The 230,686-nt window shown below is 48.2% G+C and carries 232 protein-coding genes, 4 tRNA genes, 3 rRNA genes and 2 pseudogenes (1 of these 241 running past the window's edge); 112 read left to right on the top strand and 129 right to left on the bottom strand.

All coding sequences use genetic code 11. The features are described 5' to 3' along the window. A protein-coding gene (locus O3276_RS14360) for a putative ATP-dependent zinc protease (protein ID WP_269671968.1) crosses the window boundary here: on the top strand, positions 1-546 show its 3' portion. 36 nt of this gene lie to the left of the window's left edge; 546 of the gene's 582 nt are visible here — the last part of the coding sequence; the start codon falls outside the window, past its left edge; it ends in the stop codon at positions 544-546. A gap of 140 nt (positions 547-686) precedes the next feature. On the opposite strand, the gene O3276_RS14355 is transcribed toward O3276_RS14360, so the two are convergent. Beyond that, entirely contained in the window at positions 687-2,087 is a 1,401-nt protein-coding gene (locus O3276_RS14355; RefSeq protein ID WP_269671967.1) for an O-antigen ligase family protein, read from the bottom strand. Positions 2,088-2,165: 78 nt separating this feature from the next. Between O3276_RS14355 and O3276_RS14350 the strand changes: the two genes are divergently transcribed. Then, a complete protein-coding gene (locus tag O3276_RS14350; RefSeq protein ID WP_269671966.1) occupies positions 2,166-2,543 on the top strand; it encodes a GxxExxY protein in 378 nt (125 codons plus the stop codon). A gap of 122 nt (positions 2,544-2,665) precedes the next feature. On the opposite strand, the gene O3276_RS14345 is transcribed toward O3276_RS14350, so the two are convergent. The 3 genes from O3276_RS14345 to O3276_RS14335 form a co-directional block, all read right to left on the bottom strand. Then, positions 2,666-4,036, bottom strand: coding sequence for an undecaprenyl-phosphate glucose phosphotransferase (locus O3276_RS14345; RefSeq protein WP_269671965.1), 1,371 nt, complete (start codon positions 4,034-4,036; stop codon positions 2,666-2,668). A 126-nt stretch (positions 4,037-4,162) separates the two neighbouring features. Next, positions 4,163-4,525 carry a VanZ family protein gene (locus O3276_RS14340; protein ID WP_269671964.1) on the bottom strand — a complete coding sequence of 121 codons (363 nt, stop codon included), beginning with the start codon at positions 4,523-4,525 and terminating at the stop codon, positions 4,163-4,165. A gap of 124 nt (positions 4,526-4,649) precedes the next feature. Further along, a complete protein-coding gene (locus O3276_RS14335) occupies positions 4,650-6,041 on the bottom strand; it encodes a phosphohexomutase domain-containing protein (RefSeq protein WP_269671963.1) in 1,392 nt (463 codons plus the stop codon). 110 nt (positions 6,042-6,151) lie between these two features. Between O3276_RS14335 and O3276_RS14330 the strand changes: the two genes are divergently transcribed. The 5 genes from O3276_RS14330 (at position 6,152) to O3276_RS14310 (ending at position 7,746) form a co-directional block, all read left to right on the top strand. Then, on the top strand, positions 6,152-6,475 hold the full coding sequence (locus tag O3276_RS14330) for a type II toxin-antitoxin system RelE/ParE family toxin (protein ID WP_269671962.1): 324 nt from the start codon (positions 6,152-6,154) through the stop codon (positions 6,473-6,475). Positions 6,476-6,511: 36 nt separating this feature from the next. Continuing rightward, positions 6,512-6,862 (top strand): helix-turn-helix domain-containing transcriptional regulator, encoded by a 351-nt coding sequence (locus O3276_RS14325; protein ID WP_269671961.1) that lies wholly within the window; start codon positions 6,512-6,514, stop codon positions 6,860-6,862. Next, complete coding sequence (locus tag O3276_RS14320) at positions 6,859-6,987, top strand: hypothetical protein (RefSeq protein ID WP_269671960.1); 129 nt, start codon at positions 6,859-6,861, stop codon at positions 6,985-6,987. The genes O3276_RS14325 and O3276_RS14320 overlap by 4 nt, the downstream gene beginning before the upstream one ends. Positions 6,988-7,066: 79 nt before the next feature. Beyond that, a complete protein-coding gene (locus O3276_RS14315) occupies positions 7,067-7,324 on the top strand; it encodes a type II toxin-antitoxin system Phd/YefM family antitoxin (protein ID WP_269671959.1) in 258 nt (85 codons plus the stop codon). Beyond that, a complete protein-coding gene (locus O3276_RS14310) occupies positions 7,324-7,746 on the top strand; it encodes a type II toxin-antitoxin system VapC family toxin (protein ID WP_269671958.1) in 423 nt (140 codons plus the stop codon). Before O3276_RS14315 ends, O3276_RS14310 begins: the two co-directional genes overlap by 1 nt. A 30-nt stretch (positions 7,747-7,776) precedes the next feature. On the opposite strand, the gene O3276_RS14305 is transcribed toward O3276_RS14310, so the two are convergent. The 28 genes and pseudogenes from O3276_RS14305 to O3276_RS14175 form a co-directional block, all read right to left on the bottom strand. Next, positions 7,777-8,040, bottom strand: coding sequence for a DUF2442 domain-containing protein (locus tag O3276_RS14305; RefSeq protein ID WP_269671957.1), 264 nt, complete (start codon positions 8,038-8,040; stop codon positions 7,777-7,779). Continuing rightward, positions 8,033-8,299 (bottom strand): DUF4160 domain-containing protein, encoded by a 267-nt coding sequence (locus tag O3276_RS14300; RefSeq protein ID WP_269675993.1) that lies wholly within the window; start codon positions 8,297-8,299, stop codon positions 8,033-8,035. The genes O3276_RS14305 and O3276_RS14300 overlap by 8 nt, the downstream gene beginning before the upstream one ends. A gap of 190 nt (positions 8,300-8,489) precedes the next feature. Further along, a pseudogene (locus tag O3276_RS14295) lies at positions 8,490-9,967 on the bottom strand (mannose-1-phosphate guanylyltransferase/mannose-6-phosphate isomerase). Beyond that, complete coding sequence (locus tag O3276_RS14290; protein WP_269671956.1) at positions 9,967-10,476, bottom strand: glycosyltransferase; 510 nt, start codon at positions 10,474-10,476, stop codon at positions 9,967-9,969. The pseudogene O3276_RS14295 and the gene O3276_RS14290 overlap by 1 nt, the downstream one beginning before the upstream one ends. A 166-nt stretch (positions 10,477-10,642) precedes the next feature. Further along, positions 10,643-11,101, bottom strand: coding sequence for a glycosyltransferase family protein (locus O3276_RS14285; protein ID WP_269671955.1), 459 nt, complete (start codon positions 11,099-11,101; stop codon positions 10,643-10,645). A gap of 474 nt (positions 11,102-11,575) precedes the next feature. After that, positions 11,576-13,480, bottom strand: coding sequence for an acyltransferase family protein (locus O3276_RS14280; RefSeq protein ID WP_269671954.1), 1,905 nt, complete (start codon positions 13,478-13,480; stop codon positions 11,576-11,578). Between the two features lie 15 nt (positions 13,481-13,495). Beyond that, positions 13,496-14,005: a glycosyltransferase gene (locus O3276_RS14275; protein ID WP_269671953.1), complete on the bottom strand. Its 510-nt coding sequence runs from the start codon at positions 14,003-14,005 to the stop codon at positions 13,496-13,498. Further along, positions 13,968-14,435 (bottom strand): glycosyltransferase family protein, encoded by a 468-nt coding sequence (locus O3276_RS14270; RefSeq protein ID WP_269671952.1) that lies wholly within the window; start codon positions 14,433-14,435, stop codon positions 13,968-13,970. Before O3276_RS14270 ends, O3276_RS14275 begins: the two co-directional genes overlap by 38 nt. Next, positions 14,428-15,594: a glycosyltransferase family 4 protein gene (locus O3276_RS14265; RefSeq protein WP_269671951.1), complete on the bottom strand. Its 1,167-nt coding sequence runs from the start codon at positions 15,592-15,594 to the stop codon at positions 14,428-14,430. The genes O3276_RS14270 and O3276_RS14265 overlap by 8 nt, the downstream gene beginning before the upstream one ends. Beyond that, positions 15,560-15,958, bottom strand: a complete 399-nt coding sequence (locus O3276_RS25790) for an O-antigen ligase family protein (RefSeq protein ID WP_442876602.1) — start codon at positions 15,956-15,958, stop codon at positions 15,560-15,562. Before O3276_RS25790 ends, O3276_RS14265 begins: the two co-directional genes overlap by 35 nt. After that, positions 15,913-16,875 (bottom strand): hypothetical protein, encoded by a 963-nt coding sequence (locus O3276_RS14260; RefSeq protein WP_269671950.1) that lies wholly within the window; start codon positions 16,873-16,875, stop codon positions 15,913-15,915. Before O3276_RS14260 ends, O3276_RS25790 begins: the two co-directional genes overlap by 46 nt. A 291-nt stretch (positions 16,876-17,166) precedes the next feature. Next, entirely contained in the window at positions 17,167-17,754 is a 588-nt protein-coding gene (locus O3276_RS14255; RefSeq protein WP_269671949.1) for a glycosyltransferase family 2 protein, read from the bottom strand. A 5-nt stretch (positions 17,755-17,759) separates the two neighbouring features. Continuing rightward, positions 17,760-19,016, bottom strand: a complete 1,257-nt coding sequence (locus tag O3276_RS14250) for a lipopolysaccharide biosynthesis protein (RefSeq protein WP_269671948.1) — start codon at positions 19,014-19,016, stop codon at positions 17,760-17,762. A gap of 101 nt (positions 19,017-19,117) precedes the next feature. Continuing rightward, positions 19,118-19,318 carry a hypothetical protein gene (locus O3276_RS14245; RefSeq protein WP_332328114.1) on the bottom strand — a complete coding sequence of 67 codons (201 nt, stop codon included), beginning with the start codon at positions 19,316-19,318 and terminating at the stop codon, positions 19,118-19,120. An 89-nt stretch (positions 19,319-19,407) separates the two neighbouring features. After that, a complete protein-coding gene (locus O3276_RS14240) occupies positions 19,408-19,533 on the bottom strand; it encodes a PIN domain-containing protein (protein WP_269671947.1) in 126 nt (41 codons plus the stop codon). Between the two features lie 18 nt (positions 19,534-19,551). After that, positions 19,552-20,112: an IS630 family transposase gene (locus O3276_RS14235; RefSeq protein WP_269675991.1), complete on the bottom strand. Its 561-nt coding sequence runs from the start codon at positions 20,110-20,112 to the stop codon at positions 19,552-19,554. A gap of 26 nt (positions 20,113-20,138) precedes the next feature. Next, the gene (locus O3276_RS14230) at positions 20,139-20,591 is read right to left on the bottom strand and encodes a helix-turn-helix domain-containing protein (RefSeq protein WP_269671946.1); all 453 of its coding nucleotides are present in this window, start codon (positions 20,589-20,591) and stop codon (positions 20,139-20,141) included. A 35-nt stretch (positions 20,592-20,626) separates the two neighbouring features. Continuing rightward, positions 20,627-20,926, bottom strand: a complete 300-nt coding sequence (locus tag O3276_RS14225) for an AbrB/MazE/SpoVT family DNA-binding domain-containing protein (RefSeq protein ID WP_269671945.1) — start codon at positions 20,924-20,926, stop codon at positions 20,627-20,629. A 161-nt stretch (positions 20,927-21,087) separates the two neighbouring features. Continuing rightward, positions 21,088-21,375 (bottom strand): addiction module antidote protein, encoded by a 288-nt coding sequence (locus O3276_RS14220; protein ID WP_269671944.1) that lies wholly within the window; start codon positions 21,373-21,375, stop codon positions 21,088-21,090. 1 nt (position 21,376) lies between these two features. Then, entirely contained in the window at positions 21,377-21,754 is a 378-nt protein-coding gene (locus tag O3276_RS14215; RefSeq protein WP_269671943.1) for a type II toxin-antitoxin system RelE/ParE family toxin, read from the bottom strand. A 196-nt stretch (positions 21,755-21,950) separates the two neighbouring features. Further along, complete coding sequence (locus tag O3276_RS14210) at positions 21,951-22,316, bottom strand: HepT-like ribonuclease domain-containing protein (protein WP_269671942.1); 366 nt, start codon at positions 22,314-22,316, stop codon at positions 21,951-21,953. Beyond that, positions 22,313-22,603 carry a nucleotidyltransferase family protein gene (locus O3276_RS14205; protein WP_269671941.1) on the bottom strand — a complete coding sequence of 97 codons (291 nt, stop codon included), beginning with the start codon at positions 22,601-22,603 and terminating at the stop codon, positions 22,313-22,315. The genes O3276_RS14210 and O3276_RS14205 overlap by 4 nt, the downstream gene beginning before the upstream one ends. Positions 22,604-22,923: 320 nt before the next feature. Continuing rightward, entirely contained in the window at positions 22,924-23,253 is a 330-nt protein-coding gene (locus O3276_RS14200) for a nucleotidyltransferase domain-containing protein (protein WP_269671940.1), read from the bottom strand. After that, positions 23,253-23,681, bottom strand: a complete 429-nt coding sequence (locus O3276_RS14195; protein WP_269671939.1) for a nucleotidyltransferase substrate binding protein — start codon at positions 23,679-23,681, stop codon at positions 23,253-23,255. Before O3276_RS14195 ends, O3276_RS14200 begins: the two co-directional genes overlap by 1 nt. A 260-nt stretch (positions 23,682-23,941) precedes the next feature. After that, positions 23,942-25,111: a nucleotide sugar dehydrogenase gene (locus O3276_RS14190; protein ID WP_269675990.1), complete on the bottom strand. Its 1,170-nt coding sequence runs from the start codon at positions 25,109-25,111 to the stop codon at positions 23,942-23,944. Between the two features lie 950 nt (positions 25,112-26,061). Beyond that, on the bottom strand, positions 26,062-28,275 hold the full coding sequence (locus O3276_RS14185; RefSeq protein ID WP_269671938.1) for a GumC family protein: 2,214 nt from the start codon (positions 28,273-28,275) through the stop codon (positions 26,062-26,064). A 146-nt stretch (positions 28,276-28,421) separates the two neighbouring features. Further along, positions 28,422-29,252 (bottom strand): polysaccharide biosynthesis/export family protein, encoded by an 831-nt coding sequence (locus O3276_RS14180; protein WP_269671937.1) that lies wholly within the window; start codon positions 29,250-29,252, stop codon positions 28,422-28,424. A 51-nt stretch (positions 29,253-29,303) separates the two neighbouring features. Further along, positions 29,304-30,497, bottom strand: coding sequence for a hypothetical protein (locus O3276_RS14175; RefSeq protein ID WP_269671936.1), 1,194 nt, complete (start codon positions 30,495-30,497; stop codon positions 29,304-29,306). Between the two features lie 500 nt (positions 30,498-30,997). On the opposite strand from O3276_RS14175, the gene O3276_RS14170 reads away from it, so the two are divergent. The 3 genes from O3276_RS14170 (at position 30,998) to O3276_RS14160 (ending at position 32,821) form a co-directional block, all read left to right on the top strand. Beyond that, positions 30,998-31,522, top strand: a complete 525-nt coding sequence (locus tag O3276_RS14170; protein WP_269671935.1) for a hypothetical protein — start codon at positions 30,998-31,000, stop codon at positions 31,520-31,522. A gap of 210 nt (positions 31,523-31,732) precedes the next feature. Next, the gene (gene uppS, locus O3276_RS14165) at positions 31,733-32,455 is read left to right on the top strand and encodes a polyprenyl diphosphate synthase (RefSeq protein ID WP_269671934.1); all 723 of its coding nucleotides are present in this window, start codon (positions 31,733-31,735) and stop codon (positions 32,453-32,455) included. Positions 32,456-32,596: 141 nt separating this feature from the next. Then, positions 32,597-32,821, top strand: a complete 225-nt coding sequence (locus O3276_RS14160) for a hypothetical protein (protein ID WP_269671933.1) — start codon at positions 32,597-32,599, stop codon at positions 32,819-32,821. 515 nt (positions 32,822-33,336) lie between these two features. Here O3276_RS14160 and O3276_RS14155 read toward each other — a convergent pair. Next, positions 33,337-34,242, bottom strand: a complete 906-nt coding sequence (locus O3276_RS14155; RefSeq protein WP_269671932.1) for a HigA family addiction module antitoxin — start codon at positions 34,240-34,242, stop codon at positions 33,337-33,339. Continuing rightward, complete coding sequence (locus tag O3276_RS14150) at positions 34,232-34,534, bottom strand: type II toxin-antitoxin system RelE/ParE family toxin (RefSeq protein ID WP_269671931.1); 303 nt, start codon at positions 34,532-34,534, stop codon at positions 34,232-34,234. The genes O3276_RS14155 and O3276_RS14150 overlap by 11 nt, the downstream gene beginning before the upstream one ends. Positions 34,535-34,621: 87 nt before the next feature. On the opposite strand from O3276_RS14150, the gene O3276_RS14145 reads away from it, so the two are divergent. The 4 genes from O3276_RS14145 to O3276_RS14130 all read left to right on the top strand — a co-directional run bounded on the left by O3276_RS14145 (position 34,622) and on the right by O3276_RS14130 (position 36,530). Continuing rightward, on the top strand, positions 34,622-34,771 hold the full coding sequence (locus tag O3276_RS14145; protein WP_269671930.1) for a hypothetical protein: 150 nt from the start codon (positions 34,622-34,624) through the stop codon (positions 34,769-34,771). A gap of 401 nt (positions 34,772-35,172) precedes the next feature. After that, positions 35,173-36,207: an IS4 family transposase gene (locus tag O3276_RS14140; protein ID WP_269671929.1), complete on the top strand. Its 1,035-nt coding sequence runs from the start codon at positions 35,173-35,175 to the stop codon at positions 36,205-36,207. A 118-nt stretch (positions 36,208-36,325) separates the two neighbouring features. Next, positions 36,326-36,410 (top strand) — tRNA-Leu (locus O3276_RS14135). 33 nt (positions 36,411-36,443) lie between these two features. Continuing rightward, positions 36,444-36,530: transfer RNA gene (locus tag O3276_RS14130), tRNA-Leu, on the top strand. A gap of 100 nt (positions 36,531-36,630) precedes the next feature. Here O3276_RS14130 and O3276_RS14125 read toward each other — a convergent pair. The 8 genes from O3276_RS14125 to O3276_RS14090 form a co-directional block, all read right to left on the bottom strand. Beyond that, a complete protein-coding gene (locus O3276_RS14125) occupies positions 36,631-37,683 on the bottom strand; it encodes a tyrosine-type recombinase/integrase (protein WP_269671928.1) in 1,053 nt (350 codons plus the stop codon). A gap of 11 nt (positions 37,684-37,694) precedes the next feature. After that, the gene (locus O3276_RS14120; RefSeq protein WP_269671927.1) at positions 37,695-37,901 is read right to left on the bottom strand and encodes a hypothetical protein; all 207 of its coding nucleotides are present in this window, start codon (positions 37,899-37,901) and stop codon (positions 37,695-37,697) included. A gap of 13 nt (positions 37,902-37,914) precedes the next feature. Continuing rightward, complete coding sequence (locus O3276_RS14115; RefSeq protein WP_269671926.1) at positions 37,915-38,730, bottom strand: antA/AntB antirepressor family protein; 816 nt, start codon at positions 38,728-38,730, stop codon at positions 37,915-37,917. Positions 38,731-38,804: 74 nt separating this feature from the next. Then, positions 38,805-39,125, bottom strand: a complete 321-nt coding sequence (locus O3276_RS14110; RefSeq protein WP_269671925.1) for a hypothetical protein — start codon at positions 39,123-39,125, stop codon at positions 38,805-38,807. Further along, entirely contained in the window at positions 39,106-39,642 is a 537-nt protein-coding gene (locus tag O3276_RS14105) for a single-stranded DNA-binding protein (RefSeq protein ID WP_269671924.1), read from the bottom strand. The genes O3276_RS14110 and O3276_RS14105 overlap by 20 nt, the downstream gene beginning before the upstream one ends. Beyond that, positions 39,642-41,201, bottom strand: a complete 1,560-nt coding sequence (locus O3276_RS14100) for a YqaJ viral recombinase family protein (protein ID WP_269671923.1) — start codon at positions 41,199-41,201, stop codon at positions 39,642-39,644. The genes O3276_RS14105 and O3276_RS14100 overlap by 1 nt, the downstream gene beginning before the upstream one ends. Continuing rightward, positions 41,202-41,951, bottom strand: a complete 750-nt coding sequence (locus O3276_RS14095) for an ERF family protein (RefSeq protein ID WP_269671922.1) — start codon at positions 41,949-41,951, stop codon at positions 41,202-41,204. A 119-nt stretch (positions 41,952-42,070) separates the two neighbouring features. After that, positions 42,071-42,403, bottom strand: a complete 333-nt coding sequence (locus O3276_RS14090; RefSeq protein WP_269671921.1) for a hypothetical protein — start codon at positions 42,401-42,403, stop codon at positions 42,071-42,073. A gap of 312 nt (positions 42,404-42,715) precedes the next feature. On the opposite strand from O3276_RS14090, the gene O3276_RS25785 reads away from it, so the two are divergent. After that, positions 42,716-42,826 (top strand): RusA family crossover junction endodeoxyribonuclease, encoded by a 111-nt coding sequence (locus O3276_RS25785; protein ID WP_163369324.1) that lies wholly within the window; start codon positions 42,716-42,718, stop codon positions 42,824-42,826. Here the strand turns inward: O3276_RS25785 and O3276_RS14085 are convergent. Beyond that, positions 42,821-43,450 carry a helix-turn-helix domain-containing protein gene (locus O3276_RS14085; protein WP_269671920.1) on the bottom strand — a complete coding sequence of 210 codons (630 nt, stop codon included), beginning with the start codon at positions 43,448-43,450 and terminating at the stop codon, positions 42,821-42,823. The two genes, O3276_RS25785 and O3276_RS14085, sit on opposite strands and share 6 nt — an antisense overlap. A 267-nt stretch (positions 43,451-43,717) precedes the next feature. Here O3276_RS14085 and O3276_RS14080 point away from each other — a divergent pair, with 267 nt between their 5' ends. From O3276_RS14080 to O3276_RS14010, 15 genes are all read left to right on the top strand, one after another. Further along, positions 43,718-44,035, top strand: a complete 318-nt coding sequence (locus O3276_RS14080) for a lipoate--protein ligase family protein (RefSeq protein WP_209277157.1) — start codon at positions 43,718-43,720, stop codon at positions 44,033-44,035. Beyond that, the gene (locus O3276_RS14075) at positions 44,032-45,159 is read left to right on the top strand and encodes an LvrA C-terminal domain-related protein (RefSeq protein ID WP_269671919.1); all 1,128 of its coding nucleotides are present in this window, start codon (positions 44,032-44,034) and stop codon (positions 45,157-45,159) included. The genes O3276_RS14080 and O3276_RS14075 overlap by 4 nt, the downstream gene beginning before the upstream one ends. Then, positions 45,110-45,667, top strand: a complete 558-nt coding sequence (locus O3276_RS14070; RefSeq protein WP_269671918.1) for a replication protein P — start codon at positions 45,110-45,112, stop codon at positions 45,665-45,667. Before O3276_RS14075 ends, O3276_RS14070 begins: the two co-directional genes overlap by 50 nt. Positions 45,668-45,755: 88 nt before the next feature. Continuing rightward, a complete protein-coding gene (locus O3276_RS14065; RefSeq protein ID WP_269671917.1) occupies positions 45,756-46,238 on the top strand; it encodes a DUF1367 family protein in 483 nt (160 codons plus the stop codon). Positions 46,239-46,251: 13 nt separating this feature from the next. Further along, the gene (locus O3276_RS14060) at positions 46,252-47,607 is read left to right on the top strand and encodes a DNA cytosine methyltransferase (protein ID WP_269671916.1); all 1,356 of its coding nucleotides are present in this window, start codon (positions 46,252-46,254) and stop codon (positions 47,605-47,607) included. A gap of 9 nt (positions 47,608-47,616) precedes the next feature. Further along, positions 47,617-48,153 carry a hypothetical protein gene (locus O3276_RS14055; protein WP_269671915.1) on the top strand — a complete coding sequence of 179 codons (537 nt, stop codon included), beginning with the start codon at positions 47,617-47,619 and terminating at the stop codon, positions 48,151-48,153. Positions 48,154-48,208: 55 nt separating this feature from the next. Next, positions 48,209-48,472: a CopG family ribbon-helix-helix protein gene (locus O3276_RS14050; protein WP_163369309.1), complete on the top strand. Its 264-nt coding sequence runs from the start codon at positions 48,209-48,211 to the stop codon at positions 48,470-48,472. After that, the gene (locus O3276_RS14045) at positions 48,469-48,765 is read left to right on the top strand and encodes a type II toxin-antitoxin system RelE/ParE family toxin (RefSeq protein WP_269671914.1); all 297 of its coding nucleotides are present in this window, start codon (positions 48,469-48,471) and stop codon (positions 48,763-48,765) included. Before O3276_RS14050 ends, O3276_RS14045 begins: the two co-directional genes overlap by 4 nt. A gap of 147 nt (positions 48,766-48,912) precedes the next feature. Then, entirely contained in the window at positions 48,913-49,311 is a 399-nt protein-coding gene (locus O3276_RS14040) for a M15 family metallopeptidase domain-containing protein (protein WP_269671913.1), read from the top strand. After that, the gene (locus O3276_RS14035; RefSeq protein ID WP_269671912.1) at positions 49,301-49,633 is read left to right on the top strand and encodes a 3TM-type holin; all 333 of its coding nucleotides are present in this window, start codon (positions 49,301-49,303) and stop codon (positions 49,631-49,633) included. The genes O3276_RS14040 and O3276_RS14035 overlap by 11 nt, the downstream gene beginning before the upstream one ends. Before the next feature lie 79 nt (positions 49,634-49,712). Then, on the top strand, positions 49,713-49,961 hold the full coding sequence (locus O3276_RS14030; protein WP_101745988.1) for a hypothetical protein: 249 nt from the start codon (positions 49,713-49,715) through the stop codon (positions 49,959-49,961). Between the two features lie 2 nt (positions 49,962-49,963). Further along, the gene (locus O3276_RS14025; protein ID WP_269671911.1) at positions 49,964-50,323 is read left to right on the top strand and encodes a hypothetical protein; all 360 of its coding nucleotides are present in this window, start codon (positions 49,964-49,966) and stop codon (positions 50,321-50,323) included. Beyond that, the gene (locus tag O3276_RS14020; protein WP_269671910.1) at positions 50,299-51,903 is read left to right on the top strand and encodes a terminase large subunit; all 1,605 of its coding nucleotides are present in this window, start codon (positions 50,299-50,301) and stop codon (positions 51,901-51,903) included. Before O3276_RS14025 ends, O3276_RS14020 begins: the two co-directional genes overlap by 25 nt. A 109-nt stretch (positions 51,904-52,012) precedes the next feature. Further along, positions 52,013-52,762: a hypothetical protein gene (locus O3276_RS14015; RefSeq protein WP_269671909.1), complete on the top strand. Its 750-nt coding sequence runs from the start codon at positions 52,013-52,015 to the stop codon at positions 52,760-52,762. A 73-nt stretch (positions 52,763-52,835) separates the two neighbouring features. Continuing rightward, positions 52,836-53,858, top strand: a complete 1,023-nt coding sequence (locus tag O3276_RS14010; protein WP_269671908.1) for a portal protein — start codon at positions 52,836-52,838, stop codon at positions 53,856-53,858. Positions 53,859-53,886: 28 nt separating this feature from the next. Here the strand turns inward: O3276_RS14010 and O3276_RS14005 are convergent, their stop codons facing one another. From O3276_RS14005 to O3276_RS13995, 3 genes are all read right to left on the bottom strand, one after another. Next, positions 53,887-54,030 carry a hypothetical protein gene (locus O3276_RS14005; protein WP_269671907.1) on the bottom strand — a complete coding sequence of 48 codons (144 nt, stop codon included), beginning with the start codon at positions 54,028-54,030 and terminating at the stop codon, positions 53,887-53,889. Between the two features lie 305 nt (positions 54,031-54,335). After that, the gene (locus O3276_RS14000; RefSeq protein ID WP_269671906.1) at positions 54,336-54,533 is read right to left on the bottom strand and encodes a hypothetical protein; all 198 of its coding nucleotides are present in this window, start codon (positions 54,531-54,533) and stop codon (positions 54,336-54,338) included. 300 nt (positions 54,534-54,833) lie between these two features. After that, positions 54,834-56,030, bottom strand: coding sequence for an IS1096 element passenger TnpR family protein (locus O3276_RS13995; RefSeq protein ID WP_269671905.1), 1,197 nt, complete (start codon positions 56,028-56,030; stop codon positions 54,834-54,836). A 714-nt stretch (positions 56,031-56,744) separates the two neighbouring features. Here O3276_RS13995 and O3276_RS13990 point away from each other — a divergent pair. Next, positions 56,745-57,332, top strand: a complete 588-nt coding sequence (locus tag O3276_RS13990; RefSeq protein WP_269671904.1) for a hypothetical protein — start codon at positions 56,745-56,747, stop codon at positions 57,330-57,332. 85 nt (positions 57,333-57,417) lie between these two features. Here the strand turns inward: O3276_RS13990 and O3276_RS13985 are convergent, their stop codons facing one another. The 4 genes from O3276_RS13985 to O3276_RS13970 form a co-directional block, all read right to left on the bottom strand. Beyond that, a complete protein-coding gene (locus O3276_RS13985; RefSeq protein ID WP_269671903.1) occupies positions 57,418-58,614 on the bottom strand; it encodes a hypothetical protein in 1,197 nt (398 codons plus the stop codon). Positions 58,615-58,710: 96 nt separating this feature from the next. Continuing rightward, complete coding sequence (locus tag O3276_RS13980; protein ID WP_269671902.1) at positions 58,711-59,262, bottom strand: metallophosphoesterase; 552 nt, start codon at positions 59,260-59,262, stop codon at positions 58,711-58,713. A 49-nt stretch (positions 59,263-59,311) separates the two neighbouring features. After that, positions 59,312-59,842, bottom strand: a complete 531-nt coding sequence (locus O3276_RS13975) for a hypothetical protein (protein ID WP_269671901.1) — start codon at positions 59,840-59,842, stop codon at positions 59,312-59,314. 99 nt (positions 59,843-59,941) lie between these two features. Then, positions 59,942-61,213, bottom strand: a complete 1,272-nt coding sequence (locus tag O3276_RS13970) for a helicase-related protein (RefSeq protein WP_269671900.1) — start codon at positions 61,211-61,213, stop codon at positions 59,942-59,944. Between O3276_RS13970 and O3276_RS13965 the strand changes: the two genes are divergently transcribed. Together O3276_RS13965 and O3276_RS13960 are read left to right on the top strand one after the other, a co-directional pair. Further along, a complete protein-coding gene (locus tag O3276_RS13965) occupies positions 61,191-62,444 on the top strand; it encodes an ISL3 family transposase (RefSeq protein ID WP_269671896.1) in 1,254 nt (417 codons plus the stop codon). The two genes, O3276_RS13970 and O3276_RS13965, sit on opposite strands and share 23 nt — an antisense overlap. Before the next feature lie 443 nt (positions 62,445-62,887). Next, complete coding sequence (locus O3276_RS13960; RefSeq protein ID WP_269671899.1) at positions 62,888-63,289, top strand: hypothetical protein; 402 nt, start codon at positions 62,888-62,890, stop codon at positions 63,287-63,289. 108 nt (positions 63,290-63,397) lie between these two features. Here the strand turns inward: O3276_RS13960 and O3276_RS13955 are convergent, their stop codons facing one another. Further along, the gene (locus O3276_RS13955; protein ID WP_269671898.1) at positions 63,398-63,583 is read right to left on the bottom strand and encodes a hypothetical protein; all 186 of its coding nucleotides are present in this window, start codon (positions 63,581-63,583) and stop codon (positions 63,398-63,400) included. Beyond that, positions 63,580-64,170 carry a nucleotidyltransferase domain-containing protein gene (locus O3276_RS13950; RefSeq protein WP_269671897.1) on the bottom strand — a complete coding sequence of 197 codons (591 nt, stop codon included), beginning with the start codon at positions 64,168-64,170 and terminating at the stop codon, positions 63,580-63,582. The genes O3276_RS13955 and O3276_RS13950 overlap by 4 nt, the downstream gene beginning before the upstream one ends. A 385-nt stretch (positions 64,171-64,555) precedes the next feature. Here O3276_RS13950 and O3276_RS13945 point away from each other — a divergent pair, with 385 nt between their 5' ends. Then, the gene (locus O3276_RS13945) at positions 64,556-64,804 is read left to right on the top strand and encodes a CopG family ribbon-helix-helix protein (protein ID WP_257266787.1); all 249 of its coding nucleotides are present in this window, start codon (positions 64,556-64,558) and stop codon (positions 64,802-64,804) included. Then, complete coding sequence (locus tag O3276_RS13940; RefSeq protein ID WP_163370563.1) at positions 64,801-65,076, top strand: type II toxin-antitoxin system RelE/ParE family toxin; 276 nt, start codon at positions 64,801-64,803, stop codon at positions 65,074-65,076. The genes O3276_RS13945 and O3276_RS13940 overlap by 4 nt, the downstream gene beginning before the upstream one ends. Positions 65,077-65,520: 444 nt before the next feature. Here O3276_RS13940 and O3276_RS13935 read toward each other — a convergent pair whose 3' ends face one another. Both O3276_RS13935 and O3276_RS13930 read right to left on the bottom strand, forming a co-directional pair. Continuing rightward, positions 65,521-66,774: an ISL3 family transposase gene (locus tag O3276_RS13935; protein ID WP_269671896.1), complete on the bottom strand. Its 1,254-nt coding sequence runs from the start codon at positions 66,772-66,774 to the stop codon at positions 65,521-65,523. A gap of 120 nt (positions 66,775-66,894) precedes the next feature. Further along, positions 66,895-67,218: a site-specific integrase gene (locus O3276_RS13930; protein ID WP_269671895.1), complete on the bottom strand. Its 324-nt coding sequence runs from the start codon at positions 67,216-67,218 to the stop codon at positions 66,895-66,897. Between the two features lie 74 nt (positions 67,219-67,292). Between O3276_RS13930 and vapB the strand changes: the two genes are divergently transcribed. From vapB to O3276_RS13895, 7 genes are all read left to right on the top strand, one after another. Further along, entirely contained in the window at positions 67,293-67,514 is a 222-nt protein-coding gene (gene vapB, locus O3276_RS13925; RefSeq protein WP_269671894.1) for a type II toxin-antitoxin system VapB family antitoxin, read from the top strand. Further along, positions 67,514-67,915, top strand: coding sequence for a PIN domain-containing protein (locus tag O3276_RS13920; protein ID WP_269671893.1), 402 nt, complete (start codon positions 67,514-67,516; stop codon positions 67,913-67,915). Before vapB ends, O3276_RS13920 begins: the two co-directional genes overlap by 1 nt. Positions 67,916-68,254: 339 nt before the next feature. Then, positions 68,255-70,651: an exonuclease domain-containing protein gene (locus tag O3276_RS13915; RefSeq protein ID WP_269671892.1), complete on the top strand. Its 2,397-nt coding sequence runs from the start codon at positions 68,255-68,257 to the stop codon at positions 70,649-70,651. A 219-nt stretch (positions 70,652-70,870) separates the two neighbouring features. Then, positions 70,871-70,981 carry a hypothetical protein gene (locus tag O3276_RS13910; protein ID WP_332328269.1) on the top strand — a complete coding sequence of 37 codons (111 nt, stop codon included), beginning with the start codon at positions 70,871-70,873 and terminating at the stop codon, positions 70,979-70,981. 57 nt (positions 70,982-71,038) lie between these two features. Beyond that, entirely contained in the window at positions 71,039-71,233 is a 195-nt protein-coding gene (locus O3276_RS13905) for a hypothetical protein (RefSeq protein ID WP_269671891.1), read from the top strand. Between the two features lie 139 nt (positions 71,234-71,372). Then, a complete protein-coding gene (locus O3276_RS13900; protein WP_269671890.1) occupies positions 71,373-74,099 on the top strand; it encodes a hypothetical protein in 2,727 nt (908 codons plus the stop codon). Further along, entirely contained in the window at positions 73,996-75,621 is a 1,626-nt protein-coding gene (locus O3276_RS13895; protein ID WP_269671889.1) for a DEAD/DEAH box helicase, read from the top strand. Before O3276_RS13900 ends, O3276_RS13895 begins: the two co-directional genes overlap by 104 nt. Position 75,622: 1 nt before the next feature. Here O3276_RS13895 and O3276_RS13890 read toward each other — a convergent pair whose 3' ends face one another. Together O3276_RS13890 and O3276_RS13885 are read right to left on the bottom strand one after the other, a co-directional pair. After that, entirely contained in the window at positions 75,623-76,735 is a 1,113-nt protein-coding gene (locus O3276_RS13890; protein ID WP_269671888.1) for a class I SAM-dependent methyltransferase, read from the bottom strand. A gap of 304 nt (positions 76,736-77,039) precedes the next feature. Then, complete coding sequence (locus tag O3276_RS13885; protein WP_269671887.1) at positions 77,040-77,909, bottom strand: BrxR family helix-turn-helix transcriptional regulator; 870 nt, start codon at positions 77,907-77,909, stop codon at positions 77,040-77,042. 118 nt (positions 77,910-78,027) lie between these two features. Here O3276_RS13885 and O3276_RS13880 point away from each other — a divergent pair, with 118 nt between their 5' ends. The 4 genes from O3276_RS13880 (at position 78,028) to O3276_RS13865 (ending at position 85,836) form a co-directional block, all read left to right on the top strand. Then, a complete protein-coding gene (locus tag O3276_RS13880) occupies positions 78,028-79,560 on the top strand; it encodes a hypothetical protein (RefSeq protein WP_269671886.1) in 1,533 nt (510 codons plus the stop codon). Positions 79,561-79,578: 18 nt separating this feature from the next. After that, entirely contained in the window at positions 79,579-80,355 is a 777-nt protein-coding gene (locus O3276_RS13875) for a hypothetical protein (protein WP_269671885.1), read from the top strand. A gap of 865 nt (positions 80,356-81,220) precedes the next feature. Next, entirely contained in the window at positions 81,221-84,775 is a 3,555-nt protein-coding gene (locus tag O3276_RS13870) for a coiled-coil domain-containing protein (protein WP_269671884.1), read from the top strand. Further along, positions 84,775-85,836, top strand: coding sequence for a Wadjet anti-phage system protein JetD domain-containing protein (locus O3276_RS13865; RefSeq protein ID WP_269671883.1), 1,062 nt, complete (start codon positions 84,775-84,777; stop codon positions 85,834-85,836). The genes O3276_RS13870 and O3276_RS13865 overlap by 1 nt, the downstream gene beginning before the upstream one ends. A 30-nt stretch (positions 85,837-85,866) precedes the next feature. Here the strand turns inward: O3276_RS13865 and O3276_RS13860 are convergent, their stop codons facing one another. From O3276_RS13860 to O3276_RS13830, 7 genes are all read right to left on the bottom strand, one after another. Beyond that, positions 85,867-86,979, bottom strand: coding sequence for a GIY-YIG nuclease family protein (locus O3276_RS13860; RefSeq protein ID WP_269671882.1), 1,113 nt, complete (start codon positions 86,977-86,979; stop codon positions 85,867-85,869). A gap of 283 nt (positions 86,980-87,262) precedes the next feature. Next, positions 87,263-87,535 carry a hypothetical protein gene (locus O3276_RS13855; protein ID WP_269671881.1) on the bottom strand — a complete coding sequence of 91 codons (273 nt, stop codon included), beginning with the start codon at positions 87,533-87,535 and terminating at the stop codon, positions 87,263-87,265. A 151-nt stretch (positions 87,536-87,686) separates the two neighbouring features. Beyond that, positions 87,687-91,781 (bottom strand): calcium-binding protein, encoded by a 4,095-nt coding sequence (locus O3276_RS13850; RefSeq protein WP_269671880.1) that lies wholly within the window; start codon positions 91,779-91,781, stop codon positions 87,687-87,689. Beyond that, positions 91,781-92,287: a hypothetical protein gene (locus tag O3276_RS13845; protein WP_269671879.1), complete on the bottom strand. Its 507-nt coding sequence runs from the start codon at positions 92,285-92,287 to the stop codon at positions 91,781-91,783. The genes O3276_RS13850 and O3276_RS13845 overlap by 1 nt, the downstream gene beginning before the upstream one ends. A gap of 397 nt (positions 92,288-92,684) precedes the next feature. Continuing rightward, positions 92,685-93,485 carry an HlyD family type I secretion periplasmic adaptor subunit gene (locus tag O3276_RS13840; protein WP_269671878.1) on the bottom strand — a complete coding sequence of 267 codons (801 nt, stop codon included), beginning with the start codon at positions 93,483-93,485 and terminating at the stop codon, positions 92,685-92,687. 1 nt (position 93,486) lies between these two features. Next, the gene (locus tag O3276_RS13835; RefSeq protein WP_269671877.1) at positions 93,487-94,113 is read right to left on the bottom strand and encodes an HlyD family secretion protein; all 627 of its coding nucleotides are present in this window, start codon (positions 94,111-94,113) and stop codon (positions 93,487-93,489) included. After that, a complete protein-coding gene (locus O3276_RS13830) occupies positions 94,110-96,242 on the bottom strand; it encodes a type I secretion system permease/ATPase (RefSeq protein ID WP_269671876.1) in 2,133 nt (710 codons plus the stop codon). Before O3276_RS13830 ends, O3276_RS13835 begins: the two co-directional genes overlap by 4 nt. Before the next feature lie 693 nt (positions 96,243-96,935). On the opposite strand from O3276_RS13830, the gene O3276_RS13825 reads away from it, so the two are divergent. Beyond that, entirely contained in the window at positions 96,936-97,130 is a 195-nt protein-coding gene (locus O3276_RS13825; RefSeq protein WP_269671875.1) for a hypothetical protein, read from the top strand. On the opposite strand, the gene O3276_RS13820 is transcribed toward O3276_RS13825, so the two are convergent. Both O3276_RS13820 and O3276_RS13815 read right to left on the bottom strand, forming a co-directional pair. Beyond that, positions 97,127-97,603, bottom strand: a complete 477-nt coding sequence (locus O3276_RS13820) for a DUF29 domain-containing protein (RefSeq protein ID WP_269671874.1) — start codon at positions 97,601-97,603, stop codon at positions 97,127-97,129. The two genes, O3276_RS13825 and O3276_RS13820, sit on opposite strands and share 4 nt — an antisense overlap. Next, the gene (locus tag O3276_RS13815) at positions 97,600-98,091 is read right to left on the bottom strand and encodes a DUF29 domain-containing protein (protein ID WP_269671873.1); all 492 of its coding nucleotides are present in this window, start codon (positions 98,089-98,091) and stop codon (positions 97,600-97,602) included. The genes O3276_RS13820 and O3276_RS13815 overlap by 4 nt, the downstream gene beginning before the upstream one ends. A 44-nt stretch (positions 98,092-98,135) precedes the next feature. Between O3276_RS13815 and O3276_RS13810 the strand changes: the two genes are divergently transcribed. Both O3276_RS13810 and O3276_RS13805 read left to right on the top strand, forming a co-directional pair. Next, a complete protein-coding gene (locus tag O3276_RS13810) occupies positions 98,136-98,486 on the top strand; it encodes a hypothetical protein (protein ID WP_269671872.1) in 351 nt (116 codons plus the stop codon). 161 nt (positions 98,487-98,647) lie between these two features. Further along, entirely contained in the window at positions 98,648-99,199 is a 552-nt protein-coding gene (locus O3276_RS13805; protein WP_269671871.1) for an LPD38 domain-containing protein, read from the top strand. Between the two features lie 143 nt (positions 99,200-99,342). Here O3276_RS13805 and O3276_RS13800 read toward each other — a convergent pair whose 3' ends face one another. After that, positions 99,343-99,507 (bottom strand): hypothetical protein, encoded by a 165-nt coding sequence (locus O3276_RS13800; RefSeq protein WP_269671870.1) that lies wholly within the window; start codon positions 99,505-99,507, stop codon positions 99,343-99,345. A 344-nt stretch (positions 99,508-99,851) separates the two neighbouring features. Here O3276_RS13800 and O3276_RS13795 point away from each other — a divergent pair, with 344 nt between their 5' ends. The 5 genes from O3276_RS13795 to O3276_RS13775 all read left to right on the top strand — a co-directional run bounded on the left by O3276_RS13795 (position 99,852) and on the right by O3276_RS13775 (position 105,241). Then, positions 99,852-100,259, top strand: coding sequence for an NINE protein (locus tag O3276_RS13795; RefSeq protein WP_269671869.1), 408 nt, complete (start codon positions 99,852-99,854; stop codon positions 100,257-100,259). A 227-nt stretch (positions 100,260-100,486) separates the two neighbouring features. Further along, positions 100,487-100,930, top strand: coding sequence for a helix-turn-helix domain-containing protein (locus tag O3276_RS13790; protein ID WP_269671868.1), 444 nt, complete (start codon positions 100,487-100,489; stop codon positions 100,928-100,930). After that, positions 100,815-101,525 (top strand): IS630 family transposase, encoded by a 711-nt coding sequence (locus O3276_RS13785; protein WP_269671867.1) that lies wholly within the window; start codon positions 100,815-100,817, stop codon positions 101,523-101,525. Before O3276_RS13790 ends, O3276_RS13785 begins: the two co-directional genes overlap by 116 nt. Positions 101,526-101,817: 292 nt before the next feature. Beyond that, on the top strand, positions 101,818-104,568 hold the full coding sequence (locus tag O3276_RS13780) for a restriction endonuclease (protein WP_269671866.1): 2,751 nt from the start codon (positions 101,818-101,820) through the stop codon (positions 104,566-104,568). Between the two features lie 196 nt (positions 104,569-104,764). Then, a complete protein-coding gene (locus O3276_RS13775; protein WP_269671865.1) occupies positions 104,765-105,241 on the top strand; it encodes a DUF2971 domain-containing protein in 477 nt (158 codons plus the stop codon). A gap of 87 nt (positions 105,242-105,328) precedes the next feature. On the opposite strand, the gene O3276_RS13770 is transcribed toward O3276_RS13775, so the two are convergent. After that, the gene (locus O3276_RS13770) at positions 105,329-106,309 is read right to left on the bottom strand and encodes a transposase (RefSeq protein ID WP_269671864.1); all 981 of its coding nucleotides are present in this window, start codon (positions 106,307-106,309) and stop codon (positions 105,329-105,331) included. Positions 106,310-106,584: 275 nt separating this feature from the next. Here O3276_RS13770 and O3276_RS13765 point away from each other — a divergent pair, with 275 nt between their 5' ends. Beyond that, positions 106,585-107,289, top strand: coding sequence for a Fic family protein (locus O3276_RS13765; RefSeq protein WP_269671863.1), 705 nt, complete (start codon positions 106,585-106,587; stop codon positions 107,287-107,289). 70 nt (positions 107,290-107,359) lie between these two features. Further along, the gene (locus O3276_RS13760; RefSeq protein WP_269671862.1) at positions 107,360-107,938 is read left to right on the top strand and encodes an FMN-binding negative transcriptional regulator; all 579 of its coding nucleotides are present in this window, start codon (positions 107,360-107,362) and stop codon (positions 107,936-107,938) included. Here the strand turns inward: O3276_RS13760 and O3276_RS13755 are convergent. After that, on the bottom strand, positions 107,928-108,884 hold the full coding sequence (locus O3276_RS13755) for an IS1595 family transposase (protein ID WP_269671861.1): 957 nt from the start codon (positions 108,882-108,884) through the stop codon (positions 107,928-107,930). The genes O3276_RS13760 and O3276_RS13755 overlap by 11 nt on opposite strands. Before the next feature lie 367 nt (positions 108,885-109,251). Here O3276_RS13755 and O3276_RS13750 point away from each other — a divergent pair, with 367 nt between their 5' ends. Both O3276_RS13750 and O3276_RS25780 read left to right on the top strand, forming a co-directional pair. Continuing rightward, positions 109,252-109,635 (top strand): PIN domain-containing protein, encoded by a 384-nt coding sequence (locus O3276_RS13750; protein WP_269671860.1) that lies wholly within the window; start codon positions 109,252-109,254, stop codon positions 109,633-109,635. A 245-nt stretch (positions 109,636-109,880) separates the two neighbouring features. Next, positions 109,881-109,973: an excalibur calcium-binding domain-containing protein gene (locus O3276_RS25780; protein WP_432391360.1), complete on the top strand. Its 93-nt coding sequence runs from the start codon at positions 109,881-109,883 to the stop codon at positions 109,971-109,973. A gap of 168 nt (positions 109,974-110,141) precedes the next feature. Here O3276_RS25780 and O3276_RS13745 read toward each other — a convergent pair whose 3' ends face one another. Together O3276_RS13745 and O3276_RS13740 are read right to left on the bottom strand one after the other, a co-directional pair. Beyond that, positions 110,142-110,453: a hypothetical protein gene (locus tag O3276_RS13745; protein ID WP_269671859.1), complete on the bottom strand. Its 312-nt coding sequence runs from the start codon at positions 110,451-110,453 to the stop codon at positions 110,142-110,144. A gap of 269 nt (positions 110,454-110,722) precedes the next feature. After that, positions 110,723-111,061: an IS1096 element passenger TnpR family protein gene (locus O3276_RS13740; protein ID WP_269671858.1), complete on the bottom strand. Its 339-nt coding sequence runs from the start codon at positions 111,059-111,061 to the stop codon at positions 110,723-110,725. 715 nt (positions 111,062-111,776) lie between these two features. Between O3276_RS13740 and O3276_RS13735 the strand changes: the two genes are divergently transcribed. Next, positions 111,777-112,364, top strand: a complete 588-nt coding sequence (locus O3276_RS13735) for a hypothetical protein (RefSeq protein ID WP_269671857.1) — start codon at positions 111,777-111,779, stop codon at positions 112,362-112,364. A gap of 23 nt (positions 112,365-112,387) precedes the next feature. Here the strand turns inward: O3276_RS13735 and O3276_RS13730 are convergent, their stop codons facing one another. Both O3276_RS13730 and O3276_RS13725 read right to left on the bottom strand, forming a co-directional pair. Further along, positions 112,388-112,561, bottom strand: coding sequence for a hypothetical protein (locus O3276_RS13730; protein ID WP_269671856.1), 174 nt, complete (start codon positions 112,559-112,561; stop codon positions 112,388-112,390). Positions 112,562-112,745: 184 nt separating this feature from the next. Beyond that, on the bottom strand, positions 112,746-113,138 hold the full coding sequence (locus tag O3276_RS13725) for a hypothetical protein (RefSeq protein WP_269671855.1): 393 nt from the start codon (positions 113,136-113,138) through the stop codon (positions 112,746-112,748). Between the two features lie 326 nt (positions 113,139-113,464). On the opposite strand from O3276_RS13725, the gene O3276_RS13720 reads away from it, so the two are divergent. From O3276_RS13720 to O3276_RS13710, 3 genes are all read left to right on the top strand, one after another. Further along, a complete protein-coding gene (locus tag O3276_RS13720) occupies positions 113,465-113,623 on the top strand; it encodes a hypothetical protein (protein ID WP_269671854.1) in 159 nt (52 codons plus the stop codon). A 193-nt stretch (positions 113,624-113,816) separates the two neighbouring features. After that, positions 113,817-114,059, top strand: a complete 243-nt coding sequence (locus O3276_RS13715) for a helix-turn-helix domain-containing protein (protein WP_269671853.1) — start codon at positions 113,817-113,819, stop codon at positions 114,057-114,059. 125 nt (positions 114,060-114,184) lie between these two features. Further along, positions 114,185-114,592: an ACT domain-containing protein gene (locus tag O3276_RS13710; protein ID WP_269671852.1), complete on the top strand. Its 408-nt coding sequence runs from the start codon at positions 114,185-114,187 to the stop codon at positions 114,590-114,592. Between the two features lie 94 nt (positions 114,593-114,686). On the opposite strand, the gene O3276_RS13705 is transcribed toward O3276_RS13710, so the two are convergent. The 3 genes from O3276_RS13705 to O3276_RS13695 form a co-directional block, all read right to left on the bottom strand. Then, entirely contained in the window at positions 114,687-115,331 is a 645-nt protein-coding gene (locus O3276_RS13705; RefSeq protein ID WP_269671851.1) for a hypothetical protein, read from the bottom strand. A 187-nt stretch (positions 115,332-115,518) separates the two neighbouring features. After that, positions 115,519-115,740: a hypothetical protein gene (locus O3276_RS13700; protein ID WP_269671850.1), complete on the bottom strand. Its 222-nt coding sequence runs from the start codon at positions 115,738-115,740 to the stop codon at positions 115,519-115,521. A gap of 6 nt (positions 115,741-115,746) precedes the next feature. Further along, the gene (locus O3276_RS13695) at positions 115,747-115,926 is read right to left on the bottom strand and encodes a hypothetical protein (protein WP_269671849.1); all 180 of its coding nucleotides are present in this window, start codon (positions 115,924-115,926) and stop codon (positions 115,747-115,749) included. Positions 115,927-116,932: 1,006 nt separating this feature from the next. Here O3276_RS13695 and O3276_RS13685 point away from each other — a divergent pair. Continuing rightward, positions 116,933-117,463, top strand: a complete 531-nt coding sequence (locus O3276_RS13685) for a hypothetical protein (RefSeq protein WP_269671848.1) — start codon at positions 116,933-116,935, stop codon at positions 117,461-117,463. A 766-nt stretch (positions 117,464-118,229) separates the two neighbouring features. Here the strand turns inward: O3276_RS13685 and gltS are convergent. The 6 genes from gltS to O3276_RS13655 all read right to left on the bottom strand — a co-directional run bounded on the left by gltS (position 118,230) and on the right by O3276_RS13655 (position 127,201). Beyond that, a complete protein-coding gene (gene gltS, locus O3276_RS13680) occupies positions 118,230-119,456 on the bottom strand; it encodes a sodium/glutamate symporter (RefSeq protein ID WP_269671847.1) in 1,227 nt (408 codons plus the stop codon). A gap of 21 nt (positions 119,457-119,477) precedes the next feature. Continuing rightward, positions 119,478-123,152, bottom strand: coding sequence for an AAA family ATPase (locus O3276_RS13675; RefSeq protein WP_269671846.1), 3,675 nt, complete (start codon positions 123,150-123,152; stop codon positions 119,478-119,480). Next, positions 123,152-124,441 (bottom strand): exonuclease subunit SbcD, encoded by a 1,290-nt coding sequence (gene sbcD, locus O3276_RS13670; RefSeq protein ID WP_269671845.1) that lies wholly within the window; start codon positions 124,439-124,441, stop codon positions 123,152-123,154. The genes O3276_RS13675 and sbcD overlap by 1 nt, the downstream gene beginning before the upstream one ends. Before the next feature lie 233 nt (positions 124,442-124,674). Beyond that, entirely contained in the window at positions 124,675-125,154 is a 480-nt protein-coding gene (locus O3276_RS13665; RefSeq protein ID WP_269671844.1) for a CreA family protein, read from the bottom strand. Positions 125,155-125,217: 63 nt separating this feature from the next. Continuing rightward, complete coding sequence (gene serA / locus O3276_RS13660; protein WP_163369341.1) at positions 125,218-126,447, bottom strand: phosphoglycerate dehydrogenase; 1,230 nt, start codon at positions 126,445-126,447, stop codon at positions 125,218-125,220. A gap of 493 nt (positions 126,448-126,940) precedes the next feature. Continuing rightward, positions 126,941-127,201 carry a DUF4404 family protein gene (locus O3276_RS13655; protein WP_101747242.1) on the bottom strand — a complete coding sequence of 87 codons (261 nt, stop codon included), beginning with the start codon at positions 127,199-127,201 and terminating at the stop codon, positions 126,941-126,943. 236 nt (positions 127,202-127,437) lie between these two features. Between O3276_RS13655 and O3276_RS13650 the strand changes: the two genes are divergently transcribed. Beyond that, positions 127,438-128,100, top strand: coding sequence for a fumarylacetoacetate hydrolase family protein (locus tag O3276_RS13650; protein ID WP_269671843.1), 663 nt, complete (start codon positions 127,438-127,440; stop codon positions 128,098-128,100). Between the two features lie 73 nt (positions 128,101-128,173). Here the strand turns inward: O3276_RS13650 and O3276_RS13645 are convergent, their stop codons facing one another. Continuing rightward, positions 128,174-128,578: an acyl-CoA thioesterase gene (locus O3276_RS13645; protein ID WP_269671842.1), complete on the bottom strand. Its 405-nt coding sequence runs from the start codon at positions 128,576-128,578 to the stop codon at positions 128,174-128,176. A 502-nt stretch (positions 128,579-129,080) separates the two neighbouring features. Between O3276_RS13645 and O3276_RS13640 the strand changes: the two genes are divergently transcribed. The 13 genes from O3276_RS13640 to O3276_RS13580 all read left to right on the top strand — a co-directional run bounded on the left by O3276_RS13640 (position 129,081) and on the right by O3276_RS13580 (position 140,599). Continuing rightward, positions 129,081-129,515: a host attachment protein gene (locus O3276_RS13640; protein ID WP_163369344.1), complete on the top strand. Its 435-nt coding sequence runs from the start codon at positions 129,081-129,083 to the stop codon at positions 129,513-129,515. Between the two features lie 271 nt (positions 129,516-129,786). Beyond that, positions 129,787-131,151, top strand: coding sequence for an ethanolamine ammonia-lyase subunit EutB (locus tag O3276_RS13635; RefSeq protein ID WP_269671841.1), 1,365 nt, complete (start codon positions 129,787-129,789; stop codon positions 131,149-131,151). A gap of 12 nt (positions 131,152-131,163) precedes the next feature. After that, entirely contained in the window at positions 131,164-132,072 is a 909-nt protein-coding gene (eutC, locus tag O3276_RS13630) for an ethanolamine ammonia-lyase subunit EutC (protein WP_269671840.1), read from the top strand. Between the two features lie 25 nt (positions 132,073-132,097). Continuing rightward, a complete protein-coding gene (gene eutL, locus O3276_RS13625) occupies positions 132,098-132,751 on the top strand; it encodes an ethanolamine utilization microcompartment protein EutL (RefSeq protein WP_269671839.1) in 654 nt (217 codons plus the stop codon). Between the two features lie 21 nt (positions 132,752-132,772). Continuing rightward, on the top strand, positions 132,773-133,306 hold the full coding sequence (locus O3276_RS25520; protein WP_332328110.1) for a BMC domain-containing protein: 534 nt from the start codon (positions 132,773-132,775) through the stop codon (positions 133,304-133,306). A gap of 6 nt (positions 133,307-133,312) precedes the next feature. After that, entirely contained in the window at positions 133,313-134,767 is a 1,455-nt protein-coding gene (locus tag O3276_RS13615) for an acetaldehyde dehydrogenase (acetylating) (RefSeq protein WP_269671838.1), read from the top strand. Between the two features lie 70 nt (positions 134,768-134,837). Continuing rightward, on the top strand, positions 134,838-135,125 hold the full coding sequence (gene pduA, locus O3276_RS13610; RefSeq protein WP_067516473.1) for a propanediol utilization microcompartment protein PduA: 288 nt from the start codon (positions 134,838-134,840) through the stop codon (positions 135,123-135,125). Between the two features lie 114 nt (positions 135,126-135,239). After that, positions 135,240-135,926: a phosphate propanoyltransferase gene (gene pduL / locus O3276_RS13605; protein ID WP_269671837.1), complete on the top strand. Its 687-nt coding sequence runs from the start codon at positions 135,240-135,242 to the stop codon at positions 135,924-135,926. A gap of 100 nt (positions 135,927-136,026) precedes the next feature. Then, entirely contained in the window at positions 136,027-136,875 is an 849-nt protein-coding gene (eutJ, locus tag O3276_RS13600) for an ethanolamine utilization protein EutJ (protein ID WP_269671836.1), read from the top strand. A 16-nt stretch (positions 136,876-136,891) separates the two neighbouring features. Then, a complete protein-coding gene (locus O3276_RS13595; protein WP_269671835.1) occupies positions 136,892-137,638 on the top strand; it encodes a hypothetical protein in 747 nt (248 codons plus the stop codon). Positions 137,639-137,805: 167 nt separating this feature from the next. Continuing rightward, the gene (locus O3276_RS13590) at positions 137,806-139,134 is read left to right on the top strand and encodes a 4Fe-4S dicluster domain-containing protein (protein ID WP_269671834.1); all 1,329 of its coding nucleotides are present in this window, start codon (positions 137,806-137,808) and stop codon (positions 139,132-139,134) included. Positions 139,135-139,157: 23 nt separating this feature from the next. Continuing rightward, positions 139,158-139,706, top strand: coding sequence for a BMC domain-containing protein (locus O3276_RS13585; protein ID WP_269671833.1), 549 nt, complete (start codon positions 139,158-139,160; stop codon positions 139,704-139,706). A 92-nt stretch (positions 139,707-139,798) separates the two neighbouring features. Beyond that, positions 139,799-140,599, top strand: coding sequence for a helical backbone metal receptor (locus O3276_RS13580; protein WP_269671832.1), 801 nt, complete (start codon positions 139,799-139,801; stop codon positions 140,597-140,599). Here O3276_RS13580 and O3276_RS13575 read toward each other — a convergent pair. The 5 genes from O3276_RS13575 to eutH form a co-directional block, all read right to left on the bottom strand. After that, positions 140,583-142,088, bottom strand: coding sequence for a tyrosine-protein phosphatase (locus O3276_RS13575; RefSeq protein ID WP_269671831.1), 1,506 nt, complete (start codon positions 142,086-142,088; stop codon positions 140,583-140,585). The two genes, O3276_RS13580 and O3276_RS13575, sit on opposite strands and share 17 nt — an antisense overlap. Positions 142,089-142,207: 119 nt before the next feature. Further along, positions 142,208-143,575, bottom strand: a complete 1,368-nt coding sequence (locus O3276_RS13570; RefSeq protein WP_269671830.1) for an iron-containing alcohol dehydrogenase — start codon at positions 143,573-143,575, stop codon at positions 142,208-142,210. 16 nt (positions 143,576-143,591) lie between these two features. After that, a complete protein-coding gene (locus tag O3276_RS13565; protein ID WP_269671829.1) occupies positions 143,592-144,176 on the bottom strand; it encodes a cob(I)yrinic acid a,c-diamide adenosyltransferase in 585 nt (194 codons plus the stop codon). 10 nt (positions 144,177-144,186) lie between these two features. After that, entirely contained in the window at positions 144,187-145,641 is a 1,455-nt protein-coding gene (gene eutA, locus O3276_RS13560; RefSeq protein ID WP_269671828.1) for an ethanolamine ammonia-lyase reactivating factor EutA, read from the bottom strand. Positions 145,642-145,758: 117 nt separating this feature from the next. Continuing rightward, positions 145,759-146,868, bottom strand: coding sequence for an ethanolamine utilization protein EutH (gene eutH, locus O3276_RS13555; protein WP_269671827.1), 1,110 nt, complete (start codon positions 146,866-146,868; stop codon positions 145,759-145,761). Positions 146,869-147,221: 353 nt separating this feature from the next. On the opposite strand from eutH, the gene O3276_RS13550 reads away from it, so the two are divergent. Next, on the top strand, positions 147,222-149,150 hold the full coding sequence (locus O3276_RS13550; RefSeq protein ID WP_269671826.1) for a hypothetical protein: 1,929 nt from the start codon (positions 147,222-147,224) through the stop codon (positions 149,148-149,150). Then, positions 149,068-149,604, top strand: coding sequence for a WD40 repeat domain-containing protein (locus O3276_RS13545; protein WP_269671825.1), 537 nt, complete (start codon positions 149,068-149,070; stop codon positions 149,602-149,604). Before O3276_RS13550 ends, O3276_RS13545 begins: the two co-directional genes overlap by 83 nt. 155 nt (positions 149,605-149,759) lie before the next feature. Here the strand turns inward: O3276_RS13545 and O3276_RS13540 are convergent, their stop codons facing one another. Next, complete coding sequence (locus tag O3276_RS13540; RefSeq protein WP_269671824.1) at positions 149,760-150,128, bottom strand: helix-turn-helix domain-containing protein; 369 nt, start codon at positions 150,126-150,128, stop codon at positions 149,760-149,762. A gap of 489 nt (positions 150,129-150,617) precedes the next feature. Between O3276_RS13540 and O3276_RS13535 the strand changes: the two genes are divergently transcribed. Then, the gene (locus tag O3276_RS13535) at positions 150,618-152,837 is read left to right on the top strand and encodes a WD40 repeat domain-containing protein (protein ID WP_269671823.1); all 2,220 of its coding nucleotides are present in this window, start codon (positions 150,618-150,620) and stop codon (positions 152,835-152,837) included. 10 nt (positions 152,838-152,847) lie between these two features. On the opposite strand, the gene eutB is transcribed toward O3276_RS13535, so the two are convergent. From eutB to O3276_RS13520, 3 genes are all read right to left on the bottom strand, one after another. Then, complete coding sequence (gene eutB, locus O3276_RS13530) at positions 152,848-155,271, bottom strand: ethanolamine ammonia-lyase subunit EutB (protein WP_269671822.1); 2,424 nt, start codon at positions 155,269-155,271, stop codon at positions 152,848-152,850. 177 nt (positions 155,272-155,448) lie between these two features. Then, on the bottom strand, positions 155,449-155,973 hold the full coding sequence (locus O3276_RS13525; protein ID WP_269671821.1) for a lipocalin family protein: 525 nt from the start codon (positions 155,971-155,973) through the stop codon (positions 155,449-155,451). 17 nt (positions 155,974-155,990) lie between these two features. Next, a complete protein-coding gene (locus tag O3276_RS13520; protein WP_269671820.1) occupies positions 155,991-157,397 on the bottom strand; it encodes an ethanolamine ammonia-lyase reactivating factor EutA in 1,407 nt (468 codons plus the stop codon). Positions 157,398-157,650: 253 nt separating this feature from the next. On the opposite strand from O3276_RS13520, the gene O3276_RS13515 reads away from it, so the two are divergent. Continuing rightward, positions 157,651-158,961 carry a DASH family cryptochrome gene (locus O3276_RS13515; RefSeq protein ID WP_269671819.1) on the top strand — a complete coding sequence of 437 codons (1,311 nt, stop codon included), beginning with the start codon at positions 157,651-157,653 and terminating at the stop codon, positions 158,959-158,961. Here O3276_RS13515 and O3276_RS13510 read toward each other — a convergent pair whose 3' ends face one another. Together O3276_RS13510 and O3276_RS13505 are read right to left on the bottom strand one after the other, a co-directional pair. Continuing rightward, a complete protein-coding gene (locus O3276_RS13510; RefSeq protein ID WP_269671818.1) occupies positions 158,962-159,786 on the bottom strand; it encodes a 23S rRNA (adenine(2030)-N(6))-methyltransferase RlmJ in 825 nt (274 codons plus the stop codon). A 268-nt stretch (positions 159,787-160,054) separates the two neighbouring features. After that, positions 160,055-161,269, bottom strand: a complete 1,215-nt coding sequence (locus O3276_RS13505) for a hypothetical protein (RefSeq protein WP_269671817.1) — start codon at positions 161,267-161,269, stop codon at positions 160,055-160,057. A 260-nt stretch (positions 161,270-161,529) separates the two neighbouring features. Between O3276_RS13505 and O3276_RS13500 the strand changes: the two genes are divergently transcribed. Both O3276_RS13500 and O3276_RS13495 read left to right on the top strand, forming a co-directional pair. Continuing rightward, entirely contained in the window at positions 161,530-161,715 is a 186-nt protein-coding gene (locus tag O3276_RS13500) for a DUF2256 domain-containing protein (protein WP_332328109.1), read from the top strand. Then, positions 161,702-163,264: a cryptochrome/photolyase family protein gene (locus O3276_RS13495; RefSeq protein WP_269671816.1), complete on the top strand. Its 1,563-nt coding sequence runs from the start codon at positions 161,702-161,704 to the stop codon at positions 163,262-163,264. The genes O3276_RS13500 and O3276_RS13495 overlap by 14 nt, the downstream gene beginning before the upstream one ends. A 112-nt stretch (positions 163,265-163,376) precedes the next feature. Here O3276_RS13495 and O3276_RS13490 read toward each other — a convergent pair whose 3' ends face one another. From O3276_RS13490 to O3276_RS13450, 9 genes are all read right to left on the bottom strand, one after another. Continuing rightward, positions 163,377-163,649 carry a hypothetical protein gene (locus O3276_RS13490; protein ID WP_269671815.1) on the bottom strand — a complete coding sequence of 91 codons (273 nt, stop codon included), beginning with the start codon at positions 163,647-163,649 and terminating at the stop codon, positions 163,377-163,379. A 114-nt stretch (positions 163,650-163,763) separates the two neighbouring features. Continuing rightward, the gene (locus tag O3276_RS13485; RefSeq protein WP_269671814.1) at positions 163,764-164,102 is read right to left on the bottom strand and encodes a high-potential iron-sulfur protein; all 339 of its coding nucleotides are present in this window, start codon (positions 164,100-164,102) and stop codon (positions 163,764-163,766) included. A 104-nt stretch (positions 164,103-164,206) separates the two neighbouring features. Continuing rightward, entirely contained in the window at positions 164,207-164,635 is a 429-nt protein-coding gene (locus tag O3276_RS13480; protein ID WP_269671813.1) for a EutP/PduV family microcompartment system protein, read from the bottom strand. A 7-nt stretch (positions 164,636-164,642) separates the two neighbouring features. Next, complete coding sequence (locus O3276_RS13475) at positions 164,643-164,939, bottom strand: BMC domain-containing protein (RefSeq protein WP_347710302.1); 297 nt, start codon at positions 164,937-164,939, stop codon at positions 164,643-164,645. Next, the gene (locus O3276_RS13470) at positions 164,936-165,085 is read right to left on the bottom strand and encodes a hypothetical protein (protein WP_269671812.1); all 150 of its coding nucleotides are present in this window, start codon (positions 165,083-165,085) and stop codon (positions 164,936-164,938) included. The genes O3276_RS13475 and O3276_RS13470 overlap by 4 nt, the downstream gene beginning before the upstream one ends. Continuing rightward, complete coding sequence (locus tag O3276_RS13465; RefSeq protein WP_269671811.1) at positions 165,085-165,558, bottom strand: EutQ-related cupin domain-containing protein; 474 nt, start codon at positions 165,556-165,558, stop codon at positions 165,085-165,087. The genes O3276_RS13470 and O3276_RS13465 overlap by 1 nt, the downstream gene beginning before the upstream one ends. Positions 165,559-165,592: 34 nt before the next feature. Next, positions 165,593-165,856 (bottom strand): hypothetical protein, encoded by a 264-nt coding sequence (locus O3276_RS13460; protein WP_269671810.1) that lies wholly within the window; start codon positions 165,854-165,856, stop codon positions 165,593-165,595. Continuing rightward, positions 165,853-166,122 (bottom strand): EutN/CcmL family microcompartment protein, encoded by a 270-nt coding sequence (locus tag O3276_RS13455; RefSeq protein WP_269671809.1) that lies wholly within the window; start codon positions 166,120-166,122, stop codon positions 165,853-165,855. The genes O3276_RS13460 and O3276_RS13455 overlap by 4 nt, the downstream gene beginning before the upstream one ends. Before the next feature lie 309 nt (positions 166,123-166,431). After that, positions 166,432-167,610 (bottom strand): serpin family protein, encoded by a 1,179-nt coding sequence (locus O3276_RS13450; RefSeq protein WP_269671808.1) that lies wholly within the window; start codon positions 167,608-167,610, stop codon positions 166,432-166,434. 254 nt (positions 167,611-167,864) lie between these two features. Here O3276_RS13450 and O3276_RS13445 point away from each other — a divergent pair, with 254 nt between their 5' ends. The 5 genes from O3276_RS13445 (at position 167,865) to O3276_RS13425 (ending at position 171,069) form a co-directional block, all read left to right on the top strand. Further along, positions 167,865-168,830: an MBL fold metallo-hydrolase gene (locus O3276_RS13445; protein WP_269671807.1), complete on the top strand. Its 966-nt coding sequence runs from the start codon at positions 167,865-167,867 to the stop codon at positions 168,828-168,830. Between the two features lie 165 nt (positions 168,831-168,995). Continuing rightward, positions 168,996-169,071, top strand: a tRNA-Phe gene (locus tag O3276_RS13440). Positions 169,072-169,107: 36 nt separating this feature from the next. Next, positions 169,108-169,183, top strand: a tRNA-Phe gene (locus O3276_RS13435). 343 nt (positions 169,184-169,526) lie between these two features. Continuing rightward, positions 169,527-170,666, top strand: a complete 1,140-nt coding sequence (locus O3276_RS13430; protein ID WP_269671806.1) for a DNA cytosine methyltransferase — start codon at positions 169,527-169,529, stop codon at positions 170,664-170,666. A gap of 55 nt (positions 170,667-170,721) precedes the next feature. After that, positions 170,722-171,069 carry a GIY-YIG nuclease family protein gene (locus O3276_RS13425; RefSeq protein ID WP_269671805.1) on the top strand — a complete coding sequence of 116 codons (348 nt, stop codon included), beginning with the start codon at positions 170,722-170,724 and terminating at the stop codon, positions 171,067-171,069. A 478-nt stretch (positions 171,070-171,547) separates the two neighbouring features. Here O3276_RS13425 and O3276_RS13420 read toward each other — a convergent pair whose 3' ends face one another. Both O3276_RS13420 and O3276_RS13415 read right to left on the bottom strand, forming a co-directional pair. Further along, positions 171,548-171,820, bottom strand: a complete 273-nt coding sequence (locus O3276_RS13420) for an oxidative damage protection protein (protein ID WP_101746174.1) — start codon at positions 171,818-171,820, stop codon at positions 171,548-171,550. Between the two features lie 76 nt (positions 171,821-171,896). Next, positions 171,897-173,375, bottom strand: a complete 1,479-nt coding sequence (locus O3276_RS13415; RefSeq protein WP_269671804.1) for a protein adenylyltransferase SelO — start codon at positions 173,373-173,375, stop codon at positions 171,897-171,899. A 152-nt stretch (positions 173,376-173,527) separates the two neighbouring features. Between O3276_RS13415 and O3276_RS13410 the strand changes: the two genes are divergently transcribed. Next, entirely contained in the window at positions 173,528-175,036 is a 1,509-nt protein-coding gene (locus O3276_RS13410) for a hypothetical protein (RefSeq protein ID WP_269671803.1), read from the top strand. Here the strand turns inward: O3276_RS13410 and O3276_RS13405 are convergent. The 4 genes from O3276_RS13405 to O3276_RS13390 form a co-directional block, all read right to left on the bottom strand. Further along, on the bottom strand, positions 175,033-180,636 hold the full coding sequence (locus O3276_RS13405) for an autotransporter outer membrane beta-barrel domain-containing protein (protein WP_269671802.1): 5,604 nt from the start codon (positions 180,634-180,636) through the stop codon (positions 175,033-175,035). The genes O3276_RS13410 and O3276_RS13405 overlap by 4 nt on opposite strands. 301 nt (positions 180,637-180,937) lie before the next feature. After that, complete coding sequence (gene mutY, locus O3276_RS13400; RefSeq protein WP_269671801.1) at positions 180,938-182,020, bottom strand: A/G-specific adenine glycosylase; 1,083 nt, start codon at positions 182,018-182,020, stop codon at positions 180,938-180,940. 69 nt (positions 182,021-182,089) lie between these two features. Continuing rightward, the gene (locus tag O3276_RS13395) at positions 182,090-184,117 is read right to left on the bottom strand and encodes an AsmA family protein (protein ID WP_269671800.1); all 2,028 of its coding nucleotides are present in this window, start codon (positions 184,115-184,117) and stop codon (positions 182,090-182,092) included. Between the two features lie 108 nt (positions 184,118-184,225). Next, positions 184,226-186,208, bottom strand: coding sequence for an SPOR domain-containing protein (locus O3276_RS13390; RefSeq protein WP_269671799.1), 1,983 nt, complete (start codon positions 186,206-186,208; stop codon positions 184,226-184,228). Positions 186,209-186,521: 313 nt separating this feature from the next. Between O3276_RS13390 and O3276_RS13385 the strand changes: the two genes are divergently transcribed. The 6 genes from O3276_RS13385 (at position 186,522) to hisF (ending at position 190,529) form a co-directional block, all read left to right on the top strand. Then, the gene (locus tag O3276_RS13385) at positions 186,522-187,274 is read left to right on the top strand and encodes a hypothetical protein (protein ID WP_269671798.1); all 753 of its coding nucleotides are present in this window, start codon (positions 186,522-186,524) and stop codon (positions 187,272-187,274) included. A gap of 106 nt (positions 187,275-187,380) precedes the next feature. Further along, complete coding sequence (gene hisB, locus O3276_RS13380) at positions 187,381-187,974, top strand: imidazoleglycerol-phosphate dehydratase HisB (RefSeq protein WP_269671797.1); 594 nt, start codon at positions 187,381-187,383, stop codon at positions 187,972-187,974. A gap of 2 nt (positions 187,975-187,976) precedes the next feature. After that, positions 187,977-188,621, top strand: coding sequence for an imidazole glycerol phosphate synthase subunit HisH (gene hisH / locus O3276_RS13375; RefSeq protein ID WP_269671796.1), 645 nt, complete (start codon positions 187,977-187,979; stop codon positions 188,619-188,621). Positions 188,622-188,623: 2 nt separating this feature from the next. Next, complete coding sequence (gene hisA / locus O3276_RS13370; RefSeq protein WP_269671795.1) at positions 188,624-189,352, top strand: 1-(5-phosphoribosyl)-5-[(5-phosphoribosylamino)methylideneamino]imidazole-4-carboxamide isomerase; 729 nt, start codon at positions 188,624-188,626, stop codon at positions 189,350-189,352. A gap of 16 nt (positions 189,353-189,368) precedes the next feature. Continuing rightward, positions 189,369-189,731 (top strand): DUF4870 domain-containing protein, encoded by a 363-nt coding sequence (locus tag O3276_RS13365; protein ID WP_269671794.1) that lies wholly within the window; start codon positions 189,369-189,371, stop codon positions 189,729-189,731. A 24-nt stretch (positions 189,732-189,755) separates the two neighbouring features. Then, positions 189,756-190,529 (top strand): imidazole glycerol phosphate synthase subunit HisF, encoded by a 774-nt coding sequence (hisF, locus tag O3276_RS13360; protein WP_269671793.1) that lies wholly within the window; start codon positions 189,756-189,758, stop codon positions 190,527-190,529. Positions 190,530-190,593: 64 nt separating this feature from the next. On the opposite strand, the gene O3276_RS13355 is transcribed toward hisF, so the two are convergent. The 6 genes from O3276_RS13355 to O3276_RS13330 form a co-directional block, all read right to left on the bottom strand. After that, positions 190,594-190,842 carry a hypothetical protein gene (locus tag O3276_RS13355; protein WP_269671792.1) on the bottom strand — a complete coding sequence of 83 codons (249 nt, stop codon included), beginning with the start codon at positions 190,840-190,842 and terminating at the stop codon, positions 190,594-190,596. Between the two features lie 117 nt (positions 190,843-190,959). After that, complete coding sequence (locus O3276_RS13350) at positions 190,960-192,252, bottom strand: AhpA/YtjB family protein (protein ID WP_269671791.1); 1,293 nt, start codon at positions 192,250-192,252, stop codon at positions 190,960-190,962. Between the two features lie 230 nt (positions 192,253-192,482). Further along, complete coding sequence (locus O3276_RS13345; RefSeq protein ID WP_269671790.1) at positions 192,483-193,130, bottom strand: ankyrin repeat domain-containing protein; 648 nt, start codon at positions 193,128-193,130, stop codon at positions 192,483-192,485. Next, positions 193,114-193,590: an ankyrin repeat domain-containing protein gene (locus tag O3276_RS13340; protein ID WP_269671789.1), complete on the bottom strand. Its 477-nt coding sequence runs from the start codon at positions 193,588-193,590 to the stop codon at positions 193,114-193,116. Before O3276_RS13340 ends, O3276_RS13345 begins: the two co-directional genes overlap by 17 nt. A 497-nt stretch (positions 193,591-194,087) precedes the next feature. Then, positions 194,088-195,692 carry an ankyrin repeat domain-containing protein gene (locus O3276_RS13335; RefSeq protein ID WP_269671788.1) on the bottom strand — a complete coding sequence of 535 codons (1,605 nt, stop codon included), beginning with the start codon at positions 195,690-195,692 and terminating at the stop codon, positions 194,088-194,090. Positions 195,693-195,990: 298 nt separating this feature from the next. Next, positions 195,991-197,541 (bottom strand): ankyrin repeat domain-containing protein, encoded by a 1,551-nt coding sequence (locus tag O3276_RS13330; protein ID WP_269671787.1) that lies wholly within the window; start codon positions 197,539-197,541, stop codon positions 195,991-195,993. 421 nt (positions 197,542-197,962) lie between these two features. On the opposite strand from O3276_RS13330, the gene O3276_RS25515 reads away from it, so the two are divergent. The 6 genes from O3276_RS25515 to O3276_RS25510 all read left to right on the top strand — a co-directional run bounded on the left by O3276_RS25515 (position 197,963) and on the right by O3276_RS25510 (position 203,240). Next, positions 197,963-198,481 (top strand): ACT domain-containing protein, encoded by a 519-nt coding sequence (locus O3276_RS25515; protein WP_332328108.1) that lies wholly within the window; start codon positions 197,963-197,965, stop codon positions 198,479-198,481. Continuing rightward, positions 198,405-199,235 carry a phosphoserine phosphatase SerB gene (gene serB, locus O3276_RS13325; protein WP_332328107.1) on the top strand — a complete coding sequence of 277 codons (831 nt, stop codon included), beginning with the start codon at positions 198,405-198,407 and terminating at the stop codon, positions 199,233-199,235. Before O3276_RS25515 ends, serB begins: the two co-directional genes overlap by 77 nt. Positions 199,236-199,423: 188 nt before the next feature. Then, positions 199,424-199,630 carry a CPXCG motif-containing cysteine-rich protein gene (locus O3276_RS13320; RefSeq protein ID WP_269671786.1) on the top strand — a complete coding sequence of 69 codons (207 nt, stop codon included), beginning with the start codon at positions 199,424-199,426 and terminating at the stop codon, positions 199,628-199,630. Between the two features lie 7 nt (positions 199,631-199,637). Further along, positions 199,638-199,808 carry a hypothetical protein gene (locus O3276_RS13315; protein ID WP_269671785.1) on the top strand — a complete coding sequence of 57 codons (171 nt, stop codon included), beginning with the start codon at positions 199,638-199,640 and terminating at the stop codon, positions 199,806-199,808. Beyond that, a complete protein-coding gene (locus tag O3276_RS13310; RefSeq protein WP_269671784.1) occupies positions 199,789-200,880 on the top strand; it encodes an ABC transporter substrate-binding protein in 1,092 nt (363 codons plus the stop codon). Before O3276_RS13315 ends, O3276_RS13310 begins: the two co-directional genes overlap by 20 nt. 110 nt (positions 200,881-200,990) lie before the next feature. Further along, positions 200,991-203,240 carry an ATP-binding cassette domain-containing protein gene (locus tag O3276_RS25510; RefSeq protein WP_332328106.1) on the top strand — a complete coding sequence of 750 codons (2,250 nt, stop codon included), beginning with the start codon at positions 200,991-200,993 and terminating at the stop codon, positions 203,238-203,240. Here the strand turns inward: O3276_RS25510 and O3276_RS13300 are convergent. The 4 genes from O3276_RS13300 to epmB form a co-directional block, all read right to left on the bottom strand. Continuing rightward, a complete protein-coding gene (locus O3276_RS13300; protein WP_269671783.1) occupies positions 203,230-203,952 on the bottom strand; it encodes a hypothetical protein in 723 nt (240 codons plus the stop codon). The genes O3276_RS25510 and O3276_RS13300 overlap by 11 nt on opposite strands. Before the next feature lie 531 nt (positions 203,953-204,483). Continuing rightward, the gene (locus O3276_RS13295; RefSeq protein WP_269671782.1) at positions 204,484-206,505 is read right to left on the bottom strand and encodes an EAL domain-containing response regulator; all 2,022 of its coding nucleotides are present in this window, start codon (positions 206,503-206,505) and stop codon (positions 204,484-204,486) included. A 270-nt stretch (positions 206,506-206,775) separates the two neighbouring features. Continuing rightward, positions 206,776-208,428: a cyclic-di-GMP receptor FimW-related protein gene (locus tag O3276_RS13290; protein WP_269671781.1), complete on the bottom strand. Its 1,653-nt coding sequence runs from the start codon at positions 208,426-208,428 to the stop codon at positions 206,776-206,778. A 73-nt stretch (positions 208,429-208,501) separates the two neighbouring features. Beyond that, on the bottom strand, positions 208,502-209,545 hold the full coding sequence (epmB, locus tag O3276_RS13285; RefSeq protein WP_269671780.1) for an EF-P beta-lysylation protein EpmB: 1,044 nt from the start codon (positions 209,543-209,545) through the stop codon (positions 208,502-208,504). 29 nt (positions 209,546-209,574) lie between these two features. Here epmB and efp point away from each other — a divergent pair, with 29 nt between their 5' ends. From efp to epmA, 4 genes are all read left to right on the top strand, one after another. Further along, complete coding sequence (gene efp, locus O3276_RS13280) at positions 209,575-210,144, top strand: elongation factor P (protein ID WP_101745846.1); 570 nt, start codon at positions 209,575-209,577, stop codon at positions 210,142-210,144. Between the two features lie 161 nt (positions 210,145-210,305). Further along, positions 210,306-210,614 carry a hypothetical protein gene (locus O3276_RS13275; RefSeq protein WP_269671779.1) on the top strand — a complete coding sequence of 103 codons (309 nt, stop codon included), beginning with the start codon at positions 210,306-210,308 and terminating at the stop codon, positions 210,612-210,614. A gap of 295 nt (positions 210,615-210,909) precedes the next feature. Then, positions 210,910-211,113 (top strand): hypothetical protein, encoded by a 204-nt coding sequence (locus O3276_RS13270; RefSeq protein WP_269671778.1) that lies wholly within the window; start codon positions 210,910-210,912, stop codon positions 211,111-211,113. 155 nt (positions 211,114-211,268) lie between these two features. Continuing rightward, positions 211,269-212,258: an EF-P lysine aminoacylase EpmA gene (gene epmA, locus O3276_RS13265; protein WP_269671777.1), complete on the top strand. Its 990-nt coding sequence runs from the start codon at positions 211,269-211,271 to the stop codon at positions 212,256-212,258. Between the two features lie 61 nt (positions 212,259-212,319). Here the strand turns inward: epmA and O3276_RS13260 are convergent, their stop codons facing one another. Then, positions 212,320-212,598 carry a hypothetical protein gene (locus O3276_RS13260; RefSeq protein ID WP_269671776.1) on the bottom strand — a complete coding sequence of 93 codons (279 nt, stop codon included), beginning with the start codon at positions 212,596-212,598 and terminating at the stop codon, positions 212,320-212,322. A 268-nt stretch (positions 212,599-212,866) separates the two neighbouring features. Between O3276_RS13260 and O3276_RS13255 the strand changes: the two genes are divergently transcribed. From O3276_RS13255 to rrf, 3 genes are all read left to right on the top strand, one after another. Then, positions 212,867-214,422, top strand: a 16S ribosomal RNA gene (locus O3276_RS13255). Between the two features lie 305 nt (positions 214,423-214,727). Beyond that, a 23S ribosomal RNA gene (locus O3276_RS13250) occupies positions 214,728-217,854 on the top strand. A gap of 168 nt (positions 217,855-218,022) precedes the next feature. Next, positions 218,023-218,138, top strand: a 5S ribosomal RNA gene (gene rrf / locus O3276_RS13245). The 16S, 23S and 5S rRNA genes sit together here, the layout of an rRNA operon. An 83-nt stretch (positions 218,139-218,221) precedes the next feature. On the opposite strand, the gene O3276_RS13240 is transcribed toward rrf, so the two are convergent. Then, entirely contained in the window at positions 218,222-218,659 is a 438-nt protein-coding gene (locus O3276_RS13240) for a hypothetical protein (RefSeq protein WP_269671775.1), read from the bottom strand. A gap of 179 nt (positions 218,660-218,838) precedes the next feature. On the opposite strand from O3276_RS13240, the gene O3276_RS13235 reads away from it, so the two are divergent. Continuing rightward, a complete protein-coding gene (locus O3276_RS13235) occupies positions 218,839-219,327 on the top strand; it encodes a GNAT family N-acetyltransferase (RefSeq protein ID WP_269671774.1) in 489 nt (162 codons plus the stop codon). A gap of 52 nt (positions 219,328-219,379) precedes the next feature. Here O3276_RS13235 and O3276_RS13230 read toward each other — a convergent pair whose 3' ends face one another. Together O3276_RS13230 and O3276_RS13225 are read right to left on the bottom strand one after the other, a co-directional pair. After that, positions 219,380-220,492: a PilT/PilU family type 4a pilus ATPase gene (locus O3276_RS13230; protein ID WP_269671773.1), complete on the bottom strand. Its 1,113-nt coding sequence runs from the start codon at positions 220,490-220,492 to the stop codon at positions 219,380-219,382. Positions 220,493-220,538: 46 nt separating this feature from the next. Next, positions 220,539-221,024, bottom strand: a complete 486-nt coding sequence (locus O3276_RS13225) for a glutathione peroxidase (RefSeq protein WP_269671772.1) — start codon at positions 221,022-221,024, stop codon at positions 220,539-220,541. Between the two features lie 578 nt (positions 221,025-221,602). On the opposite strand from O3276_RS13225, the gene O3276_RS13220 reads away from it, so the two are divergent. Beyond that, positions 221,603-222,346, top strand: a complete 744-nt coding sequence (locus O3276_RS13220; RefSeq protein ID WP_269671771.1) for a type 1 glutamine amidotransferase — start codon at positions 221,603-221,605, stop codon at positions 222,344-222,346. Here O3276_RS13220 and O3276_RS13215 read toward each other — a convergent pair. From O3276_RS13215 to O3276_RS13190, 6 genes and pseudogenes are all read right to left on the bottom strand, one after another. Further along, complete coding sequence (locus tag O3276_RS13215; RefSeq protein ID WP_269671770.1) at positions 222,292-222,642, bottom strand: hypothetical protein; 351 nt, start codon at positions 222,640-222,642, stop codon at positions 222,292-222,294. The two genes, O3276_RS13220 and O3276_RS13215, sit on opposite strands and share 55 nt — an antisense overlap. A gap of 59 nt (positions 222,643-222,701) precedes the next feature. Continuing rightward, on the bottom strand, positions 222,702-223,214 hold the full coding sequence (locus tag O3276_RS13210; protein WP_269671769.1) for a hypothetical protein: 513 nt from the start codon (positions 223,212-223,214) through the stop codon (positions 222,702-222,704). After that, positions 223,214-225,009: pseudogene (locus tag O3276_RS13205) on the bottom strand (DEAD/DEAH box helicase family protein). Before O3276_RS13205 ends, O3276_RS13210 begins: the two are co-directional and overlap by 1 nt. A 7-nt stretch (positions 225,010-225,016) precedes the next feature. Continuing rightward, entirely contained in the window at positions 225,017-225,385 is a 369-nt protein-coding gene (locus O3276_RS13200) for a glutaredoxin family protein (RefSeq protein ID WP_269671768.1), read from the bottom strand. A gap of 86 nt (positions 225,386-225,471) precedes the next feature. After that, positions 225,472-226,848 carry a TRAP transporter large permease gene (locus O3276_RS13195; protein ID WP_269671767.1) on the bottom strand — a complete coding sequence of 459 codons (1,377 nt, stop codon included), beginning with the start codon at positions 226,846-226,848 and terminating at the stop codon, positions 225,472-225,474. Further along, the gene (locus O3276_RS13190; RefSeq protein ID WP_269671766.1) at positions 226,845-227,384 is read right to left on the bottom strand and encodes a TRAP transporter small permease subunit; all 540 of its coding nucleotides are present in this window, start codon (positions 227,382-227,384) and stop codon (positions 226,845-226,847) included. Before O3276_RS13190 ends, O3276_RS13195 begins: the two co-directional genes overlap by 4 nt. A 249-nt stretch (positions 227,385-227,633) precedes the next feature. Here O3276_RS13190 and O3276_RS13185 point away from each other — a divergent pair, with 249 nt between their 5' ends. Beyond that, positions 227,634-227,852, top strand: coding sequence for a hypothetical protein (locus O3276_RS13185; protein ID WP_269671765.1), 219 nt, complete (start codon positions 227,634-227,636; stop codon positions 227,850-227,852). Between the two features lie 209 nt (positions 227,853-228,061). Next, positions 228,062-228,400, top strand: a complete 339-nt coding sequence (locus O3276_RS13180) for a helix-turn-helix domain-containing protein (RefSeq protein WP_269671764.1) — start codon at positions 228,062-228,064, stop codon at positions 228,398-228,400. A 118-nt stretch (positions 228,401-228,518) separates the two neighbouring features. On the opposite strand, the gene O3276_RS13175 is transcribed toward O3276_RS13180, so the two are convergent. Further along, positions 228,519-230,645 (bottom strand): F-box/WD repeat-containing protein, encoded by a 2,127-nt coding sequence (locus O3276_RS13175; protein WP_269671763.1) that lies wholly within the window; start codon positions 230,643-230,645, stop codon positions 228,519-228,521. Positions 230,646-230,686 lie beyond the last annotated feature (41 nt).

Genomic DNA, 230,686 nt, shown 5'->3' with positions numbered 1-230,686 from the left:
TTTCTTTTACTAATGCTGATGCTGTTATTCCCGTTACTGTCTCCGCCCCTTTCGGCCAGCTCTCCGGAACAGTGCAATATTGGCAAACGATACCTGGTGGGTCATCTGGAAACCGTAACCCGTATTGACCATCAGTTTGATACCCAACTGTCGGCATTGATTGACTCCGGCTCCACCACATCCTCTATGGATGCCAGGGATATAACATTCGAAACCTTAGGCACTAATCCCCACTGGGTAAGGTTTAAAATCATGACAGAGCGAGGCGGCCATGGCCGGGAAGTGACCCTGCTCAAACCCGTTAAACGGTATATCCGTGTACAAACCCATACTGGGAAACCACAGCGACGGCCAGTGATCGAAGCCACCATTGAACTGGGCAATATCAAAACCACCACAGAATTCAGCCTTACCTCCCGCTCGAACTTTCCCCAGAGTATTCTTCTGGGTCGTAATACCCTGGATGACCTGGCGGTAATTGATACCTCACAAAAGTACCTGTTGGATAGCTGCCAGTCAGTCGGAGACATTGCGTTCAGCCACTGAAAACGGTGGCTACAAGACTTAAAAGCTATTCACCACAAAGGCACAAAGACACAAAGTTTTTAGGTTTGCCAGCGCTACGCGCTGCAAACAAAAGAAAGTCTTCCTTTGTGTCTTTGTGCCTTTGTGGTGAAAAAAATCTTTTACCGACGCACTTTACCCACTGTCGGCAAATATCGCGCCAGCACCCCCAACGCCATCATGCAGACAAAATAAGCTGAGTTAGAAGGAACCTGCAGATTAAAATCCACCGATGAGTGAATCATAATGGCCAGAATCCCCATAAACGCAGTAAAGCCCATCCCGACCATCAACCGGTTCCGCCGCTGCCGCATAGCCACAATGGCATGCCAGGCTGCCGCCAGCACCATCAACGCCAGAATCCCATAAACAGGCAAACCAAACTCCAGCGGAAACTGCAGAAAATCATTATGAGCCAGATCGTAATACCCCTTCCAACTGCCATCATGATAAGCAGGCAGCGTCGTGTAGAACGAGCCACCACCGGTGCCGGTCAACCCATAATCACCAATAGCATCCAATGTCACTTCCGAGACATTAGGCCGGGTCTCCCGTTCCAGCGAAGTCTGCTCAATCCGCTCCACCACTTTCTCAAGCCCAAACCACTGGCTGACAATAGCGGTATCAATCACCAGCAAACTGACAAACAGCACCACCATCCCCCGGCTCAGCTGCTTACGACAGATCACGTACAACAAGCCGGTAATCATCAAACTGGAGAAAAACGCCGTATTGCCCATACGGGAACGGGAGAGCACCAGACCAATCACCATAATGGCCAGCCCTGTGCGGAGGATCACCTTATTGCTCATCAGGGTTTTCAGGGTACGATGCAGCCACTCCTGCCAGCTTTGGGAAGCACGCTCATTTAGCTGGGCAATCAGCAACCCCATCCCTGCGGCCAGGGTCATCTCCAGGCAACCGGCAAAGCTATTGCGGTTGACAAAAGTACCACTGGCGACACCGAAGTAAGAAGGCTTATCCCGGAACAGCAAAACCTCCAGACCCGAAAGCGTACTTAACGAACCAAACACCGCCTGAAACACACCGGCCACCACCAACACCCAGGCAAAAGCCCGAAGCTTCTCCGGCCTGTCGATCAGTAGCAGGCACAGGCAAAACAGCAGATAGTAAGCCAGCGTCAGCAAGGCCGTCATCAGCGTGGCAAAAGGATCAATAGAGAGGGGAAGCAATTCTGGCAGTGGCAAGCCCAGTGCCAGATAAGCCTGAGAATGAATATCCCAGGCATGGGGGGAGAGTGCCTTTACCCAGTCCGCAGGTAATGGCAGCTGTTGTATAAAAAGCCAACTGGTGACCAGAATAAACCCGAGGTGGATCCATCGGGCCTTTTGAAAAGCGAGGGTTACCGGCAGCCGGTTCCGGGCATAACCCAGCAACCAGAACAGTGCCAGCCCATAGACCAGCATCATCAAAATCCCCATGGCCCAAGGGGGCTTGCTGCCTTCAGGTAACGGCAACCAGAACATCACCGCCAACAGCGGCCAGAACAGAGTTTTTTTCATTTTTTTGAACCACAAAGGCACAAAGACACAAAGGTTTTCTATATTTGGCCTTTCGAACTAATAAATATGAGAATTAATATGAAGGAAGAGTCTGATCAACTATCGTCGGTAATCATTGGCGCTGCCATTGAAGTTCACCGGCATCTTGGCCCCGGGTTATTGGAAAATACGTATGAGCGGGCGCTTATATTTGAGCTTGAACAAAAAGGTCTGGAGCTAAAAAATCAGGAGCCAGTACCCGTTATCTACAAAGGGCAGAGTCTGGGAACTGATTATAAGCTCGACCTGTTGGTGAATGACCTCGTTATTGTGGAACTGAAAGCGGTAGAAAAGGTACTGCCGATCCATAAGGCACAGTTACTCACCTATCTCAAACTGAAAAAACGTTGGCTTGGGTTGCTGATTAACTTTAATGAACCTGTTTTAAAGCAGGGTGTGGTGCGGGTTGTGAATTAAAAGCTTTTTCACCACAAAGGCACAAAGACACAAAGGTTTTTTGGGTTTGCCAGCGCTACGCGCTGCAAACAAAAGAAAGTCTTCCTTTGTGTCTTTGTGCCTTTGTGGTTCAAAAAAGTCTTTTAATAAGCGTTCGGGTTCATAAACCCTTTGAATACGGTGCCAATAATGATCTTGATATCCAGCCACAGCGACCAGTTATTGATATATTCCAGGTCACACTCCACCCGGCGTTCCATTTTCTCCAGTGTGTCGGTCTCGCCTCTGAAGCCCCGCACCTGGGCCAGCCCGGTAATGCCCGGTTTTACCTTATGCCGCTTCATATAAGATTCCACCAGATCCTTGTAATACTCGTTATGTGCCAGCGCATGAGGCCGGGGCCCAACAATAGACATCCGCCCCTGCAAAACATTAATAAACTGTGGCAACTCATCCAGACTGGTACGGCGAATAAAAGCCCCCACCTTTGTCACCCGTGGATCACCTTTAGTGGCCTGGGTCACCTTGCCTTCGCCTTCCTGGTGCACCTTCATACTGCGGAACTTATAAACCTTCACCTGCTGCCCAGCAGCACCATGCCTGAACTGCTTGAAAAACACTGGCCCCGGTGACGATAGTTTCACCGCAATAGCCACACCAATCATGACCGGCGAAATCAACAGCAGAATCAGGCTGCCAATCACAATATCCGACACCCGTTTGATAATGGCATTAATGCTGTCCATAGGTGAACAGCTGATATCCAGGGAATAAAATTCACCAATTTTGGTAATGGTATGGTTCAGCAGCGGCAGATCTTGCAGCCCCGGCATATAACGGATATTGGCAGTACTGTGGCGCAGGGCAAACATCACCGGCTGTAAAATAGAGTTTTTGTTAAAGGGTATGCAGAGCCAGCACTCATCAAAAGTTTCATCCTTAGCCAGATACTGCTCCAGCTCCGCCAGTGCCTGCGCATTATTATCATGCTTGATAATATGCTGCATCCGGTAACCGTAGCCGTTGTCTTTGGAGAAGTATTGGCGCATGGCTGCAAAGTTACGGCCATCGCCAATCACCAGCACATGGCGGGTATTGCGGCCACGGCGACGGAAAACCCTGAGTAGCTGGTAAAGCGCAAACCGCAATACTAACGCCATGGGGATAGTAGTACCAATCCAGATACCCAGCCATACCCGGGAATACTGTTCGGTGCTTTTGGTCATCACCAGAAACGCCACCAGGGCAACAAACGACAGACACCAGGCAATAAATACCTTGGCTATTCGTTCACTGATCCTCCGCCCCCGCCATGGGGCATACACATCGCATAAAAACGAAAACACCACAACCAGCAAAGCCTGCATATACATCAGGTTAAGGTAGTGAGTGGCATGGTCTCCAAAGCGGACATATTCCGAAAGCTCTGCACATCCAAAGGCAATGGCAACATCCATAATGACCAGGGAGATCAGGGGAAGCCGCGATCGGCCTGATAATAACGAGGTAGGCATCTACATAAAATCCATCTTTTTTTTCACCACAAAGGCACAAAGACACAAAGTTTTTATGGGGTTGACTGCGCTACGCGCAACAAACAAAAGAAAAAGTCTTCCTTTGTGCCTTCGTGTCTTTGTGGTTCAACCGCTTTTAACCAACCGAAACTGCGAAACCAGAAAGGGCAAAGCAGCCAGCAACAACCCGGCACAGGTCACCAGAAAATCCAGCGGATTAAAGCTACGCAATGGCAAAACAAACTGCAAACTTTCATCCAGGGCACAGCCAATCACCAACAACAGTAACAACCAGCCCCGGTGCCAGAACCCTGAGCTGGCCAAGTGGGCCAGCACCGAAAGTATAAAGGCCATCAGAAAATGCATCTGCAGATTGCCACCCAGAAAACGCTCAATACTGCCCCAGGCCCAGTGGCCATAGCCGAGGCTTTTGCTGGCGGAAAGAATCACCAAAAAGGCCAGCCAGCCAACCGCTAAAATCCTTACCAAATCTTGGGTCCTTTTTTTGCACCACAAAGGCACAAAGAGCACAAAGGAAAAGCATTTTTCTGTAAGAGCTTTGCTCTTACCAGTCTTTTGCCTTTGCTCTTCTTTGTGCCTTTGTGGTGCCAAATCACTGCCGAATCAAACTCAACAGTTCAGAAGTTTTCGCTTCCATCAGCGGCACATCCCCCCGGCTCTCCACATTCAGCCGAATCACCGGTTCAGTGTTAGAAAGCCGCAGGTTAAACCGCCACTCCCCCATATCCAGTGAGATCCCATCGGTATGGTCCACAGCCACCGCATCCTGTTCATAAATCGCCAGAATCCGGTCAATAGCCGCCTGAGGGGCATCCAATGTACTGTTGATCTCACCAGAAGATGGGAACAAAGCAATGCGTTCGGCCACCAGTTCAGAAAGCTTCTTACCCTTATGGGACATTAACTCCGTTACCAGCAACCAGGGAATCATCCCGGAGTCACAGTAGGCAAAGTCACGGAAATAATGATGGGCACTCATCTCACCGCCATACACCGCATCTTCTTCCCGCATGCGCTCCTTGATAAAAGCATGACCGGTTTTACACAACACCGGCACACCACCCGCTGCAGAAACCTGGTCAATAGTATTCCAGGTCAACCGGGGATCATGAATAATCTTCGCCCCAGGATAATGCGCCAGAAACGCCTCACCCAGCAGCCCGACAATATAATACCCCTCAATAAACTGGCCTTTCTCATCAAACAGGAAACACCGGTCAAAATCCCCATCCCAGGCAATGCCCATATCAGTGTTATGCTCAAGCACCGCGTCCACAGTTGTCTGCCGACAGTCGTGTAACAGCGGATTAGGAATCCCATGGGGAAAATTCCCATCCGGCTCATGATGAATCTTCACAAACTCCACCGGCACAGAGGCTGCCTTAAACCGCTCTTCAATAGCATCAATCACATGCCCTGCAGCCCCATTACCGGCATTCACCACCAGTTTCAAAGGCTTCAATTCCGCAAGATTAATATACCCAAGAATATGATCCACATAAGCCGACAAATTAGAAACTTCCCGATAACCACCCATTAAAATCTTATCTTTTCCTTTGTGTTCTTTGTGCCTTTGTGGTGCAAAAAAATCTTCAGCCAACCGCTGAATTTCCCGCAACCCGGTATCCCCGGAAATCGGCTTACTCTCCTCCCGCACCAGCTTCATCCCGTTATAATCTTTCGGGTTATGGCTGGCCGTAACCATAATGCCCCCATCCGCCTGCAGATGCGCAGTAGCAAAATAGACCTCCTCGGTACCGCACAGGCCAATATCAATCACATCCACACCACCGGCTCGCAGCCCATCACTAAGAGCGGCTTTAAGCTCAGGTGTAGATAAGCGAATATCACCACCCACAACGACAGTCTTGGGCTTTAAATATTCAGCAGTAGCCCGGCCAATGCGCCAGGCAATATCTTCATTCAATTCATCAGGCATGCGGCCACGGATATCGTAGGCCTTAAAACAAGAGAGAGCGGTCATTGTAAACCCCGAAAATAAAACCCCTGCAACCAGCTGACTGATTGACTAAGTTGACATCACAATAAATGCAGCTTGCCAAAAGTAACATATAAGTTACCATGAATATGAAGATGACCGTGCTTGAATACCTGCAAAAAGACGGTAAAAGTCCTTACCAGCGGTGGTTTGACCAACTACCTGTGCAGGCCGCAGCCAAAGTTGCAACCGCGAAAGTCAGGATGGAGCTGGGTAATATCTCCGCCATCAAATGGTTTGATGGCCTTGGTGAGTATCGGATTCACTGGGGGCCCGGACTACGAATTTACCTGGCTCGAGATGGCGAAAAGATCATCCTGTTGCTGGGCGGTGGTGATAAATCAACGCAACGCAGAGATATCGCCCGGGCAAAAGAGCGTTGGTCCGATTATCAGACCAGAAAAACAAACCGGCTTTAATGCAGGTATAAGCCAAAAACCAGGAAGAACATTGTTATGCCATTGACACGGGATTTCAAACAGACCATACAGGCCAGGGCAGAACGTGACCCGGATTTTGCCTGTGCCCTGCTGGACGAAGCCGCAACCCTGTTCCTTAACGGTGAACCCGATGCAGCCCGAATGATATTAAGGGATCTTGTAAATGCCACTGTCGGTTTCGAACAGCTGGCGAATACTACCCAAAAATCCAGCAAAAGCCTGCATCGAATGTTATCAGGCAATGGAAACCCCAGTATGGATAATCTGGCTGGCATATTTTCCGCACTACGTGAAAACCTGAAGGTTTCACTACAGGTTCAGATTGTGCCTGAGCCAGAAGCTCCGGGCAGGGACATCAGACAATGAGCGTACTCACCATTAGACTGACCGAAACAGCCATGAGCAAAAAAGACCACGAGCGCCTGAAGCAACTGGCCAAATCCAGGAATATCAGCCTCAACAAACTGATGGATGAAGCAACACTGTCCTGAAATAACTGTCATATGAAACTTTAACAATCACACGAATGTAGCTACATTACTACATAGATATAAAATAGGAGAAAGAACAGTGAGTAGAACAACCCTTACATCACGCACATTCAACCAGAATGTCACCGAAGCCAAGCGATCAGCACTTGAGCACCCGGTATTTATCACCGACAGAGGCAATATCACCCACGTATTGTTGAATATCGATCACTACAAAGAGATCACCCGCAACTCGGCCAATATCATTGACCTGCTGGCAATGCCTGACGCAGAAGATATTGATTTAGAGGTTGAGCCTTTAAAAGACAACATCCTCAAGCCTGGAGACTTCTCTTAATGTACCTGCTTGACACAAATGTTGTTTCAGAATTAAGAAAGTGCAGTACTGGTAAAGGCAACGCTTCTGTTGGTAATTGGGCCAGAACAGTGACACCTAACGAACTTTACCTATCCGCCATAACCATTCTGGAAATAGAAATGGGTATTTTATTAAAGCAGAGGAAGGACCCGAAGCAGGGGGCGATACTCCGGCAATGGCTGAACCAGAAAATGCTACCTGCCTTTGAAGGCCGTATTTTACCGCTGGATACCACCATTGCCCTTGCCTGTGCCCAGCTACACATTCCTGACCCCAAATCCGAACGGGACGCAATGATTGCTGCCACTGCCATCACTCATCAATTGACCGTAGTCACCCGGAACATTGATGATTTTAAGCACACCGGAGTAAAGTTACTGAACCCTTGGGAGGGTGTTTAGGAACTGTCCTGAAATGACCCCGGTTTTTTACTAAGCAGCAGGCTTAACCAGCTTACCGGACTCTTCCAGTCTTTTATAAAGGCTACCTGCACTGAACTCCAGGCCATTAGGCCAGCAAAGCGCCCCTAGTTCGATAAAGAAACGTTGGAAAAAAGCGGCATCATCCAAAGCCCGGGTAAGGCTGGTTTTATGTGACAGCATTTCGCTGAAATCCATAACACCAAAGCTGCCATCAGAAAAATGAAGCTTTATTTCCACCCCTGCCTGATAAACAGCCTGAACGATTTTAATCATTGTCAGCTCCTGCTATACGCTCAAGTGGTTGAAGGTCCATTGCCCTTTGCCAGTTGTCTGCCAGCTCAGCTTGATGTGAAAAACACCAGTCGCCCACAAGCTTTGCTGCTTTTTTGGGTAAACCACCTTCCAGAATATGGCCTGTGGATATTTCTACCAGGGCCTCATGCCCCTGATACTCGGCATGAATATGCGGTGGGGCATGATCAGCGTGGTACATCCTGATATAAATCCCAAAAAAGCTTGATATTACTGGCATCATGGAAATCTTGTTGAGTGAATTATTATGGGGTGAACACCGTAGTTTATACCATTAGTTATGGGTGAAGAGTTAATGTTAAGGAACGCCTCCCGCTGCCCGTAAAAGATAAAAGCTTTGCTTTTTAGGGTAGCGGGAGGCGGGCAGCGGGAAGCGGGAAGCGTTCTTTTCAGCGACATTCACTCACCACTCAAGTTCGGCCGTAAGTATCTTCAAACCGGACAATATCATCTTCCCCAGATACCCCCCGCTCTGTACCTCGATCAATTCAAGATCAAACTTGCCGGGATTTTCCAATCGATGCACCACGCCAATGGGGATATAGGTAGACTGGTTTTCAGTCAGCAGAATTTCCTGATCGCCATTGGTGACCAGGGCGGTGCCTTTGACCACAATCCAGTGCTCGGCACGGTGATGGTGCATCTGCAAAGAGAGTTGGGCACCGGGTTTCACGGTAATTCGCTTAACCTGGAATCGGTCGCCCATATCAATGGAGTCATAAGCACCCCATGGGCGATAAACCTTCCGGTGTAATTTAGCTTCAGACCGGTTTGCTACCTTTAGCCGTTCAACGATCTTTTTAACATCCTGCACCCGATCTTTATGGGCCACTAGAATGGCGTCATCGCTATCGGTGATGATCAGATCATCAACACCCACGGTGGCAATCAGCTTCTTTTCACTGCGTACATAGGTATTGCGGGTATCATGCAACAGAACGTCACCCTGGAAAGCGTTGCCAGACTCATCCTTTTCACAGATATCTGCCAACGATGTCCAGGAGCCCACATCAGACCAACCCGCATCAAGAGGCACCACAACGGAGTCTGCGGTTTTTTCCATCACGGCATAATCGATAGATTCATCCGGGCAGGCATGAAAGGCCGCTTCATCCAGCCGGACAAAATCCAGGTCCGCGCTTTCAACCGCCATGGCCTTTTCACAGGCTTGCAGAATATCGGGGCGGAATTTGTTCAGCTCTTCCAGATAGCGGGAGGCTTTAAACAGGAACATGCCGGAGTTCCAGTAATAGTCACCGGAAGCTAGATAGCCTTGGGCCGTTTCCAGATCTGGCTTCTCAACAAACTGCTCAACAGGCATTATTTTTTCACCACAAAGACACGAAGGCACAAAGGTCTCTTTTTGCTTATCAGAAGAAAAACTTTGTGCCTTTGTGCCTTTGTGGTTCAAAGCTTTTATATATCCATAGCCCGTTTCCGCATAAGTAGGCACAATACCGAAAGTCACCAGCTTGCCATCTCTTGCTGCCGGTAATGCCGCTTCAATAGCCTGATGAAATGCCTGAACATTCTGAATCACATGGTCAGCTGCCAATACCAGGAGTAATGGGTCTTTTTCTTCAGACAGGGATTGAGCTTTCAGGGCCGCCAGAGCCAATGCGGGTGCCGTGTTTTTACCGACCGGTTCAAGAATAATGGCTGAAGCCTGCCGCCCAATCTGGCGGATTTGCTCTGCCACTAGGAAACGATGCTCTTCATTGGCAATCACCAACGGTGCAGATACAGAACCCAAACCATCCATGCGGGAGATGGTGTTCTGCAACATCGTATCTTCATTAACCAGGGGCAGAAACTGTTTAGGATAAAGAGAACGGGACTGGGGCCAGAGGCGGCTGCCGGAGCCGCCGGACATTATGACAGGTATAATCACTTGTTACTGGTACCGTTTAGTATTGACTGATGCTCTGCCCATTTAGCCATAACAAATTCATAAAACTCATGTTTAAATCTTTCTGTAGAAAATTGAATGGCATGTCTACGAATTTCAGCAGGGGCTAATAAGGAAGTGTTTTCAAATTTTTCAATAGCTTCGCATAGAGGTGATACTGATTGTTCATTGAAGAAAACCCCTGTTTTCCCATCAATAACAGTCTCTTTCAATCCACCTTTTGCATAGGCTATAACCGGTGTACCGCATGCTTGAGCTTCTACAGGAACAATTCCAAAATCTTCCTCTGCTGCGTATACAAAAGCACGTGCATTTTGCATTTTATCTTTTAATATATTAAATGGTTGGTGTCCTAACAACTGGACATTTGAAGGTGAAGCTTTCTTTACTTTGTCAAAATCAGGCCCGTCACCAATAACAATTAGCTTCTTATCTGGCATTTTTGAAAATGCTTTAACAATAAGATCATTTTTTTTATATGGAACCATTCTTGAACAGGTTAAGTAATAAGTATCCTTAGTGCTGCTTAGTTTAAAGTCTTCAATAGCAACATTGGGGTAAATTGTAGTTGACGACCTGCCGTAAACTTTTTTAATTCGTCTCCCAATATAATTAGAGTTTGCAATAAAATAGTCAACACCATTTGCGGTTCTATTATCCCAGATTCGAAACCTGTGAAGTAAATATTTGACTATCCCCCCCCTTTATCCCTTTCTTATAACCTGACTCAGCCAAGTATTGATGTTGTAAGTCCCATGCATACCTAACCGGTGAGTGACAGTAACAAATATGTAATTGATCAGGACCTATTAAAACTCCTTTAGCAGCACAATGGCTACTGGATATGATAAGATCATAACCACTTAAATCAAACTGCTCTATGGCATACGGAAATAACGGGAAGTAATTTCTATAGTTCTTCGATGCTCTTGGTAAATTTTGGATAAACGTTGTTTTAGTTTGCTTATTATGAATAAAACCACGACTATCATCAGATAAAAAATCGACGAGGGTGTATAAGTCCGCACTTGGAAAAAGGTTGATTATTTGCTCAAGGACTTTTTCTGCACCAGCATAGGTCACAAGCCAGTCATGTACAATTGCCACCTTCATGAATAATTCTTTCTCATAATTAAGTTAAATGTAAAATGATAAATTATAGAAACACACAAACTATAGGAAAATATCTTTCCGGCCATTTGTTTAAGTATTCAAAGCATTGCTAGTTTTCATAATAAATCACTGCCATGATAATCATGGTGAATACTTTTTAGTTAGAATTTTTTAATTAGCGAAGTAACCTTGAAGGTATTTTAGTAAGAAAATTAGCAAGGGAAAACTTAATCAGCTCTTACGCAGGTTGACTAAGCAGTTTTCACCCCTAATTCATGATCAATGTCTGTTAATAGGGAAAATGATGCTAAACCTGCATCCAGTTAACCCTTAAAAACAGGTTAACTAGGTGCAGCATTTTACTATGGGGAAAGATACATCGGCACTTACCGATTACTTCTGTAATTTACTATGGTTTTTTATCAGACAACCTGTAAAAGTGCCAGATAATCAGAAGCTTCTATATAATATGATTTATTTTATAAACGATAGAATATTACTAACCAATAAATCGGCACCTTTCAATGATGGGTGATCATCATCAAGGTAAAGCGGTACACCATATCGAAATGAATAACAGCTTTTTTCATCACAAAAATATTCTAATGGATCAATCAAGTACACATTGTCCGGAAATTTAGTATTTAATAATGTATTTCTAGGTAATTTATTTCTTATTAAATAATATTCCCGACTTGTTCCAATAATACTTTCAATCTTATTTCCGAAAATATTTTCCCTGAAAGCCACTTTATTTATATCTTCTGGAAGCTCAGGTATTGGCATGATAACAAATACCTTTTCTTTAGTATCAGCAAGATCTTTAATCAAAAGGGTCAGTGATTCCATTAGTTTCGCTCGGCCTTCAACTTTGGTTAAACCTTCACCTAGTGCTGGTTGCTGATCAGGCAAATTAGGATAACTTGAAATATTGTCACCAAAAAGGCTAGAAGTATAGCGATAACCAATAACTACATTTTTGATATTATCATCAGTGATAATTTTCTCCGCAACAGCATCAGTCCAGTTTACACAAGCATTATTTATTGTTCGCTTATATGCTATATCACAGGCTGAAAGGCTAAATTGTTTTAATCCGGTACCGGTTTCTTTTAATTTACTAGCCAATGCATAAGCGATTTCAATGGAGTGGCTGTTACCGAGTGTTGCCCACTTTGTATCTTCACCAAAATATTTGCAAGGGTTTTCAATCTTGCCATTGCATTCAAAAGCTTTTGGAGACCGTGCAATATTAACAAGCGAAGGGTTATTTAATCTTTCGGGCACTCCGTTGTTAATAAAAATATAAGATCCTGCTGCTCCAATAGTAATAACCATTAGTAATGGAGGATAAAGAAAAATTGTTTTTGCAGAAAGCCCATAGAATTTAAAGACAAATCTTTTTTCTATAAAATAGTAGGAAAGATAACCAGCAAAGAATGTAGTAATTATACCAATAGCAACAGAGGCAATATCATTCAAAGAAAAATAATTTAAAGCGACAACAATTGGCCAATGCCATAAATAAATAGAGTACGACGCGCTTCCTATACTCTGGAATACTTTATTATTCGTTGCATAAGAGTCATCCCTATTGGAAAAAATAATAATAGCTATACCGATGGTAGGTAATAATGAAAAATAACCTGGCCATACATCTGTTTCTGAAAATATAAAAAGTGAGGCAAGAACAAAAAATAGACCAACTTTTTCCAGAGCATACCTTGACCTATTGCTCATATCAGATGGGTACAAATAAACCATTCCACCCAACATCATTTCCCATGCACGTGCAGGCAAAAGATAATAAGCCTGTTCAGGGAAATTAAAAGAAACATACAGAGAATATATGAAACCAAACAGTGCGAGAACCGTTAATACAAACTTAGTATTCTTCAAACCGACAAAGCGGTTTAGGATCAAGATTACTACTGGATATATAACATAAAATTGCCATTCGACCGATAATGACCATGTGTGCAGTAGCCACTTGTACTTTGACGCAGCATCAAAGTAACCATCAGTTTCTAGTGAGTAAATTATATTAGAAATAAAACCTAAACTGCTTGCAGCATGTTTACTAAGCGGCTTGAAATCCAGTGGTGTTAAAAACATCCAACCAAAGATTAGTAGAAAAGCACATAGCACGGCTAATGAAGGTATAATTCTTCGAGCCCTGGCCATATAAAACAATATCAATGAAAATGTCTTTTTCTCTATACCATTAAAAATAATACCTGTCATTAAATAACCAGAAATGACAAAGAAGATGTCAACACCAGCAAAGCCACCTGGAAGCCAATTTTCATTAAAATGAAAGAGGACTACAGACAATACAGCGATGGCTCGTAATCCATTAATATCTTGTCTAAAATTCAAAGTTACATCCCAGTCTCAAATGTCAGTTTCGAATAATTTCTTTTTAATTATTTTAGATAATGAATAGTTTGTAATGTCAATAGGTTCTTGATATAAATGCTCACTTGTTAGTTTGTTTTTATCAATAGTCGGAAACATATCTCCAGGGAAAACAACATCCATTTTTTTGTTATGAATTTCATTCGCTATCTGTAACTGATGGTCATCTGAAAACTCTCCGTATTGCGCTACTCTTGGTACAAAAATGACCCGCTTACGATATTGTAGAAGCATGTTAAGACTACCAATACCACAGTGACTAATAACAAGATGACTTTGTTTTACAAGATCTTCCATTTCAGTTCGACTGATTAGATCAACTACTGTACCAACAAACGGTTTTTCTTGTATATCAAATCCACCAGTTTGAATGTACCAACGACAATCATTACTATTGTATAGCGGTTCATTTCTTAAATAATCCACCAGTCGTTGAAACGGATAACCATTACTCCCCATGGTCACTAAGATCAAAGGTTGTGCCATAATATTCAATGCCTTCGTATTGTTGAGCCACGTCTTTCCATTGGCAAATAAAACAATTATATAGTTTAAAGCGGTAGATCAGCTTGCCAGAATTAGACAACTCTACAACCCTGGATAAGGTATCAAGATATACAAAACGGATTCTAAATAATTTACAGAGAAGAGCAAAAGGGAGACAAATCGGCCCACCAGTACTAAAAACAGACTTAGGCCTTTCACGCAACAAAACGATTATTGCAAAAAATATATTAATAAAATGAATTATCGGGTTCTTTTGAGTATCGAATATCTTATAAATTCTACGTATTCTCACATTACTTATATTTTTTTTATTAGTAACAAGAACGATTTCATCACAGAGGGCTGTTGCACAAAGAGCTTGTGTTAAATGCCCTCCTGCAGAAGCTATAACAAGTATTTTCCTATTCATGGTTTAAACCAATTGTTTCTTCCACTACATTACGATATGTTTCAATAATATGATCATTAGTCAAATGAGCTAATTTACCATTTTTTATAGCTTTAAATACATTATTTTTAAAGTTGTTTATATTATCACCCATGTGATTTAATGCATTGCTAATTTCAGTAGCACTTTTATTCTCAATGCCAATGCCAACCTCAAGTCCATCTAAATAACCATCAATGCCAGTATTCTTGTGAAATAGAATTGGCAATCCTGCAAATAATGCCTCAACATAAACCATTCCAAACGATTCTGGCGCACTCGGTAATACGAACGCATCGTAGTTCGTGTACATCTCTAATAATTTATCATGTTTCACTCGGCCTAGTAATTTCACTCTTTTCATTAGATTGCATTTAGTAATTGCTTTATTGATGGCGTTTATTTCTACTGGGTCAGACATTCCAATGATATCTAAAGTCATTTTTAACCTCAGCTCCTTGGTCGTCAAAGCATATATTAGTGGTATAATACCTTTCAATTTATATTGATTTAACGCTACGCATACTAGCTTTAGGTGATCGCCTTCTTTTTGTTTTTTTGGCTTTGCAACTTGTAGCACTTTGTTTACGCAGGGAATTGGAAAATCAAAAGTTTTATTTTCATCATAAGTCGGTAACTTTTCAAAATTCTTTTTTGCCCATACACTCATAAATAAAATCTTTTTAGAGTGATAAACTACCTCCTCATATAAAGAACCATTGCCAACTCCATACTTTAAAAATCGACTATCCGTCCCACCTTGCACCGTGCAAATCAAAGGCTTATTTAGCATTTTTGACAAATAAAAACCAACTGACCCTTCGCATGTTATTTTATGTGAATGAATTAATGATATTTCAATATTATTACTACGAACTTCACATGCAATTTTTTTTGCTAAATAATAAGCACTGTATTTCAGAAAAGACCCTAAAGGAAAACCAAAATAAAAAAGACTGAAAAGGTTTTCGTCTTTTTTTATTATTTTGATTCTGTTTGGTATATTGGTGCGATGAATTGCAAAAACATAATGTTTATATTCGCTAGCAAGCTTAATAAGATTCTTTACAGCTGGGGTTGAATTATAGCCACTATTATCCGGATAGTCAGCATGAATATGAAGGATTGATGTTCTTGTCATAGAAAATATTGACCGCAGAAAAGTTAATTAAAAAAAATACCCAAAGAAAATTCTGGTCAACTAGTACTGTAGACTCTGTACAGTTTTGGATGAATAGAGTTACTAGTGAAAATATTGGAATTAAAGTTGGATTTAAATGAAATTTTTTCACGCTAAACATGAAAAATGCAATTAAAGTTATAAATCCAGTTATACCAAGCTGAAGAATTACGTCCAAATAGCCATTATGAGCTTGATTGAGAAACTGCATAAAGCTGTATTTAATATTCAATATATCAGGAATTTCTCCTGTTCCCCAGTAAGCCCCATAACCAAAACCTAAAACTGGTTTTTGTAAAGCAGCAAAAACGAGAAGCTGCCATATATTCCCCTCCCTGTTAAATCGACACGATCCAGAGCGATGGTAAAAGTTTGCAGAGGGTCAAATGAAAATATGTAGCCAGCGGCTATATAAATAACAAAAAAAGACAATAAGATGAGCATGAAATATGAAAAATACTTGAGATATTTCATGCCTAAAAACGCATAAGTTAAGCCAAAAAAAAGTGTAATAGCAATTGATGTTTTTGACTTTGATAAGAGCAGTACTATAAGCCACAGCAAAGAAACAATGGCTGCCACTTTCCTGATAAAAAAGATACCGTCTTTTTTTCTATATTTATGTACAGTATGCAAGGAAATGACAAAGAATATAGCTGAAATATACCCCAACACATTTTTATGTGAATGAATTCCAGCTAATGCACCATCAGGTGAAAATGCAAAGCTTGGCATGATGATAATAGTGGTTAGCTCCAAAAATAAAATTGCCAAGCCGGATATATAAAGTGTTTTCTCAAAGATATCTATATTTTTAGTGCGATACACAGCCAGACAAACTACTAGAAAAATCATAATCTGAAGCACGCTTCTTTTAATAGTAGCTGCCGGAAAGTCTGACCAAAAAAATGAAATTACACAAAGAACTAAAAGTGGTGATAAATACCAGTTAGTATATACAATATTTATAACACTCTGCTTTTTATCACGTAATACTTCATAAAATAAATATATAAGTAATAATGACCAAAATAATTGCTTAGTGATTGAACCTCCACTCTGGGTTATTTTTTGTGTGTCTATATCAATAGACATAAGGGTTTGCCTTGGTGACCATTCTGGTGAAAAAAAATCACACACAAAGAGGATTACAAAAATTAATGGCCATGTATTTTTATTAAAAAAATAGCGTCTATCTTCTTCAAAATCAGTCATCATGGCTTTTGATTCGATATATTTCAACGGGTTCTATTGACAGGGAGGACCTTATTTTTCCAAAACAGTCAACCAACTTTAAATAGTACTTGAAATAGTTCGCTTTCCCCGTTGGTAAAAGTAAAACTGCTAATACAGAAAATAAGAACAACTTAAGCAAGGTGATTAAAAAAAAGGCAAGTTTTTCTTTTAATTTCATATAAGGTTTCCTGACCTTTATAAACGTCTCACCTATCCGCAAAGCTCTTTTTGTTAGATACTTTTCATTCAGTCTGTTATTCTCTACAGTTTCTAAAACATTTGCCTCATTAGACCATATCAATCGCCCTCCTTTTTTATATAAACGGATAAAAAAATCACCGTCTTCCCCCCCCCCGTCAAGCCAAACTCCTTATTGAAGCGTAAGCCATCTTTTACCCATTGGGAATATAGCAAGCCATTACCTGCAGCTCCACAATCAATTTCTGTACCTGTGACCAAGTTACGTCTTCCAAAATAATCACCTTCTTTGATCCAGGTGGGTGTTGATTTCGGGTATATAGGTATTACTGGTCCCTGAACAAAATCAGCCTGATATTTCTTTGCCGTATTTAGTAACTGGCTTATCCAGTTTGAATCAGCTTCTTCATCATCATCAATAAACGCAAGCCATTCACCTGTTGCCATTTCAATGCTTTTATTTCTTGCTGTTGCTATGTTTTTTTCAGGCTCACTGAAATATTTGATATCAAAGGGGTAATCTCTACTTATATCATCAATAATTTTTTCTGCTGTTTTTTCCTGATCATTATCGACGACAATCACTTCAAGTGTTGTATCAACTGGTAGTATTTGGCAGGCCAGGCTTTCAAGAGTATTTCTCAGAAATGCTCTTTTATAAGTGCATAGACAAACGGATATTTTCATAGTTGCTAGCTATTTTCACCTTTAATTAATTTTTCATCACTCTGTTCGTTAATGTATTTTTTAATCACAATAACAATGTAAAATAGTGCAATCATTTCACCTGATAATAATGAGAATATTGCCCATATTGGTTGGTTAATCAAACACACCGATAACAATACAATACCGCTCACTAATGACCCATAGATTGTCGCAAAAGCCAATGGCTTAAAACAATTCATAGCCTGAACACCGACACTTCCAGTGCTTCTCACTTGTATTAATACTGTTACTACCGCCCAAAGAAAAACCACTATTGCTATATCAGAATACTTTCCACCATAGATCAATGGTTCTAGGTAAGGCCACGCTGTATATAAAATGATTCCAAAAATCAGGTTGAATAGAATAAAGCCAGAACCAGCTATCAGTAGATACTTTTGAAAAGCACGCAGTTGGCTATTAAAAAACAAGCCTGATAAATATGGAGTTGATACCTTTCCCCATGCGGCGGTCAGTAGGTTGAGTGGACCATAGATTACTCTCCCTGCTTGTAATAATGCCAATGTCGCATTACCAAAGAAAAGGCTAACGATAAATATATATCCTCTATTTTGTAGTTCTGTAGTTACAACGCCTACTAGAGACCAGCGTGACTCTTGCCAGATAGTTACATATTCCTTTAATAAATCATTTGTTCTTATTTGACCATCCACTTTCATTTTCAGACTGGCTTTACCGTAAAATGCACTTGTATAACCAGCAACGGCTATACTCATCAATGCAGAAATAAGATTGACTGTTCCATATAAAAAGTAACTTAAAAAAATGAGAAGAGCTGATAACAAGACAAAGATGACATCAAGGTTAATAACCTGTTGAACCAATACTTTGCTAAAAAAACGACTTTTAATAAATTCTCTAGCAGGTACTGATGTTATATATAAAGCAATTGCAACAGTTAATGTATTATCTTCTGATAAATAGCTAGATAATAGTAATGATAAAATAAACACAATTATTAAAAAAAATGTATTTACTAGAGACAATGAACTTTCCAACTTTATTTTTTCAATATAGTTACTTCGTGACCACCTGACAGAAAGTGGCGTATTTATAAGGGCATTCTGAATAGATGTTGCTGTTAAACCAAGAGCAAACAACAAACTATATAATCCATAATTTTCTGGAGTAAGAACTCTAATTAAGATGACATTTACAGAAAAATTAAAGGCACTAAGCCCACCTTGGTCAATTACTGATAAGATTACATTTCTTTTCATTAATGTTTTTCATTTACTTTGTTAATGAAATTACTGCCCATCATGCTTGTTAAAGAATAGTATGAAGAAATTATGAAAAAACCAGGGTCGAAAAACCGGGGTCATATATGGTCCGCCCCGCATTGCAAGGGAAAGTTTTCCAACCGTGTAAATTGTTTCAGCCGCGCTGCTTTTTTATCAAAAGTCCAGGTTGTTTTGCATTTCCTGAGGTTGTTGTGATGGCCTATCATTGCATCCGCAAAATCATAGCCATTGGTATAATCGACGATGGCATTTAATACCGCCTGACGATTATCGGTCATAATGCACTGTAGACAGAGAAGCTCCCGAAGTTTCTGACATTGTTTTTCTGCATTGACTTTATAGAAGTGACTGAGCACCCAAACGGTTTCTACCAGTACGATGGGGCTGAGGTAAATTTTGGCAGGGCTTTCAATAAAGCCAGAGCTTGCTGATGTTGCTTCAAATCGTCTTTGACAAGGTAGCGAACAAGGACATTGGTATCAATACCGTCCATTATTGATATGCGCCCATGCTACCCAAATCTTTGTAGACAGGCATAGGCGGTATCTTCAGCCCTGAAAAAGCCTAGGATTTTATCTGGTTGTTTCTGGAGTGACCTGAGTCCTTTTTTAACTGCATTCAAAAAGGCTTCCTTGGTTCGCAGTATCAGTCTTCCCATGTGACCTGATTTCAAATAGCTCCAGACGTATTCATCGGGATTCAGCTCTGGTGAATAAGCGGGCAAGATATGGATGCCCAATAAACGGGGTTCTTGCTGCAGATATTTGAGAACCTTTTTCGCCTTATGGGCAGAGTGCCCGTCAGCAACCACCAGTACCGGCCGGTCATGAGTGCGCACCAGCTGTTTCAGGAAACGAATAAACTGATCAGCATTAAACCGACCATTGATGGTCATGTAGCGCATGGTGCCTTCACCACTGACAGCAGAAATCAGGTTGATACCGAACCGCGCCCCTGTTGCTTCTACGACAGGTGTTCGGCCTTTCTTTCCCCAAGTTGTGCCGCTGTGGTAGTCAGAACGTGCGCTGCTTTCATCAGCAAAGTAGATAAGCGCATTATTTTCTTCTGCAATTGTACGAAGAACAGGGTAACGAGTTGTCAGCCAGTCATGGACTTTTTTTTACACTGTTGCCATGCCTTGCGTACCGGGCGCTGAGGAGAAAAGCCCATTCTCTTGAGCATCTTGCCAACAGCCGCTGGATGCATGGTGATACCAAACTCACTTTTGATGATGTCGGCAACAATGTTACGAGTCCACATTGCCTTGTAGAATCCGAAGTCGGTAGGATTCTTGATCAGAAGTATCTCAGCAAGCTCTGCCCTTTGCAGATCCGACAATTTGGGAGGCCTGCCACCAAATGGCCTGGTTTTTAATGCCTCAAACCCACCTTCTTTATAACGGTTGATCCAGTCATATACGCAGGTGTGATCTGTACTGTATATCTCTGAAATTTTTTTGACAGAAGCACCATCCAACCACTTTTGAATAGCCTCCATGCGAATAGACTCGCGAACTGTGTGGCTTAGCTTGCGTCCATCAATTCTACTCATAAACTGCCGCCCTCCTGAAACAGGCGACAGTCTACTCAACTTTGTTGTGGAAGGCTTTGGCACATGTCAATATCATTATCCTCTCCGTTTTGCCAGGAAGCCATCGCACCTGCTTTGATGGCCTGTTCCATATCTTCCAGTGTTCCTTGTTTGCCATTGGTGTCGCTGGCAAGACAACCTGCCAGCGCTTCAATGTCGTTATTCATGGGAGTGAGGGTGATTACACCGTCTTTTTCTTCAAATAGTACCTTGTCACCGGGGTGTAGGTGGAACTTCGACCGCAAGGCGTTGGGTATGGTTACTTGCCCCTTGCTGGTTATTGAGCTGGTAGACATGCTGGCTTTCTCGCAATAAGCACACAGGTATTACTTTAGGTAATACCCCTGCTGTGCTCTGTCAAGAAAGGAAAACCAAAAATCGGGGTCAGGTCATTCATTATGCACAATGTAACCCAACACCCTTATTATACTTTGTACAGTTCGATACCAGAATATCACTAATGCTGAGGGCTGATTTTCAAACTCACTCCCAGGGCCTGAAGAATTTTGAACACTGTATCAAATCTTGGTTTCGCACCTGGTGCCAGGGCTTTGTATAAACTTTCCCGACCGAGGCCTGAGTCATTGGCTATCTTCTGCATCCCTGTTGCCTTGGCGATATCACCAATAGCCGATAAGAGCAAAGCTTGGTCACCCGTTTCGATGACTGCATTCAAGTACTCTGCAATAGTTTCACTGTCGTCAAGATACTCTGATGCATCAAAGGTCTTTAGCTTCCTGCTCATGTCATGCCTCCAGATTTTTTAAAATGGCTTTTGCTTTTTCAATGTCTCTGGACTGGCTGGCCTTGTCACCACCATTGAGTAATACGATGATGACATCCTCTTGCCTGGCAAAGTAGATCCTATAGCCTGCCCCGTAGTGCACCCGAAGTTCTGACACTTTGCCTCCAACTGATTTCCAGTCCCCGATGTGTCCCTGCTCCAGCAATTTAAGAGAGGCCAGGATTCGAGCCTTGCCCTGCTTGTCTTTAAGTTTGTGCAGCCACTTCTCGAAGTGGTCAGTGGTCTTGAGCAAGTACATTAAGGAATTATGTATCCATTTGGATACATATTCAAGTTCACACACAAAAAACGGAAAAAAACCGGGGGTCAGGTCTTTCATCGTACATTTCCGACCTGATGGACTACTTTTTCAATTTCTGAATAAATATAAAAGTGGTACCAATGAACAAAAAAACAACGTGAAAGAATGGCTGCGCTTAGCTGCGATAAAGAACAGGGTCAGGTCTTTCATTATGCACATTTATCGTCGTGTATTATCAAAAATGAGCGATTCCACAACAGGTGCTCACTCTCATTTATTCAATTGATTCAATTAATTTCTGAACACTGCTTGCTAATGCAGGCAAATCATTCTGAATGGTTTGCCAGACAATGGGAAGGTCAACTTTAAAGTAGCCATGAGTAAGGGCATTTCTCATTTCATAGGCATAAATAAAAGGTACTTCTTTGTGATCTTTCACAAACTGAGGAAAGTGTTTATCAACGTTGTTGCTGGCTTCACCAATAATTTCAAGGTTTCGGATGACTGCATCCTGAACAAGCGTGTTTTCGTAAAATTCTTGTTCACTCTTCAAATCAGCGATGTACGCTTGTATTCGCCCCACTGCCTCAACGATGTGAGAAAGATATTCCACTAGCCTCAGTGCATTTTTCCCTTTCATATGGGCTTTGCCTGCGAAAGGACTTCATCTCTGATCGTGTCTGAAAGTGAGCCAGGAGTCAGGATGTCGACTTCTACACCAGTTAACTGCTTGAGTTTGTGACGGATCGCTCCGATATCAAACAGGGTCATGTCCTGACCCGGGTCAATCAGTATGTCCAGGTCACTGGTTTCGGTGTCGGTTTCATTCAATACAGAACCAAATACCCGGGCATTAGCCGCTTTATGTTCTTTTATAACGGCTTTGATCTTTGCCCGGTATTTTTTTAATGCTGCCGATGGTCTCATGGGTTGCCTCAGCCAGTAGTCGTTTCTATATCTACTCTAACATATCTATTTGTATTGTCTTCTTTGCTCTGGCTGGGTATTCCGGAAACATTCGGCCACCCATTCCGGTAACATCCGGCCACCCTTTTTTGCCAGCGGCGCAGTCTATTTCAATAACCGTTACCCTCGTTCTTGAGCCCCTTTCAAGGATGACGGGATAGCAAAAGAACAGGGTCAGGTCTTTCATTATGCACATCATTTGTCGTTTAAGTGATAAGTAAAGATATTCGCACAATGAAAGACCAGACCCGCGCTTCCGCTTGTGCCCCAAGGCCAGCTGCTTATTCTGGATCAGAGCGCTGATAAAATACCTGACCAACCCGTTTGATATGATCCAGCAGGTTGGGGTTGTCAATGGTTGCCAAAATGGATAGATCAAAATGGTAAGGCAACAGCAACTCTTCAAGTGTTTCTTCAATCTTGAGCAGGATGGTTAAGTCCAGTGTTGCCTCTTTGGACGGTAATAAGGTCAGATCGATATCTGAGCCTGGTTTATAGGTGCCTTTGGCTCTCGACCCATAAATGATGACTCGATCAACTTGTGGAAAATCAGCCATAACCTGTTGAATAGCGGTTATGGTTTGTTCCTTTAGTCCAAATCGGTTGGCCATCAGTTGCTATCATCCAGCCAGTTTGTCAGCGTTACTTTTAGCTCGCAGAAAGCAGAAAAATATTGTTCCAGAATTTTTTCAGCAATGTCGTTAGCCACGGCTTCCACGTAAGTATGTGATGTGAGGTTGCGACTTTTTATCATTTCCATCCAGAGTTCACCATCAACCACCAGCCCTTCCCTGAAGGCTACCCTTGCGGCATCTCTTGACCCCATTACGCCGCTAACTCCCCGGTAATCCAGAAAGTCTTTCAGTGTTTTCCAGGCCAACTCATGGGTAAATTCAAAGCCTTGTATCAATCCCTGCTGCTCCAGTTTCGACAGGGAGCGTTGCTGTGAAAGCTCCACGGCTTCCTGCAAAGCTGCAAGGGCACGCTGGTAGTTATCAAATCGCTGTATCCAGCGAATATCGTCGTTGTTATTCGGCATGGTGGCTTTTACATAGAGATGTATGAGCTTTTAATCTTAGCAAGTTAGGAATTGACTGGTAATAACTTCCCTATTTTCATTGCCTGACTGGACAAGCTTGTCGAAGTTCGGTGGCACGCCCCTTCGACAAGCTCGCGAACCGGGTCACGCGAACGCGAACCGGCGAACCGGGGTCAGGGCTTTCATCATGCATGCTCATTGTCGTCTATAAATGAAATGCTACATTTAGCCCAATCCCGACTGAAAGTTTATCCAATCAACTATGAATCCACCCCAAATAAATCACGGGTATAGACTTTACCTGCGACATCTTCCAATGCAGGCTCTTTACGGTTGGCAATAATCACATCGCTCACCGCTTTAAACGCTTCCAGGTCATTGATCACCTGTGAATGAAAGAACTCATCTTCAGTAAGCACCGGTTCATAAACGACAACTTTAACCCCTTTGGCTTTTATCCGTTTCATCACCCCCTGTATGGCTGATGCACGGAAGTTATCTGAGCCGGATTTCATCACCAGTCGATAAACACCGACTACTTCAGGGTTACGCCGTAGAATGGAGTCGGCTATAAAATCTTTTCTGGTGGTGTTGGAATCCACAATGGCTTTGATCAGGTTATTGGGAACATCCTGATAATTAGCCAGCAACTGCCTGGTATCTTTTGGCAGGCAGTAGCCACCATAACCGAAGCTGGGGTTGTTGTAGTGGCTGCCGATACGTGGGTCCAGCCCAACGCCTTCGATGATTTGCCGTGAGTCAATACCGTGGGTTTCGCAGTAGGTGTCCAGCTCGTTAAAGTAGGACACCCGCAAGGCCAGGTAGGTATTGGAGAACAGTTTTACCGCCTCGGCTTCGGTGCTGTCGGTGAACAGAACCGGGGTATCTTTTTGCTCCGCGCCCTGAACAAACAGCTCGGCTATTTTTTTTGCCCGCCCGGACTGTTCCCCGATGATAATCCGGGAAGGGTAGAGGTTATCGTGCAGAGCTTTACCTTCTCTCAGGAATTCCGGAGAAAAGATGATGTTGTTGCTGCCGGTCTCTTCTTTTAACTGCCGGGTGAAGCCTACCGGCACCGTGGATTTAATGACCATTACGGCATCAGGGTTGATGGCCATCACATCACTAACCACCGATTCAACACTTTTGGTATTGAAGTAGTTGGTTTGCGGGTCGTAATCCGTAGGGGTGGCGATAATGACATAATCAGCCCCTGTAAATGCTTCCTGTTTATCCAGGGTCGCCCGAAAGTGTAGCTTCTCGTTTTTCAGAAATCGTTCAATATCTTCATCCGCAATGGGTGATAGCCGATCGTTCAGCATATCCACTTTTTCAGGGAGAATATCTAGAGCAATCACTTCATTGTGCTGTGCCAACAGCATGGCATTGGACAAACCGACATAGCCGGTTCCGGCTATTGCAATTTTAATCATTGGAGTCAAACCAGACGAGGAAGATTGTTTTGCCACGAAGGGTCTATGATTGCTCTTCGATAACTGCTCCATGCGTTACTCTACCACCTGCATTCATGCTGGCGTGCATAATCGACACTTCCACCATCCATGGTGGTCGCACAAAGGCACTGAGTTTTTTACTACTGCGGCTTTTGTTTAGTCCGTGGAGAGGAAGTGAATACTTGATCTCTTCATGGTAAGGAGCTGTCCTGAAATAACTTCGACATTTCTACAGTCGCTACCCGCTTCCCGAAAAGCTGGAACCACTTGTGCTTTTGCGGGGAGCGGCCGGCGGTATTTTCCCGGGCTCAATAAAATGATGAAGTTATTCCGGGAGAATTCCTAAGTGGAGCCCCCCCCCCCCCACGCTACCGCCCACCGATTCAGGCTCTTATCGAAACGACCAGGGTTCAGGCTGTAGTGTAACTGCCATGCCTTCGGTTTTTAGTGAGTTGATGCTTAAAACCAAATTCACGCTAAATCAAAAGCCTCATCGGTCTTTTAAACCAATGGACGGTATATAGAGCAGCAGGAGTAGAAAATAAGACTGGGCCAGCGTATGGCCTGTAGATAACGGCGATTTATTCTACGACGATAAAACTATAATGCAAGCCGGGTTAAGCCGACACATCATCCGAAGAATTACTGTAGCTTGCGGCATTTTCCGTAGCTGTCTGTTTTTACGAAAGTATCGCTACTTATGCCCTGCAGGGCATCTGATTATTTTTAATCGGTGATTTTTTCGGATGTAACCAGTGATTGAGGCACTGTTTGATTATTAGACAATGTTATTATATTTAGGCGCTGGTTTTGAGTTTCAGAATATAAGCTCGCTTTCCGCCGCCCGCTGTCCGCCTCCCGTAAAAGCATTAGTCTTTTATCTTTTTCGGGTAGCGGGAAGCGGGCGGCGGGTAGCGCTGAAAGCCTCAGGAAGCTCCGGAATAGTAACCGGTAGAATCGTAATACCCCTGGTTATAGCCATAGGTATCTTTGGCTTTGGGGTTGATCTTGTTCAGCACCGCTCCGGTAACTGATGCCCTGGCCTGAAGCAGCCGACCTACGGCGGCACTTACTGCATTAGACTGCATACGGCCTGCTTCAACCACGTAGACTAAGCCGTCACAATGGCGGGAGACCATCAACACATCGCTGACGTTCTGTACCGGCGGGCAGTCCAGCACCACGTAGTCGTAATGCTCCCGTAGTTTTTTCAGCAAGGCGGCAAACCGTTCCGTAGAGAGCAGTTCTTGTGGATTGGGTGGCACCATACCACAGGGGATGGCATCAATGCCTTCCAGCTTGTGAACCGCCTCGTTGACATTGGCCGTACCGGCTAATAAGTTTGCCAGACCCACTGAACCACCTTTTATATGGAAGTTTTTACCTACCACCGGGCGGCGCAGGTCGCAGTCGATCAGCAGGGTTTTGCCCAGTTGTCCCAGAGAAAGCGCCAGGTTGGAGGCTACGGAGGATTTGCCCTCACCGGGTACTGTGGAGGTAACCGCAAACAGCCGGTGCTGCTGATCCATGGCGGTCAGGTTGACACTGGTTCGGATGGTGCGCACCGCTTCGCCAAAGGCAGCCTGCTGTTTATCGGTAAACAGGTTGAACACATGGTCCAGCACCGTTTTGTCGGTTAGTTTGGGTAATACTCCAAGTACCGGAAGATTGAGTTTTTCTTCCACATCCCGGGTGGTGCGGATGGTATTGTTGAGCATCTCCAGCAGGAAGGCGATTCCGCAGGAGATCAGCAAGCCCATCAGCATGGCCACGGCAACAATCAGCTTTTTCTTGGGTTTGACTGGGGTTTTTGGCGTAAAGGCTTTATCCACTATGCGGGCGTTGGCGGTTTGCAGATCGCTGGTAGCCGAGGTTTCCTGAATCCGTTTGAAGAAGGCATCGTACAGGTCTTTATTAGTCTGAACCTCACGCTCCAAAGCACGCAGGCGGAACTCTTTGCGGTTAGTTATCTGGATGCGCTGCTTCAGCTCATCTACTGCGGCAGAGAGGCTGCGCTCATTGGCCTTGTCGATTTCGTATTCCCGCTCTACCCCTGCGACAATATTACCAATCTGCAGATTCATATTCTGACGGATGCTTTCCAGCTCGGACTTTGCCGAGATCATTTGCGGGTGTTTAGGGCCGTAACGCCGGGAGAGATCCGTAACCAGTCTCTCCACTTTCGATTCTTCCTGCTTCAGGTTTTGGATTAAAGGATGTTTAAGTACCGCTTGCAGGGACTGGCTATCACCTTTGCGCATTGCCCCGGAACGGATCTGTTTATAGATATTCTCAGAAACTGCAAGCTTGCTGCGCACCTGCACGAGGGCATTGGTCAGGGCTTTCAGTTCATCACTGGAGGCATTGAGTACCCCTTCCAGTTCGATCAGGTTTTCCTGTTCCCGGTAATCCTGTAGCTCTTCTTCCGCTACTTTCAGTTTTTCGGAGAGTTCACCCATACGGCCCTGCATCCAGTCGGTGGCGTTCAGGGTCAGGGCCAGTTTCGACTCCATATAGGATTCGATATAGGCATTGGCAATGGCGTTGGCGATTTTTGCCGCCAGCTGCGGGTTCTCGGACTGGGCATGGATTTTTACGATCTGGGTTTTGCGCACCGGCTCAATGGAGACACTGGCCGCCAGTGTATTGATGGTATCGCGCATGATCATGCCCGGATCTTCCGGTGCTTCCGGCTCCTTCAGGCCGAACCAGCTGCGCCAGTCCAGCATGCCTGCGTACCAGGGAGCTTCTTTCAGGCGGCCGTTGAACTCCGGGTTGTTCAGCAGATCAAGTTTGTTGACTACCTTTTCCAGCACGCCACGGGATTTCAGCACCTCAAACTGAGTGTTGAGATAGCTGTCGGTACCACCATCAATGCCATAGACCTCTTCAATGGAGAGCACTTTGGCCTGTTCCTGCTCGATTTGCAGGGTGGCGGTGGCCTGGTAGATGGGTGTCATGGAGAACACCACAAGAATGGCCACAAGAGTAACTGCTGCGGTAAAACCGATAATGGCCCAGCGATGGCTGTTGAGCACATGGAAGATCTGGCGAAGGTCGATAATCTCTTCGTCCTGGGGCAGCCTTGTTTTGGCCGGGGCTGCGGGTGGCGATGATGCCTGTCTGGTTTCTGTGTTCATAGCGGTTCAAATTATGGGGGGCGGGGGAAAAGATTTTCACCACAAAGGCACAAAGACACAAAGGAAAAGCTTTTTTTGTAAGAGCTTTGCTCTTACCAGTCTCTTGCTCTTCTTTGTGTCTTTGTGCCTTTGTGGTTCAAAAAAAATTAAAAGAAGCTCTCGCTGACGGTGATTATGTCGCCAGGCAGAACCGAGTCATTTAAGGACAGAGTTCGTTCTACCGCTTTGCCGTTTTCCTCACGGGTGACGGTGATTCCTTTTTTGGAGGCTCGCTGGGTAAAGCCACCTGCCAGTGCTACGGCTTTTTCCAGGGTCAGGCCCGGCTCAAAGGCAAAGCCGCCCGGCTCCTTGACCTCGCCAGAGACAAAGAATTTGCGATACTCCATCATGGTGACGCTGACCCGTGGGTCGATGTAATAGCCGTCTTTCAATTTTTCGGTAATCAACTTTTCCAGCTCGCCCAGAGTCAGGCCCTTGGCGCGGAACTCACCCAGGAAGGGGTAAGAAATGCTGCCCGCATCCGTCAAGATCAATTCTTTTTCCATTCCCTCTTCTCCGTAGACGGAGATCATGATTTTATCCCCTGCGCCCAGTTTGTAGCGGGACAGGCTCATGGGCTCAGCGGCCAGCAGCGTGGAGCTAAAGACCATTAGTAGCAGTAGACCGGTTATAGTCGTCAGTCGCCGTGCAGGGTTGAGTAAGTATCGTTCAGAGATCATTGTATAAACCCGACTGAAATCTCCTGAAAGGGATGGGGATTGACTGAGGAGATGGGTGAAAAGAAGTCCTGAATAGAAAAGCAGGCGGGATATTACACCAGCCTGCTTTTGTTCACCAACTTTGCTAAAAGACTGGTTGAACCACAAAGGGCCGGTGAATGTTCCCGACAACACCGGCACTTCCGCCATCCATGGCGGTCGCACAAAGACACAAAGGAAGAAAAAGATTGGTTTGTTCCACGCGAAGCGTGAGAACAACCAAAAAAAACCTTTGTGTCTTTGTGCCTTTGTGGTGCAAAGCTTAAATCTTTACAGCGCAAGGGTACCAGAGAGCATGTAGTAGTTTCTCTTATAGTCTTCCGCATCGGTAAAGCCGTTCTTGTCGGCTTCATCACGGTTGGTGTGCTGCCAGGAAGCCGAGACTTTGATGTTGCGTTTTACGTTCCAGTCTACCGCCAGACCCAGCTGGTTTACGGTTCTGTCTTTTTTGGTGATGCCGCTGCTGCCCTGTACTTCTTCATCTGAGTAGCTGTAGTTGGCACGGGTACTGATTTTACCGGTCCACTGATGTTGCCAGGTCAGACGGGTTGTGGTGCCCTGGGTAAAGTCTGCTTCAGCCGGGTTGTCTGATTCCAGGCCGTAGTCACGGGTGGTACTCAGCTGAATTAAGGAGTAATCCACTGGCAGGTAGCTTACGCCCACTTCCCAACCGGTATAACCCTGGCGGTCAGTGCCGGTGGCATCACGGTAACGGCGACCCAGCTTGGCATAACCGTTGCTTTTGGCGGTGGCTTCCCAGTTCAGACCCAGCAGGTAACTGGTGATATCGTATGCGGCATTTTGCTGTTGCGTATAGTCCAGCTTGCGTTCCTTGATTTCTACCAGGGCACTGGTTTTGGGCATAAACTGGTAGTAGCCAGTGGCACCATACTCGGTGGTTTTTCTGTCTTGGCCACCGGCATTGTAGTTTTTCTTGTCGTAGCTGCCGAACAGGTCAGCACGCATCAGCGCCTCAAGGGAACCAAAGCCATATTTCAGGCTGCCCTGGGTTTTGTCGTATTCCGGGGCAGCTTTATCAATATCACCATTTACGGTAGAACCGGCATCGTGATAACGGCCAACGTCAAATTTGGCATCTAACCGGTTACGGCTGTTAAATTCCTGGTGGATATCACCCTTAACGCCAACATCGGTAAAGTTCGCGTCTGACTGACTGGAGTAGCTGGTATTTCGGGCTGCCAGGGTTGCTGCGTAGGTGCTGAGGCCGGTTTGAGCTTTGAACTCAGCTTCGGCATTCAGCTTATAAACTGTGGATCCCTTATCCGCCAGATCACCTTCGCCTTCACGGTAAACATTATCGTCATAGCCGATACCGGCGCTGGCCATCGGTGTCATCTCTACCGGGCCCAGGTTAATATGACCTGCGTCTTCTACGGCAGCCACCGCGCTCATGCCATAACCGGCCAGCACGATGGCCAGGCCAAGCTGATTAAACTCCCTCATTTTAACTCTCTACCTCAAACTGGCTGTGCTTACCAGGCATGGATCTGTTACCGTGGCTGGAAGATGAATAGGGAAAATGTGACATCGATCCCATAAACCTATGCATTCTACGGGTGGCAGGGATTAATTGATAGACGCCAATTGACTTTTTTAAGGGTTTGTATTGTAGGCGATGGGTCAATATAATTTCCACCACTGTCTCTACCTATATATATGAGTGCAATAGTTGCTGTATAAAAAGGCGCAGAGAGTTAAGGAACTGTCCCTGAATAACTTCCACTTGTTGCCACGGAGGCACGGAGACACAGAGGAAAAGCTTTTCTCCGTGTCTCCGTGGCAAGGTTTTTCTTTCCCGAATATCGGAAATGGGGGACGTTATTTCAGGACAGTTCCTAAGTGGACCACTCTTCTGAAAAGCTGGCCGTCATTGATTTTCGGATGGCTGTTAGTGATAACGGACATTCAGAATGGGGTTACTGCAACACATTAAAGGAACAACGATGAAACCAAGACTCATACTTGCCTCCACTGCGCTGGCGATGGCTGCCCTCGCAGGCACCGCCCAGGCGGATCTGGCGCAGGACCTGGTCACCATGCCAGCTGAACAGGCATTGACCAAAGCGATGCAAAGCGGTACCCAATCCATTGAAGCGGTGATTTCTGCGGCGGCTGTCAAACTGCAAGGTCAGCCGGAACTGTTGGCTTCACTGATTTCTGCGGCGATTAAAGCCTTTCCGGAGCAGGCAGCGCAGATTGTTGCTGTTGCCATTTCCCAGGCTCCTGGCCAAAGTGCAACGATTGTCAGTGCAGCCTTGGCAGCCACTGAAGGTGATGCAGCAATGCAGGCTGCTATTAACCAGGCAGCTACTGATGCTGAACAGCTGGCACAGACTCAAACCACAGAAACTGAAGCAGAAACCGTGGAAGCAGAACAGACGGAAGTGCCTGCTGCCCAGCTTCCGCCACCACCGCCTCCGGCCAATTCCGGCTCCAGCGACCGGCCGCCTGCGATTAGCCCGAACTGAGGTGCTTTGCTTCCTGGCTTAGCACTCTCTTTCTGGTAAAGTTACGAAATGTTTTTTTGCCACGGAGACACGGAGGCACGGAGAAAGACTTAAATAAAAAGCTTTTCTCCGTGTCTCAGTGTCTCCGTGGCCAACCTTTTTCTTGCTACACTTCGTATTCCCACCCTGGTAAATCCCCCGTGATGTTGATCTGATTTAACGCTCTCACTTATGCCTATATCCGACCCCGCCCCAAAACTGCCAGAACATATTGCCATTATCATGGATGGTAATAACCGCTGGGCCCGGCACAAGTTGTTACCAAGCTTGTCCGGGCATAAGGCTGCGCTGAACACGGTCAGGGAGGTGATCAAACAGTGTCGGGAGTTGAGGATTCCGTACCTTACGCTGTTTGCCTTTTCCAGTGAGAACTGGCGAAGGCCGGTAGCGGAAGTGACCGGTTTGATGCAGATATTGCTGAATGCGTTGAAGAAGGAAGCCCTGAAGCTAACGGAATACGATATCCGCTTGAAGATTATTGGTGATATTTCAGCACTGAGCCCGCAAATTCAGGCAGCCATTGAGCAGTGCGAAGAAGCGACACAGCATTGTCGTGCAATGACTCTGATGGTGGCGGTGAATTATGGCGGTCAGTGGGATATTACCCGGGCATTCCGACAGCTGGCAGCCACAGTGAAAACGCAGGATCTTGATCCATTTTCGATTCAGCCGGAACAGATTGAAGAGTGCCTGGCCACTGGATCGGCACCACCGGTTGATTTGCTGATTCGCACCAGCGGCGAACAGCGGATCAGTAACTTCCTGTTGTGGCAGTGTGCTTATGCAGAGTTCTATTTCTGCGATACCCTCTGGCCGGATTTCACGGCGCAGGATCTGGATGCCGCTATTGCTGATTTTCAGAAACGTAACCGACGGTTTGGGCGTAGTGATTGAAAGTCTGCTGCTTTAGCATTAAATGGTTTTGCAACGATCAGCGATGACTTGGCGGTAGAGTCTTGCAGTTTTTATCCTCTTTGTTGAAGCTGAAAGAAGAAAAGGATTTAAAACCCATTATAGAAATAATAAGAGAATAGTATGGCGTGTTATCAGCAAGCGTTTGGCGGTAATTATGAGATCGGTATTCGCATGCCAGATTACTTTCAGGATATCTCTTATCGCCATGATACCGGCCCTGCCTTTACCTACACCCGGGGCCACCGGATTCTGAAAATCTGTGTGTTGCCGGAAAGTCTCCAGGACCGGGAGATCACCGGTGCCTACCGTTACACCCTGATGGAAATGGAAGCGGACGGCGAGTGATGACGACTGCCCGGCGTTTGTTACGATTCATTTTGAAACGGACTTACCGGTGGTGTTTGAGCAGGTGATTTTTACCGGGAGTGGTTGCAGGGCTTACTGAACCGGCACCGATAAGCCGGTTTGGTTCTGTACAAGGGATGGGGCCTGCTACCCGTGGGCGGGCGGCCTTTTCTGAGACGAAATCACCGCAAAAACCTTACTGCTGGTAAGGAACTTTACCGGCAGTAATTTCATAAAGTTTGGCGATTTATATCCCATCACTGGCTGATGAGTAGCCCGATCAAAGACACCCAAACAGGAATGCAGGCTTTAAGGATTGTCTGATTTTCTATTTCAGGCTTTTTCCCATTTGAAACGGATTCGGTGAAAGTGTGATGTCTGTGGCAACTTTTTATCATGTTGCAACCTCCCGGTGATAATTCCCGGAAAAATGCCCACTTTCTCTGAAAAGCTACTTATCGATTGTTTGGTAAAAACACCATGTTCAAGAAACTCACGATACTCACTTTCAGGAATCAGTGTGTTCTGAGAAAAGTATCGGCTTCTGATTCTTGCATTAAGTATTGGGGATTCTTTGTGCCATTTTCCAGGAAGGTAATTCTCTTGTCATGCAGCAAAATATGGCCAATTTCGTGTAGTAAGCTAAACCAGAAAATATCAGACCAGCTACCTCTCAATGACATCATGACGACTGCTTTGTGCTTGCCCATCCAGTAAGTAGCACCACTGATATAGGTTTTTGAAAAGTGGGGTATCACAATAAGAGCAATACCACATTTAGCCAGCATTGCACTCAGTTGAGTCAACAGCTTTCCTGGTTCTGTTTCAAACGTCAGTTTTCTTATCACAGGAAGCAATTCCTGCAGTTTTGTCTTATCAAATGGTTCCATATTACTTTTAGATGCAAGAATATGTCCGGCCCTGAGCCATGCAGCCAACGACTCATGAGATACGCTATCTCTTTCATTTTGCCTGAAAGCAGGCTCATACGCTTTGACTGCAGTAATGTGAAAAAGCGATGATACGCCAAAGAACTTTCTGAGTTCCCTGACTTTCTCAATGGCTTTTTTTGTCTTTGCCACAAGCCCTAATTTTGCAATTTCAGCGTAAGGATATGTACTGATAACCTTTATTTCATCCTCCGCATTTTTGGCATCCGCCTCTTTTGCCTTTACCAATCGGTACTCCGACTCAAGACTGCTCCAAAAATAAGCAGGAACCCCTACAACCTGTTCAAGCTGAAGAGCTGTTTCCGGGGTTATAGCCTTTCCCCCTTTAAGAATTTCATTGATTGCTTGAGGAGGACGCCCCATTCTACGAGCTAATTCAGCCTGGGTAATATCCATCTCTTCAAGCACTTCCTCCAGATACTCACCTGGCGGAATGGCTAAATCGGACATATATGCCTGTTCAGTCATCATAGTGCTTGCTCACTTCTTCTATCATTGAGATATTCAGGAACTCACCCTCGAGTGTGAATATCAACCGGTAAAATCCTGTCAGTTTAACTGCATATTGGCCTTTTCTGTCTCCTTTTAATGGATGACATCGAAGCCCGGGAAGTTCCATCAAGTCATCAAGATTACTTGCTGCCTGAATGAGCTTTATACGCTGTATATACTTCCTTGCAACCTGGTCTCCAAACTCCCTAACAGCCTGTTTATACTCGCAAAAACACTTTTCAAGCTTGTTATTTCGGAACTTGACTTTCAAACTGAGACACCTTAAGTATAGACACCAGAAGATGAATATAGTTCACCCTTTGGGTGAAAACTATACATTTTATTGTCGGGGGCGTCGATGAATTTATTAGCCGTGAAAACAGTTGGAGCAGTTAAGCCAGCTGGCCCGGCAAGAGGACAGGGATGTGTCCTGGCCGATCAGGCGGACGGGGAGATGCTTGATGCCCATGACTGGCAGCTGGAGAAAACCGAAGCGACTATCGCATAGGTTTAGGCCGGTGAAATGGCGACCATTCCCCATGATGAAGTGGTCAGGAGGCTGAAAGAAAGGGGTAGGTTGTCTTGATTGAATGGAGTTTGGCAGTGCTTGAACAGCTGGAGGCACACTCTGAATTTATAGACATATAAGGAATCTGGACCATACGATGCGCATGCTGATTACTGGTGCCTTCCGGTGAGATGATGCAGGAGATCACTTTTGGTGGAGAGGAAACTGTCGGTTATATGGCTGTTTTATAGCAGGTTGGAGGGGGAATCAGAAAGTCACTGTACACGACAAAAATTAAATTAGGAGTAAGCCAGCAGGATTCACTATCTTGAGTTTTTTAGCTCAAAAGACCCACGACAATGGAACCCGCCGACTTACTCATCACGCAGTTTAGAACCTATTTGAAATGGAACAAGTGTCGCCTGAACGTCCTTGCTTTCCTCGTACTTGGGCTGCTGGAAAAACAGACCGTAAACTTCACAAGTCTTGCAACCACCTTCCCCGGAAGGTCGCAGACCCTTTCCTGTTACCGAAGGATTCAGCGTTTTTTTCTCGAGGTGGTTTTTGATGAAAGCATCATGGCCACATTAATTGCCAGTCTGTTCGCCCCGGAAGGCAGGTGGCAGCTCAGCATGGATCGGACTAACTGGATGTTTGGAATATTCAAAATCAACATCCTGTTTCTGGCAATAAACTACAAGGGAATGTCTATCCCGATTTTATGGACACTCCTGCCCAAAAAAGGTTGCTCGAATACGACTGAACGCGTTGAGCTGCTGAAGAGGTTCCGAAAAATTTTCCCTGAGCAAGCCATACAGCGCCTGTTAATGGATAGAGAGTTTAAAGGAAAACAATGGCTGAAATATCTGGTTCATGGTAACTGGCCCTTCTGCATCAGAGTTCCCAACAATACGCTTGTTCCCAATAAGCATCAAAACAGGTTACTGCCAGTAACCAGAATATTTTCACTGTCAACAGGCGAAACTATGGCAATCCGGCAGCCACGAAAAGTCTGGGGGCAAATGGTATACCTTGCCGCCTCCAAAAAAGGGAGCGATCCGATGGTGGTGATCTGTAACGCCGAACCCTGGCGTGCCATTAGTGACTATCTCCAGAGATGGCAGATAGAAACCATGTTCCAGGCTATGAAAGGACGGGGCTTTAACCTTGAGGACACGCATCTGAAGGATCGAGATAAAATATCGAAATTGCTATGCACTCTGGCATTAGCCTTTTGCTGGGCATATAAGACAGGTGAGTGGATAAATGAAACAACGCCCATCAAGGTAAAAAGCCATGGGCGAAAAGCACAATCTATCTTCCGAGCAGGGCTGGATTATCTTGCCCGGATTTTGAATCATGTTGATACGTGGCTGGAAGAGCTATTTGGGGCTGTAGCACTGCTCTTTGAGACCAGGTGGGAGAGAGCCTCATGAAAATTGTCGTGTACAGTGTCAGAAAGTATTTTCCATTAAATTTTGTCCTAAAAAAATAGCCAAAATATCAAAAAATGATACACACTTGCGCACTTTTTCCTAAAACGATTTGAGCTAAGTGGTTGAAATATAAGGATGACACACTAGCTTCAGGTGCTAGTGTCCGAAAGGGCGTGGAAGTTCGAGTCTTCTCCTGGGCACCAATCATCGTTAAAAATCAGTAGTTTGTCGTATATGCCCAGGTGGCGGAATTGGTAGACGCGCTAGCTTCAGGTGCTAGTGACTGTATGGTCGTGGAAGTTCGAGTCTTCTCCTGGGCACCAATTCTCAAAGATATGTCGTGTAATTAGCGGCAAAAAAAACCGGACAACTGCCCGGTAATATCTTCTCTCATTGCTCTTCCTTTTTGGCTCTTCCTTTCGATCACCTCGTACCCTGTACTTCCTGAGTTTTTCGGATATAGATTTTCTTCGCTTCCAGTGTTTTGTGGCCGGATACTAATCCTTCGTGGTCAGATACACCTTTGGCTTTCAGATCGTGAAAGTGCCACTTCTCGTTAATCAGTCCTTCATCTACGGCGCGGTTGATCAGTTTCTGCCACTGGCTGTCCAATGTGTTTTTGTGCATTTTTTGTCCCGGTCTCATCGGAATGCCTTTTTTACCGGTTACCTCAGGTGCACCAAACACGTAGTCGAACTTCTCGCCATTGCTGTAGTCCTCAAGAAGTTTGAGTGCTTTTCTCAGTCTCGGTGTCCAGAGGGTGATTTCATCCAGCGATCCTTTACCCCGTTTCAGTTGTACACCTTTTTCCAGTAATTGATCCCGCTGCATATTGATCAGCTCGGAACGTCTTGCACGACAGATATAGGCAAACTCCATCATCGCTTTCCAGAACGGATTGGCCAGATAGTAAACGCAGGCGTAGTCTTCATCGCTGACGTACACATCCTGACGGTTCGGTCTTGGCAGGGCTTCGCAATCCAGAGATGGGTTCGGAGGCACACCTTCGAGGTGGCTTCTGCCCCAACTCCAGGCACTGGAGATTAATTTGCGGACAATGGCCACGGCCCCGGGTTTATCTGAATACTTTTCATAGAACCGGTTAAGTGATGGCGGGGTGATCAGCGTCAGGGGCACATTACCGAAAGTACCATATCCCTCGACGGGGAATTTTTTTACTTTGGGGGTATAGAGCCTTTTATTGTACTGCCAGTCTTTGCTCTGGCTTTTGAACTTTTTTGACTCCAGGTATTCATCCAGAAGCCAGCCCAGGGTCTGGTCAGAACTTTTCTCCAGGTTCTCAATAGCCATATAGAGTTTGGACATGGCCATGGTTTCTGGTCCCAATACAATCTCGGCTCCGAATACATTCTTTTTACCAACTCGCCCGTGGTAAGGCTTATAGATGAAGCGTCCTTTGCTTCGATAGACGCCATCCGGCAAATGGGCATTCTCTTTTTTGCGTGGTCTTCCCATCAATACATCTCCTACAGGAATTTGAGTGGTTGTTTTTTGGGTTGTTGTGGTTCGGTGCCAATCAATGGCTGGTTAATGGCCGCGTAGGTGGTGACTACTTCGCCATTACGTCCGTAGTAAAACGGTATCCGGTTTTGAATCATCCATTTGATCAGTGCCGTTTTTTGCTTAATGCCTGACCACTCCATCAGGTCGGGCTGGGAAATAAGCGCATCCATATCGCCGACCCGGTTAAAAGAATTTCAGGATGTCGTACCCCAGAACCGGCTGGGCATTGCTGGTGGTCAGTCGTTTACTGTTCCGGTTGTGGAAGCAGATCTCGGAAGGGTCGTACATCAGACCGTACTGCCAGCCCTTATCGGTGAGCAGGTATTTGCCTCTCTTGCCCTGACCAGTCCACTTGATAATCCTGTGCTTCTCCAGTACTTCCACCACCAGTTGTTTCTGCCCCATGGCTTCCAGTGGCGAAAAGCCGATCTGGCTTTTCAGTAACCGGTCAGCGGAGAGCAGCTTCTGATTACCGGTAAAGCCCAGCGCCTCGGCAAAGGCAATGGCTTTCAGGGAGGTGGCCATATTGATTTCCAGCAAAGCCTGGGGTGTGGATAACTCTGGTTGATAAATCCCGGGCTTGTGCAACGCAGGCATAGTGTCGTGACGGGCAAGCTGCTTTTCACGTTTATCGTCAATCGCTTCCTGTCTTGCCTGTTTGCCTTCCTGGGTCATGGCAGAAAGCAGGACATGGTTCGCCGCATTCACAGAAAAGTGATAAACCCTTCTGGGTCGACCTCCGGAACTTTGCAACATCAATGTTGTAAAGTCTTGGCCCTCGGTAAACTCATGCTTTGTAATCTGTCGCTTAATCGCCTGAGCTACGGTTTTCGACTCCAGGTTAAAGCCGCACACTTTTTGCAGCAGCTCCTCGCCTTCCACTTGTTCATATCCCTCAGGAGTGAGGCGAATAATGCCGGCACGACGGATTTTAAGTTCGGCCTGATCCAGGCTGGTGATAAGGTTGGCGCTTTTATTGGCAGGTACTGTGCTGTCCATAGTCAGTGTCCTTTGGTGCTGGCCTGTTGATAACTTTGGTGTTCAGGTTTTCCACAGGGTGTGGGTTATTGCTTTCAGTGAATATGGGTGGTTTTTTGTATTGTCGTTTGCTGATCAATATCCCGGATGCGTTGCAGGATCAGTCCGGTTACCAGCATGGCCTGATCCCGCGCCCGGGGGCTGTGGATACCGACAGTAATGGCGACAATCAGCGTGGTCATTTCAATCAGTACGGTTTCTGCATCCAATAGCTGGCCTTCCATTTCGTCACCGATCCGGTCCGCCAGCATGATTTTTCTTGCCAGTTCCTTTTCCTCCTTTTCCGAGCTGAGACCAGCGGTCTGCTTCTGTTTTATCTCTATGGCCAGGGCCTGGTCATCGGGCGTGAGGCTCATTCCGGCTTTCATTAAAACAAGCTCCTTTAAAATGGGATGGAGTCGTCGTAGGAGTCATACTGTTGTGTCTGCATGGGCTGGGGAGTGTGGCCGCCATCCCGGGCGTTGGTGTATTGATTCTGATGTGTGCCTGGCTGTGGCTGATAATTTTGGGGCTGAGCCTGCTGACATGGGGGTTCTTTTCCAGAAACAGCAGCTTGCCGTTATACCCGCTGTACACGACTTCAGTCTGGTAGCGATCCTGACCATTCTGGTCCTGCCATTTTCGGGTCTGGAGCTGTCCTTCGATCAGGACTCTGTGGCCTTTGGCCAGATACTGAGCGGCCAGTTCAGCAGGTTTGCCGTACAGTACTACCCGATGCCATTCGGTACGGGTCTGTTTCTGGCCATCTTTTTTCCAGCTCTCTTCCGTGGCGATGGAAAGAAGGGTTACGGCATTGCCATTGGCGGTGGCTTTGCAGTCCGGGTCTTTGCCCAGCCTGCCAATCAGGGTGACGCGGTTCATGGATGCGGCCATCAGGCGATCTCCTTTTCTTCTGGTTTTAGAGAGAGTTGTTGAGCCGGGGTGATCAGTGCGGCACGGCGGATGATCAGTTCGATGCTGTATTCGTTGCCGTGGCGGTCAAAGCGGTAGCAGTCCAGTGAGCCTTTGCCGAGCCACTTTTCCATGGCGTGGATATCGTCGGTCAGAATCTCTTCGGTGACTTCGCCATCGGAGTAGAGCAAGTCGGGTTGATCTTCGCCTTTTTCGATTTCTGTTACCGGTTCGGGCTGTTTGTCAGCTACTTTCTGCCGGGCTTCCTGATTGAGGCGTATTTCAATAATGGCCATCAGGTCGGTTTGCTCTTTATGAAGAAGCACATCCAGATCCGGAAACAGGTGGTCCTTATCAGCTGCCATTTTCCGGTATATCGCCAGATTGTTTTTTACGTCCTGTGCCTGCTGCTTATGTTCGATCCGAGCCTGTGCCAGCCGGTCATTTACCGAAGACTGCATACTGGCAACACTCTTTTTTCCCTTGATGACTTCCTGAAAATCAGCAGGCGTAACCACGGCGGCGATCCAGCCGGGAGTGAGTTCCGAATTGATCACCTGACGTTCTTTTTCAAGGGTGGTGACGGCTTTCAGAACCATGCTGTCTTTTATATGCTGCTTCTGATGTTTGACCAGCTTGTCCAGCGACTTGCGTTTGCTGGCCATGGCGTCGGTGAGGTGGTCTATGCGGGTAAACAGTTCGGCGATTTCCGGTACCTGGGCAAGTGCGGTTTCTTTGCCGTCCTTCAGTTTCTTTTCCGTCTTTTTGAAAAACTTCACTGCCGATTCGGCATCGGCAAAATCCTGATCGCTGACCAGTTCGGATTTCGCTGAATCAATGCGGTGATGGATCTGCTCTTCAAGTTGGGGCAGATTGGAGTGATGAACCTGACCGTTAAGTTGGATAACAAGGGCGGTAGTATCTTGAATAAGCTCGCCTTCCAGAACCGGAGTGGCTACTGCTGATTCAAATTTGTGCAGATCTTCCTGAAACTGCTTCCATCCAGCGATCAGAGCTTCACGACGATGGTCTTGGGATTCGTAGTAAACATGGCGCAGACTGGCGGAGCTACCATCGGAGCAAACAAACAGAACCCGTTCGGCACCACTGACCAATAGCTGTTGTTCCAACTGCCAGTAATAGGCAGGTTCAATACCTTCTCCTTCGATCTGGGCAACCAGCTTTTCATTCCAGAGCTTGTGCTCAAAGACCAGGTCTTCCATCATGGTCAGTCCGTCGAAGCTGGCCAGCAGAGGTAAACCGTCAATGATGGTGACGCCGGTGGCTGGGAACAGATCCGCTCCGACTATTTTCTCTGCCAACGGTCGGGCTTCTGCTTCGGCCCGATGCCCAGCATCGAATTTCTTCTGCTGAAATGCATTTACCTCTGGGGCGCTGCCTGTTTTCTTCTGATGGAGTAGCTGGTCCCGGCGGAGGTAGGGACTGTCGCCCATCATGGCCGGTGCCTCGCTGGCGGTGAAATAGTTCTGGCGCAGGGCGAGCCATTCAGGCGTCCCCTGTTGGATATCGAGAATGTCCATTTAGTGGCCTCTGGGTTGGATGGCTTTCAGTTGTTGTACTTGTTGTGGGGTGGCTGGAGCTTTGGAATTGATTTTTCGGATGATGCGATCTGCACTCTGTTGGCCGGACTCAATGGATGCCCGCCATTCTGGTAACAGACGCTGGAAGTCTTCATTGGAATAATGCGCTTGCGGCTGGGCTGTCTCTTGCATATCGGGGACATAACCATCGGTGTCATCATCGGTGCAGGCTACACCGAGAATGCCCACCAGGGTCTGTCGCTTCAGATAGGTCACGGTAGAACCAATCTGTTGCAATGCGCTTTTGTTGCCGGTGTTATCCATAGGGCCAGTGGCGGTGTTACAGATGGAGTGGCCGGATACATGTCCCAGGTTGCAGGTGATGGTGATGTTTGGCCCATTCTGCTGTTGCTCAAACCAGTAGCTCAGGCCGTAGCGGTGAAGAACTGGCTGAATTGCAGCGACCACATCATCAATGGAGGCGTAGGAGTACTCCATACGACCACCACTTTTAGTATTGAACGCAGCATTCTTGCTTTTCTTTACTACCGGCATTTCCTGCTGAAACCGGGCAAAGGCTTCATTGAATTGCTGTCGTGCAACAATGGTCTGGCTCTGTTCGTACAGTCTCATTACCCGTTCCAGCGTGTCGATGCTGGCATTCTGGGCAATGGCCGACTGCATGATCTGGCCCACTTCAGACAGGGCAGGTGCAGGCTTATCCACAGGCAACACGTCAGCAGATTCCATCAGTTCGGTCTTCTTTTTAGCTGGCATGGCGAAGGGCCTCGTCCCGGTGAATACGGTTTCTGACGGCCAGCACCTGGTCGGCAATTTCCATCCGGAAACTCTTTTCCAATTGGGTTTGATTAGCCACGGCAATAACCTCTTTTGCTGGCGTAGTTAATGACATCCCAGCCGGAGAGCCGGGAGTGTTCGTTGTTGCAGTCATGCACCAGCTGTTTCACGGCTAGCCAGCGGTAGCCCTGCATGGGGTGGAATTCTTCCAGGGTAAGAAAGATCAGGAAGTTGCCCGGGGTCAGAACGCCAAAACCGGCAATGATGATGGGCTTGTGATCTTCGATCTGTGCCTGAATGTGGGTTTCAATCCGTTCCAGTTCGGACTCGATGGTCTCTTCACGGGCTTCCCTGCCGTCAATGGCATTGAGGTGCCGGTTGAGATCGCGGGTGACTGCGTCCATTAAAGATTCCTTATTTTTGTAAATTAAATGTTTTTCATATTTATATAATTGCAAAGTAACACTTTGCAAATGATAAGTAATAATATATTTATATTGATTTGTTGTTATTGATAGCTTTTATAAATCTATTGTTTAGGTTAGGTATATCAAGGGATATGCTTTGTTTTCTGACACGGGTTCAGGGATGGATAGCGTAGAGCAGTGGATTCAGTGTTTGCCAGAGTCTTTGCAGATGGCGATAAATAACACGGGAAATGCCGGAAATGTCATAGCTTTTGTAAACTCGATACCCAAAAGCAAAGGGCGGCCGCGATTTACCCGAACGGGATTCTCTGGGAAGACGACCGGCAAATTGTCGATGGCCGCTGCATCAAGGTCTATGGACAGCAACCTGGCGTACTGGTGATTGGCTGGCCGCTATAACAGGAAGCTGACACCGACGGCAGTGCCCTTGTAGATATCCTTGATATCCCCCGCATAGTTAAGATCAAAAGTGCCGTAAAGCCGATTGATGAATCGCAGACTGTGTTGCGACTTGCTGATCGGGTTCCACAGGCGAAGCGAAAGTTCACCGTCGTGTTCTATCAGCAGGATCTTCCCCGGTTCAGGGGTAATTACGGTATCCACCTGCACTTTGGCACCTTTGGGAATACTGATCGCCGTATCGGATGGGGCCTGGTTGACCATGGTGTCGTTTTCCATCCGTAACAGAAAGCTCTTGTGGTCCGACTCAATAATGCAGATGGCCGACTCTGAGAGTACCTGCTGTCGTCTTTCATCGAGTTCATCAAAGAAAGCGCTCGCCTTATCCAGGCTGATGTAGGGCAGGGTTTTCGGATCCGGCAGCTCTTCACCGGTCTCCAGCCAGTGAATGGAAACGCCAAGAACGTCAGCGATGGCGATTTTGTTATTCAGCTTTGGATTCCGGGCACCACTCATCCACAAACTGTATGTCCCTTCCGTGCAACCCACGGCGCGGGCGATATCGACATTTTTCAGATTTTGCTCTTGGGCTTTGTTTTTGACCCGGTCTGTCCAGTTTGTCACGTTCTTTTCCAATTACTGTTATTCATTATCCATAAGCAAAATAGTACACGGCTGGGAGCCATTGATTAAGCGCGAGAGTTCGCTTTGGATGAGTCGGGCTATTTACAAATAATCTAAAAGCAACGTATTCTCTTAAGAGTCTTTGCTTAAGCAAAGAAATAACGATAAAAACCAATCCTCAAGGAAAGATGTGATGAGCCAATCTCAGCCTCATGCTCAGTTCAGAGCATCAGCCAGCCTCTTTGTTCGCACCGCAGGAGGTACCCCATGATCCATACCGACGAACTGGGCATCCCCGACCAGCCACAATGCTGGCAGGACATTCTGTGGCCACTGGCAGGACAGCCCGCCATGCCAACCTCGGCATCACTGTATGAAGAGTTGTGCTGGGAAAATCCGGATATTGATGTGGGCGAACAGTTGTTGAAAGCGTTTCACTACATGATCGATCGCTGGGACCAGCCGGGTGAGGCAAAGAACGTGGTGATCTTTCTGAAAAAGTGGATGAGCCTGAATCAGAAGAATGCCCTGCAGGCGGCGAGGTATTTTCCAAAAGAAGCACCTCTGGCAGGAGGTGACCAATGAAAGAGTTTGGCAAGGTCTCCAGCCAGTTCTGGATCAGTGATGATATTCAGCCGCTGTCAGATAAAGCCAAACTGCTGGCGCTTTATCTGTTGACCACCGGTCACGGGAATCTGATTGGTATCTTCAGGATGCCAAAAGGCTATATCGCGGCAGACCTTAACTGGGAAGAGCCGAGCGTCGAGCGAGCGATTGCCGAGCTAACGGCGAGCGGTTTCCTGTTGGCCTCTGACCAGTGCCAGTACATTTGCATTCCGCAGTTCATGGAACACAATCCTGTGGACAATATCACCCAGATTGATGCCCGTCTGAAGCTGCTGGTGAAACTGCCACAGATGCTGCTGGAAGACTTGCCCGGAGTGATTCCCGTTATCGAGAGGGCAGTTGCGAAAGCCAGTGATTACAAGGGCTCGAAGCAAACCGAAGTGTTGTTGGAAAGCGCTCGGAAGATGCTCGGCAAGTGCTCGGCAGAATCTCGCCCAGAGAATAAGAGAAATAGAGAAGAAGAGAATAAGAGAAATATTTACAAGACATATGTCCGATCTGATGATCGCACGACCCCCAGGACGGGGGAAGTGCCACCAAGTGCCGGGAGCACGACTGGTGCGACCCCCAGGACGGGGGCAGTGCCACAGGCCAAATCGGGCAAGGCTGATTTCTCTGAATCTTTCGAACAGTGGTGGAGCCAGTATCCCAAACGGGAAGGTGACAAGGGCAGCAAATCCAAAACCTTTGGTCACTACAAAACACGACTCCGGGAAGGTCATACCCCTGAAGCTCTGCTGGCTAACATCCTGAAATACGCCCGTTACTGTGATGAGACACGAGTGACGGGGACTCAGTACGTGAAGACCACCACGGCCTACCTGAATAACCCCGATAACGCCAGCAATCCATGGATGGTGAACTATGAAGCCCGGCAGCGAAATTCTGGAAAACTCAGCCTTGTTGAGCAGGTCGAGCAGGCCAACGCCCATATCCTCCAGCCCGGAGCCTTCAGCGAACAGGGAGCCTTCAGCGCAGGGGGAGCCATCTACGACGTTGAGCCAGAGGGATCTGGTAAATCTGTTCTCGACCATGACGGGCCTGTTCGGCCAGAAGTGGACCAGTGCCTACGGCCTGGCTGATCGCAATGGTGAGTGGCTGAAAACCCTGAATGGGCTGCACCCTGCCCAACTGGAAATCGGGCTCAACCGTGTAAGGTTGGGTGGTAGTGAGTGGCCACCAACCGCGCCGGAATTTCGCAAGCTGTGCCAGCCGATGCCGGAAGAACTTGGGTTGCCCACGCTGGCCAAAGCCTGGCGGGAAGCCAATGAGCATGCCAGTCAACCCGCTCATCACGGCTGGAGCCATCGGGCGGTATACCTGGCAGGCCGGGCAGCAGGTTGGTATGAGCTGCGCAATGCCGGTACTGCGGAAGAGTGCCGGGAGGTGAAGCGTCGGTTCGGTGCGGCTTACCAGGCTTTGGTCAACCGTGAATGCCAAGGCCAGCCGCTGGAAGACCAGTTGTCCATCGAGCACCAGTTCGATCCTGCCATTCACTCGAATCAGCTGGCGAGGGAGAGTATGGCTGAGCAGGGCATTGATCCGCTGGATGGGCAGGGGGCGCGCCAGAAACTGATGGGCATGTTCTGATGAATGGGCTCAGGGATGGCATCTGGCTGGCGGTGGTCTGGGTGGTGCTGGTGATGGTGCTCTGCTGGCACTTTGTGGAGGCAATCTGATGGCGGAGCTGTCATTGCAGAAGGTCTCGGCGCAGATGCTGGTGCCGGTATCGGACGATGACCAGATGTTTATACGACAGCTAAAGACCGGGCAGGTGATTCGGGCAGAGTTTCGCAAGACACGTAACCTGCACTTTCACCGCAAGTTCTTTGCACTGCTGAAGTTGGGCTTTGATCACTTTGAGCCCCAGCCGTGCCGGATGGAAGGAACCGACCAGTGGTTCACGCCGGAGAAAAATTTTGATGAGTTCCGCCGCTGGGTGACGGTTAAGGCCGGATTTTATGACGTAATCGGGTATCCGGATGGAGGTGTCCGGGTTCGTGCCAGAAGCCTGAAGTTTGCCAGCATGAGTCAGGAGGCGTTTGAACAGTTGTACTCCACGGCGGTGGATGTGTTGCTCCAGTTTGTGCTCCATCCGGGACGGGGTTGGAGTCGGCTCAAGGTGGAATCACTGGTGGAGCGAATTATCAATTTTGCGTAGGGGGAAGGAGTCCATGAGATACCTGTCGTTATTTTCGGGGATTGAAGCGGCGACTGTTGCCTGGCATCCGTTAGGCTGGACACCAGTGGGCTTTGCCGAGATCGAACCATTCCCCTGTGCAGTGCTGGAACACCACTACCCCGATGTACCCAACCTTGGCAGCGTGACGGATATCACGGAAGCCATGATCCGCAAACTCGGCCCCATTGATCTGGTGGTGTTTGGCAGCCCTTGCCAGGATCTGTCGGTGGCTGGCAAACGAAAAGGATTTGACGGTGAACGATCAGGACTCTTCTTCGCAGCAATACAGATTATTCGGTGGGCCAGAAAACACGGCAACTGCCGCTTCGCCCTGTGGGAAAACGTACCCGGCGCCTTCAGCAGTAACCAGGGCAAGGACTTTGCTGAAGTACTGCGATTACTTACTGGCACTGACCAGTCATGCCCCGAGCAGCCTGGCCCAAAAAAGTGGCGGTACGCTGGAGTTTCATTCGGTAAGGAAGGGCTTGTTGAATGGCGGGTGTGTGATGCTCAATTTTATGGAGTACCCCAACGTCGTCGAAGGGTCTTTGCTCTGGCAGATTTTGGAGACTGGACCCGTCGGGAACCGGTTCTATTTGAGTCCGAGAGCCTGCTCCGGGATTCTGAACCGGGCGCAGAAGCGTGGGAAGAGCCTGCCGCCAAAGCTGGAGCAGGCGTTGCAGCAAGTGGCCTCACGGGGAAACTGAGTGCTTACGATATGACGGCCTTCGGCCGGTACGGTCCGGGTAAAACATCATCCACATTGAAGCAGCGGGATTACAAAGATGCCACGGATCTGGTGGTGTTCGAGCCCGGTGCCATGTCGCGACTGGGTGGCCACTGGTCATCGGAATTATCACCCTGTCTTCGTGCCCATATGGGCGATAACCATCCGACCATTGCCTTCAATCCGAAGGACGATCCGGTTCATTCCGAAACCGTGGCCATGACGTTACAGGCTCAGGGGAACGGTTTGAGTGCTGCAGTGGCGATACCGATTCATGATCAGGCCACCCGACATTCTGGCAAGCGAGGTGAGCACCAGGACGGGAAAGGAAATGGTCTGGGTATCGGACAGCCTGGTGACCCGATGAACAGATTAACCGCCGGTGATAAACACGCGGTTGCCAGTACCGCCAGCGGTGAAGCCGAGTTAGCCATACGTCGATTGACTCCCATCGAATGTGAACGTTTGCAGGGTTTCCCGGATGGGTACAGCGCTATTCCCTGGAAAAACAAACCGGCAGAAGAGTGTCCTGATGGTCCGAGGTATAAGGCTCTTGGTAACTCTATGGCCGTTCCGGTTATGCGCTGGATTGGAAATCGTATCCAGACCGCACTGAGCTAGGAGGCTGCCATGTACTTTGCTTTGGGACCGGCTCTGATGCGGATCTTTGGAACGCCGGAGCTGATGATAAAAACCGCCAGCTGGCAGCGGGATATCAACGCCGGTTATCGTAAGACAGCGGTTGCACCAGAGCATCGAAGTACCCGGGATGAACGACTGGGTGATGATGGTATTCGTAAGGGCGATCTGCGGGAAAAAATGCAGCCGGAACTTTTTGCTATTCTGACGATCCGGTATGACGATAATCAGGAAAATCGTTCAATTGCATGGCAGCGGGTTCAACACCATTTACGCAGTGATAAACGGTTGCCGAAACCGTTTCGCTGCAATCCGGTACTGCTAAGACTCTGGCTGATGTATGAACTCCAGCACCCGGGGCTGAGGCAGGACAAAGGTAAGATCCAGATCAAGGGCAAGGGGGAGAGCACGGTTTACCGCTGGCAGCAGAAGTGCCGCCAAGTCTGCAATGAACTGATCCGGCTGGCAGAGGATGAGGCTCAGGATCTGCTGGAGCAATCCGGGGTTATCCGGCATGAACCCTATTGACGGCAGGCCAAACTTAAGTGTACTACAATGTAATACACTAAAAAGGAGGTCATGTATGAGTGTATCCAGCGTTCGTCTGAATCAGGATATTGAAGAACCGTTAAACCAATTAGCCAAAGTGTTGAGCCGTAGTCGGAACTATCTTATTAACGAAGCGGTCAGGGAGTACATCAAGAAACACGCCCGTGAAATGCAAGAGTGGGACGAGACCCTGGAAGCACTGGATCAGGTGCGCAGGGGAGATACCGTAGATGGTGACGCCGTGATGGAATGGCTGGAAAGTTGGGGCAGTGATAATGAGCTGGAGGCACCTGAATGAAACTCAGGTTTTCCAGGAGTGCCGTTGATGACCTGAAACGACTGAGACAGTTTATTGCAGAAAAAAATCCGCCTGCGGCACAGCGAATGGCGGAGTATTTGGTCAGGAAAATTAACAACCTGTGTCATCAACCGAACATGGGCGTTCTGGTAGGGGATAAACTGAATCCCCGTTTGCGTGACCTGATCATTAGGGATTACAAGATTCGCTATCTTGCTGACGACCGTGAGGTCTTGATTCTGAAGATATGGCATCAGAAAGAGGCTGATGAGATCAGCCTTGACTCAGAGTGAGAGTAAAAGTACGGTAAAAGCTCATGCTGGGAAAGTTCCCGATAACTTGATTTCCCACTGCTTGAATCTTTCAAAGAAACCCGGCCCTCATTGCCGGGTTTTCTTTTTTTATCCCTCCAAACTGAACCACTATAAAAAAGGGGCTTCATGTTTCACTTTTCCGCTTCGTCCAGGCGACATTTGTCGACTTGTGATGAGCGGCTTCAGCGTGTCTTCAAAAAAGTGATTGAGCATTACGATTGCACGATTATTTGTGGTCATCGGGGCAAAGCTGCCCAGATGCTGGCGTTTGAAAATGGTCAGTCGCAGTTGCAATGGCCAGACAGTAACCACAATCAGCTGCCCAGCAAGGCGGTGGATGTAATGGCTTATCCCTTGGACTGGTTTGATTATCAGCGATCCGCGCACTTTGCCGGGTATGTGTTGGGGGTTGCTGAGGGTATGGGCATCAAGCTGCGCTGGGGTGGTGACTGGGATCGAGATGGTAAGTTGAAAGATCACCGGTTTAAGGATTACCCGCACTTCGAGCTGGTGGATGATGATTAACCTGAACCCAATGGCTGGAATTGCCAAAGCGCTGATGGGTGGGCTTGATGGCTTGTTCACGTCTGATGAAGAGCGAGCCAAAGCTGAACTGTCTTTAAATCACCAGTTGCAACAGCCTCATATTCTCCAGGCATTGGCCAATATCGAAGAAGCCAAACATCCCTCCGTCTTTGTCTCCGGTTGGCGACCCGCTCTTGGTTGGCTCTGTGTGTTTATTCTTGCCTGGACCTGGATTGTTCGTGATGTGGTGATCATCGGACTGATGCTTGTGATAAGTCTGAAGTGGTTCAACAGTTACCCACAACAGACACCAGCACGGTGATTACTTTGTTGCTCTGCCTGCTGGGATTGGGTGGTGCCCGAACCATTGAGAAACTCAAGGGTGTTGCAAGGAGATAGTCATGGGTGATGAAGACCGCTTCAATCGCATTGAGCAAAAACTGGACGGTATTACCCAGATCCTGCAGACCCTGGCCAAACACGATGAGCGGATGGTGAACCTGGCGTTGCGGGAAAAGCGCAGTGAAGAACGGCTGGACACCATTGAGAAAGCCGTACTCAAAAACTCGACCATCAGCAGTGTGATTCAATGGATCGCTGCCACCACTACCGCAGGCATCATAGCCTTTGCTATCAAACAGTTATTCTAACCATGGCCAACCACAGCAAATACAAACCGGAAATGTGTGAGCAAGTGAAAGAGCTAATGAGCACCGGTTTAAGCCGAAAGGCTACCGCTACGGAAATGGGGATCAGCTATAACACGTTTCTGTCATATATGGACAAGTATGAGGAATTTGCTGAGGCCGTGGCTCAGGCAGATGTTCTGGCTGAAGTATTTTGGGAAGAAAAATACATGCAGGGAGCATTGGGGCTTAACAAGGATGTTTCGCCAGCCATGTTGATTATGTATATGAAAAACCGTTACCACTGGCGGGATCGCCATGAGCAGACTGTGGTAGCGGAAAAGATACCGACGCTGGACGAATGGCTGGAAGAAAAAGACGGGTAAAGCCAGCCCGGGAACGGCTGTTGACTGAGTTTCAGTTTTACGCCAGCAAGTGCCTGAAGATCCGCACCAAGAATGCCAAGGTAATTCCCTTTCAACTGAACAAGGCTCAGCTCTACCTGGATAGTCGCATCGAGGGTCAACGCCAGCGCACGGGCAAGGTGAGAATTGTTGTACTGAAAGGACGACAACAGGGCTGCTCCACCTATACTGAAGGTCTTTACTGGCTGGTGAGCAATCGCAAGGGGTTACGGGCCTACATCCTGACCCATGAAGCCGATGCCACCGCCAACCTGTTTGATATGGTGCAGCGGTACCACGACAATCAGCCACCGTTTACCCAGAGGGAACTCAAGAATAAAAGCTCCAAGCTGTTGGAGTTTTACCACGATTCCGGGTATCGGGTGGGAACCGCTGGCAATAAGGGAGCAGGTCGATCATCCACAGCGCAGCTGTTTCATGGATCGGAAGTAGCCTTCTGGCCCAATGCGGATGAACACCTGGCGGGTGTATTACAGGCAGTACCTAATGAAAAAAATACTGAGGTCATTCTGGAGAGCACTGCTAACGGCGTTGGTGGTGTGTTTTATGATTATGTTATGGACGCTGATGCTGGGCGCGGTGATTTTGAACTGGTGTTTATACCTTGGTTCTGGCAGAACGAATACCGTGCCGAAGTCCCCCAGGATTTCACGACAGATGCCGACGAACGATACCTGAAACAGACTTACGATCTGGATGATGGGCAGCTGCAGTGGCGACGCCAGAAAATCTATGAGCTGAAATCAGAAGATAAATTCAAACAGGAATATCCCTGCAATATTCAAGAGGCGTTTCTGTTTTCCGGACGGCCTGTTTTTGATCCTAAACATACCGAAGCTGCCAGGCAGGAGTGCTACTCGCCCAAATGGCAGTGTGAGCTGACACCTAATGGCTTAAACCGGAAGAAACCGGGATTACTGAACATCTGGTACCCAGTGGAGGGGAGTCAGCAGTATGTCATCGGTTGCGATGTGGCGGAAGGGTTGGCACCGATCAATGACAAACACAAGCACGGTGATTATTCATCCATCGACGTATTGGATCGTTCCGGTTATCAGGTTGCCCACTGGTCTGGCCATGTGGCTCCGGATGATCTGGGTAAGATGCTTAATCACTTGGGTCGTTATTACAACAATGCTTTGATCGGTGTGGAAAGAAACAACCACGGCCTGACCACCATCACCAAACTGAAAGACCTGAAGTATCCCAATCTCTATATGGAAACCACGGTGGACCAGCGCACCCAGAAACGCACCAAGCGGATCGGCTGGCTGACCACGACCAAATCAAAACCATTAATGATTGATCACCTGGCTGCATTGCTCAGGGATGGTGATGCGGGGATTTGCAACGTAGAGACGGTAAAGGAGTGCCAGACCTACGTCATTGAAGACAACGGAGCCACTAATGCCCAGGAAGGTTGCTTCGATGATCGAGTGATCAGTTATGCGATCGCCCAGCAAATGGTGCTGAAGCTGCCACGGCGCAAGATCAATATCAATGAGCTGAAGTATCGGGCTCTAGGGAAATCTGCTTACTAATGGAGCGGACAATTATTCTCTTTACTCAGCTGGTGGTGGGGTACTGGCCAGCCATTATGGCCGGACACCGTTTTGAGTGGCTGCGACGCAGAGGCAAGAAGGTCAGGTAATGGAACACGGATTGGTGATGGTGGCCACCCCGGATGAGGTGACTCAGGCGGAGCTGGACTCTTCTCTGGACAAGGAGTGTCGTGAACAAGCGGTGCGTGATGCTTTTGCCTCGGATCTCTATAGCCGCTGGCAGGGTTACCGGGAGGCCCGGCGGGAAGTGGAAGATGAGTGGCTGGATGCGTTGCGGGCGGTAAAGGGTGAATACGGTCCCGAGCAAGAAAAGGTGATGGAGCAGCAGCAGGCCTTGAGCCGGGTGTTTATCAAGATCACTGCCACCAAAGTCAATGCTGCCTATTCAAGACTTATTGATCTGCTGTTTCAGAATGTGGATTCCTTTTGGGATATTGTTCCCAGTCCATTGTCTGATATTCCAGCCTCCATTAAGCAGCAGATCCGGATGATGGCCATTCAGGAGCTGTTGCCCTATCGACTTGATCCCCGAACCCGAAACCAACTCATTCAGGAACGTAACGATGAAATGGAGCGGGAGCTGCTGGCGGAAGCGTTGGAAAAGGCCAATACCGCTGCCATGAAGATGAAGCGGTTAATTAAGGACTACCTGATCAATGCCAATGCACTCACCGAAATCAAAAAAATGGTTCGTGAACAGGTAACCTTGGGCACCGGCTGCATCAAGGTAGCCACTCTAAATACCCGGAACCATGAGAAGTGGGAAAGTGAAGGTGATGAATGGAAACTCAACGAGCATCAGAGCATCGAGCCGGGCTATGTTGTGCTTAAAGGTTGAAGATAATATGGTACCAATTAGCTGTTGGTTCTGGTCATTAAAAACAACACTATTAGGCTGTTAAGAGTCTAAAATGCTCATTTTCATGCCCTTCTTGCACTCCAGTAAGCTATTTAATTCATACGATTATCCCAATAAATCGCTTTCAACCCTTAAGCACAACATAGCCATCGAGCCGGATATTGAATGGGCCAGTGTCTTTGATCTATTTCCCGATCCCTATTCCCATGATCCGGGGAAACCTAATGATCTGTTTCGCCGTCATGTGCTGACCAAACATGAGTTTCGTGAGTTAGCAGGCAGTCCTGGTTTTGAGACTGATACCATTCACGCCATTCTGATGGAGTCTCCCCAGGGTAATCATGTTCCTGAAGATTACGAGCGGGAGCTGCGAAACATTAACAACAATGATGAGCAGTACGTTACGCCCCAGCGTTTTGATGTGCTGGAGTACTGGGGACCGGTAGATAGTCATCAGCTGATGGAGTATGGCGTTACCGATATTGATGAACAGGCAGAGTATCAGGCCAATATCTGGATCTGCGATGGCCGGATGATTATGGCCAGGCTCAATCCGCTGAAGCCGGAAGCGATTCCCTACAAGTTTGTTCCCTACGAAAGTGTACTGCATCGGTTCTGGGGTATCGGCATCCCCTACATGATGAACGACAGTCAGGATGTAATGAACTCCACCGGCAGAGCCCTGCTGGATAATGCAGCCCTGACCGCTGGCCCCATGTTCCAGATGGATGTGAGTAAATTACCGGAAGGCATGAGCCTGGAAGATGCCAAGAAGATCTATCCCTATCGGCTCTGGTTTTATGATGGCGAGGCTGGTGAAGGGCCGATGATTCAGGCCATCAATATTCAAAGTAACCAGAAGGACCTGTCCGGCATCTTTGAAATGTTCCGAAGATTTGCGGATGAAGAAACATCGCTCCCCAGTTACACCCATGGCGAACAGACCCAGAACCTGAACAAAACTGCCAGCGGTATGAGCATGCTGATGACCGCTGCCAATGTAGCCCTGAAAAGTTATGAACTCCCTCCGCTGAACTATAAGTTTAACTGGGCCTCTCATGCTGCACATGACTGACAGGGCAACAGTGACAAGCGACACCCCTTCAAAAAGGCACCTTCTCACCATCCCACTCCCAGATTGCCAGATCACTCTCTGATGGCTCAATATCCAGGCCATCATTATCCGTCTGTATATACTCCCACAGTTCATTCTGATGCAGCCAGATGGGATCAGCGCTGCGAAGCATGGCTTCCCGTTCCGCAAATGCTTCAAGGGTATCCTCTCTTTTAATCCGTACCCGCTTGCCGTTGATAAAAATCCACTGGTATTTCTTCCGGCGTTCCGCCCTGGCGGCTTTACGGATTCTTTTCTGTTCAGCAGTCAGCTTTTTTTTTTACTTTAGGCATGTGAATCACCGTGTTACTGGCCGGAACCGTTTAAAGACAACCGCTCTTTTTCCAGAGAGTTGATGCGTCGTTTCAGCTTGCGAATCTCCCGGTCAATATCATCCTGTCTTTTCTTCAACTGCTGCTGCCTGACGTAGTCCGGTCCTTAAAGCTTCAGCACCAGTGACTCTACTTCCTCCCTGACTACACGGTAATAAGGATTAACGTGGGCATAAGCGATCTGGTAGTGAATCGTCCCTTCTTTAATCGCCCGGATAATCGCCTCCTCAGTCAGGCCGAATTCCTTCGCTGCGTTTTTGTGGCTCAAGGTGGCACCTGGTGCTGTCCACTGGATATCGGGCATTGGGTCATACCTTGGCAAAATGATTTCAACGGATGTTTAAGAGTCGGGGTTCCTCTTTGAATGAGCCCAGGAATAAAGACGCATCCCCACTTTTTCCAGAATAAGTCTGTGGGTAAGTTGTTGGCAGGTTGTGTTTATACTGTCAGTAGTTCGTTATAACCCTTGCAGTACCTGCCTGTAGAATTATTATCCCCAGTTTCAGTTATCCGGAATTTGTGTGGAAAAGATTGTGGATAAACCGTTAGGGAATAAAGGCAACCTTTCAGACAGGCGGGGTACGAGCAGCTGGTTAAATATTGATCAATAAAAATCCTCATATTCCGGATACTGCTCCGGCGCTTCACCTTTACGTTCGATCACCTGGATATCAGACGTACTCTCTTCACTGCCGTGCATGACCACGATGTCAAACTCCCAGTTATCACCATAATCAAAGAAAAAGGTGATCTTCATTCCGGGAACCGGCTCAAGTTGACGCAGCCGGGTTTCAGTCACACAGGCATCGCAGAAATCCACCGCTGGATGACCAATCATCCGGTCAGCACCAAATGGGCTCAGATACTGAAAGTGATAAAGGTGGTCACAATCAAAATCAAAGGCGTCAAGAATGGCTTCTGCCAGGTCTTCAAGCAGGAGGTCAGCGGGTACTTTCAGTGTACGGGTGCACTGACTCCCCAAAGCAACGGACAGGACATAACTGGCAGCAATCATCGGCTCCGGTAGTTCCAGGGTTTTTTGAACATCTGGCCGAATTGCTTTTATCGCGGGCAGCAGATTGATTTGTTCATAGTCGTCTTCATATTCATCCTCTTTCAGCGAGTCGATAAACCCTTGCCGACAGGCGTTTAAAAACAACTGCCCCCAGGGCGTTAATTTCAGGAAATGGATTTCCCGGTTGCTATCCTCAAGCTGAAATTCAGCCATCCCGGCCATTTTGAGAATGGTCAGGTTGAACGACTTACCCCTGCGTAACCAGAAGCCCGGATCCCTGGCCGCTTTGCCTTGCCATAGATCGGTCTCGCCGTACATCATCATAATCCCGGGCAGAAAGCGATCATCAATCGAGCTGATTCGCTCCCCGACACTGATGGCATAACCTCGATTAATCCACGCTTCCAGCAGGGAAAAATATCGTTCAGTACCATTCATGCCTTGCCACTGCTGGTAAAGTGCCTCGTTGATATGAAGTACTGTATTTCCCCTGCTATCTGGCCGAATGACGGCCAGCCCCGAACTGCGACCCAGCAATAATAGCCCCATGAGCCGGGCATAATTAGTGGTCATTGGTCGTTTCAAGGTCAGCACTTCGGGGCTGGAGAGCAGACTGTTCAGTGGCTCAGCCCATTTAACCGGTGGCAAGTTCTTGCTTTTCGAAACCGGAACCGGATTTTTTACCAGGTAATCCAGAAAAACATCAACATCCCGGAGGAATACCTGATGATGATCCGACAGGGTAAATGCTGCTATGGCTTCTACCGTTTTTGGTTCAAATAACATTGGCTTCATTCTTATTGCTAACTCAGTTTTGTTGACGTAGATCAATTATTTAATTGCGGCAAATACGTAATCTATGCTCATTCATTGAGTGATTGCCGAAGTCGGTAACAATTGTTTCGGGGCCTGGTAATAAGAACACCAAATACTCACTCTCTGCCTAAGAATAAATACCACCCAAATAATAATAAAAACGGCTTACGGCTGATGGATCAGCACTTTCAGCCTTGCTTTTGGCGAGGTTGTTCATTGTTACCTACGGGAGAGTCAGCAGTATATCCCGTATTCAGGCGGATAGAATAATACGTCACTGTCTGTAAAATAATAGTCTCAACCAATAGGCTAGGCCTTGAGTTGAGTGAAACACTGCATCAGGGAAGAGGTGTTCAGGTATCACAATGATGTGAACCAATGGAAGCCTCGAACAACCAGGCAGGACGCACAGGAAACCTCAACGACACTGTTCGTTCTCTACGGCCTCGCTTTATGCGGGGTTTTTGTTTTGCTCAGTTATTCACTGCTGGTTAAAAAATAACCGCTCTGTTTTTGGCCCGTATTTCCCCCTGTTTTCCTGACTATCCCACGGGTTGTTCACCGGGTTATCCACGGAATTGGTGGACGATTAAAGTTCCTGGTCAAATGGTTGGTAGCTGGTGATGCTATATCTACGGATACCCGTTGGAACCAATCATCACCCACTGACAGGAGAAAATGATCGTGTCGCTGCCATATACCAACCGGACAGGGAAAACGTATTTCCTTTATCAGGGTGTCACCCGTACCGGCAAGCCCCGCTACTATTTTTCAGGTCAAAAGAAGGCTGAGGCAGAGCAAATCAGTACGATTCCTGAGGGGTTTGAAATTTATGAACGGCCCGAAAATGGCCAGGTCTTCCTGCGCAAGGCGATGCCCGGGTTAATCAAGGAATCTGAGCAGCAGTACATAGCTTCTGCACTGGAAGCCCTGAAAGAGTCTTTCCGTTACCGGATGGATTGCCAGCATCAGTATGTGACCGTTTTTGAGTCCTCTGCAGGAGATACGGCAAGGGAGATGAAGGAAGCCGGATGGCTCGGGAACCTGAAGCCAGATTACATGGAGAAGATGGTCCGTCAGAGCCGCTTTATGCCGGTTCTGCGTTTTGAATTGGTTGATGACACGAAGCGTCAGTTTCATGCACAGCGCTTCTGTTTTCTGGGCAGCATTGAGGACTGGATATCCCTGAAAGGCTCGGGCGATTTGAACGCACTGGCCAGCCAATACATTCCTTTGCTGGGGACGGATGCTTTTTATGAAGTACCCTGGTGATCAGGCCAATATTCCCACCATCCTTACCGCACTTCTGGTATTGCCCGGGCCTCTGTCATAGTGGCAGAGTTCGCTGTCATGGAGTTTAAGCGTCGAGTGTTGCCGTTTCATCACGCGCAAACGCTAACAATTGGTCAAGCCGTTCCCGGGCATGATCAGCGTCTTCAAGTTTGCGATCGACAGGAATCTGGTAGAGCTGCTTGGCGCGTTCAATATCCGCAGGAACATCACCGTAATGGGCGCGGGAAAAGGTCGGATTATAAATATCCCCCCAGCCAATATAACTCCAGGCAGAGTCCGGGAAATCTTTCACCAGGGCGGTAAAGGTGGCATCGCCCTCTTCATATGTCCTGGCCCGAAATTGCAGCTGAGCCATGGCCCGCCGGTAAGCCTTGTGTGTGTCCTCCTCTGATTCCGGGAAATGCTCAAGAAACTCCCGGAAGAAGGTAATGCCCTTTTCTATAAAAGAGGGTTCAGCAATCGCGGCATTTAACAAATGCATATCCATCACGGAACTCCACGAGTACAGGATAAATTCCATCCTGGAGCCAATGATGTCCAGAGATGTCTTGTCCTGATAGAGTTCTTTGATTATTTCCCAGGCATCCAGCCAAGTCTCGCAGGCCGCAGCTTCGGATTTATCAAAGTCGGTTGTCGTTTTATTGTCGCGCAGTACTTCAAACCCCTGGTCAATCAGCTGATTCAGTTTGATTTCTTCTTCTGTCAAGGATTGAGTCAGGTACGCCTTCATCTTGTCTTGCCATTCTGCGGATAAGCCTGTCCCTGCCACACTGCCTGAATAGCGTTCATCTCTGGACAGGTTTATGCTGGCGATTTGTAAGTAATAATCATTGGGTCCCGTCCAGGTCACATCATGACTGACAATGAAGCGAGGGTCATCTGCATAGAAGAAGCGTCTTGCGGTGATCAGTCTGTCGAAGTGTGGTTCCATTACCTCTAACAGCTCGGGCTGTAACTGCCTTAACCCTTCGGACAATTCTTCACGCATTTCCAAAGCCCTTGCTTCTGTCACAGCCCCCATGTTCCAGCACCCGGCGACCATGGTAATGATGTTTTCTATATAATTGCGGCCTGTCTGGGTTCCATCCAACAAGGTGCCGGCAAATTCACTCAGCCTTTCAGAGAGCTTCGGCAGGCCGGATGGTAAGTCCATGAAGGTCATGGATGTGGATGCCTGCTGTTTTTTTACCTGAAGTTGCTTTTTCTTCCGTCGTTTAAGCTCTTTTTGCCGGCGCTTCTGGCCGGTGGATAGTTTAGCCATGCTGAGACCTGAACCCTTCAATCAGAAAGCAAAGATGATGAATCAACCCAATAAAAAGTGACGCATTATTGCTCCGTTTTTATTGGCGCTCTATCACTATAGATGCCTGTCTACCCAGATAAAATTATTCTGTTCCAGCTTCTGCTCACCACTCCAACGGTAAGCCACCAGTTTGCCGGCAGGTCTTGCGACAGTGTAATCAACGCAGGCCACGGTTTCGCTCAAAGCCCCGGGATTACCGTCCATCCAGTAATGCCCAACAAACAGCGGCAGGCTTTTGAACCAGTCAATGGTCTCCTGGTGTCTATGAGAACCAAAGGGAAACTCAGCAATAAACTCAGCATGATCCCGGATATTTTTTTCATTATGGTGGCGCAGGTAATCTCCGGTGTTATCGGGTATTGAGTAGCAGATGGCATTGAACTCATGATTGCCCATCACGGCAAGCGCGCTTTCCTGTTCTACCATTGAACGACAAATATCGACTGTTTTCCGATGCTGTCCCTTGCCATCGATAAAATCCCCGACAAATATGGCTTTGCGTTCAGGGTGTTTATAAACCGTTCCCTGTCGTTGATAGCCAAGCTTAAGTAATAGAGCTTCCAGCTCATCAGCCCGGCCGTGGATATCTCCAATAATGTCGTACATTTTTATTCTTCTCGTAGGTTAATGGAGGTGTAAAGATGGCGGATCAGCATCAGTCTGACGATAGAAAACCGATCAACTGATCATGATCCAGGCTGTGCTGCCAGCCTGGAAGATGTTGTTCAATAAACTGATCCACAAGCTCCCTGGCCAGCATGCTGTGCTGAAAATCCTGATCACGAATACGCTTCAGTGATTGTTGATACTGCTTCTGATCCAACAGGCCTGCCCTGAATTGCTGTTTTAGCTCTGGTTTTTTTGTGGACAATTCAGCCTGAACAGCCTTGTACTCAGCAAGCTTTGAGAAAATCCCCTCGCTGCCATGTAACACAGCTTGCAGTGACTGACGCTTACCATCCAAAAGCAAAAGATCATTATAGAGTTCCGACAGCAGTTCTGAAGCTACCTGATCTCCAATTTCCAGAAAGTTACGACTGGCCCTGGCAAAGGTCGGCACATACCGGTGAGCACTGTACCCGGAGAACGGAGCAGTGATTTCAACAGATAAGCCTGCGCGGGAGAGGTCGGTGATTTTGCCAGAGACTGACTGACCATTGATGGTCATAGAGATAAGTTTTTCCATGTGTATTCCTCTTTAGCGAGATTTATTAAGCGCCTGCAAGTGGGAGTAAATTGGCGCTGTTATTTTCAGGCTAATACAGTCTGGTTAATCGGTCAAAGATCAGCCCCGATTGATATACATGGCTATTCTCAGTTCCACTAACTCCTGCATCATCTGATGCAAGGTCGCTTTATGCTGGGGAAGAACCTTTTCCTTGCAGACAAAACGACCACTGTCTATCACAAAGGGGTCGTTGTCTTTATTTGAGTAGAATTTAATGGGATTGCCCAACCAGTATTTATGCCAGGCTTTGCTGTCAGCAGTGAGGGTTTGCTTATTTTCAGGCAGGTCTTTGGTAAACAGGTCTGGCCGTCGTTTCAGGTGGTGCCAGCTTTTTTCGGCCAGCTGCTCAGTGGTTGGCGGGTTGTCAAAACCATCAAGGTCAAGGAATGCACTGAGCAGGATCATTTTAAAGGACTTGGCCATGGCGGTTTTCTCAATGGCGCTTCGAAGAAAATCGCCGTGGCGTTGCAACACCTCGGCTTCCTGCTTCGTCAGGTCTTGCTGGTTAGCAACCAGCTGAAACCAGCTATTGTGCTGCTGACCAACCCGGCTCAAGGGCATCTGAATTTCATTCAGGTAATGGTAGAACTCAGTAGCGATTGGGCGATAGTCAAGCAGGGTCTTTAATGTCTGGTATTCGTCTTCAATGCTGTCTTTCTGCTGCCGGGCAAGCCGGTTTAATAAATCGATGACGGTGGGTTCATAATTAACAAAACAACCATCCGGCAGCTCTGCACTCCCAGTGGTAATCTGCTTTGCCAGTTGTTTAAATGAGTGGCCGTTGTGCAAAGCTACAGGCTTGATCAAAAAGGACTTGTGGTTACCGATGAAGTCAATGACCACCAGATGGGTTTTCTGGTGGTGAAGCCTCAGCCCCCGGCCCAACTGCTGTAAAAACAGTATCTTTGACTCCGTTGGACGCAGCATAAGTACGGTGTCAATCGCTGGGAGGTCGGTGCCTTCATTAAACAGGTCTACGGAAAACAGTACATCCAGTTCACCATGTTCCAGTTGCGAGAGCGCTTCATGCCTTCGAAGCTCTGAGCCATTATAAACGGCTTCTGCTCTGTATCCTGCGGCTTTAAATTCTGATGCCATAAACTCGGCATGTCTTTGGGAAATACAAAAGGCCAGTGTCCGTTGCTGTCGCTTTTCCTGCCAGTGGTTAAGGATATGCCTTGCCCTTTTTTTCGGGCTCTTCAGGGATAACTGTGGGTAGAAATCAACAAATTTGAAAAAAAAAGCACCAGCGGCTGATTTCAGGTATGTTTTTATTTGCAGACAAAAACAAGAAGAAACGCCGCTGATGCTGATAAAAACTATCCTCAATAAAGTTCATAAACTCAAGTCATTTGTTTATCAGGATGTAAAACTCGGTCTCTATCAAGGCTCTGAAGTATTCAATGTCATCGTGGTCCCACGCAAGAACGGCCATGCTATTTGCTCAGGATGTCAGCAACCAGCTCCGGGCTATGACCGTCTTGCTGAACGTCGTTTCGAGTTTGTCCCTCTCTGGGGAATCAGGGTTTTTCTGCTCTACAAAATGCGTAGGGTTGAATGCAAGACATGTGGCGTAAAGGTTGAGCAGGTTCCATGGGCTGAAGGCAAGAAGGAACTCACCAAAGTTTACATGCAGTTTCTGGCAAACTGGGCTAGAAAGCTCTCCTGGAAGGAGGTCGCCCGTACTTTCAATACCTCGTGGGAGAAGGTCTTCCATGCTGTTGAGTATGTGGTTGAGTGGGGCAAGAAGCATCGTTCACTTGATAATATCAAGGCCATTGGTGTTGATGAGGTGGCGTATCAGATCGGCCATAAATACTTGACTGTTGTCTACCAGATTGATCGCGACTGTACACGGCTACTATGGGTTGGTCAGGAGCGTACCGAAGCTACGATTCGCAGCTTCTTCGCTTTCCTGGGTACACAGCGTAGCCAGCGGTTGGAGTATGTCTGTTCTGATATGTGGCAACCCTACGTAAAAGCGATTGCGGTGTTTGCCAGCCAAGCATTACATATTCTGGATCGCTTTCATATCGTTGCCATGCTGAATAAGGCCATTGATGAAGTCAGGACCACGGAACACAAACAGCTTCAGGCAGATGGTTATGAACCGGTGCTGAAAAAAACACGCTGGTGTCTGCTCAAGCGAAAAGAGAACCTGACCGAGAAAGAAGAGATCAAGCTGAACACAGTGCTTCAGTACAACCTCAAAAGTGTCAGAGCCTATCTTCTCAGAGAAGAGTTCCAAGTGTTCTGGGACTACATTTCACCACACTGGGCAGGAAAATACCTGGACCGGTGGTGTACAAGAGTGATGCGATCAAAGATAGAACCGATGAAGAAAGTTGCTAAAACTGTTCGACGACACAAGCCACTTATCCTGAACTGGTTCAAGGCGAAAAAGGCGTATTCCAGCGGTATCGTTGAGGGTCTGAACACCAAGATAAAACTCACTACGAGAAAATCATACGGTTTCAGAACCTACAGATGTGCGGAAATTGCGTTATATCATGCGCTTGGCAAGTTACCTGAACCGGAAATGACCCACAGATTTTACTGACGAGGCTTTTTTCTTGAATCCCACTGGTCATGGTCTCTGTATTGTCGTGCTTTTACAGGTTATGAATATGATCCACCATCCCGGGATTTCAGTTCATATGCCCAGCGATGCAATGATTGCCCCTGGAATCCGGAGCCTTCGTGATCAGTTAAGCAGGGCAGGATAAATTGGGGAAGATAACGGCAGCCCACCGTGATAAGGTGAAACTCAGGTCTATTACTCAAGCGGCAAAGCGGGGCTAATAACAACCGCGGTCAGAGCCGGGAGCGATTCCTATGATATCTCTGATGATTCATGAGCCTGATGGTGGGACAGGCCGATGTTGGATGGTCGGATGTATCAAAAATAAAAAACGGCCCCGGTGATCTGGCCGACTGGCCTCCGTAAGAGGCCATTACCTGCAAAAAAGTGATCCCGAAGCACAATAACTACTTGGGGATGATATGGAGTGTTATCAACAGCAGTTTGGTGGTGACTATGCGCTGGGTATCCGTATACCCCGATACTTTCAGGATATCTCTTATCGCCATGATACCGGCCCTGCCTTTACGTACACCCGGGGCAGCCGGATTCTGAAAATCTGTGTGTTGCCGGAAAGTCTCCAGGACCGGGAGATCACCGGTGCCTACCGTTACACCCTGATGGAAATGAAAGCGAACGGCGAGGATGACAACTGCCCGGCGTTTGTGGCGATCCATTTTGAAACGGACTCACCGGTGGCGTTTGAGCAGGTGATTTTTGACCGGGAGCGGTTGCAGGGCTTACTGAACCGGAACTGCTCCGCCGGTTGTACCCCGCAGGGGAATGGCCTGCTACCCGTGGGCTGGCGACCTTTTCTGAGATGAAAGCACCGCAAAAAGCTTACTGCCGGTAATCAGGCTTACCGGCAAGAATTTGTTGATTGCTATAAGCTTTTTTAAAGCTTGAGGTTTTCATTTATCAAGGATATCCGGTTAGTTTGAATTAAATTTTCTGCTCATTAACTTATGCCGTGGAATCCTTAACTTCCCAGCAAGGCCACTGATGGCAGCATCCTTCAGTTTGGTTTCAGCGGCACGAACCATGCCTGCAAATTCCTGTGCGTCTGGTGGTTCCGGCTTGAGCTTGTTTATTTTTACCAGATTATCCAGTTCTTTCATTGTTTGTCACCTGTCGTTGGATCCGTGGCCAACCAGAGTTTGGGCTGTTCCATCACCCGGGTGATAAAACTCTGTTTGTCGTTTTTTCGCTGTTGAAACTCATCGGGGGTGAGCAGGGTAGGGTTAATGATTCGGCCCAGTTGCTGTTCTGCGGATTCGAGCTTTTCCATGATGTCGCCATAACTCAGGTTGTGCCCTACCAGCATGACATCAATATCACTGCCTGAATGTTCTTCACCCTTTGCCACAGAGCCATAGATAAAGGCCAGTTCACACTGCCCGAGCAAAGGTTCCAAAGCGGTTTTGACGACACCCCGAAGACCAAAGGTTTTTCGGGTAATGGCTTTCAACTCTTCGAAAACAGGGTTGTCAGGATTTGCCTGATAGTGTTTTTGGTTTCCTTGTTGATAACTGTTTAGCAGACCGGCTTCGGTCATTTTCTTTATTTCACGTACCACAGCCCCTTTGCCGACACCGGCCATACGAGCGACTTCGTTCAGGTAGAATGAGCAGTCGGGCTTGCCGTAAAACAGTGTCAGCAGCCGCTGCTGGGTTTTGGTAAACAATGCGGAAGCGATATCAGGCACAGGTGGTTATTCTTTATTCAGTCTCATTATGGGTACTATAGGTCTCATTTTGGGACTTTTTAAGGCGTTCCGAAAACGAAGGGCAGCTGGTTATAGGGTTGTTCTGGATTCCATGCCATGTTTACAAAACCGAATTATATCGGCATAAAATCAGTGTATGTTGATGCTATCGACATATCACCTTTTAATGTCAGCATTCAGATACTGGTTTATGAAAGGACATGGAAGTTCGAGTCTTCACGCGGTCACCAATCCTCAGCAAAAAACAAGACTTTTCATTCTGGCTTGTTGGTATGAGCGGTATCTGATTTGCGTTATCTGTTGATCGCTCTATAATTGTATTACGATGTAATACGGTGTTAAACAATTATAAGGAGTGACAACCATGGCAATGATCGCGAAACCGGTAAGGTTTGAGGAAAAACAGCTGGAGCAGTTAAGCCAGTTGGCCCGGCAAGAGGATAGGGATGTGTCCTGGCTGATCCGGCGGGCGGTTCAGGAGATGCTTGATGCCCGTGACTGGCAGTTGAAGAAAACCGAAGCGACTATCGCAGCGGTTGAGGCCGGTGAGATGGAGACCATTCCCCATGATGAAGTGGTCAGGAGGCTGAAGGAAAGGGGTAGGCTGTCTTGATTGAATGGAGTTCAGCCGCGCTTGAACAGCTGGAAGCGCACTGCGAGTTTATAGACAATCATGTTGAGGGAATCGCTTCTGAGGATGTTGTGGTTGAGATTGTTGATACAATTGCCAGTCTGGAACGATTTCCGAAAATGGGTCGGCGGATTAAAAACAATATCTATAAATTAACCGCAGTCTCTTCCAGGTACATCATTCACTACACCATTGGTAATACGGTAAGAATTGAAGGTATCTATCATTACCGGCAAAATCGCGACAGGCCATAGTAAATACAGCTTACTTAACCCCCCCCCCCCAGTGTTATTTTTTTATGTCCGTCGCAAATCGGTTGTCAGGGCATCACCACCAAAATAATAAATTTGATGATTCCCTGCATGATATTTTGTTGTTGTCGTTTATATGCCTGTTTTATTGCCATTTTGCAGGGTAATCAGAAGGCGGTTTTTCATGAAAATTTTTCTTAAAAAAAATGGCCAAAATATCGAAAAATAATACACACTTATGCACTTTTTCCTAAAACGATATGAGCTAAGTGGGTGAAATATAAGAGTGGTACGATAGATTCAGATGCTAGTGACTGTATGGTCGTGGAAGTTCGAGTCTTCTCCTGGGCACCAATTCTCAAAGATATGTCGTGTAATTAGCGGCAAAAAAAACCGGACAACTGCCCGGTAATATCTTCTCTTATTTCTCTTCCCTTTTGTGCCTCGTCAGTAAAATCTGTGGGTCATTTCCGGTTCAGGTAACTTGCCAAGCGCATGATATAACGCAATTTCCGCACATCTGTAGGTTCTGAAACCGTATGATTTTCTCGTAGTGAGTTTTATCTTGGTGTTCAGACCCTCAACGATACCGCTGGAATACGCCTTTTTCGCCTTGAACCAGTTCAGGATAAGTGGCTTGTGTCGTCGAACAGTTTTAGCAACTTTCTTCATCGGTTCTATCTTTGATCGCATCACTCTTGTACACCACCGGTCCAGGTATTTTCCTGCCCAGTGTGGTGAAATGTAGTCCCAGAACACTTGGAACTCTTCTCTGAGAAGATAGGCTCTGACACTTTTGAGGTTGTACTGAAGCACTGTGTTCAGCTTGATCTCTTCTTTCTCGGTCAGGTTCTCTTTTCGCTTGAGCAGACACCAGCGTGTTTTTTTCAGCACCGGTTCATAACCATCTGCCTGAAGCTGTTTGTGTTCCGTGGTCCTGACTTCATCAATGGCCTTATTCAGCATGGCAACGATATGAAAGCGATCCAGAATATGTAATGCTTGGCTGGCAAACACCGCAATCGCTTTTACGTAGGGTTGCCACATATCAGAACAGACATACTCCAACCGCTGGCTACGCTGTGTACCCAGGAAAGCGAAGAAGCTGCGAATCGTAGCTTCGGTACGCTCCTGACCAACCCATAGTAGCCGTGTACAGTCGCGATCAATCTGGTAGACAACAGTCAAGTATTTATGGCCGATCTGATACGCCACCTCATCAACACCAATGGCCTTGATATTATCAAGTGAACGATGCTTCTTGCCCCACTCAACCACATACTCAACAGCATGGAAGACCTTCTCCCACGAGGTATTGAAAGTACGGGCGACCTCCTTCCAGGAGAGCTTTCTAGCCCAGTTTGCCAGAAACTGCATGTAAACTTTGGTGAGTTCCTTCTTGCCTTCAGCCCATGGAACCTGCTCAACCTTTACGCCACATGTCTTGCATTCAACCCTACGCATTTTGTAGAGCAGAAAAACCCTGATTCCCCAGAGAGGGACAAACTCGAAACGACGTTCAGCAAGACGGTCATAGCCCGGAGCTGGTTGCTGACATCCTGAGCAAATAGCATGGCCGTTCTTGCGTGGGACCACGATGACATTGAATACTTCAGAGCCTTGATAGAGACCGAGTTTTACATCCTGATAAACAAATGACTTGAGTTTATGAACTTTATTGAGGATAGTTTTTATCAGCATCAGCGGCGTTTCTTCTTGTTTTTGTCTGCAAATAAAAACATACCTGAAATCAGCCGCTGGTGCTTTTTTTTTCAAATTTGTTGATTTCTACCCACAGTTATCCCTGAAGAGCCCTTTTTGTTATCTTGTACCCTGTACTTCCTGAGTTTTCCGGATATAGATTTTCTTCGCTTCCAGTGTTTTGTGGCCGGATACTAATCCTTCGTGGTCAGATACACCTTTGGCTTTCAGATCGTGAAAGTGCCACTTCTCGTTAATCAGTCCTTCATCTACGGCGCGGTTGATCAGTTTCTGCCACTGGCTGTCTAACGTGTTTTTGTGCATCTTTTGTTCCGGTCTCGTCGGAATGTCTTTTTTACCGGTTACCGAACCAAACACGTATGCAAACTCCATCATCACTTTCCAGAACGGACTGGCCAGATAGTAAACGCAGGCGTCATTCATTTTGAGTATTAACTTGCAGGCTTTTCACTTTCGACTTATTTTATACACATACTGTATATACATTGGGGTGAGTTATGGAGACCAGCGTATTTTTTAACAATAAAACGCAGGCTGTCAGAATTCCGAAAGAGCTTGCCTTTCCGGATACGGTTAAGCGAGTCATGGTGCGTAAAGAAGGAAAAGCCATCATCCTGACGCCGATCGAAGACTACTGGGAAACATTTCTGGCGATGGAACCCATTGATGATTTTCCAGAGCGGGAGCAACCGGCCTGTCAGGATCGGGAGGACTTTTAATGGCGGAATACATGGTTGATACCGATATTTGTATTGCGGTTTTAAAACATAATCGCCCGGTCATTGATAAGTTTATTGAGCATCAGGGGAAGGTCTATGTTTCATCCATTTCCTGTTACGAGTTGCAGTTCGGCATTGAAAAAGGTGACCCTGAACACAGGCAGGGCAAGGAAAGTAAGCTGTCGTTCTTTTTAGAGGGAGTGAACGTGATCGACTTTGACGGGGCAGCCGCCCGGGAGTCAGCAAAAGTCAGAGAGGAATTGCAAAGGGGGCAACAAATTGGTGCTTATGATACCTTGCTGGCAGCCCATGCCAGAAGCCGGGGGATGGTAATGGTCACTCATAATCAGCGGGAATTTTCTAGAGTCCCCGGATTGCAACTTGCCGATTGGTTGGGCTGAAAAAGAGTGTAGTGACCAAAATTTGATCCGTGGCTTGACTCATAGTGTCAGTATAAGTGCGGTAAAAGCTCATGCTGGGAAAGTTCCCGATAACTTGATTTCCCACTGCTTGAATCCTTCAAAGAAACCCGGCCCTTGTTGTAGGCTGATAAGTAAAACGGCACCTGAGTTTGACTCAGGTGTTTTTTTATACTTAAAAATCAATAAGCTACAATCCAAAAAAACACAAAAAACCGTACGATGATATAAAATTCCACTTTAAAAACAACTATTTATATAACTAACTGGAAAAAGTAGTCTATAGTTAAATGATAACAAGTCAGCTTTTAGTTGGTCTTTATGGACAGAGTTATTGTTATTGATACGGAAACTACAGGGCTGTCACCATCTAGGGGCGGACATCGTGTAATCAATATTGCGGCGGTGGAGATCATCGACGGGAAGATTACGGGCAACACCTTTCATTCGTTTATTAACCCCGAAGGAAAGAAGAGCCAGCCCGGAGCTTTCAAAGTTCACAAACTTACGGAAGAGTTTCTTGCAAAACAGCCCACATTCTCTGAAATAGCCACGCCTCTGTTGGATTTCATTTCAGGGGCAAAGCTCTCTTTTTATTCAAAAAACTTCGATATGTCTTTTATCCAGTCTGAGCTGGATCGAAGCGGTATAAATGTTGTACTAAGCAGAGATTTCGAATCCTCCTGCCTAATGATTGATTTCGCCAACCGGGAAAACAATGGCAAATACCTTAAGCTGGATTCTGCCTGTATCAGATACGGTATCGATATATCTCAAAGAAAGGTGCATGGTGCTGCCATTGACGCAGAATTAACAGCTCACCTGTACGTCAAATTTCACTATGGCGATGAAAAGCCTCTTAATCGAACGCCTCACCAGAAACCCAGAGAGGAAAAAGAAGCCCGGCCTATACCGAGGGCGTTCAAGCACCCGAAATCAGGGCTAATGATACAGCTCAACCACTGTAAGAATCCTAATTGTGATAATTATGGTGTACCAGCACTGAACCCAAAATTGAAAAAGTCCGGTGAGCCAAAGAAAGGCTTAGGCAACGCTTACAAGCTGACAAACAGCAAGACTGGTAAATCGCTCACCTGCAAGCTATGTGGATCAAGCACAAAGCTCATTAACAATAAAGCATTTGTAGAAGAATCGCTCAGGCTTAATGAACTTTTCAGGTTAAGAGAGATTTCATGCCCCGATGTAAAGCTTCGTACTTCAAACAGGCGCACAAGACCATGTCGCAACTCAACAGTCAGTATCTATAAACACCCAAAAAGATACACATTGCAAGGCACGCGAGCTTCAGCCTCCAAAGGACAAGAGGAACTATCTTCTCAACGTGTTCAATGTAATGCTTGCAAAAATGAGTTCACTATTCCGTTGAACCCTCAAATGGGGCAATCTCGAAAAGACGTCAATGTGGCGCTGTTCAAGGGGTTGGTCAATAAAGGAATTTTGAACCGGCTCTCGGAGCTGCTCGAAATATCCATGAGCCTGATTTACCACAAACTTGAATTCTTTTATGAGCAGTGCATTCAGTTTGATCAGTGGCATATCAATCAAAATCTGGACATCCTGAAAGGAAAACGACTGACTCTCAGCATGGATCGCCAGCACTACCTGGTTAATTGGACAGAAAAAGAGGATGCCAGGCCAACAAAGTTGGTCAATACAAGCACTGTTGATAACCAGAGCCGGTTTGTCTTCGCCAGCACATTAAATTTCGACTTTATTAGTGACTGGGAAATCATCAAAAAAGACAGCGCCATGCGCCGGGACGCTGAAAAACCGGAATGGAAGCGGCGTTATGCTCAATATGTACTCAAGGATAGAGAAGTGCAAGGAGATGATGTTAATGATGAATTGTCTCTGAAAGCGCCTCAAAAAGGGCTTCTGGTGCAGCAAACATATTCATTAATGGCCCACTTGGAGCAAATGAAGCCATTCTATGACACCATCGACTACGCATACTTGATGGCCGACGACGATGAAGGGTTTGAGCTGGGGATCTGCCTGGTGCTTAGAGAATTAATTGAGAATCAGAAAATCTACCCTGTTTTAATTCGTGCGGACAGGAATAATGCAAGCCAAATGCAGGACAAAAGATCCTGGGCAGAACAGGTGTTACGAAAGCACGGAGTTGAGTTCAGCGGAAGCGGCAAGGATAACCTCACGCTTGAGGAAAAAAGAGAGCTTGCCCAGAAGTATTGGGCAGCAAATTTGGAGCAACAGTTACATAACGCGGGTCAAAGCCGCTCTGAATGGCTGGTTCACCCTTTCCCAAAATCACAACACTCTGTCCAGTTGAAGCCATTGGTTGGTGTCAACAAAGATCGATGGCTTGATGTGGCGGAGAACTTGTTTGATAGCTCAACTCAAGGCGTAGACAACTACTTTCAGATGATTCGCAGAAGAATCAATGTACTCGAACGCCCGATCACTTCAGCAACCAATGGCCATCGTTGGAACGGTTATGCATCCTACAACCCTAAGTGGAGTGTCATGCTTGTAGAGATTCTGCGGGTGTACAACAACTACATTATTACCGACTCCAAAAAGTTGAAGAACAAAGGCAGCAAGCAGGAGCCATTAACTCCTGCTCAGAAACTCTGTCTAGCCAAAAAGCGCTACTCAATACAAGATATCTTGAGCTTCAGTGCGTTCAAGGAGTTCAAAGAAAATACCCTTCCCCAAGATGCTGACGACAAAGTGTGAATGCTGACAATCACACTATTACCCGTCCGGTGACAACCTCTCTGAAAGCAAAGAATTAGAATGCAATTGTCTTATATGATACGATGAAAGCGTTCCCTGTAATCAACAATCGTCCCAACAACTTATAGCTAAATCCACCGCAAAAAAAAGCTTTAAGAGACCATCTGAGGGTCCGCCAACAAGCCCCGGGGAAGTTATGAATCCTCGGAACACAAACACATTGTTCTGAGCCTGATTTTCCTGAAATTTATCAGCGACAAGTTTGAAATACAGAAGGCAAAAATCGCCGAACAGTACGGCGCTAACTTTGTGGATATGGTGGATTTCTAAACCCAGGCAACGTATTCTATCTACCGTATTAGTGCCGTTAGTTCTTTGTGTTGGGAAATGACAAACAAAGTGACATCGCCATTACTATTGGTTCGGCACCATGTTGATGTTGAGCATGAAACCGGTGACCACGTCGTTACTGAAGAGGGCAACAAGCAGACCTTAACCGAACTCTTTATGGAAACCCGCCCCGAGACCACGCCGAAGCTAATCAGCGAAAGATCGACAAGATTGTTAAAGCCACCGGTTTGAAGGTTGGCAAAACTAGTGGCCTGCGTGAAATCCAGAAGACACTGTTATTGACACTGACTCAGTATGGTTGAGCAAAGGCAAAGATCTGTTTATAAGACCTACGCCTACATCAAAGAGCATTACTAACAGGGGCAGACGCATGACTGTCAGAAAAAGAATCTCCAAAAGTACCATGTCGATGTTCTTTAGAACAGCATGTGACCGTGAACTCTATCTATCTTTGCACACAGGAAAAAAAGAGAACATCGAGTCCGCCGGACTTTCAGTGCCGCTTAAGTCCCGCCCAGGCGTTCAGATCATTACCAAGGCAGGCAATGACTTTGAACGCGGCCAGTATGAGATGTTAGTGAGAGAGCTGCCAGGCAACGTTGTATTCGAGCCATCATTTAATGATGTCGATTTGTTGAAAACCCTATCGACGCATGTTGCTGATAAACTCATCATTCAGCCTGCTATAGAGCCTGAAACCTTTCGAGACACTGTTCTTGGCAACCTTGGACTCAGTCATTCCGAGCAGTCCTTGATTCCGCCCCTGAGTGGAATGCGTCCTGACCTTATCTATGCATGGGCAAACCTGAAACCCGATTGGGAGGTGTTGCCCGACGGAAGACGAACGCATATTGATGGTAGCGACGGCCGTATTGCGCTATCCGTTATCGATTTGAAAAATGTTCAGGAGGGCAATGCCAGCTATGCAGCAGAAGTGTGCCTGTACTCGATATTTCTATCTAACTACTTGAACGTTAACAATCTAGCCGATCGATATTACGTCTCACACCAGTGCTTTCTTTGGAGTAACGCAGAACTACTCAATTTCAGCCAAGCATTGATTGCCAAACCGATGAAGACTCCATTGGAGAAAATCGATGCATTACGACATGACTGGGAGCCTGTCAATTACCTGCTTTACATGCCAAGTGTGCTCAAATTTTTCAGGGAAGATTTGATTCGGGTGATTGCTATTGGAGATGCAAGTGGTTGGAAGGCTGTTGATTACCATGTCTCTGGTAAATGCAATGCTTGCGATTGGCTTGGTGTGGAAAAATGGCTAAACCCCACAGATAAAATTTTCTTCCAGAACAACCCAGAAAACTATTGCTCCAGAGCTGCAGAAGCACAGGATCACCTTTGTAGACTTCCTGGCTTGAGCAGAGGTGCACGACAAATTTTGTCCAACAGTGGTGTGAGCACTGTTAATGCGTTGGCTCAGGTGCCTAGCGCCTCCCCCGCCATACTTGGTAAGCACACCTTTTTGAAGCGAGAGCGAAATTCGATCGAAGCCAAAGCCTTGGCTTTGTTGACCAATAGCGTAACGACTGATACCAGCGCAATCGTTGCCGGGCTTGCCCGGAATATAAATTTAGAGATTGACATTACTGTCAATTTTGATGCGTCGTCAGGATATCTGACCGGCATTGGCTTTAGAGCAAACCTGCTGTATCCATATGGTTCGACGAATGCTCCGGAGCGCTTAAGCCTTACAAGTTTCGTAAACCCTAAAGACGAGTTGGTGTCTGAGTGGGGTGTGGTTCAAAACTTTATTGAGGAATTTGTCCGAGTTGTAGATTCGGCGGTTGTCAAATTTGGAGCACAGAATCTTGGCAGCCCCAAGACGCAAATTTACTTTTGGGAAGTTCGTCAGTATGAAGAGCTCTGCAAAGCCTTCAGCCGTCATTTGGGAGCAATTCTTGCTCTGCCTACGGCCAAGCAGAAAAGTTTAGCTTGGGTATTTCCACCGGATGAACTGATGGAAAGAGAGGACGGTGAAATAAGCCCTGCAATTGTCTTCATCCAGGACATTATTCAGCGAATTGTTAATACACCGATTCCCTTTGCGCTTACGCTTTTGAGGGTGGCAGAAGAATACCATCTAGCCCAAATGCCACCGCAAAATGTGGACAACTATTATCAAGAACCGCTTGGCAACAGCATTCCACGAGAGCGTATCTACGAGATATGGAAATCCCCAGCAGGCGTTTTTATGCGCGGCTCCCGTACCATTATGGTTCACGATGCTATCGCCGACTACGGCAAGGCGCTCAGGGCTCAGGCATATTCCCTAGCGACTATTACCGCCAGATTGCGAAGTGACTTTAAAGGTAAGTTAAAAGGCTCAGCGCGTGTTCTTCGTTTACAAGGTGTTGCAGGGAGAAGAGGTGTAGCTGACGATTCGAAGTTGTGGGCACAATGGGAGTTGGTCAATGCCGCTACGAGCAAGGTTGAACGGGTTTCGGAATTCACGATGCCAGGAGAACGACTGGAATCGGCTTTTAAGGCGATAGTGCTAACACGTATTATTCGTGTGCTAGGCTCGTACCATTTTGAATTTGAAGTAAGCCCGGACTCCACAGAGTCAAAGCTAGAGGAAGGTAATAATTTTCTTTCCTTAGGTTCAATTAACGCACCTGGATTTCTGCTTCAAAACGGGTTTTCTTTGGGAGTTGCATCGTCATTTCCATATCTGGATGAAGGTCTGCTTAGAGTGCCTACTCACAAATTTATCGCCGCCTCGCTGATTAGATTTGATAGAGTAAATCGGCTGGCAGAAGTGGAATTTAGACCTCGCTTTAACCCGACAGCGTGTGATGCATTATTTCAAGCTGCAATGAGTAGCGCCCCGATTAACAACTGCGTATCACCGGTGTTTCTGATGGAGTCAGCACCATACGATGACTCAGACAACACAATCGATATCCTCAATGCTATTGCCCACCCTGTTAACTCGAAAGCAGACAGGAATGCTGTCATTGCTTTAGGTCGACGTGCACCATCGCGTAAAGCAGGTACAGATCCAGCAACGCCCGCGTCTGCTATGCTTTGGGAGGCAAAAAAGCTGGCAAAGCAAGCTGTCCGAAGATTCTTCTGAGGTAAAAGCAATTGTTTCAAAAGCCAAGAGCTTAAATCGACATCCTCTTAATTCAAGCCAAATCGATGCGATTAAGGGGTGTGCTAAGCATGCTCTCAGTATTATCTGGGGGCCTCCTGGTACGGGCAAAACCGATACGTTGTCGGCATTGATCCATGCGTTAGCTTTAGAAGCTATTGCGAAAGGTTCTGGTCTTAAAATTCTACTAACCGGACCTAACTATCGCGCTGTTCAAGAATTAATAGAGAGAACGATTACCAGCATCGAAAATGACGCATCATGTGTACTTGATGTATTTAGCGGCTTTTCTCGTTCAAGAGAGCCGATACCCCTGAACCTTAATGCAGCCCATTTGAATGGCGGTGCGTTAAGGTTTACTGACAACGATCCGTTGTACGGAAGGTTTTTGCAAAGCATGCAGGATACCAATAGGGTGACAATTGTTGGTACCGCTGCACACGCCCTGCCATCGATGGTGCAACTGTTGGACTACCAAAGCCCATTGGCACCCATATTCGATTTAACGATTGTTGATGAGAGCTCACAGGTTCCCGTAACTCTGGCACTACGCGCTTTAGCAGTTCTTAAGGATTCGTCACAGTTGGTGATTGCAGGAGACCACATGCAAATGCCGCCAATTTCGAGCCTAGACGCCCCAGTTGGCGCAGAGTATCTAGTTGGGAGTATTCAGACATATCTATTGCAACGGTTTAACTTGAAGCCCTTACCCTTATTGGTCAACTATCGTTCAGGTGCAGACATCGTTGCTTACGCACGCAGCCTCGATTACCCTCAGGCTTTGGTTCCCGAATTTCCAGATTTACGGATACATCACATCAATGCACCTGGCAGTGCTCCAGCTGCGACCGGCATTTCTTATTCTTCCCTGATAGGTGAAACATTAGCGCCGAATAAATCGGTAATCACTTTAATTCATGAAGATATCGCATCGTCCCAAGCAAATCCCGAAGAGGCAGAATTAGTTGTTACTTTGATTTGGCACTTATTTAACAGCGCCAGCTATTTCCTTGATGGGACGAAGCAGGCAGTTAACCACAGACCTGCAAGTGAAGATGAATTCTTCGAAAAATGTGTGGGAATAGTAACGCCTCATAAGGCTCAGAAATCGCTGATAATTTCGAAGCTAAATCAACTGTTTCCAAATGCAGATAAAGAGAAGATATTTTCTGCAGTCGACACTGTCGAGCGCTTTCAAGGTGGCCAGCGACACACAATCATTGTTTCATTTGGTGTTGGTGATTCAGAAATTGTGGAGTCAGAGGAAGAGTTCTTGATGCAACTAGAGCGAACCAATGTCGCGGTATCCCGCGCAATGGCGAAGTGCATAATGATTATGCCGAAGTCACTTGCCTATCATTTGCCAAGCGACAAAAAGATCGCCAAATCGGCCAGAGCCTTGAAATCTTACATCGACGAATTCTGCTCGGAAACACAAAAGTATGTTCATCCGCTATCCAGCGGAAATAGAGAGTTCGACCTAAGATGGCATGAACGCGTGTGAACTAAACTCGTAGCACATGGAAATCGAATTCCGATGAAGCTGTCGAGTTCGATTTCATTTGTCCTGCTTGGCGCTTTCCTTCATCAGCTGTTTTGGCGTTTCTGACTGATACGACTTTCCAGTTAGCGCCTGAAGATTCGAGTGATTCCAAAAAAAGTTTTTTTGCGTCGACTTTAGCTGAAGGAATGATGCCAAAGCGGACAAACATTCTAAGCTGATCAGAAGTCGATAGCGCCATGTTACTCCATACTTTCCCCAGTGATGCGGCAAAGACAGCTTGACCACCATGATCCAATTGTTCATCGATACTATAATTGACATAGTCAGGACCACCCAAAAACCAGTTTCTTAACCACTGGTCTTGCACATATGTACGCATGCCATAGTAAGGCGGTGACGTTATCACTGTGGTGAAATCTCTTCTTGAGCCGTTAAATGATTCAGCAAGCCGAGAATCGCCATGCAAAATTTGCTGAAAGCTCCCTGAAACTTTATCGGCAAGACCATGTAGGCGTAACGTTTTTTTGCTTACGACCGTTAAAAAATCGATCTTGGGCGGCTTCATATTACGTTCTTTCCAGTACCTAACAGAGTAGTCTGGCTTAGACGAAAACGTACGTGGCATCTGATTTGAGAAGTAAGAGGCCGTATCAATTGATTTAGTGAGAGGGCCATGCAGCGCCCCTAAACAAACCGCCCTTAAGACAACTGATGCATCAGTCTCGTGTTGGATATTTAGGAGTTCATGTCTGATTTTGCAGATTTGTGAAAGAGTGTCTCTGTGGTATGCCCACTTAAAAAAATCCGATGTGGGTAGCTGAAAATCTCCCGCCTTAGAGAGCAAATTCTGTGCAAGTTCAATGACTTCATCGCTCTCACAACTTGCTAGTTTTGCTCTGGCTATCGCGACAGCAACGGGAGAAGAGTCGACGCCCCACGCATCAACTCCAAATTTTCTGGCAGCAAATAATGAGGTTCCTCTTCCGCAGAAGGGGTCCATGACAACCGGTGACTCTGACTTGAGCTTCTTCAGAATTTTGGTCGGGTATTCCAAGGGAAACATTGTGAAATAGGGACAGATTGCGTTTAACGCATTTTCTGTCAAATTACTCATTTTCCCCATATTTCAAGAAGTCCAATTTCAATGTTAATAGATAGTGGCATAATAACTTATTTTGCCACTATGCTGATAATTTTCCTTGCAGGGATCGTGCTAATTCTGCCTTCCTTCCTGAATCAAGAAGATGTCGAAAGCATCTGAGACGATAATGCTAGTACTTCCCGCTATCAGATATGTATTTTGCAAATGCAGTATTAAGAATAAGTGAACTACTAAAACGAAGATAACCCGATGCTTGATCAATCGCTGATTGCTTGTACTGTCTATTACGGCTATCTCTTAGTATTTTCCTTCTCTTTTAACCGAACAGATAGCCTTTGATTTCATCCTTGTTAACCACTTCTATTTGCTGGGCTGCCGGGTTGCTCTCCTTGTCGAGAGTGATATTCAACGCCTGCATCATGTAGTGAACCAGGGCACCCCGAGTGCGAACTGTCAGTTGTCCATTTTTCATAGCGTATTCATGGGCAACAAACTTTTTCTGTGCCGTTGTCAGGCGCACATCAGGCTGCAGAACCATATCAACCCAGGTGTTCCATTTCTCATCCTGCTCTGCGCTCTGGTCTGACCTGCCCATTAACTCCGGTTCTCCAAAGAGCCGACTTAATACAAAGTCTCGATAATCTCGATTTCTCTCACAGTATGCCCGCACATGCCATCGTAACGATGTACACACCAAAGTATGCGGAACAATGATCCGGTATTCGCCCTCGGGTGTTCCCATGGATGTATAGTTGATTTCCAGCCGTCGGCATTCGCGGATGGACTTTACCAATGGGCGCATGACTTCAACGTCAATACTGCGCACTGGTGCTTTCAGGAATTCGCTACTGATGACACCTCCGCCCAGCATTTGAAAGGGGTGGCCGGCATCATGTTCCCTGTCTAATACATGCAAATATTCATCGATCAAGCCGGAGCTGATGACTGGCTTGAACGTTTTGCTCGGTCTATACCCTTTAAGACTGCTGTCGTATTCCAGGTTACCGGGGGCGATATCTCTGGAATAAGTATTGATATCCTTTGACGCTTGCTGTCTCCCAATGCTGAATCGATCACAGAGATGATTGGTCGTCAGCCTCCCTTCCCATTGAGCAATGATCTCGATCACCCGGTATCTCACCAGTTGATCCCAGCGCTTCGCTGTTCCCTCCACGGCTTCCTTCATCTGTTTAGCCCTCCCACATGCTTGTCAAGGCGACATGTATGTTTGTCCAGTGTGGATATGTACCCTTCGGCGACATATTCTATTCGCAATCCAAGCAGTTATCCTCCCGGATTATCACATGAATAATATGTCTGGCATTCCTGGCGGAGCCAATAGCAACAAAGACGCCCAGCGATACGGCGACATCAGTCGCAGTTGCAGGAGCGCCGGCGTGCTAAAACTACTGATTGATCTGGCCAACAGTGCTGCCAAAGGATACGCCTCCACTGCTGAAACCCTGAGACCATTTGCTCAGCTCGATCTCTTATGGCTGGCCCTGGCAATCATCGACACAATAGCTGAGCAGACCGAATTAAAACCTGGCACCACCCGAAAGGCCGTGACAGCTGCGCTCTTGTCGGCGGTAATGGAGCAGAACCGTTCCATCAATCCTGACTCACCTATGGATAGTGAGAGCATCGAAACAGGGATTGGGATGATGTTTGACATATTGGCCAATCGACCAAATCGCTACAAGCCCTTTGTGACTCGCCACTGGGACGCCAATCGAAACCAGATGAGCCAGCGCCAATTCTGGCTGGTTAAAACCACTTACGACATAGAAGACGCTCAGCAAAGTGCGCTGTTTGAGCTGACGCCTCATGCATTTAGCACCTACTTCGGATTATTGGAGCAGGACGCCATTGACCTCGCACGCATTAATGTATTGAGAATGCAAATGCTGGTGGACCGAGGCGCTTTTGACCGCGCCCTGGAAGTGGCCTCTGACAATAACAACAACGCCCGTCGACTGACCTCTGAGCTGCGTACCATTCAGAGGCAGATCGTTCGAAACATTCGTTCCGTTGATTATGATAGGGTAGATTTTTTAGGCAATGAGGCAGATGAGCATTCTGATGCTTTGCAGGGGGATCTGGAGAAGCTCAGTCATATGGTGCGCAACTACTCCCCCGACAAGCTTGACCCTTCTCAGGAGGAGAATCTCCGACTGCTCAGTCAGAAGCTGGATCAACAGAAACTGGAGACCGACAAACTATTCAAGGCTTTGATTTCATTACCAGAAACCTATCGCGATCACCAGCATAAATTATTTACCAGTCGTGATGCATTGGCAGATTACAGCTTGCCGCCTTTAGAAAGTGCAGCACCCTTATTCGCCCAGGTATCCGTCACGCAAAACGCAGAACTTGCTGATGACTTTCTTGCCACACTGCTTCCTCCTGAACGTCGTCATCTGTTCTCGCCAGATCTGTTCATTGAAAACCTCGAAGCAGCGCTGGAGCAAGCACCCGTTTCTGATGCGGGCGAGGTCGAGGAAGTTGATGAATGGCTTCCCCAGGATTACCAGTCACCTTTTGATGAACTGCTTCAGCGAGACGTGATGGCCTGGTTGCAAAAGACACTGTCTGAGACAGGCGCAACAAGCGTATCAACATTGTTCCCTTTGGTGGAAAAAGAGCTGGGCAATCTGGCACCCCGGGCGCTCCAGTCCATTGCGATGTTATGCATGCAGCCAGAGAGCCAGGAGGCCTTTAAAACCCAATCGCTTTGTCCTGATTTCAGTCAACGGTACCAATATCGGACTGAGGACAAGTACCTTTTGCACGGTCATGAAATCACTGTGAGCTTGATCAGCAACGACGAAATTTAATACAAGGGCAGTCACTGAATGAATAGCGATATCTTAAAGGCGAACCGTTTACTTTACTTGACGATGTCACGGCTACAGATCCAGCGAAATGGCGGCCGGAAGGTCTATATAAATAATAAACAGGAACATGACCAGCTACTTCAGGATTACCGGGCCAGTGAATCGTTCAGCGAGCTGGTGCATCAGGCCGCTGATGGCATGGACTTGAAAATCCTCGGAGTCAGTACTGGCGGATTACACCTTACCAACAGTCATCCTCGCTCATTATGGATGCCGTCGTTCAGCGATTATCGCAACCAGATCCAAAAGCGCGATGCTGAAAAATCCCGACTGCTTCTGGTTCACATTGCCATCGGCATGACAGCATTCCCAAACCCTCAGGACCTGAACACCCATCCGGACGATCTGGGGGCGCTGACTGCACAGGACGTTATGGAAACACTGGAGCAACTGGCCAATGCTGACAACCCTTCATCGGACGACGATGATCTGCTGTCACCGGAAGAAACATCAGCGCTGTCCGACCTTCGTTCTTTGCCTTCTGTGCGCCCGGACTCCAACAAGAATCACAGTTCCTGGCTTGGACTGATCAACCTTTCCCTGAATCACCTGGTGGAGTCCCGCTATATGTTCCTGATTCACCCGGATGATGAGAAGCCGGAGTATCGAGTCTCCGAGTCTTATCAACTGTCACTGAGATCGGCTGCCAGCCGTTTGTTTGCGCGATTCAATGCCTTACTGCATCCAGATAACACAGAGGCCAGTCAGCCGGAATCAATGAGGGCTTCTGTATGAACAGTTCGTGGAAAATTGCCCGTTTTTTTCTCACTGAAATTGTCGCAGGACCCAATTATCTGAAAGATGTTGATCTCCGGATTATTGATGAGCACAACCCATCTGACCGGCCACTGGTGTTTGCTCAAAATGGCACTTGCAAAACAACAGCCATCTCAATGATTTTCAGCTGCCTGTCGCCTCACCAGGATCGATTCATACAATGCCTTCAGTCAGGCAAGGACAAAGGTATTGATTCTTATATTTTATCCGGCAGGCCAGCACTGGTTCTGATTGAGTTTGTATCCCATAAGCTAAACGGTGACTTGCTCGGCAATGAGTATCAGATAGCTCAGCGACTTCTGGTGGGCCAGCTTCTGCTGAAAAAAGAATCGACACAGAACGATAGTACTTTGAAGCGCCTGTTTTTTATGTCCGATTCGGCAACGGGCTATCAGGATATTAAGGGGTTGTATGATGATCTGGCCAATCGGCGTACAGGCTGGTCTGACTGGAAAGGTCAGCTGGCCGATATGGGCTGCTTCCATACTGAGAATCAGGGCGAGTGGAAATCCCGACTTGCCAGTGAGGGGCTTGACCCATGGCTGCTCGACAAACAAGTGGATTTTTCAACCCAGGAAGGGGGGATTGGCAAGACGTTAAGATTCAAAGACGAGACCCATTTTCTCTCTTTTTATCTGGGCACCACACTGGACCCTGCACACTACACGGGAGTCAGAGAGAGTATCGAGCTCTTGCTGGATAAGTGCCAATCCATTCCAAAGAAGAAAAAAGAGCTTCATATTGCTCGTCAGCTGGAAACCTCTCTGATCGCTTTCGAAGATCAGGCCTCTCGTTGGCGAAGTCATGAGAATGATAAAAAGAGGTGGCGGGGCATCTTGCGAAAGCTGCTCAGATCGTTTCAAAAGCACTGCCTCTGGCTGAAAAGGAGCACCAAGATCATCAGGTACGACTGGAACAGGCGGCCTTGGGCATACAAGCTATAGATGAGTCTATTGCCACCACCGAAGTTGACCACCTGATTATTCTCAACGCCAAACGACGGCGAGATGCTGAGGCTATCAATGAAGAACTGCGCCAGCGCAAGGAGTCACTATCTGCAGATCAACTTGATGAGCATCATGTCGAGGCTGCCGATCTTGCCGCAATTAGGAATAAAACCCATAAAGAAGTTAATCGCCTGCAGGAAGCGTTACTGGCTGTAGATAATGAAACGGCGCCGCTTCGTCATCGCATTGAAGAAACTCGACAGCAGTTTCACGCCCGATGCAATCACGAGCTTGAGCTGGTGAAAAAAGAAAAGCAGTTCCTGCTAACAGCGATTGACGAGAAGAAGAACGAAGACAAAAACACTCAATACAAGCTGAAATCTGCCATTGCCAAAGACAAAGCCGTAACTGCACGCCTGACGGAGCTTAACAGCAGCATCAGCCACGCCAATAGCAGTCTGTTGCAATTGTCATTAGAGCCCGGTGAAGCTCCTGAGCAAGCCAGCGAGAGATTAGAAATGCTCATTCAGGACACAAAGGATGTGATCAAAGAGCTTGAAGAGAACATTGCTGTGGAGGGAGAGAAACAGCAAGAGCATCAGAATGCCATTCGAGACGCCGAGATCAGAAAAGTCAGCATTGACCATGAGCAGCAAAAGCTGTCTGAATGGCTGCAGAAAGAATCTGACCTGCAGCAAGCCACAGTTAACAACCCATGTCTTTTAAGGCTCTCGGAGGGCGAGCTTGCGGATCCTTATAGCGACTACCTCCTCTCAGAACTCCGTGACAGCCTGACCCGTAAACAAACTGAAATAAGCAACATTGGCGATAAATGCGCAAACCTCAGGATTGAGATTCAGCGGTTGAATAAGCTCAACACCGAATCAGAGGATGACCAGTTGCCGGCCCTTCTGTCGTACTACCATCAGAAAGGCATTAAGCCTGCCAAATTGCGTTCCCATGTTGAATATCTTGATGCCAAACTGGAAGGTGATGTTGAGCGCATTGCCCATTTTATGCACCAGGATCCCGGTCGTTTTATCGGCTTGATGGCAACGGATCAGGCTACGCTGACTGCCTTGCGGGATATTCCCACCCCGCCCGGATTAAGTCGCCCCGTTATTGTTTCTCTACCTATGCCTGATGAGCGCACCCAGGAGCCTGAGTACGCGTATGAAGTTTTAAAACCATCAAACCTTGATGTCTATAGCCAGCGCGCTATTGAAGCCAAACGTCTTGTTGCTCAAGAGGAGCTGCAGCAGCTTGAGGACGCTCGCAAGGATCGAAAAACCGAGCTTGGTGAGTACGAACAGGCGCACACTATGTTGCTGACTTTGCGCCAGCATGGACAAGGTAATGACTATGTTGCTGGCCAGAAAGAGGCGTTTAATGGCATCCAGCAAACTATCGCCAATCTGGATCTGTCCATAGTCTCCCATCAAGCCGCTGGAGCCAGTTGCCAGAAAAACATTGATGACATGCAAGCTCAGGCCAGCCAGAGAAAAGCCCGATTGATTGAAACCGGGCAGATGCTGAAACAAGTAGCTCAATGGTTGGCTACCTACCAGGAGCTGCCTGCATGGCGGCAAGAGCTCGAATCCTGCCAGCGCAAGGCCTCGGATATGACCACTCTGATCGCTCAGTTGGAGAGCGAGATAGAGCAGATTCAACAGGATATAGAAGTGAAAAATCAGTCGTTGCCTGATATTGCCACCCGCCAGGAACAGGTTCGCTCCCTGAAGTCTCTGGTAGATGAACCGACTGAGCCATGGCAGGGGGATCTGCCGGCCAGCGGTGCTGACGCATTACAGCAGGATTTTCAGGCTGCCAAGCAAACCTTTGAAAGAGTGCTTTATGAAAAAGGGCATAGTGGCCTCAAGGAAAGCCTGCAAAAAGCCGAGTCAGAGCGCACCCGGGCACAGAGTAATTTGGATCAGAAGATCAAGGAATTCACCCTGAGTAATGAACGCCTGGATCACTGGCTGGCCGCCACTCAGCAGAGTCGTGACAGCGCTCTGAGAGATCTTAAGGGGCGAATCAGGAACAGTGAGCGGTCTATAGATAACAACGAAGACCGCCTTGCGACACGGAAAAACGAAATTTCCAAGGCTGAGGGCACTATCAAAAACAAATGCCGGTCAGCAACACCCAGTGTCACTGAAGAACAGCTGACCCAGGAACCTAACCTGGAGGGCCTGATTGATCAGACCAAGCGGGACAAAGAAAAACTGAGTGTTGACCGTCATGAGCTATTCAAACGACAGCAATCACTATCTGATCAGCAAAAGATCCATAATGACCGCCTCCGCTGTGTCCAAGAGGCAAAGATTCGCCTGGAGAGCTATCAGGAGAGCTCTCCCACTGACAGTTTGATGGATTGGCCCAGTCTGGCTATCGGCAGTATCGATGACAAAAAGGCAGCAGCTATTGAGTTTAACAAACTTGCTCAAGAGCTGGCCGGACGTTACTCCGCCCTGGATAAAAACACCACCCAGCAGGATCTCAATCTTAGTCGCGCCTTCAGCAAGTTGACGGAAACTGCAAAAAACAACGGCGCCTTTGAAGATTTGCAAGCGGTGACAGAACAGGTTCTCAACACGACTGCCCGAAACCTCGCGGCACAGGTGCCGGAGCATATCGTCAACATTAAATCGGTGATCCGTAATCTTGAGACTGGCATTGAGCGATTCTCAAATGAGATCAACCGGGCGGTAAGCCGTTTGTATCAACACTCTGTTGACTGCTACACCGCACTGGAAAAAGGTCTGGAAGTAAAAGTCCCTAACACAGTACCAGTGTATGCAGACCAACCTATTCTGACCATGACGCATAAACTCAATTTCCGTAAGCACGAAGAGGCTTATCGCCAAGCGCTGGGGCGATGGCTGGAGGAGTTTTTGTCCACCCAGAGACTGCCGCAAGCCAATGAAGTGGCTGGTAATGCTTTGGGGGCATCCCTGCTAACCAGCCTGCTGTCTGCCACCGGAACCCGGGTAAAAGACAGCTTCGGCCTCCAGATGATTAAACTGGACTCGACCGCTAACAAGTACGTGAATGTGGCTGCCGACTTGTCCAGTGGAGGTGAAGGATTAGCTGCTGCCACTTTGCTCTACACCGTTATCATCAACCTCAGGAACAATCAGCTAAAGCACAAAGGCAACGGCGCTGCCTTCCTGATCATGGATAATCCGCTCAGCTCCTGTAACAAAAGCTCATTGATCAAAGCCCAGTTAGACACCTGTGAGAGTTTTAACATACAGCCCATCTTTTTTACCGGTATCGCTGATATGGCGGCGCTGAATGAGTTTCATCATCGGGTTATGATTCAAAAGAGAAATGAAAATGGTGAGCAGACGCCAGTGCGCATTAATGGTCAGAAGTACTTCCGCTGCCATGTTATTGAAGCGAACAGTAGTCGGGTGGCGTCGTAATGGATATTTTGCATGACCTTCATTCTCGGAACAGTACGGGCAAAATACAGATGCGCAATATCCTGGCTGCACTACGTCGGGAAAATCCGCAAATGTCGTCGAGTGACCTTAACCATCTACTGACATCAACAGTGTGGCAATGGCAGAGAGAAGGTCGTATTCTTTTCCCTCATGAATACTCCGATGCTTGGGGAAATGGCAGTCTGCCAAAGTGGCTTGAGTTGCCTCAAGCCCCACAAGCAGCACCTTCCCTGAAAACTCTCAGAGACAGGGCGCCATGGGTTGGCCAAATGCTGGAAATCGGCCCTGACCTACCATTAAATAAAGCAAGTATCACTAAGGCACTGGCAATAAACGACTATTTTAGGTGGCGCGATCATCGTGAATGGGTGCCCGCTCGTGAACGATCATTGCAGCTGTTTGGTGACGAAAAACTACTGGACAGTGCTCGTGTCAGTGGCCTGTTCTCCGGGCGCATAACGCTTGATGATATTGACTGCTTCTATGTCCCGGAGCCTTTGAACGGCGTTCGCATTTGCAAGGAATCTAACGGTCCGATTCTGATCATCGAAAACAGCACAACCTTTTTCACGATTCAGAAATTTAACCGCTATCACAAGCGCTATAGCGCTGTAGTTTATGGTCGCGGAAAATTAATGAAAAATGCGGGGCTGGCCACCGACTCTCTGGAGGAGGTTCGCGAGGAGGTAGCAGATCTTCACGATATGAGAGAGTTGCCAGAAGTTCATTACTTTGGCGACATAGATCCAGAAGGCATGTCAATCCCCATAGAAATTAACCGGATTCGTGAGATTCATGGCCTCAGCCTGCTGGTGCCCGCTACAGACCTCTACAAGCTGTTGATGCAGTTTCCTTCGCAGCCAAAGGCTCATGAATGGATGGCATCCCTGAAAGAGCAAGATGTTATTGACTGGTTGCCATCAATTGGGCAGGAAATATGTGACACCATGCGCGATGGTTACCGTTGGTGCCAGGAGTATGCAGGCCATAAGCAAGTGCCTATTTTATGGAAGACCGATGTGCATAAATCTACGTCATAAAAAATGAGAGTTACAACTTCATTTTTCTAACTAATCTGCGGCTCGTATGTTATCGGGCCCTTTTTTAGCTATCAGCTGATTTCCTTTCTCTGACAACTTGCAAAACACCTCCACTAAATCTCCGATTTCATAGAGACCTCGCGCTTCCTTGCTACACATGACAAATAGACCAGGAGGGAATGGGCCGTAATCTGTGGACTGTATCCTTTTCTTATTTTTGCTGTAGACAACCTTGCAGTGCTGCCATTGACGATCTCTATCTGCAAAAGCCTTGTAATCGGATCGATCAACTTTACTGGAAAAGGCCAAATACTCTCTAGCGATAATGCTTTGTTCCCAGCTGTAATCCTGGTCAACTTTGCCAGATATAGAATTTAAAGTAGCGTAGTGGTTGATCGCTGAAGACTCTTTATAGTGCAATTCGTCCTCATTGTGTGCTGTGGCCAGAATAAAATGAGCCCAGCCTTTCCCATGAGTATCTCTAAGCGCTTGCTGAAAGCTTGCACCGAACTGGCCATCGAAAGGGTTGCATGCTGCATCCAGATGAGTTTTCCATCGGTTAACAGGGTCTACCGATTTACCCACATACACATCACCACTGCCGTTTACATGAGCATAAACAACACCGTGCGATTCATAAACCTCCTGAACAGTAACTCCATTTGTCAGCCCAAATTTCAAACTGGCGTTTCCAGATCGATCTATCAATTGCGCTATTTCATTTCTTGCATGATTGCTGGCATCTTTTGGAGAAAACATTTCCTCTATTCTATTGCCCATCTGCTTCGGAATATCCATCTGACGTGGTTTGGCCTGTATAGCTGACGTCTCACTCTTTTCATTAGCGCGATTTACAGGGATTGTCCTGTCATCTCGTTGACCAGCAGGGGAAGTTCTCACCTTCACTTTTTTAAGAGCATTAGGAGTTGATTTAATTAATGGCATTCCGTGATTTTCTCTTATAATCAAATTATTTTCAGGGATAGGAACAGGCTTTTGGCTGCTGACTCCCTCACTCTCTTCATTTACGCCATCGTCTTTGTACTGCGTTTCGCCTTCAAATTTTGTTATGGCTTTTAGTGTTGCATAGACCGAAACTATAACTAATAAAAACACTAAGATGTCTTGAATCTGTTGCTCCATGCTGTCTCGATATACCATGTGGAATTGTTTTTATGGCGTCAAATAGGCGTAATTACTTCGCTTTAAATTTTCTAACAAATGGTAGAGTTTTGCTTAACAGAAAATCGCAGGAAATATTTTTGAAAAATTGAAGTTAAAATATATTAATCAATAATTCTTTCGATTCAAAAGCAGCAACTCATCCTTCATTAGTCGCTGCTATTAAACTACTGATGACTTCCTGTTATATTCAACAAGACTTCAGATTTTAATGTTTAGAAGTTAACAATTCAACATTACAATATCAGGCAGCTTTCCAATATTTAACGTCGAGTTGGTCATAATCGCTTGATCGACAATAGTCGTAAGGATTTGGTCGAGTGTTTTCTTTCTTACGATAAAAACCATCCGGCGTCTCGTCAGCGATATCTTCAAAGATCCATCCTTTGAAAAAGCGCGCCTCCACTTCCTGAAGCTCTCCAAAATGGTTGCGAAAGACCACTCGGTACGTGCCGGTTTCTTCAGGATTTCCGTCACGCTCCAAGCGATTCCAGTCTTGATAATGGTCCACAGTCATAAAGTATCTCTGTTATTGGTATGCGGAGTCTCATCATAGAAAACCCTGTTCTGGGAAAACAGGGTTTTAAACACATAAACATCAGGAGACTGGGATTGACGGCGTGACAAGCCTTCCGAAGCATGAGCTTCTCACGGCAGGTGTGGAAATGTCAGACGACTGGTGCGTCTTTGCTCTCCCAGGCGACCGACATGGCAGCACTTAATCTGGCCCGATCTTCATCGGACAACGTTGCACCATCGGCGTCTGGCTGCTCCATGGTGGCCATAATATCAACCAGTTCGTTCAACCGGTCATTTAGCAGACGATCACGATCGGTCTCAATGGTGGCAGTCTGAGACGACGTTTTGCTAAACCATCCAGAGAGCCGGATTGAATCGTCACTGTCCAAGCGATCTACCAGAAGGTCGCTACTGGATCGGGTAAACCAGAGGTCGCTTGAACTTTCCGTTCCCAGTATTTTCATCACATCTTCTTGTGTAGAGCTATAAACCGTATCGTTTCCATCCCCTTTATGAAAGACAAATGTATCGCTGCCAGCACCACCATTCAATCTATCGTTTCCGGTTCCGCCAACCAGAAGATCCAACCCATCACCGCCATCCAAATGGTCGTCACCAGAGTCACCTTGAAGCACATCATCACCGGCCTCTCCCATAATGAAGTCATTATGATCACCACCGTTGATTGTGTCGTTTCCGCCTCGGCCCCGGAGTTCGTCATTGCCAGCATTACCTTGCATCAAGTCATCAGTTTGATCATCCCCATAAAACACATCGCGGGCAGTGCTACCATTCATCATCGCCAGCGCTTTAACGGCCTCAAAATTCAACCGTGAGCCATCAGCAAATTCAAGCTCATCAATGACACCGCTGTAACCTCCCTGACCAATATACTTTTGATAACCATCCAGGGTAATGGATTCACCAGTATCATTAATGGTGATAACCAGCTTGCTACTGTCCCGTGTCAAGGTGACATCGGACAAGTTAACATCTTTCAATTGCAGGACGTCATGACCTGTAAGGTCAACGCCACTGATTCTATCATTGCCATCACCTTTGCTGTATACAAAGACATCATCTCCAGAGTCACCACTTAGGCTGTCATTACCCGTGCCACCATTCAGGAGATCGTTACCGTCACCACCTGACAGCCGATCATCACCGGAATCACCGTGCAATACGTCATCGCCGGCCTCGCCCATAATGAAGTCATTATGATCACCACCGTTGATTGTGTCGTTTCCGCCTCGGCCCCGGAGTTCGTCATTGCCAGCATTACCTTGCATCAAGTCATCAGTTTGATCATCCCCATAAAACACATCGCGGGCAGTGCTACCATTCATCATCGCCAGCGCTTTAACGGCCTCAAAATTCAGCCGTGAGCCATCAGCAAATTCAAGCTCATCAATGACACCGCTGTAACCTCCCTGACCAATATACTTTTGATAACCATCCAGGGTAATGGATTCACCAGTATCATTAATGGTGATAACCAGCTTGCTACTGTCCCGTGTCAAGGTGACATCGGACAAGTTAACATCTTTCAATTGCAGGACGTCATGACCTGTAAGGTCAACGCCACTGATTCTATCATTGCCATCACCTTTGCTGTATACAAAGACATCATCTCCAGAGTCACCACTTAGGCTGTCATTACCCGTGCCACCATTCAGGAGATCGTTACCGTCACCACCTGACAGCCGATCATCACCGGAATCGCCGTGCAATACGTCATCGCCGGCCTCGCCCATAATGAAGTCATTATGATCACCACCGTTGATTGTGTCGTTTCCGCCTCGGCCCCGGAGTTCGTCATTGCCAGCATTACCTTGCATCAAGTCATCAGTTTGATCATCCCCATAAAACACATCGCGGGCAGTGCTACCATTCATCATCGCCAGCGCTTTAACGGCCTCAAAATTCAGCCGTGAGCCATCAGCAAATTCAAGCTCATCAATGACACCGCTGTAACCTCCCTGACCAATATACTTTTGATAACCATCCAGGGTAATGGATTCACCAGTATCATTAATGGTGATAACCAGTTTGCTACTGTCCCGTGTCAAGGTGACATCGGACAAGTTAACATCTTTCAATTGCAGGACGTCATGACCCGTAAGGTCGACGCCACTGACTCGATCATTCCCGTCACCCTTACTGTATACATAGACGTCATTGCCAGCTCCGCCGCTTAAACTATCACTGCCCAGGCCACCGGTTAGAAGATCTGCTCCATCACCACCATCCAAATGGTCGTCACCAGAGTCGCCCCGCAACAAATCGTCGCCGACCTCTCCCATGATGAAGTCATTATGATCGCCACCTTTAATCGTATCATTTCCAGCGCGACCGCGAAGATCATCATTACCGGCATTGCCTTGTATCAAGTCGTCGGTTTGATCATCACCATAGAACACATCGCGCCCTGTGCTGCCACTCATCACTGCAAGTGTTTTAACAGCCTCAAAGCTAAGTCTGGAGCCATCGGCAAATTCAAAGCTATCAATGGCACCTATTAGAGTTCCATCGCTAGAAAGTGACTGGTAATTTTTTACAGTAAGGGTGTCGCCTGTAGAATTTTGTCGAATATATAAGTTTTTCCGATCTCGGCTAATGGATACATCACTGATGCTCTGAGTGTTAGTTAGTTTAATCTCGTCATTACCCGCATGATCTGACTCATAAATAATGTCGTCGCCAGATTGTTCTTCGATCAGGTATGTGTCATTGCCGGAGCCTCCGGTCATTACATCATTACCAGTACCGCCAGAAACCAAATCATCTCCATCTCCAGTGGAGATATTATCGTTCCCATCGCCCCCAAAAATAACATCGTTACCCGTATTTCCAATTAGCGAATCATCTCCTTTTTTGCCAAGCAACACTCCGTCATCTGAAGTTTCTAATTCGAGATTATCATTGCTGTCGTCACCGATAAGAATTTCAAGCGCAGCCTCCAGTTTGGCAAGTAAATGCTCAACTGTTTCTTCTAGTGCTACTTTGGCTTTTTCGACCCGGCTAAAGAAAATATCTTCACTCACAACAAGATCACTTTCCCATTTTTCCATGGCTTTAAATAATGCAACTGCGGCCTCATTAACTTCATGTTCATGTATGTATTTAGCCTGGTTTACTGCATTAATGTATTGCTGGGACTCTGGATCATAATTTTCAGCAGCCTGGGCAACCATTCCGTTATACTTTTTCTCAGCTATCTTTAAAGAGTATTCGTGAGATTTTTGCGCCTGAAGATATGCCTCAGCAGCCTCCTCATCGCGAGCTTCTTTCTCAATGCTATCCAATTCAATAGCATGAAGATAATTGCTATATGCTATTTCATATTGCTGCAATACACTTTGAATTTCTCGTAAGACATAGTCGTTAAGAGATTCTGTCATCCGCTCAAGGAAAATATCTAGATATTCTGAAGAAAGAGAAATAAGGCCTTCTAAAGCATCCAATGTTGCCTTCAAAAAGTCCTCGTATAGGTTTTCAAACAAAGATTCACCATGTGAAACTATATCGCATTGCATTCCGCTATCAGAAATCCATGAATCCAGTCTCTTCTTAGAATCGGACCCTGATAGGCTGTCAGATGTATCGGAGATTTTTTTTGATATCTCATTTATTCCATTACTCAGAAACTCCATAATCAATGTGGCAGATTCGGAAACGATATCAACACCCGCATCAATTAACTCAAGAGTTCCTTCAGCTATTTTTGTTGCTTTCATCCAACTCCAATCTGCTACTTCAGAGAGGCTTTTATTGATTTTTTCAAAAGCATCTTTGAGCGCATCATTTATAGTCGTTGAGTCTTGTCTGGTTTGTGCCCAGAAATAGAGACTGGCCGACGTAGCCAGAAGCGCCCCTGTAGCCACTGCACCAGCAGGGTTTTTTGTGAAGGGGCTGGCAAGAGCGCCCGATGCAGCTAGATTAGCCAGATCTGCTGCAAGCTGAATAAAGTCTTTATCAGCTACATCCTTCCCTTCAGCCATTTCTTCAGTGATTTTTTTACTGCTGGCGATTGCGGGCATCATTGCTGCAGGTATTGCTGCGCTAGATGGAAGTTTATTCGCAATTGATGCAGCATACGCGGAAAGCGATATCGCATAAGCGGATGATTGTAGTATATCATTTTGAGTTAAAGAATCAGCTGAAGCGGCAAGCTTACTGGCTTCAAATTTGCTGCCAAAGTTACTTAATATCAATTGTCCAGTAGTTAATGATTGAGCACTCATTATTTAAATTCACTCTTCCTTTTTTTTAAAAACTTTCTTGTTAATAGCGGGGTTAAAATTAATATAAGCAAATAAAAGGGTATCCTTGATTTTATATTTTCGTGGACCTGTACTATTCCACTATAGGGTCGAATCGATTTAATTATCTTGTCATTAATTTCAATCTTTCCAACCTCTATCCATGAATCTGGATATCTTACATTGTGATAGACAAACACCTTTATTGGTTCGCCCTCTTTAAGCTTTAATAAGTCTTCTTTTTCTTGAACAGAAAGCACAGCTTTAGGTTTGTAGATTTCACCTTTGTAATTTACATGCAACCTAAATCTATTACCTTCGATTCGTACTAACTTAACGAACTGACCATCAATAAAAGGCATTCTTTCAACATCCGGCACAGGGCCAATTAAAATCGATGCCTCTACCAGCATGTAAGCAAAAACAAAAAGCAAGGCAGTGGTTATCTTTCTGTAATCATGCCAAAATCGATCATAGGATCTGTACATTCCAACCATTACTCTCTTGCATACTGGTATTTTCCATATCGCGAGCATTAGAATAATGAACAAAATTATATACGACCAATAAGAATCACTCTGATAAGAGTTAATCACTGTTTGAAGTTTTTCGTCGTTTGTCATAAGTAAGCATTTAAATGTAGTTATATTGTATATATTAATTAATGATTTGCATCAAGAGTAAGGTGTTGGCAAAAAATCTAAAAAAAATTTCCATCAATATATGATTGTTGTGCAGAGAGTGCGAAAAGATATTCTTGTTTTGAATTGTTATGCGCTCCTCATAAGCGTATTAGACAATATAATAACTCTATTTACCAGTGGGTATTAAGTGCCTAATATCATTTTTCTTACCTATTAACATTTAATTTTTGGTAAAAGACTGTCAGCGTTCTTGTAAACTATTTCTTGTTGACCGGAGTAACGGACTCAAAAAGAACTCAATAATCCGACGCTGACCTGTTCGAATATCAACGGCCACACTCATTCCTGGTGAGAGTTTAGTTTTTTGATTGCCGGTTTGAATCCAGTTTTGATCAAGACTGACCGTAGCCCGGTATTGCAATCCCTGCTGCTCATCTGCAACGGCATCATTGGATAAGCTTTCAATCTTTCCACCAATCAACCCATACTTGGTAAAGTTGAACGTATCGATTTTAATGTCACTACGCTGACCTTCTGAAACAAAACCAATGTCTTTGTTTAATACCCAGGCTTCGACCTCTAATGGCGTGTTGGCAGGAACTATTTGCATTAACACCTGCGCCGGTTGCACAGCACCGCCCAGCGTATGCACCTGCAGCTGTTGCACTTTACCTTCAATAGGAGAGCGGATCGTCTGATACCCGTGAAGCTTCTGAGCCTTAACCAGTTCCTGACCAATACCGTCCATTTGGCGCCTAAGCTCATCGATCAGGCGTAGACTTTCTTTGCGTGCGCTTGCTTTATGGCTGGCAATTTGATTTTGGATCACACTGACGTCCGCTTTGGCTTGCTTCAGCATGGCTCGCTGTGAATTCAGCGCTTCTTCAGCCTCAATGCGCTCTCGCTCCAGTTCAAGGAATTGCATTTTTGCGCCGTACTTTTTTTGGTACATAGCCTCAGCGGCATTCGCCTGTTCAGTAATCAGAGGCAATACGCGCTGCAGCCGTTGAATGGCAACGCTGGCGGTTTGCTGCTCAGCCAATTTACTGCTTTTTTTGGCTGCGAAGCACCTGCAGGGTAGATCCGTACTCTTCTATCTTTTGAGATAGAAGGCGAGCTTCAAACCAGTCCTTGCTCAACTTGCTGTAATCAATCGCACTCAACTTTATTTGGAGATTTTCCATACCTTCTATTGCCGCGTGCTGGGCGTGCATGAGATAACGATGAAAGGCTTCTTCCCGGGCAATTTGCAGCAGCAAGGACTGGTGCTGGCGTTTTAACTTGTTCAACTCGGCACCGGTGATCACTCCGGTCAACGTCACCAGTATGTCACCCTCCCTGACCATATCGCCTTCCTGAACATGAATCTGCTCAATCTCTCCGGACGACATCGACTGAATACTCTTCACACGAGCGCCAGGAATGATTTTACCCTGGGCAGTTGCCACGATATCGATCTTGCCTATGCAGGCCCAGGCCACTGCCGCGAGAAACAATAATCCAACCACTTTAATCAGGAGGCGACTGGCCGGGTGTGCAGGTGTCTCAGCAACCTCAAGTGCGGCCGGCGCAAATTGTAAAGCCGTCTGCTCGATAGCCTGTTTGTGTTCAAACCGCTGAATTAACCATTCATTCAGTCCAGAGAGGTTTGGGAAACGATATTGCTTCATACTGCTTTTCGCACCCCTTGCTGATGAGCGTGCAGCTGCGCGTAGTGGCCACCATTCGCAATAAGCTGCTGATGGCTCCCTTGCTCAGCAATGACGCCGTGATCCATGACAATGATTCGGTCGGCGTCTCTGACCGTGGAGAGGCGATGAGCAATGATAAAAACAGTACGTCCCTGACAGATCTGTGGCATGTTCTGCTGGATCAGGTGTTCAGAGTGGTAGTCCAGTGCTGAAGTGGCTTCATCGAATATCAGTATCCTGGGCTCTCTCATTAATGCCCGGGCAATGGCCAGTCGCTGTTTTTGTCCGCCGGATAAGCCACTGCCTTGCTCTCCGATCTGCGTGTCGTAACCTTGTGGTTGCTCAAGAATAAAGTCATGGGCACCCGCCAGTCTGGCGCAGGCGATGATCCGCTCAATCGGCGCAGAGGGATCTGATAACGCAATATTGTCCCGGATGGTTCGGTTGAACAGGAAGGACTCCTGGGAGACGACGCCCACTTGTTGTCGAAGCCATTCCGGTGAGGCCATGGACAGGTCACAGCCATCGACCAGTACGCGACCGGACTCCGGTATGTAAAATCGCTGAAGCAATTGTGCGAGCGTGCTTTTGCCGGAACCGGAGCGTCCGACAATACCAATCACTTCTCCCGGGTTGACCACCAGGGACAACTGACTCAATACCGCAGTCCGATCGGACTGATAGCGAAAGGTCACGTTTTCAAACTCAACACGACCCTGAACCGTTTCGAGGTTGGTTCGGTTGTGACTCAATCCCGGCTCTGTTGGGGAATTCAAAACATCGCCCAGCTTTTCTACAGAGATCTTGACCTGCTGAAAGTCCTGCCACAAACGAGCCAGTGCCAGAATGGGGCCACTCACACGTCCGGCAATCATATTAAAGGCAATAAGGCCGCCCACCGTCAGCGCTCCGGCAATCACTTCGCCAGCACCAACCCACAGGATGAGCACGGTCACCACTTTGCTGATCAGGGCGGCCAGATTGCTGGAGACATTGCCGAGATGGTTAGCTCTGAAAGATGCGCTGACATAACCGGCCAACTGGTCTTCCCACCGTCGCTGCATCTGGGGCTCTACGGCAGCGCTTTTGACAGTCGTCATGCCAGTCACGGACTCGACCAGAAATGACTGGTTCTCAGCCCCGCGCTGGAACTTCTCGTTAAGCCGGGAGCGTAGCAAAGGTGTAACGACGAGGGATAGCAAGACGTAAAAAGGGATTGAGCCGAGAACGATCCAGGTTAATGTTGGGCTATAGGCGTACATCACAACAAAGAAGATGATGGTAAACACCAGATCCACGCAAAGTGTCAGGGCAGAACTGGTAATAAAATCACGGATAGTGTCCAGCTCTCTGACCCTGGCCACCGTATCGCCCACACGCCTTTGATTAAAAAAGCTCACTGGCAGGCGAAGCAGGTGCTGAAACAGCCGCGAGCCCAGTACGACATCGACACGTGATGTGGTGTGTGTCAGTAAATAGCTTCGAAGGCCATTCATCAGGACATCAAATACTGAAAGCACCAGCAGGCCGATCGCTAATACATTCAGCGTGGTTACTGCTCTGTTGGTCACCACCTTGTCAATCACGACCTGAAAAAACAGTGGTGTAATCAGAGCGAATATCTGCACAAAAAAAGAGGCCGCCAGTACTTCGATCAGCAGTTTTTTATGTTTCATTAATGCCGGAATGAACCAGGAAAGATCAAACTTTTTAAAGCTCTCTGGCAACAGCGATCGTTTGGTGAATAGAAAGCAGGCATCGGATATCTGCTCTGAAAACTTCTCCAGAGACATAATCTCCGGGGGCTGATCAAGAAGCCCCTGAGTGACCACTTGATCGCCAGAAATGCGGATAATAATCAGGAAGAGCCCGTCCTTACGACGAACCATAGCTGGTAAAGGAAGCCTTATAAGCTGCTCAGGGGTTATGGAGATAGCGCGACCTTTGAGCCCCAACTGTCGAGAAGCTCTCAGCACATCTGCATCAGAAGGAGGATGATCCCCAAGGCCCATTTGATGACGAATATTTTCTGGCTGAGCAGGTAACCCATGAAATCGCGCCAACATGGCCAGGCAATCAGCCGCCGACAGAATTCCTTTTCCATCCATGGCTTATAAAAATCCCGGTTCATACTTTTATAAAATATGGCGGGAAGATTACGTACAAAGACGCCCTGAAACAAGCAAATATGAGGGGATTTTGTGATTGTTTGTACGCAAAAAAAACTTTAAGGCCGGGACTTAAAGCCCTGAGATAAGCAAGTAGAAATGGATAATTAATGCAATAACAGTGACTTATATAAAAAAGACCACATGCTAATAGTTATGCAAAACGTTCGTCTTGTATCAATCGTTTAAGATATCGGCTAGAGAAATTTGGGTTTTAGTGTAATTTTGGCATCAATTAAGTGAGCAGGCATATTTGATTTTTTTCAATTAGCTATATATGTTATTGATTTTAAAGTGATAATTAATATCGTCGTACGTTTTTTTAAAGTATTTACAATCATAACCAATTGATTCCTATGAATAAAAAAAGCACCTGAATCAAACTCAGGTGCCGTGTGACTTATCAGCCTACCCTTGTTGCCGGGTTTTCTTTTTTACGCCACGATGTCAGCGGAATGGGGTGGAACCATGCAGGGAATAAAACTGTTTGCCAGTGTGGCTGACAAGCTGTCCGGTTTGGTTTCCCTGTATGGCTTGAAAAAGTAAACGCCCATGAAACTGAACATCACCTCCTTCACCTTCACCGGCGAAGTACCCTGACTGGACAGCCATCTGCTCGAAGACACCCGGGCAGTGGCCGCCATTGACTGCCGGTTGACCAATGGCAGCTTGCGAGCCTACTACGTCCCCGCCGATGAACAGGCCCTGAATGCAACGCCGCAGTCCATCTACCTCTATCGCAACGAAGGCAGTTGCTGGCAGTTTGAGTTGGCAGGTACTGATACCGTGACCGCCTTAATTGTGGCCAGCTCGATGGCAGAGCTTTAGGGTAGCCAGTCTTCCTGCACCATCTGGTCGTAAGTCCACGGACAGGCAGAGGGAAAGCTGTTTGCCGTTAATCGCTGATGGGGCTGGACGTATTGGTTCATATCGTCAATCGCCAGTTTTTTAGCGTCCGGATAAGCCTCGGCCAGTTGCTCGTTGATTTGCGGCTGGATGTGCGGGTTTTTTTTGATCAATTTGTTGATGGCCAGCCTTGTGCGGCGAATAGTAGTGATCCAGTCCCAGCAGTTGTACGGTTCATGCAAAACCGGGTTCAGTACCCGTTGCTGGTAATCATAATTGAGCAGATGATGGATCAAGGTCGTCAATCGGTGTTCCAGCGCGCCCAGTTCACTGCCCATGCCTTCGATTTCCCAGAACAGGTTTTCAATATCCAGTTGGTCGTACTGGCCGTTGCGGAACAGTTGTTTTTGCTGTTCGATCCATTGGTAGCGGTCGGTGTGGTAAAGATTGTTCATGGCAACCAGTCCTCGTCCAGCAGTTGTTCTTGTAGCCACGGGCAGGTGTCGGGAAAGCTGGCTTCGGTAAGCCACTGGGCTTTGGTCAGGTATTTGTTCATCTGCCTGATAGCGCTGTTTTTGGCAGCGGGATAAACCGTACCCACCATATTGGGTATCTCCCGTTTCAGCGATGGGCTTAATTGCAACAGCAGGTTCATCTGGTCCCGTGCATCGCTGATGGAATCTGTCCAGCTGCGAAACTGTTGTGGCTCATGGCGTTGTGGGTTAAGGACGGTCATTTGGTAATGGTGTTTGAGCAGGTGGGTCAGCAGGCGCAACACCTTCGATAGCATGGCGTGGCGGTTATTGGTCATCACTTCCCCCAGTTCCTCTAACAGATGGTCAATATCCAGCCGTTCAAACTGGCCGGTACGCAGCAGTTCTTTTTGTTGTTCGGCCCATTGGTAGTAGTCGGTGTCGTAGAGATTGTTTTGGCTGTTCTGCATTGCCTGCATCCTTTTTATTTACTGTTCACCATTTTAGGTTACCCATGGCCAAATTTCCCGCGCTGCCCGCCAGCGTAGACCGCTACGTGCGCGAGTTCCTGAACCGCCTGGCCGGTCGCAGCGGCAATGCCGGAGACAAGGCAGTGCTGCACAGCGAGCTGGCTGATCTGGGACTGGCCGAAGAAATAGGCCAGCGGTTAAGCTTGCCTGCCTCTGCCGTGGGTTTCATTACTGATACCCTGAAACCGGTTCAGCCAGAAATCACGGTCCCGGTAGATGGAGATAGTGGAGTAACAGTGCCGGATGCACTCACTCGCTGCCACCGGCTTGTCCACCAACGGCATTTTTGGTGTCGTAATCCTGCAATGGGATGCCCCGGCCGACAACGGTCATAACCACACCGAAGTGTGACGAGCACAGATAGATGACCGGGCACAGGCTTTTCTGGTCCATGAAGCCAATGCAGCCGCTATACCGATGTCACCGGCAACGACTATCTGGTGCTGAAACAAGGCCGGATCGAGTCCTATATCTACACCGCCAGGGCCGGCTGGTGATGAATGTCTTTAATCTTGATCCCATCCCGCAAATCATCAAGCCAATCTGGGAAGTGTCCGAAAACCGGGACCGCTTCAGTGACCGGCCCATTCTCCCCATGCGCTTGCAGAACCTGAAGCCAGAGGCACAGTACGATCCTTACACCAGCGACACCCTGAAAGAGCTGGTGCAGTGGATACCAGAAGAAGCACCGGACTGGATGGGTTCCCCCAAAAAGCTGGAGCATCTGATCAGGAGCTATTTCGGGTCGCTGGGCAGTTATACCCTGATGGCCGCCGATGCCATAACCCGAAAAGCAACGGGCGCTGCCGACAAACCAACTTCCACTCTGCAAGACAACCCATTACTGGGCAGCTTTGTGCGAGACAAGGTGACCAACCGCAACCGTTACACCGATGAATTGCACGAGATGACGGTAGATATTAACGAGAACGCCAACAGCATCAACCGCTACCAGGAATCCGGCGAAGGCCAGCGAGCCAAAGATCAGGAGCAGTCTGCCGCCGCAAAGCTGAAGCATAAGGCAGGACTCCAGAAGGCGAATCGGTAGATAAACAAGCTGAGAAAAGAAGTGCTCCGGGTGATGGAAGACCGGTCGATGAACTCTGATACTAAACGGCAACGACTGAATACTCTGCACGAGCGGATCAACCAGTTATCAATGAATGCTGTTAAGCGTTACCAGCAACCCTTTCACTGATCAGCCTGTTTTTTCTCCTGCTCTTCGGATGCCTGATCGCGAGTGTCTTTGACGGAGGTCATCACCGCCTGAGAATCATCCCGTGAGAGTTGCAGCAAATGAAAGAGGAGAGAAACCAGCTGAGAGACCTTGACGAGCCAAATGTTCCTTTTGTTCATAATATACGTCCATTTATTGTAATTGTAATTATTGGCCGTGTAAGAAGTGTAAAATATAGGCATCGGTTGCATCCTGCCAAACAAATACCACTGTAAACTGTTCGATGGTACTATTTTATGCCTATGCAACTAGACATTGAGTGTCGTTCAAAAAAGCGTTACCTGACTATTCCTGAAAATGTCTGGGTGGGCGGTAGCGTAGTTGCAGATCAGGAAAGTGTTGTAATGTTTTTTTGATTTAAGGCGCTGGGTTGGAGAAGCATTAAGCCGACTTTTCCTGGTCAAGAAATATAATGTGCAAAAACCAAGATCCCATCTTTTTTCCAATGGTTCAGGTAATTAAAATGAACGACACCCATAGTAAAGTTATCGGTTATGTACTTTGGATTTTCGGTTTTCTTGGTGCCCACCGTTTTTATTATGGCAAACCGGTAACAGGGACTATCTGGTTGTTCACCCTTGGTCTCTTTGGCATTGGCTGGCTGATCGATCTTTTCCTTATCCCGGCCATGGATCGGGAAGCGGATTTTCGTTTCCATAGTGGCCAGTATGATTACTCTGTTACATGGATCTTGCTGGCATTCCTTGGTGTATTTGGCGTTCACCGTATGTACCTGGGGAAATGGATATCGGGAATTTTGTATCTGTTTACCTTTGGTTTTGTTGGCCTTGGTGTTATTTATGATTTTTGGACGTTAAATGACCAAGTCTCAATTAAAAACAGTGCGAATAGTTCTGCATCACAAAACTGAAAAAGTGGGTTGAAAATTTTAGGGCAAGAATTGAAAGGCAGTTTTTAATCTTCGATGTGTTCAAGATTCAAGACCCGACCCCGGTTTTTCGACCCCGGTTTTTGCGACCCCGGTTTTTCTCCTAATATTTGGTTTCATTTGATTTTTGATACTGATATTGACATGTGCCAAAGCCTCCCACAACAAAGTTGAGTAGACTGTCGCCTGTTTCAGGAGGGCGGCAGTTTATGAGTAGAATTGATGGACGCAAGCTAAGCCACACAGTTCGCGAGTCTATTCGCATGGAGGCTATTCAAAAGTGGTTGGATGGTGCTTCTGTCAAAGAAATTTCAGAGATATACAGTACAGATCACACCTGCGTATATGACTGGATCAACCGTTATAAAGAAGGTGGGTTTGAGGCATTAAAGACCAGGCCATTGGGTGGCAGGCCTCCCAAACTTTCGGATCTGCAAAGGGCAGAGCTTGCTGAGATACTTCTGATCAAGAATCCTACCGACTTCGGATTCTACAAGGCAATGTGGACTCGTGACATTGTTGCTGACATCATCAAAAGTGTGTTTGGTATCACCATGCATCCGGCGGCTGTTGGCAAGATGCTTAAGAGAATGGGCTTTTCTCCTCAGCGCCCGGTACGCAAGGCATGGCAACAGTGTAAAAAAAGTCCATGACTGGCTGACAACTCGTTACCCTGTGCTTCGTACAATTGCAGAAGAAAATAATGCGCTTATCTACTTTGCTGATGAAAGCAGCGCACGTTCTGACTACCACGGCGGCACAACTTGGGGAAAGAAAGGCCGAACACCTGTCGTAGAAGCAACAGGGGCGCGGTTCGGTATCAACCTGATTTCTGCTGTCAGTGGTGAAGGCACCATGCGCTACATGACCATCAATGGTCGGTTTAATGCTGATCAGTTTATTCGTTTCCTGAAACAGCTGGTGCGCACTCATGACCGGCCGGTACTGGTGGTTGCTGACGGGCACTCTGCCCATAAGGCGAAAAAGGTTCTCAAATATCTGCAACAGGAACCCCGTTTATTGGGCATCCATATCTTGCCCGCTTATTCACCAGAGCTGAATCCCGATGAATACGTCTGGAGTTATTTAAAATCAGGTCACATGGGAAGACTGATACTGCGAACCGAGGAAGCCTTTTTGAATGCAGTTAAAAAAGGACTCAGGTCACTCCAGAAACAACCGGATAAAATCCTGGGCTTTTTCAGGGCTGAAGGTACCGCCTATGCCTGTCTACAAAGATTTGGGTAGCATGTGCGCATATCAATAATAAGTTAGGGGAGTCAAAAGTACAAATTAAGCCTGATGATTTTAATAAGAGCAAGGTGATTATCAATCTATTGTCTCAACCTTTTAAAGATGTTCAGGTATCAAAAAAGGCTGAGAAAGCTATTGCGAAATAAAAAATATAACAAGTAATTAAATTAAGATTCGCTCAAAGCTGTCATGCCAATTGCTGAAGCAATTCACCTGCCAGCTTTGGCTCACTTATTAATTAGGCGTTAGGGCCTTTTGCATACGTTAACGAATACGGAAATATTTAATGAAAATAGAAGTTGCACTAAATAAGTCTGCCTCAACTAAAGAGAGAGGTGATCTTCTGGAAGCGCTAACTGAAAAGCTCTTAACGGCGCAGTCGTATGAAGTTGTCAAGGAAATAAGATTTACTGCTGTTGAGTTAGACTTGTTATGCCGTCACAAGGTCAGTGGCAAAGAAATATATGTAGAGTGTAAGGCATATCGGGATAAAAATATTGATGCAAATATTCTCAAGAACCTCGCTGGCACACTTGTCTTTAAGGACTATTCAGAAGCGTGGCTTATCGGTACTGGCGACTACGGAAAAGAAGCAAAAGGTTTCGTTAAAGAATGGCAAGACAAACCTAAAGAACAAGCAACCAAGTTAAGTTTTTATGATCCTGAGAAAGTTATTGAATCACTTATTAGTGCGGGCGTAATAAAAAAACGTCCAGAAGATAAAGCGGCAGAATATGCTGGCAGTGAAAACCTGATTGGAGAGTGGGTTTTATTAGTCACAAAATATGGAATGTTTTGGGCTGCTGCAACATTATCAGGTGGTATTCCTTCAGGAGTCATATGTTATTACGCAAATAACAATGAATTGCTAATCGACCCCAAACTTCTGGAAAGCCTTTCTGAAACAGATACTAGCTTAAATAAGCTGGACTTTTCTCTGATGAAAAGCCAAGCCGCTAGAACTAATGAAATAGACACAACTAAAGTAGTAGATGTTGTTCAGTTACAAACTGGCGAGGCATGGACTGATTATCGCCCGGCTAGACCTCAGGACTTTGTCGGTAGAACGAAAGATATAAATTATATATTTGAGTTTTTAAAAAACATTAAGGAGAAGAAAACTAACACTCGAATTTTTGCCATAACAGGGAATTCTGGGATGGGGAAAAGTTCATTTATAGCTAAGCTAAAAAGTAAGGCGGGCAATTATCAGAATAAGAATAAATTTTTTGTTTTCCCTGTAGATGTTCGTGCAGCTACAGGTCCTGAGTATATCTATTCCTCATTATTGAATGCATTGAAAAGCGCACAAAACTCTGGTTTTGGAGATCAACATATTAATCTAATTTTATCTGATGTTGGTAATCCTCTTAATTCTGAAACTATTAGGGCATTTTTAGAGTCATTAGAACCAAAAAACCAGATTGTAACATTGGTTTTTGATCAGTTTGAAGAGCTATATTCTAAACCAGAGCTATTTGAAGTATTTGAAAAAGCCAAGTCATTGCTGCTAAATGCAGCATCCATAAAACTTAATTTTTGCTTAGGCTTTGCTTGGAAAACCGATAGTACAACTCATAGTGAACACCCAGCATATTTCTTCTGGCATCAACTTTCAGATTATCGTGTCACTAGAAAATTAGTCCCTTTTTCTGATGGTGAGTCCGGCGCTGCGATAAGCATATTTGAGAAAGAAATTAATCAGAAGTTACACACTGACTTGAAGCACAACCTAATCGCAAGTAGTCAGGGTTACCCATGGCTACTGAAAAAGCTGTGTATTCACCTTTATGAAAAAATAGATAATGGATTTGATCAGAACGACTTGCTAGAGAATAAACTAGATATTGCAAGTTTATTTAAAGAAGATATGGAAGAGCTTGAGCCGGGTGAGGCAGCTTGTTTAAAACTAATAGCACAACGAGCACCAGTTGACTGGTTTGAAATAATCGAAACATCTGGTCCCGATACTTTAAAATCACTTATTAATAGACGTTTGATTATTAGGAGTGGTGATCGGCTGAATGTCTACTGGGATATTTTCAGAGAGTACATTTTAACAGGAAATGTTCCAGTTATACCTTTGAGGTATCTTCCATCTACTGACTTTTCATCATTATATAAAGTGGTTAGATACCTTGATCATGGGATTAAACTTTCAATACAAGATTTAGCCAGCAAAGCAACACTATCTGAAGGAACAATTCAAAATATTGGTTCTGATATGGTTATGTTTGGCGTTGCGAATAGGGAGGGTGGCCTTTATTCGCTTAGTGAAGATATCTTAGATGGTAATGAAGCTAGTATTCTAAAAGCCATACGAGAAAAGTTCAAAAAGCATGCTTTTACGCATGCTTTTAAAGAAAAAGCTTCCCGCTCTGCTGTGACGGTTAATGCTCTAATTGAAGCTCTGAAACAATTATTTCCCGACAATAAATATGCTGAAAAAACATGGCATAGCTATACAGTTAGGCTTTGTCGGTGGTTAGAGTTATGTGGGTTTATCGAGGTTTCAGGTAATGGCTGGGTATACCGTGATCAGGGGGATGTCGTTACTGAAAGGCTAAAATTGGAGCGGAGGCGTAGAAAGAGTAATATATTTACTGCTCCAGCATCACCAGCCTTAGTCTTAGAGACATTAAACTGGTTGAAAGAAAAAGGAGAAGTCGCTAAAGAAGAAGAGAAGCCGAAAGGCTATCGAAATGCACTTGCAGTTCTAAAGCGATTTGAACTTGTTGTTATTGAAAAAAATAATTACATGTTAGCTCTAGATAGGATTAATAAGTTCTCAAACTATAGTGAAGCTATTTGGATAAGTGCAAATTCAGAAAGTATTCTTCTAGAGGTTGTAAAATTGATTGAATCAAATAACGATATTTCAGGAAAAGATATTGGAAATGTCTTATCTGATAAGTATGACCTTTCTTGGGCTGAGGCTTCCAGAATAAGAAATGGTGGTTCGATTAGGCAGTGGGCCCTTTGGTTGTACGAAGGGAAAGTTAATTCTGAAATACCTAAATGTCCTGGGCGAACCTGATAGCCCTAACAAAGCGCTGCTGTCGGACAAATTTTCTGCTGCGCTCCAAACTTGCCGCAGAGCGCGCGTTAAATCACCAATCAAATATTGAGAGATTTTTGTTTAAAGTATGGGTACTATCTATCATTACTGCGATGTGAATGCTTTTTATAACATTCTTCAGAGAAAAAAGCTCTGGGTATCAGCATCAAACAATATGAATGACTACAAAGAAGTTTCATGGTTTGTAGAAAAAGTATTTCAAGAGTTTCAAAAAGTAGTTAATGATGAAAATAGAGAAATAATTAGTAAGTTTTGGGATTATGCTGCAATTAACAGGTCGATTCCATATCTTTGTAGCTTTTCAAATAATGGAGATGTATTGAGCCAATGGAGAGCATATGCTAACGACGGTAAAGGTTTATCTATAGGATTTAATAAAGAAAACTTAAAAATAAGACAAGAATTTCCCTGTACGCATGTATCATCAGAATATTCAGTAGGCTTGTTAAGTGTTCTCTATGATGAAGAGAAGCAAAATCATACTGTGCTCTCTAGCACAAATAAAAAGGACGCCCATTTTTTAAAAAGTGAAGAGAGTACGGCATTCATTCATTTTTTAAATGATAGTATTGATCACTGTAAGAATTTCTCATTCATACCAAACAGGAAGCGTATAAAAAGCACTCAGTAACAGTCAGATAGAAGACACTATCAAGACAATATAAGAAAGAGCATTCAGAAAATTCTGGCCACATTAAAGTAAATGAAAATACGTTGATCAGGCAGGGTAGAGAGCACCACTCACAGACATCCCATGAACCCAGCATTTTCCGGTGCTTTCTGCATAAGCCTTCAGTGAAGCCAGCTTGCCGACTGCGCGGTGAAAACGATTATTCCAGCGCATAGTCTCCAGCCATTCTTTTGGGTCAATACCCAGGCGCTCCAGGATAGGTGGTACATCGTTAGTTATACGACCACGTTTGCCTTTGCGGACAATTCGGCCAGACCAGTCAACCAGTTCAAAGTAGCTACTGAGTGGGTATGGAATCGCCTGTTCCGGGTTTTGCCCCTGAGCTTTTAACGGTTTCAAGTGCACCTTTTGTTTTTTTCCGTTTGAGCTGTCGTATGACTCAATGCGTTCTTTTATAGAGGTATGTTCTGAGGTTTCCAGCGTTGCAGCAATTTTTGCCCGGATGGGGTTTAAGTCGACATAAGCCATACAAGTAAGCAATGCTGCCTCATCTAACAGAGCCTGACTTTTGTAACGACCTTCCCAAAAGCGCCCTTTGCACTCATCCTCTTTATTGGCCAGCCGGGCTAAATATTCGTTGAGACAGCGCATGAACCAGCTGATATCCATTAAGCGACCTCGGTACTCCTGGGCATATTCTTCGACACGCAGCAGCTCTGCTTTGTCCAGCTGATCGCCGACAAGAAAACGCTGAACCAGGTGCGGGCCTGAAAACAGCTGCGTCCATCGTTGTAAGACAGCTTTGGTGTCCCATTTTTTGGCTTGCTGACTATTGATATGGAGCACCACATGATAATGATTCGACATCACCGCATAAGCACAGACTTCCAGGGAAAAAATACCAGAAAGCGCTTTCAACCGATCAACCACCCACTGCCTGCGATGCTCATAGTTTTTGCCTGAGAAATTGTCTTTGCCGCATAGGAAGGCCCTGCGAACGCAGCGTGCCATGCAGTGGTAGTAGGGCGTACTGGCTGGATCTATGAGGTTTTTTCGGGCGGTCGTCATGTCATTTTTTTTGGTTACTGGGTAGATTGCCTTAATGTCCTTAAGAGGCTCCAGAAGAAAAGTAGTCGGTGTGGCCGATTAGTCAAATTTTTTGGGTGTCCTTATTTTTTCTCGGATGTCCTTATTTTTTCTCTTATTTTTTTCTTACTTTTTTCCCTCCGCTCGTGCCGCTGAATTTGGTGTTAGCCATTCTACCTCAACAGTCTACGGCATGACGATCAGAACTCATGCAGATATAATGTGAGGAATTCCAACACAACCCTTGAGATGCACAAATGACAGCGGCAAAAGATACAGTTTGGGGAATGAGCCCTAATCGTGCGATGGCCAAGCAACTTGCCGTTCGGGATATTCCTTCTCTGGTTTATGATGCAGTAAATCTTGAAGGGGTCGCAATGACCTTACCAGAAGTTCAGACGCTATTAGACGGAATCACAGTTGGTGGTCACAAAATCAGCGATCAAAATATGGCTTTGAGCCAGGCTGCTGCATGGAAACATCTGTTTTCTCTTGTCTCTGAGAATAAATTCTCTTTTTCAAAGGACATTGCCTTATCTATCCATAGCATTGCAGGAAAAGAGGAAGCCTTGGAGTGGGGAGCCTTTCGCACTGGCAATGTAACGATCAGCGGATCTGAGTACGAACCTCCTTCTCCTAAAGACCTTGATCATGCCTGGGCAGAGATTGAGTCTGAAGTTGCTGCTTGTAACGATGTTTATGATCTGGCGATTACTGCTTTTCTGAGAATGGCAAGAGCACAGTTTTTCTGGGATGTGAACAAGCGCATGGGGCGGTTCATGATGAATGGTATTCTGCTTACTCATGGGTTTCCAATCATCAATGTGCCAGCAAAGCGACAGAAAGAGTTTAATCAGTTGATGCTGGATTTCTATGCGACATCAGAAATGACTGAGATGAATAAGTTTCTGAGATCGTGCATTCACGAAAAAATCATAGAGAACTTCCAACCGAACGGCTAACAAAAAATGCCAGCGGACACTCACTCCGCTCGTGCCGCTGAATTTGGCGTTAGCTGCAAAGAGTGAAATTATGCATATCCCATCAAAATTCAAAGAAGAAAACTTGGATAAATTGCATAGATTTATTCAAGAATATCCACTTGGCACTCTGATAGTTTCAGCTGAAAATACTTTGGATGCAGACCATATTCCGTTTTATCTTCAGAAGCGTGAGAATGAACAAGTAAAACTTCAAAGCCATATTGCCACAGCAAACCCTTTATGGAAAAAGGTTGCTGATGGTCAGGAAGTTCTTCTCATATTTCATGGGCCAAACGCATATATCAGTCCGAACTTTTATCCATCAAAGAAAGAAACAGGTAAAACCGTTCCAACCTGGAATTACTCTGTAGTTCATGTTAGAGGCAGGGTTTTTTTCAAGCATGAAAGTAACTGGATTTTGCAGCTTCTCAACAAGATTTCTGACTTTCATGAACTCAACCAAAAACTTCCTTGGTCAGTTTCTGATGCTCCAGCGAAGTTTACTGAAAAAATGCTAAATGCTGTTGTTGGTTTAGAAGTTATCATTGATGATATAGTTGGTAATTTCAAATTGAGCCAAAATAAAACTGAAACAGATTATTCCAGCTATGTTGCGTTTAAGGGTTGAAGTGAAGAAATTCTAAAATTTTATTGGCCAGTCGATCAGATGTTAGAGCATTGATGCCAGTTAAAGCCCTTCTCCATCCCAGATAGTGTGATAGATATTTTGTCGCAACTCCGTGAAAAATCCCTGTAATCCACTGCTTCAGGTGGCTGTGGTATGCATTCACATGCTGTAAGTGAAAAACACCTTCTATCACCCGTATTCCAGAGGATGACACCAGCTCCTTAAAAGTAAATCCTAACGCTCTCGCAAGCTTTTCATGTGCAAGACTGGCATCGGCACATACGACAGTTTCAATATTTATCCGACCATTTAAATGGCGACAGAGTTCATCAGCGCTCTCATTTTTCAATACACCATCAACCGTCTGACTTCCTCGGTCTCTAGCTACCATGACTGGTATTTTTCGACAGTCTGTCTTTTTATCACTACCTCGTTTCCTCACGGGTCTTGGCAGGCCTTTTTTTTGACCTTTAAAAGATTCACGAAAAAAAGTTTCATCGAGTTCGGCAATACCACTGAGTTCTGGTGCCTGATCATGCTCAATGACCTGTAAAAAACGATGCCGCCAACGGAATGATGTATTTAACGAAACTCCGCATTGCTTGGCAGCCGGGCGAAGCGTTAAAGAGTGGGTCATTCCCTCAAGATATTTCGGCCATGCTTCAGGGCGTCTTAAACGGGCCAAAGGTGTTTTGGAAAAAGCGTTCAGTGTTTTTCGGCAAACCTTGCACCGAAATCGTTGGCGTTTGTTCCTTTTCCCCCAGCGCTGAAGGGCTTCAGATCCACAATGAGGACATTTTGGAGCCCGTACAAAACTATCCTCAATAGACTTTGCAATATCGGAAGGAGAATTTTGCTCTGATAGAGCATTGATAAGAGTATTTCGCTGCTGGCTGCTTAATAACGGCACAGCATTAAGAAGGTCTTGAAACTGTTGGGGCTTCATAACGTAGCCTCCCATTGCAGGGGATCACGACAGTTTAGACCTATCAACCTTTAAAACAAACATAGCCGATTATTCCGGTGTTGTAAATGGCTTGGTGAGTTCAGAAAAAAGTTCAGACAACTCAGTTGCCAATCAAATGCAACAATCAACACGCAGCTAATGAAAAACGAAAAACGGGGTCAGAAAAAACGGAGTCAGGTCTTTAATCTTGAATCCATTAAAAAAAGGATCTAACCCAGTTTCGGTTTATCTGATTTATGCGTCTAGAAAAAATACCTGGCCACGGTGTTTACTGTCAGGTGCTTCTACCAAATAAAAAATAATTTATGCTTTCAATAATCAATCAGAGGACTCAAAGGTATTGTAAATGAAATATTACAACCCTGATAAGCCATTAAATATAAGTGAATGGCTCGCTCTTGATGATGAACAAAGAAAAATACTCGTCTATAACTTTCATGAGTCCATAGGAGCAGAATTTCAAGATGATGGTGCATTAACAATGCACTCTTATATGCATGTGGTTGTTGAAAATCAGATTGCCGTAAATGTTGATCTCGTCTCTGAAACGGTCACAAAATTAGTAAGGCAGGGGCTATCACGGCATGAGGCACTTCATGCGATAAGTGCAATAATTGTGGAAGATATTTTTGATATGTTGAAGGGTTCAAAAAGTGAGTTTTGTCTCAAGAAGTACCGAAGAAAGCTCGAGAAGATGACGGCCAAGAGATGGAGAAAAGGCCAATATTAAAACCAACTACTAAATGATATAAATGAAATTTCATTAGGTATTGTTATCCCGATTTTGCCTGATCAGTTTTTTCCTAATCCTGTGCTCATGGATGTTTGCCAGACAATTTCAAAGCATTAGAAATCAAAAATATGTGCGTTACAAAGAACCTCAAGCAGTTATGTCTCTGTTTGAGTCCTCATCGTCCAGTGATGACGCCATGTTTAGCTGCAGTGGCAAAACCCATTGCTCCCAAATGACTTCCTGTGGCCACCTTTTACCAGGATAATTGCCCTGGCACCAATATGGACGGTGACCGTGATGGCATACCTTGTGAAAGGCAGCTGTGCAATCAATAAATCACAATGCTAATAAATAGACCGTAGCATCACCTGCGAACCTTCCCTGTTTCAAGAGTAAAAGCAAATCCCTCGAACCATCAGCCAAAAAAACATACTTCAGCAAGTCAGTATCGAAACTCAATCCAATCTGTCGTTCCCGCATGAAAACCCGACACATATCCCTGATTAATAAGGTGGGTACGCCAGCAGTCCCGCCTTTAATGCACCTTCTACTGTGCCATTCACGTACTCTTCACCGGGAAAGAATATTTCCTCACTGTCGTATCGTGCAGAGGAGTATTTATAAATCGCAAAAGACCAGTCATCTTCTCCGCCGTTGAACTTCAACCGGCAAACCTGTCCCGGTCCATAGGTGTCAATTTTATCGAGATACAGATATTCCCCCCGGTATCTTTCCTGATACTGACAACCATTCTCCTTGTTGAACCTGTCAATAATATTCGCAACATTGTTCTTTATAGCCTGGGGGATTTTCACTATCGCCTCCCGATCATTGTTCGCCGACACCAGAATCAAATGTAAGAGACGCCCTCACTTTTTCCAGAATAAGTCTGTGGATAAGTTGTTGGCAGGTTGTGTTTATATTGTCAGTAGTTCGTTATAACCCATTGCAGTACCTGCCTGTCGAATTATTATTCCCTGTTTCAGTTATCCGGAATTTATGTGGAAAAGATTGTGGATAAACGGTTAGGGGATAAAGGCAGCCTTTCAGACAGGCGGGGTAAGAATAATTGGTTAAATATTGATCAATAAAAATCCTCATATTCCGGATACTGCTCCGGCGCTTCACCTTTACGTTCGATCACCTGGATATCAGACGTACTCTCCTCACTGCCGTGCATGACCACGATGTCAAACTCCCAGTTATCACCATAATCAAAGACAAAGGTGATCTTCATTCCGGGTACCGGCTCAAGTTGACGCAGCCGGGTTTCAGTCACACAGGCATCGCAGAAATCTACTGCAGGATGACCAATCATCCGGTCGGCACCAAATGAGCTCAGATACTGAAAGTGATAAAGGTGGTCACAATCAAAATCAAAGGCGTCAAGGATGGCTTCTGCCGTTTTTGCTTCAAATAACATTGGCTTCATTCTTATTGCTAACTCAGTTTTGTTGACGTAGATCAATTATTTAGTTGCGATAAATACGTAATATGTGCTCATTCATTGAGTGATTGCCGAAGTCGGTAACGATTGTTTGGGGCCTGGTAATAAGAACACCAAATACTCACTCTCTGCCTAAGAATAAATACCACCCAAATAATAATAAAAACGGCTTACGGCTGATGGATCAGCACTTGCAGCCTTGCTTTTGGTGAGGTTGTTTACTGTTGCCTACGGGAGAGTCAGCAGTGTATCCCGTCTTCAGGAGGGTAGGATGATACGTCACTGTCCGTAAAATAATAGCCTCAACCAACAGGCCAGAGCCTTGAGTTGAGTGAAGCACTGAATCAAGGAAGAGGTGTTCAGGTATCACAATGATGTGAACCAATGGAAGCCTCGAACAACCAGGCAGGACGCACAGGAAACCCCAACGACACTGTTCGTTCTCTACGGTCCTCGCTTTATGCGGGGTTTTTGTTTTACTCAGTTATTCACTGGTGGTTAAAAAATAACCGCTCTGTTTTTGGCCAGTATTTCCCCCTGTTTTCCTGACTATCCCACGGGTTGTTCACCGGGTTATCCACGGAATTGGTGGACGATTAAAGTTCCTGGTCAAATGGTCGGTAGCTGGTGATGCTATACCTACGGATACCCGTTGGAACCAATCATCACCCACTGACAGGAGAAAATGATCGTGTCGCTGCCATATACCAACCGGACAGGGAAAACGTATTTCCTTTATCAGGGTGTCACCCGTACCGGCAAGCCCCGCTACTATTTTTCAGGTCAAAAGAAGGCTGAGGCAGAGCAAATCAGTACGATTCCTGAGGGGTTTGAAATTTATGAACGGCCCGAAAATGGCCAGGTCTTCCTGCGCAAGGCGGTGCCCCGGTTAATCAAGGAATCTGAGCAGCAGTACATAGCTTCTGCACTGGAAGCCCTGAAAGAGTCTTTCCGTTACCGGATGGATTGCCAGCAGCAGTATGTGACCGTTTTTGAATCCTCTGCAGGAAATACGGCAAGGGAGATGAAGGAAGCCGGATGGCTCGGGAACCTGAAGCCAGATTACATGGAGAAGATGGTCAGGCAGAGCCGCTTTATGCCGGTTCTGCGTTTTGAATTGGTTGATGATACGAAGCGTCAGTTTCATGCTCAGCGCTTCTGTTTTCTGGGCAGCATTGAGGACTGGATATCCCTGAAAGGCTCGGGTAATTTGAACGCACTGGCCAGCCAATACATTCCTTTGCTGAGAACGGATGCTTTTTATGAAGTGCCCTTGTGATCAGGCCAATATTACCACCATCTTTAGCGCACTTCTGGTATTGCCCGGGCCTCTGTCACAGTGGCAGAGTTCGGGTAATCTTTCACCAGGGCGGTAAAGGTGGCATCGCCCTCTTCATATGTCCTGGCCCGAAATTGCAGCTGAGCCATGGCCCGTCGGTAAGCCTGTCCCTGCCAGACTGCCTGAATAGCGTTCATCTTTGGGCAGGTTTATGCCGGCGATTTGTAAGTAATACTCGACTCTCAAGTTTTTAATGCACGAGTGTTTGATATTCCGGCAAACGGTACTTGAGTGAGGCAGTTGGCAGCATTCTTCCCAGCTCCCTGCCTGCCATATGCTTGCTGGATATTCTCAACGGGCGATAGTCTTCGAGAGACTCCGTCAGCTTTTGTTCTTTTCCACCTCGTATAACCAGGTTTTTTTGACACCAGGCCCAAGGTAACTGTCAAAATAGGCCTTCAGCTTCACTTCTTTGTTTTTGTAGATCACCAACTGGTTCCAGCGTAACTGGCTAACCACCTGTATTCCCGAGAAGACCGAAGAAGCTCTATCCATAAAATTGGCATCCCCATAAAGAGCATCCGCCAGAATGCCAGTGACGTTTATATTGGGAAAGTGTCGCTGGTAAGCCTGGATCATATCCAGTGCCAGCAGCTGTTTTGTTGGGTACTCACTGATGGGTTTTGGCTTGGGGGGCCGATCCTTTGGAGGACTCCCCTGTTTTTTTAACAAGTCTCTTGTTTTCCGCCATTCGGCCATCTTCGGGTCGGGCATGTAGAACCTGAAGTCAACAGGAACGGTTAACTTAATGGTCAGGCAAAAGCTTTAGAGTCGAGTGCAATGGATGTCCCGGCTTACAACGGCCACCACCAATCAGGCCGACCTGATGCTGGAAGGCCCAGAGCTCGGAAAAAGACAAATACTCTTTCTCGAAAGCTTTGATAAGTCCTTTCAGCTTGCGGATTCCCGGTCACTATTATTCAGCAGTCAGTGGATAAGTTGTTGAAAGGTTGTGTTTATGCTGTCAGTAGCTTGTTAAAACCTGTTGCGGTACATGATTGTGGGGCTATTATCCCCTTTTTCAGTTATCCGGAGTTTGTGTGGAAAAGATTGTGGATAAACGGTTAGGGGATAAAGGCAGCCTTTTAGACAGGCGGGGTGTGAATAACTGGTTAAATATTGACCAGTTATTCTTCAGCCTCTCCCAATACCATTCAATCAATCCAGACAGATCCGGTGATAAACGGGAGCTGCAGTAAAACATGAGTGTTAATGATCAGTTCAATGGTACTATTTTACGCTTATGCAACTATATAGAAATTGTCGTGTAACACAGAGCTGCCTTAATACTCTAAAAAATGGAAAAGAGGGGCGGTAGCGTATTGACATGTGCCAAAGCCTCCCACAACAAAGTTGAGTAGACTGTCGCCTGTTTCAGGAGGGCGGCAGTTTATGAGTAGAATTGATGGACGCAAGCTAAGCCATACAGTTCGCGAGTCTATTCGCATGGAGGCTATTCAAAAGTGGTTGGACGGTGCTTCTGTCAAAGAAATTTCAGAGATATACAGTACAGATCACACCTGCGTATATGACTGGATCAACCGTTATAAAGAAGGTGGGTTTGAGGCATTAAAGACCAGGCCATTGGGTGGCAGGCCTCCCAAACTGTCGGATCTGCAAAGGGCAGTGCGATAACCGAATATTTCAATGTGTCTGTAGGGCTCGGTATTATTGACCATAATCAATTGAGCGGGAGTTGCTGATTACATTGAATACTTCAGAGCCTTGATAGAGACTGAGTTTTACATCCGGATAAAAAAATGACTGGTATTGTTGAATTAGAAAAACTTCTCAGCAGCATCAACCCGAAGCTTGTAGAGGGTGAGTTTATTTTCTGTACTTTACCCGGAAACCTCTCCGATTATGCTCATTTAAATCCACTTTCAAGCTTTATTGAATCAGAAGGCTTATCTTTAGTGCTATCAAAAGATAACGCTGAAAGTGCGAATATTAAGTTTGAACATACTTACAGGCAAATAACCCTGACTGTACACTCAAGCTTGGAAGCCGTTGGTCTAACAGCAGCAATTTCAACCAAACTTGCCTCAAACAATATTAGTGCCAATGTCATTGCAGCTTTCTTCCATGACCATATATTTGTTCAGTCAGATAAGGCAGAAGATGCTTTGAAAGCACTGCATGAACTCTCGACAACTAATAATAGCTAAACATGCTTGTAACGAATCAGGATGAATTTACATTGAATTTCTGGTGATATGTTAGCTCACTATGGAATACAACAGCGGTTACTTAAATCATCATCTACTCCAGGGATTCAGATGTACCATTTTGAGATAATGCCCCTTCAGTAAAATTAATACAATCCTGAGTGGGGTTTTTGATAAAATATTTTGCTGATTGCAAAATATTCTTTTCATCATGATCCGCCAATCCTATTTCGTTTAGTGTGGTTTTTAAAAAAGAATCAGGGTCAACATCTTTTAAAAGTAAAGCATGATAATGGTCATCTTTAGGCTTTTCTTTTTTATGTAATCTAGGCAAATGACACTTTATATCTTTTTCGCAAAGTAATTTTACATTATCAGATTTTCCCCAGAGATTAGGGTAATTTTCATCAGTATAAAAAGTAAAAACAAATCTATCTTTAATAGGTGTTGAGTTGATGGTTATACAAGTTGTTTTATAAAACCCTTTGCTCTTTGGAAAATATGAAAACCTGAAATCAAATTTTCTGGCTAAATGTAATGAAAATACACCCGTCTTGTTTTCTGGTGATTCGATAAATTTGCTGTTTAATCGTAACTTCTCATTTTTAACTGGTAAAACCTCAGTTTCTGTCGTCATTTTAGCGGTTTTATTGGGATTTAGAGGATTGCATGTAGAGTTTGTTGGTCTTTTTTGAGCAGTTGTGGTCAGAGCTGAGTTTACGGATATCGATGTTTGCATTATAGGTCTCTAGGGCTATCAACAATTTCTTAAAACTGGATTTTAAATTAGATTTTAAAATAAAATCGACTTTAGACTTTGCATGACACGAAAGAATGGCCAGATTTCGATAAAATAACAAGCTGACATCAGCGAACAGTTTTTTCAGGTTTGCTTTTATTGCCGGTTTTTCTCTAAATGGCTGTATTTATGCAACCTCTGCTTTATCTGTCTTCAACTGGCCGGACAGTTTATCGAAATTCTCAGCTGTCATCCTGGTGCCGTATTTTCTGGGACGTCCCGGTTTTTTGACTGCGGGTAATGTCGGTAATGCATAAAGGGCCCGGTTCGATGGTATTTGACCAGGGCGGCCTTCCGCAATGACTTCTATATCCATTTCCAGTGCTGGCTGCATCAGCGTCCGATTCATGTACCATCAGTCCATTACCAGCCGTAGTGCCGGATCCTGTACTTCCTTGCGTACAACCTTAAGCATGGCAACAGCGATTTTGAGTTTGCTGGCATTACCTGAAGCAGGGGCCGGAAATGAAATAATAGGGATGCCGGTGAAAACCTCGTCCGCTACCCGAATATGACGGCCAGTGAAACCCAGCATTGCCCCCAAATGTACTGAGGTCGATTAGTCTTTTGGCTGTGTTGATGGTGGGTACGACAAGCAGGGGTATTGTCAGAAAACCGTTCTATCACCCAGTCATCAAGAGCAAGAGTAATCGGCTCATCTGGCGGTGCCTTTGAACAGACCAGTCGGATCAAGCGACACGCCAGGTGCTTCCATCGCCATTTACCCTTGGTGGTAACTGCTCCACACACAATGGAAATCAATGGATAAAAGTGCCTGTGTAACAAAGCCATCGGTTGAAAGCATACAGCCGAACAGTAGTTCGCTGAACGTTGGTACTGCGGTTGGCGATAGCGCTCCGGCAAGAAAGGTTGTATATAAAGCGAGCTCCTGAAGGATTACTCGATGATCTGATGTGAGCATGGCAACCATCTTAAATTTCATCGTTGGGGATGGTTGCTATTAACAGTTAATTGAATTTTTGCTGAACTATTGTGCTTTGGGAACTCTAAAGTCGAGTTACCTTATTTTCAGCACTTAATGTTCTTAATGGGCAGGTTATTGGTCAGTGCCAACAACGTCACACACATGAAGAGTGGTTTAAGAAACACAATTGTCAGCCCAAGCCTTATATCTGGACAGCCAAGACAAATGACATAATGGTAAAGGTGGTTCGTGCGAATCGGCGATTGGGCTCTAAACACAATGCGCACTAAGCTTGAGGTTGATCAGCAGGCGTGTTTACCACCAGTCAAATGTGGGTTCTCCACATAGGGGGCTTTCATCCCGTCATTTCATGTCCGGCCGGGCGTACCAAAAAAATTAAACTGACGCCTACCGTGAGGCTTTAATTGGCGTTAACTGTATATGTTTGTACTTCATATAACAACTACTAATTAATAGTATTTAGGGTGTAAAATTTGAAAAGATTCTATTTTAATAACCAGATTTTTTTTCTCAGAAAGAATGGGGTTTTGGCAGAACCGAAGTAAAAATCAATGAGAAATGGTGTGAAACTAAACGATCTTCAATATATGTTGATATGAATAATTTTTATAAATTGATCAAAACAAGGAGGTTTATAAGGAGTAATTTAAGGGTTTGTTTAGGGAGTTCTAGAGGAACTGGTGAAGTATCAGGAAATAGAATTCTTTCTGAGTATGGGTTAACTGTTCCAGAGATAAAGTACCACGGTTTTTCATTGTTTTCTAAAAAGCATAACGAACTAATAATTTACAAGAGGCTGTCTGAGTATTGCACAGTAAAAGAAATACTTTCACAAATTAATCATGATGATGGTAAAGAGATTCTTTTCAATGTTGCGAAAGATTTTTTGTTGCTGGTCAATAATGGAATTTATTTTTCAGACTTTCATTTTAATAATGTAATGATAAATTCTTCTGGTGATTTATGTTGGGTTGACTCAAGTGTGGATAAAATAAAATCGAAGGAAGAGATGGTTCAAAAAATAGATAAAAGAATGAAAATGTTAAGAGAAGAGGCTATGCAGAGTAATTGGATAACTCAAGAACAATGGGAGTTTTTTGAAAAAGATATAAATTTTTCCAAATAGGAGCCATTGTACAACTGACGAAAAATTCCATTGAACATGGCTATTGCCATGCTGCTGAATTTATCGTCAGGTTTTCATTCAGTATCATCATTAGCAAAACATATTTAGAGATTTTGTTATGACAAAAAAGCTACGTTCATGAAGCTGAAGAATGGCTATGTTGTGCTTAAGGGTTGAAAGCGATTTATTGGGATAATCGTATGAATTAAATAGCTTACTGGAGTGCAAGAAGGGCATGAAAATGAGCATTTTAGACTCTTAACAGCCTAATAGTGTTGTTTTTAATGACCAGAACCAACAGCTAATTGGTACCATATTATCTTCAACCTTTAAGCACAACATAGCCCTGAAGAATTCTTAAATAGTCGAACTGAAAAACTCTCAATCCATTTATACATCAGAGCTACACTGTAGCAGGATAGTTGGTGCCGTACCTGAATTTAGACCCCTAAACAAGGGGCGGCCAGTGAGTGATCAATGGCCTGTTATTCAGAAGGGCTCAAAAGAGCCACTCTTTCTCAACCAGCATTGGTATGGCCTAATATACGGCTGAGTCCGCAGTACCTTACCAGGAATGTCCTGGAATAGACCGCCCTATGAGGAGTTCCTGCATCCAGCTTCAATGCAATTGATCGGGGACTTCTATCATTGACGTCCAAACCCCATACTCAGAATAAAGACTGTGCCAATCACCCTTCGACTCTGTTTAGTGAACGGAGATTGTACACGTCAAACTCTTTGAAATGATGTATGGGCGGATAATTGATTAACCAAAAATCGACAATGCCGCCTGCAAAATGATCAGGTTAACAATATCAATAAAGAAGGCACCAACAATAGGCACAACCATAAACCCCTGGGGTGACGGACCAAAGCGGTTAACGACGGAACCCATGTTCATGACCGCTGTGGGGGTTGCGCCAAGACCAAACCCACAGTGACCGCTGGCAATAACGGCCGCATCGTAGTCTTTGCCCATCACCCGGAAGGTCACCACATAAGTAAATATTGCCAGCATAACGGACTGTGCCAGCAAGATGACCAGGATCGGGATGGCCAGATCGAGAATATTCCAGAGTTTTAAGCTCATCAGGGCCATGGCCAGAAACAGGGCCAGTGACACCGTGCCGAGAATATCAATGGTTTCAATATCCAGCTTTTTCACCCGGGTGACTTCCAGCGTGTTGGTGATGATAACGCCGATAAACAGGGCATAGACAAAATCGGGAATCATCAGCCATTTGATCTCAAAGTTGTTAACCCAGATTTCAAGGTACTTGGAACCAGTCACACAGATCAGAATCATAAACAGTGATTCAATCATCTTTTTTGAGGTGACATTGTCTTCCTCATTTTCGTTGTAGGTCACCAGCTCAGGAAACTGTTCATGGGTTCTGTTGGTGTTGCCGTATCTGGATTTCAGGCCATATTTATCCACCAGTCGCTGCGCCACCGGACTGCCAATAATGCCGCCCATGATCAGGCCGAAGGTGGCTGAAGCCATGGCTATCTCAAGTACATTGTGCATGCCGTATACTTGCTGGAAGGTTTGAGACCAGGCTGCACCGGTGCCGTGACCACCGGAAAGAGTGATTGACCCGGCAATTAACCCCATCAGCGGGTCAAGCCCCAGCAGGGTGGCCAGTGACATTCCCAGGCCATTTTGCAGCACGATATAGAAAGACGCCACGGCCAGGAAAACAAACACCTTGACCCCACCTTTAATCAGCTGGGTATAGCTGGCGGCCAGACCAACCGTGGCAAAGAACATCAGCATAAAGGTGTTTTGCAGGGGCAGGTGGAAGTCAATCTCGACACCATTGAAGTGCAGCCAGGCAATAACACCAGCAATGATCAGTCCGCCAACAATAGGCTCAGGAATATTGAACTGCTTTAATAGAGGAATTCGGGCATTGATGAAATGCCCCAGAAATAGCACAAAAATGGCGATGAGAAATGACTCAAGCGCGCCAACCGTCAGTAGTTGATTCATAAACCCTCAAAATAAAAGTGATCAGATACAGGCAAAGCGTCTACCCAGTTTGCTGTAGCCCAGTCCGGTTTCTTTTATCACTTCTATCCGGGTGGGAATCCGTTCTTTCAGGGACTCAATATGGGAGATGATACCGACCATCTTCCCACTGGCATTCAGGCTATCCAAGGCGCTGAGTGCGGTTTCCAGTGTTTCCTGATCCAGTGTACCAAACCCTTCATCCAGAAACAGCGAGTCGATACGGTTTTTATGACTGACCAGGTCAGATAACCCCAGCGCCAGCGCCAGGCTGACCAGAAAGCTTTCACCACCGGACAGGGTTTTGATATCCCGGGCGGAGTCACCCTGCCAGGTATCCAGCACTTCAAGGCTGAGTTCATCGTTGCTCTTGCGGTTGAGCAGATAGCGGGCATGGAGCTGTTCCAGCTGTCGGTTGGCCAGAAGAATCAGATGATCCAGCGTCAGGCCCTGGGCAAACTTACGGAACTTGTCGCCTTTGCTGGAACCGATCAGGCCACTGAGTTGCGCCCAAACCTGATATTGATGCTCTTGCGTTGCGATATCCCTGAACAGGCTGGCCTGGCCAAGACGTTTTTCGTCATCGTCTTTCAGCGCCTGGGTAATCTCACCCTGTCGTTGATTGATTAAACGAATGCGGTTGTCCAATTCGGTCAGTCTGTCAGTCACTTCTTCCAGAGTTAGTTTAGTCGCTGGCTGTTCAATATGTGCTTTCAGGTTGGCTTCCGCCGAGGCAAGCTTGCCTTTGGCCTCATGCAGCTGTTGTTCAATGGTCTGTTTCAGTTCTGTCAGTGTCTTTCGTTCTTCTCTGTCCAGCAGTGCCTGTTGGAAATGTTCGCTATCCCGGAATGGACTGTCGTTTAACAATGTCTGCCAGGTTGTTCCGGCGACTGTCAGTGCTTCGCTCAATGTTTCCTGTTCCATGGTCTGCTGGCGAACGATTCCAGTCAGCTGAGCCAGCTTGTCATCAATGGCTTTCAACTGGCTCTGGCTTTGTTGATGGTGTGCTTTTGCTTCGACCACCAGTGACTTGAGTCGCTGTCGCTCCTCACTCACGATTTTCTGACCAAACAGATCCTGTCGTTGCTGCTGTTGCTGTTGTCTCTGAGCGTTGGTGTGATCCAGCGTTTGCTGGATGTCACGGATAAGTTCGTCCGCTTTTTGCCGGTTTTGATGCTTGTGATTCAGCTGCTGGGTAATAGCCTGGATTTTCTCATTCAGCGCTTGTTGTTCAGCGGTGATGTGCTGCCATTGTTGCCAGTTTTTTTCCTGCTGACTCAGCCAGGTTGATTGCTCTGACAGGATTGGAATCTCCAGATGCAGCGCTGTTTGGATTCTCTGCCTGATCTTCTCTTCCAGCGCCCGGTTGGCGTGTTGGCTTTGCTCAAGCTGTTGACGCTTTTCAGACAGCTGCTGGTCAATCTGCCTTTGCTGTTGCTGGTTAACCTCCCGTTGATGGGTGTGGTGGGTCATGTCGTTATTCAGCTGGTCCAGCTGCTGCTGTTCAAGTTGAATGCGGCGATTAAGCTGGCTCAGTTGTTCAAGCTGCTTTTTTCGGATCTCCCCGGTCTCGGAAAACTGTTTGAAGTAGCTCTGATATTCCTCAGTGTTATTGATCGATAGGGAAAGAGACTGGGCATTGCTGGTGGCGGACCAGTCTGATGTGACCAGCGCAATCTGATTTTGCAGCTTGCTAATGGCCTGTTCTGAGGATTCCAGTTGTACCTGTAAACGGGCAGCCTCTTTGTTCAGCTTCTCGCCCTGAAGTTGCAGCTGCTCCAGTTCCCGCTGTCTGGCGGTTAAACGTTGTTCGGTATCGGAAATATTCAGCTGCTGATAGTGTTCAATGGCCGGGTGTTCTGTAGCACCGCAAAGGGGGCAGGCTGCTCCGGCCTGCAGTTGGTTGCGATAGTCCTTAAGGCTGGTGATCTGCCGCTCCCGGGCTAACAGCTGCTCCAGGTCATGACAGTGTTGCCTGACATTCCGGTACTCTGTCCTGCATTTTTCAATACTGTCGGTGTACTGTGTTACCGATTGCTGCAGGTTGCCATGCTGGGTTTGCTCTTTCTGTAAGTCAGCGGTGCAGTTGGTAAATTGCTGGCTGAGGTTATTCAGATGCAGCCATATCGGGTATTGATCGTGCCACTGCTGCTGATCGGTCAGCAGCTGCTCTTCTGCCTGACCATTTAACAGGGCTGTTTTGTTCTCTAGCAGTGTTTTATTCTGGCTGGCGCGTTGTTCCCGTGTTTTGGCCAGCGACTGAATATACTCTTCCAGTGTCTGATGTTGTGCGACCAGGTTCTGGCGTTCCTGCTCTAACTGATGAATGGCTTGAACAAACTGTTGTTCACCCTGGCTGGCGGTTTCCCGCTGCTCAAACAGGGTTTGTAATACCGGCAGCTGTTCGCCCAGCGTTTGCTGGTGTGCATTCTGCTCCAGGTAACGGTTGGCTACCTGAAGTTGTCCAGTGAGTTGTTCCCGGGACTGCTGGTCATCGGCAATGCTGCTGTTCAGTGTGCCCTGCTCATGTTCAGCGGCCTGCAATTTGCCTTTGATGGCCTGTTGTTCATTGGTCAGCCTCTGTATATCAGCATCCAGAGGGATGACCTGTTCTACCAACAGGGATTCGGTTTGCTCCTGTTCCTGCTGATAGTTTTCCCAGGCATTTAACTGAATCTGACACTGTTTCTGAACGCTTTCCGCCTGTTCGGTGGTGACCTGTTTTTCCTGTTGATGATCGGCCAGTGTCTTTTGTATCCGTTGATGCTTTTGTGTCAGTTCGCTCAACCGATCCCAGTCCGGCAGCAGCTCCATGGCGGGCAGGGCCTGCTCCAGACGGTTTATCTGCTCGCTGTGTGCTGATTTGTGTTGAAGAGCATTGTCCAATGACTCTCGGGCTTGTTCCTGTTCACGTTGTCTGCTGGCCAGCTCTTCCAGCCAACGCTTCTGCTGGTTCAGGGAGAGGCGTTCGTTGCCGGTTTCCTCCTGTTGCCCGGCAAGCTGACTCTGTTCTTCTCTCAGTTCTGTCAGTCGATCGTCGTTCAGTAGAGCAATACCGCCCGCTCTGGCCTTTAACAGGTCGAGTTGCTGCTCTGAGGTGCGCATGCGCTCAAAGGCACGGCGGGAGATTTCTCCGTAGATCTCGGTGCCGGTCAGTTCTTCCAGCAGCTCAGCCCGGTCATTGGCACTGGCCTCCAGAAAAGCGGCAAAACCGCCCTGAGCCAGCATCATGGATTTGGTAAAACGTCCGAAATCCAGCCCGGTCAGCTCACTGACCTTTTTCAATTTATCGCTGATACGGGTGGTAATAATCGTACCATCACTGTCGGCCAGCTCGACCTGGGGTGCCTGCAACTTGCCGTCTGCTTTGCCCCTGGCCCGGCGTTGTGACCAGAAGGCCCGATACGCTTGACCTTTGACTTCAAATTCAACTTCGGCAAGCGACTCAGCGGTATGCCGGGTCATCAGCTCGTTATCGGAGGCGGAGATTGTGGTCAGGCGGGGAGTCTGGTGGTACAGGGCAAGGCAGATGGCATCCAGTAGCGTGGTTTTGCCAGCACCGGTTGGGCCGGTAATGGCAAAAAGACCCGTGTTGGTAAACGGTTCACTCTGGAAGTCTATTTTCCACTCGCCCCTGAGGGAGTTAATATTTTTCAGGCGCAGGCTGAGAATTTTCATCAGGCGTTGTCCTTCTGGCCATGCTGCGCCAGCATGGGATGCTCTTTGTCTGCTGCAAACACGTCTTCGAGTATTTCCTGAAACGCGCCGGTCAGCTGTTGTAATTGTTCATCGGTCAGCTCTTCCTGCTTAAGCCGTTGCTGAAAAACATCCTCAACGTTCAACTCGGCCAGACTCTCCTGGTCAGCAACGGTTAGGGACGCGGCGGCTTTTTCCCGTTTTCTTCTTACCCTCAGCAGTTCAAATGAGGACAGCTCCTCTTTGGCCAGCACCATTTGTTCGACCCGGCTTTGCAGGTCGTGAAGGTAGGCTTCGGTGGTGATTTCAATCTCCAGCCATGGATTGAGTTCAGCCTGCGGTTGCTCATTTTCATTGGCCCGCTCACTGGCAAGAGTGGCCAGCTGCTGGTCAATACTGTCCAGAGAGCCCTTGAGGCTGATCAGAGGCCTGAAAACAGGAACAATAACGGACTCAATGTTATTCAGCTCGTTTTCCCTGAAGTCCACAATAATGACTTGCTTATCGGATCCGGCTTCATCAAAACTCAGCGGGATCGGTGAACCTGAATAGCGGATATGTTCCTGCTTCGCCACGACCTGTGGCCGGTGCAGGTGGCCGAGGGCAATGTAGTGAGCCTTGGGAAATGCGGCTACCGGAAATGCCGACAGGGTTCCGATATAAATCTCACGCACGGATTCGCTCAGTTGTCCGCCAACTGTCGTTAAATGACCGGTTGCAATAATGGGCAGCCGTTCCCCTGCCAGCTTTTCAGCTTCTGTATAAATGGTCTGATAGTGGGCAGCAATCGCCTGTTGCAGTGCCTGCTGTTTATCCTCACCGGTCTCTCCCGCCTGACTTTCCAGAACATCCCGTGGACGGACAAACGGAATGGCACAGATCACCGCGCCGGGTTTGCCCTGAGCGTTGTTCAGCACCAGAACCTGTTCCCGGGAGTCTTGGCTGACGCCACCCACCACAAAGGTATTCAGGCAGGCCAGCAATTCTTTTGATTCATTCAGTGTGGCCACCGAGTCATGGTTGCCACCAATCACGATAAGCTGTCGACAGTGGGTATTCTGCAGGCTGACAATAAAGCGGCTATACAGTCCCCTGGCATAGCTGGGCGGGGTGCCGGTATCAAAGATATCACCGGCAATAATCAGGGCATCGATGCGCTGCTCTTGTACCAGCTCGATCAGCCAGTCCAGAAAGGCCTGGTGTTCTGCCTCCCGGCTTTTGCCCATAAAGTGCTGGCCAAGGTGCCAGTCTGAAGTGTGAAGAATACGCATGGTGTCTTAAGTGTCGGGCAGTCAGGGGGTGGCGTGAACATCACCCTGGTGAAAAAGTAAAAAGTGAAGCTACACCAGAACCAAACTGTAGCCAATGATCTGGCAGCGGATTTCTTGTTTCACTCTTCTTGCGACAGTGCTGCCTGGCAAAGGATAGCTGGATCGTCCGGGAATTGCTCAGAGTGCTCAGATTAATATCACATCAACTGAGTGGACTGGAAAACTGCGGTCAGCTATTGAGCTGAATCAGGTTGGTTTAATTGATCCCAGACGGGGTTTCCCCACAGGGGCACGGTGGTCATGGAGTGTTTGGCACTGCCGACCGTTTCTTTGGTGGAGTAGCTGAGATAGATCAGGGTTTTGTTTTTCTCATCCCAGATACGTCGTATTTTCAGATGCTTCCAGAGGATGCTTTTCGAGGTTTTAAACACCACTTCGCCACTTTTGGACATATTGATGTTGTTGACCATATCCAGAGTAATCGGCCCTGTCTGTCGGCAGGAGATGCCCATATCGGAAGGGTCTGACAGGTCAAGATTGCCTTTTACGTGTGAGATATGACAGGTGACACCGCTGACCACCGGGTCGGTAAAGGTGTTGATCTTGATATCTTTAGTGGTGAACAAACCCAGGCTGACATTGCCTACCTCATTGTCTGAGCAGCCGGTGAGCAGAAGAGTTGTTATTAACAGGGCAGAGGTTAACGCACGCATGTTTTTGAACCGTTAAATAGCGGGCTCAGCCCGGGTAACAGGCTGAGCATTGGCTGATGCCAGTCAGTAAAGAACGCGGCAGCGGATGGTGCCTTCAATCTTTTTTATCTTCTGCATGGCCATATCGCTGTGTTCAGCATCAACATCGATAACAACGTAACCAACGGACTCATTGGTCTGCAGGTACTGACCGCTGATGTTGATACGGTTTTCAGACAGTATCTGGTTAATCTGACCCAGGATACCGGGAATATTCTGGTGGATATGCAGCAGGCGGTGTTTGCCGGGGTGGGCAGGCAGGGCGACTTCCGGGAAGTTGACCGACGACAATGTCGTACCAATATCGCTGTACATCACGAACTTCTCGGCAACCTCCCGGCCAATGTTTTCCTGTGCTTCCTGGGTACTGCCGCCAATATGGGGGGTCAGGATAACATTCTTCATGCCACGCAGGGGGCTGATGAATTCATCATCGTTACCCCGTGGCTCTTCCGGGAATACGTCAATGGCGGCACCCAGCAGCTTACCGTTCTTCAGGTACTCGGCCAGCGCTTCAATAACCACCACAGAACCACGGGAGGCATTGATCAGAATGCTGTTGTCCTTCATGGCAGCAAACTGTGCTTCACCAAACATCCACTGGGTATCCCGGGTTTCGGGAACATGCAGACTGACAATGTCGCACATGCCAAGCAGGGTGTTCAGATCACTGATCTGGGTTGCATTGCCCATGGAAAGCCGGGTCACCACATCATAGAAATAGACTTCCATGCCCAGAGACTCTGCCATGATGCTGAGCTGGCTGCCGATATTTCCGTAGCCGATAATACCCAGCTTTTTGCCGCGGATTTCATGGGAATTCGCCGCTGTTTTCTGCCAGCCTCCCTGGTGTGCCATGGCATTCTTTTCCGGGATTCCACGCAGTAGCAGGATGGCTTCAGCCAGCACCAGCTCAGCCACTGAGCGGGTGTTGGAATAAGGTGCGTTGAAAACAGGTATCCCCCGTCGTGTAGCTGCGGGCAGTTCTACCTGGTTGGTGCCAATACAGAAACAGCCAACGGCACAGAGTTTTTTTGCCGCTGCAAAAATTTCATCGGTCAGCTGGGTCCGGGACCGGATGCCGACAAAGCGGGCATCAGCGATACGTTCCTTAAGTTCCTCCGGAGGCAGGGAGGTAGTGACATAGTCGATATTGGTATAGCCCGATGCTTTAAGAATCTCGACAGCAGACGGGTGGACACCTTCCAACAGGAGAAAGCGAATCTTGCTCTTATCCAGCGATATTTCGGGCATATCAGTCTCTTTATCGGTTAGCTCATGGCGGACTGGCTCAAGGCTGTTTGGCTCAAGGCTGTTTCGGGCTCAAGGCTGTTTTACACAGAAGCACTGTTTTTATTGTGCAGGCGGACAACAGTAGTAGTGCTGCCAATTTATGGCTGTTATTGATCCACTCATCGTTTTCATGGCGCATTACCGGTTGCGCCCGGCTGCATCAGGCGGCACATCATAGCATAGGCTGTGCGGGATAGTACCTACTAAAAGGCGGCGGGTCGTTACTGCAGGGAGATCGGCCTCACATCAGTGACACCGATCTGGTGGTAAGCTGTGTCTAGGAGGCTGACCGAGAATAGACTGCCCTACTGCGGTGGCAGTAAATTGGTCTAAAAATCCGCTTTTGTTCGGCAAATAGCCCCGCTATTCGCCTCACAAAAGCGGATTTTTATCCTCAATTTTCTGCCATCCTCGCTACGGGCGCTATTCTCGGTCAGTCTCCTGGCGACCGTATTTAAATACCCATGCTGGAGAGGGTAAACATTAATTGCCGGATCGCCTGCGTCAGGGCGGGGTGGTCTTCACTGAAGCGAATGGCCTCCTGCTCCAGCTGATCGTTGTAGCCCTGAATGGGAATCTCTCCTTCTGCCTGGGCAACGGCAATGTTAATCTCTTCGGTTATCTGTTTTAAGGCTCCTGCTGTGCATTCATCGACGGGTGAGTTTTCAAGAATATCATGAAGGCTCTGGATATTGAGTTGCAGCTCTTCTGACATACTATGCTCCTTCCACTGTGCGGCCAGTCTTTATGATACTACTACAGTGTGTGTGAAAGTGAGATGCTTTAACTGTGACCTCAGCCGTGGGACAATAGCCCCCCGGGGAATGACAGGCAAACATTGCCTGCTACCCCGACAAAGCTTCTGGCTCAGTGGAATAATAAATATCCGTATGATGTTGGCGCGTATTGTGCGTTCCATTTTTCATCACCGGCGTTAATAAGGGATGCGCTATGAAGTACAGGCACCGCTGGATCAGTGGCGACCGTATTGATCTTCCTGTTGGGAAGGTGGTTTGTGTAGGACGGAATTATGCGGCACATGTTCAGGAACTGAATAATCCCCTGCCGGATGATCCGGTCCTGTTTATTAAACCCCGTACGGCCATGGTTAACCTTGAGCAGCCCGTGAAATTACCCCGTAATCGTGGGGCGGTCCATCACGAGACAGAAGTGAGCCTGCTGATCAGGGCACCTCTGACCGATGCCAGTGAGCATGAGGCTAACCAGGCGATCATGGCTATTGGTCTGGGACTGGATTTGACACTGCGAGATCTGCAGGAACGGCAAAAGTCAAAAGGGCTGCCCTGGGAGGTTGCCAAAGCCTTTGATAACAGCTGCCCCTTATCCGGGTTTGTTGCTGTCGAGCATATTAAAGATCCTGCCAATCTCGGGTTTTCTCTGTCGGTTAATGGAGAGCCAAGGCAGAAGGGGACAACGGCGCATATGTTGACCTCCATTCCCGGGCTGTTGAGCTATATCAGCAGGCATTTCACCTTACTCCCCGGAGATATCGTGCTGACCGGAACGCCGGAAGGTGTTGGGCCTCTGCAACCGGGGGATGATGTAGAACTGTCCATGAATGGGATTTTTTCGACCCGGACGCGGTGTCTCTGAAGACACGTGTTACGAGCCATTCACTCTTAGAGTAGGCTGAGAGGATCAGAGGCTCCTGATCCTCTTCAATATTCTAGAAGTTCCTGACCCGCTGGGTTCGTCCACCCCGATCAATGGCAACAAACACCATGGTTGTTTCTGTCAGTTTCTCCCAGCCATGGTGGTTTTCTATCCAGCCTTCAACCACCACCTTAATCGAGGTTTTGCCGATTTCTGTTACCCGGGTAAAGAACCCGATCAGGTCACCGGCCTGAACTGGCCTGAGAAAGCTCATACTGCCAATACTGACCGTGACCACCCTGGCACCGTTGGAGGCCTTGCGGGCACAGACTTCCCCAGCCTGGTCCAGGTGCATGGCTACCCAGCCAGCAAATACATCACCACTGCTATTGACGGAACGGTGATCCGCCAGAACTTTCAAGGTCATCTCCCCTTGAGGAGTAGGGACGCTGTCGAGATTTTCATGTCTGGCACTCATGGAAGACTCCAAACTATTTTTATTGTTTTGCTCAGTTAATTTGATTTTTCGGGTATTCTATCTTTTTTACTATCTATTTCATATTAAAAGTCTTTTTGGCTGTCCTGAGGAGAAAAGGGTTCCTATTGCTGATTAGTTTTATGCTGGACTCTGATAGCCTGCTGGTTGATTATTGATCATAGAGTATCCGTTTTATTACAATTGATTGAAAATAGATTCATATAAGGTCGTTTTGAAAACAATGCTCGGTGATGTTCTGGTGGATGATAGTGATACTGGAAAATAATAAGAATGCACCAAGGCATTTTGAAATTGCTAACAATAGCAGATCCTTCCTTAACAGAGTTTTCCAAAGTTACTCAATTCATGGCAGTTAAAATTGCCTATATGCAGGCTGGAAAGCAAAATCCCAGATAAAGACTTCTCAACGGTAAAAACAGGCAATTCCTGAACCATTGAACTATCTTTGAACAGTTTAGCGAGCCATATAGAGGTGCATATCATGGCATCATCCTGGGTACTGGTTGCTGATAACAGCCAAGCCAAGGTCTATCGTTTTGACCGACACAAGAAAGAGCTTGATCTGGTTGATCATATTGATCATGAAGAAGGCAGATGGAAACGGCATGAGTTCGTGACGGCAGGTCCCGGCCATTCAGTCACTTCATCCACTGGCGGTAGTGTCCGTAGTCTGGGTACGGATAACTCGCCCAAAGAGCATGAGTCGGTTAACTTTGCCCATATGCTGGCCAGGTCGATCAATCATGCCCATGATCAGCACCAGTTTGAGACCCTGCGTATTTGTGCTCCCCCAAAACTACTGGGTGAAATACTGCCTGTGGTCGATAAACATGTGCCGTTGGGAGATCATATCAATAAAGATCTGGTGCACGAGAGCCCGGAGCAGTTACTTGAGCGCCTTACTGAGCTTCATTAAAATCGGACATCAGCAGCACATTCAGCGTTTTTCCTTCCATTATTTGATCTGGATCATGTTTTTGTCGTTTATTAAGGCTATTTTCCCCATCGGAATTTGATCCTGGTCATTTATCTTCCCTGCCCGCAAAAAACAGCCATCCGCACCCTGATTTTATTGATGTACGTCACTTTTTAATGATGGGTGCTCGCTGACGCATATCAAGCCGGTCTCGTGCTCGTTTGGGTAGCCTTGTTGCGCTAACTCATTCAAACCGAGGCACAGGCTCCTCATGCTTCTTAAAACCAGACTGTTTGGAAAGGTCTACAGCTTTTCCAGCATTAAAGAAGTACTCGCCAAGGCCAACGAAAAACGTTCTGGCGACGTACTGGCGGGCATAGCCGCCGAATCAATCACTGAAATGGTGGCGGCTAAGGATGTTCTGTCCCGTATGCTGCTGTCTGATCTCCGTAATAATCCGGTCGTACCTTATGAGGTTGATGAAGTCACCCGGATTATTCAGGACGATGTTAACGAGCGCATCTACAGCGAAATCAAGAACTGGACCGTTGGTGAACTGCGCGAATGGCTGCTGTCCCATCAAGCCCAGAGTACTGAGATCCGTCGTATCAGTCGTGGTCTGACGTCTGAAATGATCGCTGCGGTTGCCAAGTTGATGACCAACGTCGATCTGATTTATGCGGCCAGCAAGATCGAAGTTCTGGCCACCTGTAATACCACCATCGGTCGTCATGGCACACTGGCAGCCCGTCTCCAGCCAAACCACACCACGGACAACGTCGACGGTATCCGTATCTCTACCCTGGAAGGTCTGTCCTACGGTATGGGTGACGCGGTTATCGGTCTGAATCCGGTGGATGACACCACCGACAGTATCTACCGCTGTCTGCACCAGTTTGAAGAAATCAAGCAGAAGTTTGAGATCCCAACCCAGAACTGTGTACTGGCACATGTACTGTCCCAGATGGAAGCGGTGGAGCGTGGTGCGCCTGCAGACATGATTTTCCAGTCCATCGCCGGATCCCAGAAAGGCAACGAAGCCTTCGGTTTCAATGCCGGCAATCTGGCAGAAGCACAGGATATGATGCTCAAGCAGGGTACCTGTACTGGTCCTAACGTCATGTACTTTGAAACCGGCCAGGGTTCTGAACTGTCTTCCGATGCTCACTACGGTGCCGATCAGGTAACCATGGAAGCGCGCTGCTACGGTTTTGCCCGTCGTTACAATCCATTTCTGGTCAATACCGTTGTCGGCTTTATCGGCCCTGAGTATCTGTACGACGGCAAGCAGGTAATCCGTGCCGGTCTGGAAGATCACTTCATGGGTAAGCTGCACGGTCTGCCAATGGGTGTGGACGTCTGTTACACCAACCACATGAAGACGGACCAGAACGATAACGAATCCCTGATGACCCTGCTGACCGCCGCTGGCTGTACCTATTTCATGGGTATCCCTGCCGGTGACGACATCATGCTGATGTATCAGACCAGCGGTTTTCACGATGTGGCCACCATGCGTGAGCTATTCAACAAGCGCCCGATCCCGGAATTTGAAGCCTGGTGTGAGCGTATGGGCATTATGGAAAATGGCCGTCTGACTGCGAAAGCGGGCGACGCATCCATCTTCCTGAAGTAATGAGGGCTCACCATGATTTCTGAAAATGATCTGAAAGACCTGATTGGCAAAGTCCTGCAGGAGATCGAGCTGTCTGATGCTGTCGCTCTTGCCAGAACCGGGCAGGCTGCCCGCTCCGAGGCCCCTCAGGCGGAGGCCGCTGTCGCCCAGGTAGACGACAGCGAACTGAAAGATATTACTGCCGTCGAAATGTCTGACTTCTTTGCCGTGGAAAACGCAGAGAATCAGGCCGAGTACATGAAGCTGAAAGCCAAAACACCCGCACGTCTGGGGATTGGCAAGGCAGGCCCCCGTTACAAGACGGAAACCATGCTGCGTTTCCGTGCTGACCATGCGGTGGCCATCGACTCGGTCTTCAACGAAGTGGCTGAAGAGTTCATTACTGAAACCGGTCTGATCGCTGTCTCTTCCAAGTGCGATGACAAGGACATGTACGTTACCCGTCCTGACCTTGGCCGCATGATCAGTGATGAAGGCGTTGCCAAAATTCAGTCTGAGTGCCGCAAAGGTGCGGACGTTCAGATCGTCATTGCTGATGGTCTGTCTTCCAGCGCGATTACCGCCAACCTGAAAAACATCCTGCCTGCGTTGCAACAGGGTCTGGAAGGTTATGGCCTGAGCGTAGGCGACACTGTCTTCATTAAGTTTGGCCGTGTCAGTGCCATGGATCACCTGACTGATCTGGTCAACAGCAAAGTGACGGTGATGCTGGTGGGTGAACGACCAGGGTTGGCTACCGGTGAGTCCATGGGTGCCTATATCACCTATGAAGGCAAGGTTGGCATGGCCGAAGCCGGCCGTACTGTTATCTCCAATATCCATCGTCGCGGGACCCCGGCTGCAGAAGCGGGAGCACACATTGCCAACATCGTGAAGAAGATGTTTGAGCAGCAGTGCAGCGGTGTTGGTTTCCGTTTCTGATCTTTGGGAATAGAGGAGTAGAGCAATGAAAGGTGATCGTCTGGGTGCCAGCGTACTGGCGGTGAAAATGATCCCTAATGTGGATGCCAAAATGGCAGAAAAGCTGGGCATGCCAAAGGGCTGGAAGAGCCTGGGCATCCTGACAGCTGATGCGGATGACGTGACCTACTGCGCACTGGACGAAGCGTGCAAGAACGCGGAAGTCTCTGTGGTGATGGGCAAGAGCTTCTACGGCGGCGCGGCCAATGCCAACTCCAGACTGGCCGGCGAAGTGATCGGCATGCTGGCGGGTCCAAGCCCGGCGGAAGTGCGCAGCGGTCTGAACGTGGCTATCGACTTCATTGAGAATGAGTTCTCTTTTTACAGTGCCAACGAAGACGACAGTATCGCTTACTTTGCCCAGTGCATTTCCCGAACCGGTTCTTTCCTGTCCGGTCAGGCGGGTATTCGTGAAGGTGAGCCCCTGGCCTACCTGATCGCGCCACCACTGGAAGCCATGTACGGTCTGGACGCTGCCATGAAAGCGGCAGACGTGACCCTGTGTCAGCTGTTTGAGCCTCCTTCAGAAACCAACTTTGGCGGTGCCCTGCTCACTGGCAGTCAGTCTGCCTGTAAAGCGGCGTGTGACGCCTTTGCTGACGCCGTACGGTTTGTTGCAGAGAATCCCAAGCATTTCTGATTAGCCTGAGAGGGGCTGGCGATGAGAACACAAGAGGCGGCAGGCTTTATTGAAACCGTTGGCTTCCTCCCGGCGGTAGAGGCGGCAGATGTCTGTCTGAAAACCGCCAATGTCAGCCTGGTTGCAAAACACAACTCCGGTGGTGGTCTGGTGACCGTCATCATCCGTGGTGACGTTGGTGCCGTGAAAGCAGCGGTAGAAGCAGGAACCATGGCTGCCGATCGCCTTGGCACAGTGGTATCCACCCATGTGATTGCCAGACCGGCCATGGAGCTGGATGTGCTGCTCAGCAGCACGATCAGAGAACCTGCTCCCGCTGCGGCAGCCCGGCCGGAGGCTGTGGTGCCAGCAGAAGCGGTAGCGACAGATCCTGAGTCTTCATCCATTGCGGCTCTTAATGGGCAAATGACGCTGGATGAACTGAAGGCTCACAGAACAGTAGAGTTAAGAAACATGGCACGACAGCTGCCGGATTTCCCAATGAGCAAACAGGACATCAAGTTTGCCAAGAAAGACGCGCTGATTCAGGCCATGATCGAATATCACAGAAGGTAACGTAAGTTGGAACTGCTTGATAAAGACCTCGCTTCCATCCAGGAAGTAAGAAATCTGATCCGCCGGGCCAAAGAAGCCCAGAAAGTACTGGCTGACTACAGCCAGGCCCAGGTGGATGCACTGGTCGAAGCGATGGCCCGTACCGCTGAAGCCAATGCCAGCCGTCTGGCTGAAATGGCGGTGGAAGAAACCGGCTTTGGTAAGGTTCAGGACAAAATTACCAAGAACATGATCGCCAGTAAGCATCTGGCTGACTCTGTTCGTGCCATGAAAACCATTGGCATTATTGCCGAAGATCCTGCGAAAAAAATGCAGGAAGTAGCCGTGCCTTATGGCGTAGTTGCAGGTCTGGTGCCGTCTACTAACCCGACATCAACGGCTATTTACAAGTCCATTATCTCCATCAAGGCCGGTAATGCCGTTATCATCAGCCCGCACCCTTCGGCGCTGAAATGTATTACTGAAACGGTTCGCCTGCTCAGAGAGGCCCTGCAGAGCTTGGGCGCTCCTGCAGACCTGATCGGGGTGATGAGTCAGCCAACACTGGAAGGTACCAGTGAACTGATGAAGAACGAAGGTACTGGCATTATCCTGGCGACCGGTGGCTCGGCCATGGTCAAGGCGGCCTACAGCTCCGGTAATCCGGCTTTGGGTGTTGGTCCTGGTAACGTACCGGCCTTTATCGAGCGTACTGCGGATATTAAAAAGGCTGTGTCGTACATCCTGATGAGCAAGACCTTCGATAACGGAACGGTTTGTGCCTCTGAGCAGCATGTAGTGACCGAACACGTCATTGCTGACCAGGTGAAGGCGGAAATGATCGCCCAGGGCTGCTACTTCCTGAATGAAGTTGAAACCGGCAAAGTGGAAAAGGTCATTATGGGGCCAAAAGGTGGCCTGAATGCCCGGATCGTCGGTAAGCCGGCGGTGGAAATTGCCCGTATGGCCGGTCTGGAAATTCCGGCAGCGACCCGCGTTCTGGTGGCCGAACAGGGCCGTGAATGTGTTGGCCGACAGCACCCGTTCTCCTGGGAAAAGCTGTCACCGCTGTTGGGCTTCTATCGCACGACAGATGCTCACGACGCCTGTGAACTCTGCCTTGAGTTACTGAATTACGAAGGTGCCGGTCACTCTCTGGCGATTCACACCCAGAATCAGGAACTGGTTCGTGAGTTTGCCCTGAAGAAGCCGGTATCCCGACTGGTGGTGAATACCCCATCCACTCACGGTGCCGTCGGTGCCACCACAGGTCTGCCACCGGCATTTACCCTGGGTTGTGGCAGCGTGGGTGGTTCTGCCACGTCTGACAACGTGACACCGCTGCATCTGTTTAACAAGCGTTATGTCGCCTATGGCATCTGTGAGCCACAGGCTCCGGTGGCTGTGGCTACCGCGGCAGTGTCCGAACTGGATATTGAAGCAATCACCCGCATGGTGATTGAACGACTGAAAGCGCTGTAAGTGCTTGCAACATAACTTTTTAACCCATTAAAAACGTCCCCTTACAGGGGACCATCAGGAGTAAGAAACAATGGCTATCTCTAACGCTCTGGGCATGGTTGAAACTAAAGGTCTGGTTGGCGCTATCGAAGCGGCTGACGCCATGGTTAAAGCCGCTAACGTCACTCTGGTTGGTAAAGAAAACATCGGCAGCGGCCTGGTAACCATCATGGTTCGTGGTGACGTTGGTGCTGTTAAAGCCGCTACTGACGCCGGTGCTGCAGCGGCTGAGCGTGTTGGTGAACTGGTTTCCGTCCATGTTATCCCACGTCCACACAGCGAAGTTGAAGTGATCCTGCCTCAAGCTAAGGCTGAGTAATTTTTCATTACTCGTTGTAGAAGCATAAAGGTGTGTTGCAAGTCCATGGGCTTGTGATCTTTGTGCTTCTGCACTTCAGCTTAATCCGGCCAATGCCGATTGTGAGACTCCGCTGTGAATACCCTCGTAAATGAAGAACTCCTGAAGCAAATTGTTGATCAGGTGATTGTTGAATGCGCTGCGCAAACCCTGTCCTCTGCCGAGGCTGAGTGCGGCAAGAAAGAGATCCCCATTGAGGCGTCTGCCCGCCACGTACACCTTTGCCAGAAGGATGTTGAGGCCCTTTTCGGAGCCGGACATCAGTTGACACCGGTGCGTGAACTTTCCCAGCCAGGCCAGTTCCTGTGTGAAGAGCGGGTAACAGTGATTGGCCCCAAAGGCACTTTTGAGAAAGTGGCGGTACTGGGCCCGGCGCGACCAGAAAGTCAGGTAGAAATCTCCCGTACGGATGCCCGTCAACTGGGTGTCAATGCACCGCTGAAAGAGTCCGGTGATATTGCTGGCAGCCCCGGTATTTTCCTTTATTCCTCTGCTGACAATAAGCAGGGTATGGTTCAGCTCCACAAGGGTGTCATTATTGCCCGTAACCATATCCATATGACCACTGCCGATGCCCTGCGACTGGGGGTGAAGGACAAGCAGGAAGTGGATGTTCGGGTCGAAACCGATCGTCCGATGACCTTCCATCGGGTTCTGGTCCGGGTAAACGACAGTTTTTCCCTGGCAATGCATATTGATTTTGATGAAGCCAATGCGGTTGGCCTGTCGGCCAATGCGAAAGGCGAACTGATCGCCGGTTAATTTTAACAAGCGCTGCCCGCCTCCCGTTGCCCGCTGCCCGAAAAAGCCAGGCGCGGTGCGGGAAGCGGCAAACGGCAGCGTTCCAACGTGATTTACGACGATGTCTGAATTCAATCCTGAGCGCGTCAGCCAACTGATCCGGCAAGTGGAAAACAGTCTGACCCACACCGCACAGGTTACCGATGCTGACAAGCTGGTGGTGGGGGTCGACCTTGGTACTGCTTACATCGTGCTGGTGGTGCTGAACCATCAGGGCGAGCCGGTTGCCACGGAAATGCAGTTTGCCCAGGTGTTGAAGGATGGGCTGGTGGTTGATTACATCGGTGCGCTGACTATTGTCCGTCAGCTCAGGGAAAAGCTGGAGGCACGTCTGCAGGTATCCCTGGAAAAAGCCGCCATTGCCATGCCTTCCAATACCCCGGAATCGGTGTGCAAAACCCACCGCTATGTGGTGGAAGGCGCAGGCATGGAGGTGGTGAATATGCTGGATGAGCCCACCGCCGCCAACCGCGTGCTTGGTATCCACAACGGTGCCGTGGTGGATATTGGCGGTGGCACCACCGGGCTGTCCATTTTTAAAGACGGTGAAGTGATTTACACCGCTGACGAAGCCACCGGTGGTACCCATCTGTCGCTGGTGCTGGCGGGACATCATAAAACCAGCTTTGAGGCGGCGGAAGAATGGAAGAAAGAGGCTGCCAACCATCGTGAGGTGGTGGCCATTGTCCGTCCGGTGATCGAAAAGATGGGCTCCATTGTCCGTCAGCATATCCAGGGATACGACGTCAAGGATATCTATCTGGTGGGCGGGACAACCTGTTTGCCGGAGTTTGAGCAGATTGTGGAAAAACAGACGGGCGTGACCACCTGGAAGCCGGACAATCCGTTTCTGGTGACGCCACTGGGTATTGCCATCAGCGCATTAGAAGCAGAACAACGTTTGGCATAAAGCAAGGAAAACCGTAATGAATACCGATGCACTGGTTGAATTGATTGCCAGACGGGTGCTGGAACAGCTGCTGGCTCTGCAGGGAGAAGCAGAAACCGGGAAACCGAATCCGTCGGTGCTGGTGGTCGGGGACTGCCATAACCGGCAACAGCTGGAGCAGGCCCTGGGTAATGACTACGCATTGTCGTTTACTGTCGATCTACAGAATGATGAGCGTCCGGAACCAGCCAAGTACGACCACATTATTCTCGCCAGCCTGTCCAACAGCCTGTTGTCAGCCCTGGCGATCGGGCTGGAGCGAGGCAGCGAAGGCTGTGTGATTGTTGAGAGCCTGTTACTGGGTAAAACGGTTCACATTCTGGCAGAGGGTATTGCCTACCGTCGTTTTCGTGATACGGCCAACCCGGCCTTTTATCAGGTTTTCCAGGATAAGGAAGCGACCCTGTGTTCTTTTGGCATGAATGTCGTGACACTGGATAATCTGCCTGCTGCCCTGACTGGCGGTGCCTCATCAGAGAAGCCAGAGGCCACTTCGGTTAATGAAGTGGTATACCGGGTCAATGCTCCTGAACGCAAAGCAGTAGCCGGACCAAAGACCGTCGATACAGAGGTTTTTAACCTTGAGCGACGGGTGGTTGGCGAGAAAGATCTGCGGGCCTGTTATGAGCAGGGGTATCGGAAAATCAGGCTGCCGGAAAGAGCCCTGATTACCCCGCTGGCAAAAGACTTTTTGCGCATGAAGGATGAGTTGGAATTGCTGTAATCCTGGCTATTGATGCAGGTCAATCATGGACGCTGGCCTGATATTGATCTGACACAGGTGCTCTCTGGCGCACCAATGATAGTATCTGTACAAATTTTGTTAACCCTGTTTGGTGAGGTTCGTGTTCTTCGGCCTCACCTTCTTTTTATTACTATTCCGGAAATTCCATGGATCTAGTTGAACTTGTCCGACAGGCCGGAGTGGTCGGTGCCGGTGGTGCCGGTTTTCCTACCCACGTCAAATTAAACGCTGAAGCTGAATACCTGATTATCAACGCTGCAGAGTGCGAACCTTTGCTGCAGACCGACCAGTTCCTGATGCGGGAAAGAACCGCTGAACTGATCGGCGGTATCCTGCTGGCGAAAGCTCAGGTCAAGGCACGTAAAGCGGTGATCGCGGTTAAGGGCAAATATGCCCGTGAAGTAGCCTGCCTGAAGGAAACCATTGCCCGTCTGGAAGCAGACGTTGACATTCACGACCTGCAGAATTTCTATCCGGCGGGTGATGAGCAGATGACCGTTTTTGAAGTCACTGGTCGTTCGGTTCCGCCGGGTGGCATTCCCCTGAACGTTGGTTGTGTGGTCTCCAATGTCATGACCATGATCAATGTGTTTGAAGCTAGCCAGGGACAGCCGGTAACGGATAAATACGTTTCTGTGCTGGGCGAAGTCAAAGAACCCCGGCTGATCAGGGTACCGCTGGGCACCCCTTTTGAAGACTGTATTGCCGCGGCCGGTGGTACCACCATCAGTGATTACTGCATTATCCGTGGTGGTCCGATGATGGGCGGCATGATCAATAAAGATCAGCTGCCGGGGATGACCATTACCAAAACCGATGGTGCATTGATTGTGATCCCGGCAGACCATTATCTGGTGACCCGGGCCACGGAAACAGAAACCCAGATTCTGAACCGTGCCAGAGCCTGCATCCAGTGCGGTTTCTGTACCGAGCAGTGTCCACGTTACCTGATCGGCCACCCGCTCCACCCGCACAAGATGATGAAAGCGGTGAAGTATGCCGAGGAAATCAATGAAAGCCATCAGGAAGCGCTGCTCTGCTGTGGCTGTGGGGTCTGTGAAATGTACTCCTGCCCGATGGGTATCTCCCCCCGCAAGGTGAACTTCTACATTGCCGGGAAACTGCGTGAGCAGGGCATCCGTTATCAGCATGACGGCAGCGATATCATTGCCCGCGATGGTCGTGAGTTCAGAAAAGTACCCCCTGCCAGGCTGATTTCCCGTCTGGACCTGAACGACTATGACCATCAGACACTGCATGATTTTCGTGACGTGGAGATGGATAAAGTCAGCGTGTCGCTGCGTCAACATATTGGTGCCAGCAGCCAGCCGGTGGTGAGTGTCGGTGACCGGGTGGTTAAAGGGCAGTTAATCGGTGCAACACCTGAAGGGCAGTTAGGCTCGATGATTCATGCCAGCATGGATGGACAGGTTGTTGAAGTGAATGAACGACAGGTGGTTATTGTCCGGGGATAAGAGGGATAAAAAGGATAAACAACATGAGTAAAGCATTAGGTCTGCTGGAGTTTACCAGCATTGCAAAGGGTATGGCCGCCGCGGATGCCATGACCAAAGCCGCAGATGTCCGCCTGGAAGAAGCCAAAACCATTTGTCCCGGCAAGTATCTGATCATTGTTTCCGGTGATGTGGCGGCCGTCCGGGCTGCCGTTGAAGCCGGTGAAGAGGTGGGTCGCCAGACGATTGTTGATCGGCTGCTGATTGCCAATATCCATGACGAACTGCTGGCAGGACTGAGTGGCTCGAACGACATCGGTCAGGTCAATTCCGTGGGTGTTATTGAGTTCTTCAGTGTTGCCTCTGCGGTGATCGCTGCCGATGCTGCGGCCAAGGCAGCGGACGTTAAAATGATTGAAGTACGTCTGGCCATGGCCATTGGCGGTAAATCATTTATCGTGATGACCGGTGAACTTTCTGCGGTGAATGCGGCAGTTGATGCTGGCGTGATGGCTGCCAGGGATGCCGGTATGCTGATTGGCAAGACCGTGATACCGTCACCTACCAAAGAGTTTTTCCAGAAGCTGCTTTAAAACGCGCTTGATACAGTTTTAATCAAGAGCAAGGCCCATTTGCCTCTGGTAAGTGGGCTTTTTACTATCTTGAAACCATTGAGGCCTCAAAAATGTCCCGCCATTTTATTGATCAGATGCAGTATTCAGTAGACGTCAGTGACAAACCAGTGAGAATTATCTCTCTGGTGCCGTCGCTGACAGAGCTGTTGTTTGATCTCGGCCTGGAAGACCGGATTATTGGAGTAACCCGCTACTGTGTTCATCCCGGGCACGCACGCAAGGAAAAAACGATTGTCGGTGGTCCCAAGACATTTGATTTTGCGGCGATAGATGCCTTGCAGCCGGATTTGATCCTCGGTAACAAGGAGGAGAACTACCGGGAGGGCATTGAGCGGCTGCAACAGCAATACCCAACCTGGGTCTGTGATATTCACAACCTGGATGATGCCCTGGCCATGATCACCTCCGTTGGTCAGTTGACCAACAAAGAACACCATGCCGACGAAATCGTCAACGACATCAGGTGCAAAATGGCACGACTGGCTTCGGGAAAGACGCTGCGTGTGGCTTATTTTATCTGGAGGAAGCCCTATCGCGTTGCTGCCGGTAATACGTTTATCAATGAGATGCTGAAGCTTTGCGGGATGGAAAACGTCTTTGCTGATCTGGAGCGTTACCCGGAGATCACCATCGAACAGCTAAAAACAGCCGGGCCAGATTTGCTGCTCTTGTCTTCAGAGCCCTTTCCGTTTAAAGACCGGCATTGTCAGGAATTTGCCGAGCTGGGTGTGACTGCCAGTACCCGGCTGGTGGATGGTGAGATGTTCTGCTGGACCGGCAGCCATTTGCGCCTGGCTGCTGATTACTTCATGGGCCTGAACGAAGAGATTAGTGCTAGATCACGGGAATAATGTTCTCTCCCCCGTCTCGCTTATCCCACCATGTATGAACGGTATTCATGATTAATTTGATCTGATCCACTGCTTGAACAAAGGCGGGTCCCCGGTCTTTTCTGCCTTGTTGAATAGTCTTGAATACTGCCTGATCCAGTTCCTTTTTATTTTGATATTTTCCGGAGAGTATGTCCCGGTAGATTTCATTTAACACAATCAGCGTTCCGGTTCTGCCAACGCCTGCCATGCAATGCACCATTGTTTTGCCTGAATAGTCTTTCCCGGTCTGATGAGTGCGCAGTGCTTCTACAAACTTGAGCAGAGAGTCTTGACCGTTTGTTTCATTGGGAACTCCGTGATCCGGCCAGCCAGTATAATGATATCTTCGTATAAGGCGGGTTTCGCCACTAAGGGGATCAGTCACCTCATATCTTATTTTTGAATACCCAGCTTTTTGTTGTTTTGACTGGTATCTCACTTTAATCCCATTATCAAAGACGATTTCACGGTCGACTTTGTTGCCGACTTTGCCATCGACCTTGCCATTGACTTTGCCGTTGTCATTGAGTTTTTCTCCGGTTGGGTAATAAGAAGCAATAGGTCCTCCTTTGTTTAACTGGAACTTTTCTTTTTCTCTGGTCAGATCGCAAATTACACTGCACTCCGAGTCAAGGACTGCTCGCCAGATATCACCTCCAGACATTTGTGCTTCAGCTCGAGGTGCCTGAATGGCGACATACTTGGCATTGGTCAACTTGATTTTATTGGCGGGAATATGATTGCCATCAATTGTTAAGGCTGTTTTTTTCGGCAAAGGTACATGTGCTGCTGACTTATCGCTAAAGCCAAATCTACTCCAGCGTCCATTGGTAATATGTTTACCTTTTATGGCCGCCAAACTTTCATCACGCATTTGCAAATGTGCGCCTGTATAGTTTTCCTTGTTAATTAATTCAGTAACTTTTTCTGATAAAGGCGAAGTTGTTTGATCCTGGGGCAAAGCTACATCATCGTACAGGGATTCCGTACTGCCATAAACACTGTTGTAGCCACTGTCGAGACTGGTGGTTGACCCCCAGCCAGAATGCAGTGAATTGGCAGAACTTCTTCGATCTCTAACGCTATCAAGACTGGATGTTGCATCCTCACCCGGCGGCTGAGTACTAACGCTATCATCGACGTGATCCATAAGGAGGCGAACATCTTTCCGGTCAACGAAGATTACATCAGGCGGTGATACTTTTTTATGGGCCTCTATGAGCCTTTTTGCTAATGCTGGTGAGACTTCTCGATCCTTTAAACCCAGGGTTTTTACCGCTAAATCAGAACCTTCCACAGGTTTTTCCTTATTGGCTTCAGAGTTGACCCTTGGTTTTATAGAAGTAAAGTTAACTTCCTTACCATTGCTTTGGGCCACCAATACATATTCTTCAGAATTTTCAATGGATGCTAATTGATTGATTTGATTGATTTGTGATGGGGTAAGCGAACCTAATCCGTTGCTCATAATAATCTTCCGTGATCCTTAAATGATCTGAAAATTATAGCATTGTGCTGGTTAGTAAATTTGACTGGAAAATGAACAGGGCCTCATGGAGACCCTGTTATTGATCAATAAATGTCACATCAAAGGGCATTTTTAAAGATCTGTTCAACGTCTGCCTGAGTTCCCTGCCTGGGGTTGGTTGCAGCACAGGTATCTTTCAGGGCGTTAATGGCCATCTCCGGTATATCTTCTGCCTTGACGCCCTGCTCAGTCAGGCTGGCTGGAACGCCAACAGCCAGTAGCAGGCGACAAACTTCTTTAATCCCGAGTATGGCGGCTTCCTGAGCGCCAAGTCCATACACCTCACAGCCAAGATAGCGGGCAATATCCGAGAGCTTCTCAGCAGATGCCGGCAGGTTATAGGTCATAACATGGGGAAGCAGAATGGCATTGCATATTCCGTGGGGCAGGCCATAGCGGCCTCCCAGCTGGTGCGCCATGGCATGAACATAACCCAGACCGCTGCTGTTAAATGCCATACCCGCCATATACTGGGCATAGGCCATCTGCTCTCTGGCTTCCCGGTCAGAGCCATCGTGGACCGCACGGGGCAGATATTGGGCAACCAGCTTGATCGCCTTACTGGCTACGGCATCGGTAACAGGGCTGGCATTGGTGGACAGGAAGGCTTCAATGGCGTGGGTCAGGGCATCCATGCCGGTTGCGGCCGTTAAACCGGCAGGCATGCCCAGCATCAGTTCCGGATCATTAATGGCAATGGCAGGGGTCACGTTCTGATCAACGATGGCCATTTTGATATGAGTCTGCTCATTAGTGATGATGCAGAACCGGGTCATTTCCGAAGCAGTACCCGCTGTAGTGTTGATAGCAACCAGGGGCAAACAGGGGTTGGTGGACTTATCCACACCCTGGTAATCTTCAATCTCCCCGCCATTCGTGGCCAGCAGGGCAATGGCTTTGGCGCAGTCATGGGGTGAGCCGCCACCGAGTGATACGACAGTGTCACACTGATGGCTGTTAAGCATGGCCAGCCCTTCGTTGACATTGGCGGTGGTCGGGTTAGGCAGAGTACCGTCATAGATTACCGCCTCGATGCCCCGGGCAATAAAGCGGTCAGTCACCGAGCTGACCAACCCCGTTTTGTTCAGCACCGCATCGGTAACAACCAGCACCTTTTTACAATTAAGCGCCTTGAGCCGTTCGATGCCCTGGTTCAGACAGCCAAAACCCAGCAGGCTCTGGCGGGGCATAATGAATTCGTGTCCGGCAGGTGATGGTGACGACGGCGCTTCTGCAGCTGTTGCCTGCGGGCTTTGGCTGTCGGCTTCATCATTATTGCCATCCGCGTTACCACGGAGGATGGTTATGCCCAGATCCCGCGCCTTATCCAGGGCACCTGGCGTCAGAATATAGCCGGGCTGCAAATAGAGCCGGTCTCCCTGGCAGAATGACCGCAGGTTTGACTCTCTGATTAACTGCTTTTTCACAGTATGTCCTTCAAATCTATTGCTCAATTTTTTGCTTCTCGGACTGCTGCCAGAGCACCTCGCCACCGGACTGTCTGGCCACGACTCTGGCCAGTACAAACATCAGGTCAGACAGTCGGTTCAGATACTGCATCAGTGGCGGATTGATCGCTTCACCGGCTTCTTGAGCGGCAATCACCCGACGTTCAGCCCGGCGGGAAATGGTTCTGACCATGTGGCAGTAACACGTCAGCCGGGATCCGCCGGGCAGGATGAAATTTTCCAGGGCAGGCAGGTTGTCGTTAAATTCATCCAGTGTTTTTTCCAGGTCGGCCACAAAGGATGCCTGAATTAACTGGTAACCGGGCATGGCCAGCTCACCACCCAGGTCGAACAGACGGTGCTGAATATTTTCCAATGGCTTCTGAAGTCGGTGACGCATCAGCTGCACTTCTTTCAGCTCGCTGATCAGCAGCCCCATCCAGGTGTTCAGTTCGTCAACCGCGCCGATGGCTTCAATGCGCTCATGGGTTTTTGATACCCGTCTCTGGTCACCCAGCCCGGTCGTGCCTTTGTCTCCGGTGCGGGTATATATTCTGGATAGCCGATGGTGCTCAGACATGGGATGAACCTTAATAACCAAATACCAGTGTTTTCACGATAACCGGCAGAACTTTGCCGTCCGCCAGGGGTTTGCCAATATCGATATAGTCACCGTCTTTGACACTGATACTGTCGATACAAATGACGTCCTTCTTGTCTTCAAGCGTGCGTTTCAGCTTTGCCTCAATGCTCTGCCCCAGCACTTTGCCAAAGTCTTCTTCGACAATCACAATCAGCGGCTGGGGTAGTTTAATCATCACGTCCATGCCCTGGATGATGATGTCAGCCAGCGCCTGAACGTACTGGAAATCCGGGTTTCTATGCCCTTTCAGTGCCAGGGCAACGTGTTGCGCACCGGTTTCAAGGTCAAACCATGACAGCTTTTCCCGAATGGTTTTTGCCAGTTCCGCCCCGGGCAGGGCCTCATCCTTCAGTGACAGTCTTAATGCCGGGACGTTTTTAATGGGAAAGACATCACGGGAAAAGTTGATGGTGCTGCCGCTGATATCAGTGGCATGGGAGCCGGCACCAATCACCGTTGCCCGAATGGTCTCCACCGCAGCAAAAACAGAAAGCTGCTGGAACAGGGATGAACGACGGATGGCTTTGCCCAGCAGAACGCCTAAATCGCCGTATTGATAATCGGTGGCGGAAGGCTCCTGATCATAGATATGCACGGCAACGCCACCGGAGAAGCAGATCTGATCCAGGCGGTAGTTACGGTGCAGGTCACGGGTGCCCCGGCCGATCAGAAAGGCCAGGTCATCGGTGGCCGGTTTGAGGCCCATGACCTCCTGGAGAATCGCAACCATTCGATCGACGATAAGGTCAATCTGCTGTCGATTCAGCTGGTCGCCCACCTTCACCGGCATGCCCATGCGACGGGTCATTTCCTGCCATTTTTCAGAAATATAAGTGACTTCTGTGCCGCCTTTCTCGAATTTAATCAGTCGGCCACCGACGTCCAGACAGGTGGTATCAATCACTTCACCCACCTCGTAGGTGGCGATATTGGTGGTGCCACCGCCAATATCGAGATTGGCCACAATACTGTTCTGCTCAAAGGACTGTTTTGCGGCCCCGGCACCTTTACCGGAGATGATACTTTCCAGATCCGGACCGGCCGTGGCAACCACAAAGTCACCGGCCAGAAGACTTAACGCATCAGCAACCTGTCGTGCATTTTCCTTGCGGGCTGTCTCGCCAGTGATGATGACAGCACCGGTATCAATATCCGCCGGATTAACGCCAGCATTGATGAATTCCTGCTCCATCAGCTGGCGAACCTTATCGGCATCGATCATGGTGGGTGACAGCAGCGGGGTGAAGTGAACCTGGCTGCGGTAAATGACCTGACGGTCAACGATTTCCACTTTTGGGATCATGGCACCCGGAGAGATGTTCTCCAGGAACATCCGGGTAAAGACCAGCTGGGTGGTTGAGGTGCCAATATCAATGCCGGCACTGAGAATTTCTTCGCGCATGGCTGTTCCGGTTCAGAGGCATTATGCGCAGGCCGGTTTCCGAAGAAAGCCGCCCGCAGAGACTGCAAAGCTTGATGGGGCAGGCAGGCTTATGCAGAAGCCGACCTGCATCAGTGATTAAGCGTGTTTCGCTTTCAGGCTAGCCTGTGGCTCAGCCATGTTTTTGGTCACCAGAATGGCGATGATCACCGCAGTAACACCACCAACCAGCTTGCCAACGATCATGGCAGAGATCATTTCGCTGTTCACGGCCGCGGTGTAACCCAGGTGATCACCCAGGGTGAAAGAGGCGCTGACGGCGAAGGCAACGTTAATGATTTTACCGCGGTTGTCCATATCTTTCATGATGTTGAACATGGCGATACTGTTCGCCAGGGTCGCTACCAGACCAGCAGCCGCGGTTTCGCCCATGCCCATGGAACGGCCAACGGCCATCAGCGGTTTGTTGAACCGGGTGGTAATAAAGTGCACCAGAGGGAAGGCACCTGCCAGAACCATGGCAATGTGACCAACGGTGGCAACACCATCAGAGAATGGTGCCATACCCGGAATAACGACAAAACCGGTCAGGGCTTCAATCACTGCGGCAGCCAGGGCGGCAGTGATCAGCATAACCACACCCTTACCGAAGACTTCAAAACCGCCGATCATTTTTTGTGGTGCCAGCTTCAGGCCAAGGGCGATAGCAGCGGCAACAATAATAACCGGAATCAGGTTAACGACAATGGTACCGATACCCAGACCGGCGATCAGGCCGCCGACCAGCGCACCAACAGGGACTGTGGTCAAACCGATCAGCACGCCACGGGCCAGATACTGGGTGTCTTCTTTAGCGATAATGCCCAGTGCCACGGGAATGGTGAATACGATGGTCGGGCCCATCATGGCACCAAGAATAAGGCCGGAGAAGTTGGCGATATCCGGATTGGTGGTCATCTCTTTGGCCAGTGGGTAGCCACCCATGTCGTTTGCCAGCAGTGTGCCGGCAAACATGGCCGGATCGGCACCCAGGGCGTTATAGATGGGTGTCAGAACCGGTGTCAGCACTGTGTTCAGTACCGGAGCCAGACAGATGACACCGATCATGGCCAGTGCCAGGGCACCCATGGCCATAAAGCCTTCCTCGAATTTTTCGCCGTAGCCCCAGCGATTTCCGAGAATTTTATCCACGGCGCCCAGCACCATGAACCCCACCATTATGTAGAGAATAATGTCGTTAATACTCATGACTTCCTCGCAACTGCGATTGCTTTTGATTCTGAAATAGCTCCCGGAAGTTAGAGAAAGCAGGTTATTTCCAGGCGGCGTATCAGTGTGCGAAGGCTATCAGTGGCGGGACGGCATACTTATGACCTGACGCAAGTCAGTCTCACTCAATTCATTGACGTTAATCAATAAAATTGAGCGGTATAAAAATCCCTCAGGGCAGGAACTTTTGTCGAAGTAACTGATCTATAACCCAGATACTGGATGGTCAGACAATTCATAGAGGACGACTAAACCACCATAAACCAACATAGATTACTACTAATCCATTGCCGCATACATTCAATCCTTGTGTCGATATGACCGGAGTTACTATGCAACCAATAGCGTCAGGCAGTGCAGCCGCAGGCAGAATAGAAACCGATGAACGGCAGTTATCTGATGATCTGAAGCCACCACAGCATAAATTGGTGGCTGCCTACAATAAACAAATCTCAGAAATCCCGGAACTGGAGCTGGTCGAGTCCCTGGGGCAGCTGAAACTGGATTCACCACCCGACGCAACGCTAACCACCGCCATTGACGAGCGCAGCATTGAGCTGAATATTGCCACGATGGCACAGCCAGCAGGTGCTGTTCCAGCAGAGCGTGTTAATGCATTTGCCTCACTCAACAGGCCATCAACGAACGTCTCAGACACTGAATCATCATCGGATTATTCAGACACCGAATCATCGACGGACGATTCAGACACCGAATCCGCCTCCCAAAAAGCATCGACAGCACGGGTTTCCGGCACTACTGCAAATAGCGACTCGATAGTACCTTTTAATAAGTCACAGGGCGCGGCCCTTCTTAACAGTCAATCGGGGGAAATGGACACAAAGAAGGCTGACATTTTCCAATGTCAGACCAATTATCTGGAACTCAAAAAGGTGATCAGCTTCGGTCATTATGTCAGTGCAGCCAGGTTTAGCCCTTCGAGTAAGCATCTGGTTATCGATGCTTCAGACAGTCAGGACGATCGTATTCTGGGCATCTGGCAACAAACTGCGGATGGCAACTGGTCCCGGCACGGGAGGTTCAGCGAGCATAACTTTCATTTCGAATTCAACCGGTCGGAAAATACATTACTGCGTACCAGCTCCGAAGGCATAGTCACGGTGAGTAAGCTGAACAGCAATGGCTTTTGGCAGGAAGAGGTGGTACTTGAGCACGGCCCCTGCGGTAGAGGCGAAAACTATGAGCCGGTGATCTCAGGCTTTAGCCCCCGACAGGACAAGATTATGACTTACAATTTTCGGGCCGGCAAAATCCGTGTACTGCCGGCGGATAGCAACGGTCAGTGGACTCCGCTAACCCAGACTCAAGAGATCCGTCACCGTCGGCAATGTGGGCCACAGCAGCGGTCTTTCAAAGCCACGGACCATAATTTACTGACTTACCGGGGTGCAACAGCGACCATCTGGGCATTCAATGACGACAGCAACTGCATGGAGGTGCAAAAGGTCATTGAGTGCAGTCGGCATATTTGGAGTGCCCAAATGACTGATGATGAGCAGTATGCTGTGATCTTCGGTGCGGACCAGGCCATCTTTCTGGGGTGTGATGGCGATGGCGAATGGTCGCAAATCGGGGAGGTTTGTCATCCTAAAAGTCATTCAAAGGCCAGTAACGAACCGATCATAGGCTTTATTCACAAAGCAGCCTTCAATGCCTCCAGACAATATGCACTGAGTATTGATTCAAATCATATCGCGATTATCTCTGGTTATGACGAAAACGGTTCATGGGAAGTAAAAACTGAAATTCAGGATTGTTCAGATGCCCGATTCAGTGCCTGCGGGCGCAAATTACTGGCCCAACTCTACAAACCTCTGCCTTGCAACAAGACTGATGACTCGCTGGATCAAGGTGAGACCCCTGATGAGCACAGCGACAATTGTTGCGACGGCCAAATAAGACGGACCTATAAAAGCTTTAAACTCTGGGACTGCAGCAGTAAAGGTGGTCGGCTGGGTAAAGTTCAAACCTGTGAGCACAGAGGCAGTAAAACAGTCATCTTCAGCCCGGCAGAGAATTTTCTTCTGAGCTACGGTGTTGAATCGAATTTTGCCCGTATTTGGGGGTATGACGAGGAAGGTAACCTGGTTGAGAAAGCAAAGGCATTTCACCGAGGGGGGGGTCTACTATGCGGCCTTCAACGCTCAGGAGGACAGTGTGCTGACCAGGGGTATTGGCCAAGAGGTAAAAATTCAGGGCCTGGACAGCCAGGGCAAATGGCAGGAACAGTTGGTGGTTAAACATCAAAGACAGGTTCACGAATGCTGTTTTTCCGATTCAGGGCATCTTGCCTATACCATTAGCCTGGACGGAACCGCGTGTATCCTGGGACGCGACAACGATGGCCAATGGATGAAACAGGCGATGACAAACCTGGTTGATGGCTACTCCATTGAAGGTGCCCAGTTTAATGGGTTGGATGACCATTTTCTGATCTATGGCAAAAAAATAAACATAAAAGACAAACACCAGCCTGGCCTTGTGCAACTATGGGGCGTAAATAATGATGGAAAATGGGCATTAAAAGAGCAGTTAAAACTGGATTACCCCGTGAAAAAGGCCAAATTCAGCCCTGATAGCGATCATTTACTGATCAAGTGTAACGATGATCGACGGGGATATTTTCGTTCAAAAAACGGTACGGTGTTACTCTGGAAAATTCCTGGCAGCCTGGCGGAAACAGCTGACACTTGAGGTGTTACTGAAGTTGACGTTTCGTTGCGAGCACGCAACGAAACGTCAACAGACCCTGGGAATGAGGGCTGAATATTTTCCTTTTTTGCAAAGAGGTAACGGCAAATAAATTTTTATCGTGTTGTTATTCAAATCGTCCATGCTGATCTCTGTTGTCAATCCAGCCCATCTGCCCATGTCGTATCACTCATACGGGGATCGTCGACCCGTTGGCCAAAGCAGTTGTAATGTTGCTCTTTGACCTGCTTGAACACAAACGGCTCAAACAGCATCCGATATAGCTTGGTGTTAGTGCCACCGTGTTTTGTCTTGCGCTGGAAGCTCTCAATAAACTTTTCTTCTTCCAGTTTTTTCAGGCTTGTGCAGATTGTGCCAGTGGTCACGCCAAGAAGCTCAGCCAGTAACCCCTGACTCGGCCAACACTCCCCTTCAGAGTTAGCGAACGTCGCCAGAACGACCAGCAGAAACTTCTGTGTCATGTTCAGCTTATCCATACCACTGGTATTAATTTTGACCCGTATCAAGATACCTATCCCGATTGTGTACGCAAACGAAATCATGTCTATACTGATCCCTGAGCTATCACTCACACGGAGTAATGGTTCGCTGTATGAATAGGGAAACCCGGTGAGGAGCTGCATACTCCGCTTGAGCCGGGTTTTTTCTTGCGTGGAAAAGATAGACCAAAACGGGGGGTATGCAAGACAAATACCCCCCTTTAGTTTCGCTGGGGTACCCTTTTGGCGAAACTAAAACAAACAAGATAACAATATAAAAAAACAAGTTGGCGGATTGTAAAATTTCCTTGTTTCAGGTTCGGACTGCAAGTCCCAAAAATGTCAGGAGCTGGTCGTTATTTTTTCAGTGGGAGGAACTTTTGCCAAATTGACTGATCTATTGATCAGATACTGAATATTCCGACCAGCAATGGTGGACAATTTACCCAATCACAGGATGCTACCGGTTCATGGCGGTGTAAATTTAATCCCTGTGCCAATATGACCGGAGTTATCATGGGACCAATAGCGCAAAAATGTCTGAACACCTGCCAAGCCTGGAAAAGTCCGCAAGCACAAACAAAGGTGATTGCTTTTGGTCGTGTGCTGAGCAGGGCAGCCGCAAGCAAAATCGAAACCGGTGAATGGCAGTTATTTAATAACCTGAAACCCCTTTTTGAATCAGTGGCTGCCTATAACAAATATGCTGCAAAAGTCTCTGAACCGGAGCAGCTCAAATCCCTGGAACGGTTGAAACGGAATGCACCTCCCGAGTTGTCGATCATCACTGCTATCGGTCAGCGTAAGCTGGAAATTATCGGGCTCAAGATTTCCATGATGCCATCCTCAGACGCTGTTCCGGGAGATGCATCACATCAGCATGAACAGCTCATTAGCATCGCAGCCGTTAATGATGGGCAGTTACAGGATATTGCTCTGAATAACACGCATGCGGGCAATATTGATCCAGCGAAGGCTGACATTTTCCAATGCCAGGAAAATTATCTGGAATTTCAACTGGCGGCCTGTTTCGATCACCATATTATCGAAGCCAGCTTCAGCCCAATGAGTAAGAACCTGCTTATACGTGGTTGCAACGATGGGGGCGATTTCAGGCTGAAGATCTGGCAACAGGGTGCGGATGGCAACTGGTTGCAAAAAGGGGATGTTGAAGACTCTGCTTCTATCTATCGCTACGAGCTCAACAGGTCTGAAAATACGCTTCTGAGCAGCAGCTACGATGGCAATGTCAAGGTAAGTACGCTGAACAGCGATGGCCGTTGGGAGGAGGCGGTGGTGCTTGCGCTTACCCCCTATGATGAAGACTATCCACGGATGGAGGCAGGCTTCAGCCCCGGGCAGAAAAAAATTATGTCCTACGACCCACAGAACGGCAAAATCAACGTATTGCGCCAGGACAGTAACGGTCGGTGGATCCCGCTAACCCAGCCTAAAGAGATCCTTCACTACAAGGAAACCGGGCCACAGCAACCACCTCTTAAGGCCACAAACGATTATTTCCTGACTTACCAGGGCTCGAAAGTAACCATCTGGGCCTGTAATGATGAAAGCAACTGCCTGGAGGAGAAAAAGGTCTTTGAGTGCGGTGGGAACATTGCCAGTGCCCAGCTGAGTGATGATGAGCAACACGCTGTGATCTTCACCTGGGGTAACCAGACCATCTTTCTGGGTTGTGATGTCGATGGGAACTGGTCACAGATCGGGCAAATCTGTCATCCTGCGACGATCATAACCGACGACAACCAACATATTACCAACCTGGTTTGCAGAGCCTTGTTCAACGCCACCGGGCACTACGCGCTGACCAAAGATATAGACAACACAGTTATAGTTTCTGGCTACAATGCTTATGGTGTCTGGGAAGGAAAAGCAGAAATTCGTTGTTGTTCAGATGCCAGATTCAGCCCATCCGGAGGTAAAATACTGGCCCGTTTTGACAGCGGTGGCTCTTTTAAACTCCTGGACTGCAAAAGTCCTGATGATCGCCTGGATCAAGGTCAGACCTTTGTCCATCACGCCAGTCTTGAAGCGCTATTCAGCCCCTCAGAGAATCTTCTTCTGAGCTATGGCTATAAATCGAATTTCGCCTGCATTTGGGGGGATGACGAGGAAGGTAACCTGGTTGAGAAAGCCAGGGTGTACCACTTGGCGGGGATTGACTATGCTGCCTTCAACGCTCGGGAGGACAGTGTGCTGACCCGCGGTTGTGATTGGACCGTAAAAATTCATGGTCTCAACAGCCAGGGCAAATGGCAGGAGCTTTTGGCGTTTAAACATCTGCTGGAAATTCGTGAAGCCCGGTTTTCTACTTCAGGGCGCTTCGCCTATACCTTTAGCCAGGACACCACTGCTGCCATCCTGGGGTGCGATGACAATGGCAAGTGGACGACACTGGCCGTGACAAAACCTGGTGCCTATGGTATCCATGGTGCCCATTTCAATGCACTGGAAAACCATTTTCTGACCTATGGCAACAAAATAAACCGGAAAGACACAGACCAGTCTGGCCGTGTGCAACTCTGGGGCATCGGTGATGATGGCAAATGGAAACAAAAAGAGGAGATAATAGTGGATTATCTCATTCAACATGCCAAATTTAGCCCTGATAGTGAACATTTAGTGATTTATTGCAACGATGTTCGGCAAGAGCCTTTCCATTCAGAAGCTGGCATTGCGTTACTCTGGAAAATTCCTGCCAACGTACCGGGTGGTTAAGAATTGCGCCTTATTTTGCCAAATTATCATTATACCGCAGCTTAATGCCTTCCTGTTTCAGCAGATCCCCAGCCAGCGGTGAGATAATGGTTCTCTGACTGAGCAGGATCTCTTTAACACCCCAGTGAATCAACACCATTACATCCGCTTCAGAGATCGACTTCTGCCCCAGGAAGTCGTGAACCCGGATGGTGCTGGCGGTTTTTTGTGGCTCAACTTTACTGTCACGAATGATGTCTGAAAGCCCCATCCGGCTGCCAAGAATCGCATTCAGTCGGTTACCTGCTGCCTTGTTATCCAGAATCTGCATGGCGCGCTCTGCCAGCAGGGAGCCGGCTTCCATAGGGGGAATACCACCGTAATAAATATTAGGCACTACGGTATTTTCAAATTCGATGTCTGCAATGCTGCTGAATTCGGCGGCCAGTTTCTGCGTTGGTTCATCCTCCAGGCGATAGATCAAATAACCGGAAAGACTTTTGGACGATTTGCCATCCGCACCGGGACGTTCTCCCAGCAGAACAATAACCAGCCTGGCATGCACCGTTCTGGCGATATCTTCCGCCAGCCTGACACGGCCATGAGGTGCCACCATGGTTTGGCCCAGTGAGTAACCATGGCTTTGTAATCCGTCTTCCAATACCGGCAGCAGTTCATTGATGTTCTGGTGCACTGCTTCGGCACTCAGGCCATCCGTAATCAGGATCTGAACATCACGATGTTCAGGCTGCAGGTGACTGCGGGTTTTTTCGCAAAGATGAGCCCCTGCATCAGAATCAGCATGGTGTCGTTCAATATTATTGGCCCGGGAACGAATCAGGCGAAAATCGATCTCTTCCAGCGCATCAAAACGGAGCTTACTTTTTGCCGCCATTCTGGCAACGGCAATGTTTTGCTTCAGTTTGCGATTGACATGGTTGGCCATTCTCGGGCCGGCATTACTGGTGCCATAGCACATGGGTATCCGGCTGATCAGATCATTCCAGGCCTGCCGGGAGTCCGCAAACATGGCCGGATTTCCCCAGTTGGGCCCACGGGTAATCTGCCCATCCCGGGACTCTTTGAAAATCCCTTTTTCCAGTGCCCAGTGGTAGAACTCGGGGGATGGCTTCAGGTTATGGATCTCACGAATGGTCTGGTCATCATGGCCACTGGTGTCGGCATAGGCCAGCATGCGGTCCACACCCAGATAGATGTCCATAAAGTAGTTGGCACCCGCCACCGCCAGCAGCTCTACCGCAATCTCCTGACCCTCACTGGAAGCGTCGGCGTGCAGGGTAAAGCAGGGGGAAACCCCCATGGGCAGCCCCATCACTTTGCCCATGAACAGGTCCTGCAAATTGGCATAGATAATCTGCAGGCTATCTTTGTGGGTTTCCGGGCCAATAAAGCCCGTGACACTGTTGACCATGCAGGGATTATATCGACGACACAAGCCGTAAGTCAGGGCCTCTGTGGTAGACATATCGATACCACCATGTTTGCCGTAACTGACCTCACTGCCCTGACCGGTTTCAAAGTACATAAACTGGTGCTGGTTCAGTACGCCTTTCTCTTTCATGGTCTGCCAGGCCTGGTCGAGATAAGCGACGCTGACATCAAAAGCTTCCCGCAGCGTAGCATCGGTCCCCGCCAGGGACTGGAAGAGTATGTCCAGGGGCGCACCGGCTTCCAGACAGGCCAGCTGGGTACGGATATGGGAAAGCACACAGACCTGGGTTGGAGCACCGGTCTGCCGTCGTATTTTATCCAGATGGATCAGGCAGGCACCGATATTATCAACGGTGTCATCCGCCGGATTGAGGCCAATCAACAAATCACCGTTACCCATGGACAGACCCATCCAGGTCAGCGCAGTGATGGCATTCAGGTCATCGGTCGGGTGATTGGGTTGAATGCGGGTCGATAGAGAACCCGCGAGACCAAGGTGGGTACGAGCCTGTGTCGGGCATTCGATCTTGCGGGTGTTGTACACCATGTCGTGTACGCTCATCAGCTTGGTGACAGCAGCGACCATCACTCCTGTCAGCCCTCTGCCTGCGCGCTTGATCTGAGGGCCGGAGGCTTTTTGCATCCAGTCCTTGAGCTCCCCCAAGGTCATCATGGCCATGTCATTGAAAATGCTCAGGTCAATGTCGTAGTTGACCCGCATGATGTCATCAATCTCACCACGATCATTGGTCAGGGGGTGATCGTAGATATGCTGCAGCGTCAGGTCGGACAGTATCGCCCTTGCGGCCTCCCGGCTGACTTCATCCTCGGCCCCCAGCCCGGCAACCTGATCACCACTGGTATGAAAACCGGCAGCCCCCAGCAGAGCCTTGAGCCCGGTAAAACTGAAACTCTGCCCAATGACCCTTGAACGGTAAACTTCATCCGTTTTTGCTGTCGGCACCAGAATCTGGTCCAGTGGGGTCATCGTTGGTTTGGGCATCGCTCACACTCCAGCGGGTATCGAATCCGGCATGGTAAATAATGTTGTTTGCCGGGGGATTGATTCACCTAAGTGATCGTCTGTGTCAAAAAACGTCAGGCAAGGCTATAAGACTACAAATGGGGGGGGGATTACATTCCGTAAATATACACTCTTTACTTACGGAATGGTGGCGGGCTATTGAGGACTGCTCTGGTCAACAAAGATCAATTGTTCAGTAGCAAACCCAAGTGCTTTGGCTTTGTTGATAAAGTCCGATTTAACCTGATCACTGACGGTGGGTGTTCTGGCCAGCAGCCAGAGATAGTCTTTGTTATTCCCGGAGATAAAGGCGTATTCATAGCCCTTCTGATCAAGCTCAAAAATAATGTAGGAGCCATAGAAAGGACCAAAAAAAGAGACTTTCAGATACCCCTCGTCCGGTTCTCGGACAAACTTTGCCGTGCCTTGTGCCTGTTTGCGCTCACCTGCCTCAACCGAGTAACCAGAGTTGATGACCCGAAGGCTGCCATCAGGGTTGCCTGAGTATTCTGCAGTGATGTGGGAGAGGCCCCGTTCAAAGCGGTGATCCAGCCGGGCTATCTCATACCACTTGCCCACATAGCGATTGACCTCAAATGGCTTTACCGGGGTAACGCCTTCCGGGATTCCTGTGCAGCCAGTAAGCAGTGCGATCAGGGACAGAATTTTAATCGTTCTCAAAGCGTTGCATCCTTCTTTTAATGCATCCCATAGAAGTAAACGGGTATGACAAAGTTTTTCACTTTACCGAGGCTGACAAACCCGGCTTTGCGATCCGGCACTTCATCCACTGCCATCAGATTCACGGGCAGCTTCCCCCAGTGGCTGGCATAGTTACCGATCACCTTGCCAAAGTCTTTGGGGACCAGCAACAGCAGAGGGAGTTCCTGTGGAAAGCCGGACAGCATTTCGGCCAACTTTTCACCAAAGCCTTTCAGCTCTTTAAAGCTGGGATAATTATCATCTTTAAGCGTAATACGTATACAGCCGCCATTGTGGGTCTTTCTGGCCAGTTCGATGGCCCGCCGGATGCGATTCTCATCGGCATCAAGGTTCAGACGGGCGACAATGGGCAGGTCATTAACCGGCAGCTGCTCCGGCTTTGGCATAAACAGCGTGTTACCGGAGAGTTCGGCGCTGTGCAGTGCCAGGCCATAGACTGTTGCCCGTCCCTGATACTCGGGAATGTAGTGGGCAATGTTGCGGCATAGGATTTCCGAGTCGGCAATGGCTTTGCACAGGTCCACGCCCAAATCACCAAAGGCCGTAATGTCGGGCAGTTGACCCGTCGCTGCGTATTGGTAAAGGAGTTCGCCGACACCGCCGGAAAAGGTAATCGCAGCCCGTCGCAAAGCATGGGCATCCGGTTGAAAGGCTACCTGGCAGAGCTGCTGCCCATCGCCCTGGTCGAACCAGTGATGATCGCCGGTGACCATGGCTTCCAGTGCCCGGATATAATAGCGGACGATCTGGTCGATATTGTTTTGGCTGCACTCGTCACCGATGGATAACTGCAGGTTCAGTTGTTCCAGAAGTTGTTGACCATGGTTGGATACTTCCAGCAACCGGTAGGTCCCCGGTGCAAACTGAAAGTGGCGGGCTCCGATATAGTAACATCCTGATTCTATAACATTGCCGTCTATCCCCAGTGCCGGGTTGGTGGTTCCTCCACCAATGTCCAGATTGATAAAGGGCACTTCTGGCGTTGCCCGGGAAAGCTCAAGGCTGTTGCCCATAAAGGCAAGCCAGGACTCCATACAAGGATCGTCCGCCGTGGCAACAATGGCCTGGTTCACTTTCTCCCGCACGGAGCAGGCAATGGCCCGGGCATTTTGCTTTTCAGCCGCCAGGCCGGTGATAATGACGCCACCGGAAAAGAGCTGATCACAATCAATGCCACTTTCTGCTAACCATTGTTCAAGACAGTTATTAATGGCCTCCGTGCAGAGTTCACCCTCTTCAAAGGGTGTCAGTATGGCGTCGGAGCGATAGATCAGTTCTGGTTTGCCCAGCTCCATCCGCTCGGTTATCGGATTGCGTTCAAGGTATGCAGAGGCAATCATGGCACGGCTGGTGGTAGAACCAAAGTCGAGGCCAATCATCATTACAGACTGATTACCGGTAAAGTGTCTGAACATTTCGGTCTATGGCTGGGAGGAATACAACAATCATTTTGCAGCACAGGCTACTTTACCTGAGAGGACATAAAACCAAAACAGATTTGATGTGTTTACTGATAAAACATTAAATGTTTATAAATTACATGGAGTTACCGGCCGTTGCTGGCTGTTTGCCGTGGTTTGGGAAAATTAACGTACAAACAGGTATTAGTGCTAGAAGGTTTGGAGGGTATCGCTCTTGCAGGGAATAACGCTGTTTCTGTTTACCAACGATTTGAGGCTGAGTGATAACCGGGCCTTGATGCAGGCCGCTGCCAGCTGTAAACATCTGGTGTGTGTCTATTGTGTTGACCCTGCCTGGTTTAAGCCAGGCCGTTACCAGTCAAGGGTGATGGGTGAGCATCGCTGGCGTTTCCTGTGGGAGAGTATTCAACAGCTTGAATCACAGCTTGAACAGCGACGGCAAAAACTGTTGGTGCGTTTGCAAAGTCCGTATCAAGCAATCGAACAAATGCTGAAAGCCCATAAAATCGATGCGGTCTATCGCAGCCGTAATACGGGTTTTCAGGAGAGTGCCTATTGGCAAAGTCTCAAACAGAACTTCCCGGCAGTCACCTTCAATGAAGTTGAAACATTTACGCTCTTTCACCAGAACGATCTGCCATTTGCCCTGGACGAGCTGCCGGAAACATTTACTCAGTTCCGAAAGCATGTCGAACATCTGCCCATTACCGAAGCCGCTACCGCACCGGATATCATGCCAGGGCCCATGCCCGGTTTGAATTACCATTCCGACAGGTTACCGGCAAAGGCCAAAACCAACAGCCCGTTTACCGGTGGTGAAACGGCAGGGGCAGAGCATCTGAAGCACTATTTTTCAGCGCTGCAGCCAACCACCTATAAAGAGACGCGAAACGCCTTGCAGGGTTGGGAGACCTCAACCAAATTTTCACCCTGGCTGGCCCATGGCTGTCTCTCCGCCCGGCAGATTTTTCAGGCACTCCGGCATTATGAGTCATTGATTATGGCCAATGAATCCACCTACTGGATTCAATTTGAATTGCTGTGGCGTGAATATTTCCAATGGTACGCCCTGAAGCATGGTGTTCGGCTGTTTTCATCCAGAGGCATCCGGGATAAGTGTCGGTTGTCCTGCTTTTACCCGGAACGGTTTCAGAAATGGTGCGCCGGTAATACCCCCTGGCCCATTGTGAACGCCTGTATGAAAGAGCTGCAGGCCACCGGTTACCTGTCCAACCGTGGGCGGCAGATAGTGGCCAGCTGCTTTATTCATGAACTGGGGATGGACTGGCGCTACGGAGCCGCCTGGTTTGAGCAGCAGCTGGTGGATTATGACGTGGGCAGCAACTGGGGCAACTGGCAGTATCTGGCGGGCGTGGGTGCTGACCCAAGAGGGAGTCGCCATTTTAATCTGGATAAACAGGCTCAGCAGTTCGATCCTGATGGCCACTATATCAACCGTTGGGGAGGGCATAAAACCTACCCTCTCGACAGTGTTGATGCGGCTGACTGGCCTATCATGCCGTAATCATTCGGCGGCTAACAGCTGATGCCGCCAGCGGGCCTTGTGGTCTTTCGCCAGGTGGGCCGATACCTGTGGCATGATTCGGATGAAGTCATCCGCCAGGGTCCAGGGGGGATTCACAACCACCATGCCTGACGCGGTCATACCGGGTTGGCCGGGGTCGGCAACGCCCATTTCAAACAGGTGGGTATTGCATATCTTGCTTTTGGCAAAGCCCTTTTCCATCTGTCGAATCTGCTGCCTGTCCACCACGGGATACCAAAGCAACAGCATGGCCTGTGGCATTTTTACATGGGCGGCTTCCATCACCTTAACCACTGTCTGATAGTCCGACTTGATCTCATAAGAGGGATCCATCAATACCAATGCACGACGGCTGGCTGTGGGCAGAAGAGCTGGCAGGCCTTTAAAACCGTCTTCCTGGCGAACATGACAAAGACGACGATGTTCACAATTCTGACGTAATTCAGCGATGGTTTGTGGATGCATTTCATACAGCCAGGCTTTGTCACCGGGCCGCAACAGCCGCTTTACCAGCAATGGTGAGCCCGGGTAACGTTTGGCACGGATATCGTCGGCAATCTGGCCGTGGTAGTCATTGAGACCTCGCAGCTTTTGCCAGTCCAGCTTCAGGACACCCTCATCGCTTTCTGCTGTCTTGCGGGCCATGGCTGAGTCCAATCGGTAGAGACCGGCACCGGCATGGGTGTCGATATAGTCAAAAGGCGTGTCTTTTTTCTGCATGTGCCGCACGCAGGCCAGCAACAGCCAGTGTTTGAGTACATCGGCATGATTACCCGCGTGGTAGTGGTGTTGATAGCTCAGCATGGGATCTGAAAGCCCTGGGTCAGGTGGAAGTCGTGCCTTTTTCAGGGGGAATCTAACAGGTTTCGGGGATAACCGGCATACGGCGATATATCCATTGGGATAGCAGTTTTCGCAATGTAAGTATTTGAAATAGAAACGGTTAAATGAAGAGATTAGTTTTAGTTAGCGACTCTGACCAGCTTGTTAATGAAAAATTCAAACGGGGTAGAGCCTGTCAACGATCACGAGATCAAATATAATCACTTTCAGTCAGTAGCCAATTCTACAGTCAACTTTTCTTGATCTGTTCTCTCCGTTCTTCGACCATCCGGTCACCTGCCCGGCGTAAAGTGACCGAGTAGACGGTGAAGGCTCTTCTTTTTCTCAAATCGTCCGTGTCAACGTATTCCTCTTCCTCCGCATTAAAGGTAATGACTGTTTCATTGTCACGGCTGAAGTCCCAGGTTGGCACGGTGTACTCCGCAAGGAGTGGATAAAAGTAGCGTTCTGATTTCAGCATTCTGAAGCCTTCTTCAGGATTGGAGAAATCAAAAAACTGCAGCGCTACACTACTACTGTAACGCGGAAACTGTCCATTGACGGCCAGCGTATTCCCATCGGGACTGGGAATGGCCTGGCCCCAGCAAAAATTAAGCAAATTGAAATGATCGCCCCGTTGTGGGTAATGTATTCCAGTGGATAGATTGACCAGAAGCGTCGAATATACTGACTTACCCGTCAAAACCCAGTCCTGGTTCTTGCACTGAAAGAAATTGTGTACTGGGTTCAAGCCATGCCGAATGAGATCCACCAGGACCTGACCGTCACTGCACCGTGTTATTTTGATGCGGCTGTGGCTTGTTTCCTCCCGATCATCTCTTATGACCGGAAGGTAAAAACCTGACGCCAGTTGATATTTCTTATCCAGCCGCTTTACCGTTGCCAAGGGTAAGTATGAATACAACCGGGAGCACGCCCTTTGATCGGCTTCATCAAACCTTTTCTGGTTCAGTTCGATCCATCGGGTATCATTCCAGCATGCGTCGGTGTGCCTGAGGTCGCAGCCTTTATGATCCAGTCCGGTTGCCTCTGACTCAAGGACTGAGGCCGTAGCCTCTGAACCGGTCCCACGAATATTTTCTGCTGCTGCCGGGGCGGGTTGCAGAGGTAGGTTGTCACCTTCACAGCACGTTACTGAAGCAGCATTAGCAGGCACACTCAGGAATTCGGAGGTGGGCAGGGGCAATGAATGTGACGGGTTGAGTTGTTGTCTGCAGTCAGCCTCGGACACTGTCGTAATCCGAGAGTCTCCCAGCATTTTGCTGGCACCACCACCCTCAGGTAGTTCATGTCCGGAATCAAGCCATCCGGTTGTCCCGTCGTCAGTGCTGGTGATACGGTGGGGACCAAATCCCGCAGAGCAGGAATTTGCTGCCGCGTCAGGTATCGGCTGAGTATTGTTCAGGGTATGACGACAAAAGTTGGGACTCAGAGGATTAGACATCAATTGTCCTCAATTTTTGATTTATTAAAAGAGATTGAGAATGACTGGCCAGGCAACCACCTTGGGCAGATCACGAATTGTCCAGTCAAGTTTATGAATCCTGATCTGTCAATGCCTCTGCCGGTGAATATGATGTTTCTGTGGTATAACAATGCCCTGACTTTTACTGAATACCCGGTGTTGAGTTGTCTTGAATACTCTTTGGTCCGTAGCGATGAGGTTGTTCTGAGCCGGACCGGTCAATTTAACGTAAAGTAGGCATGAAGCACTCTCAAAGAGCAAGAACTGCTGACAACAAGATTGATCGAACCGCACAAAAGCAATGCCCCGTCTGCCATCGTCCTTTTTCCTGGCGAAAAAAATGGGAACGCTGTTGGGAGGAGGTTCGTTACTGTTCAAGGCGCTGCCGATCTCAACGAAACCGGGTGATGGATGAAAAACAATAAACGCTACTCTACCCTCAGGCTGATTCTTGGAGACCAGCTCAACGCCCGCCACAGCTGGTTCAGCAAGCAGGACGACGACTGTATTTATGTAATTGCCGAACTGCTTCAGGAAACCGGTTACGTTAAGCACCATGTACAAAAAATCTGTGGCTTCTTTCTCGCCATGGAACAATTTGCCACGGCATTGCAGAAAGCGGGGCATCAGGTTCTGCATTTGACGCTGGATGAAACCAAAGACTTTGCCGACCTGCCATCATTGATTCTTCACCTGTGCCAGCAATATGCAGTGACCCGTTTTGAATACCAGAGGCCCGATGAATACCGTTTGCTGGCACAGTTAAGAGATTTTGAACCCGATAAAGCCCTCTTTAAAAAAGAGTGGGATACCGAACATTTTCTGGTTCCGTTTGAGGCGCTTGGCAAACGGTTCAAGCCCGGTAAACCCGGCAGAATGGAAACGTTCTACCGAAAGATGCGCCAGCAGCATGATGTTCTGATGTGTGATGGCCAGCCGGAAGGCGGACAGTGGAATTATGATGCAGATAATCGCTGTAAGCTCAAAGCTGCTGATCTTGACGCGATCCCGGAACCCTTAATGTTTGCCAGTTCAACCGCGTCCGTACTGGAACGGCTGAAACGCCATAAGGTACAGAGCTTCGGTGATATTGGCACTCATCTGCTCTGGCCGATTACCCGTCAGCAGTCATTAACATTACTCAATTATTTCTGCACCCATTGTTTGCCACATTTTGGTCAGTTTCAGGATGCCATGACTGCGAACAGTGACCATCAGTGGAGTCTTTACCATTCCCGGCTCTCCTTTGCCCTGAATACCAAAATGCTCCACCCGAAACAGGTGATTGATAAGGCGATCAGCGCCTGGCGGGAAAACCCTGAAGCGATTTCACTGGCGCAAATAGAAGGCTTTGTCCGTCAGATCCTGGGGTGGCGTGAATATATCCGGGGTGTTTACTGGAGCAATATGCCGGACTACGAGTCCATGAACTACCTGAAAGCGACCAGCGATCTGCCTGATTGGTTCTGGACCGGTCAGACACACATGAACTGTATGCGCCATGCCATTACTCAGTCATTGCAGTATGCCTATGCGCATCATATTCAGCGGTTGATGATTACCGGCAACTTCTGCTTGCTGGCGGGTATTGATCCTGATCAGGTCGACCAGTGGTATCTGGGCATTTATATCGATGCGATTCAGTGGGTAGAGCTGCCCAATACCCGGGGCATGTCGCAGTATGCCGACGGAGGCATGGTGGCATCAAAACCCTATGCAGGCAGTGGTAATTATGTGCAGAAAATGAGTGACTATTGCCCGGGCTGTGTTTACCAGGTGAAGGAAAAAGAGACAGAAAGCGCCTGCCCTTTAAACAGTCTTTACTGGCATTTTATGGAGAAACACCGGGAGATGTTGCAGAACAATCCCCGGACTGCCCTGGTTTATAAAGGGTGGGACAAAAAGGGTTCAGCGGACAGGAATGCCATCCTGAAGCGGGCCCGGTGGTGTATTAATCATCTGAACGCGCTGTAAACATTTGATAGCCCGATAGAGCCGCCGCTGAGGGAGGCTTATCGGTAGGGTATTGTTGGGCAATGGAGTGAAGGACCCAAAAGCGTGGGAGCGAGATCCTGGTTACAACGGATCATGGCTTGAGGTGGTTCACAATAATGGCAAGTGTCTCTTCAACTTTGTCAAACCGGTTATCAATGTTATCAAGCCGATTTTCAATCCTGTTGAAGCGTTCACGGTTTTCCTGCTGGTGGGCATCCACCTTTTTGTTCAGTGTCTCAATTGCTATTTCATGGCGCACGCTGTGCAGGAACAGTTTTTTTATATCATTCTGTGAGTTTTTAACGCTGATCTCTATTTGATGAATAGCATTCCAGAGCGCATCACTGTCTTTATCGTGGTTCATAAGGACAACTTCTGATTATTTTTGATGCGTTGAGAATAGCAGAGAAATGCCTCGTTCCCGGGTTTCTTTGAGGGAACGAGGGTGTGAGTATTAATGGTGTTCTTTACTAACCCATCAGGCAGGTTTTGGCACCCAGGCTTTACACCATCCTTCCGGTTCTACGGAGTTTGCTGGAAAAAGCCTGCAACCCTGGTTATCCGGGGTATAGAGCGCGCAATTCTCACATTTTCGTCCTTCCTGGTAGCCATCTATGGATTTAGCGTCTGCCTGTGTCTTCTTATAGGAAAGCCCTATTGCGGTAGGGTTGGACTCATCAAGTGCGGGGAGCGCAGCAGCCCGGGCCTGGCGGCTGGGAATATTAAGAAGGGGAATAAGCGCGGAAGCTGCGGCCAGTTGTAGAAACCGACGCCGGGTGGGGCCACGCTTTTCAGAATCGAATGGTTTTTCAGACATGGGAGTACCTCATCGTACTTTTATGTTTTTTAAACCTGATAGTATCAAAGTTTAAAACTTTTCTATTTATACGAGTAGGTATATCTCACGGATCATGGGGGAAATCAATGCTCAAGCCAGGTTTTCAGTGACTCCAGGCCGCTGCCTGAGTAAGCGCTGATTTCGAATATCGTTTTGATGCCAGCCGCCTTAAGTACTTTTCGTGAAAACTCAGGATCGGCTTTTTCGCTGTCGATCTTGGTGATGATACCAATCACTTCCCGATTGAACATACTGGCAAAGCCCGGAGGGATCTGATTCAGTTTTCTTGAACAATCGTGCACTACGGCGATGACCTGATAATCCACAGAAGATGACATCAGTGCGGCATAAAAACGGCGGTTTTCGATAAACTCACCCGGCGTATCGAGTATGTAATCACTGTACTCCATGGCCTGGGTTTTTTTGTATTTCAGCTCCTGCCCATAGAGAGCCTGAGTTAACGTGGTTTTGCCTGCGGTGGTTGAGCCCACCAACATCATCTTTTTCATCATCTTTTCATCAAGATCTGGTCACCCGGGCAGGGGAGAACTTCAGGTTATCCCTGAGCATATCCATGGCGGCATTCAGGCCGGCTTCAACACTGCCTACATCGCCGGTAATTACCAGGCAGCCGGAGAAACGATCCAGAAAACCGATTTCCACACCGGCCGCTTTGGTTGCCACGTCGGCGGCAATCATGGAGGCTTCGCTGGGAGTGATGGTCATAATGCCGATGGCACTGATGGTTTCCGCATCAAGGCCCAGCTTGATCACCAGGTCTTCCTGTGGATGGGCAATCAGGTGCGCCAGTGTCACCTGTTTACCGGGTACATATTCCTGAATGATGCGCTCTTTTTGTCGAGCCCGTTATCCCGGTGCTCCTGAAAGTTGCCACTCATGATTTTTACGACTCTTGTCTTGTATTGATATGGCTGACGGAACATCAGCCATGGATGTTTCATTACTGCTGCTTTTGACGTGCAATCTCTTCCCAGTTGGCCGGGTAAGCGACAAACATGAAGCGGGCGAAGTCCGGGGCGCTGAACTGAATCGTTGTGCCCTTGGGAATAAACATCACATCACCGGCATGGCCAACCACCTCACGGCCATCGATAATGATTTTCAACGTGCCTTCTACGATGTAATCCACTTCGTCGTATTCCAGCGTCCAGTCAAATGTGGTCTGGTGGATTTCCATCATGCCGCAGCCCAGGCGGGGGCTTTCATCCAGATCAAGGATGTCGGTGATAAACACCTTGTCACCGGGGTTGCCGGTATCAAAGGGTTTGCACTTGACGGTGGGTGCCTTGATCACGGCAACACCGGAAGGGTCGCTGTGTTTGTCAAATTCAGCGGCGGTGGCCTGTTTGGTCAGCTGCTCAGCCACCACTTTACGGATGATCTGTTCCAGTGCTTCCGGGGTAATCTGATTCATGATTAATCTCTTGAATACGATGTGAAAAACAGGATTACTTGAACAGGTGCCTGATGACTTCCTGTTGAATCGACTCGATTTGTTCCGGGGAGGTGATGTTGAATTCATCGACGAGGAGCATCTGAATGCGCTGTTGCAAGACCTCAACAGCACTGCTCTCGGGATTACGAATCACCTGAATCCCCTGAATCTTCGCCAAATCCGCAGCGCCGGGCGACAGCAGCATGCCTTTTCCCAGGATGAGGCAACCGCCAGAAACGAAGTCGTGCAGGTTTTGTCGGGTAATCAGGCGGCTCACCGGCTCACCTCCATATTGTCGACAATGCCAACAATCGCTGCGTCAACCGGGCCTTCGCAAGGGTGTATGGCTTTTCGGGCAGCACCACCTCTGGCGACCAGGACGAGGTCACCTATGCCGGCACCAACGGTATCTACGGCCACCAGTGACTGGCCGATTTCCTGCTCACAGGGATTGATCAGCTCAACGATCATTAATTTGAAGCCACTGAGACCATCCTGCTTGCGGGTGGCCCAGATGTTGCCAGTTACCTTGCCAATCAGCACTTGCCATACTCCCGGAAATGGTTGGGCTCGAAATTTCAACGGGGAACATTAATACAGGGGTTGGAAAGTCCAATTGACGAAAGTCAGTTTTCCAGGCATCAGAAAATTAACCTGGATCAATATTTGGGCAGTTTTTGCGGGTGCATGTGGGGGGCATACCTTATCTGTGATAAATGGTCGTGATGGCACAGTGAAGACCTGGCAGTGCTAAATTTCAAGTCTTCCATTTATCTGAATAAGCGCTTTGCTGATTATCTTACTTCTTACTGCCAGTTGGGAACGTGGCAGCAGAGAAGTAAAAAAGGTTAATCAGCTCTTTCCGGGATGATTAATCTGAGCCATGCCAATAACCCTTGGGTCGTTGGAATTTTTATGGTTAATTATTGCCAGGTAGAATGGATGGTCAAATTTAAAGCGAAGAAGTTTTTCAGGAGGTATATGTAAATCGTATGAGAATATAGATGACGCAGCAGCTACCGTCGCGCCATTTTCATCAACGTCCAATGCTGCTATGTGTTTACCCATGGCTTCAGCCTCTTCACATATTTTTGTAAATTGATAATTGAACTTGAACTTGGGCAGCGTGAGCACCGCGTGTTCTCTTCCTGATTTGCCCAGGATAGTGGTGAGTCCACTTGACAAAATTTGGTTGAGATCTTCACTACCGGGATTCGTTTCCCCTTCTGGCGGTAAAACAAACACCGCTTTCATGCCCGATTCCTCAACAGGAACAGCGACAAAGTCATAGTCTTTATTTTTAATGTGCTTAATGGGTTGTATACTTCCACTTTTCATCCACTGTATTTCTGAGTGGGCTGCATTTTCCCATGTGATTTCTGAACTCTCTTTTTCATTCATCACTCTAAAAGGAGACTGCCATGAAACCTGTTGCAATAACCAGGTGACCAGTTGAAACGCCAAGTCTGGATTATCCAGGTCTTTTGCTTGCAGAAAATCAGTAATCAGGCCCTGGGTGTCTTTTGTTATTTGCTCATTGAGCTCTGCCGTGGCCTGTTCAGGTCCCTTGTGAAAAAAAGCTTCACTGGTTGTATGAGGAATCTGGGATTGTCTCAGAATTCCATCAATCTTAGGTCTTTTTGAAAAGACATGTATGCCTTCTTCGGTGCTTTTGATCAATGGTCGAGCTTGATGAAGCTCACCAATATCCCCTGCTTGATAAGGCTCACCAGTATCCCCTATAGAGTCCGCCATATTTCTTAAATTGGTAGCGATTGCCTCTGATGTTGTGACCAGAGCAGGTGAGGTGACAATGTTAATTGATCGTTCGAGTAATGTTAATTCTCTAACAAATTCCTGTACGTCATCGGCAAGCCCCTTCAAATAGGGTTGGACATTGTTTGTTACTGATGTGCCAGAATCTGGGGAATCAGCCGAGTGTGTTGAGGATTGCGGGAGGGGTAAATCACTGTTGTCCCAGATTGTATTGGATGGAACTCTGGGGTAGTCACTAGAGGGTAAATTATTCATATATATTCAAGCCTCCAATCGTAATATTTTTATCTGAACCTGCACATTATTCATAAGCAAACATTTCAACTTCTGACCGGTTAAATGATAGGAGGTATTTTTATTCTGTAAATTATTGTTTGAAAATTAAATGTCATTGTTATTTTTACCAGATAGATGGTTGTTGTTGATTTTATTTGGCTATAGTGATCTCCAAATGATTTACTTAATATTCTTTCAGGAAAATTCATTTCTGAAATCGAAGGCTTAACAGGATGGCTAAGAAAGTGTTTGCCTCATCAAGAGATCTGGATCCCAAAAAAGAGACGCTTGAAGTGTTGGCAGAGGGTGTTTACGCCTTTACCGCTGAGGGGGATCCTAATGTCGGGGCCATTGAGGCAGAAGACTTCCTTATTGCTTTTGAGGCTCGGGCAACACCAAGGGCGGCGTCCGACTGGTTACGGGAACTCAGAAGGCATACAACAAAGCCTGTTAAGTATCTGGTTTTGTCCCACTACCATGCAGTGCGCGTACTCGGTGCCGCCGCCTTCTCAGCCGAATCGATTATTGCCCATGAGAACACCCGGTTCCTGATTGAAGAGCGTGGTATGGAGGACTGGGACAGTGAGTTTCGTCGAATGCCCAGGTTGTTCCGGGAACCCGAAGGAATCCGGGGGCTGACCCATCCTGATATTGTGTTTAATGATCGATTGGAAATCCCGCTGGGTGGGCTTCGGGGAAGCCTGGTGCTGGAATACTGTGGACGGGGTCATACCGCCGGGGATATCTGTGCCTGGCTGCCCCAACACAATATTCTGTTTGCCGGAGATCTTGTTGAGGCCCAGGCTGCACTTTATACCGGTGATGCTTTCCATTTTGACTGGTCCACCACCACGTTGGACAAGATAAAGGCTTACGGTGCTGAGACGTTGGTTGGTGGCCGGGGTGCAGTTGTCCACGGTCGGGATCATGTAGATGCAGCTATCGAGCAAAGTCGCACTTTCCTCAAGACCCTGATTGATCAGGTAGGGACCGTTTATAAAAACGGGGGAACGTTAACCGAAGCCTTTGCCGCATCCCATAAAAGCCTGGCCCCCCGGTATGGTAGCTGGCCCATTTTTGAGCACTGTTTGCCATTTGATGTTCAGCGCCTCTGGGATGAGTTTGCTGGTATCGACTGGCCGAGAATCTGGACTGCCGAGCGAGACCAGGAAGTTTGGGATCAACTGCATGGCGTATAGTAAAGTCGGTATCATTAAAGAAATGTATACGGTTAATAAACGACGGGTTGATGATCCCCGGCTTACATACTCACCGACTGACCATAAAAATTTATATATGACTTGACTCTCCAGGGTGAAATCCGTTTAATACGCCTCGCACATCGTTTTCGTTGTTTGAACAGCGCCTGGGTAGCTCAGTTGGTAGAGCAGCGGATTGAAAATCCGCGTGTCGGTGGTTCGATTCCGCCCCTAGGCACCATACTTAAATGATAAAAAATATGTGTGCCAAAATTTAGCCTGGGTAGCTCAGTTGGTAGAGCAGCGGATTGAAAATCCGCGTGTCGGTGGTTCGATTCCGCCCCTAGGCACCATTATATAAAGGCCCTGAAGCATTTTTGTTTCGGGGCTTTTTTGGTTGAAAAGTCGTATTATACGACGGAGTGTTTTTAGAGTGTCTTGGTCACAGTCTCTTCTTTGGAGTTATACCATCCCCCCCTTACCCTTTCCCGCGTGACGATGTATTGTCTTGCAGTGACTTCTGGCGTTAAGGATGTTTATACGGTACTGGAGTACTTCTCCGATATTCTTCTTCCGCTTAGTCAGCACATATCGGATAGAATCTACTCAAAAAAGGGTGCAAACTCTAAGAGTCCGAGAATAGATTGCCTTAACGAGAGCCACGTTGTCTAAAATAAATAACTTGATATTGCCAAGATGCTGAACCAGGTCCTTACAGCAGAAATTGGAGATGAATCCCACCGGTCAGCCACTGAGCCGGATTACTCTGCTATATCCAAAAAACCAGCCAGTGCTGATTTTTTTGCTGGAAGTGGACTTGCCACTGAAGGACTAAAAGATTTCTTTGACTCTGTATGGGCCAACGATATTTGCGCCAAAAAGCAGGCTGTTTTTGCCGCAAACCACTCGCCTGAAATCTTTACTCTTGACTCAATCGAAAACATCAAGGGTGACAAGCTTCCCCGACACTCCTTGTCTTGGGCAAGCTTCCCTTGCCAAGACCTTTCCCTTGCTGGAAATATGGGTGGAATAACCAGTTCTCGCAGCGGAATGGTTTGGCAGTGGCTACGCATTCTCGATGAGATGAGAGAAGCTCCAGCCGTATTGGTTGCTGAGAATGTCAGAGGCCTGGTATCCGGTAAGAATGGTGAAAACTACCTCGCTCTTCATAATGCTTTACTTGAAAGGCAGTACAATGTTGGAGCTGTCCTGATAGATGCTGTACATTGGGTACCTCAGTCTCGCCCGCGGATATTTGTCATTGCCGTGAGAAAGAGTACTGATATATCCGGTTTTATTACTGATTCACCAACATGGGCTCACCCCAAAGCTATTCAGGCCATTGCTTCCAAAGCAACTGATTGGACATGGTGGAACATTCCCGCTCCATCTACACCAATGCACCCACTGGAGAAAATCATTGAGCTGGATGCGCCCTTCGACTCTGAGGAAACCGTCAATCACCACCTCAGCCTTATTCCCAAAAGCCATTTTGATAAGCTTGAAGCCGCTGTAAAAAAAGGTCAGAAAGTCTTCCCGGGATATAAGCGAATCAGGAATGGTCAACAAGTGTTAGAGGTCAGAACGGACGGCCTTGCAGGTTGCCTGCGAACCCCAACTGGTGGTAGCAGCAGGCAGCAACTCGTTATATATCGTAATGGTAAGTTTGGAACTCGCCTTCTGACTGTGAAAGAAGCTGCTCAACTAATGGGTGCCCACAAATACCAGATACCAGGTACTTATAATCAAGGATATAAGGCCATGGGTGATGCCGTTGTGGTTCCTGTTGTACGACATCTTGCAGAGCATTTGCTCTACCCCCTTATAAAAAAATAGAGCTGAACTCTTTCTGTCGATAATGTTTAATAGCCTTCAGAAGGGTGGAGGCTATATGATTGACTACGGTATAACCGCTTGTGCATTTGAAACAGAAGAGCTGAGAAGACAGTTGTCTGCTTTTTTCGACTCCTCATTTTTAGGGCAAAAGGTTGGTAACTACAAGTTCGGTGTATATGCATTCTACGACTATGAGCGGGAACCCATTTATATTGGGCAGACCAAAGAAAGTCTGCGCACTCGAATCCGCAGACATCTGACAAACAGGCGGACTGATGCAGTTGCCATGTCAGTTCTTGATCCAATGGAAGTCTACGAAATAGAAGTGTGGCCCCTTCCTCAATACACGACTCTATCCAAGGATGAACGCAAAACAGCGAGCTTGCACTTAGATGCGCTTTAATATGCTGTATACAAAAAGAGCATTGAGACATCCAGGTTTCACGCCGTTTTGAATGAGAAAAGTCCCCCACAACCAAAGATCGAAATTGATATTCCACCATCATTTCGACAAGTCGTTATTTCTGATGAAGTCTTCAAATTGAGGAGCCATCCTGATTTTCGTATAGCCAGAAGGGCGGCAACTATCGCGAAGTTATCCCACATCATTAGTGAGAGAAAGGTAGCATACGGGCTGCGGAACACGTTGAATACTCAAGCCCTCAGGCTGCAATGGCTCACAGAAAAAAGGCTTTCGTCAGTATCGCCAGATTCTAATGAAAGTGATGATTGAAACTCAGCAATTGCTAGCCCGGATATTTCATCACCTTTAATGCATGCATGCCTATCGTTAACTGAACAATAGACATGATCAAAGATTTTCCCATCAGCTGTTAAGGCATGCCAGCCCCTGAGGCTTGCTGAGAATAGCCAGCCGGAGGTTAGTTATCTTCCGGCACATAGCCTTCAGCGGCATCAATATCTTCGCCAGAGAAATATTTATCCATTTGTTCCATAAGGTACTGCCGGGCTTCAGGTGCCAACAGGTTAAGATGCTTTTCATTGATCAGGCGGGTCTGGTGGGCCTGCCATTCAGTCCAGGCTTCCTGGGAAACATGCTCGAAGATCCACTGACCCTTTGGACCGGGTAATGGCGGAACCATGAGGCCTTCCGCTTCTTTTTTCAGTTTGACGCATTGAATCATTCTGGCCATTGTTATCTCACTGCTTCAGTTACTATGGATTGAGGGTATCTTAACGGGAAAGCTACCTGATAAACATTCATTCCCTTCAGGAAGAGCAGCTGACTTCCAGTTTTTTGCCCCATTCAGGCGGTTGACCTGCATAGTGCTCAAAATCAGGGTGCTCATCGTAGGGCGAAACCAGCACGTGCATCAGGTTTTCAATTTCCCGGTAGTCCCCTTTCTCTGCCTTTTCGATTGCCTGTTGTGCCAGATAGTTTCTGAGAATGTATTTCGGGTTCACCTGTTTCATTCGTTTCTGGCGGTTATGGTCATCCAGAGGGTTTCTCTTGAGCCTTTTCTTATAGCTATCCAGCCAGGGGGCAAGTGATGGGTGGTTAACTAACGGCTCCAGCTGGTTAACGGCCTGTTCTGAAGGAAAGCTGCTGAGGGTTCGGAAGAATAATGTGTAATCACAGTGACTGTCATGCAATAGCTGAAGGAGATCGCGAACCAGTTCTGCGTCTTCCTCCTCTTCTGCCAACAGCCCCAGCTTATCGAGCATCAGGCGGGTATAGGTTTGGGTGTAGATTTGTGGGTATTGATCCAGAGCTTTCTGGATTAACTCAACATCATCAAACAGGGGAACCAGTGCCTGGCCCAGCCTGCCGCAGTTCCAGTAGCCAATGTCGGGTTGTTGGCTGAAGGCATAGCGACCGGAGTGGTCAGAGTGGTTGCAGATGTAGTGCCAGTTAAAATCGTCCATAAAACCATAGGGGCCATAATCAAATGTATCCCCGATAATGCTCATATTGTCGGTATTCATAACGCCGTGGGCAAAACCTGCGGCCTGCCACCGGGCAATTAAGGTTGCGGTACGATGAATGACTTCTGCATAAAACAGCTGATAGCCTCTGTCACTGCCCGCCACTGCTTTCATTCCTTCAAGATCATGAAAGTGGTGTTCAATGGTGTAATCAGCCAGCTCTTTTAAGGCTTCATACCGTTTGTTGAAAAAAAAATATTCAAAGTGGCCAAAGCGGATATGGCTTCTGGCCAGTCTGAGTAATGTTGAACCCGCTTCCCTGGTTTCCCGGTAAACCGGCGTATCACTGGTCACCACGCACAAAGCGCGGGTCGTCGGAATGTCCAGGTGGTGGAGCGCTTCGGAGGCGAGATATTCCCGGATGCAGGAGCGCAGAACGGCTCTGCCATCACCAAATCGGGAGTAAGGGGTTGGCCCGGCCCCTTTCAGATGCAAGTCCCACTTTTCTCCACGGGTATTGACCAGTTCTCCCAATAACAACCCTCTGCCATCACCCAGCTGGGGATTATAGGCACCAAACTGATGGCCGGAATACACCATGGCCAGTGGTTCTGAACCGGGCCATGCACGGTTTCCGGAACCGATCAATGTCAGCTTTTCCCGGGTTTCCCGGGTGTCTTCAAGGTTTAGCTGCTGGCCGGCTGATGGGCTGTAGGCCACGAGTCTCGGGTTCTCCAGGGGAGTTGGGTCCAGCCTTGTATAAAAGTATTCAGGCAAGCCTGAGTAGGTGTTGTTGAAGTGTCCGCCATCAAGGTTATTCATCCCTGTGGTGCTCCGAGTGATTCACAGAGAATCAGTTTACTCTGTATCTGTGCGCTACACATTCATTCTTATAAATGGCCAGTTTTTGAACTTATAGCCAGTTTTTCTGTCTTAGAATATAAGTTATTCAAAATAATAAAGGGGAGAGGTACATGAATTCAGTTGAATTGGGCGCTTTGAACGCCATGTCTTACTGTTGGAACAAGCATGATGACAGTTTCATCCTTGCTCGTGCGGTGAAAGCCATTGCTGGGGTGGTGAAAGCAACATTTACCAAATATACCGTCTCATTAATTGAAGCCGAGGCTGTGATGAAGCGCCATCCCGATGCCTGGTTTGCAGAGCCTGTCACATGGGCATTGGCTAAATACAAGATAACCCATGCAACGGATACTTCACGACAACCCGTAACAGCAGGCAGTCCTCCTCCGTCATCAGCAACAGCAGGCAGTTCTCCCTCATTGCCCCAACCACCGGTGAATTCACCATTCTCATTCTCCTTAAAAGAAACGGATACAACCCGGGTTCGATTTATAGACGGATTCCAGACAGTAGCAGATGTGAAGGACGCTTATAAAGATATGAGGACGGCTGCTGGTGATTCGTGGGTTGCAAACGCGAGGTTAACCTGCAAACAGGTGACTAAAGATGCTGTAGATGACATCGCATTTAATAATAAAGATCATTACGCTATATCGAAATTCCTGGTAACTATCACCCACCCAAACCATAGAGGGGAATCGATTGAAGAAGTGCTTCATGTGATGGATAAAAGGACTGGCCAGCACAAGCTGGTGCGAATTGGTTCGTTCTGTGAAGTTGCAGGCGGATCAACAACAGTCGGAGGGGGCGGTTTCCCCGGATATTCAGAGGAAAGCTCAACCAGGGCAGGCCTTTATTTAAAAAATCTCAAAGTTAAAGACCAAAAAGGCAATGATTACTTTCCCTATGCGCAGACCAGATTTGGTATGGGTACATATGACGGTAATAATGTAGGCAATATGTGGAGTTGTGGTTTTGACGTACTGAGATTGCAGCTTTTCCAGGCAACAGGTTATAAATTTTCTTTTCAGGTCCTGGTTGCTTATTTAGAAGAAATAATCAGCGCCAGAGGTGATGCTCAAGAGTTGAGACGTGTTTTGTCTAATGGCCATTATCCTATGTCCATACATGTAATGCACCTGCTTTTAACCGGCATCGCCTCGTCATCAGGCTACTCGAATTTACTGGTGGAAAAGCGGTCTGTAGGTGAGGGTCGTCTCACGCCAGACGAAAGAGAAGGCCTTGGTCTCAAATCATGCACGCGTCAGGATATATTGGAAACCACAAACTGGGATTACTCATCAACAGCCATGATTTGCCAGCCTTTATACTCTTTTGGTATCTATCGAAGCAAAAAAAGTGACGGTACTTTCGAATATACGGTCTACGATCCTCACAATTTCGAAGGTAATCCAGACTTTTACGCTTCACCCAAGGGGCAGGGGCGAGAGAGTTTTGCATCCGCCCAAGATGCGATTAATCATGTAACAGGCAGTAAAGGAGGCCGCAATGGCAAGATTGATCTTTTCTTTAGAGGCCCTGATGCTGGACTATGCTTTATGCGGGACAGAATGATGAAAACGAAAGGTCGGCTGGAGTCTGAAGGAAAAGGCTTTTAGAAGCTATAGCGAACCCTGGCAATACACCCATCAACTTCGAAGTTATCTGCCCAATGGTGGGAGTAACGGAAGGTAATGGTGGTATTGCTCTGAATTTCCACACTCATGCTGGCATCAAATTGATAGCGATTGCTATCTCTGTCAGCACCATTGATCCGGAAGTGTTCACCCCCTGCGGCAAAGTGCGCAGTGATCGCAATCGGATCTTTCTTGAAATCGTGAAAGCCCATCAACCCAAGCTCTGGTTTGATGATCATTGCCCGGGTATTCATTTCTCCAATCAACTTCAGGCCAGCACCCAGTTCCATGATGTCATATTTGCCATTTTTGACCTGATCGTATGATAAGTGTGTCTGGGCAGGATCTCTGGCGGACTCGGTATAATCGTCAGTTTGGATGGTGAAATAATTAAAGGCTACCTGAGGCTGCCAGCTCCACTCATCTCCCAGGGAGTAGGTGTGGCCCGCAATCATGCTGACACCCCAGCTCCGGGAATCATATTTTGCATCGTTCAGGTGACCATCAACGTAGCGGCGTCCTTTATTCTTGCCAGAGGAATAACTCATCCGGCCATCAAAGAAAAAATCATTTTCCAGGTACGAGGAGTAAAGGCTGACAATATGAGTATCCGTGTCAATTTTGTTTCTTGAGCCATCTTTCCCTGCTACGTTTCCTTTTGCATAGGTGTAGGCAATGCCTGCTTCTATATGCTGATCCCTTTCCAGAGGGCTATCTGCCCCCATGGAGAAGCCAGTGATTCTGGCATGATAACCCGGTACATGGTCCTTAATATCCTGTGTTGCCTTGCTGTAGTCGTATTGAATCCAGGCCGCGCCCGCAGAGAAGATATCTCCGGTGTTGATGCCGGTTCGTTTGCCGGACATTCTGTCGTTAAGGGTTTTGCCCGCCGTTTTCAGTGCAAGGTTGGCATTATGCACCGCATGAGGCGACATGGCAGGGGCAAGCTCTGCGACTTTTTTATTGTCTTTGCCGGGTTTTACATTTTTTACAACATGCCGGGTTAATTTGGCACTTTTACTGTCGTGTTCGGCTTCTTCTTTATCGGAAGGTTTTGTGGCTGCCAGCATCATGGAACGAAACCGGCCCGGAACCTGAGAAGTCCGATGGTCAGCCTGATCCGTGCTGATCAGCAGCATTCTTTTTGCGTTATCCGGATCAATGATCGCGTCATAGTGAATATAGAGCTCATTGTTAGCATCCACATTAACCGGCTGGTTAATGTTGGAATCCTCTGCTTCCATCAACAGATATTGTTTGCCAATGGCCGGATCTTGAATGATAACGCTGTCAAACACAAAATCAGCAGCAGGACCCACGTGGATATTTTTGGCTGCCACCACCGGGGCTTGCGGTATCGTACCATCGGTTAACGGCTCAAACCCTGCTGAGTCCGGACTTTGTTCTGTCAGCACCAGGCGACCATCCTGTTGATAGTTACCGTCGATATTAAGTTCAGATGGGATGGTAACGACGGCTCCCTGACGAATATGCAATGCAGGTGATGATTCAGGCACCTCTGCACGACGACTGTCTGGTGAGCCGGAAACGATAGCCATTCTATCTGCCAAAAAATGGAGATGGCCATTCACTTCAATGAGCCCACTGGACCGAAGCAGGTTGCCTTTATAGTGGTTGATACCGTTAAAGGTAATGGAATCAATATCGGATAATTGTTCTGCCACTGTTGTATTGTTGGCAATGAATCGATCATCTTTACCGTTGGCTCCTTTAAGTGAACCAATCTTGCCACCGGTTTGCTCTATGCTGAATGATGGGCGGCTCTGTAATGGTAACAGGTTGACCTCATCCAGCGTTCCTCTGGAATTTACGTATACCCTGCCACAGTCTTCTGTAAAGTGGGTTGCCAGTATTCCTTTGCCCTCTGGCACCTGATCAGAAACAAGAATATTGGCTGCACTGGCTGCTTCGTGGATGTTGATATTTTCAGGGTTTGTTAACTGAATGCTGTGCCAGTCAGCGCCAAAGATATCGATATTGGCAAATCCTGAGGCTGTTTTCAGTGGGCCATTCACCAGGGCCAGAGTGTCGTGTTTATCCTGTCGGCCGATGACCCGATCGGTATTGCCGCCATGTTGCATAAAGTACAGGGGAGGACGCTGGGTATCCGCCGAGAAATCCAGTACTTTCAGCTCTCCCCGGTGATCAGGTAATTCATTGATGCCAGCCTCACCGAGATTGGTGACGACAAATGCCTTGTTCCAGTCATAGGGGGCATCACCAGAAAAAGAAATATACATCGACTGTTTTTGAGCGGCATCCTGCTCACTGGGCTGTGTTCCATCAGCAACAATAAGATCTGCTGCCCCATCAGGGGCAATAGTGAGTGTTTCGGGATTATTCACCAGCCCCTGGCTGTTCCAGCCTGAGCTATGAATCCAGATATTTTTCACAGAATCAACCGCACCAATATTGGCTCCGTCGTTGAGATTGAGCCGCTGTATCTGCGGAGTCGGCTGGTTGCTTTTTATCGTCAAAGGGCGCTCTGGCGATGTCTGTATATTCAGCCTGGCAGGGGTATCCGGCACATCGGCTGCGGGCTTGGAGCTGTCGGCAACATTGACTTCAGCAACAGGCGCATCAGCGACCAGTTCCATAGCACTGATCCGGCCTTCAGAAACAAAATCCGGGGTTGTGATAAACAGTCGTTCTACCGCCGGTATCTGGCCTTTAAGCTTTGCGCCTTCCGTTAGCTGCAGGCTATCAATTTTTTTGCTGAAGACACTGACGGGTCTTGGAGTACTGAGCACCAGGTTGTTCCCAAAGGGACTTTGTTGCGGGTTACCACCAACCAGTACATTGCCAAGCCCGGTTTCCGGAGAATAAACACCGTCGGCATTAATAATTTTACCCAGCTCCAACGTCTTGTGGTCACCGGGCATGATGCTTACCACGCCACCCTGCAACGACAGATCACCAAGGCTGGCCTGGTCATATACTTCCAGCAGGCCAAGTGCTCCACCCTCTGTCACCGTAACAGGTAACCGCTGTCCGGCATCTGTTTTAACCTGAAGGGTCAGATCATTTTCTGTACGGCGAGGGGACTCCTGAGGTCCATAAACCCGCAGTAATGTCAGAATGCCATGCTTATCAATCAGCACTTCTCTGGTGTTATTGAGCGTTCCATGGGAACCCCAGTCATTACTGGCAACGGTAACGGAGTGGAGGCTGTCCGTATCGCCCTGAATGTGGCCTCCGCGAATAACCAGCTGATCGTCCTTTTCCGGGTTGCCTGTCAGAGTACCTATTTCACCATTAAGAATCTCAAAACGCATGTTGGGGCGTTCTTTTATGTTGAAATTTAGCCCCGGTGTCTTGAGGTCAGTTTTTAATGTTGCACTTTCAGGCCTCCCGACTGAATACGGCATAAACGTCGGATTAGGTATATCCTGGATTTTGTCTGCTCTTTCTTTCTCCAGGTGATCTGCACTGACCGCATAAATATGCCCAATGGGCAGGGAGCTGGTGAGGGTCAACGACTCAATATCACCAGCAAGCGCCACCGGTGCTGGCACGCCACGAAGATTCAGGGTGGCAAAACGATGTTGCAGCGCTGAGCGTGAAACGGCCTGTACGGTTTCTGCTGAACCGCCCTTAACGGTTAGTTGGTCATCTCTGGCTTTGTTGCCCCGCAGGTTTACCAGTGTGTCACTGTCGTGGATATAGTGAAGGTCTGGACGTTGATGGCCATAGGATGCATCAACCTCATTAACAGTGCCGTAATTGGTGATCCTGATGGCATCACCGGATGCCCTGTCACTGAAAAGCAGCCCCAGGCTGCTATCGCTATGTGCCGGAGAGGCTCCCAGTGTAACGCCTTGCACCTGTGCAGAGGATGAAACTTCAATATGTCTGGCATCATGAACGGGTCCGTAAGCGTGAAAGGGCTGGTCAGCAGAGGCCTTGACGATTAGTTTCTCCGGAGCAATCAGTTGGCCAAAACGCGCCCCATTGGCGATGGTGACTTCTGCTTTACCCGCTGATCCATCGAATTCCGGGATCGGTTGACCCGAGCTGATGTCAGACTCTGAAGGCGTTGCAACCACCAGTGTATTGGCTTTTTCTGTCAGTCGGTTGTCTTGTAATGACTGTGCTGGGTTCCCGAGGACAATTGACGTCTGTTCAAAAGTGGGTGTGTCTTTATCACCAGCGAATTCAGTGACCAGATGTTTTACGCCACGGACTGGCGTTTTTACCTGCCAGTCACCATCGGTTTGTGCTCTGATTCGATTTACATCCTCAATGATATTGATGATTCCGCTTGCCAGAGATAGCTCATCACGGCCTTGCAGATGGCCTGTCATCTGGCTGATATTACCTCCCACCAGGGATATTCTGGCGGCAGGACGGTGATTGGTGTCCGATAAATCAATATGGGCTATTCCAGATTCGCTGACCTCGATATCAACGCCATTTTCTGATGGAAACGAATCCGTAAAACTGAGCTGCAGGGTTTGCGCCTGATCCTCACTGACAGGACTCAAGGTGACATTCACAGTGCCGACAGCAATCAGTGATTTTGGGTTGATAATTGGCTGGGATGCAGTCCACCGGTCACCGGTTATATAAATGAATTCAAAGTCCCTGACTTCACCATTGACTGAAATCTTCTGGTTAATGTCTTCAGTCATGTTGTCTGCCGGGTTGATACGCAGAATATCCATCGGGCTGTTGCCGAGCAGATTTCCCTGCAGTGTGCCGCCACGAAGCTCAATCAGGTTCAGGTCATTACCGGAGCCTTCAAGCAGCACGGCGGCACGCTGTCCCCTGATATAGCTACCGGGGGTGAAGATGGCGATATTAAAGGGTCCTGTTCCCCGGATAGCGGCATCATCACTGATCACTGTTCCCGAATTCTTCAGCCCGCCTTTGTGCAGGTGAATGCCGCTGGCACCATCCGTAGCAGTTATGGTACCGGTGTTGGCAAAAAGTCCAAAACCGACATTTGGATTATCCGGCTCAATGGATTGTGCCCTGGCTCCGGTTGAGTGCGAACCCGATATCTGGATGCTGCCGTGATTTTTGATCAGGCCATTGTTATAAGACAGCAGTCCGGTTCCCTGACCCTTAATTGAGCCATGGGGATAATTTATGGCACCTGCTCTGTAGTCATTACTGTGTTCATCCCACGCTTTGCCGATTCCGGACCAGACAATGTTCTGTCCATTGCTGACCATTCCTGTGCTTTCGGGGTGGTTTAGCAAAATGGTGCCGTGGTTGGTGGCTGTCGTTTGATGGCTTGTATCTTCAGGGCTGGCTGAAGCCCTCATACCTGTTCCTGGTACATTGATTTCAATATTGCCGTGGTTCAGGATTTTTTCACCCTCAGCCTCCATTCCTGTCATCCCCATGGTGGCGATGTAGATAGTGCCGGAATTTATATTGTGCGCATCGGGACCCGGTGAGGAGTTTTCCTGAGTTTCTTGCTGGTCATTGGATAAATTACCGACATTTTCAGTTTCAACTCCAGCTTGATCACTTTGGCTTGATGTTGAGACTATTGCAGAAATGGCAATTACCAATATTTTTTTATGGAATGTCTCACATTTGCAACCAATCATTCTTCAGGTTCCTCAACCAATGGGTTACACCATAGAGCTGAAACTTCTATACACAATGTATAAAAATAACCTCAGGGTTATTTCCAACGCTGAGGTTATTTGCTGGGATAAAATGCTGGGGTATGAACGGCTGTCAGGCCAACGATTACTTGAAATACAGATAGTATGGAAAAGGTTTTTTTCCACGAAATATTTTTTTAGTTTTAAAATAATTTTTTTACTTTGTTTTTGTATAAAAAGTGTTGTTTGTATTGATCTGAATTCGGAAGCCATATTGTGAATATGGCTTCAGGGTAATTTCTTACAATGCATTCTCAATTTTTTGTAACAGTTTCTTTACCGGTGCTGCCAACCCCAATTCAGGCGACTGATCCAAGGCAAACCAATAATAATTGTCATGGTTTTTTATTACCGTATTGGTTTGTCCCGGATATTCAACAAAACTCAGTGCCGGGGTAATGTCCAGATGGTAGTGGCTGAAGGTATGACGAAAAGACGGCCATGTGTCGAAGTCTGTCAGTAACAGGCCTGTCTTCTCAAGTGCCTGCTCGATAATCTGATCAGGAGCTGAAATCTCGGGAAAGCTCCAGAGTCCTCCCCAAATGCCAGATGGTGGTCGTTTTTCAAGCAGAACTTCACCGTACTGATTCACTACCATCAGCATAATAACCGACTTTTCCGGTTTCTCCCGTTTTGGTTTTGATTCCGGAAACAGCCTCTGCTGGCCTGTTTTGTGCGCTATGCAGTCGGCTTCCAGTGGACAAACCTGGCAGGCGGGTTTACTTCTTGTGCAAACCGTTGCCCCCAGATCCATCATCACCTGAGTGTAATCACCTGTGCGACACTCAGGTGTCAGCTGTTCAGCAATCTCCCATAGCGCATTGGCGACACGTGTCTGCCCGGGCCAGCCGGAGATGGCAAAGTAGCGGGTAAGCACTCTTTTTACATTGCCATCCATGATGGGAGCCCGGATCCCCATGCTAATGGAGGCAATGGCACCAGCAGTGGATCGGCCAATGCCCGGAAGTTCCATAAGCTGTTCAACTGAGTGGGGAAATGCCCCTGCGAAGTCACTCACCACTTTTTTTGCGGCTTTATGCAGGTTTCTTGCGCGACTGTAGTAACCGAGCCCACTCCAGAAATGGAGTACTTCATCTTCACTGGCTGCTGCAAGGTCAGTCACTTCTGGAAATCGCGCCATAAACTTCTGGTAGTAGGGGATGACGGTGGTTACCTGCGTCTGCTGCAGCATGATCTCGCTGATCCAGACACGATAAGGCGTTTTATTTTGCTGCCACGGCAGATGTTTACGGCCATGTACATCGAACCAGTCCAGAAGTCTCTGGCTGAAAGTATGGTCTTTATATGGGGCTTTTTGAGTCATTAAATTACAAAAACAGGTTTGCGACCAGCCTGCTGGCCGATCGCAGTATAGTCGTTATGGGCAGAAATTTTATTTGAAGAAGCCCTGGAGCAGATCTTTAACAGGTCCCTGCACCTTGTCTTCTATCTTCTGCTTAAGGCGGTTTTCAGCAATTTCGGCAATGGTTTCAGTCAGTCGTCTGAAATCTACGCCACATTTCAGGGCACCAAGATCACCGTGGCAACGGACAGGCCAGGTGACATTGACGTAATCCTTGTTGATCTGACAGGCAGGATCACTGTCTGGTGCTTCTTCGCCACGAATGTTGAGACCCATACGATAATCCAGCTGTCGATCCACAAGATTTACCTGGCCATCACCTTTCAGGTTCATATAAGCGAGCGCTGCAATCAGGTTGTCGTTTTTAGCAACACCGTTTTTGATGACGAAACTGCCGCTCAGGTCGGTAAACTCAGTAGATGTGCCCCAATCCGTCGCTCTCAGCTCTTTCTTACGCACTTTGGCAACGCCTTCACAGACCAGTTTGTCAAAGTTGGCATCAGTGAATGCGCCTTTATCAATCTTGAATTCAACGTTGCCATTCAGGTTTTTGGTGAGAACACTGGCGTATTGACCCTGTGTATGAACCTTCATACCCGCATTCACATCGCCTTTCAGTGAGGCAAGATCAGGAATGGCGGTTGATAACGCCTCAAGGCTGATATTTTTCAGCTCTGCCGATGCTGCCATTTTTGGCTTGCCTGACCGACGTACATCCAGGTTAGACGTCATATCAATAGTACCCTGATAAAAGCGGGAACCAATGGTTACTTCCTGCTCACCCCGGGCTGCTTTTATCGAAACAGACGGCTGTTCAAAAATGAATTTGGCCACGGTGAGAGAGGCCAGCTTCATTGACCCGTCAAGGTTAAGGCCGCGCAGCATGGCTTCCGGAATCAGAGGATGCTCTTTACCCGGTGCGGGTGGCTCTGAGCCCGATTGAGCGGGTTGCTCTTCATCAGGCACTTCTGCGTTATCCGTGGCAGGGGGGAGATAGTTATCCAGATTAAGGTCGTTGCCGGTAAAGCTGAACTGCATATCGCCCCGGTCAATGCTGTTCATCCTGAAATGGCCATCCAGGGTGAAACTGTCCAGCTGGAGCTGCAGCTTATCTGCGCTCAGGCTTTCACCATTGGTGCTGAAATGACTGTCGAAGGATAGCCGGTTCAAGGCTTTCGGGTCAGCCATGGGAGGGAGTTGTACCTTGATCTGGTTCAGCAGATTGGCAAGGTTAAACTCGGCAACGCCCAGGTTGCCCTTAACCAGCATGGGTGTTTGTTGATATTGAACATTACCCACAATACTCAGGCTTTCACCTTTTTCTACATCCGGTGTGGCACTGACTTTCAGGTTCTGGATGTCATAATGACCCGCTTCCAGATTAAACGTCATCTTGCCACTGATCAGTGAATTTACCACCAGGTCAGGAATGGTGATGTGGGCTGTTAATTGAAAGTCAAAAGGCTGCTGATTGCGGATGGCACCAGTGGTTAAACTGGCCTGGTCAATCATGTATTTCTGCCCGGAAACCTGGTCTTCATAGCTGATCAGCAGTCCACTGACGTTGACACTGGCAATATCCAGTCTGACAGGCGAGGCTGGTTCTGACTCAGGCGTCGGGGATGGCTCCTGTCCCCTGGGCGTGGGGTGTTGTTCAGTGGGCGTTGGCGCACTGACCTGCCAGTTGCCCTTGCCTCTGGTATTTTTGACCAGCGTTAATTCCAGCCCTGTCAGCTCAAGGGTCTGCATTTCAATGCGTTTACTGATTAAGGGTATCAACTTCACGCTGACTCCGGCGGAGCCCAGTTGCGCCAGGTGTGAATTATTGGCCCCTGCGACGGATACATCCTCAAGAGAAAGGCCAACCCAGGGGAATATTGACCAGCCAATGGGCCCGTTAATGCTGACTTTCAGTCCCGACTGTTCATAAACAAGCCGGGTGATTTCATCGCGATACTGGTTGGGGTCGATAACGCGTGGCAGCAGTGCTGCACCGATAACACCCAGCAAAACCACCGCCGCCAGCAGCACGGCAATGAACTTGAGAATGCGGTTCATGGGAATCCTCAGGATTTGTGGAAGAGTGATAATAAAAGACACCTATCTTACCCTGATACTTAACGTCATCAAGGGTAAAACAGGCTTGTTGCGGAAATGGGAACTGCGTCAGAGGCTGGCGATTTGCAGCTTTTTCAGTGATTCCACCGGACGGGTCCATGGATGAAGTATCAGGGCAATGTTTTTCATTGCCGGGGACTTCAGCGCCCTGATGGCTTCCTGACTGTTTCTGTATTGCCCCTGAACCAGAACATACCAGTCCTTCTGGTTGCGCTGAACATGAACAGTGACTGCTGAAGCCAGCTCCGGGAAACGCTGTTTCAACTTGTCAATTGTCTGCCGGTTACTGGCTGCGAACCACTGAATGGTATAACTGTCATCAGGGCTGTTCAGCAGTTCATTCACAGGATTCTGAGGGGCCGGCTGTTCATAGTGTTGATAGTTGTTGTCTGGCTGATAACCCGGTTGGAGAGGTTGATCTCTGTCGGGCATCGCATGAACAACCGTTGGTCTGTGCATTGTCGGTGTACCAACGTCGTTTGAACTCATTAACCTTGCCTTCACTGGCTGTCGGTTAAGGTCTTCACGATGGACAATATAGGTCTTGTCGCCGGGGTCTTCCTGACTAATCCATTGGCGTCTATCAATAGACGGCTCTGTCACGGGTCTGGCCCACGCATGGGTAGCCTGCGGGGTTGAACCGACCAGGGACTGCAAATAGGCGACCTGTCTGACTTTTGGCGAGAAACGTGCCGACACTCTTGACAGTGAAGGCGTGAGCAGAGCATCCAGAGCCTGGGAACGATTCACAAAAAGCATACTGACCAGGGCATAGCGATTCCTGCTGTGTCTCTGGTAGTGGATGATCTGGGTATTTTTCAATTCGCTGTAACGAAGCCTTGCCCGTTCAAGTGATGCTTTTCTGCTGGCATTCATCCATTCAATCGTATAACTCTTTGGATTGGCGGTCAGAACATTCATTGCCGGACGGGAGGGTTCCGACTCTTCATAACTCCGGGGTTGTCTGTATTCAGGGGCTGGTGCAACAGGCGCGTTTGGCGTGTTGTAGTCGACACGGCTCCCCTGAGTATGTTGCTGAGGAATTCTACTGCGATAGGCCGGTGAGATGCTGACATACATTTCCTGCGGGTTAGCCTGCTCTGGCAGAATCCGGTAGTTTTGATCACTGGATAAGCCGGAGTAGGATTGGCCCTCGAACTCACTGCCATAAGACACAGTATTTATTTCAGGTGGCTGGCCAGTATCATAACCTGTCTCAGCCGATGGGTAGCCATTATCACGACGGATGACCGATGTTTCCGGTTGCTGAGTATAAGAGGGCTGCCGTTGATATTGTGAAGGTTGACGGCTTTGCTCTGTACTATAGGAAATATCGTAGTTAATAGGCGCATTGTTGCTGTCGCGCATGGACAGCTCTGGAGTATATTCTGGCTGATAGCGATCCGCCAGCTGTTCCACCGGGTAATTCGGCCTGATAATATCCAGTTTATGAATACTGGCCAGCGATCTTGTCCAGGGATAAAGTTCTCTGGCCATATGGGATCTGGGCGGTGAATCCAGTTCCGCCATGGCGGCAATATGGCTTGGATATGGGCCATCCAGAAGCACATACCAGACGGTGCCTGATCTTTTGTATTCAGCAATGGTCGCGTTTTTTAAAACCGGGTAGCGCTGCTTTAGCGCCTCCAGCTGTTCACGCTCTTTTGCTGCCATCCATTGAAGCACGTAATGGTCTCTCGGAGCATCCAGAATACTGACGAGGGATTCCGAGTTTCGAGCTTCAATAGATAATGAATTATAGGATTCAGCATAAAGCTGTTGTTCATCAGACTGTTTTTGCCTGGAGTATCCGGCATACTGTTGAGCAGGTTCGGTTTTATAAAACTGTCTGCTTATGCCGTTGCATAGCCAATCATTATTAATGCCTGACTGGCAGTTCCAGGAAATATTCGAAGCCAGAGGTTTTGGCGGCAATACTAGACTCTCTGCAACAGGTGCAGCAATTGACGTCAGAGCGGCCACGACACAAAGCCTGAGTTGTTTTTCCTTAAACAACAATCGACCGGACATGGTATCAGATCCTTCTTGGTTCAAATCAACAATACCTGACTAGTAAACAAAATCAACCCTTATAAAAATTAATTTTTTATTAAATATTTTTTTGTGGATATTTCGATTCTTATAAAGAGAGCTATTATGTTAACGGCGAAGTTGTTTTTTTCGGGAAAACAAAGGGTATTCACTTTTTGGTTTTTTTTGAGTCTGAAAAAAGCGAGCTTATCCATTAATTGATTATTAGATTATCTAAAAAACCAGCCTTTAATAGTGTAAACAAAGGTTGGCGGTCTCCTCAGATTGAGTGAAAGGTTGTTGAGGAAAAAAAATGTCAAAAGTGAATTACCCTGCTTTCAAATTACCAGGTAATGTAATTTGGCTGATGGGGTTACTGAATATTTTATGCATAGCGCCTGTCATCAGCATGGCCAATGAATGCTTCCCTGAGTTTGATAAGGCAAAGTCTCAGTACATTGTCGGTTATGGTAGCCTGCTTTATGAACAGGCCAGGAAATCAACCAATATCGGGTTTAAGCCTGAGGTTCCGGTCTGGGTTGATGGGTTCAGAAGAGGGTGGCAGACCAGAACCCGTCAGGATAACACTATCAAGGTGACTGAGCTGGGGGTAATATCGCTGGTTGGCGGACGATTTAATGGTGTGTTGATTTCCATGCCAACCAATAAGATCAAGTCCATAGATCGTCAGCAGCAACTGACCTGCCGTGTGCTGGTCAACCCCGGGCGATTAACCTCCATGAGTAACGTGAATATCCCGGAGAATAGCCAGTTCTGGCTCTATCAGACGCAGAATAAATACAGCAACAAACCCGCAGGCAGCTATCCGATCCTGATGTCCGATGTGGATGAATTTCTCACGGGGTGCCTTGAGCAGGCGGACCGGTTTGGTCTTGAATCCTTCGCCCGGGAGTGTGTGACTACGACCTGGAACTGGTCATCACACTGGGTGAATGACCGGCTACACCCATTGAAAGCAAAACCGGCTCAAATCCAGAGGCTGCAGGTGGATAAGCTTCTGGAAAACCTGGAAGGTGATCTTTATGAACAGGTCCGGTCCCAATAAAGAATATCCTCGGTCAGCCTCCTAGCGAGCAGTTAACAGTCTCTATATAATGCTCACCATAATATCCCGGCAAACAGAATAGATGACAATCCAACCGGAGAAGTTCATGGCTGAGCGCAAGGCGAGTGTTGAAAGAAACACCCTGGAAACCCAGATTCGTGTGGCCATCAATCTGGATGGTACTGGCAAGGCATCGTTTGATACAGGGGTGCCTTTTCTTGACCACATGATGGATCAGATTGCCCGCCATGGCCTTATTGATCTTGATATCAAGGCTGTTGGTGATAATGACATCGACGATCACCATACCGTTGAAGATATCGGCATTACTTTGGGGCAGGCCTTTGCCAGGGCCATTGGTGATAAAAAAGGGCTGTATCGTTACGGGCATGCTTATGTGCCTCTGGATGAGGCGCTTTCCAGAGTCGTTATCGATTTCTCCGGGCGACCCGGTCTGGAATTTAATGTTGAATTTACCCGCGCAATGATCGGCCGCTTTGACGTTGACCTGTTCTATGAATTCTTCCAGGGCTTCGTGAATCACGCCGGTGTCACCCTGCATATTGATAACCTGCGGGGACGCAACGCCCATCATCAGATAGAAACCGTCTTTAAAGCCTTTGGCCGTGCCTTACGGATGGCGGTTGCCCTGGATCCGCGCATGGCGGGCCAGATGCCTTCTACAAAAGGGTCGTTGTAACCATGAAGACAGTCGCTGTCATTGATTATGGGATGGGCAACCTTCACTCCGTCAGTAAAGCACTGGAACATGTTGCTGAGGCGAATACCCGAATCATTGTTACCTCCGATCCCGGGCAGATACTGGCTGCCGATAAGGCAGTGCTTCCCGGCGTAGGGGCAATCCGTGACTGTATGGCGGAGATACGGCGTCATGGTGTTGATGAAGTGGTTCGGGAGGTGGCAGCCAACCGCCCCTTGCTGGGTATTTGTGTAGGTATGCAGGTACTGCTCGATCATAGCGAAGAAAATGGCGGGGTTGAGTGCCTTGGCCTGTTATCCGGTGAGGTAAAGTTCTTTGGGAAAGACCTTCGGGATAGCGAAGGCGCTCGATTGAAAGTTCCCCACATGGGCTGGAGCCCGGTCCGTCAGGCTGAACCATCCCATCCTCTCTGGCAGGGAATCGAAGACAATGCCCGGTTCTATTTCGTGCACAGCTACTATGCCCGTGTTGCCAATGCCGCGATGGTGGTGGGTAGAAGTGACTACGGTCTTGGTTTCGATGTCGCCCTTGGTCATGACAATATCGTCGCTGTGCAGTTCCACCCTGAAAAAAGTGCCGCCAACGGACTGCAGCTGCTCGAAAACTTTTTAACATGGAAGCCATAACGATGTTAATCATTCCTGCAATCGATTTGAAAGATGGTGCCTGTGTCCGGCTGCGTCAGGGGGAAATGGCGGATGCCACGGTCTTTGGTGATGACCCGGTTGCCATGGCCAGCCGGTGGGTGGATGCCGGTTGCCGCAGGCTTCACCTGGTTGACCTGAACGGGGCGTTTGCCGGCAAGCCCCTGAACGCGGATGCGGTTCGTGGTATCACCGCAAAGTACCCTGATTTGCCCGTACAGATTGGTGGGGGTATTCGTGATCTGGCGACAATAGAAGCCTATCTGGATTCTGGTGTTTCCTGGGTGATTATCGGTACCAAAGCAGTAACCGACCCTGACTTTGTCAGGCAAGCCTGCCAGACGTTTCCCGGCCATGTAATCGTGGGCATTGATGCCCGTGATGGCCGGGTCGCAACGGATGGCTGGGCAAAAGTCACCAACACCCAGGTTGTTGACCTTGCACGTCAGTTTGAGCAGGACGGTGTCTCTGCCATCGTCTATACCGATATTGCCCGGGATGGCATGATGCAGGGGGTCAATGTTGCCGCAACCCGGCAATTGGCCAACAGCATGGCGATTCCTGTGATTGCTTCCGGTGGTATCACTGATATGAACGATATACGTGCCCTCAAAGCCGTTGCCGGTGAAGGGATTGCCGGTGCGATTACCGGTCGTGCCATTTACGAAGGGACACTCAATCTGAACGAAGCGCAACGTTACTGCGATGAATGATTATGGTATCCCTCCAATGAACAGGCCCGATATTAACCGGGACGATAAAAATATGGCCGTACTGGCGCATCTTCTGCCTCTGTTCGGCTTTATGGTTCCGGGGTTGAATATTGCCATACCGCTGGTGATCTGGCTGATGAAACGGGACAAGTCGCTCTATATTGAGCACCATGCCAGAGAGTCCCTGAACTTTCAGATCACCATCACACTGCTGGCGACTCTCTGGGTTATCCTCAAGTTCATGCTGGTTGGGTTTCTATTATTACCACTGGTGCCAGTGATCATCATAGTGGTTCTGGTGTTTATGGTCAGGGCAGCGATGAAGGCGGGCAGTGGAGAGTTTTACCGCTACCCGGTGTCGCTGCGTCTGGCCAATTAACAAGCGTTTGGAAAGGTTGCAGTCATGGGACTGGCTAAAAGAATAATTCCCTGTCTCGATGTCGAAAATGGGCGGGTGGTTAAAGGCGTTCAGTTTGTCGATATTCGGGATGCTGGTGACCCGGTGGAAGTTGCCCGGCGTTATAACGAAGCGGGCGCTGATGAGATAACCTTTCTTGATATTACCGCCAGCCATGAGGGGCGGGAGACAACAGTGCATACCGTTGAACGTATGGCCAGCGAAGTATTTATCCCGCTGACTGTTGGCGGTGGTATTCGCAAAGTGGCAGATATCCGCACCATGCTTAATGCGGGTGCGGATAAAGTCAGCATCAACACCGCGGCGGTTTTCAATCCTGAATTTGTGCAGGAAGCGGCTGACCGTTTTGGCTCGCAATGTATTGTCGTGGCTATTGATGCCAAGAAAGTGAGCCAGCCCGGTGAGCCAGACCGCTGGGAGATCTTTACCCATGGCGGGCGCAAGCCTACCGGCCTTGATGCTGTGCAGTGGGCACTGAAAATGGAGAGCCTCGGAGCCGGTGAAATACTGCTGACCAGTATGGATCAGGACGGTGTCAAAAATGGTTACGACCTGGGCGTCACCAGGGCTATCTCGGAGTCAGTGGGTATTCCGGTCATTGCCTCCGGCGGTGCGGGTAACCTGGATCATCTGGTGGCAGGCATCAAAGAGGGTAAAGCGGATGCGGTACTGGCCGCCAGTATTTTCCATTTCGGGCAATACTCTATTCCTGAAGCCAAGGAGTATATGGCTGCCCGGGGGATTGAGATGAGAATCTGACCAGGATTGCTTATCAGGGTGTCTCGCGGAGGGCTTTCATTTACCACTTACAGCGAGCTTCCATTTACACCTGGCCACGATTGTCAGAACCCAGTGGCTGAGAGGTAATTACTGCGACTGTTGTCGGCTTGTAAACCGGGCTGTCAACATAATAGCGATGGAACGGTTCTTTTTTACAACAAGAAGAACGCACGGACGGCAGGGCTGATACCAGCCTGCCATAGCAGAAGAGTGCTCCAGAGCTTGATTCAGGCTCCAGAAGATCTTGCGAAGAAGGGACCCGAACAGCTCCTGAACCAGTAACAGGGTTCATATATTCATTCTTAACGTAACTATTCCAAAACACCATAAACCTAGCAGACGGGAGTAGATCCTGCCGCAAAATATTTGAAATTTCTGTTAAACATTTGGTGGATAACCCGCAGGATGCTTAAGTAGTTTTAAAACAGCCTCTTAATTCCAGAATGGACTCCATCTCAAAAATCTGGCCTCTCAACTCATTGGCCTGCTCGTTTTTGATGCCTTTGATATTGATAACTTCACTGTCCAGAGCGGCAAAATCCGGAAGGTCTGAGGGAAGCCAGCTGGCTTCTGACCGGCGCATATAAATACCATCCATCTCTGGCAGGTTAGCCAGAGTCAGTGCCTGGCTGGCGGCACTGTCACCGAGGGCCGGGTGTTGCTCTTCCGGGAACTCTGCCTGTTGATCACTGACGCTCAGGCCAATACCAATATGTGTTTTGGCAATATTGATTGCTCCGGCTTTTTCAGCCAGCGCTTCGATCATCAGACAGCAGAATAGAGCATCTGAGGTAAATGCCGGGCTCTCTTTGCTGGAAAACCGCAGATAGGCATTCCCTTCTGGCGTATAGGTTACCTCGCCACCATAATAATCCGCAGCTTCGCTGATGATCTGGCTGTGAGTGCGGAGAATATCCTGCAAGTCTCTGGGGGCCAGTAATTGCTGAAGCCTGCCCAGGTTTTTGACTTTGATTGCGGCAATCATCGACGTTTCCTGCTGCTCTTCAACACTCTCTTCCGGCTCCGCCATTTTCTTTTCCAGCAGCTGCTGCTCGGCAAAGGCAGAAAGCCGGGTGATTTCGCCAGTGATCGGCGGGATTGGGTTCCCTGTGGGCAGAATGGAAAGTAACTGTCGTTCAATAAGGCGCAGCTGAGTCGCCAGGCCGGAGGCATAGAGGTGCAGAAAAATCAGCCCGGCCAGCAGCAGTATCAAGCTGATAGCAATAATCACGAACAGGGCTTCTTTTGGTTTCTGGCTGAGCAGACCTTCGTTGAGTGATAAGCGGGCGTAACCGGCAATCACATCCTGGTAATGAATGGGCGATGAATACACCGGATGCCTGATGCCTTCATCCGCTGTTTTGGCAATGGCTTTGGCAATTCTCTGGTTATCGATGCTGTAGATACTGGCTTCGGCAACATAAGGGTTCTGCACCAGCTGACTGAGCAGAACATTGAGGCTGAGCCTGTCTCCGGTGACCAGCATGTCGGTCGCGGCACTGGCAGTCTGTTCACTCAATAATTGACCGATACTGTCGGCCTGGTGCTGGCTTGATGAGTCAATCTCATTGCTGATGACCAACGACATCCCAATCGTCAGCGTGGCCATCAATAGACCAAAGATGACCATTAACTGCGTTCGGATGGAAAAGCGGGATGTGAACTGCGCAAAAATATCTGGCGTGAAAATACGCTTCTTCAAAAGTTAAGCTCCTGAGAGGAAAGCCAATGATTGTGATGAATTATCAACAGGCCCTACTGTCCATGAGTAAATTCTGACAGCCTCGCCGGGGAAGAGCCAGACTAAAAAAAGTGGAGACAGGCTGCTCCACTTGTTGCAATGGCAGGATGATACCAGACAAAACCTATTTCCCTTGCTATTTCAGAAATATATGATTTCATATGGTTAGCTACTTAACATTGCGTTAATGGTTATTTCCTTTTTAAAAAGGCTTTAATAAGCTCCCTACACTCACTGTCACGTTCAGCAAGGCTTAGAGGTGTAGAGCCATTTTGATTTTTCACTTTGACCCGGATGCCGACAACGTTCAGCAACTCCCTGACGATCTTTGCGTCACCTTGTCTGGCAGCCAGGTGGAGAGCCGTATCACCATTGAAATTCATTTGATTGAAATTGGTGCCTTTAACCGCCAGTAATTCCGTGACGACATCTGCACGGCCCTGTTTGACAGCAAGCAGGATGGCTGTATTGTGGAAAAATCCAACCCTCTCATTGATCTTGATGCCGTGAGTGTTCAGTAACTTCCGGACGATATGTATATTGGCATATTTGACAGCAAAGTGGAGAGCATTCCAGCGATGTTTATCCTTCTTATTGACGTTAATACCGTCAGTGGTCAGTAACCTCATGACGGTCTCTGTGCGATTATGTTGGACTGCCAGGTGGAGAGCCGTAAGGCTCGATTTATCAGCGATATTGATATTCACTCCATTGGTTTTAAGCAGCTTTTCCAGGCTTTTGCCATGACCCATGACAGCGGCGATGTGCAGCGGTGTTCTGCCGTTCTCATCGGTAGCATTGATGTATGTCGAGATGACCCGGTCATTCAGATATTCCATGGAATCGGTTTTGGCAGCACTGTGCACTAAGGCAGAGTATGTGCCCGTGCCCGGCGGCAGTAAGCAGGGCATCGTCAAGGTTGTTTGCTCCCGCTGCGACGAGAATTTCAAGGCAATGCAATTGCCCCCGTTTGGCGGCTTCGTGCAGGGCGCTATTAAGGGCAGGTCGGCCGGGGCGGGTGCTGATCAGGTCATTAAGGAGTTCAGTATTGCCCTTCTGGATAGCGGTGGTCATGTCCGGACGAATCAATGGCCGTGTCGATTGCCCGTATGCACATTCGCGCAGGCCAAGACTTCTTAACTTCTGCGGTAAATCGTCAGGCGTTTCAATGATGCACTCCGGGTTGCACTGGGTTCTGACCAGAGAACGCCCATCCAGCTGTCCTCTATACCCGTCGTCATTCATACCGATGCCACCATTTACGGGGACATTTGCTGTGTTGCCCCAGACATCACTCATGAAACCCTTCAAAACACTTTCCATCGCTTTGTCCAATTTTAGAGTTAAAGACTGTAGTTAGTTCTCGTCCAAAAACACAACCAATTGAAAATCCTGGAAATTCATCTTGAAAAATAATTGAAGCTTTGTTGTTTTTACAGCTAGAACATCAGGGAATGCTAAAAACAGAAGGCTTCGAATGCACAAGAAACGCAATCCGTAGGATAGTATGGAACTTCATTACGTTCCTCATGAAATCTGTACTCAGCTTTTCGGACTATCTCAGTGGCTTGATGCTTATCCGCAGTTGAATGACTGGGTTTATTGAAGACTTGAATTCTGGTGACAAACAGAACACTGACAGAAATGAGCTGTCAGCAAAACTGGCCCACCTGATGACCGTGTGGCAGTTTCATTGTGCGGGGTGACTTGGAAAAATCAGATTGCCAATTCTCATGAACGACTGTGACGATCATGAGAATTGGGTTCCAGAAAAGAATATAGGCGACATTTAACCTTTATTTGTTGTGTTTGTGGTTATTTGCTTTTTCAAAGGCTTTTAAGGCTGTCTTGCACTCACTGTCTTTAGCAAGGTCGATAGGCTTTTTGCCTTTAATGGTTTTCTCATTGATGTTGATGTCTTCCGCGGTCAGTAACGCATCCACGGCGTCTTTGCGACCGTCATTGGCAGCCATGTGGAGAGGTGTATGGCCAGAGTCATTCTTCTCATTGACCTTGATGTGCTGCATTAACAACTTGATGACGTTTACATCAGCGTGTTGGACAGCCGTGTGGAGAGCCGTCCTGCCATGTCCACTCTTTGCATTGGCCTCGATGCCAGCTTCTATTAACAGCTTGACGATTTTTATATTAGCGTGCATGGCTGCTAAGTGGAGAGCCGTACAGTAATCCCAGTTTTCATTCGTAAAGTAATGAAGACACCCCTTATTGACATTGATGCCGGCAGCCAGTAACAACTTGACGGCCGCTACATCATTTTTTATGACAGCTATGTGGAGAGCCGACTGGTTCAATTCACCAGTGATATCGAGATTCACCCCATCGGTATGAATCAGCTTTTCCAGGCTTTCGATATGGCCCATGGCAGCGGCGATATGCAGTGGTGTTCTGCCGTTCTTATCGGTAGCGTTGATGTTTACCAGGGCAATGAAGGTCGGGTCATCCAGACATTCCATAGAATTTTCACGGGCAGCAGTATGCAGTAAGGAAGTCATATCTGCTCCCTTCGTCAGCAGAATGTTCTTTAACTCTTCGTTTTTCTCCAGAACAGCGTAGAACAAGGCACGGTTAAAGTCTTTCGCCCCCTCATTGATCAAGACTAAAAGGGAATCCCTATGCCCCATTTTGGCGGCAGCGCACAGGGCACTATCATAATTTCTTGCTCCCAAATTGATGAGGGGTTTAAGGCACTGCACTACTCCCTGCGCGGCGGCAGCAAACAGGGCACCGTTAAGGCCTTTCTTTTCAGCTCCCAATTCTTTCAGGGGTTTAAGGATCATCGCTTGTCCTTGCTTGGCGGCTTCGCGCAGGGCACCGTCAAAATCTTTAGCTCCCAATTTTTTCAGGGGGGTGAGGCACTGCACTTGCCCTCGCCCGGCGGCAGCACGCAGGGCATCGTCAAGGTTGTTTGCTCCTGCTTTGACCAGGGTGTCAAGGTACTGCGTTTGCCCCTGCTTGGCGGCTGTGAGCAGGGTGTCATTGAGGAAGGGTTGGTCGGGTAGAGTACTGGTACTGATAAGGTGTCTGAGGAGGTCAACATTGTCCTCTCGGGCAGCGATGTGCAGGGATGTCTCCCCATGGGGATTGTCATTATTTAGTACCATGGTTACATAATCAGGTGATTCGTCATCAGCGACGTCGCTCCTGCCCGGAGCAATCAATGGCAGTGCCGGTTGCCCGCTTGCACATTCCCGTTGGTCAAGACTTATTGACACCTGCTGTGCATCGTAAGGCTGTTCGGTGATGCGGGTGCAAGAGGTTTCGGACAGTAAACGCCCAGCAAGCTGCCCTGTGCCAGAATCGTTATCATTTTCAACAATACCATGATTTTTGAAGGCATTGGCTGCGTCGGCCGTGGCACGATCTAACGTGTTGCTATTCATCGCTTTACTCTACTTTAGGATTAAACTCTGTAGCTTCGACAACAAACAGCAGAGAAAATTCCTTAAAACAGAATTTTCCACGGTTTTTTTTGAATACGTAATTTGCAACAGAGGATTTTTTGTTGAAAAAAAACCGGGCTCAATCAAACAGGGAGGTCTTGCAGAGTGACTCTTCGCTTGGTAACAGTGACCGGGAAAAAATCAGATTAAAAATACTCATGACCGGCTATGACGATCATGAGTATTTGGTTCCAGAAATAGTAATAATCCTGGATGAGATTTAACCTTTCATATTGCGTTAGTGTTTATTTGCTTTTAAAAAGTCTTTAAGTAGTTTCCTGCAATCATCGTCAGCATAATATTGAGCCTTTCGGCCTTTGTTATTTTTCGCTTTGACATCAATGCCAACAGCAGCGTCCAGGAATATCTCGACGATTTCTGTATGACCTCTCATAGCAGCTATGTGGAGAGCTGTATTGCCATCGTCATCCTTTTGATTGACCTTGATGTCTTTAATGGCCAGTAATTGTCTGACGGCGTCTGGAATATTCCTGTTGGCAGCAACATGGAGAGGTGTCCAGCCCCCTTTACCCCTCTGATTTACTACCGCGATGTCGCTGGTTTTCAGTAATTCCTCCATGACGATCTTACCGTCGGCTTCATCGTAATTGAAGAGAGTATAGTGGAGAGCGGTACAGGGAATTTTATCCTTCACATTGACATCGATGTTGTCAGCTTTCAGTAACATCATGGCGGTGTCTGTACGATTATTATAGACAGCAAAGTGGAGAGCCGTATTGCCGTATTCATCAGTGAAATTGATATTCACTCCACCGGTTTTAAGCAGCTTTTCCAAGCTTTTGGTATAGCCCAGTTCGGCGGTGATATGCAGTGGTGTTCTGCCATACTTATTGGGAGTATTGATGTAAGCCGAGATGAACTGGTCATTCAGCCGTTCCACAGAATCTTTCACGGCAGCAGTGCGCAATACAGTAGTAATATCCGCTCCGTTGTTAATCAGAGCGTCCCGGAACTCATCGTTTTCTTTCAGGACAGCGAAATACAAAGCATCGTTAAGGTTAAGTTTTTTCCCTCCCTCTTTGATCAAGAGTTGCAGGGACTTGCTTTGCCCCTGTTCGACGGCAGCGCACAGAGCACCATTGAGATCATTTGCTCCCTGATTGATCAGGGGTTTGAGGCACTGGGTTTGTCCATGCCTTGCGGCTTCGCACAGGGCCATGTTAAGGACTTCTACTTTATCGGTACTGATCAGTGGGTGGAGGCAATGTGCTTGCCCCTGTGCGGCGGCAGCAAGCAGGGCATCGTCAAGGTTTTTTGCTCCCGCTTTGATCAGGATTTCAAGGCAATGATTTTGCCCCGATTTGACGGCTTCTTTCAGGGCGTTATTAAGGGTAGATTGGAAGGGTCGATTGCTGATCAGGCGTTGAAGACGTTCAGCATTGCCCTCCCGGGCAGTGTTGACCATGCCTTCACTGAATTCGTCGTTCTTTTTCAGTATTTGCAATACATTGGTGCTGCGTTGCCGTTCAGCAGTGTGCAGGGGTGTCTCACCAGGGTTGTTGGTTTTTTGATCAGTTGATTTGCCGTCAATGACGCTGCTACTGCCCGGATCAATCGGCAGTGCTGGTTGCTTGTCTGCACATCCGCGTTGGTTAAGACTGATTAACTTCTGCTGTCCATCGCCAGGCTCTTTGGAAATGCATTTCTGGGGGGCAGCGGTTTTGACCAGTGAATGCCCATTAAATTTTCCTTCGTTATCCTCATCATTACCACCGACTTCCAGGTTGAACCTGACGGTAGGCACCTTGCTCATATCAACATTATTCATTACTTTGCCCTACTTTAGGATTTAAGACTGTGGTTTTGACAACGAGCAGAAGGGAAAAATTCCACAAACAGAATTTTTTTTTGCACTTTTTTTTTGAATACGCAATTTTTAATAGAGAATCATTTGGTGAAAAAAACCAAGTTCAGGTAGTTCAAGTCTTGCAGAGCAACTATCTGCTTAGCGCCTTTTTGCCGTAAAAATCACCGGGTCAGGCATGAACCGGCCCGTAATGTGTTTTTTCTTTCAGAGTTTGTGCACTGGAAATGGCTGCCTGCTGTCATTATTCTTATCCTCAATTTTGTCCCGGAGGTATAAAAATACCCGCAATAATATGTACAATCGTGCAAACTTTGATAACTATAAATGGCTTATTTACCAAAGTTTGAGTGGTTATAAAACGAGTACAAACGTGCAGAAAAAAGTGAGCAATATAATACTGATTAATGTGACTGGCCGGGACCAGCCGGGACTCACCTCATACATAACCTCTATTATGGCCAACTACGGTCTGGAAATTCTGGATATTGGTCAATCGGTCATCCACGATACCCTGACCTGGGGCATTCTTGTCCGTCTGCCAGACCAGGCTTCTGGTCAGGGTGATTCCGCTGCTGTTGCCAACAGAATGCTAAAAGATCTTCTGTTCCATTTTCATGAAAGTGACTTGCAGTTCAGCTATCAACCGGTATCTGAAGAAGACTACGAGCACTGGGTCTCTGAGCAAGGCAGAAATCGTTATATATTGACGCTGTTATCCCGTAATGTCACCGCAGAGCAAATCGCCAGAGTCTCTGGTATTACCGCCGCTCATGGACTGAACATTGACCATATTGCCCGGCTTTCCGGTCGACGGTCGCTGCGCAATGATAACAAGCGGGATAAAAAAAAACAGCCGTCGTTCATCATGCCTGGAGTTTTCGGTTCGGGGTACGGCTCCTGATCAGGAAAAACTAAGGGCTGACTTTCTCAATCTTACCGCTGACCTGGACGCTGATGTGGCGTTTCAGGAAGACAGTATTTATCGGCGTAACCGTCGGCTGGTTGTCTTTGATATGGATTCCACCCTGATCGAAGCGGAGGTTATTGACCTTCTTGCAGAGGCCGCTGGTGTGGGTGAGCAGGTGGCAATGATTACTGAGAGAGCCATGCAGGGTGAGCTGGATTTTAATGACAGCTTTCGTGAGCGCCTGGCCATGTTGAGGGGGCTGGATGAGTCTGTGCTGGGGGATATTGCCAGACAGCTGCCGTTAACCGAAGGTGCAGAAACGTTGATTCGTACCCTCCGTTCACTGGGCTATCGCACGGCTATTCTATCCGGTGGGTTTACCTATTTCGCCCGCTATCTTCAGGAAAAACTGGGGATAGACTATATCCACGCCAATGAACTGGACATGGTTGATGGCAAGGTTACCGGCCTGGTGAAAGGCGACATTGTCAATGGTGAGCGAAAAGCCACACTGCTGAAGCAGATTGCCGCTGAAGAGGGCATTTCCCTGAATCAGGTTATTGCGGTGGGGGATGGTGCCAATGATCTGCCAATGCTCAGCGTGGCCGGGCTGGGAATTGCCTTTCGGGCCAAGCCGATGGTGAAACAAAGTGCCCGGCAGTCAATTTCCACCCTGGGGCTGGACAGTATTCTGTATCTGTTGGGCTTTAGTGAGAAAGATCTGGAGTCGCTTGGTCATTGTCCCTGAATAACTTACTTTTTTTGCCATGGAGACGGAGGCACGGAGAACAGAAAAATCTTTTCCTCCGTGACTCTGTGACTCTGTGACTCTGTGACTCCGTGGCAAAGTTTTTTCTTGACTGGATAGTATCGGAAATGTGGAAGTTATTTCAGGATTATTACTTAATACCCTCTGACTGAGAAAAGGTGTTCGCGATGGATGAGTGGATAAGCTGGCAGGATCATTGCCCGTACTGTGGAGAGCCCATCGAACTGCTGTTGGATGCGGGTTTTACCGAGACGGATGAATCATTGCTTTACACTGAAGATTGTCAGGTGTGCTGTCGCCCCATCGTTGTGACGCTGGCCATCGACGAAGACGGTAACCATTATTGTCAATTAACGACAGAGTCTGGCTATTGAGATGAAAATGAACATCCTAATGACATGGAGCAGGCAAGCGTCAGCTGCTTTGGTCATGGCTACCGTCGCTTTTATCAGCAGCGTCAGTGCCAGTGAAGCGAAAACCACTACCTGGCAAACAATAGTGGAACAATCAAAAGGGCAGACGGTGTATTTCAATGCCTGGGGGGGGAAGTGAACAGATCAATGATTACCTTGACTGGACTGCTGAGCAAGTAGATAAACGCTACGATATTACACTGAAACATGTCAAAGTCAGTGATATAGCAAATGTCGTTAGTCGTGTACTTGCGGAAAAAGCAGCCGGACGAAACAGTAATGGTACCGTTGATCTGGTATGGATTAATGGTGAAAACTTTCGTTCCATGAAGCAAAACGGCCTGTTGTTTGGCCCTTTTGTCCAGGACTTACCCTCGTTTAAGGGAGTGAACCCGCAAGAGAACCCCTCCACGGTGCTCGACTTTGGTGAGCCCGTTGATGGCCTTGAAGCGCCCTGGGGAATGGCACAACTGGTGTTTATTTATGACACCGATACGTTTTCCCGAAAAGAAACAGTCCCGCCAGCCAATGCCTCAGAACTGCTTGAGTTTGCCAGAAAGCATAAAGGGCGTGTGACGTACCCCTTGCCCCCCGATTTTGTCGGTACGACGTTTCTGAAGCAGTTGTTGAGTGAGTTGACGCCAGATCCCGGTGCGCTGTTAAAGCCCGTTTCTGAGGCTGATTTCGCTGCGGTAACCTCCCCTTTATGGCGATATCTTGATGAACTTCACCCTTTATTGTGGCGAGAAGGCGAGACGTTTCCAGCCAACAATCTGGCGCTGACGCCCATGCTGGACGACGGTGAAATTTTACTCTCCATGACCTTTAATCCCGCCTATGCCAGCTCTGCTATTGCCAACGGGGAGCTGCCAGACACGGTGAGAACATACGTCCATGATGCGGGTACTCTGGGAAACACCCATTTTCTGGCGATTCCTTTCAACAGTGATTCCACCGGGGCAGCACAGGTCGTCATTAATTTTCTGCTATCACCGGAGGCACAGGCACACAAAGCGAATCCGGATGTCTGGGGCGACCCTACGGTGCTCAGCATGAGCCAGTTAAAGGGTACTGAACGCAAACGCTTTACGAGTTTCCCCCTGGGACCGGCAACCCTGTCGCCTGAAGCGTTAGGTAAAGTGCTTCCGGAACCTCACAGCTCCTGGGTCGCTGAACTTGAGGTTGCCTGGAAGGCAAGATACCGCCAGTGAGTTTATTGATAAAGTGTGAGTGGGTATCGGTCAGGTCTGTTTCACGGTTACTTGCTTTAGGGTTGGTGGCTCTGTTTTTATTCCCGGTCCTGGCCGGGTTGGGCAGTATTATGCTTCCTGCCTTTGGGTATATGCCGGTCCTGGGGTTTGACACATTCAGCCTGTCTTCCTGGCAAATGCTGCTGGAAACACCTGCGCTGATCGAGATGCTATTGCTCAGTCTCTGGACTTCTGTTCTATCCACGTTGTTATCACTGTTCCTTGCTTTTGGTGTGCTCTGTTGCACCTGGGGCACGCCCCTTTGGCATAAGGTTCAGCGGTGGTTGGCACCCTTGATGGCGGTGCCCCATGTGGCACTGGCTTTTGGGGTTATGTTTGTGTTGATGCCCAGTGGTTTGCTGGCCCGGCTTATGGCTGTTTTTGCCGGGTGGAGTTTTCCTCCTGACTGGCAGACGATCCAGGATCAATACGGCATCAGCCTGATACTGCTTCTGATTATTAAAGAAACCCCTTTTTTGCTGTTTATGATGGCGGCGTCTGTCGTGCAGTTGCCCGTCGCGGATACGCTGAAACTGGGAGGCAGCCTGGGATATCAGCCAGCTGTTATCTGGCTTAAATTGATCTGGCCGCGTCTCTACCCGATGATTCGTCTGCCGGTGTATACCGTATTGGCGTTCGCCATCTCTGTGGTGGATGTGGCACTGGTGATTGGCCCTGCAAACCCTCCGACATTTGCCGTACAGATTTTTCAGTGGATAAATGATCCGGATTTGAGCAAAAGCCTGCTTGCCGCATCGGGCAGTGTGCTTTTATTGCTGCTGGTGGCCTCTGTTATTGGTGCTTTTCACCTGACGGAATGGACCATGAACAAACGGCTCAGACACTGGTTGATCAATGGGCACCGTGGTCGGTTCAGTGGTCTCTGGCTGTCGTTCAGCAGGAAAGCCTGGCAGGGTTTGGTGATGCTGTTTCTGTCAGGCGGGGCTGCTCTGCTGATCTGGTCTTTTGTTTGGCGCTGGCGATTCCCTTCTCTCTGGCCAGACTGGTCTTTGCGAAGCTGGCAGCGCGCCTGGGAGGGTATCAGTGAGCCCATTGTGAACTCCCTGCTGATCGGCGTGACCGCCACGTTAGCGGCCAACATTATCTCGGTTATTTTGCTGGAGCTGAATGATCTCCAGCGACAAAACAGTGAATCAGCCGGAAAGTGGCTGCCCCTGCTGACCAGGGGGGCTATGTATATTCCGTTGCTTTTGCCGCAAATGACTTTTCTGTTTGGTGTTCAACTGCTTCTGCTGCAATGGGGAGCAGAGGGTCACTGGTTGACGGTTACCGGACTGCATTTGCTGTTCGTATTGCCTTACTGCTTTCTGAGTTTGTCAGGCCCCTGGCAGCACTATGATCAGCGTCACAGTCTTCAGGGACTGTTATTATCCGGGTCCTGGCTGAAGACCTTTTTGCGGGTGAAGCTGGGCATACTCTGGCGTTCCGGTGATGGCCAGTCTGGCGTTGGGCTTTGCGGTGAGTATTGCCCAATATCTGCCAACCCTGTTTGCCAGTGCTGGCCGGGTGGAGACAGTGACAACCGAGGCCGTCAGTCTGGTTTCCGGCGGAAATCGACGTTTGGTTGGCGTCTACGGGCTTGTTCAAATGCTCCTGCCTTTCATTGTTTATGCCATGGCTTTTTTCCTGAGCTATTGGACAATCAGACATGGACGTTTTGCCAGGAGACTCAATTCTTGAGCCTGATTCTTGATCAAATTGATATTACGCTGAATGGCCAGAAGCTGTTGGATAACATCTGTTGTTGCGTGGACGACGGTGAAGTGCTTTCGGTATTGGGTCCCAGTGGTTGCGGTAAAAGCAGTTTGTTAAATCTGATTTGCGGGACGCTGCCAAACAGCTTTGGTTATTCAGGACAAGTGATTCTGGACGGGGTAGTGCTGAATAACCTGCCGCCCTGTAAACGACAGGTAGGCCTGCAGTTTCAGGATCATCTGTTGTTTCCCCATATGACGGTGGGTGAGAACCTGGCCTTTGCGCTGCCTGCGCACTACCGGAAATCCCAGCGCCGGGAAAGAGCAGAGCAGGCACTGGCTGACTGCGGAATGTCGGGCTTTTTCGAGCTGAATCCAGCCATGCTGTCCGGTGGCCAAAAAGCAAGAATCAGCCTGATGCGAACGTTGTTATCCGAACCCAAAGCCCTGCTGCTGGATGAGCCTTTTTCCAAGTTGGATGCAACACTGAGAAGCAGCTTTCGGCACTTCGTCTTTCAACAGATTCAGAGCCGAAGCATTCCTGCGCTTATGGTGACCCATGATGAACAGGATATTCCTGATAAAGGCTTATTGCTTAGGCTCTGATCATTGATTTTGAACCGGGTAAAAATAGATCGGTATTGGCAAAGAAATCAGAGGTGTCAGAGCCCGGGGGAAGCTCAGGGTAAGGTGATCTGAGAATCAGAGCCATACTATTGTCGGTGTCGGTTAAATGGACTGCGTGCTCGAACTGGGTTGCATCCATTATGTAAAAATGGCCGGGTTTATTCGATTCAATGGTGGTCAGCTGATCATTGTTTCGTATGGTTAACGTTCGTTGACCGGCCAGATTAATACAAGCCACCAGCTGGCCTACCTTGCCCTTATCCACATGCCAGCCAAGACAGTGATTCGATGGTAGCATGGCGTTGTTTTCAGGGTTTTCAGATCGACGACAATAAAAATTAATAGACGTCAGGCGCAGGGCATTCTGGCCAAAATAGCGTTTAATGGCAGGGTTGAGGGCGTGGAGATGATTGACCAGATGAATAATGGTGGCATGGCTGGCAGGCAATATTGTGCGGTCCGGTTCTTCTACTGGCATCGGGATTGCCCATGAGCGTACAAGCCCGGCATCACCATGACACATGAACGTGGCTTGTGTACTCGGTAGTTTTGCCAGATAGGATTCCCACTTGGGAACGAGACTGTATGTAGCATTGCCTTGTCGAGCTATTACTTCGTGGTATGGCAAGCCCATGGCCTCTATATCACGATTAATGCCTGCGATTAATCCCGGGTCAATATAGCCGGTCATGATCGTTTGCTGGGAACCGCGAATATTAGGTGCATCAATTTTCTGGCATTTATAGGCAGCACGGCGCCCTTTGTTGAGAATTACGGGGCTGATTTCTTTTCCGTTGGTCTCCGGAAGGGGTAACTGAAGTAATCTGGCCGGCAAGGGTCGTAACGAAATGGTTCTCTGTTTATTCTCTGGGGCAGTCGCTTTAGTGGCTGGGTTATCCATTGTGGATAAGCAAGACTGGCCGGGTTTGTCCTGGTTATTATTCTTTCTTATCTTTTTCCCCTTGAGGAACGCATCGGACAAAGGATGCGCAGAACCAAAGGTCTCAGTGCCTGTATGAGGCCTTTTGTGAGAACGAAGAATCATAAAGAGCAAAATCCGTAATATTTTTATTCGAACGATTAATATAGAAGAACGGTCAGAAATTGCTTAACTAACCCGGATATTTCATAAACTGCCCCGAATCTCGCGCGGGATTTTGTCGCTCTAATCCGGGTTAAACCAGACAGGACCGTTACACATCCTGCCTGTCATTTATTTTTGTCAGCCAAAGTCAAAGTCCATCGCTTCCATTGGCCCCTGAATATAGTACCCCTGCGCGTAATCAACGCCCATTCGCCACAAGTGTGCCAGTGTTCGGGTACTTTCTACCTTTGGCACAATACTGCGAATATTATGTTCTTTGAGGATATCCAGCATTTTGATGATGTTCTCATCACTGTTTTCATCCAGTTTGCTGGTGAAGCTGCCGTCCAGGCGCACAAACTGGATATCAAGGTGCTTCAGTATCTTCATGGAACGAGAGTCACCCTGAAATCGGGTAATGGCCAGCTGGCAGCCAATATTGTGAATAGCTTCAGCAAAATCCACAATGCGTTTCAGCTGCTGCAGCACGATGGACTCTGGCAGTTGCAGGACAATACTGTCAGGCGGCAACTCTGTTGCTTTCAACAGGCCGGAAAGATACTGGGCTAACTCGGTTCCCTGGATGGACAGGTGACTCAGGTGAATCAGCAACCGAACGCTTTGTCCCTGTTTATGAACCTGTGCCAACTGGCGTACGCATTGACGAAGCACCCAGCGATCAATATGCGGCATCAGGCTGGAGGATTCTGCCGCCGCCATAAACGTGCCGGCTTCAACCACTTCACCCTGGTGAGAGTGCAGGCGCAGGAAGACTTCATACTGTTTTTCTTCGGAACCGGTAATGTTGATGACTGGCTGGAACAGCAGACGGAATGAGTCCTGGGACAGCGCCTGACGAATCATGGCCTGTACATCGCCATCCCTGGCTTTTTCATCGAGTTCTTCCGTTTTGGAGTAGCGGCAAAGACGTTCGGCATTTTTAATGGCGCGCTGGCAGGCACTTTCTGCATTATTTAACAGTATGGTGATGTCTTGTTTATGCTCTTTAACCGCAAAACCGATACTGACTGTCGCTGTGAGCGTTTCATCGTCACTGCCGAACAGGTGCTCATCAATGGCGCTTTGCAAGGTGATGAGGCGCTTATGGGTGTCATCCGGATTACCTGCTGTTTCAACCAGCAGAAAGCTGTCATCGGTATAATGGCAGATAGCGGCAGCGGGGAAGAGTTCCTCAGCCATCCGCACAATGGATCCCTGTATGGAGATAATGCCATCGATACTGGCTTCTTGTTGTAAATTCTGAAAGTCATCCAGCTGTATCCAGGCCAGTGTGGCCTCTGTTGCTGCTGTGACCGCAGATGCGGCTTGCTCAAGAAACTGTTCTTTCGTTTCTGCACTGGCCTTATGGTTCACCGGCTGGCTGAGTACGGGAACCATTACCGGTAACAGAATCAGCTGGATGCAGGGTTCATCATCGTATTGCGCAGCGGATAAGCGAAGGCTGACCGGGGTGCTGTGGCCATCGGTATGAACCAGCTCACATTCAACCTGGTCAATTGTTTGGTTGGTCCCAAACTGCTTCAACATCTGTCTGATCTCAGCTTGATGTTGTGCGGCGATCATATCGATCAGGGGAATGCCCGCCAGATCATCGGCATGGTCGTAGCCCGTGAGCTGAAGATACGCAGCATTGGCATCCACATGCATGCCATCGTGAATATAGGCGATGGCTTCAGAGGCATTGGCCAGTAACAGTTGGCAACGTTTGTTGGACTCATTCAGCTCCTGACGGACATTGCTGAGGTTTCGCCGGTCTTCCAGGCTGGTGAGCTCACGGAGAACGGCGTGCAGTATATGCTCTTCATGGGCACTGGGTATCGCGTCTCTGGCTCCGGCAGATAGCCAGGTAGAAGTACGCTGAGGATTGTATTCCGGCAGGGTGACAATAACCGGAATATCCTTCTGGTGTTTTTCAATGATGGTCAGTACCTGCTGTGCATTAAGCCTGGTGGTTTCTTCAGCGCTGAGTACGACATCCCATGGCTGCTCTGACAGGGCTTCTTCCATGGTTTCGATGGAAGCGATATGTTGCACCCGGGGAGGCAGGCCCGCATTGCGAAACAACTTTACCCAGCGTTCCACATCGTCTGGGGAGTCTTCCAGGGCAAGCAAGCGTAGAGTTTGTCGGCGGTAATTCATGGGAGATTGATCACTATTATTTTGAATGAGGCAGCTCTTACGTCAGCAGATGCTCCCTGAAACGGTATGAGCCTGTTTCAACATCTTACGACAAGCGCAATTCAAAGGTATAGAGTGCCTCCACGGAATTGTGACCGGCACCGGGAACTTTGCAAGGCCGCTTCCCGCTTCCCGCAAAAGCACAAGCGCCCTGTCTTTTTCGGGCAGCGGGTGGCGGGAAGCGGGCAGCGCTTATTGAAATGTCGAAGTTATTAAAAAGATCCTAAGCTTTTACCCAAACAGCTTGAATTGGTACTGGCTCCAGGTTGGCGTTGTATTCATGCAGCTCATAAGTTGACCTTTCAGCAGGGTGTCATTCTGAATCAACTCGAACTTGGTTCCCTCCCTGGCGGAGAGATTTGGTATGACCAGAGAGGGCTGGTTGGGGTCGGTTAACATCAGTGATCTCTGGAAGCGGCTGGCTGCCTGAGTTTTGTGTATCAGGGATATGGCCACTGGTTCTACTGATGGGCTGATGAGAGTGACACCAAAAGTCACTTCATTCTGCGCTGAGATTCCCAGCCAGCGCACACTGTAAAGGGCCCAGGGTGACACTTTATCCAGGCGGATGCCAATAAGTTCACCGGCATGAAACTGTTTGGGTAACGTGCTGTTGATTTTCAGGCAGAACCCGGTGTTGCTGGTATTAATGATCTCGGCTGGCAAGACAGAGAGGTGGTTATTACACGGGGTCTCTGCCGTATTAAAGGTAATTCGCTCACCAGCTGAAGGGCTGTTTTGTTTATCTCTGATTTCAGCGTCATGGGCCTGTGACCAGACATCATCAGATGCCTCTGAGAAGCTACTTTTGCCAGCAGCATCAGAATGAGCGGCAATGATATCCTCAAATCGTCGCTTACCTGAGAGATGATAATGAAGCGCGGTAAATCCAAAGCAGGTTTCACATGGGTTCGAAGCAGCTCTGCGCGGACTGGATCGCTTTTGGATCGGTCCCCAGCTTGATATGAGATGTTGGATCAATTCCGTTGGCAACACGTTTGCCGCTTTTGGGTTTTCTTTTATTTTTGTCAGGTGCGCGGTCAGTACCCGGATATTCAGACCAATCACGCCGGGGTGCGCTTTATCAGGCTCTGGTAACGCATATTCAAGGCCTCCGTCACCGTTGAGACGCACTGAAAAATAGGTTTTCAGGCCAGACTCGGGCTGAATTTTGCCGTGGCTGATCCAGAGGCTTAACATTTGCCAGACCTGCTGGATTTCACCGGGTGACAATTGATCGGTATTACTGCGTGACAGCATCAGGGCTCGTTTATAGAGGCTTTCCAGCGACATGGGGCTGGATTTGGGGTCATAAGGATCTTCCTGTTGGAAGCCCTGATGATTATGGCGTGCGGCAAGCTGGTATAACGTATGCAGTTCAAGCCACAGGCGTTCAGGTGCAGGGCGATAAAGCAGGCAATGGAATAAATACGCTGCCGTACTCTCCGAAATAGCCCGATGCAACGCGGCTGCCAGTATGCTGGCATGCTCTTTATTATCCAGACAGCACTGAACCACGGCTTTATAGACGTTTGCCAAGCCCATATACAGGCGTTTGCACAGATCAAACCAGCTTTGCTGGCTTGATGCAAAAGTAATGTATCGCTGCAGATGTCGTTGATAACTATTGGCGGCGGTTGACCGGGAAGGTGACCGGAGGGCTTCTGCAAGGGCAAATAGCTCATCAGGGCGGGCGTCAAGCCTGCTCAGTTCATCCAGAGCGTTAACCAGAAGTTCTCCACTTTGCTGATGATCCGTGAGAGGCAGTCCTTTCAGCCACTGTTCCAGCTTATTGCTGTTTGGCGCTGTCCCGTCAGGACAAAATGAAAGAGAATTGAGGCTACGGCTGGGTAGCTCCAGGTGAGGAGTGTTTGCAGATTCCATTCTTTAATTCCAATAGCGGGGCTCTGACATCCTGTCAGTAACGGTTCTTGATCAATCTTTTTATTGAAAAGTGTCAGAGTATCCATGTTTTGCCGGGTTTGCCAGGAATCTCTCGAACCAGTCTGGGCACCAGGTAGCCCGGACAGTGAGCCATAACCTCTTGTATCAGACGAGTCGCTGTAACGTCCGGCACATCAAAATGCGCGGCACCGTGCACCGGGTCTAACAGGTGCAGGTAGTAAGGGAGTACGCCTGCTCTAAACAGCGTTTCGCCAAGCTGAATAAGCGCTGAAGCACTATCATTAACGCCTTTAAGCAACACGGCCTGGTTCAATAATGTTACGCCCGCCTGTTTGAGTCGGAACGTGGCTTCACGAACGCTATCATCAATCTCGTTGGCATGGTTGGCATGAATCACCATCACAGGTTGCAGGCGCTGTCTGGCAAACCAGTTGATCAGTTCATCGGTGACCCGGTCAGGAATCACCACAGGCAAACGGGTATGAATGCGCAGTGTGGCCACATGTTCAATAGCGTTCAGCTCGGCAGCAATGTTCGCCAACCGGCGGTCGTTGTTGGCCAATGGGTCTCCGCCACTGAGAATCACCTCCTTTATGCTGTTATCCGCGCGAATGTACTCTATGGCCTTGTGCCAGCTGTCCCGGTCCAGTCGATTATCCTGGTACGGGAAATGGCGGCGAAAACAGAAGCGGCAGTTCACCGCACAGGCCCCACCGACGATCAGCAACAGCCTGCCATGGTATTTATGGATCACCCCATCGGTTGGGTTCTGCGACTGCTCTGCCAGCGGATCCAGGCCATAACCCTCAATGTGTTGACACTCTTCGCCAACAGGCAGAACCTGCCTCAACAACGGGTCGTCAGGGTTCCCCGGCACCATTCGCTGGATATAGGCATGGGGTACTCTCAGTGGAAATTCCTGACAGGCTTTCAATGCCGGTGATAATAGCCCCGGACTCAGCTGCAGCATGGCCAGCAACTGCTCCGGGGAGGTGATGGCCCCTGCCAGTTGCGTCTGCCAGCAGCCGAAATCGCTGATTGTCTGCGTACTTATCTGCGCCCTCGACTGCACACTGAGCTCCGAACGGGTTATCATAGGGGTTTTTGATCTCCTGGTAAGGTCCAATGGCTAGTTATAGTACCAATGAGTTTCGTTCAGGTCTTAAAGTAATGCTCGAGGGCGATCCCTGCTCGATCATTGAGAACGAATTTGTAAAACCTGGCAAAGGTCAGGCATTCAACCGGGTTAAATTCCGTAACCTGATGTCCGGTCGCGTCTGGGAACGTACGTTCAAATCCGGCGAAAGCCTGGAAGCGGCAGACGTTATGGACCTGGATATGGAATACCTCTACACCGACGGTGAATTCTGGCACTTCATGATGACTGATGGTTCCTACGAACAGCATGCAGCCAGCCGTGAAGCCGTGGGTGACACCATCGATTGGCTCAAAGAGCAGGGAGTATACTCGGTTACTCTTTATAATGGTTCCCCTCTTTCGGTTTCTGCACCTAATTTTGTCGAACTCCAGGTGGTGGAAACCGATCCGGGCCTGAAGGGCGATACCGCCCAGGGCGGCTCCAAGCCAGCCAAGCTGAGCACCGGCGCGGTGGTTAAGGTGCCGCTGTTTATTGTTGAGGGTGAAGTCCTCAAAATTGATACCCGTACCGGCGAATATGTTGGTCGTGTGAAGTAATTGATCTCTTTTGCGGGGCGGCTTTTCTGCCGCCTTGCCCTGCTTTTTTTGAAGCTATTCTGTGCCCACCACAGTGGTTACAATCCGTGCCCTTTCCGTAATCGTTTCATCCCCGCCGGGCATGAAAAGTTCATGCTGATGTCCGTAATGATCAAGGCAGTATGAAGACCTTCTTCAGTAACCTGCTGACCTGGCTGGTACCAAAGAATGACAATGGTACCCAGAGTATCGACGTAGCCAGCAATATTGAAAAAGGGTATGCGTTCCGTTTTGACGGTAGCCAAATGAAAGGCCAGATCTACGACTTCGTCGTGAATAAAAGCTATCGCCTGGATAATCTGACCTCTATCTCCAAAGGTGGCTTTGCGGGCCTTGATGCCAGAAGTACTCTGATGCTGTTGCGGCAATCCTTTGAGATCACCATTCACAATAATGATCAGGACTACGCATCACTGGTGGTATCGAGGTGACCAACAATATTCTTGCTCTCTAAATGTAGGAACAGCGTGCGGCTCTGCCGCAGATGGATCGAATTAGCAGTGATCTGCAAAAGGTGAAGCTGTGGCTGAGGACCACTTCGATATCAGCAAATGGTATCCAGAGGGTAATCAGCCTGCCGTATTTGGTAATGACCAGGGCTAGAATATGTACAAGCTGGCCCATCGCAAAGCCCGTGGCGACCAGGTGGGTGATGAATTGAATGGTAACGATGGTATCAATTACTGCTCTGCCAAAGACACCAGCCTGAGCTAGGGTGATCTGCTGATGAGCTGTCTGTCTTACCTGAGTAATTATGATCTGTCAGACTACTTCAGACAGTGGAATCCGTCCGAGTCCAAAGCGGACCTGCCCGATGGCTCAGCGGATTACAGCGGCGGCCTGACCGATAAGGGTTTCAGTACAGTTGCCAGTATGGGGCTTGCGAAACCTGGGAAATCACCGCTGACTTACACCAGAATCAGCGAGTAAAGCTTAGATGCTTTCCCCTGGTCAGCTAACTCCGGCTGACAGGCATTGAAAAACAACAAACCCTGCCATAGTTGGCAGGGTTTGTTGTATTCAGCCCTACAACTACCGGCAGTATTCCCTTACCTTAAATAATCAATATTACTCAGGAGCCACTTATGACCAATGACTTATGGCACCCATCGGCTTCCATGATGGCGCTCAAAGAACGAGCCCGATTGCTACGCAAGGCCCGGGCTTATTTTGATGCCCGGGGCGTCATGGAGGTGGAAACCCCGATGCTGTCCGGCAGCGCCACTGTGGATGTTTATATAGACAGCTTTGCCACAGAGTTCAGCCCCATTGGTCATGGCCAGTCACAGCTTTGCTACCTGCACACTTCGCCGGAGTTTGCCATGAAGCGGCTGCTGGCAGCGGGCAGTGGCGATATTTACTCGCTCGGGCGAGTCTTCAGAAATGGTGAAGCGGGAGGGCGGCATAATCCGGAGTTCACCATGTTGGAATGGTATCGCGTTGGTATGGATGACCGGCGGTTGATGGATGATGTTGCCGATTTGCTGAGCAGTGTCTGCAATTTCCGGGAGGTCCGGCGCTGCAGCTATGGGGAGCTATTTGCAGAGTACCTGGGAGTAAATCCATACATCGCATCGGATGAAGCGCTGAGCCAGCTGGTCAGGGATAAGGTGGATGCCAAACTTCAGGGGCTTGAAAGAAGTGACTGCCTGGACCTGCTGTTCTCAAAATTTATTGAGCCGAACCTGGGGGCCAAAGATTCAGAAGTGCTGGAAGGTTACTTTGTCTATGACTACCCGGCCACCATGTCAGCACTGGCCAGGTTATCCACCAATCGGGATGGACATCCGGTAGCTTCACGCTTTGAGCTGTTTGTGAACGGGGTCGAGCTGGCCAATGGCTATCATGAACTGCTGAATGCAGAGGAACAGAAACAACGCTTTGAACAAGAGCAGCAAAAGCGTCAGGAGCGAGGCTATGACATCTACCCCTACGATAAAAACATGGTGGCGGCACTGGCGCACGGAATGCCCGACTGTGCAGGCGTAGCGATAGGCATTGACCGGCTTCTTATGTTGATGCTCGGCACAGGCAATATTGCGGATGTGCTGGCATTTGATTTCAGCCGGGCATAATGAATGGTGCCGCAACCAGTGTGCAGCCGGTGATTCCCAAAAAGATGCACGGGTGAATGCATCAACCTGGAATAAAAATACTTGTCATTACATTTGGTTTGTGTAGAATGCGCCGCTCTTCCACGGGCAAACCTGAAACGGTCACCCACGGATCAGCAGGATGAATCATCATCGCTGACCAGGAAGTGCGGTTTGAAAATGGGTTGTTTGGATTGAATGAAAAACAACCGGTTGACAAATCAAACTGGCGCGGTAAGATGCGCCTCCGCTGACAGGGCTTGAGAGCAACGTTGGCGAGTTGGAAAGCTTCTTCTTCTTCTGAAAAACGAATGCTTGACAACGAAAGCCGCCACGGTAAGATAGGCGGCCTTGCTGATCGGCACTGACTGCTGAATCAGCGATTAAATCACCACGGTTTAATCAGTTCTTTAACAAGATATCAGACAATTCGTGTGGGCGCTTGTGCGATGGCATCGGTAACAAAGCTTCGGCTTTGAACACTTTAAGATGCTTAATTGATCAAGCGAACATACCTGTAAATTCATGTACGTTTAATTGTGACATTGAGCCGTTGTTTTGTTCTTCGGAATAAAATGGCAAAACGATTTAAACTGAAGAGTTTGATCATGGCTCAGATTGAACGCTGGCGGCAGGCCTAACACATGCAAGTCGAGCGGTAGCAGGAAGTGCTTGCACTTCGCTGACGAGCGGCGGACGGGTGCGTAACACGTAGGAATCTGCCTGGTAGTGGGGGATAGCCCGGAGAAATCCGGATTAATACCGCATACGCACTAGCTCTTCAAGAGCGGTGGAAAGGAGGGGACTCTTCGGAGCCTTTCGCTATCAGATGAGCCTGCGTCGGATTAGCTTGTTGGTGGGGTAAAGGCCTACCAAGGCGACGATCCGTAGCTGGTCTGAGAGGATGATCAGCCACACTGGGACTGAGACACGGCCCAGACTCCTACGGGAGGCAGCAGTGGGGAATATTGCACAATGGGCGAAAGCCTGATGCAGCCATGCCGCGTGTGTGAAGAAGGCCCTAGGGTTGTAAAGCACTTTCAGTGGGGAGGAAAGGTTAAAGGTTAATACCCTTCAGCTGTGACGTTACCCACAGAAGAAGCACCGGCTAACTCCGTGCCAGCAGCCGCGGTAATACGGAGGGTGCGAGCGTTAATCGGAATTACTGGGCGTAAAGCGTGCGTAGGCGGCCACCTAAGTTGGATGTGAAAGCCCCGGGCTCAACCTGGGAACTGCATCCAAAACTGGGTGGCTAGAGTACGGGAGAGGAGTGTGGAATTTCCTGTGTAGCGGTGAAATGCGTAGATATAGGAAGGAACACCAGTGGCGAAGGCGACACTCTGGCCTGATACTGACGCTGAGGTACGAAAGCGTGGGGAGCAAACAGGATTAGATACCCTGGTAGTCCACGCCGTAAACGATGTCTACTAGTTGTCGGTTGTCTTGTACGACGGGTAACGCAGCTAACGCGATAAGTAGACCGCCTGGGGAGTACGGCCGCAAGGTTAAAACTCAAATGAATTGACGGGGGCCCGCACAAGCGGTGGAGCATGTGGTTTAATTCGAAGCAACGCGAAGAACCTTACCTGGCCTTGACATCCTGCGAACTTTCTAGAGATAGAAGGGTGCCTTCGGGAACGCAGAGACAGGTGCTGCATGGCTGTCGTCAGCTCGTGTCGTGAGATGTTGGGTTAAGTCCCGCAACGAGCGCAACCCTTGTCCTCAGTTACCAGCACGTGATGGTGGGCACTCTGGGGAGACTGCCGGTGACAAACCGGAGGAAGGTGGGGGACGACGTCAAGTCATCATGGCCCTTACGGCCAGGGCTACACACGTGCTACAATGGTGCATACAGACGGTTGCCAAGCCGCGAGGTGGAGCTAATCTGAGAAAGTGCATCGTAGTCCGGATTGGAGTCTGCAACTCGACTCCATGAAGTCGGAATCGCTAGTAATCGTGAATCAGAATGTCACGGTGAATACGTTCCCGGGCCTTGTACACACCGCCCGTCACACCATGGGAGTGGGTTGCTCCAGAAGTAGTTAGTCTAACCGCAAGGAGGACGATTACCACGGAGTGATTCATGACTGGGGTGAAGTCGTAACAAGGTAGCCCTAGGGGAACCTGGGGCTGGATCACCTCCTTAAACGAAAACCGACGTCCATAAGCGTTCACACGAATTGTTTGATGATAAAACTGCATGCGCAGTTTTATTAGTCATTGTTCTTTAAAAATGTGGAATCCAAATTTAAGCTGAATTGATTTAAATAATTTAACTTCGGTTAAATCGTTTAAAGAAAATTCTTGCTGAGACACTCTCAAGTTAATTACCGAAAGGTAATAGCTAATGTGTATGGCGATGAATTTCGAAAGAAATTCATTTGATCGTTAAAGGTAGTTGTATTGACTGACCTCTAACGATTTACGAAGGTAAATCGTTTTGGGTTATATGGTCAAGTGACTAAGCGTACACGGTGGATGCCTTGGCAGTCAGAGGCGATGAAGGACGTGGTAATCTGCGATAAGTCTTGGGGAGCTGATAAACAAGCTGTGATCCAGGAATTTCCGAATGGGGAAACCCAACGGCATAAGCCGTTATTCCTTACCTGAATACATAGGGTCTGGAAGGCGAACCCGGGGAACTGAAACATCTAAGTACCCGGAGGAAAAGAAATCAATTGAGATTCCCCCAGTAGCGGCGAGCGAACGGGGAGCAGCCCTTAAGCAATTTATGAGTTAGTGGAACACTCTGGAAAGTGTGGCCATAGTGGGTGATAGCCCCGTACACGAAAGCTCATTTATTGTGAAATCGAGTAGGACGGGACACGTGAAATCCTGTCTGAACATGGGGGGACCATCCTCCAAGGCTAAATACTCCTGACTGACCGATAGTGAACCAGTACCGTGAGGGAAAGGCGAAAAGAACCCCGTTGAGGGGAGTGAAATAGAACCTGAATCCGTGTACGTACAAGCAGTGGGAGCCTACTTACTCTTTTTTAAGGGCAGAGGGGTGACTGCGTACCTTTTGTATAATGGGTCAGCGACTTACTTTCAGTGGCAAGGTTAACCGTTTAGGGGAGCCGTAGGGAAACCGAGTCTTAACAGGGCGCGTTCTTCGGAACAACAGTCGCTGGGAGTAGACCCGAAACCGGGCGATCTATCCATGGGCAGGTTGAAGGTTGAGTAACATCAACTGGAGGACCGAACCGACTATCGTTGAAAAGCTAGCGGATGACCTGTGGATAGGAGTGAAAGGCTAATCAAGCCCGGAGATAGCTGGTTCTCCTCGAAAGCTATTTAGGTAGCGCCTCGTGTCTCACCATCGGGGGTAGAGCACTGTTTGGGCTAGGGGGTCATCCCGACTTACCAACCCCATGCAAACTCCGAATACCGATGAGTGCAATCACGGGAGACACACGGCGGGTGCTAACGTCCGTCGTGGAAAGGGAAACAACCCAGACCGTCAGCTAAGGTCCCAAAGTTCTAGTTAAGTGGGAAACGATGTGAGAAGGCCCAGACAGCCAGGAGGTTGGCTTAGAAGCAGCCACCCTTTAAAGAAAGCGTAATAGCTCACTGGTCGAGTCGGCTCGCGCGGAAGATTTAACGGGGCTCAAACTAGACACCGAAGCTACGGATCTAGAGACTAGTTTCTAGAAACAAGTGACAAGAAAAAGAAGTACAGAGTTAATACTCAGCTTCTGTCTTTTAACTTGATACTTGTATCTAGAAACTAGTCTCTAGGTGGTAGAGGAGCGTTCTGTAAGCCGTTGAAGGTGCATCGGGAGGTGTGCTGGAGGTATCAGAAGTGCGAATGCTGACATGAGTAACGACAAGGGGAGTGAGAAGCTCCCCCGCCGGAAGACCAAGGGTTCCTGCGCAACGCTAATCGGCGCAGGGTGAGTCGGCCCCTAAGGTGAGGTCGAAAGACGTAATCGATGGGAAACAGGTCAATATTCCTGTACCCCTTTTGACTGCGATGGAGTGACGGAGAAGGCTAGGTCAGCGCAGCGTTGGTTGTCTGCGTTTAAGATCGTAGGCCGGGGATCCAGGCAAATCCGGATCCTCAAGGCCGAGAATTGATGACGAGGTTCTACGGAACTGAAGTGATTGATGCCATGCTTCCAGGAAAAACTTCTAAGCTTCAGGTCAGAAGGGACCGTACCCCAAACCGACACAGGTGGTCAGGTAGAGAATACCAAGGCGCTTGAGAGAACTCGGGTGAAGGAACTAGGCAAAATGGCACCGTAACTTCGGGAGAAGGTGCGCCGGCTTTGGTGATCGGACTTGCTCCGTAAGCTGAGGCTGGTCGAAGATACCAGGTGGCTGCGACTGTTTATTAAAAACACAGCACTGTGCAAACACGAAAGTGGACGTATACGGTGTGACGCCTGCCCGGTGCCGGAAGGTTAATTGATGGGGTTATCTCACCTCCAGATTGCTTTTGCTGCAAGGCAAATGATGGAGCGAGCGAAGGAGTTTACAAAAGAGTAAATGACTGAGCGAGCGGAATCATTTAACGCAGTCAGCAAGAGCAATGTGGTGGTGAGAGAAGCTCTTGATCGAAGCCCCGGTAAACGGCGGCCGTAACTATAACGGTCCTAAGGTAGCGAAATTCCTTGTCGGGTAAGTTCCGACCTGCACGAATGGCGTAACGATGGCCACGCTGTCTCCACCCGAGACTCAGTGAAATTGAAATCGCTGTTAAGATGCAGCGTATCCGCGGCTAGACGGAAAGACCCCGTGAACCTTTACTACAGCTTCACAGTGGATCTTGATGTTGCTTGTGTAGGATAGGTGGGAGGCTTTGAAGCGGTGACGCCAGTCATCGTGGAGCCATCCTTGAAATACCACCCTGGCAATATTGAGGTTCTAACCCGGGTCCCGAAACGGGATCGGGGACATTGTGTGGTGGGTAGTTTGACTGGGGCGGTCTCCTCCCAAAGAGTAACGGAGGAGCACGAAGGTGTGCTAAGTACGGTCGGACATCGTACGGTTAGTGTAAAGGCACAAGCACGCTTGACTGCGAGAGGTACATCTCGAGCAGGTACGAAAGTAGGTCTTAGTGATCCGGTGGTTCTGCATGGAAGGGCCATCGCTCAACGGATAAAAGGTACTCCGGGGATAACAGGCTGATACCGCCCAAGAGTTCACATCGACGGCGGTGTTTGGCACCTCGATGTCGGCTCATCACATCCTGGGGCTGAAGCCGGTCCCAAGGGTATGGCTGTTCGCCATTTAAAGTGGTACGCGAGCTGGGTTTAGAACGTCGTGAGACAGTTCGGTCCCTATCTGCCGTGGACGTTGGAAGTTTGAGAAGAGCTGCTCCTAGTACGAGAGGACCGGAGTGGACGGACCACTGGTGTTCGGGTTGTGTCGCCAGACGCATTGCCCGGTAGCTATGTTCGGACGGGATAACCGCTGAAAGCATCTAAGCGGGAAGCCCCCTTCAAGATGAGACTTCCCTGACTCCCAGAGAGTCCTGAAGAGCCGTTAAAGACTATGACGTTGATAGGTTGGGTGTGTAAGTGCTGTGAGGCATTGAGCTAACCAATACTAATGACTCGTGCGGCTTGACCATATAACGCCAAAGCGATTTAAAAGACAGTGGGCAGTCGACAGTAACCAGTCGGCAGTCAACCGCCATACGCAAAGAGTGTACAGCAAGAAAGCTTAATGAAGGATTCCAGAGTGAGTAGAAGTCAACTGGCGACTGCCAACTGCAAACTGCCCACTCAAAAAAGTTTAGCCTGGCGACCATAGAAGGTTAGAACCACCTGATCCCATCCCGAACTCAGCAGTGAAATGACCGATCGCCGATGGTAGTGTGGGGTCTCCCCATGTGAGAGTAGGTCATCGCCAGGCACCATTTTTACCTTGAGTCCGCTCAAGGTTGCAAACCCCGATAGAGTGATCTGTCGGGGTTTTTGCATTGTAGCGAAAGAATATCACTCGGCATCAACTGCCCGAAGAAGGTGACCAAAGTAGCCGCCGGTATCACCGCCTGCCCAGCATTCAATGTTCTCATCTTGGCAGGAGGGTAGGTACTCCTGGCATAAAGTGCTGGGTGTTGTATATACAGGGCTGATATCCATATCTAGATACCCTTCGGGATGAAAAATGCGTCCTTTGTACTGCCCTTCCATAGAGACAAAGCCTTTTACGTAAATGTCTTCTTCTACGGGGTAAGATGGCATTTTCATGTCATGTGAATAACAGGCAATAAAGCCATTGATGTCTCCTTCTTCTGCCTGGATTACTGGTATTAACAAGCCGTACAACTTTATGTTCCCCGTTTTCCATGGTTGAGCAGGTTCCGCAAAGCTGAAAAAGCTAATACAGAGCAGTGTTGCAAAGAATATGCTTAAGTGTGTTTTTCTTGTCATGGGTATGATCCTCAATAGTTTGTTCAGGGAATTTGATAGGAAGATCGTACCTTTAGTTCCCTGCAAAGGTGATAACAGGCCGGTCAGTGGTGCTGACACAATCATGTCGGTTTGCAGTGATTTGGTTATTTCAAATATGCTGCATTCACATAATTTTGTGATGGACAGGCAGTATATTGATGATAAGAACCGCCAAACCAGATGATTGTGCCCAGATAGCGGATATCTACAACACCTATGTTTTGCACAGTACGGTTACTTTTGAAGTAAATCCTGTGACCCCTGAAGAGATCGGGAAAAGGCTGGAGAAAGCACACTGTTTTCTGGTCTATGAACAAGAGGGTGAGGTACTCGGCTATGCCTATGCTGCCCATTATCATGCTCGGGCCGCCTATCGGTATACGGCGGAAGGTTCCATATATTTGCGCGATGGTGCTGGTGGACGTGGCATGGGTACCTTGTTGTATCAGGCGTTATTCAGTGCGGCAAAAGCGTTGGGGATTCGGGAAATGATTGGTGTGATTGCCCTGCCCAATCAGCGCAGCGAGGCATTGCATCAGAAACTGGGGTATAGAAAGGTGGGAGTGATGGAGCGCTGCGGTGTTAAGTTTGATCAGGTTATTGATACATCCATCTGGCAGCGTTCATTACTAGAAGAGCATGGGTGAGTAGTTGTGCAGCAGATTAATACCTGTTGCACCGTGTTATTCTCAGGCTGATTCAATCCGTGGAAATGGTCAAGTGTGGCAGGGAATTATCGTCCCCTTCCTGATGACCATGCATCTTTATGAGCAGGCGCATGTTATTGGAGGAGTCAGCATGCTGGATAGCTTGTTGAGCGGTGATTTTTCCAGCCTCAAACAGCTTGAATATGGATTGGTCAATGGTTTGCATACCCGAGTCTTTGGAGCGCTCCATCAAGTCATGGATTTCATCCACTTTGCCCTTTTTGATGAGATCGGCCAGCGCCGGTGTATTTAACAGGATTTCATGGGAAGGATAGGCGGCCGTACCATCTTCAGAGCTGAGCAGCTGTTGCCCCAGGATTCCCTGCAAGCTCAGTGATAAATCCAGAAGAACCTCTTCATGTTGCTCCCGGGGGAAGAAGTGAATGATGCGTTCCAGCGCCTGATAGGCTGTGTTGGCATGCAGGGTTGCAATACAGAGGTGACCCGTTTGCACAAATTCAATGGTATGTTTCATCACCTCGGGGGTGCGGATCTCACCAATCACCACCAGGTCGGGTGCCTGACGCAGGGCGTTCGACAGACCTTCTTCATAAGATTGGGTGTCCAGTCCAACTTCTCGCTGGGTGACGATGCATTGTCTGTGGCTGTGGATAAATTCAACAGGGTCTTCAATGGTGATGATATGCCCTTTACCCGCAGTGTTGCGATGGTTCACCAGGGATGCCATCGCGGTTGTTTTACCGGCACCTGCTGGCCCGGTAATCAGGATCAAACCTCTTTCCTGAAGCATCAGGTCGCAGAAAATATCCGGCAGGCCAAGCTCCCGGGGGGAAGGAATATGGTGGTGAATGCGCCGGATCACCATTCCGGGTTCCCCTCTTTGGAAGAACGCACTGATGCGAAAACGACCGGACTCCGGGTTCTGTATCGCGTAATTGCTTTCACGGGTCGCACAGAATTCTTTAAAGCGCTCTTCGCCCATCATGGTTGCAAAACTATGGTGGGCCTGCTCGCTGGTCAGCGAGGTGTTGGCTATCGGTACCAATTGATCATTGATTTTCAAACAGGGGGGGTAGCCGACCGTCAGAAACAGTTCTGAACCGTTACGATCAGCCAGCAGGGAGAGTGCTTTGTTAATATCCACGGTATAAGAGTGTCAGGTTGTTGAGACTCTTAATTTGTCGGCTCGCTCAGCTCTCTCTTAATGCTTTGCAGATGTCTTCTTCGATATCTTCCGGCTTGGTGGTGGGGGCATAGCGGTCAATGATCTCGCCCTTACGACCGACCAGGAACTTGGTAAAGTTCCATTTTATCTTCTGAGTACCCAGCAGTCCGGGCGCTTCGGATTTTAAATCTTTATAAAGTGGCGCGGCATGATCACCATTCACCTCAATTTTCTCAAACATCGGGAAGGTAACCCCGTAGTTCTTCTGACAGAAAGCACCAATCTCTTCGCTGTCTCCGGGTTCCTGGCGACCAAATTGATTACAGGGGAAGCCCAGGATGACCAGCCCCTGGTCCTTGTATTTGTTGTATAGCTCTTCAAGGGTTTGGTACTGGGGAGTGAAGCCACATTTACTGGCAGTATTGACGATTAAAATGACCTTGTTCTCATAGTCAGCGAGTTCTTTCATTTCCCCGCCAAGCATGGGCATTTTGTACTTCTGTAGTTCCATCGGTAGTGGCTCTTTTTCTGATTAGACCAATGCAGCGGGGTTGCCATCCGAAAGGTGCCTGATAGCCAATATCTTGCTGCACACTTAACATGCAATTTTTCAGCTTATCAATAATGGACAGGATCGGATCAGGAAACAACAAAAAAAAGGCCTGAAATTCAGGCCCTAAAGATGAGGATTTGCGAATCACTGGCATTTGCCAGTTAGTCAGGTCTGAAATTTCGTTCGATGGCAGTCCCTCCATAAGTCAACAGGTTAAGTGCTTGGGTGGCTCAACAGAGGCTTGGGGAGAGTCAGGTTGAGCCGATATGTAACATCTTTAATCTTAATGATAACGATTCTCATTATAATGTTGGGTTTGTGGATAACGCAAGTTCTGGATGAAAAAAAATTTAATTATTTGTTCAAGCTTGTTATGGCCTCGGCGTGAGGGCAACGGATATCAGCTTTGTGATTGTAGAGGCAACCATGGTTGTGTATAGCAGGCTCTGGGAAGTATGTTTGCTTTGTGTCCGCGATGGGCTTCTTGTCGATATAGACTGTACTAATGCAGAAGACAGGTTTCGGGGAAGCTGGCATTGAACAGACGACTGGGTATTTTATTGTGCGATGAACATCATCCGGACTCTATTGAGCGTTTTGGCACCTTTGATAATGATTACAAAATGATGGTTGACCGGGTGATGCCCGGTCAGTGGCAGTATTCTGTCTGGCGCTGTTATCAAGGCAGTTTTCCATCCTCCGTTGACCAATGTGACGCATGGATTATCAGTGGCAGCAAGTCTTCTGCTTATGATGCAGAGCCGTGGATCCTGAAACTCAGGCTGTTGATTATCGACCTTGCCAGGAGTGATGCATTGCTGGTGGGCATCTGTTTTGGTCATCAGATTATTCATCAGTCCCTGGGAGGCAGTGTTCGTAAGTTTCCCGGAGGATGGGGGTTAGGTGCTTATCCGGTGAAAGCGCTGTGTGATTTCGGGTGTTTTAAGTCCGGTAGCATGATTCGTGTTCTGGCTGTGCATCAGGATCAGGTGGATCAAGTGGCTCCGGGCTTTGCCGTGCTGGCAACCTCGGATTTCTGTGAGAACGCCATTACTCGACGGGGGTCTTCCATCCTGACCTGGCAGGCGCATCCTGAATTTGTCGACGGATTTTTTATGGATGTGTGCGATAGGCTGCGCACCATGGTGGGTGATCGATTAATTGATAAGGCGTTGGGCGCGGTTGGGTTACCTGACGACCGGGCTCAGGCAGGCGAGGCCATCGTTCATTTTCTTGCGGGAAATGGGCTTAACAATTCAAGCAGAGTCAGTTTACCGTAAGGGTCCTGGTAAAGTTCCGCTTGCCACTGTGTACCACTGCTCATTTGAAAAGCAAGCAGATAACAGGTACCAAGGATATTCTGGCGTTTTGCTTCTGTTACTTTCAGTACCGAGTCGTTTTGTAAGTCCCTGGCCGCAAATTTTGCCATGTTCAGCATCTCAGGGTTTGGTGGTATTTCCAGCCAGCCGCTGGCGCTCTTTTTGCCAGCGTATTTATTGCCATGTACCGGACTTTCTGTGATGCAGGCAGATAATAAGGTAACCAATAACAGAGTAATAACGGGGAGCTTGAACATCGCTATTCAAACCGTGCAGTGCTGTTTACCTGACAAAATTCTAGATTATTTTTATTGCCTCAGTTGGAACTTTTTATTTTTTTCCCGGCTCTCTGGCAGAGCGTATCCAGTAATAATCCACAGTTGCCTTCTGTAACCTGATCCCGGGGAATCATCTCCAGCCAGCCGCTTTTTCCTGCGATGACAATAATATTGTCTTCTACCGTGATCATCTTTACCTGCTTGTAGGGGCGAAAAGCCGGTTTCAGTAATGATGAACGGATGCTGATGCCATGTTCCTCAAGGCTCAGAGTACGGGTTTCCAGGTCAAGGTCCGGCTGGTAATGAAGACCAAAGCGTTTATGCACGGCATACCTGAGGCCGAGATTCAGTATCAGGAAAGTAATTAAGGCAGAGCCAAAGAGTCCGGAAAGCAGAATGTTGCTCAGGCTGTTCCGAAAGACCAGCAGCGGCATCAGTAAACAGGCCAGTGAGGCAACCCAGATGACCAGCGTATGCTTCGGACTGTATTTAATCATCAACGGATTGATGCGGTTCTGGGTTTGCCCGGTTATATGATAAGTGACGTGCATCAGAGCGCTTCGGCCTTGCGGTATTTACCATCGTAGTCGAACAGCTTATCAATGATTTTCCAGTAATGCTTTTCCTTCTGCGCTATCACAAAGTCAGGTTTGCGAAATTTCTTGCGGCTGTGGATAACATTATCCACCGTTGACGCCCGGAATGGCTCAGCACGATTAATCAGGGCATGCTTGCCAAAATGATGATAGAACGCACCTTGCTGTGAGGGGGTATCCAACCTGAAGAACTCATTGACTTCGGCACCGTCTTCATCGTGGTAGGTGATCCGGATGCGCTGTTTGCCCTGTGTGTCTTTATCCGCATTCATTTCCATGCCAGAGCAGCGGATTACCAGGCAGTTTTTCAGGTTGAGTGCCTCTCGAAGTTTTTTATCCGGGTCAACCAGTCCGTTCTGGCAGCTGTGACACTTTCTGGCGGCTATATCGTTTTCAGCACCGCACTGGTCACACTCTTTAAAGCGGTAGCGGAACTCACACTGTTCTTTCACTTCGCTGCCGTTGTCCGCCAAAAATGTTGCAAAGCCCTGACAGCGTCGACCGTAGTGTTCCACCAGATCGCCATCGCCATCGACCACTCCCCAGAAATGGTTCTCGTGGCCACAGGCAGGACAGGGCACCGTGACGGGCACCGCTTTGGAATCCGGTTTGGGTTCGCCCACTTCCGGACTGTATAAACTGAAGCGGTTGCCGGCATAATCAATAATCAGGCACTCTTTTTTGTCCGGTGCCAGGCGCAGCCCCCGGCCAGCGATCTGCTGATAAAGGCTGACGGACTCTGTTGGCCGCAGTATGGCGATCAGGTCTACATGGGGAGCATCAAAACCGGTGGTGAGCACTGACACATTCACCAGGAATTTAAGCTGCTGCTGTTTGAACGCGGCAATCAGACGGTCCCGCTCTTTTGCGGGCGTATCGCCAATAATCAGGGCGCTCTCATCGTCTGGCAGGTAACCCATAATCTCACGGGCATGGTCTACTGTTGAGGCAAACACCATGACACCTTTACGGGTAGCGGCTTCTTTTTTACCTGATTGATGATTTCCCGGGTGGCCCGGGTTTTCCCTTTCAATAGCTGATTCAGTTCCTGCTCGCCATAACGTCCAAAGCTATCCCGGGAGAGTTGGCTGAAGTCGTAGAACACAATGGGGGCATCAACCACTTCGGGTGTCGTGAGATAACCATTGTCAACCATGTAAGACAGTGGCAGTTCAAACAGGCACTCTTTGAAAAAGCGAGGCTCTTCGGTTCTGACCGACCCCTTATTTTCAGTGCTTTGATAATACTGGTACAGCCAGCCCATCCCCAGGCGGTAGGGGGTTGCTGTCAGACCGAGAACCTTAAGGTTTGGATTCAGGCGTTTAAAGTGGTCAATGACCTTGTGGTAACTGGAGGTTTTCTCCATGGATACCCGGTGGCACTCATCAATAACCAGCAGGGTAAATGCTTTCTGACCCGGTGCGTGCTGAAACTGTTCAAGATTTCTGACAACACTTTGCACACTGCCAAATATCACCTGTTCAGAGGCTTCTTTCTGGCCAAGTCCGGCACTGAAGATGGAGGCTTGCAATCCATAGCTTTGGTATTTGCCGTGGTTCTGTTCCACCAATTCTTTCACATGGGCCAGAACCAGAACGCGGCCACGGGCAATGCGGGCCAGCTCGGAGATAACCAGACTCTTGCCCGCACCTGTGGGCAGCACCAGCAGGGCCGGGTCATTGGATTTGCGAAAATGCCGTATCACACTGTGAACGGCATCTTTTTGATAGGGGCGGAGCTGGTAGACCATTTCGGGATTAGCCAAAGCTCTTTTGCAGATATTGGATAATATCGCCGGACTCATACATCCAGATATCGTCTTTGCCCGCTTCCTGAATACGTAAGCAGGGTACCTGAACCTTGCCGCCCATCTGTTGCAGCGCATTACGGGCCTCGGTATCGTTCATGGCATCCAGGGTCTGGATATTCAGGCCCAGTATGTGAATGGCCCTGCGGGTTTTGATACAGAAAGGGCAGGCCGTGAACTGGTAGAGCGTCATATTGGCGGTTTGTGCATCCACCCGGGCCTGCTGCTCCGGTGAACGTGCCATCGCTTTCGGGCGGGTCAGCTTATCCGCTGCCGCAATACCGTAGCCTAATACATTACGAATAATTTTTAATAACATAGGTTTGAGTACCAGTGAAAAGTCCGATTGTATCAGTTAGGCCAAAGCCTTTGACTGATGGCCATGGATTTATACGAAATCAAATACTAGTTATAAACCTTATCCGGCAACCAGGTTGCCAGTTCTGGCCATATCGCTAACGCACACAAGACCATCAGCTGAATGATGATGAAGGGAATCACCCCTTTGTAGATATCGGCTGTCGCCACTTCTGGCGGTGCAACCCCCCGTAAATAGAAAAGGGCAAAACCAAAAGGTGGCGTCAGGAATGAGGTCTGCAGATTGACCGCAATCATAATCCCCAACCAAACCGGATCCAGCCCCATCGCCAGCAACACAGGGGCAACCATGGGCACGACGACAAAGGTAATCTCGATAAAATCGAGAATAAAGCCCAGCAGAAACATCACCAGCATGACAATCAGTACGGCGGTAAACACCCCGCCGGGCATGGCTTCAAAATAGCTGTGAATCAACTCTTCACCATTGAAGCCACGAAATACCAGGGAAAAAATGGAAGCTCCAATCAGAATCATGAACACCATACAGGTGACCTGCGTCGTTGAGCGAACCACTTCTCTCAGCGTTTTGATACTGAGTTGTCGGCGCAGAATCGCCAGCAGGATCGCACCAACCGCACCGACACTGGCCGCTTCGGTTGGTGTTGCGGCACCCGCCAGGATCGAGCCCAGAACCGCGACAATTAACACCAGCGGTGGCAACAGGCAGGATAACAGGGAACGGTTGCTGCCCATGGACGCCAGATCGTCGTCGGTCAGTGCCGGTGCCGCATCCGGTTTAACGCGGGCAACCACCACCAGATAGACGACATAACAGAAAACCAGCAGCAATCCGGGAATGATGGCACCCACAAACAGATCGCCAACCGACACCGTATCCGGTGAGAAGACACCCATCTTTATCTGTGACTGCTGGTAGGCACTGGATAACACATCGCCCAGCAAAACCAGGGCAATGGAGGGGGGAATAATCTGCCCAAGGCTCCCCGTGGCACAGATCGTACCGGTTGCCAGTGCCGGGGAATAGCCCCGGCGCAGCATGGTGGGCAGGGATAATAAACCCATGGTGACCACCGTGGCTCCGACAATGCCGGTGCTGGCGGCCAGCAGCATGCCCACCACAATCACCGAGAGACCAAGGCCGCCGCGGGTTTTGCCAAACAGCCTTGCCATGCTTTCCAGCAGGCTTTCTGCCACTTTGGATTTTTCCAGCATCACGCCCATAAAGACAAACAGTGGCACAGCAATCAGGGTCTGGTTGGTGATAACACCAAACAGTCGGCTGGGCAGGGCGTTCATCAGCGAGAAATCAAATACGCCAAACAGTGATCCGGCTCCGGCAAACAGCAAGGCGGTACCTGCCAGGGAAAACGCCACGGGATAACCAGCCAGCAGCACCAGGCAGACGGTGGTAAACATCAGAAAAGGAATGGCGTCCATCATGATCTGCCCTCTTGGCGGCTTTCACCGGTAAGGATCATCAGAGAACGCATCAGTTCGGCAACGCCCTGAAGCAGAAGGGTAACCACCATCACCAGGAGCAGGCTTTTCAGCAGATAGATAAAAGGCAGCCCTCCGGGATCCTGGGACTGTTCCAGAATGTGCCAGGAACGTGCGATGTAATCCCAGCTCATCGCACCAATAAACAGACAGACCGGTAGCAACAGGAAAACGGTGCCCAGACTGTTGACCAGTGCCTGCTTCCGTGGGCTCATGGTTCGGTAGAAAACATCCACCCGGACATGGCCATTGTGCCTGAGTGTGTAGGCGCTGGCACCCAGGAAGACCATGGCGTGCAGATACATGGCCGATTCCTGCATGGCGATGGAGCCGATATTGAGCAAGTAGCGCAAAACCACCACGGTACAGACGACGAATACCAGCAGTAATGTCAGCCAGCTGATCAATCTTCCCGTGTGTTCTGTGAATTGGTCGATGGTGGCCACCACCGACCTGGCAAGTTTCCAGGTGGGATTCATACTGTCTTTCCCCCGACAGCCAACGCATTCGATGCTGGCTGCTTGTTATTATCATTATTTTTCAGTGTTCCATTACCAGACCCTGAGAGGGGCATTTTTGCTGCTTGATTAAAAAAGTGCAGTAAACAGAACACGTTAAGCGAGGCCATTATAGGCTTTCCCATGAGGGTTGAGCAATTTCACAATCTCACGACCGCTCATGAGCTTTGTGAAGGTTGATGTTTTCCATGCCGCGAAAGGTGTCCGGTGATGATTACCGGTATTGTGTTGGCAGAGGGGGGAGGGGGCGTCCTTTGGGAGCAGTCTATACTTGATTTTCCCAAATGGCATGAAAACATGATTAAAAAAGTCCGTCAGCGACAACACAGAGATACAAGAACAAACACAATGATCGCTATAAAAAAAGGCTCGAAGGCCGGTGATAGGGCGTGGTTTCTGGGCGATGGTTATGTTGCTTATGCGAAATGAGTTTGCATAAGCAGAGTGTTATGTTCACCCGCGCAGGCCGCATTGTGCAACTGGTTCTTTGATACTGTTCTTTATCTTGTTTGTATCAACTGGTTGATATTGAAATTCGCTCAATTTCGGTGGGGCTATCGACGGGTTGATAGGCTGGCACTCACTGCCCGATTGGGTGATGTTTTACGCAGATTCGGGTCAAACTTAAAAATAAAGGGATGGAGGCGCTGACACCGACGCAAAGATACTTGCTGGTCGTACTGGTAACGTTTGCCAATACTGAAGGCGAATGCTGGCCAAGCCAGAAACTGTTGGCAGATATGGTCGGCACCAGTCAACCCACCATCAGCGCCGGATTAAAAAAGCTGGAAGAAGAAGGCTTTATAGAAAGTTGTTACCGTACTAACCAGAAGGGGGGCAACATCTCCAAGCTGTATCGAATGTTGTTCGAGCCGTTCGTGTTCAAGCAGATAAAAGAGGATCATTACAACTGCTTCGGCCAGCGAATCGACGATCCGAGAATAACCGATACGTCATGGGCAGAAAACCTGGAGTAAAGCAAACATAACAACAGCACCCAGCGGACGGCGCTAAACACGCCGCCCCTTACGCAAGAGGTTATGCGCTTTTTCCGAGCCACCTTGATGGAGCCGGGCGTAGTGGCCCGAAATATCGCTATGGACTGAATTCAACGTGCATAGTGTCGTCCAGAGACATGCCAGCAGCGACAAGACGCCAGATTTCCACGGTGTAATTGCCACTTATGGTCACCACCTGCCTGCTATCAGCACTGAAGTCGGCATTTTGAACCGGGTCGGCATGCTGCAGAACGGTCTTCTTCTCCCAGTTGCCTTCGGGATTCCGGCCCAGGATGATTGCAGTGCCATCCGCGCTTGCTGTCACTAAAAGGCTGGCATTGGCGTTGAAGCGTGCGGAGTTGATCGGGCCGTTATGGGTGACAGTGGCTCTTGGTCGCCAATTGCCATGCTCATCGCGACCGTAGATTTCTGCCTCATATTCGGTATCCAGGTTCTTTTCGTAGCAACAGAAAGAGACAATATGACGGCTATCAGCACTGAAACTGGCCTCAATTTTTGGCAATTCCGAGTCATGGACATGTTTAGGGCTAATGGTGGCTTTTTTTATCCAGCTCGCGGCTCCGTCATAACCGTATATGCAGCAGCAGGCACCATAATCCGGCATGGTGGCTGCCACATGGCTGCTGTCGGGACTGAAAAAAGCTTTTTTCATTTTGTGCTGCAAGAGAATAGATTTCTTTATCCAGTCGCCGTGTTCGTCATAGCTGAGGATGTCCAGGCTACGAAGATCTTCGGTAGCCATCACATGGCAGCTATCGGGGCTGAATTGGGGGGATAGGTCAGGATGATTGTCTTCAAAAATGGGAATATGGTCAGTTTTCCCAGTCCAGTTGTCGATGCCGTCATGACTGAAGATGGTTAGGGTTTTGATCCTGGTTCCGGGTTTTTGGTTGACGGTAAAGACATGGCGACCATCGGGGCTGGCTGTAGCATGCATGATACTGTAGTCATTGTTATTGAGTCTGATGCTCTCCATCGTGTTGCCATCTTTTTTGTTCAGGCGAAGGATTTTTGCCATCTCCCTGGACCCAAACATCAGTAACGGGTTGCCATTGGGGTTAAACCTGACGAGTTTGGCACTGGGGTCGCCAATGGTTTCTGATGTCCAGCCACCCTCCTCATTCTGACTGAGGATTTTGGCGCTCGGGCCGGGGGTCCAGGGGGACAATGGACGGGCCAGTACCTGGCTGCCATCGGAGTTGAAACAGGCCTTCCAGCACATGCCATCGGCCATGTCCGCTGTTAACGTCCAGTGACCAGTGTCGTTCCAGCTGTGGATTTTGATACTGCCATCACCACAGGTAATGACTGCCTGATGACCATCGTAACTCAGGTCAGCTGATATGATCCTGTTTTCATGGACCAGAGTGAGTTGCTCTGTGCAGCTGTGATCGGGGTTGTATGCAAAGATTTTTGCAGTATGGCCGTCATCCCAGGTCAATACATGACGGCCACGGGCGATGAAGCTGGTCATAAGGGGGGTTGAAGCCGGTTCTTCGGGGTTGCGCCAGTAGTGATAGCTGAAACCAGCCTGTTCATGCCATTGGCCGTTACCTGTGCAGCCAAGGATTGTCGCGGTATTGCTGCTTTTGAAGATCACTAAATGGTTGCCATGGATGCTAAAGCTGACGTCATTGACTTTTGGCTTTTCAACAATGCGCTTTTCCAGAACCGGTTCGAATTGTTGACAGCCAGCCATGAGTTGACCCACCTTGTAAAACAGGGCATGGGGGAAGTATTTCTTTTTTTGTGGTTCACTGGTTTTAAGACCATCGTCTGTTATTTGCTCCGGAAGGAATTGGCTGAGGAGTTCATCGGCGACTGTTGTATTCGTGGTAAATTGTTCCAGCCAGTTCAGCAGGTCATGATCACTGATGCCCCGGGCGATCTCTTTGAACTGGTTTTGCTGGTGTTCTGCCAATGTTGCAAACCACCTTCTGGCCAGCACATGTTCCCTGGTGATTACCTGATGAAAAAACTTACACGTTTTTGCGATGGCAACTATATCCCGGGAAGGCAAGCAGCGCAGCAGCGTGCACATGGGAATCTGTGGCAATTTCAGCAATGCACTCTGGTCTTCGTCGGGAACAATCGAGATACCGCTGCTGTTCCACACACAGCGGGACGCCTCAGGTGTTACTCCGGTATATTCCGGACTGCTGCCATAACGGCCGTTGTTGTTCTCGGGAATGGGAAAGGCCATTGTCAATTGCTCTCGTCTGGTGATTGTCGGTCAGTTACCTT

It is taken from the genome of Endozoicomonas sp. GU-1 (assembly GCF_027366395.1).
In the GTDB taxonomy this organism is placed as follows: Bacteria; Pseudomonadota; Gammaproteobacteria; order Pseudomonadales; family Endozoicomonadaceae; genus Endozoicomonas.
This window is presented reverse-complemented; position numbering and strand designations above follow the sequence as displayed.

What these genes read in the sequence shown, in the direction of transcription:
- O3276_RS14080 (WP_209277157.1), top strand. Translation starts at nt 43,718, where the DNA reads ATGATCCATACCGACGAACTGGGCATCCCCGACCAGCCACAATGCTGG.
- O3276_RS14100 (WP_269671923.1), bottom strand. Translation starts at nt 41,201, where the DNA reads ATGGACATTCTCGATATCCAACAGGGGACGCCTGAATGGCTCGCCCTG.
- O3276_RS13270 (WP_269671778.1), top strand. Translation starts at nt 210,910, where the DNA reads ATGAGCTGTCTGTCTTACCTGAGTAATTATGATCTGTCAGACTACTTC.
- epmB (WP_269671780.1), bottom strand. Translation starts at nt 209,545, where the DNA reads ATGATAACCCGTTCGGAGCTCAGTGTGCAGTCGAGGGCGCAGATAAGT.
- vapB (WP_269671894.1), top strand. Translation starts at nt 67,293, where the DNA reads ATGGAGACCAGCGTATTTTTTAACAATAAAACGCAGGCTGTCAGAATT.
- O3276_RS13725 (WP_269671855.1), bottom strand. Translation starts at nt 113,138, where the DNA reads ATGCCCGACCCGAAGATGGCCGAATGGCGGAAAACAAGAGACTTGTTA.
- O3276_RS13880 (WP_269671886.1), top strand. Translation starts at nt 78,028, where the DNA reads ATGAATAATATGTCTGGCATTCCTGGCGGAGCCAATAGCAACAAAGAC.
- O3276_RS13695 (WP_269671849.1), bottom strand. Translation starts at nt 115,926, where the DNA reads ATGCTGGGTTTCACTGGCCGTCATATTCGGGTAGCGGACGAGGTTTTC.
- O3276_RS14350 (WP_269671966.1), top strand. Translation starts at nt 2,166, where the DNA reads ATGAAGGAAGAGTCTGATCAACTATCGTCGGTAATCATTGGCGCTGCC.
- O3276_RS14110 (WP_269671925.1), bottom strand. Translation starts at nt 39,125, where the DNA reads ATGAGCCTCACGCCCGATGACCAGGCCCTGGCCATAGAGATAAAACAG.
- O3276_RS14210 (WP_269671942.1), bottom strand. Translation starts at nt 22,316, where the DNA reads ATGAAAGGGAAAAATGCACTGAGGCTAGTGGAATATCTTTCTCACATC.
- O3276_RS13200 (WP_269671768.1), bottom strand. Translation starts at nt 225,385, where the DNA reads ATGTTATTAAAAATTATTCGTAATGTATTAGGCTACGGTATTGCGGCA.
- O3276_RS13405 (WP_269671802.1), bottom strand. Translation starts at nt 180,636, where the DNA reads ATGATTGGTTGCAAATGTGAGACATTCCATAAAAAAATATTGGTAATT.
- O3276_RS13385 (WP_269671798.1), top strand. Translation starts at nt 186,522, where the DNA reads ATGTCAAAAGTGAATTACCCTGCTTTCAAATTACCAGGTAATGTAATT.
- O3276_RS14120 (WP_269671927.1), bottom strand. Translation starts at nt 37,901, where the DNA reads ATGGATGCGCTTATTTCCCAGCCCGACCTGATGGAGTGGTCAGGCATT.
- O3276_RS14005 (WP_269671907.1), bottom strand. Translation starts at nt 54,030, where the DNA reads ATGCTTCGCAGCGCTGATCCCATCTGGCTGCATCAGAATGAACTGTGG.
- O3276_RS14310 (WP_269671958.1), top strand. Translation starts at nt 7,324, where the DNA reads ATGTACCTGCTTGACACAAATGTTGTTTCAGAATTAAGAAAGTGCAGT.
- O3276_RS13575 (WP_269671831.1), bottom strand. Translation starts at nt 142,088, where the DNA reads ATGAGCAACGGATTAGGTTCGCTTACCCCATCACAAATCAATCAAATC.
- O3276_RS14045 (WP_269671914.1), top strand. Translation starts at nt 48,469, where the DNA reads ATGAAACTCAGGTTTTCCAGGAGTGCCGTTGATGACCTGAAACGACTG.
- O3276_RS13805 (WP_269671871.1), top strand. Translation starts at nt 98,648, where the DNA reads ATGAATGTCTTTAATCTTGATCCCATCCCGCAAATCATCAAGCCAATC.
- O3276_RS13365 (WP_269671794.1), top strand. Translation starts at nt 189,369, where the DNA reads ATGAACAGGCCCGATATTAACCGGGACGATAAAAATATGGCCGTACTG.
- O3276_RS13920 (WP_269671893.1), top strand. Translation starts at nt 67,514, where the DNA reads ATGGCGGAATACATGGTTGATACCGATATTTGTATTGCGGTTTTAAAA.
- O3276_RS14285 (WP_269671955.1), bottom strand. Translation starts at nt 11,101, where the DNA reads ATGAAGGTGGCAATTGTACATGACTGGCTTGTGACCTATGCTGGTGCA.
- O3276_RS13550 (WP_269671826.1), top strand. Translation starts at nt 147,222, where the DNA reads ATGCAACCAATAGCGTCAGGCAGTGCAGCCGCAGGCAGAATAGAAACC.
- O3276_RS14305 (WP_269671957.1), bottom strand. Translation starts at nt 8,040, where the DNA reads ATGATTAAAATCGTTCAGGCTGTTTATCAGGCAGGGGTGGAAATAAAG.
- O3276_RS13945 (WP_257266787.1), top strand. Translation starts at nt 64,556, where the DNA reads ATGGCAATGATCGCGAAACCGGTAAGGTTTGAGGAAAAACAGCTGGAG.
- O3276_RS13225 (WP_269671772.1), bottom strand. Translation starts at nt 221,024, where the DNA reads ATGGAACTACAGAAGTACAAAATGCCCATGCTTGGCGGGGAAATGAAA.
- O3276_RS14320 (WP_269671960.1), top strand. Translation starts at nt 6,859, where the DNA reads ATGAGCGTACTCACCATTAGACTGACCGAAACAGCCATGAGCAAAAAA.
- O3276_RS13770 (WP_269671864.1), bottom strand. Translation starts at nt 106,309, where the DNA reads ATGACGACCGCCCGAAAAAACCTCATAGATCCAGCCAGTACGCCCTAC.
- eutB (WP_269671822.1), bottom strand. Translation starts at nt 155,271, where the DNA reads ATGCCCAAACCAACGATGACCCCACTGGACCAGATTCTGGTGCCGACA.
- O3276_RS14060 (WP_269671916.1), top strand. Translation starts at nt 46,252, where the DNA reads ATGAGATACCTGTCGTTATTTTCGGGGATTGAAGCGGCGACTGTTGCC.
- O3276_RS13310 (WP_269671784.1), top strand. Translation starts at nt 199,789, where the DNA reads ATGCCTGGGGGGGGAAGTGAACAGATCAATGATTACCTTGACTGGACT.
- efp (WP_101745846.1), top strand. Translation starts at nt 209,575, where the DNA reads ATGGCTAGTTATAGTACCAATGAGTTTCGTTCAGGTCTTAAAGTAATG.
- eutH (WP_269671827.1), bottom strand. Translation starts at nt 146,868, where the DNA reads ATGAGTATTAACGACATTATTCTCTACATAATGGTGGGGTTCATGGTG.
- O3276_RS13395 (WP_269671800.1), bottom strand. Translation starts at nt 184,117, where the DNA reads ATGAACCGCATTCTCAAGTTCATTGCCGTGCTGCTGGCGGCGGTGGTT.
- O3276_RS13905 (WP_269671891.1), top strand. Translation starts at nt 71,039, where the DNA reads ATGACAAACAAAGTGACATCGCCATTACTATTGGTTCGGCACCATGTT.
- O3276_RS13820 (WP_269671874.1), bottom strand. Translation starts at nt 97,603, where the DNA reads ATGAACAATCTTTACCACACCGACCGCTACCAATGGATCGAACAGCAA.
- O3276_RS13780 (WP_269671866.1), top strand. Translation starts at nt 101,818, where the DNA reads ATGAAAATAGAAGTTGCACTAAATAAGTCTGCCTCAACTAAAGAGAGA.
- O3276_RS13430 (WP_269671806.1), top strand. Translation starts at nt 169,527, where the DNA reads ATGCTGAACCAGGTCCTTACAGCAGAAATTGGAGATGAATCCCACCGG.
- O3276_RS13815 (WP_269671873.1), bottom strand. Translation starts at nt 98,091, where the DNA reads ATGCAGAACAGCCAAAACAATCTCTACGACACCGACTACTACCAATGG.
- O3276_RS13415 (WP_269671804.1), bottom strand. Translation starts at nt 173,375, where the DNA reads ATGAATAACCTTGATGGCGGACACTTCAACAACACCTACTCAGGCTTG.
- O3276_RS13240 (WP_269671775.1), bottom strand. Translation starts at nt 218,659, where the DNA reads ATGACAAGAAAAACACACTTAAGCATATTCTTTGCAACACTGCTCTGT.
- hisF (WP_269671793.1), top strand. Translation starts at nt 189,756, where the DNA reads ATGGGACTGGCTAAAAGAATAATTCCCTGTCTCGATGTCGAAAATGGG.
- O3276_RS13710 (WP_269671852.1), top strand. Translation starts at nt 114,185, where the DNA reads ATGACTGGTATTGTTGAATTAGAAAAACTTCTCAGCAGCATCAACCCG.
- O3276_RS13635 (WP_269671841.1), top strand. Translation starts at nt 129,787, where the DNA reads ATGCTTCTTAAAACCAGACTGTTTGGAAAGGTCTACAGCTTTTCCAGC.
- O3276_RS13500 (WP_332328109.1), top strand. Translation starts at nt 161,530, where the DNA reads ATGAAGCACTCTCAAAGAGCAAGAACTGCTGACAACAAGATTGATCGA.
- O3276_RS13915 (WP_269671892.1), top strand. Translation starts at nt 68,255, where the DNA reads ATGGACAGAGTTATTGTTATTGATACGGAAACTACAGGGCTGTCACCA.
- O3276_RS14065 (WP_269671917.1), top strand. Translation starts at nt 45,756, where the DNA reads ATGGCGGAGCTGTCATTGCAGAAGGTCTCGGCGCAGATGCTGGTGCCG.
- O3276_RS13320 (WP_269671786.1), top strand. Translation starts at nt 199,424, where the DNA reads ATGGATGAGTGGATAAGCTGGCAGGATCATTGCCCGTACTGTGGAGAG.
- O3276_RS14330 (WP_269671962.1), top strand. Translation starts at nt 6,152, where the DNA reads ATGACCGTGCTTGAATACCTGCAAAAAGACGGTAAAAGTCCTTACCAG.
- O3276_RS13495 (WP_269671816.1), top strand. Translation starts at nt 161,702, where the DNA reads ATGAAAAACAATAAACGCTACTCTACCCTCAGGCTGATTCTTGGAGAC.
- O3276_RS14265 (WP_269671951.1), bottom strand. Translation starts at nt 15,594, where the DNA reads ATGACAAGAACATCAATCCTTCATATTCATGCTGACTATCCGGATAAT.
- O3276_RS13700 (WP_269671850.1), bottom strand. Translation starts at nt 115,740, where the DNA reads ATGAATCGGACGCTGATGCAGCCAGCACTGGAAATGGATATAGAAGTC.
- O3276_RS13235 (WP_269671774.1), top strand. Translation starts at nt 218,839, where the DNA reads ATGATAAGAACCGCCAAACCAGATGATTGTGCCCAGATAGCGGATATC.
- O3276_RS13595 (WP_269671835.1), top strand. Translation starts at nt 136,892, where the DNA reads ATGAATACCGATGCACTGGTTGAATTGATTGCCAGACGGGTGCTGGAA.
- O3276_RS13580 (WP_269671832.1), top strand. Translation starts at nt 139,799, where the DNA reads ATGTCCCGCCATTTTATTGATCAGATGCAGTATTCAGTAGACGTCAGT.
- O3276_RS13185 (WP_269671765.1), top strand. Translation starts at nt 227,634, where the DNA reads ATGATTACCGGTATTGTGTTGGCAGAGGGGGGAGGGGGCGTCCTTTGG.
- O3276_RS13315 (WP_269671785.1), top strand. Translation starts at nt 199,638, where the DNA reads ATGAACATCCTAATGACATGGAGCAGGCAAGCGTCAGCTGCTTTGGTC.
- O3276_RS14270 (WP_269671952.1), bottom strand. Translation starts at nt 14,435, where the DNA reads ATGAATAGGAAAATACTTGTTATAGCTTCTGCAGGAGGGCATTTAACA.
- O3276_RS13675 (WP_269671846.1), bottom strand. Translation starts at nt 123,152, where the DNA reads ATGAAAATTCTCAGCCTGCGCCTGAAAAATATTAACTCCCTCAGGGGC.
- O3276_RS13510 (WP_269671818.1), bottom strand. Translation starts at nt 159,786, where the DNA reads ATGCTGAGCTATCAACACCACTACCACGCGGGTAATCATGCCGATGTA.
- O3276_RS13790 (WP_269671868.1), top strand. Translation starts at nt 100,487, where the DNA reads ATGAGTAGAATTGATGGACGCAAGCTAAGCCACACAGTTCGCGAGTCT.
- O3276_RS14115 (WP_269671926.1), bottom strand. Translation starts at nt 38,730, where the DNA reads ATGGACAGCACAGTACCTGCCAATAAAAGCGCCAACCTTATCACCAGC.
- O3276_RS13335 (WP_269671788.1), bottom strand. Translation starts at nt 195,692, where the DNA reads ATGAATAGCAACACGTTAGATCGTGCCACGGCCGACGCAGCCAATGCC.
- O3276_RS14300 (WP_269675993.1), bottom strand. Translation starts at nt 8,299, where the DNA reads ATGCCAGTAATATCAAGCTTTTTTGGGATTTATATCAGGATGTACCAC.
- O3276_RS14290 (WP_269671956.1), bottom strand. Translation starts at nt 10,476, where the DNA reads ATGGTTCCATATAAAAAAAATGATCTTATTGTTAAAGCATTTTCAAAA.
- O3276_RS14255 (WP_269671949.1), bottom strand. Translation starts at nt 17,754, where the DNA reads ATGAAAATATCCGTTTGTCTATGCACTTATAAAAGAGCATTTCTGAGA.
- O3276_RS13955 (WP_269671898.1), bottom strand. Translation starts at nt 63,583, where the DNA reads ATGAAAGAACTGGATAATCTGGTAAAAATAAACAAGCTCAAGCCGGAA.
- O3276_RS14090 (WP_269671921.1), bottom strand. Translation starts at nt 42,403, where the DNA reads ATGGACGCAGTCACCCGCGATCTCAACCGGCACCTCAATGCCATTGAC.
- O3276_RS14245 (WP_332328114.1), bottom strand. Translation starts at nt 19,318, where the DNA reads ATGACCGATAATCGTCAGGCGGTATTAAATGCCATCGTCGATTATACC.
- O3276_RS13465 (WP_269671811.1), bottom strand. Translation starts at nt 165,558, where the DNA reads ATGAATCAGATTACCCCGGAAGCACTGGAACAGATCATCCGTAAAGTG.
- O3276_RS13965 (WP_269671896.1), top strand. Translation starts at nt 61,191, where the DNA reads ATGCTGATAAAAACTATCCTCAATAAAGTTCATAAACTCAAGTCATTT.
- O3276_RS14170 (WP_269671935.1), top strand. Translation starts at nt 30,998, where the DNA reads ATGAAACCAAGACTCATACTTGCCTCCACTGCGCTGGCGATGGCTGCC.
- O3276_RS13995 (WP_269671905.1), bottom strand. Translation starts at nt 56,030, where the DNA reads ATGTTATTTGAACCAAAAACGGTAGAAGCCATAGCAGCATTTACCCTG.
- O3276_RS13975 (WP_269671901.1), bottom strand. Translation starts at nt 59,842, where the DNA reads ATGGAAAAACTTATCTCTATGACCATCAATGGTCAGTCAGTCTCTGGC.
- O3276_RS13470 (WP_269671812.1), bottom strand. Translation starts at nt 165,085, where the DNA reads ATGAAACATCCATGGCTGATGTTCCGTCAGCCATATCAATACAAGACA.
- pduA (WP_067516473.1), top strand. Translation starts at nt 134,838, where the DNA reads ATGGCTATCTCTAACGCTCTGGGCATGGTTGAAACTAAAGGTCTGGTT.
- O3276_RS13215 (WP_269671770.1), bottom strand. Translation starts at nt 222,642, where the DNA reads ATGTTCAAGCTCCCCGTTATTACTCTGTTATTGGTTACCTTATTATCT.
- O3276_RS13410 (WP_269671803.1), top strand. Translation starts at nt 173,528, where the DNA reads ATGAATTCAGTTGAATTGGGCGCTTTGAACGCCATGTCTTACTGTTGG.
- O3276_RS14070 (WP_269671918.1), top strand. Translation starts at nt 45,110, where the DNA reads ATGACGGGCCTGTTCGGCCAGAAGTGGACCAGTGCCTACGGCCTGGCT.
- O3276_RS13520 (WP_269671820.1), bottom strand. Translation starts at nt 157,397, where the DNA reads ATGATGATTGGCCTCGACTTTGGTTCTACCACCAGCCGTGCCATGATT.
- O3276_RS13485 (WP_269671814.1), bottom strand. Translation starts at nt 164,102, where the DNA reads ATGTCTGAAAAACCATTCGATTCTGAAAAGCGTGGCCCCACCCGGCGT.
- O3276_RS14195 (WP_269671939.1), bottom strand. Translation starts at nt 23,681, where the DNA reads ATGCCGAATAACAACGACGATATTCGCTGGATACAGCGATTTGATAAC.
- O3276_RS13830 (WP_269671876.1), bottom strand. Translation starts at nt 96,242, where the DNA reads ATGGATGGAAAAGGAATTCTGTCGGCGGCTGATTGCCTGGCCATGTTG.
- O3276_RS13390 (WP_269671799.1), bottom strand. Translation starts at nt 186,208, where the DNA reads ATGTCCGGTCGATTGTTGTTTAAGGAAAAACAACTCAGGCTTTGTGTC.
- O3276_RS14175 (WP_269671936.1), bottom strand. Translation starts at nt 30,497, where the DNA reads ATGAGGGAGTTTAATCAGCTTGGCCTGGCCATCGTGCTGGCCGGTTAT.
- O3276_RS14355 (WP_269671967.1), bottom strand. Translation starts at nt 2,087, where the DNA reads ATGAAAAAAACTCTGTTCTGGCCGCTGTTGGCGGTGATGTTCTGGTTG.
- O3276_RS14000 (WP_269671906.1), bottom strand. Translation starts at nt 54,533, where the DNA reads ATGCCCGATATCCAGTGGACAGCACCAGGTGCCACCTTGAGCCACAAA.
- eutL (WP_269671839.1), top strand. Translation starts at nt 132,098, where the DNA reads ATGAAAGGTGATCGTCTGGGTGCCAGCGTACTGGCGGTGAAAATGATC.
- O3276_RS14240 (WP_269671947.1), bottom strand. Translation starts at nt 19,533, where the DNA reads ATGGACGGTATTGATACCAATGTCCTTGTTCGCTACCTTGTCAAAGAC.
- O3276_RS14160 (WP_269671933.1), top strand. Translation starts at nt 32,597, where the DNA reads ATGGCGTGTTATCAGCAAGCGTTTGGCGGTAATTATGAGATCGGTATT.
- O3276_RS13490 (WP_269671815.1), bottom strand. Translation starts at nt 163,649, where the DNA reads ATGAACCACGATAAAGACAGTGATGCGCTCTGGAATGCTATTCATCAA.
- O3276_RS13930 (WP_269671895.1), bottom strand. Translation starts at nt 67,218, where the DNA reads ATGAATGACGCCTGCGTTTACTATCTGGCCAGTCCGTTCTGGAAAGTG.
- O3276_RS14040 (WP_269671913.1), top strand. Translation starts at nt 48,913, where the DNA reads ATGTTTCACTTTTCCGCTTCGTCCAGGCGACATTTGTCGACTTGTGAT.
- O3276_RS13855 (WP_269671881.1), bottom strand. Translation starts at nt 87,535, where the DNA reads ATGACTGTGGACCATTATCAAGACTGGAATCGCTTGGAGCGTGACGGA.
- O3276_RS14220 (WP_269671944.1), bottom strand. Translation starts at nt 21,375, where the DNA reads ATGAGCAGGAAGCTAAAGACCTTTGATGCATCAGAGTATCTTGACGAC.
- O3276_RS13210 (WP_269671769.1), bottom strand. Translation starts at nt 223,214, where the DNA reads ATGCACGTCACTTATCATATAACCGGGCAAACCCAGAACCGCATCAAT.
- O3276_RS13810 (WP_269671872.1), top strand. Translation starts at nt 98,136, where the DNA reads ATGGCCAAATTTCCCGCGCTGCCCGCCAGCGTAGACCGCTACGTGCGC.
- O3276_RS13835 (WP_269671877.1), bottom strand. Translation starts at nt 94,113, where the DNA reads ATGAAGCAATATCGTTTCCCAAACCTCTCTGGACTGAATGAATGGTTA.
- O3276_RS13425 (WP_269671805.1), top strand. Translation starts at nt 170,722, where the DNA reads ATGATTGACTACGGTATAACCGCTTGTGCATTTGAAACAGAAGAGCTG.
- O3276_RS25520 (WP_332328110.1), top strand. Translation starts at nt 132,773, where the DNA reads ATGAGAACACAAGAGGCGGCAGGCTTTATTGAAACCGTTGGCTTCCTC.
- O3276_RS13640 (WP_163369344.1), top strand. Translation starts at nt 129,081, where the DNA reads ATGGCATCATCCTGGGTACTGGTTGCTGATAACAGCCAAGCCAAGGTC.
- O3276_RS13750 (WP_269671860.1), top strand. Translation starts at nt 109,252, where the DNA reads ATGAAATATTACAACCCTGATAAGCCATTAAATATAAGTGAATGGCTC.
- O3276_RS13960 (WP_269671899.1), top strand. Translation starts at nt 62,888, where the DNA reads ATGGAGTGTTATCAACAGCAGTTTGGTGGTGACTATGCGCTGGGTATC.
- epmA (WP_269671777.1), top strand. Translation starts at nt 211,269, where the DNA reads ATGACCAATGACTTATGGCACCCATCGGCTTCCATGATGGCGCTCAAA.
- O3276_RS13755 (WP_269671861.1), bottom strand. Translation starts at nt 108,884, where the DNA reads ATGAAGCCCCAACAGTTTCAAGACCTTCTTAATGCTGTGCCGTTATTA.
- O3276_RS13655 (WP_101747242.1), bottom strand. Translation starts at nt 127,201, where the DNA reads ATGTCAGAAGAGCTGCAACTCAATATCCAGAGCCTTCATGATATTCTT.
- O3276_RS14250 (WP_269671948.1), bottom strand. Translation starts at nt 19,016, where the DNA reads ATGAAAAGAAATGTAATCTTATCAGTAATTGACCAAGGTGGGCTTAGT.
- O3276_RS13175 (WP_269671763.1), bottom strand. Translation starts at nt 230,645, where the DNA reads ATGGCCTTTCCCATTCCCGAGAACAACAACGGCCGTTATGGCAGCAGT.
- O3276_RS13295 (WP_269671782.1), bottom strand. Translation starts at nt 206,505, where the DNA reads ATGAATTACCGCCGACAAACTCTACGCTTGCTTGCCCTGGAAGACTCC.
- O3276_RS13445 (WP_269671807.1), top strand. Translation starts at nt 167,865, where the DNA reads ATGGCTAAGAAAGTGTTTGCCTCATCAAGAGATCTGGATCCCAAAAAA.
- O3276_RS13180 (WP_269671764.1), top strand. Translation starts at nt 228,062, where the DNA reads ATGGAGGCGCTGACACCGACGCAAAGATACTTGCTGGTCGTACTGGTA.
- O3276_RS13845 (WP_269671879.1), bottom strand. Translation starts at nt 92,287, where the DNA reads ATGTACAGATCCTATGATCGATTTTGGCATGATTACAGAAAGATAACC.
- O3276_RS13800 (WP_269671870.1), bottom strand. Translation starts at nt 99,507, where the DNA reads ATGAACAAAAGGAACATTTGGCTCGTCAAGGTCTCTCAGCTGGTTTCT.
- O3276_RS13705 (WP_269671851.1), bottom strand. Translation starts at nt 115,331, where the DNA reads ATGCAAACATCGATATCCGTAAACTCAGCTCTGACCACAACTGCTCAA.
- gltS (WP_269671847.1), bottom strand. Translation starts at nt 119,456, where the DNA reads ATGAATCAACTACTGACGGTTGGCGCGCTTGAGTCATTTCTCATCGCC.
- O3276_RS14125 (WP_269671928.1), bottom strand. Translation starts at nt 37,683, where the DNA reads ATGGGAAGACCACGCAAAAAAGAGAATGCCCATTTGCCGGATGGCGTC.
- uppS (WP_269671934.1), top strand. Translation starts at nt 31,733, where the DNA reads ATGCCTATATCCGACCCCGCCCCAAAACTGCCAGAACATATTGCCATT.
- O3276_RS13665 (WP_269671844.1), bottom strand. Translation starts at nt 125,154, where the DNA reads ATGCGTGCGTTAACCTCTGCCCTGTTAATAACAACTCTTCTGCTCACC.
- O3276_RS14325 (WP_269671961.1), top strand. Translation starts at nt 6,512, where the DNA reads ATGCCATTGACACGGGATTTCAAACAGACCATACAGGCCAGGGCAGAA.
- O3276_RS13885 (WP_269671887.1), bottom strand. Translation starts at nt 77,909, where the DNA reads ATGAAGGAAGCCGTGGAGGGAACAGCGAAGCGCTGGGATCAACTGGTG.
- eutJ (WP_269671836.1), top strand. Translation starts at nt 136,027, where the DNA reads ATGTCTGAATTCAATCCTGAGCGCGTCAGCCAACTGATCCGGCAAGTG.
- O3276_RS14025 (WP_269671911.1), top strand. Translation starts at nt 49,964, where the DNA reads ATGGCCAACCACAGCAAATACAAACCGGAAATGTGTGAGCAAGTGAAA.
- O3276_RS13730 (WP_269671856.1), bottom strand. Translation starts at nt 112,561, where the DNA reads ATGAACGCTATTCAGGCAGTCTGGCAGGGACAGGCTTACCGACGGGCC.
- O3276_RS13190 (WP_269671766.1), bottom strand. Translation starts at nt 227,384, where the DNA reads ATGAATCCCACCTGGAAACTTGCCAGGTCGGTGGTGGCCACCATCGAC.
- O3276_RS14055 (WP_269671915.1), top strand. Translation starts at nt 47,617, where the DNA reads ATGTACTTTGCTTTGGGACCGGCTCTGATGCGGATCTTTGGAACGCCG.
- O3276_RS13355 (WP_269671792.1), bottom strand. Translation starts at nt 190,842, where the DNA reads ATGAACCCTGTTACTGGTTCAGGAGCTGTTCGGGTCCCTTCTTCGCAA.
- O3276_RS14230 (WP_269671946.1), bottom strand. Translation starts at nt 20,591, where the DNA reads ATGAGTAGAATTGATGGACGCAAGCTAAGCCACACAGTTCGCGAGTCT.
- O3276_RS13420 (WP_101746174.1), bottom strand. Translation starts at nt 171,820, where the DNA reads ATGGCCAGAATGATTCAATGCGTCAAACTGAAAAAAGAAGCGGAAGGC.
- O3276_RS13330 (WP_269671787.1), bottom strand. Translation starts at nt 197,541, where the DNA reads ATGAATAATGTTGATATGAGCAAGGTGCCTACCGTCAGGTTCAACCTG.
- O3276_RS14095 (WP_269671922.1), bottom strand. Translation starts at nt 41,951, where the DNA reads ATGGAATCTGCTGACGTGTTGCCTGTGGATAAGCCTGCACCTGCCCTG.
- eutC (WP_269671840.1), top strand. Translation starts at nt 131,164, where the DNA reads ATGATTTCTGAAAATGATCTGAAAGACCTGATTGGCAAAGTCCTGCAG.
- O3276_RS13715 (WP_269671853.1), top strand. Translation starts at nt 113,817, where the DNA reads ATGAGTAGAATTGATGGACGCAAGCTAAGCCATACAGTTCGCGAGTCT.
- O3276_RS14215 (WP_269671943.1), bottom strand. Translation starts at nt 21,754, where the DNA reads ATGAAAGACCTGACCCCCGGTTTTTTTCCGTTTTTTGTGTGTGAACTT.
- O3276_RS13740 (WP_269671858.1), bottom strand. Translation starts at nt 111,061, where the DNA reads ATGTTATTTGAAGCAAAAACGGCAGAAGCCATCCTTGACGCCTTTGAT.
- O3276_RS14035 (WP_269671912.1), top strand. Translation starts at nt 49,301, where the DNA reads ATGATGATTAACCTGAACCCAATGGCTGGAATTGCCAAAGCGCTGATG.
- O3276_RS13650 (WP_269671843.1), top strand. Translation starts at nt 127,438, where the DNA reads ATGAAGTACAGGCACCGCTGGATCAGTGGCGACCGTATTGATCTTCCT.
- serA (WP_163369341.1), bottom strand. Translation starts at nt 126,447, where the DNA reads ATGCCCGAAATATCGCTGGATAAGAGCAAGATTCGCTTTCTCCTGTTG.
- O3276_RS13590 (WP_269671834.1), top strand. Translation starts at nt 137,806, where the DNA reads ATGGATCTAGTTGAACTTGTCCGACAGGCCGGAGTGGTCGGTGCCGGT.
- O3276_RS13900 (WP_269671890.1), top strand. Translation starts at nt 71,373, where the DNA reads ATGACTGTCAGAAAAAGAATCTCCAAAAGTACCATGTCGATGTTCTTT.
- O3276_RS13300 (WP_269671783.1), bottom strand. Translation starts at nt 203,952, where the DNA reads ATGACCGGCTATATTGACCCGGGATTAATCGCAGGCATTAATCGTGAT.
- O3276_RS14335 (WP_269671963.1), bottom strand. Translation starts at nt 6,041, where the DNA reads ATGACCGCTCTCTCTTGTTTTAAGGCCTACGATATCCGTGGCCGCATG.
- O3276_RS14105 (WP_269671924.1), bottom strand. Translation starts at nt 39,642, where the DNA reads ATGGCCGCATCCATGAACCGCGTCACCCTGATTGGCAGGCTGGGCAAA.
- O3276_RS13195 (WP_269671767.1), bottom strand. Translation starts at nt 226,848, where the DNA reads ATGATGGACGCCATTCCTTTTCTGATGTTTACCACCGTCTGCCTGGTG.
- serB (WP_332328107.1), top strand. Translation starts at nt 198,405, where the DNA reads ATGATAACAAGCGGGATAAAAAAAAACAGCCGTCGTTCATCATGCCTG.
- O3276_RS13775 (WP_269671865.1), top strand. Translation starts at nt 104,765, where the DNA reads ATGAATGACTACAAAGAAGTTTCATGGTTTGTAGAAAAAGTATTTCAA.
- eutA (WP_269671828.1), bottom strand. Translation starts at nt 145,641, where the DNA reads ATGCGCGAAGAAATTCTCAGTGCCGGCATTGATATTGGCACCTCAACC.
- O3276_RS14015 (WP_269671909.1), top strand. Translation starts at nt 52,013, where the DNA reads ATGGAACACGGATTGGTGATGGTGGCCACCCCGGATGAGGTGACTCAG.
- O3276_RS13480 (WP_269671813.1), bottom strand. Translation starts at nt 164,635, where the DNA reads ATGATGAAAAAGATGATGTTGGTGGGCTCAACCACCGCAGGCAAAACC.
- O3276_RS14030 (WP_101745988.1), top strand. Translation starts at nt 49,713, where the DNA reads ATGGGTGATGAAGACCGCTTCAATCGCATTGAGCAAAAACTGGACGGT.
- O3276_RS14205 (WP_269671941.1), bottom strand. Translation starts at nt 22,603, where the DNA reads ATGAGACCATCGGCAGCATTAAAAAAATACCGGGCAAAGATCAAAGCC.
- O3276_RS14225 (WP_269671945.1), bottom strand. Translation starts at nt 20,926, where the DNA reads ATGTCTACCAGCTCAATAACCAGCAAGGGGCAAGTAACCATACCCAAC.
- O3276_RS13345 (WP_269671790.1), bottom strand. Translation starts at nt 193,130, where the DNA reads ATGGAATATCTGAATGACCGGGTCATCTCGACATACATCAATGCTACC.
- O3276_RS13765 (WP_269671863.1), top strand. Translation starts at nt 106,585, where the DNA reads ATGACAGCGGCAAAAGATACAGTTTGGGGAATGAGCCCTAATCGTGCG.
- O3276_RS14185 (WP_269671938.1), bottom strand. Translation starts at nt 28,275, where the DNA reads ATGAACACAGAAACCAGACAGGCATCATCGCCACCCGCAGCCCCGGCC.
- O3276_RS13875 (WP_269671885.1), top strand. Translation starts at nt 79,579, where the DNA reads ATGAATAGCGATATCTTAAAGGCGAACCGTTTACTTTACTTGACGATG.
- O3276_RS14200 (WP_269671940.1), bottom strand. Translation starts at nt 23,253, where the DNA reads ATGGCCAACCGATTTGGACTAAAGGAACAAACCATAACCGCTATTCAA.
- O3276_RS14145 (WP_269671930.1), top strand. Translation starts at nt 34,622, where the DNA reads ATGAATTTATTAGCCGTGAAAACAGTTGGAGCAGTTAAGCCAGCTGGC.
- O3276_RS13585 (WP_269671833.1), top strand. Translation starts at nt 139,158, where the DNA reads ATGAGTAAAGCATTAGGTCTGCTGGAGTTTACCAGCATTGCAAAGGGT.
- mutY (WP_269671801.1), bottom strand. Translation starts at nt 182,020, where the DNA reads ATGACTCAAAAAGCCCCATATAAAGACCATACTTTCAGCCAGAGACTT.
- O3276_RS13505 (WP_269671817.1), bottom strand. Translation starts at nt 161,269, where the DNA reads ATGTCTAATCCTCTGAGTCCCAACTTTTGTCGTCATACCCTGAACAAT.
- O3276_RS14010 (WP_269671908.1), top strand. Translation starts at nt 52,836, where the DNA reads ATGCTCATTTTCATGCCCTTCTTGCACTCCAGTAAGCTATTTAATTCA.
- O3276_RS14020 (WP_269671910.1), top strand. Translation starts at nt 50,299, where the DNA reads ATGGCTGGAAGAAAAAGACGGGTAAAGCCAGCCCGGGAACGGCTGTTG.
- O3276_RS14050 (WP_163369309.1), top strand. Translation starts at nt 48,209, where the DNA reads ATGAGTGTATCCAGCGTTCGTCTGAATCAGGATATTGAAGAACCGTTA.
- O3276_RS13535 (WP_269671823.1), top strand. Translation starts at nt 150,618, where the DNA reads ATGGGACCAATAGCGCAAAAATGTCTGAACACCTGCCAAGCCTGGAAA.
- O3276_RS13565 (WP_269671829.1), bottom strand. Translation starts at nt 144,176, where the DNA reads ATGTCTGAGCACCATCGGCTATCCAGAATATATACCCGCACCGGAGAC.
- O3276_RS13865 (WP_269671883.1), top strand. Translation starts at nt 84,775, where the DNA reads ATGGATATTTTGCATGACCTTCATTCTCGGAACAGTACGGGCAAAATA.
- O3276_RS13685 (WP_269671848.1), top strand. Translation starts at nt 116,933, where the DNA reads ATGAATAATTTTTATAAATTGATCAAAACAAGGAGGTTTATAAGGAGT.
- hisA (WP_269671795.1), top strand. Translation starts at nt 188,624, where the DNA reads ATGTTAATCATTCCTGCAATCGATTTGAAAGATGGTGCCTGTGTCCGG.
- O3276_RS25510 (WP_332328106.1), top strand. Translation starts at nt 200,991, where the DNA reads ATGCTTCCTGCCTTTGGGTATATGCCGGTCCTGGGGTTTGACACATTC.
- O3276_RS14075 (WP_269671919.1), top strand. Translation starts at nt 44,032, where the DNA reads ATGAAAGAGTTTGGCAAGGTCTCCAGCCAGTTCTGGATCAGTGATGAT.
- sbcD (WP_269671845.1), bottom strand. Translation starts at nt 124,441, where the DNA reads ATGCGTATTCTTCACACTTCAGACTGGCACCTTGGCCAGCACTTTATG.
- O3276_RS13645 (WP_269671842.1), bottom strand. Translation starts at nt 128,578, where the DNA reads ATGAGTGCCAGACATGAAAATCTCGACAGCGTCCCTACTCCTCAAGGG.
- O3276_RS13760 (WP_269671862.1), top strand. Translation starts at nt 107,360, where the DNA reads ATGCATATCCCATCAAAATTCAAAGAAGAAAACTTGGATAAATTGCAT.
- O3276_RS13340 (WP_269671789.1), bottom strand. Translation starts at nt 193,590, where the DNA reads ATGAGTGATGTCTGGGGCAACACAGCAAATGTCCCCGTAAATGGTGGC.
- O3276_RS14345 (WP_269671965.1), bottom strand. Translation starts at nt 4,036, where the DNA reads ATGCCTACCTCGTTATTATCAGGCCGATCGCGGCTTCCCCTGATCTCC.
- O3276_RS13850 (WP_269671880.1), bottom strand. Translation starts at nt 91,781, where the DNA reads ATGAGTGCTCAATCATTAACTACTGGACAATTGATATTAAGTAACTTT.
- O3276_RS13860 (WP_269671882.1), bottom strand. Translation starts at nt 86,979, where the DNA reads ATGGAGCAACAGATTCAAGACATCTTAGTGTTTTTATTAGTTATAGTT.
- O3276_RS14275 (WP_269671953.1), bottom strand. Translation starts at nt 14,005, where the DNA reads ATGGCACAACCTTTGATCTTAGTGACCATGGGGAGTAATGGTTATCCG.
- O3276_RS13980 (WP_269671902.1), bottom strand. Translation starts at nt 59,262, where the DNA reads ATGTACGACATTATTGGAGATATCCACGGCCGGGCTGATGAGCTGGAA.
- O3276_RS13450 (WP_269671808.1), bottom strand. Translation starts at nt 167,610, where the DNA reads ATGAATAATTTACCCTCTAGTGACTACCCCAGAGTTCCATCCAATACA.
- O3276_RS13795 (WP_269671869.1), top strand. Translation starts at nt 99,852, where the DNA reads ATGAACGACACCCATAGTAAAGTTATCGGTTATGTACTTTGGATTTTC.
- O3276_RS13985 (WP_269671903.1), bottom strand. Translation starts at nt 58,614, where the DNA reads ATGGCTAAACTATCCACCGGCCAGAAGCGCCGGCAAAAAGAGCTTAAA.
- O3276_RS13890 (WP_269671888.1), bottom strand. Translation starts at nt 76,735, where the DNA reads ATGAGTAATTTGACAGAAAATGCGTTAAACGCAATCTGTCCCTATTTC.
- O3276_RS13290 (WP_269671781.1), bottom strand. Translation starts at nt 208,428, where the DNA reads ATGGAATCTGCAAACACTCCTCACCTGGAGCTACCCAGCCGTAGCCTC.
- O3276_RS13935 (WP_269671896.1), bottom strand. Translation starts at nt 66,774, where the DNA reads ATGCTGATAAAAACTATCCTCAATAAAGTTCATAAACTCAAGTCATTT.
- hisH (WP_269671796.1), top strand. Translation starts at nt 187,977, where the DNA reads ATGAAGACAGTCGCTGTCATTGATTATGGGATGGGCAACCTTCACTCC.
- O3276_RS14155 (WP_269671932.1), bottom strand. Translation starts at nt 34,242, where the DNA reads ATGATGACTGAACAGGCATATATGTCCGATTTAGCCATTCCGCCAGGT.
- hisB (WP_269671797.1), top strand. Translation starts at nt 187,381, where the DNA reads ATGGCTGAGCGCAAGGCGAGTGTTGAAAGAAACACCCTGGAAACCCAG.
- O3276_RS13275 (WP_269671779.1), top strand. Translation starts at nt 210,306, where the DNA reads ATGAAGACCTTCTTCAGTAACCTGCTGACCTGGCTGGTACCAAAGAAT.